Origin of the sequence: Pelagerythrobacter marinus, assembly GCF_034375205.1 — a bacterium.
Taxonomy (GTDB): Bacteria; Pseudomonadota; Alphaproteobacteria; order Sphingomonadales; family Sphingomonadaceae; genus Pelagerythrobacter; species Pelagerythrobacter marinus.
The window spans coordinates 2,461,507-2,686,334 of record NZ_CP139719.1 but is presented as its reverse complement, the minus strand read 5'-3'; the positions used below and the strand labels follow the sequence as shown (position 1 = coordinate 2,686,334).

The following is a 224,828-nucleotide window of genomic DNA, read 5'->3' as shown; positions in this document are numbered from 1 at the left end:
TACAACATCAACCACTCGCTGGCCGATTCGGTGGGCCGCGAATTCTACCTCGGCCTTCGCGCCCGCTTCTGAGGCGGTAGCCGGGCGTCGCAGGTTTCCGGCGGGTATCGCCGGGGCCTGCGCCGCGCCCCGGCGCGCCCCGCGCGCGTGTGCCCGTGATGGCGCGGCGACGGGTGCGGCTCCGCGGGCGGCCCCGGGGCGCCGGAATGGAGATCACGATGATGCTACCCGCCGTCCGCCTTGTCGGGCTCGCCGTCCTGCTGGCCTGTTCCATCCAGGCCCCGGCGCGCGCGCAGCCGGTCACGGCTGCTGCCGCGGCGACGGACCGGGCGCCGCGGCCCGCGCCGATGACCGCGGTCGACATGGTCGAGATCGCGACCCTGTCGCAGCCCTCGCTGTCGCCCGACGGGAATGTCCTCGCCTATCTGAAGGACGATCTCGACTGGCGGCGCAACCGCGTGGTCGACCGGCTCGTCCTGCGCGAGGCGGCGAGCGGCGAACCGATCGAGCCGTTCGCGCCGGAACGCTGGCGCGAGGACATCGACGCGATCGCCTGGTCGCCCGATTCGCGCAGCTTCCTGACCCTGCTGGAACGCGAGGGGGACGAGCACGACCAGGTCTATCGCTTCGATCTCGCGTCCCGCCAGCTCACCCGCCTGACCCGCCATCCGGTCGATATCGACAACGTGACCTGGGCGCCCGATGGGGCGGGGTTCTATTTCGAAAGCGACGAGGCGGCAGACGACGACGACTGGTCGCTCGACCCTTACGAGCATCGCCCGTTCGAGGAGCTGTTCTATTACGACATCGCGCGGGACGCCTATCACCGCGTGGTGAGCGCGGACACGGTCATCCTCGACTACTCGGTCGCGCGGGACGGTGCCTTCCTGCTGGTGACGATGCGCAAGGCGCTGCCCAAGAACGAGAAGGAGACGAACGAGGTCTGGCTCGTCTCGCGCGAGGGGCCGGTCCGCCAGCTGACCGACAACGCCTTCCAGGAACGCGACGCGCAGCTATCGCCCGACAACAGCCGGTTCGCCTTCATCGCCGAAGTCGACGCGGGCGGCCGTCTCTACCACGAGGACAATCTCTTCGTGCAGGACGTGGGATCGGACACCCCGCGCCTGCTGTTCCCCGACATGGCGGTCGAGGTCCTGCAGTTCGCATGGGACGCGAGCGGCGAGGGCCTGTTCTTCCTCGGCAATGTCGGGCTGACGACGCAGCTGTTCCACTGCGACCTGGCGACCGGCGCCGTCCGCCAGGTCACCCGGGGCGAGCACCAGCTGAAATCCTGGCGCTACGATCATCGCAGCGGGCGCCACGTCGCCCTGCGCGCCGATGCGCGGAGCCCGGGCGATGTCGTCTCGATCGATCCCGACAGCGGCGCGATCGCGGTGCTCAGCCCCGAGTTCGCCGATTTTTCCGCCCGGTTCGCGCTGCCGCGGCAGGAAGCCTTCCGCTGGACCGCGCCCGACGGGCGGGAGATCGAGGGCCTGCTCGTCCGTCCGCTGGGGCACCGCGCGGGCGAGCCTTTCCCGCTCGTCACGATCTCGCACGGCGGGCCGCGCAGCTCGGTCAATTTCGGCAGCTGGCAGGTCTCGCGCTATCTCCCGGTCCTGGCGGGGGAGGGCTACGGCGTGTTCCTGCCCAACTATCGCGGCGGGACGGGATACGGCGATGCCTTCATGCGCGACATGGTGGGCAATTACTTCAACAATTCGGACGACGACATCCTTGCCGGGATCGATGCCCTGGTCGAAGCCGGGCTGGCCGATCCCGAGGCGCTGATCGCGATGGGCTGGAGCGCGGGCGGCCACATGACGAACTGGCTGATCGGGCAGACCGACCGCTTCGTCGCCGCTTCGTCCGGCGCCGGCGCGTCGGACTGGGTATCGATGTATGGAGAGAGCGATTTTCGCCGCAACCGGACTTTCCACTTCGGCGGGCCGCCATGGGCCGAGGATGCGCCGTTCGAGGTGTTCCGCCGGACCTCGCCGGTCACCCATGCCTGGCGCGTGAAAACGCCGACGCTGTTCTTCAGCGGGGAGAACGACGAGCGGGTGCCGCCGACGCAGGGCCTGATCATGTATCGCGCGTTGAGCGACCTCGGCGTGGAGACGAAGCTCTACCTGGCGAAAGGCGAGCCGCACAATTTCCGCCGCCCGCGCAACCAGCTGTTCAAGATCAACCGCGAACTGCAATGGTATGCGCGACATCGCGGCGCGGACTATGTACCGGTGCGGCCGGAACTGGCGGCCGGGCCGGTGCCCGAGGACACGGACGCCGGCGACGGGATCGAGGGAGAACCGGCCGGCTAGGCCGCGGGCCCGCCGCGGCCGCGGAGAGAACGAGAGGACGGGGCGCAGATGATTGACAACGACATTGCCATTTTCGGCCTGCTCGCGGCCGTGCTGGCCGCGGTCTTCTACACCCGCGGCCTGGGCGGCGGATGGCAGAAGTTCTACACTTTCGTGCCGATCGTCCTCGTCTGCTACCTCGTCCCCTCGCTGATGGCGACGTTCGGCCTGATCGACATGAGCGATTCCTCGCTCTGGCCGATCGCGCGCGACGCCTTCCTGCCCGCGGCGCTGTTCCTGATGTGCCTGGGGATCGATCTCGGCGGCATCCTGCGCCTGGGGCCGAGGGCGCTGATCATGTTCTTCACCGCCACGATCGGCATCGTCATCGGCGGCCCGATCGCGCTGTGGATCGTCGCCTCGTTCGACCCGGAGATCCTGGGCAGCGGCGCGACCGCGGCCTGGCGCGGCCTCGCGACCGTGGCGGGCAGCTGGATCGGGGGCGGCGCGAACCAGACCGCCATGCTCGAAGTCTACCAGTACGCGCCGGAAAACTACGCCGTGATGGTCGCGGTCGATATCGTGGTGGCCAATATCTGGATGGCCTTCCTGCTCTACGGCGCGGGTCGGCCGCAAGTGTTCGACCGCTGGCTGAAGGCCGACACGTCGGCGATCGACGAGCTGCGATCGCGGATGGAAACCTTCACCGCCTCGGTCGAACGGGTGGCCACGGCCGGCGAGTTCATGGTCCTGCTGGGCATCACCTTCGCGGTGGTCGGCCTGTGTCACGTGCTCGGCGGGGCGGTGGCCGGCGTGTTCGAGGGGGCGCTGGGGGTGGATTCGACGCTGGCCAGCGACTTCCTGTGGATCGTGGTTTTCGCCACCACGCTCGGCCTCGTCGGCAGCTTCACCCCGATGCGCGCGTTCGAGGGGATCGGGGCGTCGAAGTTCGGCACCGTGTTCATCTTCCTGCTGGTCCTCGTCATCGGCACCAAGATGAACCTCCTGCAGCTTTCCGAAGCGCCCGAGTTCATGGCCGTGGGAATCATCTGGATGCTGATCCACACCATCCTGCTGTTCGTGGTGGCCAAGATCATCCGGGCGCCGTTCTTCTTCATCGCGGTGGGCAGCAAGGCCAATGTCGGCGGCGCCGCCTCCGCGCCGGTCGTCGCCGGTGCCTTCCACCCCGCGCTGGCGCCGGTGGGCGTGCTGCTGGCGGTGCTCGGCTATGCCGTGGGCACCTATGGCGCGATCCTGTGTGCGGAACTGATGCGGGCGATCTGATGGCGCCCGGCACGCCGGCCCGCGCGCCAGGGCGCAATTTCCTCGCCATCAGCGATTCGTCGTCGTTCTTCGTTGCCGGCTGGAAAGAACCCGCCTGCCTGCGTTACCTGGTGGAGATGGCCGGCGTGTCGCGGCCCACGATCGTCTTCGTCGGGGCGGCCAACGGCGATTGCGCGAACAAGCAGGCCCAGTTCTTCCGGCTGGCCGAGCGGGCGGCATTCGTCCCGCGCACGCTGAGCCTCTTCGCGCTGGCCGACGACCGGCCGGAAACGTTCTTCGCCGGCGCGGACGCGATCTACGTCGATGGCGGGAGCACGCGCAACCTGATCGCGCTGATGCGCGAATGGGGTGCGGACCGGGCGCTGATCGACGCCTATCGCGCGGGGGTGCCGGTCGCCGGGGCAAGCGCGGGGGCCAACCTGATGTTCGAATGGGGGCTGACCGATTCCATCGTGACCCGGATCGATCCGATCCGGGGCCTGGGCGCGATACCGGGAACGGTCTCGGTCCATCATTCCACCCGCCCCGACCGCGCGCGGGCTCTCGCGCGGCACATGGCCTGCCAGCCCGAAGGGGCCGCCTGCCTGCTCGACGACGGCGAATTCGCCCACTTCCGCAACGAGAAGCTGCTCGCCCGCCACGCGATCTGACCGCGGGCAGGGGGGCGCGTGCGGCGCAAGAGCATGTCGGACTCCGACACTCCCGACAAAGTTCTGTCCTACCAATTGTGCTAGTCCAACTGTTGCCGACGGCAGCGCGCCGTTCCGGATGGGCAAACCGTGACGGAAGTTCTCGGTTGCAAGGGCGCTGCCCCGGTGCAGGCTGCGGATCGAAGGGCCGGGAGCCGCGCGTCCCCTCGTCCGGTCGCAACGCCGGCTGCCCCGTCGGTGCAGTTCCCGCCATGCGCGAAGATGGGCGGCGTGCCGGCGCGAAAAGGCGGCACTCGGCAAAGTCTCGCGCCATGGCAGTTCCGCTTCGCGACTCCTCTGGTGCGGCACTATTGGCATGACCAATCTGTCGTATCAGGTTTGAAAAAGTGGTTGACATGATGGGTCCGCCCGTTATCCCGGCTCGCAATAACGAGATGAGGAGGGGAATTTGACGACTTTCACAGCACACCTGCGCGCCCAATCCGGCCAGGGCCTGGCTTCCCGGCTGCTACGCGGCTGCGCCATCTGCGCCCTTGCGCTGCCCGCGGCCGCTCATGCACAGGACGTGGGCGAGCCCGAAGGCCAGGCTGCCGAAGTTGCCGCCGAGGACGAGAACGTCATCGTCGTTTCCGGTCTCCGCCAGACCATTCGCGATTCGATCGAGACCAAGCGCGCCGCGACCGCGATCGTCGATGCCCTTTCGGCCGACGACATCGGCGATATTCCGGCGATCTCGGTCGGCCAGGCCATCCAGACGATCACGGGCGCGACGACCCACCGCGAGAAGGGCGACGCTTCGGAGATCGCGCTGCGCGGTCTCGGGCCCTTCCTCAGCAACGCGACCTTCAACGGGCGCGAGGCGTCCAACGGCAGCGGCGACCGCTCGGTCAATTTCAACCAGTTTCCTTCCGAGCTGATCAACCAGATCACGATCTACAAGTCGCAGCAGGCCAGCCTGGTCGAAGGCGGCGTGGCCGGCACGATCGAGCTGGGCACCCTGCGGCCGCTCGATTTCGGGCGCACCCGCCTGCAGGGCGAGATCAAGGTCAACTACAACCCCTACCAGGACCGGATCGTGGGCGACGGCGGCATGGGGTGGCGCGGCACGCTCAGCTACGTGGACCAGTTCGAGCTGGGCGGCCTCGGTGATTTCGGGGTCTCGATCGGATACCAGCGCCAGCGCACCTCCAATCCCGAGGAGACGATGGCGGGCAGCTCCACCTGGCGGGCCTGCGACGACTCGGTCGATGTTGCGGGCGTCTGCCGGCAGGTGTCCAACGCCGAGGCCAATGCCGGCACGCCCTTCTACATCGTGCCCAACGCCCTCGTCTTCCGCCAGATCAGCGAGGAGGACGAGCGTGACGCCGTGTTCGGCGCGGTGCAGTGGCAGCCTTCGCCGACGGTCGAGATCAACCTCGATGTCCAGTACTCCGACCGCTACATCAACGAGGACCGGAGCGACTTCAACTTCTCGGAACTTCCGCTGGCGCTGCAAAACCGCGAAGTCGATCCGTCCGGCTACCTGCGCTACGTCGAAGGGGCTTCGTCGCTCGAATCGACCTCGACCTTGCAGGAGCGGACCGAGGAATACCTTGGCGGCGGGCTGGAAATCGCGGTCGACGTGTCGGACCGGCTGCGCCTGGTGGGCGATGTCTCCTATTCGGATACGCGCCGTTTCGACCAGGTTCGCAGCACGCGGCTGCGGACCGATGCCCTCGACATCTACGGCAATCCAACGCCGGTCGGGAACCAGAGGGTTTCCTACACCTACGATGCCCGCGATTCGTTCGCGCCGGTGTTCACCATCGATCCGCGGTTCGATGTCAACGACTGGTCCTTGTTCAGCGACGACGCCCGGCTGCGCCGCGACGAGCGCGAACGGAACAACACGATCTGGGCCGGGCGCCTCGACGCATCCTACGAGCTTGAAGGCTTCCTGTCGGCCTTGCACGCCGGCGTCCGCTACAGCCAGCAGACGTACGCCGACCATACCGACCGGGTGCAGTTCACCCAGGGCGACCGCGCGGTCGATCGCGAAGTCAACCTGGCGTGCCGGACGCAGTTCCCGCAGCGCGATTTCCTCAGCGATGCACCGGGCGACCAGTTCTCGAGCTGGGCGACCTTCGACCCCGTCTGCCTCTTCCGCGAGTACCTGGGCACCGAGGACCCGGGGCCGAGCGACGACCTGCGCAGCATCGGCAACACCGACATTACCGAGGACGTCTGGGCCGGCTACATCATGGCCGAGTACGATCACGAACTCGGTTCGATGCCGGTGCGCGGCAACTTCGGTGTGCGGGTGGTCAACACGGCCGTCACCTCGCGCGGCCTGCGTTCCGGTCTCGACGTGATCGATAACGGCGACGGCTCGATCCGGCTGGAGGAAACGGGCGATTTCGAAGACGTCGTGATCGAGCACGATACCACCCGTATCCTGCCGAGCGTGAATGCGATCTTCGAAGTTTCCCCCGAGGTCCAGGTGCGAGCGGCGGTCTACCGCGCGATGTCGCGTCCGGCGCCCAGCGCGCTGACGGCGGGGCGCTCGATCCAGCTCGAGGACGGAACGTCGTTCACCGACGTGGCCGACGCGATTCGCGGGATCCAGGCATCGGGCAGCCCGCGGCTGGAGCCGCTGATGTCGTGGAACGGCGATCTCGCGGTGGAATGGTATCCCAATGCCGACACGATCCTGGCCGGCACGGTCTATTACAAGAAGTTCTCCGGCGGCTTCCAGCCGGTGATCTTCAACGAGGATTTCACGATCGACGGCCAGACCGTGAACGTTCCGGTCACGCAGACGCGCAACAGCGACGACAAGTCGCGCATCTACGGGCTCGAGGTCACGGCCGCGACGCGTTTCTCGTTCCTGCCGGCCCCGCTCGACGGGCTGGGCACGAAGATCAGCTACAACTACGCGGACTCCAATTTCGAAACGCAGGACGTGCGGCTCGGCGATATCTATGATCCGGTGACCGAAACGGTCGAGCCGGGCATTATCCCGCCCGCCAATATCTCCGGCTATTCCAAGCACGTTCTTTCGGCCCAGGTCTATTACGATCTCGGCCCGGTGAACCTGCAGGGGATCTACAACTACCGCTCGCAGTACTTCCAGGATTTCGTGGGCGGGAACGCACAGTTGCGCTACGTTGCCGGGAACGAGACGTTCGACCTGCGCGCCTCGATCGACCTGATGCGCGGCGTCTCGCTGCGTCTCGAGGCGCTGAACATCACCAACGAGCCCAAGATCACCTATATGCCGGTGGTGGGCAGCACGCGGCAGTACCACTATTACGGGTCGAAGTACTTCCTCGGCCTGCGGGTCAAGATGTGAGGTCGGCCATGGGCATGCGGCGGGGCGTTTCGGCAAGGACGGGGATGGGCGCCCTTCGGGGACCGGCCCGGACCCGGGGGGTGCTGGGGGCATGTGCGCTCGCGCTGCTGCTGCCTGCCCCGGCCGCCATGCCTGCCGCCGCCCGGGCCGAGACGGCGGCGCGCGCGCAGCCTTCGCAGATCCATCGCGACGTCGTCTACCGCACGGTGGACGACGTGGAACTGCGCCTCGACGTCTATCGCAGCCCGACGGCAGACGAGGGGCCGGCGCCGGTGGTGGTCTATTTCCACGGGGGCGGCTGGGCCCGGGGCCAGCGCCCTGAAAGCTGGAAGGGTTTCAGCCCGTTCCTCGGCGCGGGGTTCTCGGTCGTCGCCGTCCAGTACCGGCTTTCCGGCCAGGCGCGGGCGCCGGCAGCGGTGCAGGACGTGCGCTGCGCGATCCACTGGATCGGCAGCAAAGCGGCCGAATATGGCTTCGATCCGGATCGCATCGTTGCCTATGGCACCTCTGCCGGGGGGCACCTGGCCCTGATGGCGGCTTACCTGCCGCAGGATAGCGCGATCGACGTCCCCGAATGCCGCGGGGCGCCGCGGGTGGCCGCGGTGCTCGACTTCTACGGTCCGGCCGACCTGACGCGGATCGTGCCCGAAGGTTCGCCGCGCCATCCGACGGTCGCGCGCTGGGTCGGCGACTATCCGGGCGCCGCGGCAATGGACGCCGCCATGTCGCCCGCCCGCCATGTGGGCGAGAACACCCCGCCCACGCTGATCGTGCACGGCGATCGGGACAAGGTCGTGCCGATCGCGCAGTCGTTCCTGCTGCTCGAGGCCCTCCAGGGGGCGGGCGTGGCATCCGAACTGCTCACCGTCCCCGGCGGCGGGCACGGAAAGTTCGACACGGCCGCCCGGGCGGAAATCGTCGATCGCGCGCTGGCCTTCCTGCGCGCACAAGGCCTCGCCGACTGAGGCTGCCGATACCCGTTCCGACGGCTGCCGACGGGCCGGGAGGCGTTCCGCCAAGCCCGGCCCGTCCTCGCACTCAGGTATCGAAGACCAGGGTGGACAGGCGGACATAGCAGTCGCCGGGGTCCTGCAGGTAGCAACCGGTCTTGAAGTAGGTCGTCTTCCAGGACTGCGCGTAATAGGCGAAGTTGGTGGACCACGTACGCTTCGGGTTGGTGCCGAGCTGGGCGGTCACCGTGCCATTGTCGTTGTAGACCAGCTTCAGCTCGGTGAAGGCGGTCGGCGCCGGGCCCAGGTCCTGGTATTCATACGACGGCAACGGGCCGGCATTGGTCCGATAGATTCCCCAGAAGCGATTGCTGAGGCCTGACCGGCTTGCGAGGAATTCGACCCGCAGGATCGGCTGCCCGCCCGTCTCGCCATAGATCTGCGCGACGGTGAAGCGATCGGAATAGGTCGATCCGTAGCGGACCTTCATCCGCGAACGGAAGGTCATGTCGGTTCGGGTCCCGGCGAAGGAATCCCCGCGCAGTTCGTTGCGCTGGGAACCGGCGCCATCGTCGATCTCGAACTGCATGTTCGTGTTGTCGAGATACCAGTTGTCGGGATCGTAGTAGTAGCTGGTGATCCTGGTATTGGTCAGGCACGTGCTCGACGTGGGCAGTTGCAGCTTGGCGTGGTCGAGCGCGGCCTGGAACTTGGCCTCGGAATAAGGCGCGGCGGTGAGGTCCTGGACCTGGTCGCAAGCGAATGCCGCCATCGCCGGACTCGCCTGGACCAGGGCCGATGCTCCCGCGACCGCAAGCCCGTATCGCAGTAATATCATTACAATTCTCCCATCCTTTTTTACTATTATGGTATGCCGAATCAATCATTCCAGAAATACATACCAATGATGGGGTAGCTGGCCGTTGTCCGGCGGTCAAACCGCCGGCGGTTGCGCGATGGCGGCCGATGGCCGAAGGCAGGTGACGCGACGCGCAAGACCTGGTCGCCCCGGGCCGGCCGCGCCCGAGCGAGGGTTTGTCAGCGACGCGTGGACCTGCTATTGGTTACAAACGAAACCATGATGACGACAGTGACCGAAGAACAGGATTTCACGACCCTTCCGGAAATGCCGGAGGGCGTGTTCACCGCGCCGCTCAAGAAGCCCGCGCATGTGGGCGACGACTGGCTGGAGCCGAAGCAGACCGAGTACTCTTCCGAGGAGGACGGGATCTGGAACGATCTCTTCTCCCGCCAGATGGAAGTCCTGCCCGGGCGCGCGGCGAGCGCGTTCATGCACGGGCTGGACAAGCTCGACCTGGGCCGGGGCGGGGTGCCCGACTTCGGCCGCCTTTCCGAGGAACTCGACCGGCTGACCGGGTGGAGCGTCGTGCCGGTGCCGATGCTGATTCCCGATCACGTGTTCTTCTGGCACCTCGCCAACCGCCGCTTCCCCGCCGGCAACTTCATCCGCACGCGCGAGACCTTCGACTATATCCAGGAGCCGGACGTCTTCCACGACGTGTTCGGCCACGTGCCGATGCTGACCGACCCGGTCTATGCCGATTACATGCAGGAATATGGCAAGGCCGGGTGGAAGGCGATGCGCTACAACCGGCTGAAGGCGCTCGGCGCGCTTTACTGGTACACGGTCGAGTTCGGCCTGCTGCTCGAACAGGGGGAAGTCCGCGCCTACGGCGCGGGGATCCTGTCGGGCCCGACCGAGGTTGTCTTCGCGGTCGAGGCGAAAAGCCCCAATCGCATCATGCTCAGCGTCGATCGCGTGATGCGCACCGATTACGTGATCAGCGACCTCCAGCCGACCTATTTCGTGATCGAGAGCTTCGAGGATCTCTATCGCCAGACGGTGGAGCGCGACTTCGATCGTCTCTATCGCAACCTGCCGCCGGCCTTCACATATGCCAATTCGGCCGTGATCGACGTCGATAACGTGGTCCACCGCGGGACGCAGGAATACCTGCTGCGCGGCGGCAGGGGCAGCGGGGCCCGGCCGGTCTAAAGGGGCCTTTCGCAGGCGCCCGCGCCCCGGCGCCGGGCATGAAAAAGCCGGCCCGGATCGCTCCGGGCCGGCTTTTTGCCGTCATTCGGGCGAGCGCTTACTCGACCGGTTCGCCTTCGGCGGCGGCTTCGGCCTGCTCTTCCATGGCGTCGGCGCGCTCTTCGGCGGCTTCGGTCATTTCTTCGGCTTCGGCGTCGGTGATCTGGCCGGCGTCTTCCATCGCCTCGGCCTGTTCCTCGACGTTTTCAGCCATCTGCTCGCCGGCGTCCTCGGCGGCTTCTTCCTGCGCGCTGTCGCAAGCGGCAAGAGTCAGGCCCATGGCTGCAACCGACGCGACCATCGCGCCTTTGAAAATGCTCTTCATCTCAGTGTTCCCCTTTGCTTGTTGGGTGACCGAGCCATACACGTGACTCGACCGGGCGTGAATAGCGTTTACGGATTTCAGGCTCCGTCCCTGCGGCTCCTGATCCACGAGACGATCGCGAGCGTCAGCAGCGCGCCCCCGATCGCGACCGGGATGGACAGCGCGGTGATCCCGTAGAGGACCGATCCGCGGTTCGCGACCCATCCCGCGATGGCCGCGCCCGCGCCGCCCGCGGCCAGGTTCGCGACGACGCGGGGGCCGTCCTCCACCCGCATGACGACCGCGGCCAGCCAGCCGAGGAGCGCCCCGATGACAAGGAAGATCAGCAACCCCATCGGTTGTTAGTGCCCGCGATCCATCATGGGGATCCAACGGAAGAGGTCTGCCCCTGTTCCAGCATTTGCGGCGAATGGAAGCGGGCGTGCCGGGCCGGCGGATGCCCGCCCGGGCGGCGTCAACCCAGCGTAAACCATCCCAGCGCGAACAGGCCGAGCGCGATCCGGTACCAGCCGAAGGGCGCGAAGCCATGGCGGCTGACATAGGCGACGAAGGCGCGGATCACGACCATGGCCACGAGGAAGGCGGCGACAAAGCCGAGGCCGATCTCGGTCCAGCCGACCGCGGCCTCCCCCGCGAGGAGCGCGGGCTCGTCGAGGATCTTGACCGTCGCGGCCCCAAGCATCGTCGGGACGGCGAGGAAGAAGGAGAATTCCGCCGCGGTCTTGCGGCCGACCCCCATGGCGAGTGCGCCGAGAATCGTCGCGGCCGAACGGCTCGTCCCCGGGATCATCGCCAGGCACTGCGCGAAGCCGACCGCCATCGCCGTTTTCCACGAGAGCGCCGCGACACCCACGTCCTCGCGCGCCGGAATGGTCCGCTCCAGCACCAGTATGGCGACGCCCCCGATCACCAGCGCCACTGCCACGACCAGCGGCGTGCCCAGCATCAGGTCGATCGCGTCCTTCGCGAGCAGGCCGATGACGGCGGCCGGAACGAAGCCGAGCAGGATGTTGCGCACGAAGCGCAGGGCCTCGTCTTCCAGCCGCAGCAGGCCCATGCCCATCGACCAGAAGGTGTTCCAGTACGTGACGACGACGGCCAGGATCGCGCCGAGCTGGATCACGATGTTGAACTGGCGCCACTGCGCCGGGTCGTAACCGAAGAACGCCTGCGCCAGGATCAGGTGTCCGGTCGAGGATACGGGGAGGAACTCGGTCAGCCCTTCGAGGATGCCGAGCAGGATTGCGGTCAGGGTCAGGCTCATCGCGTCCCGCTCAATGGCAAGGCTGTGGCGCGTGTCAAATGCAAATGGCCGCCGCGCGCTTTAAGAAAAAAGGGGCCCCCGGCCGCGCGGGCCGGGGGCAGGGTGGAAAAGCGCAAGCTTACCAGATGTGTACGCGTTCCTCGGGCGGGAGGTAGAGCGCGTCGTCGGGCGTCACGCCGAAGGCCTCGTACCAGGCGTCCATCTGGCGCACGACGCCGTTGACGCGATATTCCTCGGGACTGTGGGGATCGGTCCGCAGGCGCTGGCGCGCGTTGTCCTCGCGCTGTTGCGAACGCCAGACCTGCGCCCAGGCGAGGAAGAACCGCTGGTCGCCGGTCAGCCCGTCGATCACCTTGTCCTCCTTGCCGCCCAGCGAGAGCTTGTAGGCGCGATAGGCGAGGCTGAGGCCGCCGACGTCGCCGATGTTCTCGCCCAGCGTCAACCGGCCGTTGACGCAGGTTTCCCCGTCGTCGAGCGGGCAGAACTGGCCATACTGTTCGACCAGCGCATCGCCCAGCTTGTCGAAAGCGGCGCGGTCGGCGTCGGTCCACCAGTTGCGCAGCGCCCCGCTGGCATCCGACTTCGATCCCTGGTCGTCGAAGCCGTGCCCCATCTCGTGGCCGATCACCGCGCCGATCCCGCCGTAGTTCACCGCCGGGTCGGCCGAGATGCCGTAGAAGGGCGGTTGCAGGATCGCGGCGGGGAAGACGATCTCGTTCTTGGTCGAATTGTAATAGGCGTTCACCGTCTGCGGCAGCATGCCCCATTCGGTCCGGTCGATCGGCCCGCCCAGCTTGTCCAGCATGTCCTGCCACTGCCAGCGGGCCGCGGCCATGCGGTTGGCCAGCGGATCGCCCTGCGCGATCGCGAGGCCGGGGTACGTTTCCAGGTTGTCGCGATAGCCGATCTTGGGATCGAAGCTTTGCAGCTTGGCCACGGCCTCCTGCTTGGTCGCCGGGCTCATCCAGTCGTTTTCGGCAATGCTTTCGGCCAGCGCCTTGCGCAGGTTCTCGACCAGCTCTTCCATCGCGGCCTTGTTCTCGGGCGGGAAGTAGCGCTCGACGTAAGAGGCGCCGACCAGTTCGCCCAGCAGCCCCTCGGTCTCGGCAATCGCGCGCTTCCAGCGCGGGCGCTGTTCGGGCGTGCCGGTCAGCGTGCGGCCGAAGAAGTCGAAATCGGCGGCATCGATCGCGCTCGGCAGGACCGCGGCATTGCCTTCGAGGAATTCCTTGATCGTCCAGGCCTGCAGCACCTCCACCGGCGTCTGCGCCAGCAGCGCGGTCATCGCCGGCGTCCCGCCGCCGATCTTGGCCAGCGTTTCCTCGGCCAGGCCCAGCTCGGCCGCTTCTTCAGCGCTCGGCGGCATGTCGTAGACGATGTAGCGGTCGGTATCGCCGAGGCCCATCGCCGCGACCAGCGCGTCGAGCGGGAAGCCGTTGGCCATGGCCGACAGCTCGGCCGGGGTCACGGCGTTGTAGGTCAGGTCGCGGTTGCGGCGCGTCGCCCGGTCCCAGCTGACCGTGCGCGCGATCGCCGCCTCCAGGTCATAGACCTGCTGCGCGGTCGCCGCCGGGTCGGCATAGCCGGCCTGCTGGAACAGGAACGCCATGAACGCGCGGTAGCTGGCCTGGATCTCGCGGCCCTTCTCGCTCTCGTCGAGGTAGTAATCGCGATCGGGCAGGCCCAGCCCGCCCGAGGCGACGTAGACCGAGTAACGGGTCGGCTCCTTGCCATCGACGGTGACGAACCCGCCCAGCGGGGAGGCATAGCCGGGCGTGCCCCACAGCGTCGCCAGCTCAGCATGGCTGTCGGCGGAGCGGATCGCGTCGAGATAGGGCCGCGCCGGGTCCAGCCCGGCGGCGTCGATGGCCGCCTGGTCGAGGAAGGCGTTGTAGGCATCGACGATCCGCTTTTCGTCTGCCGAGAGCGCGGCCGGGGCCTTGGCCACCAGCTCGTCCACCAGCGCCTTCACGTCGCTGGTCGATTTCTCGCGCAGGAGGTTGAACGCGCCGAACCGGCTGAACTCGGCCGGCAGCGGGTTGGCGGCGAGCCACTTGTCGTTGGCATAGGCGAAGAAGTCGTCGCCCGGGTCCACGCTCTCGTCGATATAGGCCGGGTCGAAACCCCATTCGCCGAAGCTCATCGTCGGCAGCGGGGTTTCCTCGCCCGCGGCGGGCGCGCCATCCTGCGCCAGGGCCGGAACGGAAAGGGCGAGCGCGAGCGCGCTGGCGCCCCCGGCGAACAGAGTGCGGATCATTGTCGATATCTCCCGGAGTAATTCGGTCAGTCCCAAGGATCGGCGATCCTTTGGCGCGGACCATAGGGCCTGCCGCCCGCGCGCGGCAGTCGTTCGTCGGTTTCCATTGCAACTTGATAGATTACCGCGCCTTTTCTGAACCTTGCGGCAGCGGGCGCGGCGAACGGCGCGGTGTCAGGCGGCCTCGGCCGAAGCGAACTGGAGCGCGGCGAGGCGCGCGTAGAGCCCGCCCGCCTCGCTCAGCTGCGAATGGGTGCCCTGTTCGACGATCCGCCCTTCGTCCATCACCACGATCCGGTCCGCCGCGCGCACGGTCGCCAGCCGGTGCGCGATGACCAGCGTCGTGCGCGCGCGCATCAGCCGGTCGAGCGCCTGCTGGACCAGTTGCTCGCTCTCGGCATCGAGCGCGCTGGTCGCCTCGTCCAGCAGCAGGATCGGCGCGTCGCGCAGCAGGGCGCGGGCGATCGCGAGGCGTTGCTGCTGCCCGCCCGACAGGCGCGTGCCGCTCTCGCCCAGGAACGTGTCGAGCCCCTCGGGCAGGCCGCGCAGGAAAGCCTCGGCATTGGCGGCGCGCGCCGCTTCCCAGATGGCATCGTCGCTCGCGTCCCAGGCGCCGTAGCGCAAGTTGTCGCGGGCATTGGCCGAAAAGAGCACGCCGTCCTGCGGAACGAGCGCGATCCGGCGGCGGATGTCGGCCGGGTCGGCACTGGTCAGCGGCACCCCGTCGAGCCGGATCGTCCCGGCCTGCGGGTCGTAGAACCGCTCGGCCAGCTGGAACACGGTGGACTTGCCCGCCCCCGAAGGGCCGACGATCGCGACCGTTTCGCCCGGTTCGACCTCGAGCGTGAATTCCTTCAGCGCCGGGGCGTCGAGCCGGGTCGGATAGCGGAAACTGACGTTGCGGAACGAGAGGCTGCCGCGCGGCGGCTCGGGCAGGGCGAGCGGCCGGGCGGGCGGGGCGATGTCGGGCCGTTCGGCCAGCAGCTCCTCCAGCCGGCTGGCGGCGCCGGCCCCGCGCAGCAGGTCGCCGTAAACCTCGGTCAGCGCGCCGAAGGCCCCTGCCACCAGGCCGCCGGTGAGGACGAAGGCGGCGATCGTGCCGCCGCTGATCTCTCCGCTCGCCACGGCAATCGCCCCGCGCCACATGACCAGCGTGATCCCGCCGAAGACGAGCATGATCACGATCGAGGTCATCGCCGCGCGCAGGGCGATCCGGCGGCGGGCGGTCGCGAACGTGCGCTCCACCGCCTCGGCGAAACGGCCGCCCTCGCGTTCTTCCTGGTTGAATGCCTGGACGATCTTCATCGCGGACAGCACTTCGGTGATCATCGCGCCGACATCGGCCACCCGGTCCTGGCTCGAGCGCGAGACGGTGCGGATGCGGCGGCCGAAATAGACGATCGGCAGGATCACCAGCGGAATGCCGACGATCAGCCCGACCGTCAGCGTCGGGGCGAGGTAGAACAGGATCGCCGTTCCGCCGATCGCGGTCAGCAGGTTGCGCAGCGCGACCGAGACCGTCGTGCCGACGACCTGTTCGATCAGCGCGGTATCCGAGGTCATCCGGCTGGAGATTTCCTTGGGGCTGTTCTCCTCGTAGAAACCGGGGGCGAGGCGCAGGAGGTTGCGCTGCACCTTCAGGCGGATATCGGCGACGACCCGTTCGCCCAGCCAGCTGACGAAATAGAACCGCATCGCCGTGCCGATCGCGAGCACGACGACGATCATCAGCAGGTACTGGAACGCGTGGGCGATCTCTTCCAGGTTGGCGTCGCCGCCGAAAGCCCGGTCGATGATCGCCTTGAACCGCCAGGGAATGGCCAGCGTCGCGGCCGCGGTCACGAACAGCGCGAAGACCGCCAGCGCCACCCGCGCGGGGTAGCGCGCGGCCTCGCGGAAGATCATCCGCAGCGGCGCGAGCGAGCGGGCCGGGCGCGGCTCCCCGTCCTGCGCCGTGCGGCGGCGCAGCAGGCCCCGGCGGGGGCGCGGTCGGGTTTCGCTCTGGTCCGCTTCCATCGCGCGCGGCCTAGCGCTGCCGGCCGGCAAAATCCACTCGCCACTGGCGATCGGCGGCTCGAATGCCCAGATGATGCCCGAATGATGCATTGCACAATGACGCGCCTCCCGGCACTGTGCAGTGCACAACGCAGCGGGAAGCGTCCGGCAAGAGACGCCCAGCAGGGGAAACGAATTGCTCTATCACGCTTACGAACTGCAGCGCGCCTGGCTGGGCGGGGCGAGCGCCTGGGCCTCGATGGGGGCGGAAATGCTCGCCAGTCCCTATTCCCCGCTGGGTTACATGGGCCTCGGCCCGGTCACGGCGAGCGCGCTGGAGGTTTTCGCCCACGCCGCCGCGCCGCGCGGCAAGCCCGCGTTCGGGATCGAGACCGTGGAGGCGGGCGGCAAGTCTTTCGCGGTGGAGGAAGCCACCGTGGTCAACCGGCCTTTCGGCGACCTGAAACGGTTCGTGCGCGACGGCCTGCCCGAAGATGCGCCGCGCCTGCTGGTCGTCGCGCCGATGAGCGGGCACTACGCCACCCTGCTGCGCGGCACGGTGCGGCGGATGATCGAATCGTGCGAGGTCTATGTCACCGACTGGGCCGACGCGAAGACCGTCCCGATGTCGGAGGGGCTGTTCGATCTCGACGATTATATCGATTACCTGGTCGGGTTCCTCGAGCATATCGGGCCGGGCGCGCATGTCATGGCCGTGTGCCAGCCCTCGGTACCCGCGCTGGCGGCCACCGCGCTGATGAACGCCGAGGGCCATCGCTGCCGCCCCGCCACCCTGACCATGATGGGCGGGCCGATCGACACGCGCGAGAGCCCGACGACGGTCAACGACCTGGCGATGGAACGGCCGATCGAATGGTTCCGCCACACGGTGATCGCCACCGTGCCGATGCAGCACCGCGGGGCAGGGCGCAGGGTCTATCCCGGGTTCCTGCAGCTCGCCGGCTTCATGTCGATGAACCTCGGCCAGCACATGCTGAGCCATTACGAGATGTTCAAGCACCTGACGATCGGCGACGAGGACAGCGCCCGGGCGACCAAGGATTTCTACGACGAGTATCGCTCGGTCTGCGACATGACGGCCGAGTTCTACCTCCAGACGGTGGAGGAAGTGTTCCAGAAGCACTCGCTGGCCAACGGGACTTTCGTCCATCGCGGCCAGCCGGTGGACCTCGGCGCCATCCGCGACACGGCGATCCTGGCGATCGAGGGCGAGCGCGACGATATCTCGGGCATCGGGCAGACGCGCGCCGCGCTGGATCTCGCCACCGGGCTGGACGAGGCGAAGAAGCAGTATTTCCTCGCCGAGGGGGCCGGCCACTACGGCATTTTCAACGGCAGCCGCTGGCGCACGAAAATCGCCCCCGCGGTCGAAGCCTTCATCGCCCGGCACGGCCGGTCCGGCCTCGCGGCCGCGGCCTGACGGTCAGGGCGGCGGGGGTGCGGCCGCCCCGCGCCCGGGCCCCTGCGCGCCCCGGCCAAGCAGCCGGCGGATCATCCGGCGGGCGGCGAGGACGAGCCAGATCGTGAGCGCGAGCAGGGCCAGCGCGATCGCCCCGGCGACATAGGGATATTCGAACGCCGCCCACAGCAGGCCGGCCGCCGCGATATCCTCCACCGTCGAGACCGCGACGTTCGATACCGGTTCCGGGCTGGCGTTGACCACGCCCCGGGCCCCGGCCTTGCCGGCATGGGCGGCGAAGGCGGCCCCGCCGCCGAGGACGAAGGCGACGACCTGCCACGCTGGGTCCGACGGATCGACGATCGCCAGCGCCAGCAGCGCACCGCCCACCGGGCGGACGAAGCCGTGCACCGCGTCCCACAGCGAATCGAGCCACATGATCTTGTCGGCCAGGAACTCCGCCAGCGCGGCGAGCCCGGTGACCGCCATGACCCAGGGGTTCGCCAGAACGTCGAGCGCGGCGAGGTGTTCGGGCAGGGGCAGCGCGCCGGCGCGCATCGCGATCCCCGTCGCCAGCAGGCACAGGTAGAGCCGCCAGCCCGCCAGAAGGCTGACGCTGCCCGCGATGCCGATGATTTCCATTATGCCCATCGCCGCTTACCCCCCCGATGCCGATGGCAAACGGGCGGCGCGCGGGCCGCTTTCCTGTCCGGGACCGGTCAGGGAAGGAACCCGCGCGCCGCCCGTGCGGCAAGGGTTATAGGGCGATCAGAGGACTTCGAACATCCCCGCAGCGCCCATGCCGCCGCCGACGCACATCGTCACGACGACGTATTTCGCGCCGCGGCGCTTGCCTTCGATCAGGGCATGGCCGACGCAGCGCGCGCCCGTCATGCCATAGGGGTGGCCGATCGAGATCGAGCCGCCGTTGACGTTGAGCAGCTCGTCGGGGATGCCCAGCTTGTCGCGGCAATAGAGCACCTGGACGGCGAAGGCCTCGTTCAGTTCCCACAGACCCACGTCCTCCAGCTTCACGCCGGTGCGTTCGAGCAGCTTGGGAATCGCGAAGACCGGGCCGATCCCCATCTCGTCGGGCTCGGTCCCGGCGACGGCCATGCCGACATAGCGGCCCAGCGGGGTGAGGCCCTTCTTCTCAGCCAGGCTTTCTTCCATCAGGATGCTCGCGGCCGAGCCGTCGGAAAGCTGGCTGGCATTGCCGGCGGTGATCGTCGTGCCCGGGCCCATGACGGGCTGCAGGCCGGCCAGCCCTTCCAGCGTGGTGCCCGGGCGGTTGCCTTCGTCCTTGGCGATCGTCACTTCCCTGTCGGAAATCTCGCCCGTTTCCTTGTCCTGGACCTTCATCGTGGTCGTGACCGGGACGATCTCGTCGTCGAACTTGCCCGCTTCCTGCGCCGCGGCGGTGCGCTGCTGGCTCTTCAGCGCATATTCGTCCTGCTGCTCGCGCGTGATCCCGTAACGCTGGGCGACCGTTTCGGCGGTCTGGAGCATCGGCATGTAGATCGCGCCGTGCATGTTGATCAGCTCCGGATCGGGCATGACCCGCATTTCCTTCGTCTGCACCAAGCTGATCGATTCCTGCCCGCCGCCGGCGACGACATCCATGTTGTCGACCATGATCTGCTTGGCCGCGGTCGCGATCGCCATCAGGCCCGACGAGCACTGGCGGTCGAGCGTCATGCCCGAAACCGAGATCGGGCAGCCGGCGCGCAGCGCGACCTGGCGGGCGAGGTTGCCGGCCTGGGCACCCTGCTGCAGCGCGGCGCCCCACACGACATCGTCGAGATCGCCCGGTTCGATCCCGGCGCGTTCGATCGCCGGAGCGAGCGAGTAGGAGCCGAGCGTGGCCCCCTTGGTGTCGTTGAAGCCGCCCTTGTAGGCGCGCCCGATGGCGGTTCGGGCGGTGGAAACGATAACTGCGTTGCGCATTTCAAACCTCTCGTTACCCGGCCGGGGCCGGGCCTTTCACTGGTGGTGCGGCCGATGCGGCCGGCCGCGACAAGCCCCGCCCTGGCGCGGGGCGGCGTTGTTTCAGACGAAGAGCTGCGTGATCCACTCGGCGATCAGCGCCGGCTTGTCCTCGCCCTCGATCTCGATCGTGATCTCGGTCGTCTGCTGCCACTGGCCGGGACGCTTTTCGACCATCTCGACCAGCTTCCAGTGGCCGCGGATGCGCTTGCCCGAACGGACCGGGTTGATGAACCGCGTCTTGTTGCCGCCGTAGTTGACGCCCATCTTGACCCCTTCGGGCCGGGGAAGATCGGAATTGGCCGCGAGATAGGGGATCATCGACAGGGTCAGGAACCCGTGGGCGATCGTGCCGCCGAACGGCGTCATCTTCGCCTTTTCCTCGTCCACATGGATGAACTGGTGATCCCCGGTCGCGTCGGCGAACTGGTTGATCCGTTCCTGGCTCATCTCGACCCATTCGCTGGTGCCGATGTTTTCGCCGACCTTTTCCGCGATTTCCTGCGGAGTCATACGCCTCTCCTTCGAACCGTCGATTCAACGTGAAACCGCGGCTTCATGGCGCATGCGGAGGGCTAGCGCAACGCGGCCTCCGGTGCCGCTACGGCATCGCCAGCCGGGCGGTGCGGCGCGCGCGGCCAGCCGGCGCGGCGCACCTCGCGTTCCTGCGAATCGAGGCGCTTGCAATAGGCCCAGAGGGCGATCTGCGCGCCGATCAGCATCAGGACGAACGGCTGGTAGGCAATGCCCTGGAACAGCGATCCGACAAGGTAGATGACCTGCGCGACCTGCAGCGCGCTGGCCAGGGGCGCCTGCCACTGTGCATCGTGGGCCGCGCGCTGGCGCCAGCGCCGACGGACCCATTCCATCTGCCACAGGCCCAGCGCGTGGATCCAGAGCCACAGGATCAGCCCCGGCCAGCCCTGTTCGCCCAGCATCTCGAAGATCGCGGAGTGATAGGCGCGCGCCTCGTCCACGACCTCGCGGTATTCGATCGCGGTCGTATTGCCCTGTTCGACCAGCACGGGCAGGCGATAGGTGAAGCGGTTGCCGCGATAGGCGTCGAACCCGCCGCCGAAGGGATTCTCGGCGACGTAGTCGAGCGTCCAGGTCCAGACCGCGACGCGGGTGGAGGCCGACTGGTCCTGGTCGTGGCTGCCGATCGTCGCCATGCGTTCGTAATAGCTTTGCGGAATGAACGGCAGCGCGGCCAGGCCCAGCGCCGCGCCGGCCGCGAGGAAGGCGAACCGGCGCTTCACGTCGCGCAGCGCGACGACGGCGAGGACCGCGATGCACAGCAGCCCGGTGCGCGCCTCGGTACCGATCGGCACCAGCAGGCAGGCGAAGACCAGCGCGTAGCCGAAAGTCTTCACCCGCCAGTCCGGCGGGAAGATCGTGCCGTGGCGGGTGAACCACAGGATCAGCGGGATGATCGCGATGGCGACGGTCGCGAGGGTGGAACTTTCGTACATCCCGCTGTTGTCGTTGACGAAGAAATAGAGCGAGGCGTAGCCGCCCCCGCCCAGCGCCGTCTTCATCCCCGCGCTGATGATGATCGCCCCCGCGGTCAGCACCATGATCAGCGCCGTCCCCTCGATCCTCAGGCGGGTGGAAAGCGTCAGCGGCAGGAAGATCGCGAAGACCAGCGCCTTCCACACCCAGTCCCACTTCTCCAGCGCCTCTGCCGGGAAGTCGGCGGTCTGCGTGGTCCAGAAGCAATAGGCGAGCAGCAGGCACAGCAGGAACTGGCGCAGCGTGAAGCGGGTGCCCTTCTTGGCGTCGGTCAGCAGCCAGCCGGCGAAGGCGGCGCAGAAGGCGATGAAGGAAATCGGCAGCGCGGAGGTGATCGACCAGCCGATCTTCTGCGGGGCGAGGATGTCGATGTAGAGATAGGCGAGGACCCAGATGAACGGGCGGCGCAGCCCGATCGCGAGGAAGGCCATGACGAACAGGAAGAGCGCGAGGTCAAGCATCGCGGTTGCCGCCCCGCTCGCCCATCGTGCGGGCACTGGCGCCGCCCGTGTCGCCGCTCGCATTGCCGGCCGTGTCGCGAGCGGTTTCGTCGCCCGCCTTGCCGGCAGCCGCGCGCCGCTGCGCGGTCGGTGTGCGCGGGCCGTCCTCGAACGCGGGGTCGCGGTCGGTTTCGTCGCGCCCGGCGATCCGCAGCAGGGCGATCGCGATCAACGCGTGGATCAGGCCGAGGGCGAAGTAGTCGATCAAACCAGAAGATGCCTTGCAATGCGCACGCCGGGGGCGCTGCCGGGCGGTCTAGCAGCGGGCGGTTGACGCGCCGTTAAGCTTGCTGTGGCAGGGGACCTGGCGATGACACGGGTGCTCCACGTTCTCGACCATTCGCTGCCGCTGCACAGTGGCTACACCTTCCGCACGCGCGCGATCCTGAAGAGCCAGCAAAGGGCCGGCATGACGGTGCGGGCCATTACCGGCCAGCGCCACGCGGCCGAAGGGCCGCCGGTCGAAACGATCGACGGGCTGACCTTCCTGCGCACGCCGGGCCGCCCCTCCGGCCCGCCGGGCCTGCGCGAATGGCGCGAGATCGGCTGCCTGGCCGATGCGATCGACCGCGCGATCGAGGACTGGCGGCCCGACGTGATCCATGCCCATTCGCCGGCGCTGTGCGGGCTGGCCGCGCTGCGTTCGGCGCGCCGCCACGCGATCCCGCTGGTCTACGAAATCCGCGCCTTCTGGGAAGACGCGGCGGTCGGCAACGGCACGGGGCGCGAAGGCTCGCTGAAATATCGCCTGACGCGCGCGCTGGAAGACCGGGCCGTGGCGGGCGCCGACGCGGTCTTCACGATCTGCCGCGGGTTGCGCGACGACCTGGTCGCGCGCGGGGTGCCGGGGGAGAAGATCGCGCTCTCGCCCAACGGGGTGGACCTGTCGCTGTTCGGCGACCCGCCGGTCCGCGACCCGGCGCTGGCCGCGCGGCTGGGGCTGGGCGAAGGCCCGGTGATCGGCTTCGTCGGCAGCTTCTACGATTACGAGGGGCTGGACGATCTTGTCGCGGCCATGCCCCGCCTGCGCGAAAGCGTGCCAGGTGCGCGCCTGCTGCTGGTCGGCGGCGGTCCGATGGACACGGCCCTGCGCGCACAGGCCGCCCGCAGCCCGGCGGCCGGGGGGATCCGCTTCGCCGGCCGCGTGCCCCACGATGAGGTGGAGCGGTACTACGCGTTGATCGACGTGCTCGCCTATCCGCGCAAGAAAAGCCGGCTGACCGATCTCGTCACCCCGCTCAAGCCGCTGGAGGCGATGGCGCAGGGCCGGCTCGTCGCCGCGTCCGACGTCGGCGGGCACCGCGAACTGATCGACGACGGCGAAACCGGCACCCTGTTTCCACCGGACGACCCGGCCGCCTGCGCCGATGCCCTGGCGGCATTGCTGCGCGACCGGGCCGGGTGGGATGCCATGCGCGAGCGGGCGCGCGAACACGTTGCCGCGCATCACGACTGGGGCCGCAACGTCAGGCGTTATCAAGACGTTTACCATCGGCTGATAGCCCCTGTGCCGAATGGGCAGGTGCCTGCCGCCTGAGGCAGGCCGCCCGCGCAACGGGGAAGTGATACAGTGGCAGCCAAAGACCAGGGCCAGACCGCCAGCCAGGTTCCGATCAGCCAGCACCCGGTTTTCCCGGCCATCGTCGCGCTATGGTTCGCGGCCTTGCTGGGGATCGGCAGCCTCGTCCTCCCGGTGGCCCTGTTCGAAGCACTGGCCGAGGCGACCGGCCTCGCCGCCGCGGTTCCCGCCGCCGCGCCCCCGCTGGGGGTGACGGCGCGCATTCTCATCGCGCTCGTCTTTGCCGCGCTCGGCGTCGTTGCCGGGCTGTACATCGCCCGCAAGGTCGTGGCCGCCCAGGGGGCGACCCGCCCGGCCGCGCGCCGGCGGGCGCAGCCGGCCTCGACGCGCCGCGACGAGGCTGCCAAACGGCCGATCTCCGCGCGCGAGGAACTGGGCGTGGAAAGCTTCGACGAGCCGATCGAGGCCCCGCGCCCCGCGCCTGCACCGACGCCTGCCCCGGGCCGCCGCCGCGCCCTGGCCGTGACCGACGAAAGCGGGCCGAGCGAGCTGCTCGACCGGGCGGACCTGCCGGGCGCCGAAGAACCGGTCGCGCTGGCTCCCGAGCTCGCGACCCCGGTGGACGACGTGCCGGCAGAGGAGGCGCCCGACGCGCTCGACCTCGCCGTTTTCGCCGACCAGGATGCCGCGCATCCCGCGGCGGACATGATGCCGGCTCCCGAACCCGAGCCGGCCGAAGCGCTCGAGGCGGAGCCGCAGCCGGCGGCCGCAGTGCCCGGGCCCTTCGCCGCGATGCCGTCCGAACAGCCGGCCGAAGGGGCGCGCCCCTTCGATGCCCCCCGCGCCGCGCCGCCGGCGTTCCACGCGGACCCGGTCGCCGACGCCGAGGTCGACGTGGCCGAGGCGGACGACGCGGATGAGGCGGACCGGCCGAACCTGGCGGAGCCGGCCGATCAACCGTTCGCAGGCCTGCCCTCTGCCGCGTTCGCGAACGCAGGCGACGATCCTGCCGTGATCGAAGAGATTGCCGCGGCCGAAGATCCGGAAGCGGACGAGGCCGCGCCGGAAGGCGCGCTGGCCGAGCTGTCGATCGCCGAACTGGTGGACCGCTTCGCGCAGTCGCTGCAACGCGCGGCCCGCCGCGAGCAAGAGGCCGCCGCCGCGGCGCGGGCACCGGCCGATGCGCCGGCCGAGAGCCCGAGCCGCTATGTCCCCGACCTGGGGGTGGCCGCCGAGGAAGCGCCGCGCTTCGAGCCCGCCACCGCCCCGGCCACCCGCGTTGCCTTCGCCGCTGACACGACGACGGACGATCCGGCTGTCGAGGCCGCCCCGGTCGCGGCCGAGGAAGCGCCTGCGCCTGTTGCCGCGGCCGAGGAAGCGTCCTCTCCCGAAGGCACGCGTGAAGAGGATGCCGAGGAAGAGGCGCTGGCCGAGCCGCAGGCTTTCGCCGCGCCGCCCTCGGTGCCGGCCGCGCTGCGCCCGCTTGCCTTCGACCCCGAGGCGCACGACGGGGACGAAGGCGATGCCGCCGAGGACGAGGAGGCCGATCTCGCGCTCACCCTGCCGCTCTCGCGCCAGGCGCGCGCGTTCGACCGCCCGGCACCCGGGCCGGAAGCCGCCGCCCCGGTTGCCGGCGACGACGCGATCGACGGAGAGGAAGGCGAGGGGGAAGCCGGCTTTGCCGGCAACGACGCGATCGCGGCCGAGGACGGCTGCGGTTCGCTGCTCGACATTCGTCGCGGCCCGCGCGAACGGGAATTCGTGCGGATCGAAGACGCGGAGGATAACGACCTGCCCGAACCGGTGGTGGTCTTTCCCGGCCAGGAGGATCGCCGCGCGACCCCGGCCGCCGACGGCCCCGCGCGCGAGGCGGGCGCCCCGCCGGCCCCGCCGCAGCGGCGCCCGTTCGACGCCCCGGCAGGCGATGCCGAAGGGGCCGGGACGGCTCGCCGCGAGCCGCTCGACGAAGCCCAGGCTGAGCGCGCCCTGCGCGAAGCTTTGCAGAAGTTGCAGCGGCTTAGCGGAGCCGCCTGAACCCCCGCCCCACGGGTAAACCGGGCGCGGTCGCTTTCGTAAGCGCAAGAATAACTAATACCTATGCGCGCCCCTGTGCAGTTGCAAAATGCCGTTCCAATCTGCATTAAGCGCCTTCGCGACAATTTTCGTGCGCGTTCGCGTGGCGAAATACGCGCTTCATTGCCGAAGGGGCCAAAGGGGTACGCGCTTCGGCACCTGACAGAACGGGGTTTACTGGATGGGGTTTCCCACGCCGACAGGTCTGTATGATCCGCGCAACGAGCACGATTCGTGCGGCGTCGGGTTCGTCGCCCACATCAAGGGCGAGAAGAGTCATGCGATCGTGGGCCAGGCGCTGGAAATCCTGGCCAACCTCGATCATCGCGGCGCGGTGGGCGCCGATCCGCTGCTGGGCGACGGCGCCGGCATCCTGCTCCAGATCCCCGATCCGCTGATCCGCGAATGGGCCGAACAGGCGGGCCACGACCTGCCGGCCGAAGGCGACTATGCCGTCGCGCAGTGCTTCCTGCCGCAGGACGACGAGGCCCGGGCCTTCGTGGCCGAGCAGCTGGAGAAGTTCGTCGCCAAGGAAGGCCAGCGCCTGGTCGGCTGGCGCGACGTGCCGGTCACGCTCGACGGGCTGGGCCGGGCGGTCGTCGATTCGATGCCGGTCATGCGCCAGTGCGTGGTCGCGCGCGGGCCCGACTGCGCCGACCGGGACGCGTTCGAGCGCAAGCTGATCGTGATCCGCAAGCAGACGCTCAACCCGCTCGCCAGGCTGGCCGAAAAGCACGCGATGCCGGCCCTGACGCAGACCTATATCCCGAGCTTCTCGAGCCGGACGATCGTCTACAAGGGCCTCCTGCTCGCCAACCAGGTGGGCAGCTTCTACGACGACTTGCGCGATCCGCGCTGCGTTTCCGCGCTGGGGCTGGTGCACCAGAGGTTCAGCACCAACACCTTCCCCAGCTGGCGTCTCGCGCACCCCTATCGCTTCATGGCCCACAACGGCGAGATCAACACCGTTCGCGGCAACGTGAACTGGATGGAGGCCCGTCGGCGCACGATGGAATCGGAGCTGCTGGGCGCCGATCTCGACAAGATGTGGCCGCTGATCCCGCATGGCCAGTCGGACACCGCGTGCCTCGACAACGCGCTCGAGCTGCTGCTGGCGGGCGGGTACAGCCTCGCCCACGCGATGATGATGCTGATGCCGGAGGCATGGGCCAAGAACCCGCTGATGGACCCGGCGCGGCGCGCGTTCTACGAATATCACGCCGCGCTGATGGAGCCGTGGGACGGCCCGGCGGCGGTGGCCTTCACCGACGGGCGGCAGATCGGCGCGACGCTGGACCGCAACGGCCTGAGGCCGGCGCGCTATTGCGTGACGAAGGACGATCTCGTCTGCCTCGCTTCGGAAAGCGGCGTCCTGCCGTTCGCGGAAGAGGACATCGTGCGCAAGTGGCGGCTGCAGCCGGGCAAGATGCTGCTGATCGACCTCGAGCAGGGCCGGATCGTCGAGGACGCCGAGCTGAAGGCCGAGCTGGCGGCCGCGCACCCTTACGAGACGTGGCTGGCGCGCACGCAGTACAAGCTGGAGGATCTCGACACGATCGAGCCCGAGCTTGCCGCGATTCCCGACCACACGACGACCCTGCTCGAACGCCAGCAGGCCTTCGGCTACACCCAGGAAGACATCGCGCGCTTCCTCGAGCCGATGGCGCTCGCCGGCGACGACCCGATCGGGTCGATGGGCACCGACACGCCGCTCGCCGTGCTCAGCCAGCGGCCGCGGCTGCTCTACGATTACTTCAAGCAGAACTTCGCCCAGGTCACGAACCCGCCGATCGACCCGATCCGCGAGGAACTGGTGATGAGCCTGCTGTCGATGGTCGGGCCCCGGCCCAACCTGCTGGGCCGCGATGCCGGCACGCACAAGCGGCTCGAAGTCGGCCAGCCGATCCTCACCAACGACGACCTGGCGAAGATCCGCTCGGTCGAGGTCGCGCTCGACGGGGCCTTCCGCACCCACACGCTCGACATCACCTGGGACGCGGCGACCGGAGCCGAAGGGCTGGAGATGGCGCTGAAGGAACTGTGCTGGGCGGCGACCGAGGCGGTCCTGCTCGACCACAATATCCTGATCCTCTCCGACCGCGCGCAGGGGCCCGATCGCATCCCGATCCCCGCCCTGCTCGCTACCGCCGCCGTGCACCACCACCTCGTGCGCCAGGGCCTGCGGATGCAGACGGGCCTGGTGGTCGAAACCGGCGAGGCGCGCGAGGTTCACCATTACTGTGTGCTGGCGGGCTTCGGCGCGGAAGCGATCAACCCCTACGTCGCGTTCGAGACGATCGAGAACCTTCGCGCCGAACGTTTCCCCGAGGTCGCGGCCGAGGACGCGCGGCAGAACTACATCAAGGCGGTCGGCAAGGGGATGCTCAAGGTCATGTCCAAGATGGGCATTTCGACCTACCAGTCCTATTGCGGGGCGCAGATCTTCGACGCGGTCGGCCTGTCGAGCGCCTTCGTGGACAAGTACTTTACCGGCACGGCGACGACGATCGAGGGGGTCGGCCTGCTCGAAGTGGCGGAGGAGGCCGTACGCCGCCACGCGCTCGCGCACGGGGCGGACCCGCTCTATGCCGGGATGCTCGATGCCGGCGGGATCTACCAGTATCGCCTGCGGGGCGAGGACCACGTCTGGACGCCGGGCAGCGTCGCCAGCCTGCAGCACGCGGTGCGCGGCAACTCGCGCGCGCGGTACGAGGATTTCGCGCGTGCGGTGAACGAACAGTCCGAGCGGCTGCTGACCATTCGCGGGCTGATGGAGCTGAAGCCCGCCGACACCCCCGTCCCGCTGGACGAAGTCGAGCCCGCGGCCGAGATCGTGAAGCGTTTCAGCACCGGCGCGATGAGCTTCGGCTCGATCAGTCGCGAGGCGCACACGACGCTGGCGATCGCGATGAACCGCATCGGCGGCCGTTCGAACACCGGCGAAGGCGGCGAGGAGCCCGATCGGTTCACCCCGATGGACAACGGCGATTCGATGCGCAGCCGGATCAAGCAGGTCGCCTCGGGCCGGTTCGGCGTGACGACCGAGTACCTGGTCAATTCCGACGACATCCAGATCAAGATGGCGCAGGGCGCCAAGCCGGGCGAGGGCGGGCAGCTGCCCGGCCACAAGGTGGACAAGACGATCGGCGCCGTGCGCCACTCCACCCCCGGGGTCGGCCTGATCAGCCCGCCGCCGCACCACGACATCTATTCGATCGAGGATCTCGCCCAGCTGATCCACGACCTGAAGAACGTGCAGCCGACGGCGCGCGTCTCGGTCAAGCTGGTCAGCGAGGTGGGCGTCGGGACCGTCGCCGCCGGCGTTTCGAAGAGCAAGGCGGACCATGTCACGATCTCCGGCTACGAAGGCGGCACCGGCGCAAGCCCGCTGACCAGCCTGACCCATGCGGGCAGCCCGTGGGAGATCGGCCTCGCCGAAACCCAGCAGACGCTGCTCCTGAACGACCTGCGCAGCCGTATCGCGGTGCAGGTGGACGGCGGCCTGCGGACCGGGCGCGACGTTGCCATCGGCGCCCTGCTGGGCGCGGACGAGTTCGGTTTCGCCACCGCCCCGCTGATCGCCGCCGGCTGCATCATGATGCGCAAGTGCCATCTCAACACCTGCCCGGTCGGCGTCGCGACGCAGGACCCGGTGCTGCGCAAGCGCTTCACCGGCACGCCCGAGCACGTGATCAACTATTTCTTCTTCGTGGCCGAGGAAGTGCGCCAGATCATGGCCGAGATGGGCTTCCGCACGCTGGAGGAAATGATCGGCCGGGTGGACCGGATCGATACCCGCCGGGTCGAGCGGCACTGGAAGGCGCACGGGGTGGACCTGAAGCGCATTCTCCACCCGGTGCCGGCCCCCGAAGGCCGCGCGCTGCACCATACCGAGACGCAGGATCACGGGCTCGGCGCGGCAATGGACAACGAGCTGATCGCCGCCTGCCGCGAGGCGATCGACAACGGCACCTCGATCCGGATCGATCGCGAGATCCGCAACGTGAACCGCACGGTCGGGGCGATGCTGTCGGGCGAGATCGCCCGCCGCCACGGCCATGCCGGGCTGGGGCCGGAGACGATCCGCATCAACCTCACCGGCGTGGCCGGTCAGAGCTTCGGCGCCTGGCTGGCGCACGGGGTCACGCTCGACCTGGTGGGCGACGCGAACGACTACGTCGGCAAGGGCCTTTCGGGCGGGCGCATCGTCGTTCGTCAGCCGGCCGGCGTCGCGCGCGACCCGGGGCAGAACATCATCGTCGGCAATACCGTGCTCTACGGCGCGATCTCGGGCGAAGCTTTCTTCGAAGGGGTGGCCGGTGAACGCTTCGCGGTTCGCAACTCGGGCGCCGTCGCGGTGGTCGAGGGGACGGGCGATCACGGCTGCGAATACATGACTGGCGGCGTCGTCTGCGTGCTCGGCCCGACCGGGCGGAACTTCGCTGCGGGGATGAGCGGCGGCGTCGCCTATGTCTATGACGAGAACGGCGATTTCGCGCGCCTGTGCAACCAGGCCCAGGTCGATCTCGTGCCGGTTTCGCCCGAGCCCGATGCCGAGGACGGGCTGGGCCGCCCGCAGGCGCACCCGCGCTCGGTCAACGACCTGGGCATGGGCGACATGCTGCGCCACGACGCGCAGCGCCTGCGCATCCTGGTCGAGCGGCACAAGCTCCACACCGGCTCGGCCAAGGCCGCGGCGCTGCTCGACGACTGGGACGCCGCGCTTGCCCGTTTCGTCAAGGTGATGCCGCGCGACTATGCCCGCGCGCTCGCCCAGCTCGAGGCCGAGCGGCTCGAAGCCGGTCGCGCCCCTTCAACCGACGCGGAACGCAGCAATCCCGAGAGCGTGGCGGCCGAATGATCGCCCGCGCCGCGCGAAACGCCGCCTCCCACCGAACGAACTGGATGTAACCGCCATGGGTAAGGAAACAGGTTTCCTGGAATTCGAGCGCGAGGACCGTGCGTCGGCCGACCCGGCCGAGCGCCTCGCGCATTACAACGAGTTCGTCCACGCCCTGCCCGAAGGGAAGCTGCGCAACCAGGCGGCGCGCTGCATGAATTGCGGCATCCCCTACTGTCACACCGGCTGCCCGGTGAACAATCTGATCCCCGACTGGAACCACCTCGTCTACGAGGCGGACTGGAAGCGTGCGCTCGACATGCTCCATTCGACCAACAACTTCCCCGAGTTCACCGGGCGCGTCTGCCCGGCCCCGTGCGAGGCCGCCTGCACGCTGAACATCACCGACCAGCCGGTGACGATCAAGTCGATCGAATGCGCGATCGTCGACCGCGGGTGGAAGGAAGGCTGGATCAAGCCGCAGGTGCCCGCGCGGCCCACTGGCAAGTCGGTCGCGGTGATCGGCAGCGGCCCGGCCGGGCTGGCCTGCGCCCAGCAGCTGGCGCGCGCCGGCCACGCGGTGACCGTGTTCGAGAAGGCCGACCGGATCGGCGGCCTGCTGCGTTACGGCATTCCCGACTTCAAGATGGAAAAGCACCTGATCAACCGCCGCGCGGTGCAGATGGAGGCCGAGGGCGTCCAGTTCCGCACGAGCAGCGAGATCGGGGTCGAAGTGTCCTTTTCCGCCCTGCGCGAGAACTTCGATACGGTCGTCCTCGCCGGCGGCGCAGAAGAGGCGCGCAAGCTCGACATTCCCGGGGCGGAGCTGCCCGGCGTGCGGTTGGCGATGGAATTCCTGACCCAGCAGAACAAGCGCAACGCCGGCGACGACGAAGTGCGCGCCGCCCCGCGCGGCACGCTGACCGCGACCGGCAAGCACGTGATCGTGATCGGCGGCGGCGACACCGGCAGCGACTGCGTCGGCACCAGCAACCGCCAGGGCGCGAAGAGCGTCACCCAGCTGGAAATCATGCCCCGCCCGCCGGAAAAGGAAGACAAGGCGCTGACTTGGCCGGACTGGCCGCTCAAGCTGCGCACGTCGTCGAGCCACGAGGAAGGGGTGGAGCGCGACTGGTCGGTCCTCGCCCGCCGGGTCGTGGCCGAGGGGGGCGATGTCGTCGGCCTGGAATGCGTGCGGGTCGAATGGCGCGACGGCCGGATGCAGGAGATCGAAGGCAGCACGTTCACCCTGCCGGCCGATCTCATCCTGCTGGCCATGGGGTTCACCGGGCCGAAGCGGCGCGGCCTGCTCGACCGGGCCGGGGTCGCGCTGGACGATCGCGGCAATGTCGCGGCCGACACGCGCACTTATGCGACCAGCGAGCCGGGCGTGTTCTCGTGCGGCGACATGCGCCGCGGGCAGAGCCTGGTCGTCTGGGCGATCCGCGAGGGGCGCCAGTGCGCCCGCGCGGTGGACGAGGCCCTGATGGGCGCGAGCGACCTGCCCCGCTGACCCGGCGCCGGCGCAGCGCCCGGGGAAGGTGCCGCGCCGCCGGCTGGCGAAAAGGTTCCGCCCATGCATAAACGGCGGCAGGGGTTAGCTGCCGCCGTCCGGTCTGTTTCGCGACTGCAGGAACGATCGCGGCCCGCGCGGCGCGGGCGGGCGATCAGCCTTCGTAGTCCGCCCCGATCGAGGTCGAGCGGGCGGGGGCCGACGCGGTGATCCGCAGCGCCTCGGCCGACTGGCTGAGCGAGCCGACCTCGTCCGCCTCGTCCTCGTCGTCCGGCAGGATCTTCTGCAGGTTCAGGACCAGCGATTCGTTGAGGTCTTTCGGCTTGATCGTCTGTTCGGCGATCTCGCGCAGGGCGACGACCGGGTTCTTGTCGCGGTCGCGGTCGACGGTCAGCTCCGCCCCGCCGGAGATTTCACGCGCGCGCTGCGCGGAAAGCAGGACGAGATCGAAACGGTTGGGAACCTTGTCGACGCAATCTTCGACGGTAACGCGCGCCATATGGCACTCCGGTAGCAAACGGGTTTACGGAAAGGGCGCCAGCTAGGCGTTCGGGGCGCGAGAGTCAAGGATTTGCGCCGCGGACCGGGCCCGCCTACATGCCGGTCATGCCCGGTGCGGACCCCAGTTGCAGCGATGCGGATCGCCCCGGCTTCACCCCGCCGGATCCGTTTACCGCCCGGGCCGGCGGCCAGGCGCTGACGTTCTACCCGGCCGGACCCGCCCGGCGCGAGGCCCTGCTGGCGATGATCCGGCAGGCGCAGGCCTCGGTCAAGCTGTCGTTCTACATCTACGAGGAAGACGCGATCGGCACCGCCTTGCGCGATGCCCTGGTCGATGCGGCGGGCCGGGGCGTGGCCGTGACGCTCCTGCTCGATTCGTTCGGGGCCGACGCGGGGGAGGGCTTCTTCGCGCCCTTGCGCGCGGCCGGCGGCCGTGTCCGCTGGTTCAGCCCGCGCTGGAGCCACCGCTACCTGATCCGCAACCACCAGAAGATCGTGATCGCCGACGACGCGTGCGCGATGTTCGGCGGGTTCAACATCGCCGATTCCTATTTCGCCGCGACCGGCGAGGACGGGTGGAACGATCTCGCGATCGGTATCGAGGGGGACGCGGTCGGCGGGCTTGTGGACTGGTTCGCGCGGCTGGCCGACTGGAGCGAGCTGGACGACGGCACGTTCCGCAGCATCCGCCGCGCGGTGAAGAGCTGGGACTGGTCGAACGGCGCGGCCCGCTGGCTGGTCGGCGGGCCGACGCGCGGCCTTTCGACGTGGGCCCGGCAGGTCGGCGAAGACCTGCTGCAGGCGCAGAAGCTCGACATGCTGATGGCCTATTTCTCCCCCCCGCCGCACCTGCTGCGACGTATCGGGCGGATAGCGGCGCGGGGCGAGACGCGGCTCGTCATGGCCGGGCGCAGCGACAACGGGGCGACCATCGGCGCCTCGCGCTCGCTCTACGACTACCTGCTGCGCAAGCGCGCGCGAATCTGGGAATTCGACGCCTGCCGCCTGCACACCAAGCTGATCGTCCTCGACGACGTGGTCTATGTCGGCAGCGCCAATTTCGACATGCGCAGCCTCTACCTGAACCTCGAGCTGATGCTGCAGATCCGCGATGCCGCCCTGGCGGAGCGGATGCGCGAGTTCGTGTCGCTGCATATCGCCGGCTCGCAGCCGATCACGCCGGCGCTGCACAAGTCGCGCGCGACCCTGTTCAACCGGGTCCGCTGGAACCTCGGCTGGCTGCTGGTCTCGGTGGTGGACTACACGGTGACCCGGCGGCTCAACCTCGGCCTCTAGGCGGGCGCCGCGACGGGCCTCGCGATCCGCGCGGTCAGTCGTATTCGCCGGTCCGCCGGTCCTCTTCCGCGAGGTCGGAGAAGCGCGTGATCCGCGGTTCGAAGCGCAGCCGGACCTTGCCGGTCGCGCCGTGCCGCTGCTTCGCCACGATCAGCTCGGCCAGGCCGAAGACCCGCTCCATCTCGCTGGCCCAGGCGGCATGGGCCTCGTGGACCTTGGCATCGTCGCTTTCGACCGGGCGCTTCGGCTCGCGCGCGGCGACGTAATAGTCCTCGCGGTAGATGAACCAGACCATGTCGGCGTCCTGCTCGATCGAGCCCGATTCGCGCAGGTCCGACAGCATCGGGCGCTTGTCGTCGCGCTGTTCGACCGCGCGGCTGAGCTGCGAGAGCGCGATCACCGGCACGTCGAGTTCCTTGGCCAGGGTCTTGAGCCCGCGGCTGATCTCGGAAATCTCGTTCACGCGGTTGTCGTTCGCCCGCCCGCTGCCCTGCAACAGCTGCAGGTAGTCGACGATCACCAGGCCGATATCGTGCTTGCGCTTCAGCCGCCGCGCGCGGGTCCGCAGCGCGGCGATGGTCAGCGCCGGCGTGTCGTCGATGAACAGCGGCAGCTCGGCCAGGCGCTGGCTGGCGAAGCTCAGCTTCTGGAAATCGTCGCGGCTGATCTTGCCCATGCGCAGCGCTTCGGAACTGATGCCGGCCTGTTCGGCGAGGATACGCGTGGCGAGCTGGTCCGCGCTCATCTCCAGCGAGAACAGCGCCACGCCGGCGCCGACCGACTTGCCTTCCTCTATCTGGTCGCGCCGGTCGCGCAGCAGGCGGTCGGCGCAGTTGAAGGCGATGTTCGTCGCCAGCGACGACTTGCCCATGCCCGGCCGCCCGGCGAGGATGATGAGGTCGGAATTGTGCAGGCCGCCGCACTTGTCGTTGATCGAGGTGAAGCCGGTCGTCTTGCCCGAGACGTGGCCGCCGGAATTGATCGCCAGCTCGATCATGCCCAGCGCCTTGTTGGTCGCCACGCCGAAGCTGGCGGCCTCGCTGGTCGAAGAGGCGCCTTCGGCGACCTTGAACAGCTCCGCCTCCGCCTGGGCGATCCGGTCCATCGGCGCGACGTCCTCGCTGGTATCGAGCGCGCCCTCGACCAGCGTGCGGCCCACGCTGACCAGTTCGCGCAGCAGCGCCAGGTCGTAGATCTGCTGCGCCAGCTCGCGCGGGGCGAGCAGGCCCTGCCCGTCGGCGGTGAGCTGGGCGAGATAGGTGATCCCGCCCAGTTCCTTCAGCGCCTCGTCCCCTTCGAAATAGGGTTTCAGCGTGACCGGCGTGACCACAGCGTTGCGATCGAGCAGCGTCAGTATCCGCTCGTAGACGCGCTGGTGGACGGGTTCGAAGAAATGCTCGGGGCGCACCGCGACCGGCAGTTCCTCGATCACCCGGTTGTCGATCAGGACGGCGCCGAGGAAGGCGGCCTCCGCCTCGATATTGGCGGGCAGCGCCCGGCCCGGTGCGGCATCGGTTTCGGGGCGGATGAGGAGGTCTTGGTCGGCCATCGCCGGCCTTGTGCGCAGGCCCGCGCATGGAAGGCAAGAGGGGGCGGGGCGCGGCACCTTGTGGATAGCGGGGACAGGCCGGCGGGCGAACCGCCCGGCGCGCGTTCAACAAGGCTTGCCCCGGCCCCTTCGCATCTGCGAAAGCGGCTGAACAATGTCCGCCCCGGCTGAATCATGGCGTATCGCCCACATCGCGCTCGACCAGGACACGATCCTGTGGCGCAACCCGGACGTGGAGCAGGAACGGCGGGTCGCGATCTACGACCTGATAGAGGACAACACGTTCAAGCCCCTGCGCGCGGTGGAGAAAGGCCATGCGGGGCCCTGGCGGCTCTCGCTGTCGGTCCAGGACGGCCGCCTCGCCATGGCGATCGCGACGATGGACGGGCAGGCGGTGGAAACGCTGGTCCTGGGGCTGGCCCGGTTCCGGCGCCCGATCCGCGAATACTTCGCGATCTGCGACAGCTATTACCAGGCGATCCGCAAGGCGACCCCGGCCGAGATCGAGACGATCGACATGGCGCGGCGCGGCATTCACAACAACGCGGCCGAGCTCCTGCTCGAACGGCTGGAAGGCAAAGTCGAAACCGATTTCGCCACTGCACGGCGCCTGTTCACGCTGATCTGCGTGCTTCACATCAAGGGCTGAGGGGCAGGGCATGGCACGAGGCAGGGGCAGGCGGGGACGGGCCGGCTGGCGGGCGCGGGCAGCGGCCGCAGTCCTGCTCGCGGTGCTGGCCGGCGGGCTGTGGCTGTGGTGGGACATGCGCCACTGGCGGCCGGACGAGGCCGCCTATCCCGACCAGGGGGTGGAAGTCGCGGCCGCGGACGGGGTCGTCAATTTCCGCACCCTGCGCGCGCTGGGGGCGAGCTTCGCCTATCTCGACGCCAGCGACGGGGCATCGGGGCAGGACCCGGCGCTGGGCGGCAACCTGGCCGCCGCGCGCGCCGCGGGCCTGCAGGTGGGGGCAGTGCACCGGTTCGATCCCTGCACGATGGCCGACGGGCAATCGGCCAATTTCGTGACCATGGTGCCGCGCGACCCGACCCTGCTGCCGCCGGCGATCGAGCTGGCCCGCACCGCCGGCGATTGCCCCGAGCGGGTCGGCGATGCCGCGGTCGAGAGTGAGCTGATGACGCTGATCAACCAGATCGAGATGCACGCCGGCAAGCCCGTCATCCTGAAGATCGACCCGGGGTTCGAGGATCGCTATCGCCTGGCCGGGACGCTCGAACGCAACCTGTGGCTGACGCGCACGCGGTTCGAGCCGACATATGCCGGGCGCCCCTGGCTGCTGTGGACCGCCAACACGGCCCTGCAGACCGAGGCGGCCGAGCAGCCGCTGCGCTGGATCGTCGCGCGCCCGTGAACCGCCTTGTCGGCGTCAAACGGCTCGCAAGCCCGCGCCGGAGGGTGTAGCGCACCCGGATGACTACCGATGACGACGCGCTGATCGCGGCCGCGCGCGAGGCCGCGACCCGATCCTATTCCCCCTATTCCCGCTTCCCGGTCGGGGCCGCGCTGCGTTTCGCCGATGGCCGCGTGGTGACGGGCACCAATGTCGAGAACGCCAGCTACGGCCTTGCGCTCTGCGCCGAAACGGTGGCCGCGGCCCGGGCCATGGCCGATGGCCTGCGCGGCGGGCTGGAAGCGGTCGCGGTGACCGGCCCCGGCGCGCAGCCGATCACGCCCTGCGGCCGCTGTCGCCAGGTCCTGAACGAGCTGGCGGCGCTGGGCGGAACCGATCCGCTGATCCTGTGCGTGGGCGAGAGCGAGGTGCGGCGCATGCGGCTGAGCGCGCTCCTGCCCGAAGCTTTCGGCCCCGCCAGCCTGGACTAGCAGGCGGCGGCGGGGTGCCGCCTGCGAAAGGCCGCCCGGTCAGCCCGCGCCGTCGAGCCACTCCAGCAGGGCGCCGAGGCAGTCGCGGCCGAGCTGGCGGCAGCGTTCGGGCGACCAGTTCTGCTCCGGGTCGGGCAGGTCGTCGTTGTCCTTGTACGGCATTTCCAGCGTCATCGCCGTCGCGCCGAAGCGGTGGGCGACCTGGGTCGTGCTCATCGACAGGTTGGCCTGCCCCGGCTGCGCGGGGACATAGCCTTTCTCGGTCTGGAAATCGGGCGTGCGCCGGTCGAGGATCGCGCGATAGCGGGTGAAGCCGGCGTAGTGATCGTCGGTCAGCCCCGGAAGCCCCTCGTACCCGGCAAGAAAGACGGCCGGGATCGCCTCGTCGCCGTGCACGTCCATCGCGAAATCGACGCCGGTTTCGTCCATCGCGTTGCGCAGCGCCAGGACCTCGGGCGAATTCTCCGCCGTCGGGTTGTCCCACTCGCGGTTCAGGTTCACGCCCCTGGCGTTGGTCCGCAAGTGTCCGCGGCGCGAGCCGTCGGGGTTGCAGTTGGGCACGATGTGGAACCGGCACCGGGCGCGCAGCGCGCGGGCGATGGGGTCGGCCGGGTCGGTCAGCCGTCCCAGCGCCCCTTCCATCCACCATTCGGCCTGCGTCTCGCCCGGGTGCTGGCGGGCATAGAGCCAGACCTGCTTGTCCCCTTCGCCCATTTCGAGGCAATCGATCGGCTGCCCGTCGAGCGTCGTGCCCAGGCAGCGACAGGAAACCCCTTCGCTCGCCGCGCATTCGGCGACGAGATCGTGATGGCGTTCCATCGAATAGGGCGCGAAATAGGCAAACCAGGCCAGGTCGCTGGCGGGGGTGTAGCGCACGGTCAGCGTGCCGCCGTCGGCGTCCTTGTCATAGCTCGACGCGGCGGTCGCCCAGTATTCGCGATCCTCGCTGACGCGGCAGTTGTATCCCGGCCAGCCGAGCGGATAGGCGGAGGTTTCCAGGTCGGTGATACGCAGCACCAGCTCGCGCCCGGCGGCCCCGCTGACCCGGAAATGGAACCACTGCTTGAATTCCGACATGTGGTCCGCCCGGATGGCGAGCGTGGCCCCCGCGCCATCGACCGACAGCACTTCTATGTTGCCGCCGTCGAAATTGCTGTCGATCTGGATATTCTGCCCCGTCACTCGCGAACCCTTACTTCTATCGTTTCACCGTTGTTGCCGGGGAAATCCCGGAACAGCGCCTCCGCCACTGCCGCGGCGCTGGCGGTCGTATCGGCATATCGTGAATTGTCGCTTACCGAAAATTGCGCGCGACCCTCCCAATATGTCGCGCCGGACCGTTTGTCACGGATCATCACACCGATCCGGGTGCCGATCATCTCGCGCGGGCCGCCGCCCAGGTTGATGCCGATTCCCACGCCCGCGCTCGAACCGTAGCTGCCGGTCGATCCGCCGACGCCCACGCTCACCGGCCCGCGCCGCCGCCCCTCGGGCCCGGTGGCGAAGCGTTCGACCCGCACTTGCGCGACCTGGTCGGCACCGGCGCGCGGCGCCTCGCGATAGCCGAGCCGGACCAGCTCGCGCGCGACCGCCTGCTTGTAAGGGGCGAGGGCAAGCGAATCGGGCTGGCTGCCGGGCGCGGTCTCGACGAAGACGGTCCCGCGGGCGAGGCGGTCGCTCGCCGCGGGGGCCACGAACCGGGTCACTTCGACCGGCCCGGTCACGGCCGGGGTCGCGCATCCGGCAAGGGCGGCGAGCATCGCAGTCGCCGCGACGAGCGAAAGCTTCCTGGGCTGGGCATGCATGGCACGTTTCCTCCTGGCTGTGCCCCGCCAACGCGCGAGGGGGGCGGTCCGTGCCCGGCGGGGCGCGCCGGCAAACGGTTCCTTTACCATCGCGGGCCTAGCACGTTTTCATGGACAGCAAGCCCCCCGTACTGGTGACCGGCGGTGCCGGGTACATCGGCAGCCATGCCGTGCTCGCCCTGCTCGATGTCGGGTGGCCGGTGGCGGTGGTGGACGACCTTTCGACCGGCTTCCGCTTCGCCGTGCCGCCCACCGTGCCCTTCTACCGCGGCGACGTGGGGGACGAGGCGCTGCTGGCGCGGATCTTCGCCGAGCAGGGGACCGGGGCGATCATGCATTTCGCCGGGTCGGTCGTTGTGCCCGATTCGGTCGCCGACCCGCTTGGATATTACGACAACAACACGGTGAAGAGCCGCGCGCTGATCGCCGCGGCCGTGCGCGCCGGGGTGCCGCACGTCATCTTCTCCAGCACCGCGGCCACTTACGGCACGCCGGGCGGCGGCCCGATCACGGAGGATACGCCGCAACAGCCGATCAACCCCTACGGCTGGTCGAAGCTGATGACCGAACGGATGCTGGCCGACGCGGCGGCCGCTCACCCGATCACATATGGCGTGCTGCGCTATTTCAACGTCGCGGGGGCCGATCCGCAGGCGCGCACCGGCCAGTCGACCGCCGGGGCGACCCACCTGGTCAAGGTCGCCTGCGAGGCGGCGACAGGCCAGCGCAGCCATGTCGATGTCTATGGCACCGATTACGACACGCCGGACGGCACCGGGGTGCGCGATTTCATCCACGTCAGCGACCTGGTCGCGGCCCACGTCCTCGCGCTGGAGGCGCTGATCGAACGGCCCGGCCGCTCGCTCACGCTCAATTGCGGTTACGGGCGCGGCTTCTCGGTTCTCGAGGTGCTCGACGCGGTCGACCGGGCGACGGGCGGCCGGATAGAGCGGTGCCTCTGCCCGCGCCGCGCGGGCGATCCGGCCTCGGTCGTCTCGGACCCGGCGCGGATTCGCGCCACCCTGCCGTGGCGGCCGCAATATGCCGACCTCGAACAGATCGTGTTCCATGCCCTGCAATGGGAAAGGGTGCGGGCCGAGCTGCAGCAGGCTGGCGAAGAGCGCCGCCGGGTCGGGTCGGCGGCCTGAGCCGCCAGCCTGAACGCTTGACTTTGCCCCCGCCCGCCCCTAGGCGCGCGGCTTGATTTTTCCGGCATCGGGGGCCATCTCCGGTGCCGATTTCGTTCCCGGGAAAGACCAATGAAGATCCGCAACAGCCTCAAGTCGCTCAAGAACCGTCATCGCGATTGCCGGGTTATCCGTCGTCGCGGGCGCACTTACGTCATCAACAAGACCAACCGCCGTTTCAAGGCCCGCCAGGGCTGATGCCGGTCGCGCCGCGGCCCGTTGACGGGCGCGACGCAGATCGAACGACGGGAAGCCTCCGCGAAAGCGGGGGCTTTTTGCATGTCTGGCGCCGGCATGTCTGACAGAGGCATGTCTGACACAGGCGTGTCTGGCGCAGGCATGGCCGGCGGGGGAGCTTCCCGAATCGATGCGGTCGTGTTCGATGTCGGCCGCGTGATCGTGCAGTGGGAACTGCGCGCCCTGTTCGCCAAGCTGATCGACGATCCGGCGGAACTGGACCGGTTCCTGGCCGAAGTCGTGACCGAGCAATGGCATTTCCAGTGCGACGCCGGGCGCCCCCTGGCCGAGATGGTGCGCGAGCGGCAGGCGCAGTTTCCGCAGCACGCGGCGCTGATCGATGCCTATGCCCGGCGGTTCCTCGAAACGATCCCGGGGCCGGTGCCCGGCACGGCCGCGCTGGTAGAGCGGCTCGCGGCGCGCGGCGTGCCGCTGTTCGCGATTACCAATTTCGGGGCCGAGTTCTGGGACATGTTCCGCCCGACACAGCCGCTGTTCGACCTGTTCGGGGCGATCGTCGTGTCGGGGCGCGAGAAAGTGATGAAGCCCGACCCGGCGATCTTCGCGCTGGCGGCCGAGCGGTTCGGTCACGCCCCGCGCGCGATGCTGTTCATCGACGACAACCATGCCAACGTGGAGGCGGCGGCCGCCCTCGGCTGGCAGGTCCACCATTTCCGCGATGCCGAAACGCTCGAGCGCGACCTGGCCGGGCGCGGGCTGATCTGAACCGGCAATGGAAAAAGGGCCCCCGGCATCGCGCCGGAGGCCCTGGAGTGCCACCCTGTTCGGAGAGGACGGGTGGGGTTCAGGAAATCACTTGCGGTTGCAGCGGGCGAGGTCCTTTTCCGCCAGGGCCTTGCCCTTGGCGGTGAAGGCGGTCACTTCGCCCAGTTCGCGGGCAACGCGCTGGCACACGACGACCGGGCGCGAATTGCTCTTCGCCGCGACGCAGGCCGTGCCCTGGCACTGCCAGGCGACGCCGCCGATGATGCTGGTCCGCTCGGCCGCCGGGGTGGCGAGCTCGGCGGTATAGAAAGCCGCGCCGTTGGCGTGCGCGGGGGCCGGGGCGACCAGCGCGCCGAGCGACAGGGCGCTGATGGCGACCGCCAGCGTCGCCGCGCTGGCGGAGCGGAGGGGGGAGGAGAAGGTCATCGCACTGATCCTTTTTCGCAGAGGGCTTACATTCCGAACGAGTTTCGAATAACAACCCGTCGCGAATCGCTGCCTACCGCACTGCACAATAGGTTGCAAGCAGAAACTCAATTTCAATTTTGTGACGACGCGGCTTCGGGTTACACAAGCCGCGGGAGAATGATCCGATGGGTGACGTGAGAGAACCGCTGCGCGAACTGACCAATTGCGGTCTTCCCGAAGCGCTCGAGGTCATGGGAGAGCGCTGGAGCTTCATGATCCTGCGCGCCAGCTTCAACGGGCTGCACCATTTCGAAGAGTTCCTGAGCGAGCTGGGCATTGCCCGCAACATCCTTTCCAACCGCCTGGCCAAGCTGGTCGAACACGGCATCCTCGATCGCCAGCCGTGCCCCGACGACCGGCGGCGGATCGAATACCGGCTGACCGCCAAGGGCTCCGACCTGCTGCCGGCGATGGTGGCGCTGCGCCAGTGGGGGCAGAAATACGGCACCGAGGTGGTGGAGGACCCGGTCCTCGTCGACGACCGCGACCGCCTGCCGATCGGCCCGACCGCGATCCTCGCACACGACGGGCGGATCCTGGCACACAAGGATCTGCGCCTGGTCAAGCCGGACCGGGTGGGCCTGCGCGAAGACGGGTCGCGCGCCGAACCGGGGGAACCCCTGGCGAGCGGCGACATGGCCTATTACGGCCGGGCCCAGGCCGCCGAGTAAGCCCCGAGGCCCTTTGCCAGGTTGCGCGATGTCCGCCGCCTGACGGCCGGCCCGGCTAGGCGCGCGGCGGCTGGCGGCGATAGGACAGCGCCTCCGCCACGTGGATCCGCCCCGTCCGGGGCGCACCGGCGAGGTCCGCGATCGTGCGCGCGACGCGCAACATGCGAGTATAGCCGCGGGCCGAAAGCCGCATTGCCTCCGCCGCCTGCAGGAGGAGCGCGCGACCCGCCTCGTCCGGCGCGGCGAAGCGTTCGAGCGCGTCGCCGTCCAGCTCCGCATTGGTGCGTGCGCCGGTTTCGGCCTGCCGGCCCGCCTGGACCGCCCGGGCCCGGGCCACGCGCGCGGCGACTTCGGCCGATCCTTCCGCCGACGGCGGCAGGGCGAGGTCGGCCGCGCTGACCGGATCGACTTCGACGTGCAGGTCGATCCGATCGAGCATCGGGCCCGAAACCTTGCCCTGGTAATCGGCCGCGCAGCGCGGCGCGCGGCTGCAGGCCAGCGCCGCGTCGCCGAGATGCCCGCAGCGGCACGGGTTCATCGCCGCGACCAGCTGAACGCGCGCCGGATAGCTGACGTGGGCGTTGGCGCGCGCGACATCGACCCGCCCCGTTTCCAGCGGCTGCCGCAGCGAATCGAGTACCGCGCGCTGGAACTCGGGCAATTCGTCGAGGAACAGCACGCCGAGGTGTGCCAGGCTCACTTCGCCCGGGCGCACTTTCAGCCCGCCTGATAACTTCCACTAATGATGCGACTCAGGCGGGTGCGTTTTGCCCCAATTCGAGCCCTTTTGTGAGACGGCGCGTCCATTTCGCCGGCTCGAAATCGGCGTGGTCATAGTCGGTGAGACTAGTTGACCACGTCCGGATAACTCCCTCTGCGCGAAGCAAAAAGCCCGCGCGCACCAGCGCCGAAACCGGCTTCTACAGCTTTCGAAATGGCGCAAATAGGGTCGCCTTCCAATCCTCGATCGAGCGTGGATTCGTCCAACTCTGCGACTTTGCGAACGAGGTGCGGCACATTTCATGGGAGCCCTTTTCCATCGAATTCCGCGATCTCGTCGACAACCGGACACGTGTCTATACACCTGACTATCTCGTCGAGATCAATGATCGCGAGGGCCAGCGCTACCGCTACATCGTCGAGGTAAAGGAGCGCCGTGAAGCCGATCATATTGCGGCGGCGGGAAGCGCGTCGGCCGCAGGACGAGCGCATATCGCGATGATGCGCTGGTGCCGGGAACAGACAGACTGCTCGTTCCTCTTGGTTACCGACGAGAAGCTGATCGAGAAGGGTTTGCCGAATGCGAAAGCAATTCTGGACCGCGCGAGCCACAGACCGGAGCGATCGTTGCTCGACCTCATACTGTCGGGCAGGCTTGGCGAGTTTCCGGCGACGCTCGGGTCGGTAATCGCGAACGCCGAGCGTTACGCATATGAGAGGGGCGAGATCATTTCGGCGGCGCTGCACGCATGTGCCATCGATGAACTATGGTTCGATATCACGCGCACGTGGGATGAGGAGGCAATCCTGAGGCGGGGGTCGCGTCGGCGGGTCTTTCTGCGATGACCTTTATTGAGCGTGGTCCTTGCCTCGAGATCTAACGGTCGACGTCCTTCGCCTGCGGATTGATGCGTAGAGTGAAATCTCGTGGCAGAGCTTCCCAGTCGTGCTGGGCCTCGATTGCACCCTGCTTGCGGATCTTCCTGGCCTTCGGGACGGCCGTGCGCCAGCTTTGCTTCGATCGGACCCGCCGCGCATAGCGGAACTCGATGGTGCGAGCGTAGTCGTCGATCGCGTCGAGCAGGGGGTGATGATGTTCCGGAATGCCCTCGAACAGCATGTTTGGGAGCGCTTTCCGATATCGCCCGCAGATCGTCGTCCACGCAATCTCATCGCCGATCTCGTCGCACCATGCGAGCATGAAGACGATTGCCTCGAGCGTCTCGAAAGCGCTGTATCGCAGCAGGTAATCAAGCGCCGTTTCTAACCGGACGGCGGGATCGATCTCGCTCCGATCTGCACCGTAGCCGAGCGCGAGCAGGCATGTGCGATACGGATCGGACAGCTGCCTGATCGCTACCCTCAAACCGCCCGGTGCCAATTCGCGGCGCATCAGGATCTGCGCCATCGGTCCGCGAAGCATCGCCGCTGTTCCGGGAAAGCGTCCGTCCAACCGATCGAGAACGGAGTTTGGCACATCGCTGCGAATACGACGCTCGCCCAAGCGATAATGCCGTAAGGTATCCTTCCCGCAATTGAGCCCGGTTTTGATCCATTCCGCGTCGTCGGGCGTCGCACGAAAGTCGACACAGGCCATGACCCACCGGGTCAGGATCCATTCGGTCGACGCTCTTTTCCGATATGCCATCGCTCTTCGATTCGCAGGCGGGTCAAGCGACGATTTTGGCCCCAATAACGTCGTTTGGACAAGCGTGACGGCCGTGACATGCACGACAACTGGCGATTCTCCGGTTCGGAAAGGAAGAGCGACAACATGGCTTCGAAGGCGTCGGGTACCAAGCTGGCGGAACACCTGGTTGATGGATCGGGACCGTTTCTGACCGGCGAGGCGCTATGGAAATCCCTCGGGTTTCCCAGTGCGGCAGCCTTTCGCAAAGCCAAGGAGCGCGGACGCCTCGGCGTTCGCGTGTTCAAGCTTCCGGACCGGAGCGGAACCTTCGCCTTCACCCAGGACGTGGCTGAGTGGCTGCGCGCGATCGACAAGGAGAAAATTATGTAAACAGCCAGTGCCTGAGAACTAAACTTCACCAGCACGAAATGGAAAAAGCCTGACTCCGAAGAGCCAGGCCTTTTCGGGATACGAGGACCCCTAAGCACCCTTGTCATCGCCGAAAAGCCGCCCCGAGTCAAGCGCCATCGCGCGCTTGGCGCCGGTCGCGCGCACCCTTTTTCCGGCTCGTGCTCCATTTTCGAAAGAAGGAGTACGTTGAAATGACCGATCTCAAGAAAATCATCCCCGCCCTGCCCAAGGGCGCCGCGAAACTCACGTGTGCCGGCAACGATCGCAAGATCACGATCGACACGATCAGTGACGACGACTGGAACCGCCTCAGCTTAGAAGCGGGCGTCATCGACGCCTTCCGTTGCGGCAAGCGCACGAGTGAGAACGCGGAGAAAGCCGCACGGATGCTCGGATGGTCGAAATCTAAGTTCTACCGCAAGTTGAAGGCTTACGAAGAAGCCGGGCACGCTCTGGGGCTCTCCAAGGTGCCGATCAAGCGCCCCTGGCATTCGAAGCTCGATCCGGCGGTCGAGGCCATCTCCGAGGCCGAGCTCAAAAGGTTCCTGAGGCTGCGCTGTTACAAGGGCCAGCATGTCACTGTTTACATCGACAACGTGCGGAAGGCCTGCGCGAAGGCGGGCCTCAAGCCGCCGTCCGATCGGACCATCCGCCGCCGCTGGGAGGCTCTCGACGTACGTGTCCGTTACGCGCACAAGCACGGCGCACAGGCGGCCGCGGACAAATACGACCGCGACAAGGGCTCGACCCCGCTCTGCACCTATCCGCTCGAGCGGGTGCAGATCGACCACACTTACAGCGATGTGCATCTCATCTCCGAAGAGCTGTGGATCTCCCTCGGTCGCCCGACCTTCACCATGGTGGTCGACGAGTTCTCGCGCCTGCCGCTCGGTATCCACGTGACGTTCGGATATCCGAGCGTCGAGGAACTGGCCGAGGCGATGGCGATCGCCTGCCTACCCAAGGATGGCTGGCTCGCGGCGAAGGGCATCGATGGGATTGACTGGCCGTGGTTCGGCGTACCCTCGGCGATCTTCGTCGACCGCGGCGTCGACTTCACGTCGAAATCCTTCCATCGCGGATGCGGGAAGTGGCGCATCGACCTCTCGCACCGCTCGCAGCCGCATCATGGCGGGATCGTCGAGCGGATGATCGGGACCGCGATGACGGAAACTCGCAAGCTGCCGGGCAACACCATCTTCAGCTCGACGAGGCGGGAGAAGGATCGCATCGATCCTATCCAAACCGCGAGTCTGACCCTCAACGAATACCTCGAGAACATGGTCCGCTACTTCGTTGGCGAATATCCGTACCGCATCCATCCGGCGCTGGGGATGACGCCGGCGGAGAAGTGGAACCTGGGGGTCGCCCAATATGGCGATCCCCGGCGCGTCGACGATCCGCAGGCCTTCTATCTCGACTTCCTGAAGACCGAGAAGCGCAAGCTCGAGAAGTACGGGTTTCGCGTCAGCTACCTCAGCTACACCGCGCGCGAGCTCCAGCCTTTGCTGAACGCCGCCAAGGGGACCATGCTCAACGTCAAGCGCGAACCCGCCGACGTCAGCCGCGCGTTCGTCGAGGACCCTCGCAACGGTCGCTACATCGAGCTTCGCGACGCGCTCACCGAGGGCGCGGCGATCACCGTCGCCGAGTGGGAACGGGCGCGGGCCGACCTCAAGGCCAAGCTCGGAAAACGCGGCCGGGTGACGGCAACGGGTATTCTGGGCATCATCGAGAAGGAGCGCGCCGATGCTGCCCGCCACGCCAGGGTCGTGAACCCGAAGTCCAAGCTCGACCGGGCGAAGCAGCGCAAGATCGCCCAGAACGCTGTCAAGCGCGAGCGTGGTCGGAACTGGTTGCCGGCGCCCGAGCAGTCGCCGCTACCGCCGGTCCCGGTCGTCAGGATCGACCCCGCCAGCATCACCATCCTTCCCTCCAGTGGAGCCGTCCAATGACCTGCAACACCATCACATCCATCGACGACCTTCGCCTCGCGGACGATGCCACTCGGCTCGCCTATCTCGCCGAGCCCGACACCATCTACCATCCGCGCATGATGGAGATCGAGGATCGCCTCAGGGCGATCCTCGAGGCTCCCGAGCCGCACGAGCACAGCATCGCGGTGTTCGGGCGCAGCTACAACGGCAAGAGCACCATCTCGAAGCATTTTGCGTCGCTCTATCCGGTGCAAACCGGCATGATGGGCGATGCGGACCGTGCCGACGTGGTGCGGGTGTCGATGCCGGGCGAAGCGTCGGTTCGCGAGTTCGCGATCCGGATCCTGCGCTACGTAAGTGAGCCCTTCAACCTCCGATGGTCGACCTCGCATCTCACCTCGATGGTCTACGCGGTCCTGAGGACAATGCAGACTAGGCTGCTTCTCATCGATGAGTTCCAGGATCTTGCCAACGGCACCCATCGCAACCGCGAGGCGCTCAAGAACATGGTGAAGTCGATCGGCGAGGATTGCGGCTGCGGCGTTGCTCTCTTCGGAACGCCGCCGGGCGTCGATATCCTGAACGACGATCCGCAGCTGCAGCGCCGCTTCGAGCAGGTTGTCCTGCCGCCATGGAAACGCGGCGACGAGGCGAATGTGCTGATCCACAACCTCGAGGTGCGTCTGCCGCTGCGCAAGACGTCGCATGTGGTGGCTGATCCCAAGCTCGTCGAGACCATCCTCGAGAAGGGAGATCACGTCATCGGCCATATCCGGCGGGTGATGCTTCTCGCGGCGCGTACGGCCATCCAAAGCGGCCGCGAGGTGATCGACGCGAAGACCCTCGAGGACATGGCGTGGGTACCGCTTTCCGAGCGCGCCTGCGACGTCATCGATCGGCTCGAAGTGAAGACGTCCAGGGAATGCGAACCGGCGTGAGCCGCTGGCATATCCGTCCAAGCCCATTGCCACGGGAATCGGTCAGCTCCTGGCTGATCCGCATTGCCGCGGCAAAGGGTACCAAGCACCACTCGCTGATGAAGGAACTCGCGCCCGGCCTCGAGTTCTGGACCAGGGATGGCGATCTCGTCGCATCGCCGGAGCTCGTCCGAGCTCTGGCGGTGAAGACGGGAACACCGCTCGAGCGTTGCCGGCGCACGACGCTCGGCGCCTACGAAGGCGTTCTCGCCGAATCCATCTCCGGCGCCAACCAGTCGTTCATGGTGGTGCCACTCGGCGTGCGCCACCGGATCCGCAAGGCGCACGGGCAGGCCTTCTGTCCACATTGCCTCGCCGACGACACCCCCTATTTGCCGCTGACCTGGCGGCTGCGGCTCTTTCCGGCATACACGAAGCACGCCGCCGTGCTGATGGACGCCTGCCCGGACTGCGATGCCCCATACCAGCCACACCGCTCGGGCTTCCGCCATTGCGACGGGTGCGGCCTCGACCTTTCCGCCCTTTCCGCGTCCATCGCCGCTCCGAGCGTGCTCGTCCTGCAGGCGCATAACGAAGCGGTGTTAGACGGACGCGCGGTGGCTTGGCCCCATCTGCACGGGATCCATCCGATCGCCTTCTTCGCTATCCAGCTGGCGCTCTTCCGAGCGATCGCTGCCAAACGCTGGGGCAAGCGCGTCCGCGAAGCGCTGCATCCTTCGATCGGGGAGATCGACCTCGACTACAGGACTGCGAACCCCAGTATCCGGTCCATGACCGTCAGCGCTGCGCACGGCGTGATGCGCGGGGTCAGCCGGCTGCTGCGGGGATGGCCGTTCGGCCTCGTCGGTCCGTGCGGCGAGGCGCGCGCCTGGGCAAGCTGGATCGTGCCGGAGGAGCCGGGCGTCCAGACACCCTTCGCGCTGCGCCACGTTCTCGACACCTATCTTCGCCCTGGTTCCTCGAACGCGCGCTAGAAGTTCCGCTCGGTCGACAGGAGCAATTCGGCCCGTGCCGGGATGACCTGCGCCAGCGTCCTCGCGTCCCAGACGGTCTTCTTGTGGACGACGGTGTCGATCCGCGTGTCGAGGAAGTCGGCGCGCGGGAAGGTGCCCGATGGATCGTCGCCGCGCCGCCGACCGACGCGATCGCAGACGCTGCGCAGCGCCCGGCCAAGAAAGCTCAGCCCGTCGTCGCGGTCGAACTGCGCGACGAGCCCCATGGCGAATGCCTCGCTGGCATCGTTCCTGAGGATCTCGATGGCCCACACTATGCCGTGGTCGAAGGCGAGCGGGACGGCGGCCGCAAAGCGGGTGAGACCATTCGCGTCGGGCGCGGCGAACCCACCCCATGACGGTGGGAGCCGATAGAGCACTTCTTCGCCGCGTCCGAGATCGTATTCCGGCAGGCTCGTCGCCGAGCGATGCTCGGTCATATAGTAGCCCGCGAGGAAGAACTCCCGCATCAAGAGCGGCACGTCGTCGAGCTTCGCGATCCGCGCTTCGAGGCCCGGCGCATCGCTCGTGGCGAGGAACCGGGTCGGCAGGCTCGGGCGTTCAAAGACGACGGTCTCGACCGGCCCGCTCTCCGCCCGGGGGACCTTGCCGCCGGGTTCGGGTAGCCCCGACGACACGATCGGCGTTACGAATTCGGGACGATCCTTTTGAGGATCGAACCTTGACGGTCGGCTATCGCCTTCCGCGGCGGGGACGGTTTGCCGATCGAAGCGCATGGCAAGCTTAGCGAACTCGGGGAACAGCCGCCCGAAATCGCCGTCCAGGCGGCCAAGGCGAACGGTGCGCTTGTCCGCCGGGTAGCGTTTGACCTTGGTGCTCGACGCTACCCTGAGCTTCTCTCGCTCCGCCTCGGTGCGGAGCTCCTCGATCAGCTCGATCTGCTCGTCCGCCCGCGTATTGCGGATGCGGACGACGATATCCCTGAAATTCGGCTTGCGGTGGTCGGCGATGATCCGGTCGCAATAGTCGACCGTTCTTTCGTTTCCTGGCGGGCCGATCGCGAGCGGCTCGGTTTCGATCGTGCAGTCCATGGCGTCCCGGAACGTCAGCGCCCCTTCCGACCCGGCGGGTTCCCCGCGCATCGCCGCACCGACCCGCCGGAAGAAGAAACGGATGTAATCCGCTAGGTCGGGATTGGTGAGCAGGAGCGCGATCTGCAGCGTCGCGGTCGCGTTCTGAAACGGACGCAACGGCGTGATGACGTAGGTACCGTTCTCGTCGATTCCGGTCTCCGCCTCGTCGACGAACATGCCCGCGAGGCTCTTCTGCGAGACGATGGAGCGCAGCGAAAGCGTATCGAGCAGAAAGCTGACCCCCGAGCAGATGAACCGGAACTGCTCGCCGTGGGCCAAACCGAGGGGGTGTAGGGCCTCGATCTGGTCGATGAACACCTTCTCGGTTTGGCGGATCGACAGGTCGAAGGGTTTGGCGTGCTTCTGCGGACTGACGAGGGTCGGGCGCTCGAAGTCCCAAATCTCGACTTCGTCGCCCAGAAGGATCGTTCTGCGGGTTCGTCGGCGACCGCGATTGCGCAGCATCATCGCTTTACCCGAGCCGAACAACGTGCCGATCGGGAACATCGCGAAATCCGACAGCGGTACGTGAAGCGACGATCCGACGGCGCCTGCGGTCGTAATGCTTCGGAGCAAGCATTTGGCCTCGAGAAGATGTTCGAAAGCCGGCGACGTGCGGAAGTTCTGATACCCGGCGAGGTAGTGGATGCCCGGTTCGCGCTGCAGCTGAATGAAGCTCATGCAACTAGGATATCACGCAGCCCCAAGATCGGTAGGTCGTAGGCGCATCGCGTATGCATACGATCAAGATTCGAAATTGACGACTGGTAAGCAGAGGGGGGATGTAGGTTTGGCAGTCAAGCCTTAATCAGTCTTAATCACCTGGCTCTTCGAAAAATTCGAGGAACCTAGCTGCGTTCGGACTTAACGCGAACTTCCCCAGGCTGAGCGTCTTACGGGTAACAGATCGATGCAGAAACTGGGCCGCAAGCCGACTGTCCGATGTTAGCGGCGTGAGCGCACAAGGCTGCCATTCAGCTAATGACTCAACCGAAATTCGACGGGCTCGCCGACCACGGCTTAATAAAACCAGGGCGCTATCGCCATGATCACGGCGCCTGAGACGATTGCAGCTGCAACCCAGCGAATGTCGGCACTCGCGCGGCTGCGATCCGAAGGCGATGAAGCCGGCGGCGTTCTGTCTTGCTCCAACCGGCGGATCGCTGCCCGGATCAGGCGCGGCGCATCATCTCCGATCTTGAGCAATTCCCAGGCGACGCCCTGCAGAACGGGAGCCCAGTGCTCGGGCGACAACCGCGCTTGCGCGATTCGAAACGAAGAGCGTCGCATGGCATGCGTCAGGTCGAAATCCGGTTCAATTTTCGATAACACGCCGTCCATCGTGATCAGCGCCTTGAAGATCAGGAGAAGATCGGGTGGTAACGTCATGCGCTCGTCGCGCATCAGCCCTAGGAAATCGGTTACCATGGCGCCCAGAACCAATCGACCGCTGCCATGGCGCGCGATCAGCCGTTCGGATGCGGAGAGCACGCGGTCGGCCGGAACGTCGTCGCCCACTGACCACCGCGTCAGCACGTCGGCGAGCTGCGCGGGGCTGCCAGTGCTGAGCGCTTGCACGAAGCTGACGAATTCCTCTCTCCTGCGCGGAGATACATAACCAACCATGCCCAGGTCCAGCAGAGCTATATGGTTGCCCGGCAGGCAGAGAAGGTTCCCCGGGTGCGGATCGCCGTGGAACCGGCCGTTCACCAATATCATGTCGAGCACCATGTCGGCGCCCAGCGCTGCTATTCTGGTCGGATCGAGCCCTGCAGCGACCAGAGCCTGCGCATTGCTCGGCGGCACACCGTTTATGTAATCCATGACGAGCAACGTCTCGGACGTCCATTCCCAGTGGATTTCGGGCACAACGACACTGGGCTCGTTCGCGAAATCCGTCCGCAGACGATCAGCATTGCGCGCTTCATTCGTGAAGTCGAGTTCCTCGACCATCGCGTCCGCAAGCTGCCGCATCATCCGGCTCGGTCCGAAGCGCTTGGCTTCGGTGCTGCCGCGTTCCGCAAGGGTCGCAATATGCGCAAGGAGCCGGATATCAGCCTCCACCCTCGGACGAATGCCGGGCCGGCGGATTTTGATCACCACCGCGCGCCCGTCGTGCAGCGTCGCACGATGGACCTGCGCCATGGAGGCCGCCGCCAGCGGTTCTGTATCGAATTCCGCAAAGGTGCATTCGGGCGCCTCACCAAGCGCCTCCTCGACAATCGGTCGCAACTCCTCGAAGGGAAGCGTCGGCGCCTTGCTATGCAATTGCTCGAGTTCGGCGATCCATTCCGGAGATAGGAGATCGGCGCGTGTCGCCAGGATCTGGCCGAGCTTCACGAAGGTTGGCCCAAGCTCTTCCATGGCAAGGCGGGTCCGCCGAGGCAGGCTATGTGACGACCCGTCGCCGGCATCGTCGCTGCCCGTCCGGTCCAGCCCTATCCGCGCCAGCAGAAGGCCGAGTCCATAGCGGGAAGTGACGCTGAATAGTTCCTCCAAGCGCTTCCGGTCCCGGCGTGCGATACGAAGGGTCTTCAACATGGCTTAGCATATGGGCACGCTGCAGCTTCTGTTCCACAGCTAACTTGCTTGGGCGATCGCGCCCAATTGTCCAAGCGGAGGAAATCTGGCGTAGCTTATCCCACGTGGTGGTTGCGTTGCGGCCATGTTGTCCGCTGCACTGAAAGGCTATTTAAGGTCCAGCGACGTCGGCGTTCCACGCTAATTTTCGGGCATCATCAATACGATATTGACTTCCCGAGTTCGACCGTCAGCACGCCTGCACTCGATGACAAATCATGGGCCGCTTCGAGACAGTCTGGTTTCGGGAGCTTTCCTAAGAAAACGGACAATCCGGTCGCGATTCAAATCGCGGCGCCGTGTCCCATCCACATCGCATTCAAAGACATGCCCACCAGCTAGCGACATAACTCACGTTCCCTGCCATTTCGAAGACAATGCCTGTCGCAATGAGGTGCAAGCGATCGCTGCCGTACTGATTTTTATCGGAATGGTTGCGCCTATCCGGTTTCGGCCTGTGCGTTACGGGCAGCAGCAATCGCCGCTGCAAGCTCTTTTGCTGGACCCATTCCCCAGTAGTGGAGGAAGTAAAACATCGGTTCACCGCCGATCATGTGGTTATGCAATGCTACGATATGGATATCCCGCTCGCGCAGTGCGCGGAGCACGGGCTGGACTTCGTCCTCGGTCATGATGAAGTCACCATCCACGGCGGCAAGGTCGTTGGTGCCCGAGAACGCCGCCCAGGTCGTAAGCCCCATCGAACCACCGATCTCAACGCCGTGCATGCGGCCTTGGCGAGCGAAGGTGTATTTCACGACACCATCGGCGATGCTTGGCTCGGTGCCCAAGATTTCGCTCAGCGCCAGGGCTTCGATCGTGCCGTTTGCATCCGGCGTCATGCCACCGAAACTGCGCTGCGGCGTCGGCGAGGCGGCGCGCACTTCCTTGATGGCATCCCAAACGGCTTTTACACCCGCTGCCATCTTGGCGGTTTCCCCATGCCCGCCGATATGCATAAAATAGACCGGCGGATCGTCGAATATGAAGTGATTGTGCAGCGCGGTGACGGTCAACCCGTTGGCGAGGGCAGCGTCCATCGCGGCTGTTATCTCATCCTCGAATACGACCGTGTCGCCCATGACCATCACTCCGCCATCGACGGGTTTGAAGGCAGCCCATGAGCCGAGACCTGCCGGGGGATCGAGGCGCATGCCGTCGACCATCACCGGCACGTCGGCGCGCGTCCAACCGATGCGTGCGACCCCATCGTCGGTCATGGTGACCTCCGAGTGCGATGCCTCGAAAATCAGTGCCTCGAGATTGCCGAGATTATCCTGCGCGTGAAGAGCCGCCGACATCGCTGATAGCGATAGAGCCAAGCCGCCGACGAACAATGTTCTGCGTAATTGCTTCATCTTAGTTCTCCTTGGATGTGATTTCAGGTGCCAGCCATCATTGCGAGGTAATACAGCGACCCAATGAGTGCGCTCACGAAGAGAACGAGCAACATCCCGATCTTGAAGCGCAGCATGGCGATCAGGGCCGCAGCGGCAATGACGACGGAGGCGACGTCGATCGTGGCGAAGTCCGGCACGAGCAGGCGTGCGCCGTAACCTCGAACCTCGTCAAGCCGTGCGAAGGCAACGTGCAGTGCAAACCAGATGGCAAGGTTTAGGATCACACCGACGACTGCTGCCGTCACCGCCGAAAGCGCCGCTGTCAGAAGCTTCACGCCGCGCAGTTTTTCGATAAATGGCGCACCAAGGAAAATCCATAGGAAGCACGGCACGAACGTGACCCACGTGACGATGACCGAAGCCGCGATGCCCGAAGCCACCGGGCCTAACATGTCTGCTTCGCGATATCCCCCCATGAACCCCACGAATTGGACGACCTGGATCAGTGGACCCGGCGTGGTCTCCGCCATGCCCAACCCATCGAGCATTTCACCGGGGGCAAGCCAGCCATGCGTCTGCACGGCTTCCTGCGCCATATAGGCCAGCACGGCATACGCGCCCCCGAATGTCACGACCGCGAGCTTGGAGAAGAAAACCGCCAGTTCCGTGAACACGTGATTTGGGCCAACAAGAAGGATCAGCGCAATTATGGGAGCTGCCCAGATGCTGCCCCAGATCAAGGCCGTGCGGACTGCTCCGCGCCATGTAGGCTGCGCTTTCGCCATACCGCCTGTATGAAGCACGGCTTCCGGCTCGCTCTCCCCGTCCTCGGTCGTTTCACGGGCGCGAATGACCAGAAAGCGTGCAGGATCGAAATGCCCTCCAAGAAAACCGACCAGCGCGGCGGCCGCGATAATCAGCGGGAAAGGTGCATCGAATGCGAATATCGCCACGAAGGCTGCGGCGGCAATCAGATACATGGGCCAAGTTTTCAATGCCCTTTTCCCGATGCGCAGCAGGGCCTCGATGACTATGGCGAGCACCGCCGCCTTAATGCCGAAGAAAATCGCCTGGACGAAGCTGGCCTCCTGAAAACTGGCATAGAGCACGCTAAGCGCCATAATGCTGAGGAAGCCGGGAAGGACGAACAGGCATCCTGCGACGAGGCCACCGCGAACGCCGTGGAGCAACCAGCCAATATAGGTGGCAAGCTGCATGGCTTCCGGTCCGGGCAGGAGCATGCAGTAATTGAGCGCATGCAGGAACCGGTTCTCGCCGATCCAGCGCTTTTCATCGACTAGAATGCGGTGCATCACCGCGATCTGGCCGGCTGGCCCACCAAAGCTCAACGCGGCTATGCGCGCCCAGACACGCACCCCATCGGAAAACGGGATCGGAGTTTGTTCTACGGAACCTGAATTAGCGGGAGAATTCATCAACGCGTCCTTCGCACACAGCTCATCGAGCCGGACTTGGGCGCATTGCCTTACCGGGCGCCGGAATAAGTGCCCGAAGTCAAACTGCTAGATCATTGATCTGGTGTTGTCAAAAGCCTTACGCGAACAGTCTGCCTTGCACTTGGAGAATGTCGGCTTTCGAGATCGGCATTTGTATCTCCGATTTCCGAATTGAGGGCACGAAGCCGCCCTCAGCTACTACCTAGTCCAGTGGCAGGTTTCAGGATCGCGACGAGACCGATCAAATGTCCAATATGAGGGCGCAAAGCTGCCGGTGTCAGCTGCGAAACACCGCTCGCCGAACGACCTAATCTAGCTTCGATAGTAGCCGACCTGCTGCGCCAGCTTCGGCAGCAAGATTGCGGTTGTATGCTAGCGGCATCTTTGGCGACTTCCACCGCAGCGCATCCATGATCCCGGCGAGCGTTTCGCCGATCGCAAACAGATCTTGGTTCAACCCGACCCGCGTCGAATGTGCACTGAATCCTGCGACCAATTTCCTCGCCTGTTCTTTGTCGAGATCGCCGAACGCGCCCGCATCGATTGCGCTAGCGATCATGCCACGCACGATTGGCGTGACCGAGCCGGGGTGCAGTGCCTTCTCGCCCACATTGTATTCAGTCCGCGCCGCAACCGCTGCCTTCGCCGCGAACTTGCGCGGATCCCAGATCGCGCGCCCTGAGATTGTATTTGGATCGATTCGCCTGCGCGCTGGCCGATCGGCGTAGCGCCGCACAATCACGCGCCGGAACACCGGCCCCTCGCTGATGTCGGCGGCATGCAGCCAAGCTTGGAGCGCCTGTACGCTGCGCGGCGAGAGGTAGGCGGTCGAGCCTTCACCCTCCTGGTCGCCCTTGTGCCGCCCGATCCGCAGTAGACGTGCATCGGGATCGAGCGCCTCGACGATATCCTCGGCTGCGACGGCGACCAACTCGCTCGCGCGCAGGCCGGTATCGTAGGCGACCGAGAGCAGCGCGCGATTGCGCAGCCCGGTGGGTGTATTATCGCAGGCCCCGAGGATCGCGCGGATATGGATGCCGCGCGGTGTGGCCTGCACCGGATCTTTGACCGCGCCGCGAAATCGCAGCGGCCGCGCCTGCTTTTGCCGTGAGCCGACATTGCGGCGATGCGCCGCGATCGCGAGCCGGCAGATCTCGTGCTTGGTGGGATCGTCGAGGTCGAGCAGCCGGTGCGCCTTGGCGATCGATGCTTTGTACCGCACCAGCGAGGCGGGCGCGGCACCCTCGCTCGCCCGATGCTTCAGCCAGTCCGCGACCATCCCGGGCGTTGCCGGAAACGCGCGAGCGTCGCTGCGGCGGCACCACAGGTCGAACGCCTCGACATCCTGCCGCAGCGCGCGGATCGAATTGGGCGCGGCCGCCTCCACGTAAGCGGCGAGCAGTTCGCGATCGACGGCGACATTCGGCGCGCGTAGCGCGAGCGCGAGGTCGGTTTCGAGCGCGGCGAGAGCGCTACCGGGCAACGCGGAGGGGGGCGAGATATCGGACATGCCGGCATAAAACTAACTCAAACAGCACACTCCGCAACATGTGATAAGTTCTCCTTATCACATGTCTATGCACGGACCGTACGAGAGAGGGAAAGCAACGTACCATTTTGCTTTCGCGCGGAATCTATAGGCGGCTACGTTCGTTAGGGTTTTCGAGAAAACGATGCCTGCAACGACAGACCCTCTCCTCGAGCTCGGAAGGCTCGACGGGCGCCTCGCCCATAGCCCGGCGCGGGTCGCCTGGACCATCCGCGCGCGTTTCGAGGGCGCCGCCAGATCCGCATGCAACGCCGGCGTGCCGATCGACGCCAACCATATCGAAGCCTGGTTCGCCGGTTCAGGTTTGCCGCCCCGTAGCGGCGAAGGGCGCAACGATCCGCTGAGCGTCGTCGCGATCGTCCATTACTTCCTCGAGAGTCTCGAACCGGACCGAGGTCCGCACGCCCGCCAAGTCCGCCGTCTGCTTGGTTCACTGATCGATCCGGAGCGCGAAGCGGCGATCTGGGCGAATGCCGATCTCGTGCACTACGGCCCGCTGTGGCGGGCGCTGCGACGGATGGCGGAAGAACCCGACCTCGAACCTACGCTCGCCTCGATCGGCGCACGCATGGCGGAGATGGGTCGACTGATCGACAGGTCCGCCGATCACACCCGCCTGGTCGCTTGGCTACCGGACGGCCGTGAGATCGCTTTCAACCACGACCATCCCAAGGCCTGGCTCGCCTACCTCATGGTCCCGGCCATGTTGCGGCGGTCAGGACTGTCGGCGCATACGCTTCCCTCGCTGGTACCGCGACAGAAGTTCCTGTGCGGTTCGGCGAAGGAATGGACCGCGGCGGTCGCGGACTGCATCGCCGAACAAGCTCCCGCCGCCTATCGGTCGCTTTGTCGGATGGAGCGGGATGTGGGCGATCTGCGCACGCGTTTCCAGCGGACCAGGCGCAGTCGGCTCGCCGAAGCGGCCGAGCTGCGGGTCGCACTGCCTTCGCTGACACGCAACAAGCTCGCGATCGCTGTGAATGTCACGCCGGCAGGCGCGGGGTATCTGATGCGTCAGCTCGAACGCTAGAAGAGCGCGCTTTCATCGAAAGCTGCGAGCGGGGCTTCCATTCCGCGCCCGATTGGCTATCACGCTCACGAACCTTTTTGCCTGCCCGACCGCATCGCCCACACGGCTCAGCGGTCGGCGGGATTGTTGTAAGCAATCGAAAGGTTCTGATCCCATGAAACCACATGCATGTTTTCGCATCTCGGTCGACGAGCTCGCGCAGGATCTCGGCAATTATGTCGAACTTGCGAAGACGCGGACGTTCGAGATTTATGATAACGGTGAAGTCGAAGTGATGCTGGTGCGCATTTCTGCAATTCCCGATTGGGACGAGCAGTTGCAGAAGAGCATCCGGACCGACATGATGACGAAGATGGAGCGAGAAGAGTTCATGACCCCGCCTGAGGATCTGAGCCATCTGCCGGACAGCTATGACGATTGGCCGGATGACACAGACTGATCGCCGTGCGCCGGCTGCTCGAAACTACCTTGAAGCGAATGGCCCGCTTAGAGTTTCGAGCCGTTGGAGTTTCGCGCCAGTGAAGCTCTGATTTTGCAAAAGGTTTGTGGTTCAAGCATCGCCCCGAGAACCTCGCGCTCGTCGCGGTCCATTTCTCGAAAGCGAGACAAGAGAGCGATCTCCTGATCGTTGAGCTCGAACAGCCGAGCGTAATACTCCTCTTCTTCGCGCTCGCGCCTGACATCGCTGTGTTGCGGGATGTTCTCGCGTTCCCAGTCCCAGCGATCTTCATACGCGACCTGCGCGTGCTGAACGACAAGAGGCATCCAGAACATCCAATCCGGGATAGCGTCGCCTTCCCGTTCGAATCGAGCCACGCGCTTTTCCGTAGCCCGATCAAATCTGCTGCCTCCGCCGGGTCCAATATAAAGATCACTTTTGACCGCGCATGAAAAAAAGGCTTTCTCCACGTCCTTATGGGACCACTTCAATACGCGGCGCTGTTCGATGAGCCAGGTTCTGGCCTCCAATGGCGTTTCCCACTTTGGTCCGGGCAACATTACCAACTTAAGTCCGCCGTTACAGCACCGATAGTTCTTCCAGCCATCCGTTCTTCAAGCTCCCGAGTGAGCGCGCTGATTGGTCGCTCGACTATGCAAGCTCATGCTTGCCGAACATTCGGGTGAAGTCTAGAGCGTCCAGCGTCGGCGAAATCGCTCGCCGATAGTGCGTGCCGGTAACGGGAACGCAGTGAGGTCTTGCCGGGCCAATTCTGCGGCTGTCCCTGCAACTGTAAGCGGCGAGCGCGTGACATGAGTGGGGTTCGCTCCACGACCACTGGGCGGCGATGTCCGTCTGGGAAGGTATGTCGCGTGCAGTGACCCGTGAGCCAGGAGACCGACCGGTGCGTGTCGCTCTTGCCGGGCTCATGGGATTGGCCGGGCGCGAAACGAATTTCGTCTGGGCGACGAGTAGCGGTTGGAGCCGCATCGGCAGGACCGCCGGGGGATGCACGCGTCCGTCCCCTGGCAGTCTCGTCGACCGCGTTTGCGCGGACGCTCCGGCCAAGTCGCCTGGCGCCCTGGAAATTCGTGTCTATGAAATACGTTCATTTATTGCTTCTGTCTTCCGCATTCCTGACAAGTCCGGCGCTCGCGCAAACGATCGATCCCGATGCCGATCCTGAAACCTCCACGACCTCGATCGTCGTTACCGGGAACCGCGCGACCGATCCCGTGCCGATCGATCAGGTTGGCGGATCGGTCACGATCCTCGACCAGCAGGTCCTCGATCGGCGGCAAGTGCGCGAGGTGTCCGACGTGCTGCGCGACGTCCCGGGTGTCGCGGTCGGGCGGGTTCCCGGCCAGACGCAGATCCGGCTGCGAGGGGCCGAAGCCAATCATACGCTCGTCCTGATCGATGGGATCGAGGTGTCCGACCCCTACGCTGGCGAATTCGATTTCGGAACGCTCATCGCCGACGAGGCGGCGCGGATCGAGGTGCTGCGCGGGCAGCAGAGCGCGATCTACGGATCGGACGCGATCGGCGGCGTCATCCAGTACATCACGCTCGGCGGCCGCGATGCTCCCGGGGCGGCCGCGCGTATCGAAGCCGGTTCGTTCGGCACGCTGAACGGTGCTGCCCGGATCGCCGGATATAGCGGCGATCTCGACTATGCGCTGTCCGCCACGCTCAACACCACCGATGGCACGCCAGGCGCCCGCGGCGGCACGCGCGACCTTGCGAACGACAGCGGTGCGGTGTCTCTCAAGACGACGTTCGCGCCTACGTCCGATGCACGCCTTACCGGCGTATTGCGCTACGCACGCACCGATGCCGAATTCAACGACAGCGATTCCGATCCGGCAAGCCCGACGTTCGGATTCCAGGTCGATAGCCCCGGCAACCGTTTCCAGAACGAGGCTGTCTACGCGCTGGTGCGGGGCGAGGTGGACCTGCTCGACGATCGTTGGACCCATGCGCTGTCGGCACAGATCGCGGACACCCGGCGCGACGGTTTCGCTTCGACTGGACGCAGCTACGGCAGTGAAGGGCAGAGGCTGAAAGGGTCCTACGATACGACGTTGCGTATCGAAGCTGGCGGTCTCACACACCGGGTCACGGCGGCTCTCGACGTCGAACGCGAACGGTTCCGTAACACCGATCCGACCGGCTTCGCATTTACCGGTCGTCGGCAGATCGACAATATCGGCCTCGTCGGCCAGTATGCGATCGATCTGGGAGACCGGGCGAGCGCGTCCGCCTCGATTCGCAGGGACTGGAACGACCAGTTCGCCGATACGACGACCTACAGACTTCAGGCGAGCTATCGGATCGCTGCGGCTACGCGGGTGCGCGGGGCAGCAGGATCGGGGGTGAAGAACCCCTCGTTCTACGAACTCTACGGTTTCGTCGACGGTCGCTTTATAGGCAATCCCGACTTGAGGCCCGAGAAGTCGAGCGGATGGGAGATCGGGATAGACCAATCGCTGTTCGGTGAGCGCGCTTCGATTGGGGTCACCTATTTCGAAAGCGAACTGGACGACGAGATCTTCACTTCCTTTCCGCCCCCGAACTTCGTCGCCAGCCCCAGCAATCGCGACACCGTCTCTGAAAGAAACGGTGTCGAAGTGTCCGGCGAGGCGCGCTTGGGCGAGGCCTGGCGCGTCAATGGAGCCTACACCTATCTGCGTTCCCGCGAGAATGGCACGCGCGAGGTACGTCGGCCCTCGCATACCGCCAGTCTGGCCGTCGACTGGCGCGTTCCCGGGGATGCGGGAGGGGTCACGCTCGTCGCGCGCTACAATGGCGAGACGATCGACAGCGCCTTCATCGATCCCTCCTTCGTGCCGGTTCGCGTGCAACTGGACGACTACCTGCTGCTGAACGTCGCCGCCGACGTGAGGGTCATGGATAATGTCGAGCTGTTCGGCCGGGTCGAGAACCTGACGGCCGCCGACTACGAGGATGTCTTCAGCTTCGCGACGCCGGGACGCTCGTTCGCCGTCGGCGCGCGCGCACGCTTCTAGGGAGAATTTCGATGACGGATGAAATCACGGCGCAGTCGGAGGCTGCTAGGTTCGCATGGCCTGTCACACTCGCCTTGGCGACCGTGGGCGGATCGCTGGCCGCCGCCTGCATGATGCCGTTCGTGGCTCTGGCGATCGTGACCGCCGCGACCATGCACCGCTCGCTCGCGCTGGCGACGATCCTCGCGATCTGGGCGACCAACCAGGTGCTGGGGTTCACCGTTCTCGGCTACCCGCATACGGGTTATGCGTTCGCTTGGGGCGGTGCGCTCGGCATCGCATCGGTTCTGGCAATGCTTGCAGGTGCCGCCGTCATGGGCGAACGTGACGAGCTGAGTTCGTTTCGGACGCTGAGTGCCTTTCTGATCGGATTCTTCGTCTACGAGGCTGCGCTCTTCGGGCTCACTTTGGTCGTAGGCGGAACCGAGACCTTCGCGATGCCGATCGTGGGGCAGATCTTCGCGAACGATGCACTGTGGTTCGCAGGACTTTCGGGCGCCTACTGGATCCTTACCAGCACCGCTCCAAAACTCTTCGGACCCACGCCGCGGCTGCGGCTCGCCTGACATGGCGCATCCGCGGATAGTGTCTCTCCTGCCGAGCGCGACCGAGATCGCCGTCGCGCTCGGGTTGGGACAGAACCTCGTAGGTCGCTCTCACGAATGCGACTATCCGCCATCCGTAAAGGGGTTGCCGGTCGTCACGTCCACCAAGCTGGAGAAGGGATTGACGTCGTGCCAGATCGACGACCGGGTTCAGGGAATCGTGCGGCAGGGTCTGTCGGTATACGAGGTCGACACCGCGCTGCTGCGCGACCTGCGGCCCGACCTCATCCTGACGCAGTCGCAATGCGCGGTCTGCGCGGTTACCCCTGCCGATCTGGAGGAGGCACTGAGCGAGTGGACCGGAACCGCACCGGTCCTGCTCTCGCTGGCGCCCGACACGCTGGAGGATGTGTGGGGCGATTTCGCCAAGGTCGCCGAAGCGGCGGGATTGTCCGAGCGGACATCTTCGGTGGTCGACGGCTTGAGACGGCGCATGGCAGGGCTGGCCGAAAACCGAGGGCGGAGGATAGATCGTCCAAGCGTCGCCGCGATCGAATGGATCGATCCGCTGATGGCGGCAGGAAACTGGGTGCCCGAACTGATCGAGGCGGCCGGCGGTCGTCCGTTATTCGCGCGAGCCGGTGAACATTCCCCGTGGCTGGAATGGGACGACTTGATCGCCGCCGATCCCGAGCTGATCGTCGCTATGCCCTGCGGATATCAATTGCCGAAGACACTCGCCGATCTCGGTTCGCTCGTCGACCGCTCCGGTTGGAAGGACCTTACCGCGGTTCGCAAAGGAAAGGTCTTCGCCGTCGATGGCCATCATTATTTCAATCGGCCCGGCCCACGGCTCGTCGAATCTGCCGAGCTTATTGCGCAGCTGCTCGGGACGAGCTCAATTCGCGCATTCGAAATGGGACGGGACTGGATGGTCATCGGCGGGGATTGACGATGTTTCCGCACCGTTCGACGCATATGATCCCTTCGCCCCTTCTTTTTTAAGGTACGAACCGATACAACAAGCTAGCTGGATGCTACGTTGCGCGCATTCAGCGTAAATTCGCACCGGTAACGGGAACACAGTGAGGCCTTCCAAGGTCAAATCTGCGGCTGTCCCTGCAACTGTAAGCGGCGAGCGAGAAATACAGGCGGGTCACTCCGCAGCCACTGAACCTAATGATTTGTTCGGGAAGGTGTATTCAAGCGATGACCCGCAAACCAGGAGACCGACCGGAGCGAGTCGCTCTTGCCTGGCTCATGGGATTGGTCAGGCGCGAAATCATTTTCGTCGGAGCGACGATAGCGGCTTGGATTGCTCCGAGCACGCCCGGTCGGCGTAATGCGTCCGTTGGCCAGGCTGCTCGGCCGGGATTCGGAGATCCAAGCCATTATGTCGGCGTGAAGGGCATAGAGCCCACGGAGAAAATACCATGTTCAAAACTAGGGTATACGGATTTAATGGTTGATGGGGCACCTTCACCCCATCAATCTGATACCACCCTCAGATGGTTGATAGATCGACTCCGTAGTTGAGTTCCTCTGCGAAGTCCGGCAGTCCGTAACCGATGGTTTTCTTGTAGAAAGGAGAGACCTTCGCAGTCGGTGCCTTCTTCTTGTGCTTCGTGGTGTAGAGCATTCGTGCCCGCATCACCTCGAAGGAGTAACCGCGCCCTTCACGGTTCTTGTCCTTGGCCAGTCGGTTGATGGACTCCGTGTAAGCGTTGGTGACGGGCATGTCCGTCTCGAAGTAGGTCATGGTCTCTTCGCGCCAGTTTCCCACTGCCCTGACCAGATCGCTCCAGACTTCCTTTTGGCCCTTCGGGATGGTGGCTATCCACTCGTCCAGGGCGGCTTCTGCCTGGAGCCGTGTGGTGGCGTCCCAGATGCCGTAGAAGCGCTCCTTGTGCTCGTAGGCGGCCAGCAGTTGCGGGAACGCGCCTGTCCAGGTCTCCATGATGAGGCGCTCCCGGTCTGAGACTTCGTGAGCGCGTTTCAGCAGGATTTTCCGGTCTCCCTTGAGAGTCCGGCTCTGGGACGGTTTCAGCTCCTTTCTGAGGCCCTTGCGCACTCTCTCTAGGGCATCGTTGGCCATGCGCACCACATGGAACTTATCGACCACGATACGGGCCTGGGGCAGCACAGCCTTGACCGCTGCCCGGTAGGGGTTCCACATGTCCATGCTGACGATCTCGACCTTCTGCCGGTCTTTCAGCTTCATCAGGTAGTTGGTCACCACGTCCTGGCGGCGGGTGGCCAGCAGGTCGAGCAGGGTTCGCTCCTCAATGTTGGTCAGAATGCAGCGGTAGCGCTTGTTCAGGTATAGCTCGTCAATGCCCAGGATGCGGGGCGTCTCGAAGCGGTGCCAGCGCCCCAGGAACTCGGCGCGGGCGTTGAAGATGTCGCGCACCGTCTTCTCGTCCAGGCCGGTCTGTGCCGCCACAAAGGTGTAGGGGTGGTTGAAGGATTCCTTCTCCACGTACTCATGCAGCCGCAGTGTCATACGGAATCCGTCCACCATCTCTGGTAGCTGGGGCCTGAATGTTGTCTTGCAGGCCCGGCAGGTGTATCGGCGGCGGACCACCCAGAGAGTGACCCGCTTGCCGTGGATGGGCAGATCACGATAGGGAACGTCACGCTTGCCGAACCGTACGAACTCACCCTGCACGCCGCACCCCTCGCAGGCTACTGGTGTAGGTGCTTCAAGCCGAAAATGTATGTCTTCATTCTGCTCATCAGAATCCACCAACTGGTACCCAGGAAGGCTTAACGAATTAATCATCTCCCGCCTTGATCAGAAAAACAGGTAGGTGGCGTAACCGGCAATCATCGCCATAGCAAAAATGACTGCTAAAAACGCCGCTAAAAGCTTCAGCGTGAACAAAGAGCGCAACAGAATGAGCTCAGTCAGGCTGGCTCCGGCACTGCCGATGATCAACGCTAGCACCGTCCCGGCACCCACGCCTTTGGCCATCAGAGCCGCTGCCAGAGGTATGACGGCTTCAGCGCGAATATACAACGGCACGCCGATGACAGCGGCAACTGGAATGGCAAAGGGATTATCTGGGCCTGCATACTGCTCCAATAAGTCAGTGGGCATGAAACCATAGATCACGCTGCCAATCGCAATACCGATGAGCAGGTAAGGCAACACATCGATAAAGTCCGACCAAGCTTCCCGCCACACACCACTGTACTTCCCTTCTTTCTTAACCGTGACAGTGGGTTGACTGTCACAGCATTCGCTAGACGTAGAGACTGTTGTCTTCCTATCAGCCCCGCAAGAAGCCGTCTTCGGAGTGGTGTCGCAGCTGTTGGTGCCGCAACTCGATGCGGTCGATGTAGCACTGCACGGGCTTGCTGATGAACTACATCCACTGCTCTCTTGTGTCGCCGTCCGGCGCACATAACGCTCGAAGCCAAGCGTGTGAAGCAGCCATCCGGCACCTACCGCGACCACCAAAGCGGCGAGCACATAGATAGCAGTAAGTGTCCATCCAAACGTGGCAACCAGCAGGCCGACGACGATAGGATTCAGCAACGGAGATGAGAAAAGAAACACCATCATCGGCCCAAAACCGGCCCGTGCCCGAATCAACCCTTTCAACATGGGGATAGTCGAGCAACTACAGAAGGGCGTTATAGCTCCTAAACCAGCAGCAAGAAAATAGCCTCGCTTCCCACTGGAAGTCAGTAACGCTTCCACCTTGGATGGTGGGATGTGACGTTGAAGAACTCCGACCAGCAAGCTAATGCCAATGAATAAAACCGATAGCTCGATAGCGAGAAAGGCGAACATGCCTAGAGCGTCTTGGAGTTGAGATGACATTCAATATTACTCCTATATTTCTAGTATTGTCGAAATGATGTACGCGGCCTACTTGCGTTTATCCGACCTGTCAACTATAATTCTAGAAACATCGAATTATTGGGGCGTGCTATGGATCACGAAAAGGTTGCAGCCAGCTTAGCTGAGCTAGGGAATAGTCACCGACTGTCCGTGTTCCGCTTTCTGGTCAAAGCTGGCCATGATGGGGCTTCGGTCGGAGATATCCAGAAGGGGCTGGGTATTCCTGCTTCGACGCTATCACATCACCTTGCGCGCATGGCCAAGGTAGGGCTGATCCGGCAGGAGAAACATAGCCGCACGATTGTCTGTATACCCGAGTATGGGCACCTAGAGAATTTGATCGGTTTCTTACAAGAGGAATGTTGTGCAGGTGTTCGGATTGCGCATGAACCAGAACCGCTTTGACGCTTGCCCAGCTCTCGCTGTCCTCCCTAGTCAGCATCGCTATGAAGACTCAGGCGAAGGTGGAAACAGAAAATTGGCAGTAGAGTAGGCTGAAGAGGATCAATCAGATAATCCGCTGAGAAAGATTTTCTTCTTTACATCTTTGGCATTTTATCAACCAGAAATTCCGGATACCCCAAATATTTAAATGAGATTCCCGAACAACGCGCACTCAACTCTGATGCGGATTCTCAGGCGCGCCAAAAGACCGCATTCGGACGGTCGAATCGGTCGATGACCGAAGCCCTCACGCCAGGACATTGGCCGTGGCCGCCGCAGTGGAAATCCCATCGGCGTCGTCACATCCGGGGCGAGCATTGATTTCAAGCGCCGAGCGAATCACGATGCGAACAACGTCCCGTGGACACGTCCGCAATCGCCGTTCCGGCGTGGCGTACAGGAATCATCGGATAGTTTGACGTGCCTGTGTGTCGTTGTCTCCTTTGATTTGAATGCAGCGAAGCGGAGCGTCGCATTGGTTCATAGTTATGAAATCACCGTTCGTGTCGGGCCGCTGGCCGCCCACCATGCCAACCGACTACTCGCAACAGTCGGTTCTGGCGGTAATCCCGCAGCGGTCCGGTTTGCTCCAGCCCCGCCGAATTGTACTCGGATCTTCATGATGCAGCGGGATCGGTCCGGGGATCGGTAGTGACGAGCCCGAAAAACGTGGCGCCGGCATTGCCTGAAGGATATTGTCGATCTCCCGATAGACGCCTCGCGCTGCCATATGAGGATGGCGCGCCGCTTCGTCCGGATCAAGCACGGGGGCAAAGCAGGCATCGCTGCCTTCCAGCAGTGCGCGCCATTCTTCCCGTGTCCGCATGGCGAATATCTCGCTAAAACGCTGCTTGAGCTCGGGCCAGGCATCACGATCATAGCCGTCGTCAAAACTGCTATCGCCGGCCAACCCCAGCTTTTTGCAAAGCAGCGCATAGAACTTGGGCTCGAGTGATCCGACTGAGATGAAATTCCCGTCGGCGCACCGATAGGTCGAGTACCAGTGAGGGCCGTCAAGGATGCTGCAGCCGCGTATGCTGGCAACCTGGCCGGCGGCCTTCAGGCTCAGGAGCAAGTTCATCATGTGAGCGCTCCCATCGACGATCGCGGCGTCAACCACTTGCCCATTCCCGGTATCCCGGGCGTGCATTGCCGCTGCGAGGACGCCGATGGCCAAATAAAGCGCTCCACCCCCAATATCGCCTACCAGGCTTGGCGGCGCCATTGGCGGTTCACCAGGATGCCCAGCATACCAAAGGGCTCCTGACAGCGCGATATAGTTGATGTCATGGCCGGCCGCTTGGGCGAGAGGTCCCTGCTGCCCCCAACCCGTCATGCGACCGAATACAAGGCGGGGGTTACGCGCTAGGCAAACCTCGGGACCAAGGCCGAGCCTCTCCATCACCCCAGGCCGCATGCCTTCGATCAGTACATCGCCCCTTTGGACGAGATCCAGGACATGCGCGACGCCTTCGGGGGACTTCAGATCCAAGGCAATTACACGTTTCCCGCGGTTCACAATGGCGCCGCTGCCAAGATCGATATTTTCGGAGTTAGGGCTTACGCGTTCAATGACGACGACATCGGCGCCAAGGTCGGCCAACAGCATTCCGCAAAACGGCGCCGGGCCGATGCCCGCAATTTCGAGTATTTTGAGGCCTGCAAGCGGACCAGTTTTCGTCATTCAGGCATACCTGCGTCTGAGACCTTGGCGCTTTGATCCAGGCCGTTTCGCCGCTCCAGATTTCGAGACGGGTTGCAGTCGTGCTGGGCGGCAGTGTCGAAAGTAAGATTGGCAAAATGACCTTGATTCGCCTAATTCATTCTCTGGAGCAATTATTCCTGTGGGGCATGTCCATGCTCGATTCTCGCCTCAAGCATGCCGTCGCGGTTGGTCAGCTTCGTTCCTTCTCCAGGGCAGCGGATGCGGTTGGTGTCACGCAGTCGGCGGTGACCAAGAGTGTCGCTGAACTCGAACGGTATCTTGGCTATTCCCTTTTCCATCGGACCTCACGGGGCGCGATGCCGACAGAGGAGGGACGCGAATTTATCGATCGCGCAGCGCGCTTGCTTGCCGACGCAGCTGAACTACTCGGAGATACAGCCCGCCGCGCCGACGCCTATGCGGGCCCGCTTCGAATCGGACTGTTCCCAGGGTCAATCGACTGGTTGCTCACCCAACCTCTGGTTTCTTTGCTGCGGCGCCATCCGGCAGTGCGCGTCGAAGTCGTTTCGGGCAACAGCGAAAGGGGCGTGCGACTCCTGTCGCGCGGCGATATCGATGTCGCCTTTGGACTTGAAGCGGCCTTTGCACGCTGGCCGGAATTCAAGTGCGAGCGGGTCGCCTCGATCGAAATACTGCCTTTTGTGCGGAACAATCATCCCATTCTGGGGATAAACCCGACCAGCAAGGAGCCGCTGGTCCAGTTCGAATTCGTAGTGCCCTCATCTTCCGAACCCTACACATCGATCATTCAGCAGATGTACGAAAAAAGCGGTAAGCGTCCCGCTGACTGGATCCACATGACAGACTATTTTCAATTGGTTCGACGGATCGTTGCCACATCCGATGCTATCGGGATGGTTGCAAAACAGTTCACCGAGAACTCATGGTTTCGCGCCAATTTCGTGGCCTTGGAGGGAATCGGTTTATTCGATCCATTGACGCTTTGTTATGCTGTGCGTAGCCGCTGGCAGGTAAAACCGGCTGGCCGTGCGCTCGTCAGCCTTGTTCGTCAGGCATGGCGCACCGCACCATCGGATTAACGGCAAGGGGGCGGGGTGCGATCGGAAATCCGCTGCATCCGTCGCGATCAGCTAGAGCATTTCGCGCAGAAGTGGGAACCGGCTTTCCGGCAGGAAATGCTCTAGCAAATTGATCTTGGGCATTTTCCGAGTTGGCGGGTGATTCCACTCGCCTCGAAAATGGCCTAGAAGCTAATCGCCACTTCTCCGCCGATGACGCGCCCCCTGTTTAGCGGTGAAAGGCTTGCACCCGTGCCCCCGAAGGCCGCCGGCAAAGGTGTATCGCCGCCAATCGTCACCTCATTCAGGAGGTTTCGGCCATAGATGGAGAAGCGCCAGTGCTTGTTGTCGGTCGCCAATGTGAGGCTCGCATCGAGCATATCGGCGCCCTGAAGGAAGCCGACGTTGTTGTCGGTGAATGCCGCCTTGTCGCGATGCGTGAAGCTGACACGCGCCGTTGCTGTCCCCAATTCGCCAAGCTGCTGATCATAAGTCAGCCCCACGCCATAGGTCCATGGCGACAGCCTTGGCAATTTGAGCGCACGATCCACATCGTTGATGACGCCATCACCGCTGAGGTCGAACTGGACGTTGCGATACTGGCCATTCACGTAGCCGAGCTGACCCGAAATCACGAGGTTGGACAAAAGAAAAAACTGCCCCTCGGCCTCGACGCCTTTGATTGTGGCGTCGGCGGTGTTCCGTATGACCTGGCTGACGCCAAGCGGTCCGGGCAGGTTGATCTCGCGCTGCAGGTCCTTCATGCGATTGTAGAAGGCCGCCAGGTTGATCCGGTGGCGCCCGAATTGCTTCTTGGCGCCGAGTTCGAAACTGTCCTGGGTCTCTTGATTGAATGGCCCCGGCGGCACAGCGGGATCGGTGTTGCGCAAATTATATCCGCCGCTGCGGAACCCGCGCGTGTAAAGGCCATAAATCTGCGTGTCGTCATCCGGCTTCCACTGAAGGCCGATTTTCGGCGTAAACCCTCGCCATTTTGCCGCGTCGGCGAAATTGGTTGCACAGATCAGCGTGTCTAGATTGCAACCATTTGCGCGTAAGGCCGAGACCCGAACGGCTTTGCGTTCCCAACTATACCGCGCGCCGAGATTCAAGGTCAGCGTATCGGTGAAATGCCAGTCGGTCGAAGCAAAAATGCCCCATGTTGTCTGGTCTTGCGTACCCCCACCGGAAACGATCCGAGCACCGCCCAAAAGATTCCGCAGCTCGGCGTAACGAAGATCCTGGGAAAAATAGTATAGACCGGTTGTCAATTCGACGTCACCGAACCTTCCGGCATAACGAAGTTCGTCGCTGAGTTGATCCTGGTCGATTTCGAAAAAGGCATGAAAGAAGGACTGTGGTGTTCCATCGATATCAGCGCCCGCGGAGGATCGGAATTTCCGATAGCCAGCGATGTTGGTGAAGACGCCTTCGCCCAGACCGACATCGATGTTGGTTTCCACGATCGCCTGGTCCCATTTGGCATCATAGAAACCTGGGAAATTGATCGAAAACCTGAAGCTGTCGCGGGAAACAGCGCGTGACTCTGGACAGGGGCTCCATCGCTTTCGACATCGCCATGCTCATAGCGGAGATCCATTCGGAAGCGGTCGCCACCCTTGAGCGAAAGTGCCGGGCGAATGATAAGGTCATGTGATTTACCGAAGCTGCGATTGTCGAAGCGGTTGCGAAACCAGCCATTGTCGTCGCTGTAGTAGACGGCCAATTTGGCAGCCAAAACGTCATCGACGATAGGTCCGGTAACCGTGCCGCTTACGGTCTTTTTCAGTCCCGTTTCAATGGATAGCTTGGCTTTGGCTCCAAAATCGAAGCTGGGCCGCGTGGTCCGCACAACCACGGCACCGCCGGTAACGTTGCGACCGAAAAGCAAGCCTTGCGGTCCACGCAGAACTTCGATCCCCTCAAGGTCGAAGTTGTCCAGCACGACACCAGCGTTGATGCCGAGGTAAATACCGTCAGTGAAAACGCCTACGGTGGGGTCGATCGATGGGATCGTGCTGTTGATGCCGAGGCCCCGGATAGTGAAATTGGCATAGCCCGGTGCCGTACCCACATCCTCGAGCTGGACGTTGGGAACGTCGTAGCTCAGACTTTGAAGATTCTGGACGAACTTGGCATCCAGCTGCGCTTCACCAAAAGCCGTGACCGCCATCGGTACTTTCTGCACGCTTTCGCCATAGCCCTTTTTGGTGGCGGTAACGACAATGTCCTCAGCCAGCGCTTCCGTGGCGCTCCCGGTTTGGTCGTTCGCCTGGGGCGTTGCTTCCTGGGCAAATGCTGTTCCCGAGCACAACAACGCGGCAGAAGCCAATAGACATCCTCTCATGGCTGATCCTCTCTTCCCAGGAGATATTGTGTAGTTCATGCCGTTTGGCGGCATTTGAGGGCCGTCGTCCAATTCAATTCGCTGCAGAACTATTCCTGCTGCTCATCGATATCTGGCGGCAGCACGACGCCATCGGCAGCCCGACGGCCGCTCAAAAATATCATGGTAATTCATCGGGTTGATTACGCTCTCAGCGCCCGTTCTACCGCCTCAAGGCTGTCATTCAGCCCGAGCGGGTGCTCGGCATCCGTGAAGTCGACAATTCTACCCCAGTGCCGGGCGACATCATCGAGCGTGAACGCCCTGTCCGCTCCGAAGGCGTGCCCAAGCGCGCGCTCCCACCTAAGCTTGGCGATATAGCCGGCTCCAACTTCAAAAAGCCCTTTGGTTTCGCTGCAATTCTCGTGCGCAAGCCAACCGACCAATGGACTGATCGCTTCCGCTCTGAGATTGGCGAGAAACTCTTGTGGAAAGGCAGTCGCGGTCATACGCGATGCGGCGATTGGGGCGATCGTATTAACCTGGATGTTTCTGGACCGCCCCTCCTCCGCCAGCGCGTTCGCAAGCCCCAATATTCCGAGCTTGGCTGCGGCATAGTTGGCCTGACCGAAGTTGCCGTAGATTGCGGCTGCAGACGTGGTCATGACGATGCGGCCATAGCCCTTGTCGCGCAGTATCGGCCATGCTGCCTGCGTCACTGCCCGCGTCCCATTCAGATGGACCCGCTGAAGCAGTGTCCAGTCTTCGTCGGTCATTTTGTGGAAGCTCACATCGCGCAGGATGCCGGCATTGTTGATGACGACGTCAACGGTTCCGAAGTTGTCAACCGCGGCTTGGATGATCAGCGCGCCCTCCTCGACCGACGCATAATTTGCCACCGCCTGACCGCCCGTGGCTCGAATTTCGTCGACCACATTGTCAGCGGCTGTGGAGCAGCTGCCGCTCCCTTTCTCGTCGCCACCCAGATCATTCACCACCACCTTGGCTCCGCGCCCGCCAAACATCAGCGCGTACTGGCGCCCAAGTCCGCCTCCGGCTCCGGTCACAACCACTACCCTGCCATCGAAACGAAGCTCTTCGTCCATCGCTTGTCTGCCTCTTTTACCTGAGCGACGCATCTGCGCATTTGATCCTGTGCGAGTCAGGCACGCGGCTCCATTTCCGTCGACGCTGTCGTTTTCGTCTGAGCCTTACCGAAAGGCTTGAATGCCGGTCAGGGCGCGCGAAACAACAAGCTTTTGAATCTCCGTCGTGCCATCGGGGATGGGGCAAATGATCGCCTCACGCACCAGCCGCTCAACGATGAATTCGCGGGTGACGCCGTTGCCGCCATGGATCTGAAGCGCATCGCGCGTCGCTTCGATCGCCATTTCGGTGGCGTACCACTTGGCCATCGAGCATTCCGTCTCTGCGCGCGTGCCCGCCTGGACGAGGGATATTGCCCGGTGCGTCAACAGACGGGCTGCGTCGATCTTGGTCGCCATGATGGCGATCTTGTCGGCGATCAGCTGATGGCCGGCGATCTTCTTGCCATGCTGCGCGCGATCGCGAGCGTACGCGATCGCCTCATCCATTGCTCGCCGTGCGATGCCGATACTCCACATCGCCATATGGCAGCGGGCAATCTCGAACACTTGCAACGTATTGCGCAATCCATCGCCGACCCGGCCGATCGTGTTTGCCACCGGTACGCGGCAATCGGACAGGAATATCTGTGCAGTCGATTGGCCGTTGAGCGCCATCTTCTGGATATCGCGCACCTCATACTCACTCTCGTCACGATCGACCAGGATGTGAGTGACTTCATTTTCGCCAGTCTTGCACGTACAGATGAAGATGTCCGAGTAGGCTCCGTTGGTGATCCAGGTCTTTTCGCCATTGATGACCCAGAAATCGCCGTCTCGTACGGCGCGTGTCTTGATGGCGGCGACGTCCGAGCCGACATCGGGCTCCGAGATGCCGAGCGAAACGAACTTCTCGGCCGCGACGAGGTCGGCAAGATAGCGTTGCTTGATCGTCTCCGGGGCGAAGCGGCGGATGAGTTCTGCGCCAACCGCGTTGATGAAGCCGGGTATGGCCACATCGAGCGAGGAATAGGCGATCTCCTCGAAAATGAGCAGATGAGTGAGCCATCCCATATCAAGCCCGCCCCATTGCTCCTGATGCGGTGCGGTAATATGGCCATAGCCGGTCAGTGCTTGAGTCCATTCCTTCATGAGCGGTTTGGGGATGAATCGCTCCCCATGCCGGCGGATTTCCGGCTCAAGCTTGTTGTCGAGAAAGCGGCGGACGGTTTCCACCGCCATGCGTTGTTCATCGGACAGCTCAAAGTTCATATCGTGACCCCGTGTTTCCCTAGGCGCGCTCTGACAACTACCGGCCCAGGATCGTGACGGCGACCACCGCCTCTTCCACCCCGATGACACCTCCGCCGTTCTGCGCGATCGCGAACCGGGCATTCGGAACCTGTCGATCTTCCGCCTCGCCGCGCAATTGCAGCGCAAGCTCGTAGATTTGGCCGAGCCCGGTGGCGCCGATCGGATGTCCCTTGCATTCAAGCCCGCCCGACGTGTTTACCGGAATACGCCCACCCAGCGCCGTCTCACCGCGCTCTGCCGCGAGTCCGCCCTCGCCAGGCGGCGTCAGGCCGAGCGCCTCGATTTCAATGATCTCGCCAACCGCCGTGGCGTCATGCACCTCCGCGACGCCAATATCTTCTGGCCCCACGCCGGCCATCGCATAGGCCCGGTTCGCCGCAAGGCGGCTGACATGGTGGTCATAATCAAAGGGATCGCGCGCGGCGCCGGTTTGCAGCACAGACGCCAGGATTCTTAGCGCCCTGTCCGGGGCTGCCGACAGTTTGCGCCGACCGGCTTCGCTGCAGATGATCGCAGCGGCGGCGCCGTCGCTGATCGGGGAGCACATCGGCAGTGTGAACGGGTAAACGATCGGAGGCGCAGCGAGTACACTTTCGACGGTATATGGGAGGCGATACTGGGCAAGCAGATTGCGCGTCGAATGCATGTGATTTTTCGCCGAGACGGCCGCGATTTGCGCTTGCGTCGAGCCGTAGGTCTTCATGTGCGCGCGTGCCATCGCGGCGTATACATCCATGAAAACGCTGTAAGGCTGACTCGATGTCGTTCCTTCCGGAACATCGACGCCATTGCCCATGGCCAGCAGCTGCGCGCGGCCCGACTCGGTTTCATGCACGTCCCAAGCGCCATCGAATGCACTGAACATGAGCGCCTTGTCGGGCGAGTACATCTTCTCCGCGCCGAGCGCGAGTACGACATCCGCTGCCCCCGATCGAACATAGGCGGCGGCCATGTGCAAGGCCGTGGAAGCCGTCGCACATGCGTTTTCGACATTCACCACGGGAACGCTTGAGATGCCCATCGCTCGCGCCACGATTTCGCCGCGGATCATGTCCTGGCCCTCCATATGCCCCTGGACGCAATTGCCGAAGAAGATGGCTTCGACATCGCCGGCGGTGCATCCTGCGTCGGAAAAGGCCTGCGACGAAGCTTCGGCGCAGAGCATTTTCAGGCTCTTGTCGAACTGTTTTCCGAACGGGGTCATCCCAACCCCCATGACGAATATGTCGGTCATTCGTTGATCCATTCTTCCAATGTGTTCCGCATCCGATCAGGTCTCACCGGTCGGAAAAATCGGGCTTCCGCTTCTCCCGGAATGCCGCCAGTCCTTCGACAATGTCGTTGGACAAGGCGTAAGCAGCCATGGTTTCGAGTTCCTGACGCAGCCCGACTTCGAGCGAGCTATCCTGCGCAGCGCGGACTAGCTGCTTCATGTAGGCGAGCCCTGGCCGGCTCTTTTCTGCAAGAGATTCTACCAGCGCTTGCGCTGCCGCAATGAGATCCTCGGGAGCAACCAGTTGGGTCACGAGTCCGGCTTCCTTCATCTCGGCAGCCGAGATGGTCCCGCCGGTCATCATCAGATGTTTCGCACGCGCTTCGCCGATCTTCCTAGGGAGTCGAACCGACCCTCCACCGCCGGGCAACAGGCCGTAATTTGCATGGGCGTCGCCAAATCTGGCCGGGTGCGCGGCAATGACGAGATCACAGCACAACACCAGTTCCAAGCCGCCGGCGAGCGTAAGGCCGTTGACCGCCGCAATTATCGGAAGGCGCGACGTCTCGATCCTGTTAAAAGCCTGACCGAGCGGCGGCAGAAACAGATTTAAGCGTTCGGCGAGAGTTTGTCCGCCTGTTCCATCGCCAATTGCGAGCAGATCCGCGCCAGCGCAAAACGCCCGTCCGGCGCCGGTAAGAATGCAAGCGCGCACCGTCGCATCTGCTTCCGCTGCCTCGATCGCTGCGGCGAGTTCCTCGGCCAAAGCCAACGACAGACTGTTCAACGCTGCCGGCCGGTTGAGGGTCACCCAAAGCGCTGGGCCGCGTTGCTCAACCAGGATGTATTCATAATCCATTGCAGTCTCCCGCGCGCCGGCAGGCGGTCACCGGAATAGAGGATGTGGCTAGGATGGCTGCGTCGGTCATGCCCCCGAAATGCGCCGGTCCTGGCCCGCCCAATAGGGCTCTCGAAGCTTTGAACGAAGCACCTTTCCGACATTGCTCAACGGCAGTGGCTCGGCGGTAAAAACGACCTTGCTTGGCTTTTTTGCGGAGCCCAGACGCTGGCGCACCAAATCTATTATCTCGGTCTCCGTGATTTGTGCTCCGGGCTTGACACGCACCATTGCAAGCGGCGTTTCACCCCATTTTTCATGGGGCACGCCAAAGACCGCGACCTCGAGTACACCGGGATGGTCGGCAATTACGTTTTCGATTTCGGTGGGATAGATATTGAAGCCGCCTGACACGATCATGTCGTTGTTGCGATCGAGCAGATACAAAAATCCGTTTGTGTCGATCATGCCGACATCGCCGGTTTTGACCCAGCCATCTTCCATGCGCCGGGCGGTTTCCTCCGGATCGTTCCAGAATTCCTCCATCTGGCCATTTTCGAACCGTGCGACGATCTCGCCGGGCTCGTTTGGTCCCAGCACCTTTCCGTCCTCGTTACGGATTTCGATATCGGCGCCGCTCATGGGACGTCCGACCGCCCGAATTGGGGCAGAACCTTCAAATTCGCCGAACCACTCGTTGGGCCCCATAGACGCGATGGGCAGGATTTCGGTCTGTCCATAGCCCGAATGAAGAACATGATTCCCGAATATCTGGCACGACTTGCGAAGCGTCGGCTCGGAGATCGGCGCTGAAGCACTCAGCAGAAACTTCAAATTCGGAAAGTGGCGGCCATATGCCCCGTCGTGATGCACTATGGCATTGAGCATGGTGGGGGCTACAAAGGCATGGCTGATCCGTTCCTGCTCGAGAGTGTCAAGAAAGGACGCTGGATCGAAGCCGTCCATCATCACGTTGCGGGCGCCGCAATACCAGGCCGGCACGAACAGGAAGCCCGATGCATGGGACAACGGGCCGACATGCAGAATGGCATCCCCTGGAGCCACTTGGGGGCCGATGCTGAAAAATGCGGCGGAGATCGTCATCCATGAACGGTGCCGATAGGCAACGCCCTTGGGTTTGCCCGTCGTGCCGCCGGTGTGGCGGATGACACAATAGTCCTCCGGCGCGACGACGGGATCGGGATCCCGGTCCGAGGCTGTCGCCAACCAATTCTCATAGTTGTGATCGCGGATAATGATCCGCTCAAGCGTCGGAGCTTGGGCATCCAGCCCCGCCAACTCCGAAGCCAATGCCTCATCGACCAGCGCCAACCGAGATCCGGTACTCGCGATCATATGGGCGTGCGCTTCACATCGGTTGCGCGCATAGAGAGGAACACGCGTATAGTTTCCAATGGCAGCCGCCAGTATGATGTCGGCGGCCTCGATGGAGTTCTTCTCCAGCGTAGCAATCCGGTCACCCGGTTGAAGGCCGCACTCCGCAAGAGCATTTGCGAGCTTCACGCCGCGCAACCAGGCTTCCGAGAAAGTCAACCGCCTGTGGCCGTGAACGAGAGCCTCTTGCTGGGCGAAATAACGTGCGGCGCGACGTATTTGCGTACGGACGTCCATCAGCCGCGCTCCTCTAAGGCGCTCGCCCACAATGGCGCAGTCGACACATAATAAACTGACATGCGATAGGCCTCTCCGGACTTCTTTTCGTAAGCATCTGTGTCTGCAGCATTGATCCAATCGTCCAATTCAATATTCTGCGATGCTATTCTTGCTGCTCATATTATCGTGCCGGATCATGTCGGCGGCTTTCTCGCCGATCATGATGCAGGTTGCATTGGTGTTGCCGTTGACGACTGATGGCATGATCGAGGCATCGGCCACGCGGATATTTGCGAGGCCGTGAACGCGCAGGCGGTTGTCGACCACCGCCATCTCGTCGGTGCCCATCTTGCATGTTCCCACCGGATGATAAGCATGATTGGCTTCTGCCCGGATATAGGCGTCGATCTCTTCATCAGTTTCAAGGTAGCGGTCAGGATAGAGAGGCCGTTTCATCATCGCCTTCATGCGATCCGAATGCAGGATCTCCTGCACGACACGGAAGGCATTGCGCAACGTCTTGAGGTCGTCGGGATGACTCAAGAGATTGAGGTCCATCTTGGGATCGGATTCGGGGTTTGAGTCATGTAAGGCAACCCAGCCGCGGCTCTTTGGGCGCCCAATATTGAGAATGATCGTATAGCCCCATTTCGTCATCAGCTTGTAGTCGCGCGCATGGTCGCGATAGGCGAGCGGCACGACATGGACCTGGCAATCCGCCCGGTTCTGCCCCGGCGCGGATCGCAAGAAACCGCCTGCAGCCGTGGGCGGCGATGCCAGCCAGCTTTTCCTTTGCGTGAGATACTGGAATAGGTCTCGCACGGTCTTGAGCGCGCCAACGACATTGAGTGCGATCCCGAGCCGCTTCTTCGACTGGTAGCTCAGCATCAGGTCAGGATGGTCGTGAAGATTCTGGCCGACACCGGGAATATCATGAATCACTTCGATTCCATGCTTCTCCAACTCATCACGCGGTCCGATACCGGAAAGCATCAACAGTTGGGGCGAATTATAGGCGCCGCCGCTGACAATGACTTCCTTTTCGCACGGGATCGTCTTCAACTGCCCGTCCTGGGAATACTCGACTGCCACCGCGCGGTTGCCCTCAAACCTGATACGATGGACGCGGGCATGTACTTCGACGCGGAGGTTGCCGCGCCTGCCCATCACCGGATCAAGGTAACACGCCTTCACGCTGGCGCGCTTCCCGTCCTTCACGGTAAACTGATAGATGCCGACACCTTCCTGGCTGGCACCATTGAAGTCCGGATTGGCTTGATGGTCCAGTCCAGTCGCCGCCTCGATGAAAGCATCATAGACATCGAATTCGCGCTTGCCGTTGGATACGTGAAGCGGTCCCGACGAGCCGTGAAACTCATCCTCACCGCGCTCATTATTCTCAGCCTTGCGGAAATAGGGCAGGACATCGTTGTAACCCCAGCCGTCGTTGCCGAGTTCGGCCCAGTGGTCGAAATCCGACCGGTCGCCGCGGATATAGACCATCCCGTTCATACCGCTCGATCCACCCAGCATCTTCCCGCGCGGATTGTAGAGGCGGCGGTCGTTGAGCGCCTTTGAAGGGTCGGTGTTGAACCGCCAGTTGAGCGTATTGATCCGATAGTCTTGGATCAGCGCCGCAAAAGCGCCGGGCGTGGACACAAGCGGCGAGGTGCCTGGGCCGCCTGCCTCGAGCAGGCAAACGGTGACATCGGGGTCCTCGGACAACCGGCTGGCGATAACGCCGCCCGACGACCCACCTCCAATAATTACATAGTCAGCCATTTGCTTCCCTTGTCATTCGACCCATGCTGGCGACCCGGCGTCATGCAACATGCCAGCATCAACCGCCGCAGCCACGTCAGAGGATCTTTTCGAAGATGTTGAGTAGTCCTTCGGTCTTGCTCGAATAGGGTGGCAGAAGTTGACCAAGCAGGCTGAGTTTCGGCTGAGAGAACACCGGCTTGTAATGAGTGAAGCGCTCGAAACTGGCGACGCCGGTATAGGCACCGATGCCGCTCTGTCCGATGCCACCGAAAGGCAGCCGGCGCTGGAAGACGTGCATGACCGTGCCGTTGAGAGTCACGCCGCCAGCGTGCGTTTCGGAAATGATCTTGCGCCGTTCCTCACTTTCGTCGCCAAAATAATAGAGCGCCAGCGGGCGCTCATGCCGGTTTACGTAGCGAATGAGCTCGTCTTCGGAGCGATATGGCATGATCGGCAGGATCGGTCCGAAAATCTCCTCCTGCATCATCGCCATGTCATCGGTAACGTCGAGAACCGCCAACGGCACGATCCGATGCCGTTCAGGAAGCGTTCCATCGCCGTTGTCCGAGAGGTTGAGCACCGTCGCGCCCTTGGCTTCGGCATCATCGAGCAAACCTTGGAGCCGCGCGAACTGTCGGTCATTGATGATACTGGTGAAATCGGGGTTGCTTGCCGCGTTGGGGTAGCATTTGGCAACCTGAGCGCGGAGTGCGGCGACGAAGCTTTCCATCTGATCGACATGGACGAAGGCATAGTCAGCGGCGATGCAGGTCTGGCCGGCGTTGAGCAGCTTGCCGAACACTAAGCTTTCACAGACTTGTGCAAGCGATGCACCCTTGCCCACGATGGCAGGGCATTTGCCGCCAAGTTCCAGAGTAACAGGTGTAAGGTTGGCAGCCGCCGCTTCATAGACTTTGCGGCCAACCGCGGGTGAACCGGTGAAGAGAATATGGTCGAAAGGTAGGGCCGTCATCGCCTGTGCCATGTCGGGCCCGCCCTGGACAATCGCGAATTCCTCTTCGGCGAAATACCGGCGCACAAGCCGCTCGCTGGCTTCGGCGGCGTTGGCGGAAACTTCGCTCGGCTTTGCGATCACGCGGTTGCCGGCCGCCAATGCACCGGCCGCGCCAACGAATATGGTGCCGAGCGGATAGTTCCACGTGCCGAGAACGCCCACCACACCTAGGGGCTGGGGGACCAGGCGCGATGAACCGGGAAGGCCGAAGATGTCAGTCTTCACCCGCCGCGGCCTCAGCCACGTCTTCAGATTGCGGCGCGCAAATTTAATTTCCGATATGCCAAGCATCAGGTCGAGCAGGATAGTCTCGTAGCGGGATCGAATGCCGAAATCGGCGGCAACGGCATCGACCAATTCGTCTCTGTGCTGCTCAAATATCCGGCCAAGGCGCCCGAGCAGGTCCATGCGTTCTTCGTAGCTGCGCGAAACCTGCTCACGCGTCCCTTCGCGTTGGGTCGCGAAAATTCGTTCCAGCTCAGTTCTGTTCCGAGACGCATCCACGTTAAATCGTCCGGAGGCGCGCTGGCCGCTCGGCGCTGCTCGCCTGGGCGGTGCTTTCAGCTGCGCCGATCTCAGTGATCACAGCGCGCTCGATTCTGTACGCCGTGCCGATGAATGAGGGACCGTTGCCGGTGGAACGCATCATGGATGCTCCTCGGTCTGAAAGTCAGGTCGAAAAAATCGGGGGCAGCGGGCGGGAGAGGATGCCCGCCGCCCCCGTCGCAGCAGCGATCAGAACTTGACTGTCGCTTCGACGCCATAAGTGCGCGGCATGCCGCGGTTCAGATAATCGTAGCCGAACACGTTCATGTTGAGGCCGTAGGTGTAGTAATATTTGTCGAACAGATTCTTCGCCCACAAGCTAACCGACATATTGTCGTGCGCATAGGTTAATCGCGCATTGGCGAGCCAGTAGCCCGGATTTGCGCATGTAATCGCCTTACCCGCGAGCGTTATGTTCGATCCCGCTGGGGGTGTATCGCACGGTGTCTGCCCATAATTCTTGAACGGATCAAAATAGTACTTGCCCATGTAGGACGCATCACCGCGCAAGGTCAGCTTGTTGGTGCCGTCATCGATCATATCCCAGTCGAATCCGGCCTGGAACGTAACCTCCGGCGCGTTCGGGAAGGGATTGCCGTTGACGTTCAATGTCGGGCTGGCCGGGTTTGCCGGATCGATCACATTGCCTTTGTACTTGCTGTTGAGATAGCCCAGCGAAGCATCGAAACGCAACGTATCGGCCACCTGCCAGGCGAGTTCGGCCTCGCCACCGAACAGGCGACCATTGGCGCTGCGCGTGAAGGTTGTAGCGCCGACCACCTGCGTTACTTGGTGATTCGAATACTCGTAGTAGAAGCCCGTGAGGTTAAGTTGGACGCGGCGATCGAACAGCCGGGTTTTGAGCCCCGCCTCATATGCATTCACCTTTTCAGGCTGGATATAATAGACTTGATTGACGCCCTGATAGGCAAGCCCGTTGAAGCTGCCGCTGCGGTAACCGCGACTGTACTGGAGATAGCCCATGATATCATCGGCGAACTCATAGCTGACATTGATACGGCCGGTTAGCCTGTTTGCCTTTTCGCGCTGCTCAAGCGGCGCGAGATTGGGGTTGTATGGATTGCTGTAGGGGATCAGGTTGACAACCGGCGTCGTACCGTCGAGCGCATAGAGGAAAGTGCTGCCGTTAAGGTAATTGACCTTATCCTGGGTGTAGCGTGCACCCACCGCCACGGTCAGCCGCTCGGTCGCTTTCCAGGTTACGTCGCCGTAGATCGCCTTCGAGGGGCGCGACACGTCAAAACGCTGTTCGCCGAGGATCGGGGTGAACGGAGGCGCGCCTGCCCCGGCGCAGCCCGCCGAAAAGCTACCCCCCATGCCGCCATTGCCCGTATTATTGATCGCGATGTCGGTCTGGAGTGCAATCAGCGAGCGTGCATCAAGGAAGCCGTTGGGATTGATCTCGATCGCGTCGCAGAATCCGGCATCGCCAGGCCCCAACGCCGGATTGGCGGCAAAGGCTGGGATATAGCGGATCGCGTCGGGCGTTCCGATTGCGGCGTTATTGTAGCTGCCCGGAAGACCGGCGCCAAGCAGCAGCGGCCTCAGCGCCCCGAAAAAGTCCGGGTAGTTGACCGTCTTGACCTTGTCCCTGCCATAATAAAGGCCGGCAATGATATCGAGGCGGTCGTTCGAATAGCTGAAACGCAGGTCCTGGTTGAAATTCTTGCTCGTCGACGTGAGGCCGATCGAGCAGAGATCGGCTGGGCCGCCATCGCAATCATCAGGATTGTTGATATAGTCGCCGGTGTCGTAGCCGGTAATCGAGGTGACGGAGAATTGGTCGCTGACATCCCATTTGATGTTGAGGGCTATCCCTTTCGACTTGCTGATGTTCTTACCTACCCGATCAACTGCGACCTCATTGTCACGCAGCAACCGCCCGCCTAGGAAAGGTTGCGGATCGTAACGCGAATAGCCGAGCGCATCCTGCCCGCCCGCGAGTTGACCACCTGCATAGGGCGCGGTGCCCCATGGATCGTCCTTCGCGGCATAGAGCTTCAAATTGATGTCGAGATCGGGATCGGGCCGGAAGCGGATCGAGATGCGACCGCCGATCGTATCGGTGGTCCCTAGGTCGCGCTCATTCCCAGGCAGTACATTGCGCTGCCAACCATCCCCTTTTGCAAAAGTACCGGCGACGCGGACGCCCAAGATGTCGGGAACCAGCGTCGCTTCAGCGGCGCCCTGCACCGTGAAAGTGTCGTAATTGGCATAGCCGGCGGTCAGATAGCCATTGGCCTCTCCCAGATCCGGCTTGCGCGTGAAGAAGCTGATCGCGCCACCCGTGGTGTTGCGACCGTAGAGTGTTCCTTGCGGTCCGCGCAGTACCTCGACCCGGTCGATGTCATAGAGTTGCAGGCCATGGCTCGCCCGGAAGCTCTGATAGACTTCATCGACATAGACGCCAACCGGCGACGCAGTGGAGGCGGAAAATTCGTTCGCCACTGAAATCCCGCGCAGCGAGAAATTCGGTTGGGTGCGACCATAGGGAGTGGTGACTTGCAGGCTGGGGATCGCGCCCATCAAGTCTGAGGTCTCCGTGATGCCGCGCGTGCGCAGCGTCTCGCCGCCTATGGCGGAAACGGCGGCTGGAACATCCTGCAAATTCTGTTCGCGCTTCTGCGCCGTGACGACGATTGTCTCAAGGCCACCTTCCTGCGCCTCGGGCTTTTCGCCCTGCGATGCAGCGTCCTGGGCATGTGCCGGCACTGCAAGCGCACACGCGATCGATAGCGCGGTGGCACAAAGCAAATTTGTCCTAAAGGCTGTGACCATGACTGTCCTCCCCACGGCATTTTTTGATGTGGCGCCATTTGCCGCGCCTTGGGGCTCATCGTCCAATTCAATTTGTTGGCGAACTATTCCTTCCACTCATTGATTGAGGATTGTTGAGCCTGCACCGGCGACGTCTCGTGGCGGAGCAAATGACCCCATACACTTCATTGGAATAGTCACGCTGAGCGCGCCCAGCGGGACGGATGCGCGCGCGCGAGGCGTTCCAATCCAGCTTTTCCAAACGGTGTATCGGTGTAATCGGCGGTGCCAACGGTTTTCCCTTGCCGAGTAGCAAAGGAAATCAGCTATTCGGGTGACCGTGAATGCACCATCTCTGTCGCCGTGAGCGGCGACAGCGCGCCTTGAAAGCAGCCCCGTCGACATCCGCGTATACGGGCTGTGCATTGTGCCGTTGTTGGATCATGAAGATGAGGTACGAATTCATCTGGCGATACGGATTCTCAGGCACGCCAAAGGGCCGTGTCTGGACGGCCGAATCGGTCGATGACCGAAGCCCTCATTCGCTTGCTTCCTGTGCACGGCTCAGAAGGCGACGCGGTCACTGCCCTTGAGACCGAGGATTTCCCTCGCTTCGGCGGGGCTCGCGGGTTCGTGACCCATTTCGGCGAGGATGCGCTTGATCTTCTCGACCTGCTGGGCATTCGAAGCCGCAAGGACGCCGCGTTCGATGAAAAGGCTGTCCTCGAGCCCGACGCGGACATAGCCGCCGAGCAACGCCGCCTGCGTCAGAAAGGGCATCTGGTGCCTACCCGCGGCGAGCACCGACCAGCGGTAATTGCCGCGTCCGAAGAGGCGATCGGCGGTTTCCTTCATATAATGAAGATTTTCGAGATCGGCACCGATGCCGCCCAATATGCCGAAGATCATCTGGACGAAGAAGGGTGGCTTCACCAGGCCGCGATCGACGAAATGGGCGAGATTGTAGAGATGGCCGACGTCATAGCATTCATGCTCAAATTTGGTACCCGCCTCCGCCATCGTCGTGAGGATCGTCTCGATATCGCGGAAGGTGTTGCGGAAGATATAGTCGTCGGAGCCGGTGACATAGTCCTTCTCCCACGCGTATTTCCAGTCGGCGATGCGCTTCGCGGCGGGGAAGAAGGCGAAATTGAGCGAGCCCATGTTGAGCGAGCAAAGCTCGGGCTTGAAACGCGCAGAGGCGGCGAGGCGCTCGGCGACCGGCATGGTGGCCGCACCGCCCGTCGTGATGTTGATGACGGCGTCGGTGCGCTGCCGGATCACGGGCAGGAAGCGGGCATAGACCTCGGGATCGCCGGTCGGCCTACCGTCCTCGGGGATGCGGGCATGGAGATGCAGGATCGCCGCGCCCGCTTCGGCGGCGGCGATCGACTGCTCGGCGATCTCCTCGGGCGTGACCGGGAGCGCGTCCGACATCGTCGGCGTGTGCGCCGATCCCGTCACCGCGCAGCTGATGATGACCTTGTTGCTCATGGCCAGACTCCATTCAATCGTCGAGGACGGCGACCGCGCGGGTCCAGCCTGCCGAAGCGCCTTTGATCTTGGTCGGGAAACACATCACGGTGAATCCGGAGGATGGAAGCGCTTCGAGATTATGCAGCTTCTCCAGATGGCAATAGCCGATTTCCCGACCCGCTTTGTGCCCCTCCCAGATCAGGTCGGCATTCCCGGTTTCGGCATATTTCTGCGCCGTGTAAGTGAACGGCGCGTCCCATGACCATGCATCGGTCCCTGTCACCCGGACACCGCGCTCAAGCAGGTGAAGCGTGGCTTCGCGGCCCATTCCACACCCCGCGTTGACATAGTCATCCGTGCCGTAGGCCGAACCGGCCCGCGTGTTGATGACCACGATGGTCAGCGGGCTGAGCTTGACGCCGATCCGATCGAGTTCAGCCCGAACATCCTCGGCGGTCACCACATAGCCATCGGGGAAATGCCGGAAATCGAGCTTGACGCCTGGTTGGCAGCACCAGTGGAGCGGAACCTCGTCGATCGTGATCGCCCGCTTGCCCCATCCATCGTCGAATGAAAATGGTAAGGTGCGTCGAGATGCGTGCCGTTGTGCGTGATCAGCTCGACATGCTCGATCGCCCAGGCCTCGCCATCGGGCAGGTCGCTGGCCGTCATTCCGGGGAAGAAGGCCAGCATCTGTTCTCGTGTATCATCGTGCCCGAAATATCGGACCCGTGGACGAAAGGCCGCCGGATCCGATACGATATCATTCTCGATGGGCATCGAAATGTCGATGATGGACTCGGCGGTGGGAATCGTGATCATGAGAATATATTCCCGGCTAGAACTTATACCCGATGGTCACGCCATAGGTTCGCGGCTCCTCGAGGAAGCCGTTGACGCCAAATCCCACGATGCTGGAGCTGACAAAGGCGTTTGAGATGTACGTCTTGTTGGCGAGATTCTTGCCGTAGACGGTCACGCTCCAGCGATCGCCCGGATCGGTGTAGATCAGCGAGGCATTGAGCTTGGTCTTTGCCGGCTGCGACACCTGCGGAACGTTGAAGGCACTGAAATAGACCTTATCGACCCACAAGACCTCTCCGCGAAGGGCAAAGGATCCATGGTCCGAGCGCACGGTATATTGTGCCATGGCGTCGACCGTCCATTTGGGGGCTTGCGGCAGGCGGTTGCCGGCGTTGTTGAAAGCCGGTGCGCCGGTCGCCGGGTCGACGGTGCGCCCGTCACCTCCGGGTCGCGCGGGATCGATACTGATGAAACTGTCGAACTTGGCGTTGAGATAGGAGCCGGTCAGACCCAGTTCTAAGTCGGGCGTGGGGCGCGCGCGCAACTCGAGCTCGGCACCGTAGATCGTCGCTGTCGCCGCATTCTCCAGCGCGAGTGACGCGTTGACCACCTTGCCGACCTGGAGATCCTTGTAATCATAATAAAAGCCGGCAAGATTTATGCGGAGCCGCCGATCGAGGAATTCCGATTTCAGGCCCCCTTCATAGGCCGTGACCTTCTCCGGCTTCACGGGCGGCTGCACGCCGCCGACATTGTAGGTGCCGCTTTTGAAGCCTCGCGAAACCGAGGCGTAGAGCAAAGCGTCGGGCGTGATTTGATACTCGAGCGCCACTTTCGGCGTGAAGGATCGGAAGGTCTTGTGCGGTTGGCAGGTCGGGACCGATGGGATATCGGCTCCGCACTGGGCGAGCGGCGCGACGGGATTGGCGGGCGAATAGGGTCGCGCGAGGTCGAACTGAAGCTGTTCGGAAATGCCTTTTCGCTCGATGCTGTAACGGCCACCGACGACGAGGTGAATCTCCGGGGTCAGATTGTAGGTCGCTTGCCCGAAGATGGCGCCGGCATCAGTCTCGAGACGCCCGCCGGCATAATAGCCCTGGCGGATGACGCCGGGACCGCCGAAGCCAATATCATTGTAGGGAATGATGATCGCGCCGGCGTCATTTTCGTGGAAATAAAACTAAAAGGAAGATTCTGGCTGTCTCCCGTCAGCGCCTATGGCACAGATTTGAGGTTGTGATTTAAGGAGGATTTGGGCTTCGTCGTAGTGACGAAGGAACGAAGATGAAGCCCAAATCCTCAAGGTCCAAATCGCCTGCCGAGCAGGTGGTAAAAGACATTCGCCGCAAGACCCGCCGGCATTTCTCTGCTGAGGACAAGATCAGGATCGTCCTGGGTGGCCTGCGCGGCGATGACTCCATTGCCGAGCTGTGCCGCCGCGAGGGCATTGCGCAGAGCCTGTATTACACCTGGTCGAAGGAGTTCATGGAGGCTGGCAAGCGAAGGCTAGCTGGCGATACCGCCCGTGCTGCGACCACGGACGAGGTCAAGGACCTGCGGCGAGAAGCTCGCGATCTCAAGGAATGCGTGGCCGACCTCACCCTGGAAAACCGCCTGCTCAAAAAAAGCATGATCGCGGATGGGGGAGACGACGAATGAGGTATCCCGCATCCGAGAAGCTCGAGATCATCCGGATCGTCGAGCAGTCGCATCTGCCCGCCAAACGCACGCTGGACCAACTCGGTGTGGCACGGCGAACCTTCTACCGCTGGTATGACCGTTACCTCGAAGGCGGGCCGGAGGCGCTCCAGGACCGCCCTTCAGCGCCGAGCCGGGTGTGGAACCGCATCGGCGAGGATATCCAGGACCAGATCGTCGAGATGGCGCTGGAGCAGACCGATCTGTCCCCGCGCGAGCTGGCGGTGCGCTTCACCGACGAGCGGCGCTACTTCGTGTCGGAAGCCACGGTTTACCGGCTGCTCAGGGCTCATGATCTGATCACCAGCCCGGCCTACACCGTGATCAAGGCGGCAGATGCGTTCCACACACAAACCTCCCGCCCCAACGAGATGTGGCAGACCGACTTTACCTACTTCAAGATCATCGGATGGGGCTGGGTCTATCTATCGACCGTGCTCGATGATTACTCGCGCTACATCATTGCATGGAAGCTCTGCACCACCATGCGGGCCGAGGACGTCACCGAGACGCTGGACATGGCGCTGGCAGCCTCAGGCTGCGACCACGCCAACGTGCTGCACAGGCCCCGCCTTCTCAGCGACAACGGCCCCAGCTACATCGCCGGAGAACTGGCCGAATACATCGAAGCGAACCAGATGAGCCATGTGCGGGGCGCCCCCTTCCATCCGCAAACCCAAGGCAAGATCGAGCGCTGGCACCAGACCCTGAAGAACCGCGTGCTGCTAGAGAACTACTTCCTGCCCGGCGATCTCCACCAGCAGATCGAGGCCTTCGTCGAGCATTACAACCACTGCCGATACCACGAGAGCCTCGACAATGTGACACCTGCCGATACCTACTTCGGCAGGGCTCCTGCCATCATCAAACGAAGAGAAAGGATCAAGCGAAAGACACTCGAACATCGGCGCTTGCAACACCGCAGGCTCGCCGCCTAGCATCAAACCTCAGACGAGGCCCGCACTCCGCAAACCTACGCCGCGAGTTGTGCCAAATGTTCTGACGACGGACACATCCGACAAGGAGCGACTTGGGAGCTTACCTGGGCAGGCTCGCCCGAATTCGCTGTAGCTGAGGTTTGATGGAGGTCAGTCTGTTGATCGCCTCGCTCGGTCGCGACCTGCGGCTAGCTTGCTTGGTGAATTAGTAGCCGCACGATCGCATAAACGAGCACTGGCAGAACCAGGCAGCCAACCCAGTAATTGTGCAGATTTCTCCTTTCCCGCTCATCCACTGTGGCTATCCGAAAATTCGCGGTATGCTTGGTTGGCAAAAAAATGTCGGTCGGAGCGCGCAAGCTCGGTAAGTTATTGCTTTACGAAACTTATTGAGCTTGCCGCCGGTCACACGAAATGAGAATCTCGCTCTATGTGGCGCGGAATCCCGTTTTCCGAGGCTTTTGACACCGCCGCCGGTCAGCGCGGCCATGCTGGCCGAATGGTGCGGCGCACGAAAGGGGCGCGCGCGACTGATCCGGCCGCCTTCCAGCATCCCGGCGACCGACTGGACCATCGACACCTCCAGAGCCTCGGCACTGCTCAGTTCGGGCAGGATCCCGGGCAGGCACGAGGCGAGCAGGCTCTTGCCCGCGCCGGGCGGGCCGATCATCAGCAGGTTGTGGCCGCCGGCCGCCGCGATCTCCAGCGCGCGCTTGGCCGTTTCCTGCCCCTTGACCTGCCGCAGGTCCGGACCGGGGGCGGCGGTTTCCACTTCGCCCGGCGGCGGGTCGGGCAGGCGCTGTGTGCCCTTGAGATGATTGAGCAGGGCGACGAGGTCGGGCGCGGCGACGATCGCCACGTCGCTGGCCCAGCGCGCCTCCGCCCCCTGCGCGGCAGGGCAGATCAGGCCGGCATCCTGCTGGCTCGCGTGCAGCGCGGCCAGGAGAACGCCGGGCGAGGCGACGACCCGCCCGTCGAGCGCCAGTTCCCCGACCGCGACGAAATCCGCCACTTGCTCGGCATCGACAATGCCCATCACCGCCAGCAGGGCCAGCGCGATCGGCAGGTCGTAGTGCGATCCTTCCTTGGGCAGGTCGGCCGGGGACAGGTTGATCGTGATCCGCTTGGGCGGAAGCGCGAGCCCCATCGCCGAAAGCGCGGCGCGCACGCGTTCCTTGCTTTCGCCGACGGCCTTGTCCGCCAGCCCGACGATATTGAACTTCGGCAGACCCGGCGCGATCGAGCACTGGACCTCGACCGCGCGCGCCTCCAGCCCCAGGTAGGCGACCGTCTTCACCAGTGCGACCACGCGCAAGCCCCCCGTTATCGCGTCCCGTTCCCCTGGCGTGCGGTTCTGGCGCGGCCGGGCGCCGCTGTCGAGGGCGGCGCGGGCCTTCGATCCGATCCGGAGCGATTCATCGCTAACCTTTGCGAAAGCATCTTGCTTTGCACTCGGGCAAGGCGCGCGCGCGCAAATGGGCGCATGGCCCGCTTCGCCGCTCTCCTTGCCCCCGCTTTCCTGGCAGCCCTTGGCGCGCTGATGCCGGCACCGCTTGCCGCGCGCGAGACGGTGACCGTGATCGTGACCGAGGAATGGGTGGCCAGCGGGTCGGCGCGGTTCGTTCCCGCGGGCCTCGCGGTCGAGCGGCAGGCGATCGCCCGCTACGGCCCGTTCCGGGTGATCGACGGGCGGCGCGCGGCCCTGGTCGACGTGACCGATTCGGCCAGCCCCGCCCAGTTCGCCGCGATGCTGCGCGATTTTCCCGCCATCGAAACGCTCGAGATGGTCGAATGCCCGGGGACCGAGGACGACCGCGCCAACCTCGCGCTCGGGCGCATGATTCGCGCCGCCGGCATCGCGACCCACGTGCCGCCGCGCGGATCGGTGCGATCGGGCGCGGTCGAGCTGTTTCTCGCCGGCGCCGATCGCCGGATCGACGACGGGGCGGAGTTCGCCGTCCATTCCTGGATCGACGAGGACGGCCGGGAGGCGCGCGACTACGCGCCCGATGCGGCGATCCATGCCCCCTATATCGCCTATTACCGCGAAATGGGCATGGACGAGGCCGGCGCGCGCGCCTTCTACGCCATGACCAATTCGGTCGGGTTCGCCGATGCGAAGTGGCTGCGGGCCGAGGAAATGCGCCGCTGGCTGGGGCAGGAACCGGCGCCGGAAGGCCCCGCCCCTGCTTCCGGGGCCCGCCCCTCCGATCACCGCGCGCCGCGCATCGCCTATCTTGACTTGGGCGTCGCGCTGCCCTAGTCGCGCGCCCCTACGGCGGTCGCCTGGTTGCAGGCGGCCCTTCCATTGGTGCCGATTGCCACGGCTTGGGGCACCGATCTGAGTTTTTCGAGGATATTATGAAGCGGACTTTCCAGCCCAGCAACCTCGTGCGCAAGCGGCGCCACGGCTTTTTCGCCCGCAAGGCGACCCCCGGCGGCCGCAAGGTCCTGCGTGCGCGTCGCAAGCGCGGCCGCAAGTCGCTCTGCGCCTGATTCGCCTGGCCCGCGCCCTCGCCGGCGCGGGCGGCATTTCCTGACCGGCCGACCGATCCCGGTGGCCGGACCGAACGGCCTCGCGGCCATGCGGGCTCCCTCGCGGGGGCCCGTTTCGTGCGTGCTTACCATCCTGTCCGAATCCCCCTATTCTTGCCCGCGATGAGCCTCGGGATCATTCGCAAGCGTGCCGATTTCCTGGCGGCGAACCGCGGCCTGCGCGTCGCGCGGCCCGGTTTCGTCCTGCTCGCGCGCCCGAACGGCGGGCAGGGCAAGCGGTTCGGTGTCACGGTGACGAAGAAGATCGGGAACGCGGTCGTGCGCAACCGGATGAAGCGGCGTTTCCGCGAGCTGCTGCGCGCCGCGCTGCCCGAGGCCGGGCTGCCCGATCACGATCACGTGCTGATCGGCCGCGAGAACGGGATCGAGCGCGATTTCGCACGCATGGCGCAGGAACTGGACGAGGCGCTGCGACGCGCGGCGCAGGGCAAGGGCGATCCCCCGCGCCGGCCGGGGCGCCGGGCCGGGCGCCGGCCCCGGGGGCAGCGCCAGTGAAACGGGTGCTGATCCTCGTCGCGCGGGCGTGGCAATGGGGCCCTTCGCGGATCCTGCCGCCGACCTGCCGCTACGCCCCCAGTTGTTCCGAATATGCGATCGAGGCGCTGCAGCGCCACGGGGCAATCAAGGGTGGATGGATGGCCGCTAAGCGTATAATGCGCTGCCACCCATGGGGCGGGCACGGCTATGATCCTGTGCCGTAATGCCCATATAATACACCTGCTGCGATAATCACGGGATCGAATACCTTGCAAAACCAGCGCAATCTCCTGCTTGCCGTCCTGCTCAGCGGCCTGCTGATCCTTGGCTGGGACACGGCGATGGGGTGGCTCTATCCGCAGACCGACCGCGCGGTCACCGAAGGCCGGATCGACACGCCTTCCGAAGCGATCGAGGCGCGCCAGACGCGCGAGGGCGGGCTGTCCGCGCCGGGCGAGATCGCGCAGGAACAGGCCGACCTGGCGACGTCGCTGGCCGCCCCCGGCCGCACCGCGATCGAGGCGCCGGCAATCGCCGGCTCGATCAACCCGGTCGGCGCGCGGATCGACGACGTGACGCTGAAACACCACCGCGAGTCGGTGGACGAGGACAGCGGCCCGGTTCGCCTGTTCTCGCCGCAGGGCACCCCGGCGCAGCACTTCGCGCAGTTCGGCTGGGTGGGCGAGGGGCTGCGCGCGCCCACCGACGAAACGGTGTGGCAGGTCGAAGGCGGCCCGCTCTCGCCCGACAGCCCGGTCACAATGCGGTGGGACAACGGCGAAGGGCAGCTGTTCACGATCGAACTGACGGTGGACGACAATTACCTGATCACCGCGCGGCAGACGGTCGCCAATACCGGTGACGGGGCGGTGATCGTGCGGCCGTTCGCGCTGGTCAACCGCACCAGCCGCACCGCCAGCGCCAGCCAGTGGATCCTGCATTCGGGCCCGATCGGCTATTTCGGCGACGGCGTGCAGTTCGGCCCCGACTACGACGACCTCGACGAAGACGGGCTGCAGGAACCCGAAGGCCGCGCCGGCTGGATCGGCTTTACCGACATCTACTGGATGTCCGCCATCGTGCCCCAGGCGGGCAGCGACGCGGCCGCGGAATTCCGCGCCATGGGCGGCGAGCGCTATCGGGCCTCGCTCGTCTACCAGCCGGTCAGCGTCGCTTCCGGCCGGCAGGTCTCGCGCACGACGCGGCTGTTCGTCGGCGCGAAGGACAGCGCGATCCTGAACGATTACGAAGAGGCGGGCATTCCCGGGTTCGACAACGCGATCGACTGGGGATGGTTCGGCGTGATCGAGAAGCCGATCCTGTGGCTGCTGAAGCAGCTTTACGACCTTGCCGGCAACTTCGGCGTGGCGATCATCCTGCTGACCGTGGTCGTGCGCCTGGTGATGTTCCCGATCGCGCAGAAACAGTTCGCCTCGATGGCCGCGATGAAGGCCGTCCAGCCGAAGATGAAGGCGATCCAGGAACGCTACAAGGACGATCGCCAGCAGCAGCAACAGAAGATCATGGCGCTGTACAAGGAAGAGGGCGTGAACCCCCTGGCCGGCTGCCTGCCGCTGCTGTTGCAGATCCCGATCTTCTTCGGCCTCTACAAGGTGCTGATGCTGTCGATCGAGATGCGGCACAAGCCCTTCGCGCTGTGGATCGACGACCTCTCCGCGCCCGATCCGGCGCATATCCTGAACCTGTTCGGCCTGCTGCCGTTCGACGTGCCCTCGCTGATCGCGATCGGGCCGCTCGCGGTGCTGCTGGGCGTGACGATGTGGCTGACGTTCAAGCTCAACCCGTCGACCATGGACCCGATGCAGCAGCAGATCTTCAACATCATGCCCTGGGTCCTGATGTTCGTCATGGCGCCGTTCGCCGCTGGCCTGCTGCTGTACTGGATCACCAACAACGTGCTGACGCTGGCGCAGCAGAGCTATCTCTATTCGAAGAACCCGCAGCTGCGCGCCCAGGCCGAGAAAGAGAAGGCCGAGAAGGAAAAGGCTGAAGAAGGCGGCGCGAAGAAGGGCAAGGCGTGACCGGCGATCCGGGAGCGGAGGAACGCGCGGCAAGGCTGTTTTCCGGCCGGGTCGAGTTCCTCCTGTCGGCCCCCCAGCTCAAGTTCCTGCCCGAACCGACGGTGCCGGAAATCGCCTTTTGCGGGCGCAGCAACGTGGGCAAGAGCTCGCTGCTCAACGCGCTGACGGGGCGGCGCGCCATCGCCCGCACCTCGGTCACCCCGGGGCGGACGCAGGAACTGAACTTCTTCGAAGTCGGCGACCCGGCCCTGTTCCGCCTGGTCGACATGCCCGGCTACGGCTTTGCCAAGGCGCCGGTGAAAGTGGTCGAGCGCTGGCGGCAGCTCGTGCGGACCTACCTGAAAGGGCGGCAGGTGCTGCACCGCACGCTGGTGCTGGTCGATTCGCGCCACGGCCTCAAGGACGTGGACCGCGAGATGATGACGATGCTCGATGAAACGGCGGTCGGCTATCGCCTCGTCCTGACCAAGGCGGACAAGGTCAAGGCCAGCGAACTGGCCGCGGTGCGCGCCGCGACCGAGGCCGAGGCGCGCCGGCATCCCGCGGCGCACCCGGTGCTCCACGTCACCAGCTCCGAAAAAGGCATGGGCATAGCCGAACTGCGCGCCGCCGTGCTGGAAGACGCGCACGTCTGAACCGGTGGGCCGCGAGCTCTTGCCGGGCGCGCCCGGGCGGCGCACAAGGCTGGCCATGGGATATGCGATCGCGCCCGACAGGCTGGAGGATGCCGAAGTCCTCGCGCTGCTCCAGCTCCATCTCGACGAGATGCATAGCTGGTCCCCCGCCTGCAAGGTCCACGCCCTTCCGGCCGAGCGCCTGCGCGCGCGCGATGTCGCGTTCTTCACCGCGCGCTTAGGCGGCACGCTGGCAGCGGTCGGCGCGCTGAAGGAACTCTCCCCCGATCGCGGGGAGCTGAAGTCCATGCGCGCCGCGCCCGCCTTCCGCGGGAAGGGGGCGGGGGAGGCGATCCTGCTGCATCTCCTGGCCGAGGCGCGCGGGCGCGGCTACCGCTGGGTCGGGCTGGAAACCGGGCGGCCGGAGCCGTTCCGGCCGGCAATGCGCCTCTATGCCAAGCACGGGTTTGCCGAATGCCCGGCGTTCGGCGACTACGTGGCCGACGAGTTCAGCCTGTGCATGGAGAAGTGGCTGTGACCTGCAATCGCCGAACCGCCCTTGCCGGCGCGCTCGCCATCGCCGCGGGCGCCTGCGTGCCCGTGCGCCGCGATCGCGCGGGCCGCCACGGGGCGCTGCTCAATATCCTCGAGACGGCGGCCAATGGCACGCTGGGCGTCGCCGTCCTCGACACCGGCACCGGCGCGCTCTGGGGCCACAACGACTACGCGCGCTTCCCGCAGCTTTCCTCGTTCAAGCTGTCGCTGGCGGCGCTGGTGCTGCACCTCGACGAACGCGGGGATATCGATGCCGACGAACGCATCGGCTGGGGTGCCGACGAGCTGCTCGATCATGCCCCCTTCGCGCGGGAGCGGCTGGGCGGGGGCGCGACGCTGCGCGAACTGGCCGAGGCGACGCAGAAGCTGAGCGACAACACGGCCGCCAACGTCCTGCTGCGCCGCCTTGGCGGGCCGGCGCGGCTGACGGCCTTCTGGCGCGCGATCGGCGACGAGGCGAGCCGGCTCGACCGGATCGAGCCCGACCTGAACGCCGTGCCGCCGGGCGAAATCCGCGACACGACGACCCCGGCGGCGGCGGCCCGGATGCTGGGGCGCCTGCTCTACGGCGATGCGCTGGGGGCCGGGGCGCGGGCGACGCTGAAGGCATGGATGGCCGATACCCGCACCGGGCAGCGGCGGGTACGCGCCGGCTTGCCCGTCGAATGGCCGGCGGGCGACAAGACCGGGACGTCGCTCTGGCCCGGCATGGGCAGCGTTTATGTCGATGTCGGCTTCGTCGAACCGCCCGGCGCCGCGCCGCTGACCTTCGCGACCTATTTCCGTGCCGCGCGCCAGCATACCCGCATTGATCCGGCGGCGGAGGGCGTCCTGGCCGAAGTCGGGCGCGTGATCGCCCGTTATGCGCGGGACGAGGGGCGCGCGCGCTAGCCCGCGCCTTGGGATTAGCGCCTTGGGGCCGGCGGCTTGGGGCCGCGCGGTCAGTCCCCGGCGAAGATCGCGACTTCGCGCGTTCCGGTGCTGTCGGCGCGGCCGCGGTACATCCCGGCGGTGTTGAAGCTGTAGACCGTCTCCCCCTCGGCCGAGACCACGATCACGCCGCCGTCGCCGCCCATCGCGGCAACCTCGCCGATCACCGTGTCGGCCGCCTGCTGCACCCCTTCGCCCGCGAGGCGGACCCGGTCGCAGATCGCCTGGGCGACGCCGGCGCGGATGAAGAATTCCCCCCACCCGGTCGCCGATACGGCACAGGAACGGTCGTCGGCCCAGGTCCCGGCGCCGATCACCGGCGCATCGCCGATCCGGCCCCAGCGCTTGCCGGTCATCCCGCCGGTCGAGGTCCCCGCGGCGAGGTGGCCGGCCTGGTCGCGCGCGACCGCGCCGACGGTGCCGAACTTGAACTCCACGTCGAGCGCGCCGACCCGCTCGGCCTTCATCGTTTCCAGCTGGCGGCGACGGCGTTCGGTCGCGAACCATTCGGGCCCGGCCGGCTCCAGCCCCCGCTGCGAGGCGAACCGTTCCGCCCCCGCGCCCGACAGGAAGACATGGCGCCCGTCGTCCATCACGCTGCGCGCCAGCCGGATCGGGTTGCGCACCGTCGTCACCCCCGCGACCGCGCCGGCGGCGCGGTCGCGCCCGTCCATGATCGATGCGTCGAGCTCGTTCGCCCCTTCCCAGGTGAAGACCGCGCCCCGGCCCGCGTTGAAGCGGGGATCGTCTTCCAGCAGGACGATCGCGGCCTCGACCGCGTCGAGCGCCTCGCCGCCTTCGGCCAGCACTTTCGCCCCGGCGTCGAGCGCGGCGGCCAGCGCGGCGCGATAGGCCTTTTCCTCCTCCGCGGTCATGTTCTCGCGCTGGAGCGTGCCCGCCCCGCCGTGGATGGCGATCGACCAGCTGGGCGTTGCGGCAGCGTCGACGGCCGGCGTGGCCAGGACGGGGGCGGAAAACAGGGCGGCGAGCGCCAGCAGTGCGGCGAAGGGTCTGATCATGGCCGCGCAAGCTAGCGCCTCGCGCGGGCAGGGCAAGCGTCTTGCCCCGGCGAGGACCAGCGCCCCGGCCGCAGCGCCCCGCAGAAGTCCGCCCGCAGAACCCCGGCCGCAGCGAGGGCGATTTCGCCTTTCCCGCAGCCCGTGTTAGGGACGTTAACCATCAAGCAGGGGAGCAATCCGATGCAATTTGGCAACTACCGCTTCGACGAGGACCTGGCGCTGCAGATCGGCGAGAAAGTGATCTGGGCGCTGCTGATCCTGGCCATCACCTGGGCCCTGGCCCGCGCGTCCAAGTGGGCCTTCGCCCGCCTGGTGGACAATGTCGCAATCTTCCGCCGCAGTACCGGCAGCGGGGCGAGCCTGGGCGAATCGCTCGGCCGCATCGTCAGCCTCCTGGTCTGGCTCTTCGGGCTGATGATCATCCTCAGCGTGCTCGGCCTCGGCAACGTCGTCGGCCCGCTCGATACGCTGCTGAACAGCGTGATGGCCTTCATTCCGAAGCTGGTTGCCGCCGGGCTGATCTTCTTCATTGGCCTGATGATCGCGCGGATCGTGCGCGATCTCGTGGTCACCACGCTGCAGACGGTCGATTTCGACAAGTGGGCCAATCGCGGCGGGGTCGATACCGCCACCGGCAACACCGCGATCAGCAGCACGATCGGCACGATGCTCTATGCCCTGGTCGTGATCTTCGTCGCGATCCTGGCGCTCGACGTGCTCGATCTCGAAAGCGTCTCGGCACCGGCCAGCAACATGCTGCAGCTGATCTTCGATGCCATCCCGCGGATCGTCGGCGCGGCCGTGCTGCTCGGCATCGGCTACCTGATCGGCCGGTTCCTCGTCCCGCTGATCAAGGACGTGCTTGTCGGCCTGGGCGTCGATCGCGCGCTGGGGGCGACCGAGCTCCTGCCCGACAACACGACCGCGACCGACGTGATGGCCCGCGTGGCGCAGATCGCGATCGTGCTGTTCTTCGCCATTGCCGCGACCCGGCTGCTCGGTTTCCCCGAGTTGACCGCGATCCTCGACGAGATCCTCGAACTCGGCGGACGCGTGATCTTCGGCGCCGTCGTCATCCTCGTCGGGTTCCTGATCGCCCGGCTGCTGGTCCGGATGATCTCGGGCGCGGGGGAAGCCACGCTGGCGGCGACGATCGTCAAGTGGGCGACGATCTTCGTCTTCACCTTCATGGGCCTCAGCTTCATGCAGGTGGGCGACCGGATCGTCAGCATCTTCTTCAGCGCGCTGGTGATCGGCGGTGCCGCCGCCGCGGCGCTCGCCTTCGGCCTCGGCGGGCGCGACTGGGCCGCGCGCAAGCTGGAGGAATGGGACCGCGAGAGCGCGGACCTCGCGCGCCGGCCGCACGGGAAGACGGACGACGATCCCCTGCCGCCCGGGGCCTGACCGGCGGTCTTCCGGGGCAGGAGGGCGCGGGCCGCGAGGCGCGCGCCCTTTCCGTTCGGGGCCGGTCCGCGGGCGGGCGCCGGCGCTTCAGGCCGGCGAGCCGCGCCGCCGACGCGCTTCGTCGAACAGCGCGAGCGCGACGAGGAAGGCGATGCAGATCATCGCGAACTCGCCCCCGTCCTCCACGAACGTCGCGAACTCGCGCATGGCGGGCGTGCGATCGCCCCAGACGACGACCAGGTCCATGACCACGCCGAAGAAGGCCGCGGCCGCGATGCAGCCGGCCAGGATCACCGACTCGATCGCCGCCCGCAGGCGCGCGTGGTGGAGGCTGACGAGCAGCGCGGCGATCCAGACCGCGCCGATCGCGAGGAACAGGCTCGCCTCCCCGATATCGTTGGCGCCGACGGGCAGAGGCCACCCTTCGAACCAGTGCGCGAAGGCATGGCCGAACCGTTCGTGCAGTTCGGCGCTGTTGTCGAGCGTGAGCCAGGCGAACAGAAGCGCGTTCGCCAGGTAGACGCTGGCCCCTTCCCACAGCCAGGTGACGAACAGCATGGCCGAAACCGCCATCGTCAGCGAATATTCCAACCACTCGCCAAAACCCCCGTCGGACGAGAGGAAGAACTGCACCGGCAGGTGCGCCTCGGTCAGCCTGCCGTAATGGGCCGCGACATCCAGGCCCACCAGCACGCCGGCATAGGGCAGCAACAGCAGCGCGGCGATGCGCAGGCTGCGGTTGAAGGCGATCTCCCGCAGGATCGTCATGGTTTCGCGGTGGATGGACGCGGGGCGCACGGGCGGTTCTCCTGGCAAGAGGCTCGCGCAGGCGAGCGAACGCGCCACGGTGGCGGCAATTGCGCGTAATGCAAGCCGGTTGGCGGGGGCGGCGCCGGGATACTTGCGCCGTTTCCCATAACGGGACGCGGCCGTGAGGCCGCCATAGAGGGAGCAGGGCGGCCTGCGTGCCCTGCGCCCGACGGGTCATTGCCCCGTCATCGCCCGGTGCGTATATGGCGGCCCATGTTAGCAATTCGCCCCTGGCGCACGATCGAACGCCGCAAGAGCCGCCAGATCATGGTCGGCAAGGTGCCCGTGGGCGGCGATGCGCCGATCACGGTGCAGACGATGACCAATACCCCGACCGAGGACGCGGCGGCGACGATCGACCAGATCCGCCGGTGCGAGGATGCCGGGGCGGACATCATCCGCGTTTCCTGCCCTACCGAAGAAGCAACCGCGGCCATGCCGGCGATCGTGCGCGCGGCGAATATCCCGATCGTCGCCGACATCCACTTCCACTACAAGCGGGCGCTGGAAGCGGCCGACGCCGGGGCCGCCTGCCTGCGGATCAACCCGGGCAATATCGGCAGCGACGCCCGCGTCGCCGAAGTGGTCCGCGCGGCCAAGGCCAACGGCTGCGCGATCCGCATCGGGGTCAACGCCGGCAGCCTGGAGAAGGACCTGCTGGAGAAATATGGCGAGCCCTGCCCCGAGGCGCTGGTCGAAAGCGCGCTCGACCATATCAAGCTGCTGCAGGATCACGATTTCCACGATTACAAGGTCGCGGTGAAGGCGAGCGACGTGTTCCTGGCCGTCAGCGCCTACATGGGCCTGGCCGAAGCGGTCGACTGCCCCTTGCACCTGGGCATTACCGAGGCCGGCGGCCTGATCGGCGGGACGGTGAAATCGAGCATCGGCATCGGCAACCTGCTCTGGGCCGGGATCGGCGACACGATCCGCGTCTCGCTCTCCGCCGAACCGGAAGACGAGGTGCGCGTCGGGTTCGAGATCCTGAAGGCGCTGGGCCTGCGAACCCGCGGCGTGCGCGTGGTTTCCTGCCCCAGCTGCGCCCGGCAGGGCTTCGACGTGATCCGCACGGTCCAGGCGCTGGAGGAGCGGCTGCAGCATATCAAGACCCCGCTCTCGCTCTCGGTCCTCGGCTGCGTCGTCAACGGCCCGGGCGAGGCGCGCGAGACCGACATCGGCATTACCGGCGGCGGCAAGGGCAAGCACATGGTCTATCTGTCGGGGATGACCGACCACCACGTGGCCGACGCCGACATGCTCGACCACATCGTTCGCCTGGTGGAGGAAAAGGCGGCCGAGATCGAGGCGGGAATGACCGACGCCGGCGAGGCCGACGAAGCGCCCGCGCCGCAGCCCGCCGGATGAGGTGCCGCGGCCGCGCCTGGCCGGCCCCTGCCGGCAAAACCGGGTCGTTCACGCTCCCGTTACCGGTTCGTGTGCTAGGATAGGCGGATGGACAGACGCGGCATCATCAAGGGCACCCTGGCGCTCGGCGCCTCGCTGGCGCTGCCGGCCCGGCTCCCCGCGCAGGCGCGCGGGGGGAACCCGCGCGACGCGATCCTGGCGCAGATCGCCCGGCGCGAGCAGCAGAAGGCCGGCGACCGCCTCTGGCGCACCGACATCGTCGGCATCGCCGATTTCGGGCTCCACAGCTCGCAGCCGCGTTTCCACTTCGTGAACCTGGAGGCGGGGCGGGTCGATTCCTACCTCGTCACCCACGGCAGCGGGTCGGACCCGGAACACGACGGCTGGCTCAACTGGTTTTCCAACGTGCCCGAATCGCTGTGCACCAGCCGCGGCGCCTACATGACCTATGGCTGGTACACCGGGCGTTTCGGCACCTCGATCCGGCTCGACGGGCTGGAGGCGGACAATTCCAACGCGCTCGACCGCGCGATCGTGATGCACCGGGCCGACTATGCGGAGCCGGGGCACGTCGCGCGCTGGGGCCGGCTGGGCCGGTCGAACGGCTGCTTCGCGATGGGCGATGCCGATTTCAAGCTCGCCCTGCTCCAGCTGGGCGGCGGGCGCGTGCTTTTCGCCGACCGGCTGGGCCTCGCCCCCGACGGCTCGACCATCGTTCGCCCGCAGCAGGAACAGGGCGAGATCCGCCCGCTGATGCCCGATCCCCCGCGCGGGGAGGACCTGGTGAACCCCGGCGTCTATTGAGCGCCGGGTATCGGGCCGCCGGGATCAGGTGGTCTTCATGTCGTCGATGATCTCGACCGCTTCCTCGCTGGTGCGGCGGGCGCGGTGCTGCTGGCGCGGGGCGTCGAGCGCGGCCAGGACCGGGGCGTCGCGGCCGTAGATGTCGTCGAAGCTGCGCAGCTTGCCGTCGATGTCGGTGCCCATCGTGAAATAGGTGATGTAGACCGGCATCCGGCTTTCGAACGGGACGCGGGTGTACTTGCCCGATTTCAGGATCTCGACCGCTTCCTGCGCGGCGGCCTTGCGCTCGGCGTCGTCGGTCGGGTTCTGGGCCAGGATCGCGAGGGTGATCGCCAGTTCGCTCGCCCGCTCGGTGCGGATGCAGCCGTGGCTCAGCGCCCGGTCGGCCCGGTTGAACAGGTGGCGCGACGGCGTGTCGTGCAGGAAGATCGCGTGCGGATTGGGCATGTCGAGCTTCATCAGGCCGAGCGAGTTGCCCGGGCCCGGCTGCTGGACGACGGTGACGAACCCGGTCTTCTTGTCGCGCCAGCCCTTGTATCCGTTGGCCTTGGCCCAGCCCGGGTTGTTCAGCACCCGCGCGCCCAGACCTTCGCCTTTCACGATCGACTGCGGGACGGTCCAGTTCGGGTTGAAGATCACCCCTTCGACCGTCTCCGCCAGCTGCGGGGTCGCCGTGCGTCCCGGCTTGCCGACGATCGTCTTGTACGTGCGCATGATCTTGTCGTTGACCGTCAGGCGCAGCTGGTATTCGGGAACGTTGGTGATCAGGTACTGGCTGCCCAGGTCGCGCGCCAGCCAGCGCCAGCGATCCATGTTGGCGCGGATCAGCTTGCGGCGGGCGGTCTGGCCGGCCGGCGTCGCGGCCAGTTCATCGCGCAGGCGCGCATAGTCGGGGTGCAGCGGCGCGACCGCGGCGATCGCGCCGGCGATGTCGCCGCTGGCCAGCGCTTCGGCCATGACATCGGCGGTGCGATAGCGGTCGGGATCGGGATCGACGACGAACCACTGGCGCCGCGCCTCCATCGGCGTGCGGCCGTCGCGCATGTCCTCCACCAGCCAGGCGAAGGCGCGGCTGGCCAGCCGGTCGAGCTCTTCGCCCGGGCCGGCCAGGATCGCGCTGCGCAGCGCGGCCGGATCGTAGTCGGCCGGGTCGAGGCCCTCGGCCCCGATCCCCTCGATCACGGCGAGGAGCCGCTCGGCATTCGCGCTCGACCAGGGCTGGACCTCCGGCGCGAACTGCTGGACGACCTCGCGCGCGACGCTCCTCACCGGGTCGGCGGACGCTTCGGAGCCGGCGGCCGGGGCCGCGGGCGCGGCAGCCGGTTCCGGCCTCGCGGCCGGTTCGCTGACGACGGCATCGTCGTCGGGCTGGACCGGGTATTCGCCGATGGCCTGCGCCTCGGGCAGGAGGTTGGCCGGCGAACGCGCCTGTGCGCCGGCCGCGGCCGGCAGCAGCGCGGCCAGCGAGGCCGCGGCGAGGAAAGTCGATCGAAGATGGATATTCATGAGCCTGCTCAAACCCCTGGGCGCCGATCGCCCGGCTGGTGCGGGGCAAATCTGCCCCATTGCGCGACGCGCTTCAAGCATCGCGGCTGACTGGGCGCTGAACTGCGAAGCCGCGTGACGCGGCGGGGCGCCGCCCCTATGGCGCGACGGTGGCATCGGACCATCGCCTCCTGCCCGTGTTCGCGACCGCGATCGGCATCGGCCTGTTCGCGGCGATGGACGCGTTCATGAAATCGGCCGCGATCGTTACCGGCGCCTATAGCGCGCTGATCCTGCGCAGCGCGATCGGGCTGGCGATCGTCGCCCCGGCCTGGATCGCGCTGGGCGGGCGCTGGCCGCGCGCCGCCGTTCTGCGGATCCACGTCAAGCGCGGGATCGTGGTCGCCTTAATGGCGCTTTCGTTCTTCTTCGCGCTCGTGCGCCTGCCCATGGCCGATGCGATCGCGCTGTCGTTCGTCGCCCCGCTGATCGCGCTCTACCTCGCCGCGATCCTGCTCGGCGAGACGATCGAGCGCCGCGCGGTCGTCGCGGCCCTGCTGGGGCTGGCCGGGGTGATCGTTATCATCGGGGGCAAGCTGGGCAGCCAGGCGCTCGATCGCGACACCGCGCTCGGGCTCGGGGCGATGGGGTTCTCGACCCTGCTCTATGCCTGGAACCTGGTGATCCAGCGCGAACAGGCGCTGGTCGCCGCGCCGCTGGAAGTGGCCAGCTTCCAGAACGGGATCGTCGCGATCGCCCTCCTGCCGCTGGCTCCGCTGCTCTTTGCGGTGCCGGGGGGCGAGGCGTGGCGCGATATCGCCGCGGCCGCGGTGCTTGCCACCGGGGCGGCGATCCTCCTTGCCTGGGCCTATGCCCGCGCGCAGGCGCAGATCCTCGTTCCGGTCGAATACAGCGCCTTCCTGTGGGCGGCGCTGTTCGGGTGGCTGTTCTTCCGCGAAGGGCTGGGGCCCGGCACGGTGGCCGGCGCCACGCTGATCGTGATCGGTTGCTGGATCGCGGCCCGGCGGCGGCCGGAGCAAAGCGCGCTCTAGCGCTCCGGCGCGGTTTCCTCCGCGGCCTCGGCCGGGCCGCCGGAAAAGTTCCAGGCCGCCCCGAAACACGCGACGACCAGCAGCGCGCCGGCAGCTATCGCCAGGCGCGCGATCCGCGTCAGTCCCGATTTCGGCTCTTCGTGCTGTTTCACCTGTTTCCCCCGTATCGCGCCCGGATATGGCGCGGGATTGCGATAATGGCATGAATGTCGTTGGTTTTCGTGCAATTAATGCATTGCGCGCGGCTGCGGTTCCGGTGTGTGCCCTTGACGCAACGCGCGCGAACGCGCAGTTGCCGCGACACATCGCGACTCTCCGCCGGGGCGCAACGCGGCGGTCGCTACCCATGAAAGGACGACGCACAGCATGACCCAGGTCGGCAAGGACACGCTCGGAACCCGCTCCACGCTCACCGTCAACGGCAAGGACTACGCCTATTACTCGTTCGCCAAGGCGGCCGAACACGTCGGCGACGTCTCGCGGCTGCCGTTCTCGCTCAAGGTCCTGCTCGAGAACATGCTCCGCTTCGAGGACGAAGGCTTCACCGTCGGCAAGGAACATGTCCAGGCGATCGCCGACTGGCAGAAGAACCCGGCGACCGGCCAGGAAATCCAGTACCGCCCGGCGCGCGTGCTGCTGCAGGATTTCACCGGCGTGCCCTGCGTGGTGGACCTTGCCGCGATGCGCGACGCGATCGCCCAGCTCGGCGGCGACACGGCCAAGATCAACCCGCAGGTCCCGGTCAACCTGGTGATCGACCACTCGGTCATGGTCGACGAGTTCGGCCATCCCAAGGCGTTCGAGAAGAACGTCGAGCTGGAATACCAGCGCAATGCCGAACGCTACGACTTCCTCAAGTGGGGATCGAAGAGCTTCAAGAACTTTTCCGCCGTGCCGCCGGGCACCGGCATCTGCCACCAGGTCAACCTGGAGCATATCGCCCAGGGCGTCTGGGCGAGCGAGGACGAGGATGGCCAGCTGGTCGCCTATCCCGATACCTGCGTCGGCACCGACAGCCACACGACGATGATCAACGGCCTCGGCGTGCTGGGCTGGGGCGTCGGCGGGATCGAGGCGGAGGCCGCGATGCTGGGCCAGCCGGTCTCGATGCTGATCCCCGAAGTCGTCGGCTTCAAGCTGACCGGTTCGCTGGCCGAGGGCGTGACCGCGACCGACCTGGTGCTCACCTGCGTGCAGATGCTGCGCGAAGTCGGCGTGGTCGGCCGCTTCGTCGAGTTCTACGGCCCCGGCGTCTCGACGCTGAGCCTGGCCGACCGCGCGACGATCGCCAACATGGCCCCCGAATACGGCGCGACCTGCGGCTTCTTCGGGATCGACGAGAAGACGCTCGACTACATGCGCCTGACCGGCCGCAGCGAAGACACGATCGCGCTGGTCGAGGCCTATAGCCGCGAACAGGGCATGTGGTTCGAACCTGACAACGAGCCGGTCTTCACCAAGACGCTGGAGCTCGACATCGGCGCCGTCGTCCCCAGCCTGGCCGGGCCCAAGCGTCCGCAGGACAAGGTCATCCTCCCCGAAGTGGACGAGCTGTTCAATTCGGACCTCGAGAAGCTTTACGGCAAGAGCGAGCCGGAACGGGTCGAGGTCGAGGGCAAGGACCACGACATCGGCGACGGCGACGTCGTGATCGCGGCGATCACCAGCTGCACCAACACCAGCAACCCCGACGTGCTGATCGCCGCGGGCCTGGTGGCCAAGAAGGCGCACGAGAAGGGGCTGAAGCCCAAGCCGTGGGTCAAGACCAGCCTCGCCCCCGGTTCGCAGGTCGTCACCGATTACCTGGAGAAGGCGGGCCTGCAGGACCACCTCGACGCGATCGGCTTCGACCTCGTCGGCTATGGCTGCACGACCTGCATCGGCAACTCGGGGCCGCTCGCCCCGCCGATCAGCCAGGCGATCAACGGCAACGACATCGTCGCCGCCAGCGTTCTTTCGGGCAACCGCAACTTCGAAGGGCGCGTCAGCCCCGACGTGCGCGCGAACTTCCTCGCCAGCCCGCCGCTGGTGGTCGCCTACGCGCTCAAGGGCACGGTGACCGAGGATATCACGACGACCCCGATCGGCACCGACAACGACGGGAACGACGTGTTCCTGAAGGACATCTGGCCCTCCAACGACGAAGTGGCCGAAATCCGCTCGGGCGCGATCGACCGGGGCATGTTCGAAGCGCGCTATGCCGACGTCTACAAGGGCGACGCGCACTGGCAGGCGATCGACGTGACCGGTTCGGACACCTACCAGTGGCGCCCGGGCAGCACTTACGTCGCCAACCCGCCCTATTTCGAAGGGATGGACATGACGCCGGCCCCGGTGACCGACATCGTCGAGGCCAAGCCGCTGGCGATCCTGGGCGACAGCGTCACCACCGATCACATCAGCCCGGCCGGCTCGATCAAGGAAGACAGCCCGGCGGGCAAGTACCTGCTGGAAAACCAGGTCGCCAAGGCGGACTTCAATTCCTACGGCTCGCGCCGCGGCAACCATGAAGTGATGATGCGTGGCACGTTCGCCAATATCCGCATCCGCAACGAGATGGTGCCGGGCGTCGAAGGGGGCTTCACCACCTTCGAGGGCGAGCAAATGCCGATCTACGACGCGGCGATGAAGCACAAGGCCAACGGCACGCCGCTGGTCGTCGTCGCCGGCAAGGAATACGGCACCGGCTCCAGCCGCGACTGGGCGGCCAAGGGCACGATCCTGCTGGGCGTGCGCGCGGTGATCGTCGAGAGCTTCGAACGCATCCACCGTTCCAACCTCGTCGGCATGGGCGTCCTGCCGCTGCAGTTCCGCGAAGGCGACACGCGCGAGACGCTCGGCCTTACCGGCGACGACAGCTTCTCGATCCGCGGCCTGGCCGACCTGAAGCCGGGCCAGGACGTCGAAGTCGACGTGACCCGCGCCAACGGGGAAAGCTTCACCTTCACCGCCAAGTGCCGGATCGATACTGCGAACGAGATGGAATACTACCGCAACGGCGGCATCCTCCACTACGTCCTGCGCAAGCTGGCGGCCTGATCGCCGGCCTTACCCGCCGCGCCGGCGCCGGGCCTTGCCCGCGCCGCCGGCCGGACCGGGGCCGGGCCGAGGTGCGAAAAAGGGCGGCTCCCTCAAGCGGGGGGCCGCCCTTCTTGCGAGTTCGAAGCGTGGGAGTGTGCTTCTAGGCGCCCCTGACGAGGCGCAGTTTCTTGCGGCCGAGCACCGCCGCGGCGGCGAGGCCGAACAGGATCGTCATCGGCGGCGCGGGCACCTGGGTGCCGCTGGTGCTGCCGTTGCTCGAGCTCGAGGTCGAGCTGGACGTCGAGGAGCTGGTCGAACTGCTCGTGCTCGAGCTGGTGGACGAACTGGTCGAGCTGCTGGTGCTCGTGCTGCTGGTCACGTTGCCCGAGGTGGACGTGCTGGTCGAGACGTTGCCCGAAGTCGAGGTGGTCGAGGTCACGCCGCCGGTGGAGGTCGAAGTCGAGGTGGTCGAGGTGACGCCGCCGGTCGAGGACGAGGTCGTCGAGGTGATGCCGCCGGTCGACGTCGAGGTCGAGCTGCCCCCGGTCGAGGTGGAGGTCGAGCTTCCGCCGGTGGACGTCGAGGTCGAGCCACCCGAGGTCGAGGTCGACCCACCCGACGAGGTCGAGGTGACGACGACGCTGCCGCTGCTGCCGCCGCTGCCGCCGAAGAACCCGCCGCCGAAGCCGCCGAAACCGCCGCTGCCGCCGATCACCGTGACCCCGCCGCTGCTGCCGCCCGAAACGGGCGGGGCGGGGGGCAGGGGCACCGGCGCCATCGCGACCTGGTAGATCGGGGGGCATTCCTCGGCATAGGCATCGCCGTAGGCGGTGACCGGCGCGGCCGGCGCGGCGCCGGGGCCCATCGGGCCGGCCGGCACACATTCGACCGTGCGGCGCACGATCCGGCGCTTGCGCTTGTTTTCCTTGGGGACGGTGCGCTTGGCAACCTTCTTCGGCGCCTGCTTGACGTAGCGGACCGGCGCGGTCTTCCCCTTGTCCGACTTGTACGACGGTTTATCGGTGATCGGCATTTCGGCCACGTGGACCGCGCCGCCTGCCAGCAGGACACCGCCCGCGGCAGTCGCGGACAATTTCGCCAGGGCCATTTTTACCGACATGGGCAAGCTCTCTTCATTGCATCGCGGGGAGCGCCAAGGCCGACGGGTTCGGCATCCCGGCTGGTCCCTCTGCCTTCAGGAAGGCCCATGCGGGGGGCGAGGGCAATGGAATTAACCATCGCCGGCGCGCCAAAACGGGAAAAAACCGGCCGCTTGCGCGCTGTCGGCCAGACTTGTCCCGCGATGGGTCGGAAACCGGGCGAATCCTTTCCGCCGCGTTAGGGATTTCCGTCGAACAAACCCGATTGCGCGCCCTTGGGTGGCGCCATTTCGAGGTGTTGCCAGCCCGATTCGTTCAGGCACCGGCCGCGCGCCGTGCGCGCCACCAGGCCCAGCTGGATCAGGTAGGGCTCGATCACTTCCTCCACCGTGTCGCGCGGTTCGGAAAGGCCCGCGGCGAGCGTTTCGACCCCCACCGGCCCGCCGCGATAGGTCGTCGCGATCATGGCCAGGTAGCGGCGATCCATCGCGTCGAGGCCGAGGCGGTCGATCTCGAGCCGGGTCAGGGCCTCGTCGGCCACCGTGCGCGTGACCGTGCCCCCGCCGGCGACATGCGCGAAGTCGCGCACCCGGCGCAGCAGCCGCCCGGCGACGCGGGGGGTGCCGCGGCTGCGCCGGGCGATCTCGCGCGCGCCGGCGGCGTCGATGTCCATTCCCAGCAGGCGCGCACCGCGGGTGACGACCCGGTCCAGTTCCTCGTGGGTGTAGAAGTTCAGCCGCACCGGGATGCCGAAACGGTCGCGCAGCGGCGTCGTCAGCAGGCCCTGGCGAGTGGTCGCGCCGACCAGGGTGAAGGGCGGCAGGTCGATCCGCACGCTGCGGGCGGAGGGCCCCTCGCCGATGATCAGGTCGAGCGCGCGATCTTCCATCGCGGGGTAGAGCACTTCCTCGACCACCGGGTTCAGCCGGTGGATCTCGTCGATGAACAGGACATCGTGCGGCTCGAGGTTGGTCAGCAGCGCGGCCAGATCGCCCGCCTTGGCGATCACCGGGCCCGACGTGGCGCGAAAGCCCACGCCCAGTTCCTTGGCCACGATCTGCGCCAGCGTGGTCTTGCCCAGCCCCGGCGGGCCGAAGAACAGCACGTGGTCCATCGCCTCGCCGCGCGACTTCGCGCTTTCGATGAAGACCTTGAGGTTCCCGCGCGCGGCCTCCTGCCCGACGAACTCGTCCAGCGACTTCGGCCGCAGGGCCGCGTCCGGGTCTTCCGGCTGGCGATCGGGGGTGTGGAGGGGGACGGGATCGGTCATGCCGGTGTAGCGCTAGACGCTAAATGGACGCTGAAACAAGTTCAGGGCGACAGGGAGGGAACCCGATCCATTTCCGACTCGATCCGTCATGCTGAACTTGTTTCAGCATCCATCTCCCGGCACCCTCCGCCCCATGCCGTTCGAGCGCAACCCCTGCGTCTACGTCCTCGCCAGCGGTCGTTACGGCACCCTCTACATCGGCGTCACCAGCGATCTGATACAGCGGCTCTAGCAGCACCGCGAAGGAATCATGGGCGGATTCACGAAGCGATACCGGGTCCACCGGCTCGTTCGCTACGAAATGTTCGGCGACATGGAAGGGGCGATCCTGCGCGAGAGGCAGCTCAAACGCTGGCACCGGCAGTGGAAGATCAACCTGATCGAGCGGGACAACCCGCATTGGGCGGACCTGGCGGTGGGACTCGGCTTCGAGCCGCCGGCTTTGCGCGGGGGGCGCAATGGATCCTGAAACGAGTTCAGGATGACGGGGGAGAGAGTGAAGCACTATCCCGCCGCCCGTTTCAGCGCGACGCGGATCAGGTCGCTTTCGCTCGCGTCTTCGCCCAGCTCGCCTTGCGCGGCGGCGACGGCGCGGGCGGCGACGGCGGGCTTGAAGCCGAGGTTCTCGAGCGCCGAGACGGCATCGGCGCTGGCGCCGCCCGCCGGGGCCGCCGCGCCGATGGCGGCGCCCGCGATGCCACCGCCGGGCAGGGCGCCGGCCTTGTCCTTCAGCTCGTTGACGATCCGCCCGGCCAGCTTCGGCCCCACGCCTTGCGCGCGCGCCACCATCGCCGCGTCGCCGCCCGAGCAGGCGGCCCGCAGTTCGCCCGGCGAGAGGGTGGAGAGGATCGCCAGCGCGACCTTGCTGCCCACGCCCTGCACCTGGGTCAGCAGGCGGAACCAGTCGCGTTCGCCCGCCTCGGCGAAGCCGAGCAGGCGCATGTCGTTCTCGCTCACCTGCAGGTCGGTATAGACGGTGCAGGCTTCCCCGGTCTCGCCCAGCGCGGCGAGCGTCTTGGACGAACAGTGCACGAGGTAGCCGACGCCCGCGACGTCGATCACCGCCCAGTCCGTGCCGGTTTCGTCGAGCAGGCCCCGCAGTTTCGCAATCATGGTTTGTTCCTGCCCGAGCGCGCGCGGTTTGGCCAGCCGCCGCGCGCACTTGTCCGCAAGGGGGCGGAAATCGGAGACTTGGACCGCGTGTTACACTGTCCTGGACCAAAACTTTCGGCGCGGCGCAGCACGTCCTGAACGGCAGGCCTGGGCGCTGGGAAGGGGGCGGGGCGAGGCGGCATGGCGAGGCCGATCATGGCACGGCCCGGCCCCTGTAGGAAAACGGTTCTTCGCACGGCCGCAGCAAAGGTGAAGTGGACAGCCCCCGCGCCATCGGACAGAAGGCACGGCCATGAGCTGGAACACCTTCGGACGCGCCCTGCGCATGACGACCTGGGGCGAAAGCCACGGGCCCGCGCTGGGCGCGGTGGTGGACGGGTGCCCGCCGGGCCTGGCGCTGGACGAGCAGGCGATCCAGCCTTTCCTCGACGCACGCCGCCCGGGGCAGAGCAAGTTCACCACCCAGCGGCAGGAGGCGGACGCGGTCCGGATCCTGTCGGGCGTGTTCGAGGGGAAGACCACCGGCACCCCGATCAGCCTGATGATCGTGAACACCGATCAGCGATCGAAGGACTATTCCGAGATCGCCGATCGCTATCGCCCCGGCCATGCCGATTATGCCTACGACGCGAAATACGGCTTTCGCGACTATCGCGGCGGCGGCCGGTCGAGCGCGCGCGAAACCGCCGCGCGGGTCGCGGCCGGCGCCGTGGCGCGGCTGATCGTGCCCGAAACGACGATCCACGCCTACGTCGTCCAGGTGGGCGAGGACCGGATCGAGCGCGCGGCGATCGACTTGGCGACCATCGGCGACAACCCGTTCTTCTGCCCCGATCCGCAGGCGGCCCGGCGGTGGGAAGGGCTGGTGGACGCGGCGCGCAAGGAGGGGTCGAGCCTCGGCGCGGTGGTCGAATGCGTCGCCACCGGGGTGCCGGCGGGATGGGGCGCGCCGGTCTATGCCAAGCTCGACGCCGATCTCGCGGGGGCGATGATGGGCATCAACGCGGTCAAGGGGGTCGAGATCGGCGACGGGTTCGCCGCCGCCGCCCTGCGCGGCGAAGACAATGCCGATCCGATGCGGCCCGCCGCCCCGGGCCGGGCGGACGACGGGCCGCAATTCGCGGCCAACCACGCGGGCGGGATCGCGGGCGGGATATCGACCGGGCAGCCGGTCGTGTGCCGGGTGGCGTTCAAGCCGACCAGCTCGATCCTGACCCCGGTCGATTCGATCACCCGGTCGGGGGAGGCGACGCAAGTGCGGACCCGGGGCCGCCACGATCCCTGCGTCGGCATTCGCGGCGCGCCGGTGGTCGCGGCGATGATGGCGCTGGTCCTGGCGGACCACAAGTTGCTGCACCGCGCCCAATGCGGCTGATGCGGGGGCGGCTGATGCGGGGGCGGCTGATGCGCGCGCGACGCGGCGCCGCGGGCGCCGGCTGACCGGCGCGGTGGAACTGGGGGCGGATATCGTCGCGCTGCTGGCGCTGGCGGCGTTCCTGGCGGGCATGATCGATGCCGTCGCCGGGGGCGGCGGGCTGATTACCATTCCCGCGCTGATGGCGGCCGGCGTGCCGCCGGTCCAGGCGCTCGCGACCAACAAGCTGCAATCGGCCTTCGGCACCGGCGGCGCGGTGATCGCCTATGCGCGCAAGGGGCTGGTGGACCTGCGGCGTTTCGCCTGGCCGACCGTTGCCGCCTTCGCCGGGGCGGCGGGCGGCGCCTTTGTCCTGACCCGGATCGATCCGGGCTTCCTCGAAGGGTTCCTGCCGATCCTGCTGGTCGCGATGGCGATCTATTTCGCGCTCGCGCGGCGCGGCGCGGAGGAAGACCGCCATACGCGGGCCGGGCCGGCGGCGCTGTTCGGCACGGCCATGGGAATCGGCTGGTACGACGGGTTCTTCGGCCCCGGGACGGGATCGTTCTTCACCACCGCGCTGATGGCGGTCTTCGGCCTCGGCGTCCTGCGCGCGGTGGCCCATGCCAAGCTGCTCAATTTCGCCAGCAACCTCGCCGGGCTGGCGGTGCTGGTGGCGGGCGGGCACGTGCTGTGGATGCTGGGGCTGGCGATGGCGGCGGCCAATGTCGCCGGGGCGCAAGTCGGCGCCTGGGGCGCGATCCGCTGGGGTGCGGGAATCGCGCGCCCGCTGCTGATCGTCGTGTCGCTGGCGCTGACGGTGAAACTGCTGGCGGACCCGGCCAATCCGCTGACCGCGGCGGTGCTGGCAATGCTGCGTTCCGCCGGCTGACACGCGGGTTTCGCGGCCGCATTCGCGGTTTTCGATCGTTTCGGCCGATTGATCGAAAATTTCGATGTTAGCTATCGCACAAAAACGCTTTTGTGCATCGCGGTAGCCACTATCTGGGGCTTCGAGTTTCACACCTGCAAGAAAGAGGAACCACACGCATGGGTATCATCGGAAGCACGATCAAGCCGTTCACCGCCACGGCCTTCCAGAAGGGCAAGGACTTCTTCGAGGTTTCCGAGAAGGATCTCGAGGGCAAGTGGTCGGTCTTCTTCTTCTATCCGGCGGATTTCACCTTCGTCTGCCCGACCGAGCTGGAAGACCTGGGTGAAAAGTACGCGATGCTGCAGAGCATGGGCGTCGACGTCTATGCCGTCAGCACCGACACGCACTTCAGCCACAAGGCCTGGCACGACACGTCGGAGAAGATCAACAAGCTCGAATTCGCCTTCCTCGGCGACCAGAACCACATCCTCGCCAACAACTTCGGCGTGCTGCGCGAAGGCGCGGGCCTGGCCGACCGTGCGACCTTCGTGGTCGATCCCGACGGCGTGATCCAGATCATGGAAATCACCTGCGAAGGCGTGGGCCGCAATGCCAACGAACTGACCCGCAAGATCAAGGCGGCGCAGTACGTTCGCGAGAACCCGGGCCAGGTCTGCCCCGCGGCGTGGGAAGAAGGCAGCGACACGCTGGCCCCCTCGCTCGACCTCGTCGGCAAGATCTGATCCGGCACTGACTTGCAGGAACCCGGGCCTTCGGGCCCGGGTTGCTCCGAAGGCCCGGGGCCCGTTCCCCCCTCTCCCCCTGAGCGCCCCGGGCCTTCCCCCTTTTGCCAACCCTGCACGCGGGCGCCGGCCGGCATCCGCGCTTCGCCCGCGGCGCGGCGCATTGCGCCGCCGCGCGCGGCCGGGCCATCCACGACCAGGAGTTTCGCCATGCTCGACACGGCAATGCAGCAACAGCTCAAGCAATACCTCGCCAACCTGCGCGAGCCGATCGAGCTTGTCGCCTCGCTGGGCGACGACGCAAAATCGGAAGAGACGCGCGCCCTCCTGACCGAGATCGCGGGCCTGCACGACCTGGTTTCCGTCAGCTTCGACGGCACCGACGATCGCCGGCCGAGCTTCATCATCCGCCGCGCTTCGGACGCGGAAAAGTGGGTTCGCTTCGCCGGCCTGCCGATGGGGCACGAGTTCACCTCGCTGGTGCTCGCGCTGCTCTGGGCCGGCGGCCATCCGCCCAAGGTCGATCCCGAAACGCTGGAGGCGATCACCCGGCTGGAGGGGGATTACAACTTCGAGATGTATTTCTCGCTCTCGTGCCACAACTGCCCCGACGTGGTGCAGGCGCTGACGCTGATGGCGCTGACCAATTCGCGGATCACCGCGACCCTGATCGAAGGCGGCACGTTCAAGGACGAGGTGGACGCGCGCGACGTGATGGCGGTGCCCGCGACGTTCCTCAACGGCGAGCCGTTCTTCAACGGCAAGATGAACGTGGACGACATCCTCGCGCGGCTCGACAGCGGGGCGGGCGAGCGCCAGGCGGCGAAGCTGGCGGAAAAGGAACCGTTCGACGTGCTCGTCGTCGGCGGCGGCCCGGCGGGCGCCTCGGCCGCGATCTATACCGCGCGCAAGGGCTTCGCCACCGGCATCGCGGCCGAACGGTTCGGCGGGCAACTGCACGACACGCTGGGGATCGAGAACCTGACCGGAACGACCTATACCGAGGGGCCGAAGCTCGCCGCGCAGCTCGAAAGCCACGTCGGCGAATACGAGATCGACCTGATGGACCGGCTCCAGGCCGAAAAGCTGATCCCCGCCAGCGAACCGGGCGGGATGCACGAAGTGGTCTTCGCCAATGGCGCGTCGCTGAAAACGCGCGCGCTGATCCTCGCCACCGGGGCGCGCTGGCGCAACCTCGGCGTGCCGGGGGAGGCGGAATATCGCAACAAGGGCGTGGCCTATTGCCCGCACTGCGACGGCCCGCTGTTCAAGGGCAAGCCGATCGCGGTGATCGGCGGCGGCAATTCGGGCGTCGAGGCGGCGATCGACCTGGCCAAGATCGTCGGCCACGTGACGCTGATCGAATTCGATACGAAGCTGCGCGCCGACGAGGTGCTGCAGGCCAAGCTGCACAGCCTGTCCAACGTCACCGTGCTGACCAATGCCCAGACGACCGAGATCACCGGCGCGAACGGCCGGGTCGACGGCCTGGTCTACAAGGACCGCGCGAGCGGCGAGGAGCACCGGGTGGAGCTGGAAGGCGTGTTCGTCCAGATCGGCCTCGTCCCCAATACAGAATGGCTGAAGGACAGCGGCCTGGGGCTGAGCAAGTTCGGCGAGATCGCGATCGACGGCAATGCCGCGACCGACCTGCCCGGCGTGTTCGCCGCGGGCGACTGCACGACGGTGCCTTACAAGCAGATCGTGATCGCGATGGGCGAAGGGTCGAAGGCGGCGCTGAGCGCGTTCGATTACCTGATCCGGACCGAGCCGGCCGAAGTGGCCGAGGCGGCCTGACCCCGCCCGGGGTTACCACCACCCGGCGTCACCGCCGCCGCTTGAGCACCAGGTAGAGCGCACCCTCGCCCCCGTGGCGACGGTGCGCTTTTCGTATCGCGGCGATATCGGTGCCGTGCGGTCCGGCGGCGAGCCAGTCGAGCACCTTGGCCCGGATCGCCCCGCGCCGGCTGCCGCGGTCGGCGGCATCGACCGGGCGCGGGCGGCCCGCGATCAGCAGGACGACCCGCGCGCCCATCGCCTTGGCCTGCATCAGCCCGTCATCGAGCCGGGCGTGGGCGCTGTCGAGCGTGTGGCCGTGCAGGTCGAGCGTGAAATCGGGCGCGATGGACCCTGCGCGAAAACGCCGGTCCCAGTGCGAATCGAGGCCCGCCTCCCGGTCCGCACCGGGCGGCGCGGGCGCGGTGCGCGGGGCGCTCGCGGCCATGCTCGTCCTTGCCGCCGGCGTGGGCCGGGGCAGGGTGCGGGCAGGGACGGGGGGAGCCGCGCCCCTGGCCTTGTCCCGACCGGCCGCGACGCCTTTCCCGGTCCGCGGTTCGCCCCGAGCCCCGGCGGGCGGGGCAGGCGGTGAGTTCGGCGGCGGCGCCGGGCGCAGCGGGGTGACCGTCGCGGCGAGGCGTTCCCAGGCGGCGCGTTCCTCCGGCGTCAGGCCCCGCGGGGCGCTCATCGGTCGCGGCGCGAGGCGTCGATCCGGGCCACCGCGCCCTTGGGCAGCAGGATCAGGGCCTGGCCGCGCGCGCTCATCCCCCCGGCGATCCGGCGCGCTTCTTCGCCCGCGCCCCAGAACGTGTCGAACCGGTTCGGCCCCTTGATCGCGCCGCCGGTGTCCTGCGCGACCCACAGGCCGTTCGCCTCTGGCCGGTCGAGCTCCAGCCAGACCGGCGCGCCGTAGGGCACGAACGAGGGATCGACCGCGACCGAGCTTTCGCGCCGCACCGGCACCCCGATCGAACCGAGCGGCCCGTCGCCGGTCAGCTCGCGGAAGAAGACCCAGCTCTTGTTGAGCTGCATCAGCTCGCGGCCTTCCCGCGGGTTTTCGCGGATATAGGCCATGATCCCCTGCATCGAGCCGGGATACTGGCCCGGACCGTCGCCGATCAGCCCGCGCTCGCGCATGACCCGGCCGATGCCGACATATTCGCGGCCGTTCTGCCCGGCATAGCCGATCCGCATCACGTCGCCGTCGGGCCCGCGCAGGCGGCCCGAACCCTGGATCTGGAGGAAGAAGAACTCGACCGGGTCGGCCGCCCACGCGATCTCCAGCCCGCGCCCGGCCAGGGCCCCGGCCTCGATCGCGGCGCGATCATGGTAGAGCACGAAGCGGCCGCTTTCGTCGTAGCGGCCCAGCGGCGGGCGCCCTTCGCGCTCGCTTTCGGGCACGTCGTCGGGCCAGGCGCGCACGAGATCGTCGGGCAGGCCGTAGACCGGCACGTCGTATCCCGGCCGGCGGACCCGGCTGCCGCGGATTTCCGGTTCGAAATAGCCGGTGGCGAAAGCCGCCCCGTCGCCGACCCGCGCGGTTTCGAAGAAGCGGGCGAAGAACGCCGCCCCGCGGTCGTAAGGCCAGGTGCGCGCCGCCTCGCAGGCCGGGCGCCAGTCTTCGGGGTAGGTCAGCCCGCTGGCGTCGCGGTGGCCGAGCAGGCGCGGACAGCTTTCGAGGAAGGCGGCCAGCGCCATGCCGGCATCGTCCTGCCGCAGGCCCAGCGTTTCGACCGCCGGGCCGGCGCGCACGCCGGCAAAGGCCGCGCTGGTCACGCTGGTCGGCGGGGCGACCGGCGGGCCCACGGGCCGCGGGACGCGGTCGCCCCCCGGTACGATCGTGCAGCTTGTCAGCAGGGCCGCCAGCGCGGCCAGTATCCCCCAGCGGCGCATGCCCCGTGCCCCCTTCTGCCCGGCGTCAGCCCTCGTCGGTTTCGTCGAGCAGCCAGTTCGGATCGGCCGAATCGACGTTGCGGCTGAAAGTCCAGATGTCGCGGCTCTCGATCGCGTCGTCGAGCGAGCCGGCAACGACGTTGCCTTCGCGGTCGCGGGTGACCGCGGCGATATCGGCCACGAACAGCACCGCGATGCGCGCCTGCCGCCCTTCCAGGTGGGCGCTGTGCACGCTCGTATCCTCGATCCGGATCAGGCGGTTGTCGAGCGTTTCGCCCGCTTCCTCGCGCGCGGTGATGGCGGCATCGAACCCGGCATAGACATCCGCGTCGCACAGTTCCTTCAGCGTTTCGCGATCGCCGTTCCAGAACGCTTCGAGGATCATCGCGTAGGCGCCCTTGGCCCCTTCGAGGAAGGCCATGAGATCGAACGTGCGGTCCGCCGCGGCGATTTCCTGCACCCCGCGTTCGACCGCGGGGACGACCCCGGCGGCGCGCGGCACGGGGTTGGCCTGGCGCGGGACCGGCGCGGCCTGGGCGGTCGGTTCGCGTTTCGCCTTGTCGAAGCGGGTCGGAATCGCTTCCTCCTCGTGCTCGGCCCGGCGGCCGAGAACCGAATAGAGCCGCATGCCGAGGAAGGCCGCGATCATGGCGAGGATGACGATTTCGTAGATCACAAATTGCTGTCCGTTTGCCTTGCGGGGCGGCCAGGGGGCCGCGCCCGATCCAATCGTGCCCTAGATAGTGCCAAAATACAAATGAACAACGCGTGATGCCGCGCCTGCGGGCCGCGTCGTCGCAGCGGCGCGCCGCGAGTTGCGGGCCGGGGCCCGGGGTGCTAGGCGCGCGGCCGGGCCCGCCGCTGCGCGGGGATGTCAATTCACCTCTCGACGAAAGCGTATCCATCATGGCCGACGAAGGCGACGTGCTTACCGATCTCGACCTCGATCCCGCACCCAACGGCGCGGACAATCAGCCCGCAGCCGGGATCATCACCCAGTATGTGAAGGACATGTCGGTCGAAGTGCCCAACGCGCCGGCCTCGTTCCAGTGGAAGGACGCGCCGCAGGTCGATGTCCAGTTCAACATCGCCGCGCGCCAGATCGACGGCGAAGTCCACGAGGTCGAACTGAAGATCAACGCCACGGCCAAGGCCGAACAGGGCAATGCCTTCCTGGTCGAGGTCGCCTATTGCGGCCTCGTGGGGATGCGCAACCTGCCCGAGGACCAGGCCCACGCCTTCCTCTATGCCGAGGCGCCGCGCCTGCTGTTCCCCTTCGCCCGCCGGATCGTCGCCGACGCCAGCCGCGATGCCGGGCAGCAGCCGCTGGTGATCGACCCGATCGATTTCAACGGCCTCTATCTCCAGCGCCTCCAGGCCAAGAAGGCGGAAGAGGCGGCGGCGGCCGGCCAGCCAGCCGGCGAAGCCTGAGCCGGCGGCCACGGCCGGCCCCCGGGCGGACCCCGGCATGAGCCTGCTCAGGAACGTCGGGACGATCGGCGGGCTGACGATGGTCAGCCGGCTGTTCGGCTTCGTGCGCGACATGCTGCTCGCGCGCGTGCTCGGCGCGGGCGGGGTGGGCGACGCCTGGCAGCTGGCGTTCCAGCTGCCCAATATCTTCCGCCGCCTGTTTGCCGAAGGCGCCTTCGCCAGCGCCTTCGTGCCGCTGTTCAACCGGCGCATGGCCGGGCGCGACGACTTGTCCGAGGCACGCCGTTTCGCCGAGGAAGTGCTCGCCTTCCTGATCCCGGTGCTGATCGTGTTCGGCGCGCTGGCGCTGATCGCGATGCCATGGATCGCCGGCCTCTTCGCGAACGAGGGGATCGAAAGCGATCCCGAGCTGTTCGACCTCGCCGTGCTGATGGCGCGGATCGCCTTCCCCTATCTCGCCTTCATGAGCCTGGCGACGCTGTTCGCCGCGGTGCTCAACTCGCTGTCGCGCTTCGCGGCCGCGGCGGCCGCGCCGATCCTGCTCAACATCTGCCTGATCGCGGCGCTGGTCGTGGGCATGACCCTGGGCGACGGGGTCGCCGCGCGGCGCGCGACCGGCGAGCTCCTGGCCATCGCGGTCACCGTTTCGGGCCTGCTCCAGCTCCTGTGGCTCTGGGTCTGGGCGCACCGTTCGGGCTTTCGGATGCGGCTGCGCCGCCCGCGCCTTACCGGCGGGGTGAAGGAACTGGGCGTGCTGATCCTGCCTGCCGTGTTCGGCGCGGGGGTGTACCAGATCAGCCGCTTCATCGACCTGTTCTTCCTCGCCACCCTGCCCGACGGGGCCTATACCTTCCTCGCCATGGGCGACCGGCTGAACCAGCTGCCGCTGGGGATCATCGGGATCGCGCTCGGCACCGCGGTCCTGCCGGCGCTGTCGCGCCATATCGCCAGCGAGGATCACGACGCGGCCCGGCGCCTGCAATCGAACGCGATCGAGCTGGCCATGCTGCTGACCGTGCCCGCCGCGGTCGCGCTGTTCGTCACCGGCAGCGCGTTCACCCGCGCGTTCTATACCGGCGGGGCCTTCACCCTGTCCGACGCGATGGCGACCGGCGCTGTCACCTCGGCGCTCGTCGTCGGCCTGCCCGCCTATGTCCTGATCAAGGTGCTGGTGCCCAATTACTTCGCGCGCAAGGACACGCGCACGCCGGTCTATACCGCGCTCGCCGCGCTCGTGCTCAACGTCGCGCTCAACTTCCTGCTCGTGCCGCGGCTGGGCGTCGTCGGGCTGGCCCTGGCCGGGTCGATCGGGGCCTGGACCAATGTCGCCCTGCTTTACCTGCTGCTCGCGCGCGGCGACCGCTTCCGCCTGACCCTGCGCGTGGTGGGGCGGATCGCGCGGATCGCGCTGGCGGCCGCGCTGATGGGCGCGGCGCTGTGGTACCTCATGCCCTACGGCGCGCCGTACTACGCGGGCAGCGTGCTCGAACGGGTGGCGGCGATCGCCGCGCTGGTGGCGACCGGGGCCGCGATCTATTTCGCGCTGGCGGCCGTGCTGGGCGTGCTCGACCGGGCGACGGTGACGCGCCTGATGCGCCGCGAGGGTTGACATCGGGCGGCCGGGGCCGGAAGCGCCGGTTCATTCCAACCCCGGGGCCAGCGCCCCCAGCGACAGGATCGTCATGCGCATCGTTTCCGGCATCCAGCCCACCGGCAATCTCCATCTCGGAAATTACCTCGGGGCGATCCGCAACTGGGTGCGGATGCAGGACGAACTGGCCGAAGGCGGCGAATGCCTGTTCTTCCTGGCCGACCTGCACGCGATCTCGATGCTGCACGAGCCCGCCGCGCTGCACCGCGCGACGCTGGAGATGGTCGCCGCGCTGGTCGCCTGCGGGATCGACCCGGATCGCTCGGTCCTGTTCAACCAGGCCCAGGTCCCCGCCCATGCGGAGCTGCAATGGCTGCTGAACGGCACCGCGCGGATGGGCTGGCTGAACCGGATGACGCAGTTCAAGGACAAGAGCGGGAAGAACCGCGAAGGCGCCAGCGCCGCGCTGTTCACTTATCCCGTGCTCCAGGCGGCCGACGTCCTGCTGTACCAGACGACGCACGTGCCCGTGGGTGAGGACCAGAAACAGCACCTGGAGCTGGCGCGCGACGTGGCGCAGAAGTTCAACAACGATTTCGCCAGCGAGGACGCGCCGGTCTTCACCCTGCCCGAACCGATCACCCCGCCCGAGGCGGCGCGGATCATGAGCCTGCGCGACGGCAGCCGCAAGATGAGCAAGTCCGACCCGTCGGACATGGCGCGCATCAACCTGACCGACGATGCCGACACGATCGTGAAGAAGATCAAGAAGGCGAAGACCGATCCCGAGCCGCTGCCGTCCGAGGCGGCCGGCCTGGCCGAGCGGCCCGAGGCGCAGAACCTCGTCGCGATCTACGGCGCGCTGTCGGGCGAGACGGTCGATGCGGTCCTCGCGCGGTTCGGCGGGCAGGGCTTCGGTGCGTTCAAGCCCGCGCTGGCCGAGCTGATGGTCGAAGCGATCGCGCCGATCACCGCGCGCTTTCGCGGCCTGCTGGAAGACCGCGAGGCGCTCGACGCGATCCTCGCCCGGGGCGCGGCGCGGGCGCGCGAACGGGCCGCGCCGACGCTGGAGGCGGCCTATCGCGCGCTGGGCCTGGTGCGCGGGTAGCGGGCGCAGTAGCGGGCGCAGTAACGCGTTGGGGGGCTGCGCGGGGGCGGACCAACAAATCGTTATTATTCAGTCGCTTTGGCCCGGCGGACATTCAATCCACGTTCAGCCCGCCGGCTTTACAACACGCCCCATCGATGACAGCGTGCACCGGTGTGAGGGACGGGACGCGCTATGCGTTGCTGTTTCCAAAGGGGATAACACGATGAACACCCACAAGAAAAACTGGGGTCGCGCAATCAGGCTGGCGGCGGTGCCGCTGCTGCTCGCCGGGCTGGCCGCCTGCGCCACGCCGTTCAAGGCCGACGTTTCGCGCTTCCAGTCGCAATTGCCCGCCCCGCAGGGCCAGACGTTCGCGGTCGTGGCCGACGACCCGGCGCTCGCCGGCGGGCTCGAGTTCGCGCAATATGCCGACTACGTCGAGGCCGAGATGGCGCGCCTCGGCTATAGCCAGGCCGCGCCCGAAGACGCGACGCTGCTGGTCCGCTTCGACTACGGCGTCGACAACGGGCGCGAGCGGGTCCGCTCGACCCCCGGCTATCGCGATCCGTTCTACGATCCGTGGTACGGTTTCTCGCGCCGCCCGGTCTATGTCCGCACGCCGCACGGCTACCGCGTGGCCTATGTCCCCGCCCGGTCGTGGGGCTATGGCTTCTACGATCCGTGGTTCGGCGGGCGCGACGTGCGCAGTTACACCGTCTATACCAGCGGGATCGACCTGAAGATCGACCGCGCGGCCGACGGCACCCGCCTGTTCGAAGGCAAGGCGGAAGCGGTCTCGACCTCCAACCGGCTGCAGTACCTGGTGCCCAACCTGGTCGATGCCATGTTCACCGATTTCCCCGGCAACTCGGGCGAGACGGTGCGCATCTCGATCAAGCCGGAAGGCGAGAAGACGATCCGCGCGATCGACTGACCGCAGGCGGCGGCATCCGCGATCACCGAAGGGGCGGGCCTGCGCGAGCGGGTCCGCCTTTTTCGTGCCCCGTGGCCCCTTCGTCCGGCGATGTCAGGCGAGCGCGGCGTGCCCCCCGGTCGAGCCGAAGCCGCCCGCGCCGCGCGCGGTCTCGTCGAGGTCGTCGACTTCTTCCCACCCGGCGCGGGTCACGGGGGCGAGCACGAGCTGGGCCACGCGCTCGCCGCGCGCGATCGCGAAAGCCTCGCTGCCGTGGTTGACCAGGATGACCTTCAGCTCGCCGCGATAGTCCGAATCGATCGTGCCCGGCGCATTGGGGACCGAGATCCCGTGCTTGAGCGCGAGGCCCGAGCGCGGGCGGACCTGGATCTCGTAGCCCGGCGGAATCGCCAGCGCGAGCCCGGTCGCGACCGCGTGGCGCGCGCCGGGGGGCAGGGTCACGTCCTCGGCGGCGACGACGTCCATCCCCGCCGCCCCCTGCGTGGCGTAGCGCGGCAGGTCGAGCCCTTCGCCATGGGGCAGGCGCTTGATCTTCACGGGGATCGTATCGGTCATTCGGTTTCAACCGTCTCCAGGTGGCTGGCAATGCGCGCGACCAGCGTGCGCGCGAGATCCGTCTTGGCCATGCGTTCGAGCGTCTCGACCCCTTGCGCGGTGACGATGTGGGCGCGGTTGTGATCGCCCCCCATCACGCTTTCGCCGCGGTCGCCCGAAACGTCGTTGGCGACGATCCAGTCGGCGCCCTTGCGCTCGCGCTTGGCGCGCGCGTTGGCGACCACGTCCTCGGTCTCGGCCGCGAAGCCGATCAGGAGCCCGGGCCGCGTCTTCCCGGCGGCAAGGCCGGCGAGGATGTCGGGGTTCTCGGTCAGCGCCAGATCGGGCAGGCCGGTGCGGGCCTTCTTCATCTTCTGCCCGGCGACGTCGCGCGTGCGCCAGTCGGCGACGGCGGCGACCATGATCGCGACGTCGGCGGGCAGGGCGCCATCGACCGCGCTTGCCATCTCGCGCGCGGATTCGACGTCGATCCGGTCGACCCCGTGCGGCGTGTCCAGCGCGACCGGGCCGGCCACCAGCGTCACCCGCGCGCCGGCCTCCGCCGCGGCGGCGGCAATGGCGAAGCCCTGTTTCCCGCTCGACCGGTTGGCGATGTAGCGGACCGGGTCGATCGGCTCGTGCGTCGGCCCGGCGGTCACCAGGACGTGGCGGCCGTAGAGCGGGCGGTGGTCGGGCGCGGCATCGAAATCGGGCTGTCCGGAAAGGAGGTCCGCCCCGCCGCCTCCGGCCAGGCGCGCGCGGATCGCGGCATCGATCGCCTCCGGCTCCGGCAGGCGGCCGGGGCCATATTCGCCGCAGGCCATCGGCCCTTCGTCGGGTTCGAGCACCTCGACCCCGCTCTGGCGCAGCCAGGCGACGTTGCGCTGCGTCGCCGCGTGCTGCCACATGCGCACGTTCATCGCCGGCACCGCCATGACCGGCTTGTCGGTCGCGAGGATCAGCGTCGTCGCCAGGTCGTCGGCGATCCCGGCGGCCATTTTCGCCAGCAGGTCGGCGCTGGCCGGGCAGACCACGACCAGGTCGGCCTCGCGGCTGAGCTGGATATGGCCCATCTCGGCCTCGTTCCTGAGATCCCACAGCGTGGTATAGACGGGGTTTTCCGACAGGGCGGCGAGCGTCATCGGGGTGACGAACTGCTGCCCGCCCTCGGTCACGACGCAAGTGACCGCGCCCCCGCCCTTGCGGATCAGGCGGACGAGTTCGCACGCCTTGTAGGCGGCAATGCCCCCGCCGACGACGAGGAGGATGCGCGGCGTCGCGGCCCCCGCCTCGGCACCGGCCGTCTTGTCACCGGTCATCGCAGATCGTCCTTCCTTTCACCGCGCGAACCTAGCCGCGCGCTGCGCCGCGTGCCAGCCCGCAGCGGGCGGCGGCACGAATTGCCTGGTGGTATATCGCGCCGAACCTGTAAACATCGCGCCAACGACGCGGGCGGCCTGCGCCGCCCGGGGGCGAAACGATGGGGAGAGGAACGATGCGGATCTTGCTGACGGCGCTCATTTTCGTGGGCGGGCTGTTCTATTTCGTCACCGGGCTGGGTTTCCTGGTCGATCCGGTCAACTCGGGCGCGACCTTCGGCCTCACCGCCTCGGGCGCGGACGGGCTTTCGACGATGCGCGCGGACATGACCGCGTTCTTCGTCGTCGCCGCCACCTGCATGCTGTTCGGCGCCTGGCGGCGCAACGGCGACGTGCTGCTGGTGCCGGCGGGGCTGTTCGGCATCGCGCTGCTCGGCCGGATCGTCAGCGTCGCGGCCGACGGGACCGAGCCGGGATTCTGGCTGCCGATGGCGGTCGAGGCGATCACGGTCGTCGTGCTGCTGGTGGCGAGCCGCGTCCTGCCGCACCCCGCGACCTGAGCCGCCCGTCAGGCGAAGATGTCGAGATCGACCGCGGTTCTCGCGGCGATCTTGCGCGCGACCATCCGGTGACAGAGCAGCGCGCCCAGCAGGCCGAGGGCCGCGGCGAAGGCGCTGGCCACCAGCAGCGCCGCGACATCCTCTTCGATCGACAGGCCGAACAGGGCCCCGATGGCCCCGCCCACTGCCGTGCCGGAGGCGGCCCATGCCATCCGCGTGGCCCAGCGCGGATCGCTCGCCGCCAGGCGAACCATCGGCGTTCCTGCGATCAGCGCCGCCGGGGTGGCGACGATCAGCCCGAAAGCCGCACCGAAGACCAGAACGATCATCAGAAACCCGCCGCCCGATCCGCCGCCTGTGATGAGGGATATGACGACCAGAACGAACCCGCCGACCACGCCTAGAACCGGTCCGGTCAGCAGTGCCGGGCCCAGCATTGCCCGGAAGGCCTGTCCCCACTCCACCGCGCTCAGCCGATCCAGCCCAGCGCCATTGCCCCCCAGGCCGTGCCGCCGCCGGCCAGCGCGGCCAGCAGGTAGCCGGGCCAGCCGCGCCGCTTGCGCTCGCGCCGCTGCCACATCAGTTCGACCGGCGGCAGGGGCGGCGGCTCGGGCGCGCCACCGCGCGGGGGATAGCGATCCTCTATCCGCCGCACGAGGTCGGGGATGCGCAGCAGGGTCGCGGTGTCTTCGCGGATCCGGTCGGCCAGCGCCGCCTCCGGCCCCAGCTCGTCGCGGATCCAGCTGCGCACGAAGGGGGCGGAAACGTCCCACATGTTGATTTCGGGGTGGAGCTGGGTCGCGATCCCTTCGACCATGACCATCGTCTTCTGCAGCAGCAGCAGGTGCGGCTGGGTCTGCATGTCGAAATCGCGGGTGATCGCGAACAGCCCGTCGAGCATCTGCCCGACCGACAGCTCGCTGACCGGCTTGCCGCGCATCGGCTCCCCCACCGCGCGCAGCGCGGTCGCGAACTCGTCCACCGAGTGATAGCTGGGCACGTATTGCGCCTCGAAATGGATCTCGGCCACGCGGCGGTAATTGCCGGTGGTCAGGCCGTAGAGGATTTCCGCCAGCCACTGGCGCGCCTGCCGGTCGATCCGGCCCATGATCCCGAAATCGATCGCCACGATCGTCCCGTCCCCGCGCACGAACAGGTTCCCCTGGTGCATGTCGGCGTGGAAGAACCCGGCGCTGATCGCCTGGCGCAGGAAGGCGAGGACCAGCCGGCGGGCGAGGTCGGGCAGGTCGTGCCCGGCCGCGACCAGGGCATCGCGGTCGGATATCTTGATCCCGTCCACCCATTCGACCGTCATCACCCGGCCATTGGTCCGGTCCCAGTCCACTTGCGGGATATGATAGCGTTCGACGCCGTGCATCGCCTCGGCCAGCTCGCTGGCGGAGGCCGCCTCGCGCCGCAGGTCCAGCTCGCGGTTGGTCCAGCGCTTGAAATTGGCGATCGTCAGGCGCGGGCGCAGCCGGGCCGCCTCGCCGCCCAGCGCCTCGAGATGGGCGGCGGCCCATTCGTACGTCTGGATATCGCGCGCGAAGCGTTCGCGAATGCCCGGCCGCAGGACCTTGATCGCGACCTGCCGCCCGTCGGTCGTGACCGCGCGGTGGACCTGCGCGATCGAGGCCGCGCCCACCGGCACCGGGTCGATCCGTTCGAACAGCGTTTCCACCGGCTGGCCGAAACTGGCCGCGATCGCCTGCTCGATCTCGCCGAAGGGAACCGGCGGCAGGCTGTCCTGCAGCGCGAGGAGGTTGCGCGCCGCGTCCTCGCCGACGAGGTCGGGGCGGGTGGCGAGCGACTGGCCCAGCTTGATCGCGGCCGGGCCGATCGCGCTGAAGGCCCCGGCATAGTCGGGCTGTCGCGGCTGGAACGTGCCGAACCGCGCGAGCCGCGCGAGCCGCTTGACCGGGCCGGGGGTATTGGGATCGTTCTCGATCCCGCGCAGCGCGCCGTGCCGGGCGAGCGTGCGGCCCCATTTCAGCAGGCGGAAGATATGGGTGGCGGGCTTGGTCATGCGAAACCCTCCCTCTCCCCTTCAGGGGAGGGGGTCGGGCCTTCAGGGGAGGGGGTCGGGGGGAGGGGGACGATGCACGGCGCCGCGCAAGATCCCCCTCTCCCAACCCTCTTCCCCATGGGGGAGAGGGCTATTCCGGTCGGCCAACTCACACTTTCCACCCCGAATGGATCGCGACCAGGCCGCCGAGGATCGGCTCCACCCGCGTCTGCGCGAAGCCGGCATCGCGGATCATGCCCTCGAACTCGGGCATCGTCGGAAAGCGGCGGATCGATTCGACGAGGTAGCGATAGCTGTCCGCGTCGCCGGCGATCGCCTGCCCGATCTGCGGCACGACCTTGTGCGAATAGAGATCGTAGATCTCGCTGAAACCCGGCCACTGCGTGCTGGAAAACTCCAGGCAGAAGAAGCGCCCGCCGTACTTGAGCACGCGGTGCGCCTCGGCCAGGGCCTTGTCGATCCGGGTCACGTTGCGAATGCCGAAGGCGATCGTATAGGCATCGAACATGGCGCGCGGATAGCCGAGCCGTTCGGCGTCCTGGCACGACCAGGCGAGGCCGGTCAGGCCGCGTTCGATCGCCCGCTCGATCCCGACGTCGAGCATGTCCTGGTTGATGTCGGCCACCGTCACTTCGGCCCCGCGGTCGGCCAGGCGGAAGGCGATGTCGCCGGTGCCGCCGGCCATGTCGAGGATCGCCTCGCCCGGCTGCGGCTTCACCCGGCGGACGAAGCGGTCCTTCCACAAGCGGTGCATCCCGCCCGACATGGCGTCGTTCATCACGTCGTACTTCGCCGCCACGCTGGAAAAGACCGCGCCCACGCGGGCGCTCTTTTCCTCTGGGGGTACGTCTTCGTAGCCGAAGGAAACCCGCTCGCCATGCAGTTCGCTCATGCACCGGGCCTTAGGGGGAATTGCCGCTCCGGCAAAGGGTGTTACAGCACCGGGCAATGCCCGAATTGCCCGAAGTCGAAACCACCGTGCGCGGGCTCGCCCGCCATCTCGAAGGCGAGCGGATCGTGCGCGTCGCGGTCAACCGGCCCGACATGCGCCGCCCGTTCCCGCCCGATCTCGCGCAGATGCTCACCGGCGCGCGGGTGACCGGGCTGGGGCGGCGGGCCAAGTTCGGCCTCGTCCATACCGACCGCGGGCAGACGCTGGTGTTCCACCTGGGGATGAGCGGGCGGTGGCGAATCGACCCGGCGAAGGCGGAGCGGCACGATCACCTCGTGCTCGAGACCGCCGATCATCGCTTCGCGCTCAACGATGCGCGCCGGTTCGGGTGGGTGGACCTGGTCGAGACCGCGGCCCTCGACGAGGCGCCGGCATTCGCCGCGATGGGGCCCGAGCCGCTCGGCCCCGGCCTGACCGCGCGCCACCTCCGGGCCGCGCTCGCCGGGCGCAGGCAGGCGATCAAGCTCCTCCTGCTCGACCAGCGGATCGTCGCCGGGCTGGGCAATATCTACGTCTGCGAGGCGCTGTTCCGCGCGCGGATCGATCCGCGCAAGGCCGGCGGGCGGGTGTCGCGCGCGGCGCTGGAACGGCTGGTGCCGGCGATCCGCGAGGTGCTCGAACAGGCGATCGCCGACGGGGGATCGAGCCTGCGCGACTATGCCCGGCCCGACGGGGAACTGGGCTATTTCGCGACCCGCTTCGCCGTCTACGGGCGCGAGGGGGAGCCGTGCCACAGGCGCGACGGCGGGACCGTGCGCCGCCTGGCCCAGGGCGGGCGCAGCACGTGGTTCTGCCCGCGCTGCCAGCGGTGACGGGTGTGCTTGACGATTCGCGTCCCCGCCGCTAAGGCGCGCGCTTTCCGGCGGGCGAACCGCCGCTTTGCCGCACGATTATTCGAAGGAATCCGGCTTCCGCAAGCGGGGCCCGAGACAAGGACGAACATGGCCAACACGCCACAAGCCAAGAAGCGTATCCGCCGCAACGAACGCCGCGCCCAGATCAACGGCGCGCGCATGAGCCGCATCCGCAACTTCGTGAAGAAGGCCGAGGCCGCGATCGAAGGCGGCGACAAGCAGGCCGCCGCCGACGCGCTGCGCGCCGCGCAGCCCGAACTGGCCCGCGGCGTCGCCCGCGGCGTGATCCACAAGAACACCGCGGCGCGCAAGCTGTCGCGTCTGTCCAAGCGGGTCGCGGCGCTCTGATTCGCCGTGCCCCGCCCGGGGCATGACAGTCTGAAGACGGTAACGGGGCTGGCGCGCTGAGCGCCGGCCCCGTTTCGTTACAGAACGAAGACAGCCGGCCGCTGCGAAACCCGCAGAAGTGCGCGATTCGCCGGGCTGCCAGACGGGTTATCGCGATAAATCAGCGACTTGAACGGAGGGCTGCGGCCTAGGCCCGAGTCAACTTGTTTATTTCGGATTTTTTGCAGGGCGGCCTCTTGCGACTCAATCGAACCCCTTCAATAAGGGGAACTTCGGCACGGGGCGGGACAGCTGGTGCCTCTAAAAGCATTGGTCGCATCGCACGCAGCCCGGGATGGAGGTGATTCCGGGCATGGAGAGGCTTTGCCCAATGCGCGTGGGACATGGCGCCGGCTTGCGGGTCGGGGAACGAAGAGGCGGGTAATGGCGAGCAAGGTCGGCGAAGCGAACGCTCGGGCAGGAAAGGGGCAAGAGGAATCGATGGAGGACCTGGAGGCAGTGAACCTGGCGGCGGATTGGTCGGACATCAGCCAGGGCCTGCGAAAGGATCTCGGTCACCAGCTCCATAGCCAGTGGATCAAGCCGATCCAGCTCGGCGGCTTTTGCAAGGATACCGGCACGCTCGATCTCTACCTGCCGACCGAATTTTCCGCCAACTGGGTCCAGGACCGCTTCGCCGACCGGCTCTCGCTGGCATGGAAGATCGCGCGCAGCGAAGTGCGCAACGTGCGCATCTCGGTCCACCCGGGCCGGCGCAAGCTGCCCGAGCTGAGCCTGGGGGGCGACAGCCACCGCCCGGCCAACGATGCCGATTCCTCGATGATCGCGGTCGCCGCCGGCACGATCGGCGAACAGGGCTTCACGTCCTCGGTCGGGCTCGACCCCTCGCTGACGTTCGCCGCCTTCGTCACCGGCGAATCGAACGTGCTCGCCTGCAACGCGGCGCAGCGCATGGCGGCGAGCGAGAAGCCGCAGTTCTCCCCCCTCTACCTCAAGGCCGCGACCGGGCAGGGCAAGACGCACCTGCTCCACGCGATCGGCCATGCCTACCTGTCGAGCCACCCGCGCGCGCGGATCTTCTACTGCAGCGCCGAGCGCTTCATGGTCGAGTTCGTCCAGGCGCTGAAACAGAACCAGATGATCGAGTTCAAGGCGCGCCTGCGCAGCTTCGACCTGCTGCTGGTGGACGATATCCAGTTCATCATCGGCAAGGCCAGCGCGCAGGAAGAACTGCTCTACACGATCGACGCGCTGCTGGCCGAAGGCAAGCGGCTGGTCTTCGCCGCCGACCGCGCGCCGCAGGCATTGGACGGGGTCGAACCGCGCCTGCTCTCGCGCCTGTCGATGGGCCTCGTCGCCGATATCGCGCCGGCCGACATCGAGCTGCGCCGCTCGATCCTCGAATCGAAGCTGACTCGCTTCGCCCCGCTTTCGGTACCCGAGGACGTGATCGATTTCCTCGCCCGCACGATCACGCGCAACGTGCGCGAACTGGTCGGCGGGCTGAACAAGCTGATCGCCTATGCTCAGCTCACCGGGCAGGAAGTCTCGCTCCAGCTCGCCGAGGAGCAGCTGACCGACATCCTCTCGGCCAATCGCCGGCGCATCACGATCGACGAGATCCAGCGCACCGTGTGCCAGTTCTACCGCATCGACCGCGCCGAAATGTCGAGCAAGCGCCGCGCCCGCGCGGTCGTGCGTCCGCGCCAGGTGGCAATGTACCTGTCGAAGGTCCTGACGCCGCGCTCCTACCCCGAGATCGGGCGCAAGTTCGGCGGCCGCGACCATTCGACCGTGATCCACGCCGTCCGCCTGATCGAGGACCTGCGCCAGCGCGACGCCGACATGGACGGCGACGTGCGCAGCCTGCTGCGGCAGCTGGAGAGTTAAGGGGTTTTTCTTGTGTTTTCGAGCGGCCATCCGGCCGCTCGTCCTCGCGGTCCGCTGATCGCGGACCGAACCCGTCCAGGCCAACACCGCATCGCGATGGTTCGGTCGGCGCCCAGCCGACCGCAAGCGCGACCGCGCGCCCGCAGCGACCGAAGGGAGCGAGGATAGCCAAGGCCGCGGATGCGGCCGCCGGCGCCTGAGGCACAAACAACCCCCCCCCCCCCGCTTGAGAGCGGGACCAAAGAGTGCCAACAGCCCTTCATGGCCCTGCCCCCCGACCGCATCGACCGCTTCGCGCGCCACATCGTCCTGCCCGAGATCGGGGGCGCGGGGCAGGTCGCGCTGGCCGAGCGGCACGTCGCGCTGGTCGGGCTGGGCGGTATCGGCAGCCCGGCGCTGCAATATCTCGCGGGCGCCGGCATCGGGCGCTTCACCCTGATCGACGACGGCCGGGTCGAGCTGTCCAACCTCCAGCGCCAGACGATCTATGCCGAGCGCGACGTGGGCCACGGCAAGGCCGTGTCGGCGCGGCGCTGGCTGGCCAATTTCGACCAGGCGATCGCGGTCGAGCTGGCCGACCGCCGGGTCGGGGCGGACACGGCCCGCGCGGCGATCGCCGGGGCGGACCTGGTGCTCGACGGGACCGACAACTTCGCCACCCGGCTGGCGATTTCCGACGCCTGCGTGGCGAGCGGCATTCCCCTGCTCTCGGCGGCGGTGGGCCGGTTTCAGGGACAGGTCGGCGCCTTCGCCGGGCACTTGCCGGGCGAGGCATGCTATCGCTGCTACGTCGGCGATGCCTTCGATGCCGACGATTGCGACACTTGCGCCGAAGACGGGATGCTGGGCGCGATGTCGGGCTGGACCGGCACGTTCGCGGCCATGCAGGCGGTGCGCGTCCTGCTCGATGACAAGTCCGCCTTCGGCGATCCGCAGTGGGGCCGCCTGCACCTTCTCGACGGCCTCAAGCCCGCAATGCGCACCTTGCGGATCGCGAAGGACCCGGCGTGCCGAGGCTGCGGCACACCGCCGGACGCCTGATCCCGCACCGATCCGGTCATGCCGTGGATTCCCGCCCTCGCGGCGATGACAGGCTATCGGCGGATCTCACCCCAGCATCTCGTCCACCCAGGCCGGGACCAGTTCGCCTGCCGGGCCGAGGCGGGTCTCGTCGAACCAGGCCGAACCCTGGCTGCGTTCGAGGTTGAGTTCCAGCGTTTGCGTGCCGAGTTCGCGCGCCTCGCGCACGAAGCCGGCGGCCGGGTAGACCGCGCCCGAGGTGCCGATCGAAACGAACAGGTCCGCGGCCCGCAAGGCGCCGTAGATCCGTTCCATTTCATAGGGCATCTCGCCGAACCACACGACGTCGGGCCGCAGTGCGCGCGCGCCGCAGGCGGGGCAGGGCGGGCGGTCGATCAGCGGCCCGGTCCAGCGCGAGCGCGCGTCGCAGGCCGTGCACCAGGCGTTGAGGTGGGTGCCGTGCATGTGCAGCACCCGCCGCGCGCCGGCGCGTTCGTGCAGGTCGTCGACGTTCTGCGTCACGATCAGCAGGTCGCCCGGCCATTCGGCATCGAGCCGGGCCAGCGCCGCGTGCGCCCGGTTCGGCTCCTTCTCCTGGATCGCCGCGCGCCGCATGTCGTAGAAGCGCAGGACCAGGTCGGGGTCGCGCGCGAAGGCCTCGGGCGTGGCGACGTCTTCCACCCGGTGTTGTTCCCACAAGCCCCCGCCGCCGCGAAAGGTGTCGATCCCGCTTTCGGCGCTGACGCCTGCGCCGGTGAGGATGACGATGTTGCGAATGTCTGCCATGGCGGCCATGAAGCACGCGGTTTCGGGGAAGCGCAATGGCACGGATCGGCATTATCGGCAGCGAGGGGCGCATGGGGCAGGCGCTGGCCCGCGCGATCGCGGACGCGGGGCACGAGGGGGCCGGCGGGATCGACCGCGGGGGCGACCCGGCCGCCCTGGCCGACCGGAGCGACGTGCTGGTCGATTTCTCCGCCCCCGTCGCGCTGGAGGCGAACCTGCACGCCGCGATCGGCGCGGGCATTCCGATCGTGATCGGCACGACCGGGCTGGAGGATCGCCATCACCGGGCGATCGACAATGCCGCGCGCCAGGTCGCGGTGCTGCAGACCGGCAATACCTCGCTCGGCGTCACGCTGCTCGCACGACTGGTGCGCGAGGCGGCGGCGAGCCTCGGGCCGGAATGGGACATCGAGATCGTCGAGATGCACCACCGGATGAAAGTCGATGCCCCTTCGGGCACCGCGCTCCTGCTGGGGGAGGCGGCGGCGGCCGGGCGGGGGATCGATCTTGCCGATCACCGCGAGAGCGGGCGCGACGGCCACACCGGCGCGCGGCAATCGGGCGCGATCGGCTTCGCCGCGCTGCGCGGCGGCACGGTCGCGGGCGAACACAGCGTCATCGTCGCGGGGGAGGAAGAACGCCTGACGCTTTCGCACAGCGCGGAAAACCGGATGATCTTCGCCCGCGGCGCGGTCAAGGCGGCGCAGTGGCTGATCGGGCGCGATGCCGGGCGCTACGCGATGGACGACATCCTCTCGCCGGTCGCTTCGTGACCTGCCTGCCGGCCGCGTTCCCGCGATGACGAAAGACCGGATCTTCGAGTTCTTCCGCCGCCTGGCCGAGGACAATCCCGCGCCGGAGACCGAGCTGGAATATGGCAATGCCTACCAGCTCGTGGTCGCGGTCGCGCTCTCGGCCCAGGCGACCGACGTCGGGGTGAACAAGGCCACCCGCCGCCTGTTCGCCGAAGTCGAGACGCCCGAACAGATGCTGGCGCTGGGCGAGGAAGGACTGAAGGAACACATCAAGACGATCGGCCTGTTCAATTCCAAGGCGAAGAACGTGATCGCGCTGTCGCGGATGCTGGTCGAGGAATACGGCAGCGAGGTGCCCGACCGGCGCGAAGACCTGGTCCGCCTGCCCGGGGTCGGGCGCAAGACCGCCAATGTCGTGCTCAACTGCTGGTTCGGGCAGGAAACCTTCGCGGTCGACACGCATATCCTGCGGGTCGGCAACCGCACCGGACTTGCCAAGGGGAAGACGCCCGAACAGGTCGAGGCGAAGCTGGAAAAGCGCGTCCCGGCCCCGTTCCGCCTCGGCGCGCACCACTGGCTGATCCTCCACGGTCGCTACGTCTGCAAGGCGCGCACGCCCGAATGTTGGCGATGCCCGGTGGAGGACTTGTGCTCGTTCCGCAAGAAAGTGCTCGAACCGCCCCCCACGCGCCGCAAGGCCGCGGGGTAGGAGCACGGCCTGCACGGTCGAGGGGCCGCGGCACGGGACGGGATTCGGGGGGCCATTCCTCCTCCCGCATTGTAGGTGCCGGGCGGCACGATGGATGCTGAAACACGTTCAGCATGACGGGTGGGGGCGGCGGGAAGGCACGCTCTCCGCAACGCGAGCTCCTGCGAAAGCAGGAGCCCAGGATAGCGGGCGCTGGGGCTGGGGCTGGGTTCCTGCTTTCGCAGGAACTCGGCGTGGGTTGCATAGCGGAGCGCGGCACCCCGTTCCACCTTCCCGCAACGCGAGCTCCTGCGAAAGCAGGAGCCCAGGGACGCCGGGCGTTGCGGCTGGGGCTGGGTTCCTGCTTTCGCAGGAACTCGGGAGGGTCGAGCCATCGTCCCAGCAGGCAGGGGGCGGCACCCCGTTCCACCTTCCCGCAACGCGAGCTCCTGCGAAAGCAGGAGCCCAGGGACGGCGGGCGCTGGGGCTGTGTCTGGGTTCCTGCTTTCGCAGGAACTCACGGGTGGAGTAATCTTCCCCTGCGGAGGGTGCCCACGCCCGGTCATCCGCTGGCGCGTGCGGACGGTTACGCCGGGAGGGAAGGCAAGCGGACGGAACCGGCCGGTGCCGCCTGGGCATCACAGGATTGCCACCTGGGCGTCACAGGGTTGCCTTGGCAACATCCTTGCGAGTGGCGGGAGGGGTTGCCTTCAACCTCCCGCTCGGCCCTTCGAGGAATGCGAGGCGCGGACAGGGCCAGGGCTCGCGCTTGCCCCGTCCGTTGGAACCAGGGTTCGTGTCGTTCGCGGCGTTGAGGACCACCGCGAAGAGCGAACCCGGGTTCCCATGTCCTCGCATCCCGGCACAGGGGTGCTTTATCGAGCGGTCACTAGCCCCCCGAGGCACCGGCCGTATGGACGAAGCGGCCAGACGTGACGCGTACACGCTTTGCCCCCGTCGCTGTAGCCAGCCTGGACGGGCCCTCACCACATAACCAAAACGGTTATAAATGTCAAGGGAAATGTGCCAAGGGCGCTTTCGTGCGCGCCGGTGCGGGCTACGCCGCGCGGGTATGGAGCGCGGCGAGCGCGATGCGGGCGTAGATCCGCGACAGCGCGTGGAGATCGTCGACCGCGACGGCCTCGTCGCGCTTGTGCATCGTCGCGTTGCACAGGCCGAACTCGATCACCGGGCACAGGTCTTTCAGGAAGCGCGCGTCGGACGTGCCGCCGCCGGTGGAAGCTTCCGGCTCGATCCCCGTCTCGGCCCGGATCGCCTCGGAAACGAGGCGCGAGAATGCGCCCGGCGGGGTCAGGAAGGGCTCGCCCGAGATCACCGGCCGCGCACGGCCGCCGTGCCTTTGCGCGATGGCGGAAATCGTCTCCGACAGCGAGGCGCCCGAATGCCGGTCGTTGAAGCGGATCGAGATGCGCGCGGTGGCCTTGGCCGGGATGACGTTGTGCGCCGGGTTGCCGACTTCCAGCTCGGTGATCTCGATATTCGACGGCTGGAACCAGTCGGTCCCCTCGTCCAGCGCCAGCGCGTCGATCTCCGCCAGCATCGCGACCAGGCGCGGCACCGGGTTGTCGGCATTCTGCGGATAGGCGACGTGGCCCTGCGTCCCCTCCACCTCGAGCCAGATGTTGACCGATCCGCGCCGGCCGATCTTCATCGTGTCGCCCAGCCGGTTCACGCTGGTCGGCTCGCCCACCAGGCACAGGTCCGGCCGGATGCCGCGGTCGCGCATGTAATCGATCAGCGCGCGCGTGCCGTGGATGGCCGGACCTTCCTCGTCGCCGGTGATGACGAAGCTGATCGTGCCCGCTTCGGGCGGGACCGCGACGACCGCCGCGACCATCGCCGCGATCGCGCCCTTCATGTCCACCGCGCCGCGGCCATAGAGCAGCTCTCCGCCCGGCGCATCGCGCCGTTCGGGGGCGAAGGGCCCGCTGGTCCAGCCGTCGCCCGGGGGCACGACATCGAGGTGGCCGGCGAAGGCGAAGTGGCGCGAGCCCGGCGGCCCCTCGCGCACCGCGAACATGTTCTCCACCGGCCCGTCGGGCGCGTCCCCCGCGGTGAAGCGGTGGACCGCGAAGCCGGCGGGGGCCAGCATGTCTTCGAGCACGTCGAACACCTGGCCGGTGGCGGGGGTGACGCTGGGGGCGGCGATCAGCTTCTCGGCAAGCAGGCTGGCGTCGGTCATGGCTGGCGGGTTAGACCACCGCGCGCGCAGTGACCAGCCACCGGAGACGCTCGATGCCCCGAATAGACCTCGACGCCGTGCCGCAGACCAATGCCACCGGCTATCCCGCCCCCCACGATCGCGCGGTCGCGGGGCGCTGGTACCGCCGGCTCGCCCCGGCGGGCGGGCTGACCGCGCTGGGCGCGAGCCATGTCGTGCTGAAGCCCGGGGCCTGGTCGTCGCAGCGCCACTGGCACGCGGCGGAGGACGAGCTGCTGGTCATGCTCTCGGGCGAGGCCGTGCTGGTGGAGGACGGCGGCGAGACCGTGCTGCGCGCCGGCGACGTGGCCGCCTGGCCGATGGGGGTGCGCGACGGGCACCACCTGCAGAACCGGGCGGCGCAGGACTGCGTGTTCGTGGTCGTGAGCGCCGGCGACCGCGCCGCCGACCACGGCGAATACCCGGACATCGACATGGTCTTCGGCCCCGAAGGCTATGCCCGCAAGGACGGCACGCCTTTCGGCGCGAACCGCACGCCGTAGGGCGCGCCTTCAGGGAATCCGGTCGAGCTTGCCCGGCGCGAAGGCGGCGTCGAGCAGGTCGGCGATCCGCAGGCCCGCCTGGGCCAGGCGCCGTTCGACCACCGGGACGGCGGCGGCGATGTCGTCCTGCGTCAGCGCGGTCTCACCGGGCAGGTCGCCTTCGCACGGCGCGCGGTCGAAGGCGGTCGGATAGACGAAGTCGCGCGCGATCTGCCACGATTCGCGCCCCCAGTCGGCCGGCTGCCCGCCCGCCAGCGCCTGCCGCTCCGCCGCGGCATAGCGGCGCACCAGCGGCGGCTGCGCCGCGGTGATCGCGCGTTCGGCCAGCGCGGTGTCCCAGATCGAATGGAGGTTGAGGCCGGGCACGATGCCATAGGCGGTCTCGCGGTCGTTGCCGCCGCGGTCGTCCTTGTCGCCCGAATGGAGCGGCATGTGCACGTCGCCGGCGAAATGGACCATGAAGGCCAGCGCCTCGAGCCGGACGTTCGCCGGCAGGCTCTCGTCCGAAAGGATGCGGAAATTGCGCTCCACCTGCGCGGTCACGCAGTTGCCGCCGGGACAGTTGGCGCGCGCGTCGTAAGGCTCGCAGACCGGGGCGGTGCGATAGTGCCAGGCCGCGGTATAGCCCCAGCGCCAGTAATCGCGCCGCACGCAGTCGGGCCAGGTCGAGGCGTCGGCGAGGTCGGCGATGCGGCATTCGGGCGTGCCCAGCTCGGCATCGTGCGCGACGAGGCGCGCGATCGCCGCGCGCGTTTCGGGCGAGACGTTGGCGAGCGCGATCTCCGCCGTCGTGCGGTGGCCGTAATAGCCCCAGGCCGCGGCCCCCTGCGGGGCGAGCGCGGCCAGCGCCAGCGCGAGCGCCGCGATCAGACGCGCGGCGCGGTCTCGTATTGCTCGATCACCCATTGTTCGTCTTCCGCCCCGTCGATCCAGGCCTGCATCCATTCGTGTTCCCACACCGCCTCCATGTACGCGCGGGCGAAACCGGGCACCGCGATCCCGTAAGTGACGAAGCGCGAGACGACGGGGGCGTAGAACACGTCCGCCGCGCCGAATGTGCCGAACAGGAACGGCCCGCCCTTGCCGAACCGGGCGCGCGCCTCGGCCCAGAGCTGGAGCACGCGCACGATGTCGTCGCGCGCCGCGTCGCTCAGGCCCACGCCGTCGAAGCGCTTGCGCACGTTCATCGGGCATTCGCTGCGCATCGCCATGTACGAACTGTGCATTTCGGCGACCATCGACAGCGCCATGCCGCGCGCCGCGTCGTCCCGGGGCCAGAAGCGTTCGCGCCCGACCTTGTCGGCGAGATAGTCCATGATCGCCAGGCTGTCCCAGATCACGGTTTCGCCGTCCCACAGCACCGGGACCTTGCCCGAGGGCATGATCTCGCCCGATTCGCGCTTGAGCGCGGCCCAGTCGTCGCCGCCGATGTTGACCGTCAGCTCCTCGAACGAGAGGCCCGACTGCTTGAGCGCAAGCCAGGCCCTGAGGCTCCAGCTCGAATAGTTCTTGTTGCCGATGATCAGCTTCATGCCTGCGCCCGTTTTGCCTGCCGCGCGGGACCTAGGGGCTCGGTGCGGGCAAGTCGAGGGCCAAGCCGCACCGATATCGCCCCGGCGCGGGTTTCGCCGGCGGGCCGGTGCCGGCTAGCTGAACTTGTCCGCCTTGCGCCGGCCGAAGCGCATTTCCCCCTCCAGCCGGGCGCGGAGCTGGGCATAGAACGCCTCGAGGAAGGCGCGCTCGTCCCCGCGGCCCGGGTTCCAGCCGATCTTGCGGCAGATGGCGGCATGGACCGCCTCCAGCGTTTCGGGATCGCCGTCGCGCAGGACGCCTTCGAGCGTCTGCAGCTCGTACTCGCCGTAGATCGCCAGTTCCTCCTCGCCGAAACGGTACTGCGCCCCGGTCACCGTGCTGGCCCCTTCGCGCGCGGCGCCGCCGGTGGACAGCGCGTCGGCCAGGCTGGCGCGCGGCGCCTCGACCACCCAGGTCCCGGCGATCACGTCGCCGGCGCGCAGCGCGTCGCGGTTGAAGCAGGGGAACAGCAGGAAGACGAGGAACCAGGCCGCCCCCGCGATCCCGGCGGCGCCCGTCTCGCCGCTGGAGGCGGAGATCAGCAGCGCGAGCGGCAGGAACAGCTCGATATCGCGCAGCAGGTTGCGCGCCAGCACCGCCTCGGGCGTCAGCCGCCCGCCGTCGCGCGCGGCGACCCGGATGCCGGCCAGCCGCTTGCCGATCGTGGCCCCGCGCGGACCCATCTCCAGCGCGAGGAAATAGCCGTTCCACAGCACGAACCAGATCAGCGTATAGGCGACGAAGATGAACTCGGCCGCTTCCTCGCCGCCCGCCGTCCCGTCCAGCGCGAGGCTGGTCGCGAGGTAGAAGGCGCCGATCGCCATCGCGATCGCGGTGACGAAGAGGATGATGAAATCGATGATCAGCGCCCCGGCGCGGGCGGCGCGGCTGGCGACGGTGAAGGGAAGCGCGATCCCTTCCGGGGTCACGACCTCGCGCATCCGGCGCGCGCGCTGGGCCCGGTGCCGCGCGGTGCCGGCGGCGGTCATGCCCCGTCCCCCGCGCCCGGCACGCGCTCGCGCGCGAAGGCGAAGAAATAGGCCAGCCACGCCAGCAGCATCGTCGTGCCGATCAGCAGGCGCCCCTCGGTCCCGAGCAGTTGCCGGGGGAAGGCCTCCAGCACGGCGGCGGCGACGAGCATGATCACCACCCCGACCATCACCTGCGCCCCGCGCCGCCCGCTCGCGGCCGCGGCGGCCAGGATCGAGCGGTCGCCGGGGAAGGCCATCGCGCGCCCGATATGCAGGCCCGCCGCCCCGGCGAGGAGGATCGCGAACAGCTCGGTCGTTCCGTGCACGGCGAGCCAGGCGGCGAATTCCAGCGTCAGCCCCGCATCGTGGTAGAGCCACAGCATCGCGCCGAGCAGCGCCATGTTGTGCAGCAGCAGCATCAGCGACGGAATGCCGAAGGCGAAGCCGAGCGCGAAGGCCAGGATCGCCACGCCGGCATTGTTGCTGAACAGCTGCGCCGCGAAGGCGGACAGGCCGGCGGCCTCGTCCTGCGCCCGGAGGCTTTCGAGCAGGGCCGCGCGCCCGGCGCCGGGGACCCGTTCGCCCGCCATGTCTGCCGGAACGAGGGCGAAGAACCATTCGCGCTCGCGCATCACCAGCAGCCAGCCGACGATCGTGCCCGCGACCATGACCGCCAGGGCGACGCAGATGTCGAGCCAGATCGCCCGGACCGCGCGGCTCAGCCCGCCGCCGAGGAAGGCGCGCAGCCAGGCGATGAACCCCTGGCGCGGGCCATAGACCTGGAACCAGGCGCGCTGGACCAGCGCGTCGAGGTAGGCAAGCGTCGCCGTGTCGAGCGAAGTCTCGCGCGCGACCGCGAGGCTGGAGGCCGCCGTGCGGTAAAGCGCGGGCAGGGCCAGGACATCCTCGTCCGAAAGGCCGCGCAGGCGCCCTTTCTCCATCCGCGTGACGATCGCGTCGAGCCGGCGCCAGTCGCCCTCGCGCTCCAGCCGGAAGCGGTCGGACCGCAGCGCCGCGGCCTCGACGTCGGGCGGCGGGGCGACTTCGGCCCGGCCGAACAGGGTTCGCAGGATCGGGGCCTTCATCCGATCGCCTCCGCCCGCTTGATCTCCAGGTAGCGATCGATCAGGCGGTAGCCGATCCGGTCCCACGGCGCCTCGATGATGTCGACCCCCATCTGCCGCAGCCGTTCGAGCACCAGGGCCCGCTGGCGCAGCAGGGTCTCGGCCGCGACCGCGGTGGCAAGCGAATCGAGCGATTCGGGCTCCGCGTCGGACAGGCCCGCCAGGTCCTCGTCCTCGATCGTCACGAACAGGACCAGGTGCCGGTCGACCAGCCGGCCGATGCTCTCGATCATCAGTTCGGCCCCGGTCGGGTCGGTGAAGTCGGAAAACAGCACGATCATCGAACGGCGCTGGAGCCGCGTGGCGAGCGTGGCGAGGGCGAGTGTGAAATTGGGTTCCTGCGCGTGGTAGTCGAGCCCGGCGGCGGCGCGCTGGAGGCGGTGGAAATTGCGCGAGTTGCCGACGAAGGGCGTCGAGAGCTCGGGCCGCTGGGCGAAGCCGAACAGGGCCACCCGGTCGCCGCCCTTGAGCGCGACGTAGCTGGCGGTCAGCGCCGCGGTCACCGCGCGGTCGATCCGCGGCAGGCCGCCGACCGGCTCGCACATGGCCTGGCCGCAGTCGAAGGCGAAGACGATCTGGTTATTGCGCTCGCTCTCGTTCTCGCGGGCATAGAGGCGGGTGTGGCGCGCGCTCGCCTTCCAGTCGATCCGGCGCCGGTCCATCCCCGGTTCGTATTCGCTCAAGGCCTCAAATTGGGTCCCCTCGCCGCGGATGCGCCGCGCGATCAGGCCGAACTGCGCGTCGCGCAGGAAAGCCTGCAGTTCGGGGCTGCGCACCGGGGCGAGATCGGGCCAGATGCGTACGTTTTCGTCCAGCGCGTGGCTCGCCTGGCGCGCGCCGAGGCCGAGCGGCCCGGCCCAGCGCAGCCAGACCCGGTCGACCGGGGCCGTGCCGCGCCGCCCGGGCGTGACCTCGGCCGTGCCCTGCCAGGCGCCGGCCTGCGGGGCGAAGGGGGCGGCGAAGCGCACGCCGCCCGCCGGGTCGAGCCGGGGATCGACGGCCAGCGCGACGTCGACCGGCGTGCGCGCGGCGCGTCCGGCAATCTCCGCCAGGGCCAGCACGGTCAGCGGCTCGCCCACTTCGGCGTCGGCCGGCAGGTGGACGCGCCAGTCGGTCATGCGCCCGGCCAGCAGGCCGTCGAGCACGATGACGACCAGCAGCGCGACCCCGGCGGCCGGCGCGACCACCCACGCCTGGGGCGCGGCCGCGGCGATCACGATCGCCAGCGGGGCGGCCAGCGCCGCCAGCCAGGCCGCGCGCGCGGTGGGCACGACGGGCAGGGTCACCGCGTCGCCCGCACAGCGGGGGAGGCGCGGGTCATCGCGGCGCCTCGGTGTTCTCGACCAGTTCGCCGACCAGCGTTTCGACCTCGCGCCCCTCGATCTCCGCCGCGGGGCTGAGCACGAGGCGGTGGCGCAGGGCCGCGACCGCAAGCGCCTTCACGTCGTCGGGCAGGACGTAGTCGCGCCCTTCCAGCGCCGCCCGCGCGCGCGCCGCGTTGGCGAGCAGCACCGCCGCGCGGGGGGAGGCGCCGCTCGACAGCTCGGCGCTCTCGCGCGTGGCGCGCACCAGCCGCACGACGTATTCGACCACTTCGGGCGCGACGCTGACCTGCTTCAGCGCGGCCCCTGCCGCGCCGAGCGCGGCGGCATCGGTGACCGCCGAGACCCCGAATTCCGCCGGGCGCGGCGGGCCCTGCCGTTCGCCGAAACGGGCGACGATCGCGGCTTCTTCCTCGGCGCTGGGATAGGGGACCAGGAGCTTGAACAGGAACCGGTCGAGCTGCGCCTCGGGCAGGGGATAGACCCCCTGGTTCTCGATCGGGTTCTGCGTCGCGACGACCATGAACCGCTCGGGCAGGGGGTGGGTTTCGCCGTCCAGCGTCACGCGCCGTTCCTGCATCGCCTCCAGCAGGGCGGCCTGGGTCTTGGGCGGGGTGCGGTTGATCTCGTCCGCCAACAGCAGGTCGCAGAAGATCGGCCCGCGCGTCAGCGTGAACTGGCTGGTCTGGAAATTGAACAGGTTGGACCCCAGGATATCGCCCGGCAGCAGGTCGGGCGTGAACTGGATCCGCCCGTAATCGAGGCCCAGCGCGCTGGCGAAACACTGGGCGAGGAACGTCTTGGCCGTGCCCGGCGGCCCTTCCAGCAGGACGTGCCCCTCGCTGACGAGGGCGACCAGCAGGTGATCGATCGTCTCGTCCTGGCCGACAATCGCCTTGGCCACTTCTGCGCGGATCGCCTGCGCCATCGCGCGGACGTCGTCGAGCGTCATCGTCATCGAACCAGTTTCCTTTCGAGGGATTTCAGCGCGCGCGCGGCGCGCAGGATTTCCTGGGGCCGCCCGGCCGTGTCGAGCGCGGCCGCCAGTTCGGCGAAGGGCGGCGCGCCGGGCAGGCGGCGGGCGATCGCGCGATCGAGCGCCGCGTCGTCGGGCCGGCGCAAGTGCAGGGCATCGGCGATCCGCTGCCGCACCGCGCGGGCATAGGGCGCGGTCAGCAGGTGGAGCCGCCCGGTGCGCAGGGTGAAGGCGGCGCTGTTGGCGACCAGGCTGCCCTTGCCGAAAGCGATCGCGCGCGCTTCGGCCAGCGGCGGGCCGAACCGGCGGAACGCGCGCCAGCCGACGATCGCCAGCGCAAGCAGCAGGCACAGCGTGGCCGCGAGGAAGGGCGGCGTGAAGGCCAGCGTCAGCAGGCTCCTGTTCGCGCCCAGCCCGTTCAGCGTCACGTCGAACACGATCGGCATGTCCTGCCCTTCCATCGCGGTGTCGATCAGCGCGTGGGCCAGCGCGGCCCGTTCGCGGTCGGCCATGCCATAGTTGTTGAACAGGTCGGGGTCGGCGACGACGGTGAAGTTCCAGCGATCGGTGTCGAGATCGTCGGCCTCCGGGTCGGCGCGCGGCAGGCCCGCTGCCTCGTCCAGCACCGGGTAATAACCGCCGTCGTCGTAGTAGCCGGCAAGGACGCTGCCCTCGGCCGCGGTGACGAGCGGGATCACCGTCCCGTATTCGAGGACCTGGAGATTGCCCGGATCGGGCATCGCCCCGCGCCGGGCGCCCATCTGCCAGTGCGCCGCGCCGTCGCCGTCCAGCGCCAGCGGGGCCAGCCCGGTCGCGTAGCGGCCTTCGAAATCCTCCACCCATTGCGGCGGGCGCGCATCGGCCAGGTAGACCCAGCCGTCTTCCGCCCCGACCGGGGCGCGGGCCGGGATTTCGAACGCGATCCACTTGGGCAGGACCAGGATCGTCGGCCCGGCGTAGCGCCGGCGGGAGACGATCTCGGCGATCTCCTCCCCGTCGGCGCTGTGGGGCGGGGCCAGGACCAGCAGGTTTTCTTCGTCGAGCGAAGCCGCGCTGCGCGAAACGCGCACCTCGTGCCCCTCTTCCTCCAGCAGGCGGACGAGCGCGGCATAGCCGTCGAGCCCGCGCGCGATGGCGTGCCCGCTGCCCGCCGAGCCGCCCGACGTCTGGCCCGCCGCGATGAAGTAGAGCGTTGCCAGGAAAGCCGCGGCGCCGAACACCACGATGCCCAGCACGACCCGCGGGTTGAAGGCCGGCGGCGCGCCTTTCATGCCCGGTCCGCCAGCGGCTGGAGGGCGAAGCGGGCATAGGCGTCGCGCGCGGCCTGCCAGTCCTCGCGCGCCAGGCTGCGCAGCGCGAACAGGCTGCGCTCGACCCGGCCGGCGATCGTCGCGAAGGCCTCGCGCGCGGGTTCGGGCAGGCCGGGCAGCATGGCCAGCTCGCGCGCGGTGCTCGACGGTTCGACCCAGCCGGGGCGGGCGGCGGCGATCTGCCCGACGCTGCGCCGGAGGAGGTGGTGCGTCGCCTCGTCGTAACGCCCCTCTGCCGCGAGGCGGTCGGCCTCTTCCAGCAGGGCGAGGGCCGCGGACCGCTCGGGCGTCCAGGGCGCGTCCTCGCCCTCGGCTTCGGGCGGCCCTTCGCGCGCCAGCAGCGGGGAGAGCAGGCGCCAGAGCAGCCAGGCGAGCAGCGCGACGGCCAGCGCCAGCAGGACCCACCTGGCCACCGGCCACGACAGGCCCAGCACGCGGGCGATGGCGCCCAGCACGTCGCCCAGGAAAGAGAAGAAGGCGGTCAGCCAGCCAGGCGGGGGCGCGGCCGCGGGCGCCTCGACCGGGGCGAACTGGATCGCGTCTTCCGCGCGCACGGCGGCCCAGGCGTCCTGCGCCGGCGCGTCGCCGGCCGTGGCCTCCGCCGCGATGTCCCCTGCCGCCCTCGTCACCGGCGGAGTGGTGACAGGTCGCACCGGGGCGTGCAAGCCCGCAGGCGCGGCCTTTCGATCGAGGCTGGTCCGAACGGCCTGGGGGGCGGGCTGGGGCCGGACTCGGGCTCGGACTCGGGCCGGGCCGCCCTGGAGGCTCAGCCGCGCGCGCGGGCCTGGCGATAGGAGCCCAGCAGCCGCAGTTCCTTGCAGTGGAAGGCCAGTTCCTCCAGCGCGCTGTCCACCCGCGGATCGCCCGGAGCGCCGACGATATCGGCGTAGAACATCGTCGCGGCGAAGCTGGCCCCCTGCTGGTAGCTTTCCAGCTTGGTCATGTTGACCCCGTTGGTCGCGAAGCAGCCGAGCGCCTTGTAGAGCGCGGCGGGCACGTTCCTTATCTCGAACACGAAAGTCGTCATCGCCGTATCGCCGCTGAAGCGCGCCGGGTCGAGCGGCTCGGGCGCCAGGATCACGAAGCGGGTCGTGTTGTCGGGCGCATCCTCCACCCGGTCCTCGACCACCTCGAGCCCGTAGAGCTCGCCCGCCAGGCGCGGGGCGATCGCGGCGAGGCGCGGGTTCGCCTTCTCGGCGACGAAGGCGGCCGCCCCGGCGGTGTCGGCGTGGCTGAGCGGGACGATGCCCCGCTCGCGCAGGAACAGGCGCGACTGGCCGAGCGCCTGCGGGTGGCTGTAAGCCGCCTCGAACGGGCCGAACGTGCCGTCGTCATGCGGCACGGCCATCAGCGCATGGGTGATGCGCATGAAGTGTTCGCCCACGATGCACAGCCCGCTTTGCGGCAGCAGGAAATGAATGTCGGCCACGCGGCCGTGCTGGCTGTTCTCGATCGGGATGATCGCGCTGCCGGCGCGCCCGTCCTTCACCGCCTCCAGCGCGTCCTCGAACCCGAAACAGGGCAGCGGCAGGTGATCGGGCGCCGCCTCGCAGGCCGCGCGATGCGAATTGGCGCCGGGCGCGCCCTGGAAGGCGATCGCGCGCGACGGGTCCTCGGCCGCGGCGGCGCGCATCCGCTCGACCAGCGCGAGCGCGGGGGTGGGAAAGCTGTGCATGGCGGGCCAGCGCGTAGACCGGCGCCGGGGATGCGGCAAGACATATGGCTTGCGCTTGCCGGGGGTGCCGACTAGAGCGGCGCGCGAAAACCGCCACAACCGTATTTCACGGACATTTGACGCATGACCGACCGTTTCAACACCGCTGCCGGATGGCTCCTCTTCGCCGGGATCGTGGGCCTGGGGCTTTCCAGCGTCAGCTCGCGCTACTTCGCGGCCCACGCGCCGGAAGACGGCGGCTATCCGATCGAGGGTGTTGCCGAGGAAGGCGAAGGCGGCGAGGAAGCGCTCGATATCGGCGCGCTGCTGGCCAATGCCGACGCGGCGATGGGCGAAGCGGCGGCGACGTCGCGCTGCGGCACCTGCCACACGTTCAATTCGGGCGGGGCGGACGGGCAGGGCCCGAACCTGTTCGGCATCATGGGAACGACGATCGGCCAGCATGCGCCCGGCTTCGCCTATAGCGACGCCCTGGCCAGCCACGGCGGCTCGTGGACTTACGAGGCCATGTTCGACTGGCTCGAAAGCCCGCGCTCGTTCGCGCCGGGCACGAAGATGAGCTTCGCCGGCCTTTCCAGTCCGGAAGACCGCGCCAACATCATCCTCTACATGTACCAGAACGGCGGCGGCCCCGCGCTGCCCGAGCCGCTGCCCGAAGAGGCGACGGACGAGGGCGATACCGCGATCGAGGCGGCCGAGGCCGATGCCGGCGGCCAGGCCGACACGCCCGAGGCGGACATGACCGCCCCCGGGGCGGACCAGACCAACCCGGTCGGCGAATAATACTCCGTTCGCGAAGGGGCGCGGTCAGTCGCGCCCCTTGAACCCCTGCGCCACGACGTACCATTCGGACGAGCCCTTGCGGCTCGCCGGCGGCTTGGCGTGCTTGACCGTGCGGAAATGCTTCTTGAGCAGGGCCAGCAGCTCGGTATCGGTGCCCCCGGCCAGGACCTTGGCCACGAAGGCGCCGCCCGGCGCCAGGTTCTCGGCCGCGAACCAGGCCGCCGCCTCCACCAGGCCCATCGTGCGCAAGTGATCGGTCTGCTTGTGGCCGACGGTGTTGGCCGCCATGTCCGACAGGACCAGGTCGGGCGGCCCGTCCAGCGCATCGGCCAGCGCCGCCGGCGCCTCGTCCGCCATGAAATCCATCTGCAGGATCGCGACCCCTTCGATCGGCTCGACTTCGAGCAGGTCGATGCCGACGATCGCCGCGCCCGGCGCGCGTCGGCGCACGACCTGGCTCCACCCGCCCGGGGCGATGCCCAGGTCCACCACCCGGCGCACCCCGCGCAGGAGGCCGAATTTCTCGTCCAGCTCGGCCAGCTTGTAGGCGGCGCGGCTGCGATAGCCGTCGGCCTTGGCCTGGCGGACGTAGGGGTCGTTGAGTTGGCGTTCGAGCCAGCGCGTGGAGGACGCGGTGCGCCCCTTGGCGCTGCGCACGCGCTTGTCGGGATTGCGGCCGGAGCGCGCCATCAGCCGCGCTCCTGCCCGGCGCCGGCGGCGGCGGCGGGGGTGGCGGAGGCTGGGGCGGAAGCCGGGGCGCGGCCGCCCGCCGGCGCGGTTTCGGACGCCATCAGGCTGCGCAGGATTCCTTCGCGGATCCCGCGGTCGGCCACGCCGAGCCGTTTGGCGGGCCATATGTCGAGGATCGATTCGAGGATCGCGCAGCCCGCGACGACCAGTTCCGCCCGGTCGTTCCCGATGCACGGCAGGCCGCCGCGTTCGCGGGGGGACATCGCCGCAAGCCGCATGCTGACCTCGCGCATCGCGGTGGACGGGACGATCAGCCCGTCGACCGCGCGGCGATCGTACTGCGGCAGTTCGAGGTGCACGCTGGCGAGCGTGGTCACCGTGCCGCTCGTGCCCAGCAGGCGGATATCGTCGGCCCGCGCGGCGACCGGGGCGATCCGCCGGGCGAAGGCGGCGAAGCTCTCGGCCACGACGCGGCGCATCTCGGCATAACGCGCCTCGCGCGCGGCGGGCGCGCCGGAAACCGGGCCGACCGTGTCGGTCAGCGAGACGACGCCCCAGGGCACGCTCTGCCAGTCGAGGATGCGCGGCACCGGCCCGCCCGGTTCGATCAGCACCAGTTCGGTCGATCCGCCGCCGATGTCGAAGATCACCGCCGGGCCGGCCCCGTCTTCGAGCAGGATGTGACAGCCCAGGACCGCCAGGCGCGCCTCTTCCTGGGCGGAGATGATGTCGAGCACGATGCCGGTTTCGCGGCGCACCCGCTCGATGAACTGTTCGCCGTTGGCCGCGCGGCGGCAGGCCTCGGTCGCGACCGAGCGGGCCAGGTGGACGTTGCGCCGGCGCAGCTTGTCGGCGCAGACGTGGAGCGCGCCGAGCGTCCGCTCCATCGCTTCCTCGCTCAACCGGCCCGATTTCGCGAGCCCTTCGCCCAGGCGCACGACGCGGCTGAACGCGTCGATCACGGTGAAGTTCTCGCCCGAGGGGCGGGCGATCAGGAGCCGGCAATTGTTGGTGCCGAGGTCCAGCGCGGCATAGGCCTGCCGCCGCTGGGGCGATCCCTGGCGGGATTCGCCGCGACGCGCCGGGCGCTTGCCCGATGCTTTCCTCTCCGATGGCGCGGGGCGCTTGTAGCGGAAGTCAGCTACCTTGCCGGACGACTTGCCCTTGTGCGCGCCTGGTCTCCTGTCTCTGTCCGGCGGAGAAAGATCCGCCATGTTCCCAATGCTTTCTTTATCCTCCCGCGCAAGGCCGCGCGGGGACCTGGCGCCGATGCTAGCGCGCGCGAGGGGTGGCGGCAAGCGCGCCCTTCGGGTCGCCGGGGCATCGCCGCGCGCGGGGTGCACAGACGGGCTTGACCTGCGCCGCGCGCAAACCTAGATGCGCCCCCTCGCGACCCGTCGCGCACAATGCCCCGTCGTCTAATGGTAAGACTACGGACTCTGACTCCGTCAATCGTGGTTCGAATCCACGCGGGGCATCCAGCTTTCCTTCTCCAAGATCAAACACTTGCGGACGCGGCTCTGAGATCGGGGTGGCATATCGTGTTGCAGTTTGTTGCGGCCGAATCCCACGGGTTTCCGCCGTTTACCCAATGCTGGCGGCCAAGCGCCGGCTCGGGCGGAAAACGCGCGTTCGTCCTCGCCATCCGAGTGGGGCGACTGCTATCCGATGGTGATGACCGACGCTGCCGAGGCAGTCGTGAAGGACGCAATCGTATGCCGGATCCTGCGGGTGGACGATTACCACCGATGGCTGCATGCGGCGATGGATGAGACGAGGGCGCTTTGCGTGCCTTATGGCGCAGAGGTTGCGATCGACCAGTCGGCGCAACCCTGGAGGTCCGGCTGGTTTGGTTCAACTCCCGCCACAACCTGCGCCTCCGTATCGTGCCCGCAGATCGCATCGACATTAGCGGCGCATTTCCCGGACAGCGTAACCGTCACTGTCCTCTAGCCCCCATCAGCATCGATCGAGCCTGCCCGCGCCGCTGCATCATGCGGCCGGATTGCCTCCACCTTGCCGCACACGCCTCGAACCCGGCTTTATATGGCTGGCGGCTCGCCCAGGGTGAAGTTGGCGCTGAGCTTCGTGTGGGGGGCATCCATGCGCCGCCTCCATGTTGCGCACCTCTGCCAAGCGAAGTGCACCTCGGAAAAACTGCGAAATGACAGCAAGTTATACTTAGTATACCGATCGGTCGCGACGCGAGTATTTGATTCGTCTATTTGTTATTTCTGTGTTACAGTCATCATCATGAGGGTGGTTGTTCTTAGCAAGGCGGATGGATTCTGCAAAAGCGCGCAATCTGTTGTGCGGCTTCATTGGCCGGATGCCGAATGTGCTGACGGGGCGGTTGGCGACCAGCGTCCTGCCTGCCTGGAGCGCGCGGGCGACATCTTGATCTCTTTCCTCTCGCCGTGGATCGTCACGCGGGCCGAGCTCGCCCGCTTTCGTACTGCGATCAACTTCCACCCGGCGTCCACGGACTACCCCGGCAGCGGCTGCTACAACTTCGCGCTTTACGACGAGGCGCCGGAGTATGGGGCTACCTGCCACCACATGCTTCCGAAGGTCGACACCGGGGACGTGATCCTCGAGCGGCGCTTCCCGGTAAAGGCGAGCGACTCGGTGGAGACGCTGAAGCTTGCGACGATGGAAACCATGCTCGGCATGTTTCGCGACATCTGCGCCTTGCTGGCCGAGGGGCACCCTCTGCCGCGAGCGGACCGGAGCTGGTCGCGCAAGCCGTACACCTTCAAGGAAATGAACGCGCTCAAGCGCCTGACCGACGACATGACCCCAGACGAAATCAAACGCCGGGTCCGAGCCACTGTCTATCCCGGATACGATGGACCCTACTACGATCGGGATGGGGTGATCGAGCGGCTGCCGGTCCCGCAGCGCGCTCCGCTCGCGTGAAGGCATCCGGGCAGGCCGCGTTTCTCGCGCGGTGCCCGGTGCAGCGGGTCAGGCGGGCAGGGCCTCGGGGGCGGGGCGGCGGCGGGCGGCCAGGGCGACGGCGGCGGCGATCCAGGCGGCGAGGGCGATCCAGAAAATCGCCGCGAAGGGGGCCTCGTTGCCGATCGCGACCCGCGCGGCGACGGTCGCCAGCAGGGCCACCGGCGTGCCCACGACCACCCCCGTCCAGGCGGCGCGCAGGCGCGGCTCCTCGATCCCGCGGCGGCGGCGCTTGCCCAGCCAGATATAGGTCCCGGTGGCGCAGACCGCCGTCAGCGCCGCGCCCAGCACGACATAGGCGATCTTGACCCAGACGCCGCCGAAATTGCCGAAATGCAGCTTGTAGGTCGAGGCGGCGGCCTGCTGGCCCAGGGCCCCGTCGGCCATGCCGGTCGTGCCGGCGAAGCGGCCCTGGCTGTCGAAGGCGTAGTATTCGCCGAAGATCAGCCGCCGATCATGCTCGCCCACCATCTGCACGTGCTGCCCCGCGGTCAGCGGGTCGTGCAGGATCGCATACGTCAGGCGAACCCCGGGATGTTCGCGGGCCATGTACTGCAGGGCCGCGGCCACGTCGGGCGCGGGGGCGGGGGACGGATCGGGCGCGGCCTCTTCCCCGAACACCGGGCCATAGACCGCCGCGACATCGCCGTCGTAGGCGCTTTCGGCAATGCCATAGGCGGTCACCGTCGCCAGCCCGATCAGCGCCCCGGTCAGCGCGATCGCGACGCCGAAGGGCAGGGTCCACACGCTCAGCCGGTTGTGCCAGTCGGTCAGGCCGACCCCGGCGTTGTTGCGCGCGCGCAGGCGGAAGGCGTCGCGGAAGATGCGCGGGTGGGCGAGGACGCCCGAGAGCGACAGCGCCAGCATCATGACCCCGAACGCGCCGACGATCGTGATCCCGACCAGCGAGGGGAGGTTGAGCGTGTAGTGCAGGTGGACGAGGAAATCGTTCCACGCGATCCGTTCGGGCATCGCGATGTTCCCCGCGGCATCGAGGTGGAACGCGTTGCTGTCGGTCGTGATCGTCGCGCGGGGCAGTTCCTCGACCGGGATGTGGACGTAGAGATGGCTCGTCGGCGCGAGGCCTTCCTGCGCCTCGCGCGCGAGTACGGCCTCGACCCCGCGCTGGACCGCCTCGGGCGCGATTTCCGCCATTTCCGGCGCGCCGGGTTGTTCGAGACGCTGCATCTCGACGTAGAAGACCGCGATCGTTCCCGTCAGGCAGAGGATGTAGAGGATCGCGCCGGCCAGCAGGCCGATCGCGGCATGGGCCGAAAGCGCCCGCTTGACCGTGCCCGGTTCGATACTCGCGCCCATCGTCGGCTCCCTCACAACAATACCGTCAGCGCCGGCGCGGCCGCCAGCGCGAGGATGACCAGCTGGCGCCGCCGGCTCGCGGCCGTCAGCACCATGAAGGCGATCGCCGTCCATACGACCGGCGCGGCGAACAGCGCCAGGACATTGGCATCGGCTTCCCCCGCGCCCATTGCCGCGGCGAACCAGCGCACGCCGACGGCGAAGGCCACCGATGCGGCAAAGCCCGCGGCCGCGACCAGCACGACAGTCAGCGCGCGCCGCCCGAGGTGCAGCGAGGCATCGCCTTCGGGCATGATCCCGGCCCGGCGCCTCGATGCGGGGGCGCGGGCGCGCGGCGAGGCCCAGGCCTCGCGCGCGAGGACGCAGCAGGCCGCGCCCATGGCGCAGAGCGTGACGACCGCCAGCCCCCAGGCGCCCGCCGCGCTGCACCCGGCGGCGAGGCCGAGCGCCGCAAGCGCCCAGCCGGCCGCGTTGAGCGCGTGCGAACGGCCCGGCCGCCCCCATGACAGGCGCAGGACCAGCACCGCGACAACCGCCAGTGCCGCTCCGGCCGCGGTGAGCCCCCCACCCGCCATCAGAAGTGGTAGCTCACCGTGCCGAACACGTTGCGCTCGCTGCCCATGAAGCAGTCGCCGCGCGCGAGACAGGCGGAGTAATAGCGCTTGTCGAACAGGTTGGTCGCGTTGATCGCGAAGCTCCACCGGTCCACGCTGACTTCGGCGAAGGCATCGACGAGGGTGAAGGCCGGCGTCACGATGCCGTCGGGGAAGGCCGGGCCGTAGGACCGGTTCTTGCCCACGTGGCGCACCCCGCTGCCGATCAGCAGCGACGCGTCTTCGGACAGGGCGAAACGCCTGGTCCCCCACAGCGAGGCGTTGAACCTGGGCACGTTGTCGAGCTGCTGCCCGGTGCCCGCGATCTCCGCCTCGTTGTAGCTCAGGTTGGCGATCAGGTTCAGCTCGCCCGGCAGCGCGGCATTGCCTTCGAACTCGAAGCCCTTGGAAACGACCCCGTCGACCTGGATCTTGTGATCGGGGTTGTCCGAATCGGGATCGTCGATCGGGCGGCCGCTTTCCTCGATGCGATAGCCGGTGACGGTGACGATGATCGAATCGAGCGGGTGGAACTTGATCCCCGCTTCGAACTGGCGCCCGGTCTTGGGGCGGAGCGCGGCGCCGCTGCTGGTGATGCCCGAAACCGGTTCGAAGCTCTCGGTATAGCTGAAGAAGGGCGAAACCCCGTCGATCACTTCGGCAATCACGCCGGCGCGGAAGCTGGTGGCGCTGGCGTCGTACTGCTCGACACCGGCGGCGTGCGATTCGGCGAGGTCGTGGCGCACGCCGAGCACGAGCGAGGCGCGGTCGAAGAAGCGGACCTGGTCCTGCAGGTAGAACCCGACCTGTTCCTGCTCGACGTCGGAGGAGCTGGTCGGCTGCGGCAGGCCCCCTCCGTAATCGGACAGGGCCGCGCGGTCGATGTCGTAGATGTCGATCACCTCGTAGCCGAAGCCGCCCGTCTTGCGCACGCGGTTCCAGCTGTAGTCGACGCCGGCGAGCAGGACGTGTTCGACGTTCGAACCGGTGCCGAAATCGAACTGCACGTTGTTGTCGGAGGAGAAGATCTCCATCCGTGCCAGGCTGCCGTCGGAATAGAGGCCGATCAGCCGCTGCTCCGGGTCGAGGTAGGGATTGGCCGGGTTCGAATAGCTGTTCGCGTAATGCGTGAGATAGGTCACATCGCTATCGATGTAGCGGGCCTTGAGGTTCAGCGTCGCCGCTTCGCCGAAGCGCTGTTCGAACAGCGCCGTGCCCTGCAGCAGGCGGCCGTCGTAGCGGTCCCAGCCGGGCTTGCCGACGAACAGGTCGTTGGGCAGCCGCCCGTTGGGATTGGGCAGGATCGTGCCGACCAGCGGGAGGAACTGCGACGTCGAGCCGCTGTCGTCTTCCTGGTAGAGGCCGATCAGCGTTAGCTCGCTGTCGGGCGAGGGCGCGAAAGTCAGCGAGGGGGAGATCATCACCCGGTCGTCCGACACGAAATCGGTCTGCGTGTCCGAACCGCGCAGCCGCGCGACCACGCGGCCGGCGACGGTGTCGGTCAGCCCGCCGGTAAGGTCGGCCAGCACTTCCTTGCGATCGTGCGAACCGTAGCGAACCGACAGCTCGCCCGCGGTTTCGAACCCGGGGCGCTTGGAAACCATGTTGATGATCCCGCCGAGCGAACCCTGCCCGAACAGGACCGAGGCCGGCCCGCGGACAAGTTCCACCTGGTCGAAGTTGTACGGGTCGGACCGGATGCTGGCGTAGTAGCTGAACACGTCGCGCATCCCGTCGCGGAACTGCAGCGCGTTGATCCCGCGCACGAAGGCCCCGTCGACGCGGCTGTCGGGGCCATAGGGATTGGCCGTCACGCCGGAGACGTAGTTGAGCGTGTCGCTGACCGAGATTGCGCCCTGGGCCAGGTAGAGCTCGTCGTCGACCACGGTGATCGGCTGCGGCGTCTCGATGATCGGGGTGTCGGTCTTGGTCGCGGTGCTGCTTTCCTCCCGCGCGCCGGTCACCACGATCTGGCGCGGCGCGGCGGCATCGGCGGCGGCAGCGTCGTCGGTGGCGGCGAGAGCGGGGAGGGGCGCGAGGGCGGTCGCGCAGAGCAGGGAAAACCGAACGAGTCGCATGAACTATCCTTCTGGTGAGTCGCGAGGCCTGCTAATGCGATCAATTATCAATTGCAAGGTCTGTAAGCGGGAAAGCCCGTCGAGGTTGCGGGCGGGGCCGGGGCGCGGCCTCGCCGGCCCTGCCGCGGCGGGGCATTGCCGCCCCGCGGCGGCGGGCCTATGGGAAGGCCGATGAGCGAAGAAAACGAAACACGCGGCGAGCGCGATCTCGCCGACCGCAAGTTCTACCCCGCAGACCAGGAAGCCGCCTTCTCCGACGCGGCGATGCCGCAGACGCCGCAGACGCGCCACCCGGCCTACAAGCTGGCGTTTCGCGACACCGACTTCCTGCTGCGCGACGAACTGCGCCCGGTCCGCTTCCAGCTGGAGCTGCTGAAGCCCGAAATGCTGCTGGACGAGGCCGGGGTCGGCTCCACCCTCGTCATGTATGGTTCCGCGCGCATTCCCCCGCCCGAGGCGGTAGACGAGGCGCTGGCCGGCGCGAAGGACCTGCCGGACGACGAGCGCCGCGTGGTCGAGAACCTGGCGCGGAAGGCGAAGTACTACGGCGAGGCCTACAAGCTGTCGAAGATGGTCAGCGAGAAGTCGATCATCGAAGGGGGCAAGCGCCAGTTCGTCGTCTGCTCGGGCGGCGGCCCCTCGATCATGGAAGCCGCGAACAAGGGCGCGAGCGACGCGGGGGCGGAATCGATCGGGCTCAACATCGTCCTGCCGCACGAGCAGGCGCCCAATCCCTATGTCACGCCCTATCTCTCGTTCCAGTTCCACTACTTCGCGCTGCGCAAGATGCATTTCCTGCTGCGGGCCAAGGCGGTGGCGGTCTTCCCCGGCGGTTTCGGCACGTTCGACGAGTTCTTCGAACTGCTGACGCTGATCCAGACGGGCAAGATGAAACCCATGCCGATCCTGCTGTTCGGCAAGGATTTCTGGAACCGGGTGATCGATTTCGAGGCGCTGGCCGACGAGGGGACGATCAGCCACAAGGACCTGGAACTGTTCCGCTGGTGCGAGACCGCGGACGAAGCGTGGGAGAAGATCGCCCGCTTCTACCAGATCGACGGTTACGAGGCCGACCCGGTCGAGGAACTGCCCCCGCGCACCGCCTGATGGCCCAGCGGGCCGTGGCCCGCGCCGAACCCGGGGGCCTTGCGCAGCGCCTCGATCACGAAGCGCCGGCCCAGCCGCACCGCGTGTTCGAGCGGCTGGCCATGCCCGAGCAGGGTCGCGATCGCCGACGACAGCGTGCAGCCGGTGCCGTGGGTATGGCGGGTCTCGATCCGCGCATCGCCGAACGAGGCGAAATCGCCGCTGGTGTGCACCAGCCGGTCGGTCACCCGCGCTTCGGCCCCGTGCCCGCCCTTGGCCAGGACCGCGCAGCCGTGGTCCTGCGCCAGGCGGTGCGCGGCGGCGGCGATCTCGTCCGGGGTGGCGCAGGGCATTCCGGTCAGCGCGGCCAGTTCGGGCAGGTTGGGGGTGGCCAGGGTGGCGCGGCGCATCAGCGCGCCGAAGGCCTCGATCGTCTCTTCGTCCGCCAGCACCGCGCCGCTGGTCGCGACCATGACCGGGTCGAACACCACGTGGCCATCGAATCCGGCCAGCAGGTCGGCCACGGCGCGGGCCGTGGCGGGCGATCCGAGCATGCCGATCTTCACCGCGTCGGCGCCGATGTCGTCGAGGCAGCTACGCGCCTGCTGTGCCACAAGCTCGGGGGCGAGCGGTTCGACCGCCTGCACCCCGGTCGTGTTCTGCGCGGTGATCGCGGTGATCGCGGTCATCGCATAGCCGCCCAGCATGGTGACCGTCTTGATGTCGGCCTGGATGCCGGCCCCGCCCGAACTGTCGGACCCGGCAATGGCGAGGACGCGTGGCGGCGCGTTCATGCGCGGAACCTGCGTTCGGCGGAGGGCGGATACTTGCCGAGCAGCGCCTTCGCCCGGGTCGGCCGGTCCATCAGCTCGCCGCCGCAGTTCGGGCAGCGATCGTCGAGCGCCTCGGCACAGGCGGCGCAGAACGTGCATTCGAAGCTGCAGATGAAGGCGCCCGGTGCCTGCGCCGGCAGGTCCGTTCCGCAACGTTCGCAGTCGGGGCGCATCTGCAGCATCGGCCCGTCCGCCGCGACCGTCAGGCCGCCGCCTTCACGGCGGCGCAGATCCGGTCCACGACCTGTTCGACCTGGGCCGCATCGTCGCCTTCGGCCATGACCCGGATCACCGGCTCGGTGCCCGAAGCGCGGATGACCACGCGGCCCCTGCCCTCCAGCTCGGCCCGGGCGTCGGCGATGCAGGCCTTGACGCTTTCCGCCTCCAGCGGGGCGCCGCCCGAATAGCGCACGTTCTTCAGCAGTTGCGGAACCGGCTCGAACTGGTGCAGCAGCTCGCTCGCCGGCTTGCCCGCGCGCACGAGGCTGGCCAGCACCTGGAGCGCGGCGACCGTGCCGTCGCCCGTGGTGGCGTGATCGAGCAGGATCATGTGCCCCGATTGCTCGCCGCCGACGTTGAACCCGCCCTGGCGCATCCGTTCGAGGACGTGGCGGTCGCCCACCTTGGTCCGTTCGAGCGAGAGGCCCTGGTCTGCCAGGCAGCGCTCGAGCCCGAGGTTCGACATGACGGTGGCCACGACCCCGCCCCCGCGCAGCGCCTGCCGGTGGGCGAGGCGGGTGGCGATCAGCGCCATGATCTGGTCGCCGTCGACCGTGCGGCCGCGTTCGTCGATCACGATCAGGCGGTCGGCATCGCCGTCGAGCGCGATCCCGATATCGGCGTTCTCGCGCACGACCGCGGCCCGCACCGCCTCGAGCGCTGTCGAACCCACCCCGTCGTTGATGTTCGTGCCGTCGGGCGCGACGCCGACCGTCACGACGTCCGCGCCCAGTTCCCAGATCGCCGAGGGCGTGACCTGGTAGGCCGCGCCGTGGGCGCAGTCGACCACGACCTTCAGGTCGTCGAAGCGGACCTGGTTCGACACCGACTGCTTGACCGCGTGGATATAGCGGCCGCGCGCGTCCTCGATCCGGCGGGCGCGGCCGATCATCGGCGCGGCGACGAGCGGCGGATCGGCTTCGAGCAGCGCCTCGATCGCGACCTCGTCCTCGTCCGAGAGCTTGAAGCCGTCGGGGCCGAACAGCTTGATGCCGTTGTCTTCGAACGGGTTGTGGCTGGCGGAGATCATCACCCCCAGGTCGGCCCGCATCTCGCGCGTCAGCAGGGCGATCGCCGGGGTCGGCAGGGGCCCGGTCATGATCACGTCCATCCCCACGCTGGTGAAACCGGCGACCAGCGCGCTTTCCATCATGTAGCCGGAAAGGCGGGTGTCCTTGCCGATCACGACCCGGTGGCGGTGGTCGCCGCGCAGGAAATGGCGGCCCGCGGCCTGGCCCACGCGCATGGCCGTCGCGGCGGTCATCACGCCGTCGTTCGTGCGCCCGCGAATGCCGTCGGTACCGAAAAACTTGCGTGCCATGTTCGAATTCTATCCCCCCGGCGATTTGCCAGCCGCTTCTGGCGCGGTTAGGCGGCAAAGGAAAGGGGACCCGCGCACGGATGGCCGTCGAAAAGGCAGAATCTACCGAACTCCTGGCGATCCGGCTCCCCGTGTGGTGGACGTTCGGCGGCCTCGTCGCGGGCCTGCTCGCCGGGCTGGCGCTGGCCGGGACCGATGCGCTCGACCCGGTGCTCGCGGTGACCGAGCCGACCGGCGCGCTGTGGCTGCAGGCGCTGCAGATGACGATCATCCCGCTGGTATCCGCGCTGCTGGTGATCGGCATCGCGCAGATGGTCCGGGCCGCGCGCGCGGGGCGCGCGGCGCGGCGGATGCTGGGCTGGGTCTTCGCGGTCCTGCTCTTCTCGGGCCTCGCCGCGGCGACGATGATGCCGCTGCTGCTCGACCTCTTCCCGATCCCCCCTTCGGCCGGGACGCTGCTGCAGACCGGCGACATCGCGCCGCAGGAGGTGCCCGGGCTGGCCGATTTCCTGACCTCGCTGATCGCGCCCAACGTCATCGCCGCGGCGGCCGAGACGACGATGCTGCCGCTGACGATCTTCTTCGCGCTGTTCGCCGTGGCCGTCGCGCGCCTGCCGGCGGCGCAGCGCGATACGCTGCTCGGCGTGTTCCGCGCGCTGGCCAATGCCATGCTGACGATCATCGGCTGGGTCCTGTGGATTGCGCCGCTCGGCGTCTTCGCGCTCGCGCTCGGGGTCGCCGCGCGCGCAGGCGGCGGGGCCTTCGCCACGCTGGTCCACTATATCCTCGCCGTGTCCGCGATGGGGGCGATCGTGCTTCTGGCGGGCTATGCCCTCGCCTGGTTCGGCGGCGGGATCGCGCCGCTGCGCTTCGCGCGGGCGATGATTCCCGCCCAGGCGGTCGCGGTCTCGACCCAGAGCTCGCTCGCCAGCCTGCCCGCCATGCTGGCGGTCGCGCGGCGGCTGGGCGTGCGCGAGAGCACGGCCGACTTCGTCCTGCCGCTGGCCGTGGCGATCTTCCGCGCGACCAGCCCGGCGATGAACCTCGCGGTCGCGATCTACGTCGCCACGCTGGCGGGGGTGGAGCTGACCCCGGCGACGCTGGCGGCGGGCATCGCCGTGGCGCTGGTGATCTCGGTCGGGTCGGTCAGCCTGCCCGGTTCGATCAGCTTCGTGATCTCGATCGGCCCGATCGCGCTGGCGATGGGCGTGCCGATCGAACCGCTGGCCTTGCTGGTTGCGGTGGAGATGCTGCCCGATATCATGCGCACCCTCGCCAACGTGACGCTGGATGTGGCAGTAGCGGCGGCGACCGATCGCCCGGAGGACGAAACCGTATAGATCTTGCAACCCATGGCCGGCCCGCGCGTTGGACGGGCAAGCCGAACCTTCAACTCTGGACCTTTAGGGGAACCAATCCATGGCCTTCAAACTGATCGACCTGCCTTATGCCAGCGATGCCCTCGCGCCCGCCGTGTCGGCCGAGACGCTGAGCTATCACCACGGCAAGCACCACCAGGCCTACCTGGACAAGACCAACAAGGCGATCGAGGGCACCGACCTCGAGGGCAAGCCGCTGGAAGACGTCGTCGCCGCGGCCCGCGGCAGCGACCAGGGGCTGTTCAACAACGCGGCGCAGAGCTGGAACCACGGGTTCTACTGGCACTCGCTGTCGCCCGAAGGCGGCTCGCCTTCGGACGAGCTGGCCTCGCTGATCGACGATGCCTTCGGCTCGCTCGACGATCTCAAGTCGAAGCTGGCCGAGCGCGGCGCGGGCCACTTCGCCAGCGGCTGGGTCTGGCTGGCGGAGAAGGGCGGCAAGCTCTCGATCGAGGAAACGCACGACGGCGACACGCTGGCGGACCAGGATTTCAACCCGCTGCTGACGATCGACGTGTGGGAACACGCCTATTACCTCGATCACCAGAACAAGCGCCCCGAATACCTCGACCAGGTGATCGGCGGGAAGCTCAACTGGAACTTCGCCTCGGAAAACCTCGCCCGCGGCGAAACCTGGAAATACCCGGGCTGATCCCGCGCGCCCGGCGACCGGGCGCGAAATGCGAAAGGCCCGCCTCGCGCTCGTGCGCGGGGCGGGCCTTTTCGCATGGCGCCGTTCCGGCGGGGAAGGCGGGGGCTAGACCGGTTCCTCTTCCTGGCCGAGCGCCATGAGGTTGGTCGCGAACAGCGGCTCGCCGAAGATGAAGCCGACCAGGTTCGGCCGGCCGACATGGTCGAAGAAGGCCGTCAGCATCAGCAGGATCGGGACCGAGAGCAGGGCACCGAACACGCCCCAGATCCACGAGAAATAGCTGAGCGCGATGAGGATCATCACCGGGTTCATCGTGAAGCGCGCGCCGAGGATCGACGGGGTGACGACGTTCGATTCGACCGTGTGCAGCGCGAGGTAGGCCGCCGCCGGCACGATGCCGAGCAGGAGGGTATCCCCGGTGCCGATCCCGAACAGGGCCAGCAGCGCCGTCATCGCCAGCGGCCCGATATAGGGCAGGAAGTTGAGCAGCGCGGCCAGCCCGCCCCACATGACCGGCGCCTCTACCCCCAGCGCCCAGGCGCCGAGGGCCACGACCACGCCGACCCCGGCGTTGATCCACGAGACCGTGAAGATATAGGCGGCGACCCGGTCCTGCACCTCGCGCATGACCCGCGCCGCCTTGATGCTGGTGCCGAAACTGGCGCGATCGAACAGCAGGTGCCGCCGCAGCCGCACGCGCGCCTCGATCATGAAGAACGTCATCAGGAAGGTCAGCAGGACTTCGAGCACGACGCTGGGCGTGGCGAAGGCGAGCTGTTCGATCACCGAGGGGCTGGCCAGCACGACCTCGCGCGAGGTGGAGCGGCCCATCAGGTCGGCCAGCCGCTCGTTCGCGGCCGCGACCCAGGCGAATTCGTCGCGCAGCTCGCCGAAGCGGCGCGCGACCTGGTCGGCCATCGCCGGCAGGCTGTCGAACAGGGCGATCGCCGGCTGCAGGATCAGCGCCAGCGCGAGCAGCAGGACCCCGAAGAACGCGGCCAGCGCCACGAGCGAGGCGAGCACGTTGGGCAGGCCCCAGCCGGCCAGGCGGTCGGCCAGCGGCGAGAGGATGATCGTCAGCACCACTGCCGTGACGAGCGGCAGGAACACGACCGATCCGATCGACAGGACGAAGGGCAGGGCGAGGAACAGGCCGAGCCCGATCAGCAGGACGAGCGCCGAGATCAGGCGCAGTTCCTGTTCGGCGAAGGCCGCGCGCGTCGTCCGCCGGGCGGGTCGCCCGGCGGGTTCGGCAGATGCTGCGGGGGGCCTGTCGGTCATGCGGCTGCCGGGTCCTGTCTGCGATTTCGGCGGCCATAGCCGCGCCGCGCCCGGCCTAGCAAGCGACTAGCGCGTGGGGGAGGTTTCGCCGCGGCCGGCGGCCACGTCGTCGAGTTCTTCCAGGATCGCGCGATGGGCCGCGTCGTCCTCCACCGAACGCTGGGGGATCGACCCGTCCTGCAACATCGCGCTGAGCGCGGCGCGCGCGCGGCCCACGCGGCTCTTGATCGTGCCGACCGCGCATCCGCAGATCGTCGCCGCTTCCTCGTAAGAAAAGCCGCCGGCGCCGACCAGCAACAGCGCCTCGCGCCGCTCCGGCGGCAGGGTCAGGAGCGCGCGGTGCATGTCGGACAGGTGGATCGGCTCTTCCTGGCCCGCAGGCTGGGTCAGCAGCCGCTCGGCCACGTTCTCGTCGTACTCGCCGCGGAAGCGGTTGCGCCGCATGTCGGTGAGATAGGCGTTGCGCAGGATCACGAATGTCCAGGCGCGCATGCTGGTGCCGGGTTCGAACCGTTCCTGCGCGGCCCAGGCCTTGAGCAGGGTTTCCTGGACCAGGTCGTCGGCCATGTCGGGCCGGCCGCACAGGCCGCGCGCGAAGGCGCGCAGGTGCGGGACGACTTCGGTCAGCTCGCGCTTGAAATCGGCTTTCTCGGAAGCCGTGCGTTCGGGGCCGGCCATCAGGATTTATCGTCCAGCTTCGAAAGCAGCTCCTTGAAGCTGTCGGGCAGCGGCTCCTCCACCACCGAATCGTACAGCTGGCGCAAGCCGTCGGCCCATCCCGGGTTGTCGCGCTTCTTCTTGCTGTCCCCGCTGTCGATGGCGTCCCCCTTACGTCGATCCCCGTCAGTATGCATGTAAGCTCGCAATCCTTCGAAAAATACGTAAAACCCCGGCGGCGCCTTACGGTGCCCGCGGGGACTTTTCCAGTTTTCCAACTTATGGTCTGCCAGGGGGAACGAAGCCGCGGGTGCTTGGTTCCCGAACTGGAGGGGCGTTGCCCGCCGGTCGTGAGTCTTGGTTTGTTTGGTGGAGTGCGGCGCAGCCTGATGCCAGTTAACGCGTCTCGACGGGGAAGAAGTCGCCGCTGGCTGGTAGAGTATCCGCGCGCCGCGCCGGTCGCCATCTTCCTGCTGATCGCCGCGATCACCGCGCTCAGTGTCTTCGCGATCGAGCGGGGGGAGGCGCAGCGCGAATCCGCCCGCCTCAACGAACGCGCGCGCGCGGTCGCCTCCGCCCTCGAACGGCGGGCCAGCGCCAATTCCGCCTACCTGCGCGCGGGCGCGGCCATGTTCGCCGCGGTGGACCGGGTGGACGAGACGCTGTTCGACCGTTTCGTGTCCGAGCTGCAGCTCGACTTCGACTATCGCGGCACGGAAGGGATCGGCTGGGCGCAGAACCTGCGATCCTACGAACTCGACCAGTTCCGCGCCGGCGCCAACCCGCCGGCACCCGCCGCCGCGCCCGACGACGCGCCCGACGACGCGATCGAGGGCGACGCGATCGAGGGCGAACAGGGAGCCGGCACCGGCCGCGATCCCGCCGGTTCGACCGCAGCGCCCGGGCCGCCCGCCGATACCGCCGCTGCCGCGCCACCCGCGGCCGGGGCGACCACGGGCGCCGAGCCGGCCCCGGTCCAGATCTGGCCCGTTCCCGGCGCGATGACCGGCCGTGTCGTCCCGGTCACCTTCCTGCGCCCGGACACCGATCGCAATCGCCGGATGCTGGGGTACAACATGTTTTCCGAGCCGGTGCGCCGCGCCGCGATGGAGGAGGCGGAGACGACCGCCCAGCCGACCGCGAGCGGCAAGGTCCAGCTCGCCTATCGCGACGGGCCGCAGATGCCGGGCTTCATCGTCTACATGCCGGTGTTCCGCGGCAACCTGAGCCAGCGCAGCCTGCGCGGCTTCATCTACAGCCCCTTCAACGCGGAAAACTTCCTCGCCTCCGCGCTCGAACTGGCCGACGCGGGGGAGCGCGGCGTGCGCCTCTACGACGGCGAGCCGACGCCCGACCGGCTGCTGGCGCAGATCGCGCCCGATGCCGGCTCGGGCAAGTCGGTGCAGCAAAGGATCACGATCGCCAACCGGCCAATGGTGGTCGAAGTCGCCTCGCCCGCGGCCGCCAGCCTCTCGACGCTGTCGATGGTAACCCTGCTGTTCGGCCTGCTGGTCGCCAGCCTCCTGCTGGTCGTCGCCCGCCTGGTGACGCAGCAAACGCGCGAGGACCAGCTGAAGCTGGAATGGCTCGAAGAACAGGATTCGATCCGCAACTCGCTGACGCGCGAGCTGAACCACCGGGTCAAGAACACGCTGGCGAACATTCTCTCGATCGTCGCGCTCACCCGCCGCCGGTCCGAATCGCTCGACGAGTTCGCCGACGGGCTGGATGGCCGCATCCGCGCGATCTCCGCCACCCACGACCTGCTCACGCAGTCTGAGTGGGGAACCACGCCGGTGCGCGCGGTGGTGGCGGCCGAAATGGCCCCGCACGTCCACGATTCGGGGGCCGACTTCTCGGTCGACGGGCCGGAAGTGGAACTGGCCCCGGGCGACGCGCTGACGCTGGGCCTGGCGATTCACGAGCTGGCGACCAATGCCTCGAAATACGGCGCGCTGTCGGTGCCCGAAGGGCGCGTTTCGGTGCGCTGGGAGCTGGAAGGCAAGAACATCGTGCGGATGGAATGGGTGGAAACCGGCGGTCCGCGCCTGTCCGGCCGGCCCGAGTGGCGCGGCTTCGGCCTCGACCTGATCGAGAAGATCGTCGCGCACGAACTGAACGAGCGGGTCGAACTGGAATTCCCGCCCGAGGGCGTGCGCTGCACGCTGCGCATCCCGGTCCGGCGGCCGAGCCAGTTCGCGATCCGCGCGGCGCGGCGCAAGGAAAAGGCCGCGGGCTGAACCCGCGGCCTCGATCGTTTCCCGGCTGCCAGTGGAAGCGCCCCTGCGGGCGGCGCCCGGCCTGCGGACGCCGCGCCGCGGGTCAGGCGATCGGCTGGCTGGAGTTGAAGAACAGCGCCTGGCTGATCGCGGTGCGCACCGTCGCTTCCTTGAACGGCTTGGTGACCAGGTAGGTCGGTTCCGGCCGGTCGCCGGTGAGCAGGCGTTCGGGATAGGCGGTGATGAAGATCACCGGCACCGAATCGATCGCGAGAATATCGTCCACCGCGTCGAGGCCCGAGGAGCCGTCGGCCAGCTGGATGTCGGCCAGGACGAGGCCCGGGGTCTTCTCGGCGACGACTTCCTGCGCCTGCGTGCGGGTGGCGGCGGTGCCGCAGATCTCGTGCCCGAGCGAGGTCACGAGGTCTTCGAGCTGCATCGAGATCAGCGGCTCGTCCTCGATGATCAGCACGCTCGTGCTCGATTCGCGGTCGATTTCCTCGACCGCTTCCTGGACCAGCTTCTCGACCGACTCGCGGTCGAGATCCATGATCTCGGCGGTCTGGTCGATGCTGAAGTCTTCCAGCGTCGTCAGCAGCAGCGCCTGGCGGTTGAGCGGCGTGATCGCGCTCAGCCGGTCGTGCGCCGCGCTTTCGTGCATTCCGGCTTCCGGCCCTTCGCCGGTGGTTTCCAGATAGGCGCTCGACCAGACCTTGTTGAACGCGCGGTAGAGCGGCACGCGGCCCCCGGCGAGCGATTCCTTCAGCTGTTCGTCGGCCAGCGCCGCTTCCAGCGTCTGGCGGACGAAGGCGTCTCCGGTCGATTGCGATCCAGTCAGTGCGCGGGCGTAGCGGCGCAGGTACGGCAGATTGTTGGCTACCTGTTCTCCAAGCGGCATGAATTCCCTTCCCTAGAAGTGAGGCGTCGCTAGAACGCACGCATGCGCCCTTGGTTCCACGGGCGCGCTGGTGGACGATAAGCCGCCCCCGCGCAAGCGCCTGGCGGCCGCCTGCCCGGTGCGCGAGCCGACCGAAAGCCTGCCCCGCAGGAAAAAATGAAAAAATTCACCCGGCCCGGGAACCAGCGTTCTGGCCGGTCATTATCTGACTGTCACCGCCGAGACCCCCCTCCCGTCCAAGCGGCAGGTGATACGATCCCGAAGGGCCTCCGCTCGATACGTCGAGCGGAGGCCTTTTTTTTGGCTCCGCCGGGCGGCCGCAAACGGGCGCAGGGAAGCGCGGGATCGGGCAGGTCAGGCGATCGGGCGGCGCAGGCGATCGAGCAGGCCCCGGCGGCGCGGGGCGGCGACCGCGCGCACGAGGTCGCGCGGGTCGTATGGCTTCTCGAGCACTGTGCCCAGTCCGGCCACTTGCGGCGGGATGCGATCGGGGGCGCCGGTGGAAAAGACGATTCGCGGCGGCTGGGGGCCGACGCTGTCGATCAGCTCGGCAATCGCCCAGCCATCGTCGCGGTCGGCCAGCTGCACGTCGAGAACGACGACGTCGGGCCGGCTCCGGCGCAGGGCCTCCAGCGCGGCCTCGGTCGTCTGGCAGATCTCCACCCGGCGCGCGCCGGCGTCGCGCAGCGCGGCCTCGATCGCGAGCGAGAGAACCGCGTCGTCCTCCACCACCAGCACGTGGCCGATGTCCGGCGTCTGCGAAGCCGACGAGGGTGCCCTGCCTGTCTTGCCCATGTCCTCTTTCAGATCCGCGCCGCACCCCGTGTGCGCCCGTGCAGGAAACGGGGCGGGTGCGGGCCCGGTTCCCGCAATGGCTACAGCGACTTGCGGTAGATCGCGTATTCGCGGTTGATCTCGCTCTCGATCGCGTCGGCGATGGCGACCATGCCCTGGTTGTCTTCGAGGATCCAGCCGATCTCCCCCCGCTCGGTGCCGTTGGCGCGGGTCGTGTCCTCGCGGATCTCGCTGATCATCATGAAGGCCAGCTGGCTGGCGAGGCGCGAGTTGTGAAATTCCTTCAGCACGCCCATCAGCGGCACCCGCGCCGTGCGCGCGCGCGGCTTGCGCAGCCAGCGCAGCATCGTGATCCAGCCGAAGGGGAACAGCCTGCCGCCGATCCGGGCCAGCGGTTCGTTCACGTCGGGCAGGGCGAGCATGAAGGCGACGGGCCGTCCGTCCAGCTCCGCGATGCGGGTCAATTCCTCGCGCACCAGCGGGCGCAGCTTCTTCGCGCCATAGGCGATCTCGCGCTCGGTAAAGGGGACGAAGCCCCAGTTCTTCGACCAGGCATCGTTGAGGATGTGCAACACGGTGCGCACGTCCTGCGTGTAATTGGCGTGGTCCACCGGGCGGATGCGGATGCGCGGGTTGCGCTTGCCCGACTGGACGATGCGCCGCACGATCGGCGGGAAATCGTCGCTGACGTCGAGCGCGTAAGTGAACAGACGCTTGGCCACTTCGTAACCCGCGTTCTCGACATAGCCCTGGTAGCGGGGCGGGTGATGGCCCATCAGCACCGTCGGCGGCTGGTCGTGCCCGGCGACCAGCAGGCCCGGCTCTTCCCACATCGAGAGCGAGATCGGGCCGAGCACGCGCGTCATCCCCTGTTCGCGCAGCCAGCCTTCCGCCGCGGCCAGCAGGGCGCGGGCGGCGCTCTCGTCCTCGGCATCGAAATAGCCGAAGATCCCGGTGCCGGGGCCGAAGCCCTGTTCGGCCGGCATGTCCAGCATCAGCCGGTCGACGCAGGCCGCGATCCGCCCCACCGCCCTGCCGCCGCGGCGGGCGATGAACAGCTGCACCCGGGCATGGTCGAAAAGCGGGTTCCTGGCCGGGTCGAGCAGTTCCATCTGCTCGCCGCGCAGCTGGGGCACGGCATTGGGCGTTTCGGCGGAAAAGCGGCGGCCGAGATCGACGAAGGCCGCGCGCCCCGCCTTGCCCTCGACCGCCTCGATCACTATTTCGGTGTCTGTCACGGGCTATCCTGTTCAGCTTGGGTTAGCCCTGTCTGTGCTTGTCGCGCCTTGTCAAGCAACAGCGATGGCAGGGCCGCCGCACCGGCCGCGATGGCGGCGGATTGTTCCTTCGGCGGCCGTTTTGCTGTAGGCGCATTCTCCCGGGACCAATGACCATGAACCTGCAACAGACGATCGAGCCTGCCGCCGGCACCGTGCCGCCTGCCGCCCCGCGCGCCGGGGCGAAGGCCGCGATTGCCGACGACAAGGCGATGCTGCGCGCCGCCCGCGACCTGACGAAGGACATCGCGGTTGCGCGGCCCGCGATCTACTGGACCGACACGCTGCTTTCGGCGGGGATCGGCTATGCCGCGCTGGCGGGCGCGATCCTGGTGGACAGCGTGCCGCTGGCAATCGCGCTGGGCGTGGTCGCGGCGCTGGCGCTCTATCGCGCGCTCCTGTTCATCCACGAACTGTCGCATATCCACCGCGACGCGCTGCCCGGATACCGGCTGGCGTGGAACCTGCTCGTCGGCATTCCCGTGCTGACCCCTTCGTTCATGTATGAAGGAGTGCACACGCTCCACCACGCGCGCACGCGTTACGGCACGGTCGAAGATCCGGAATACCTGCCGCTGGCGCTGATGAAGCCGTGGAGCCTGCCGCTGTTCGTCGCGATCGCCCTGCTGGCGCCGCCGGCGCTGCTGTTCCGCTTCGCCGTGCTGGTGCCGCTGGGCGCGGTTGTCCCCCCGGTGCGCAAGCTGGTGTGGGAGCGGTTTTCCGCGCTTTCGATCAATCCCGATTTCCGCCGCCGGCCGCCCGAAGGCGAGCTGACGAGGCGCGTGTTCTGGCAGGAACTGGGCGGCAGCCTGTGGGCCATCGCCCTGCTGGCCAGCACGTTCGCGATCGGCTGGCGCCCGCTCCTGATCGCGCTCGCCGTGCTTTCGCTGACCGCCGTGTTGAACCAGCTTCGCACGCTCGTCGCGCACTTGTGGGAAAACGACGGCGAACCGATGACGGTGACCGCGCAGTTCCTCGATTCGGTCAATGTCCCGCCGCCCGGCTGGATGGCGGCGATCTGGGCCCCGGTGGGCCTGCGCTACCACGCGCTGCACCACCTTCTGCCCAGCATGCCCTATCACTCGCTGGGCGAGGCGCATCGACGGCTGGCCGCGCACCTGGGGCAGGATTCGACATATGCCGGGGCCAACCACCCGGGGATGCTGCCGCTGGTCATGCGGATCGCGCGCAGCACGATGCGGGTGGGCCGGCCCGGCGCCTGACCGCCCGCCGCCCCGCCGCACATCTGCCGGCGCGAATGCAACGAAAGAGGGGCCGCCTCCCGCACCGGGAAGCGGCCCTCTGGCATTTCGCCCGGGCGGCGCCGCCGGAGCGGTGCCGCGGGCCGGTGCGGATCAGTCGGTTTCGACCGTCAGCGAGGGATCGCCGTCGACGTCCGCGCGCACGCGAGTGTTCTCGTCGCCGAGGTCCGCCTCGAGCCCGTTCTCGTCGACCGTCATCCGGTCGCCGGTCATGTCAGGGTCGCCGACCGGCTCCTGCGTGATGATCGTGGTTTCCTCCGGCGCAGGGGCCACGGTCTCGCCCACCACGGTCTCGTCTTCGGCCGGGGTGGGGGCATTGGCTTCGCTACAGGCGCCGAGCGCGAGCGCTCCGGCGGTCAGCGCGGGCAAGGCAAGTGCCTTCATGTCGAATTCTCCTGCATAGGGCATGATGGGCCCTAGACTCGCGAACGCGCTACAGGTTCCGGGGCCGCCGGTTATTCCTCGGTCCGGACGAGCACGGTCTCGCCCACCAGCAGGAACAGGAAGAACGGCGCCCAGGCGGCCAGGAAGGGCGGGTATCCGCCGAAACTGCCCATCGCCAGGGCGGCGTTGTCGATCACGAAATAGGCAAAGCCGAGCGCCATCGCGATGATCGCGCGCAGGAACAGCTGGCCCGACCGCGCGAGCCCGAAGGCGGCGATCGCGCCGAGCAGCGGCATCAGGAAGGCCGACAGCGGGCCGGAGAACTTGTGCCACCACCTGGCGCGCAGCTCGTCGGTCTGGCGGCCGGCTTCCTCGTAGGCGGCGATCGAGCGGTAGAGCTCGACCACGCCCAGGGCATCGGGATCGACGCTTTCGAGCGCGATCTGCGTCGGGGTGAGCCCGGGGGCGACGACCATGCTGTCGAGCTGCGCGGTATCGGCCGCCGCGACATCGAACCGCTCGACCTGTTCCAGCCGCCAGCCCGGCCCGGCGTAGCGGGCCCCCTGGGCGCGCGCCTGTTCGACCAGCGCGCCGTTGTCGCCCCGCCGGTACCACGTAACCCCGCGCATCCGGATGTGCTCGCCTTCGCCCCATAGCGAAGCGGCGGTGAGCACGTCGTTCCCGTCGGTGAAATAGACGTTCGCGCGCACGCCCGACTCCTCGGGCACGGTGCCGAAATTGTTGGCTTCCCAGGCCTTGAGCGTCGCCGTGGCGCGCGTCACGACCGTTTCGTTGAAGGCGAAGGAGATCGCCGAGACGCCCGCCGCCGTCAGCAGGAGCGGGGCCAGGACCTGGTGCGCGGAAAGCCCGGCGGCCTTCATCGCGATCACCTCGCTGTTCTGGTTCAGCGTGACCAGCGCGATGATCGTCGCCAGCAGGACCGAATAGGGCAGGAAACGCGCCGCCAGCTGGGGCACGCGCAAGGTAACGTAAGTCCACAGTTCGCCCTGGCCATTGCCCGGCGCGGCGAGGATTTCGCCGCTCGTGCTGAGCAGGTCGAGCATCATCAGCACCAGCACGAGAACGGCCAGCATGGCGACGATCCGCACGATGAACAGCTTCGCGAGATAGAGCGTCAGCGTGCGCGAGGGGAAGAAATCGAACTGCATCGCCGGGGCCCTATTCCGCCGGGGCCGGTTCGCCGGCGCGGGCCGGGCGCCGCCGGCCGAACAGCTTGCGCAGGCGGCCCGCCAGCTTGGCGAAGGCGGTTTCAAGCGCGCCGATCGGCTGCCCGCCGGGCACGTAGGCGATCTTGTAGTACATCCACACGATCAGCGCGGCGAAGAGGACGAAGGGAACCCAGAGCGCGAGGATCGGATCGAACCGGCCGAGCGCGGCGATATCCTCCCCGTACTGGTTCACCTTGTGATAGGCGACGACCATCACGATCGAGACGAAGACGCCCAGCGCGCTGGTCGATCGCTTGGGCGGGATCGCCAGCGCCACGGCCAGCAGCGGCATCAGGGCCATCATCACCACCTCGACCATGCGGAAGTTGAAGCTGGCCTGGCTCGCGTCGCGTTTCGCCTGGGTCGTGCTCTCGCTCCACCCGATCCGCAGCAGTTCGGGCAGGATATATTCGCGCTCCGCATCGCCGCGGGCGCGGAATTCCTCCACCGCGGGAAGATCGATCGGCAGGTCGTGGCGCGTGAAGCTGAGGACGCGCGGCGTCTGCTCGCCGGTGTCCTGCACGATCGTGCCGTCGGTCAGCCGCAGGATGATCGTGTCGGGGCTGTCGCTGGTGGCGAGGAAGGCGCCCTCGGCCGCGGAGATCGACAGGACCTGTCCCTTGTCGTCGGCGACCCGCGCGAAGATCCCCCGCAGCCGGCGCCCGTCGTCCTCGCTCGAATCGATCCGCAGGGCCATGCGGTCGGCCAGGGTCGTGAACTCGCCCACCTTGATCGAGGCGCCGAGCGCGCCCGAGCGCAGTTCGTATTCCAGCTGTTCGTAGTAATAGCGGCTGACCGGCTGGACGTAGAAGACCAACGCCACGTTCACCGCCATCAGCACGGCGGTGATGATATAGGGCACGCGCAGCAGCCGGCCATAGCTGAGGCCGACGGCGCGCATCACGTCGAGCTCGCTCGACGTCGCGAGCTTGCGGAAGGCGAGCAGGATGCCGAGCAGCAGGCCGAGCGGGATCGCCAGGCTCGCATATTCGGGGATCAGCGCGCCGAGCATCTTGAACACCACGCCGACCGGGCCGCCTTCGACGGCGACGAAATCGAACAGGCGCAGCATCTTGTCGAGCAGCAGCAGCGAGGCCGCGATCGCGAAAACCCCCAGCATCGGCAGGATCACCAGCCGGAAGATATATCGGTCGAGGGAGGGGATCGATTTCAGCAAGGGCTTCGGCTCAGCGTCGGTTCGCCGCTGCCCTAGCGCGAAACTGCCCGCCGGTCATGCCCCAACCGCCCGACCGGCGGCCGCGCCGCGGTGGCGGATCAGGCCTTTTCCAGCGTGCACTGCAGCGGGTGCTGGTTCTGGCGCGCGAAATCCATCACCTGGTTCACCTTGGTCTCGGCGATTTCATAGGGAAAGATCCCGCAGACGCCGACGCCCCGCTGGTGGACGTGCAGCATGACGCGGGTCGCCTGCTCCAGGTCCATGCGGAAGAACCGCTTCAGGCACATGACGACGAATTCCATCGGGGTGTAATCGTCGTTGAGCATCAGCACCTTGTACTGGCTGGGCTTCTTGGGGCTGGTGCGGGTTCGCGTCGCGATCCCGACCTGCCCTTCGCCGTCACCGTCGCCGGCATCCGAATCGCCGGGGTCCGCGCCGAGCGGGCGCAGGGGCAGGGGGTGCAGGATTTCGCGGTCGATCGGCATCAGGCAGTGAATATCGTATCGCATTCGGCATTCGCAAGTGGCGCGCACGCAGGCAGGGGAGCGATTGTGGGGCGCGGCGGTTGCCGGGCGATTAACGTGCAGCGCCCCCGGCGCCAAGCGAAACGGGCCGGCCCAGCGGTGGAGCTGGCCGGCCCGTGTCGTGTCCGGTGCCCGCTCGCGCCGGGCGCGAGAGGACGCGTCCCGGCGATCAGGTCGCGGGGCGGGCCTTTTCCATCGCCAGGCTGACCCGGCTGGAAAGCGGCGCGGCAACGTCGCCGGCCAGCTTGACCCAGGCTTCGGTCGCCTTGGAGAACTGCGCCACCGCGGCGTCGAAATTGCGGCTGGCGATCTGGCCCTGGAGCTGGACGAAATCGGTCGGTGACTTGACCGCGGCGAATTCCTTCGCGTCGCCGGTCATCGTTTCGACCGCGGCCTTGCTGTCTTCCATCGTGGCCTTGGCGATATCCTGCAGGCCGGCGGCGAAAATCTTGCCCGATTCGACCATCGCGTCGAGGTTGCCCTTCGAAAACTCGCGCGCTTCCACGGCGTATTCGGCGCTCTTCTCGTAAGCGGTCTGCGCGCGGGCCTGGAGCTCGGCGAGGCCTTCCTTCATCTGGGCGGCGTAATCGGTGCTGGTCTGGGTCTTGGCCATGTCGGTTTCCTTCGTTCGGGGGCGGGCGGGGGCCTTTGTCGCGGACTTGCGGGCGGCGGCCTTGCCGGCGTTCTTCTTCGGGGCGACAGTCCTGGCGGCGGTTTTGGCCCGGGGGGCTGCCTTCTTCTTCTTCGCGCCGCCGTTCTTCGATCTGGCGGGTTTCGCCTGGACGGGGGCGGATTTCCCGGCCGTCGCTTCGGCAGTATCGGTCTTCATCGCGGTCGTGCTCTTGTCTCCGGCCGGCGGGGCGGGCTCGCCTTCCGGTCTTGCATCGGCCTTGCGCGCCGCGGCTTCGGCGTAAGCTTTCGCGGCTGCAGCATCGCTGCTGGCTTCATCGCGTGTCGCCATGACGATCCTTCCTCTGCCTGCCGGCCCTCTGCCTGCGGGCATTGTGCCCGGCCAATGCGTCGGTAATGTTGCGGTGCACAAAATAGGTGGATGCGCGCCGAAGTCAAGGATATTTTGTGCAGTGCACAATAAGCGCGCAGATCCCTTCCGGACCAGCCACGGTGAAGACGGATTGGCCTCAGCGCATCCGCACGTAGCGCCCCGGCGCGTCCTCGATCGTCCTGTCCCCGCGCCCGCCCGGCTTGCGCTTGCCGGTCGCCGGCACCCGCGCGTCGCCGTGCCCCTTCAGCCAGTCCAGCCAGTGCGGCCACCACGATCCGGGATGCTCGGTCGCGCCTTCGATGAAGGCGTCGAGCGAGGGCGCCCGGCTGTCGCCGGTCCAGTACTGGTACTTATTCGCGGCCGGCGGGTTCACGACCCCGGCGATATGCCCGCTGCCGGCGAGGACGAAAGTCGTCTCGCCGCGGAAGTGGCGGGTCGCGCGCCAGACGCTTTCGGCGGGCGCGATGTGATCCTCGCGCCCGGCCTGGATGAAGGCGGGCACGGCGATGCGGGTCAGGTCGATCGGGGTCCCGTCGGCCGCGAGGGCATCGGGGATCACCAGCTTGTTGTCGCGGTAGAGGTCGCGCAGGTAATCGCCGTGCCAGCGCGCGGGCAGGTTCGTCACGTCGCCGTTCCAGTGCAGCAGGTCGAAGGCCGGGTAATCCTCCCCCAGCAGGTAGTTGTTGACGACGTAGTTCCAGATCAGGTCGCGGCCGCGCAGGGCGTTGAACGTGGCGGCCATGTAGCGCCCGTCGAGATAGCCTTCGGGAGCGAGGCGGCCGATGATCTCCAGCTGGCCGCCGTCGATGAAGCCGCGCAGTTCGCCCGCTTTCTCGAAATCGACCTGGGCGGTGAAGAACGTCGCGCTGGCGACCTTGTCCGCCTGCCCCCGGCGGGCAAGGATCGCGAGAGTCGCGGCCAGCGTCGTGCCGGCGACGCAATAGCCGATCGCGTGCACGGCCGGCACCTCCAGCCGCGCGCGAACGTGGTCGATCACCTCGGCCTGGGCGCGGATGTAATCGTCCCAGGCCACGTCCTTCATCGTCGCGTCGGCCGACTTCCAGCTCACCACGAACACGGTCAGCCCCTGGTCCACGGCCCACTTGATGAAGCTCTTCTTCGGCGAGAGGTCGAGGATGTAGAAACGGTTGATCCACGGCGGGAAGATCACCAGCGGCACGGCGAGCACGTCCTTCGTCGCCGGGTCGTACTGGATCAGCTGATAGAGCGGGGTCTCGTGGACCACCTTGCCCGGGGTCGCGGCGATGTTCTCGCCCAGGGTGAAGGCCGCCGGGTCGGTGTGGGTCAGCTGGCCCCGGCGCAAGTCGGCGATCAGGTGGCCCATCCCCTTGACGAGGTTCCGGCCCGATGTCTCGACGGTGCGCTTCAGCACCACCGGGTTGGTGGCGACGAAATTGTCCGGGCTCATCGCGTCGAGCAGGGCGCGGGTCGCGAAAGCGAGCTGCTCGCGGCGCTCGGCCGGTACACCCTCGACCTCGTCCGCCGCGGAGACGAGGTAGTCGGCCAGCATCAGGTACGTCTGGTGCAGCAGGGCGAAAGCGGGATGTTCGCGCCAGGCCGGGTCGGCGAAGCGCCGATCGGTGCGCGGCAGCGCGGTTTCGGGCGGCCCGTCGCCGCCCTCCGCCGTCTCGCCGAGCATGGCCCCGGCCATCGCGCGCCACAGCGCCAGGCCGTCGTCCATCATCCGTTCGATCGCGGCCGGATCGGCCTGGGGCGGAACGGGCCACTGCCCGGCCATCTGCATCCAGGCGGCGGGATCGAGCGGGTTGGCCGGGTCGGGCCGTCCCGAAAGCCGTTCCTCGACGAAATCGAGCCACATCGCGCGCAGCTCCTGCGCGGTCCGGCCCCACTGCGCGATCGCGTCCCGGCCCTCGGGTTCGCCGTCGCTGTCGCCGTCGTCGTCGGCGGCGGATCCTGCCCCGGCGCTGCCCGACCCGGCGAAAGCGGCCATGGCGGCGCGCATCACCTCCCCCTGCATCCGCAGGGCGGCGGCGAAGGGATCGTGCGTATCGGGCATCGGGGCGCTCCGTCGAAGTCGCGGTTGCGGCCACGATAGCCAAAAGCGCATTTCACCGCGACCGCTATTCGGTTAGGGTTTTGGCATCAGCCCGGCTGAACAGCACCCGCGTGCCGCCCCGCAATCGAGAAACGCCCCGCAATCGAGAAAGAGGTCGATGGATACCGAATTCTACCGCATGAAGCGCCTGCCGCCTTACGTGATCGCCGAAGTCAACGCGATGCGGCACGCGGCGCGGCGCGCGGGACGGGACATCATCGACCTGGGCATGGGCAATCCCGACCAGCCGCCGCCCGCCCACGTGATCGAGAAGCTGTGCGAAGTCGCGGCCAAGCCCGATGCCCACGGCTATTCGCAGTCCAAGGGCATCCCCGGCCTGCGCCGCGCCCAGGCGAACTATTACGGCCGGCGCTTCGGCGTCGATCTCGACCCGGAGACCGAAGTGGTCGTGACGATGGGATCGAAGGAAGGGCTGGCCAGCCTCGCCACCGCGATCACTGCGCCGGGCGACGTCGTGCTGGCGCCGAACCCGAGTTACCCGATCCACACCTTCGGCTTCATCATCGCCGGGGCCACGATCCGGTCGGTGCCGACAACCCCGGACGAGCACTATTTCCGCAGCCTCGAGAAGGCGATGTATTTCACCGTCCCGCGGCCCAGCGTCCTCGTGGTCAACTACCCCTCCAACCCCACGGCCGAAGTGGTGGACCTCGCCTTCTACGAGCGGCTCGTCGCCTGGGCGAAGGAGAACAAGGTCTGGATCCTGTCCGACCTCGCCTATTCGGAGCTCTATTTCGACGGCAACCCGACCCCCTCGATCATGCAGGTGAAGGGGGCGAAGGACGTTGCGGTCGAATTCACCTCGATGTCGAAGACATATTCGATGGCCGGCTGGCGGATGGGCTTCGCGGTCGGCAACCGCGATCTGATCGCGGCGATGAGCCGGGTGAAATCCTATCTCGACTACGGCGCCTTCACCCCGATCCAGGCCGCCGCCTGCGCCGCGCTCAACGGCCCGCAGGACATCGTCGAAAGCAATCGCGAGCTTTACCACAAGCGGCGCGACGTAATGGTGGAGGCGTTCGGCCGCGCCGGGTGGGATATCCCGGCCCCGCGCGCCTCGATGTTCGCCTGGGCCCCGCTGCCGCCGGCCCTGAAGGACATGGGCAGCCTGGAGTTCTCCAAGCAGTTGCTGACCCATGCCGACGTCGCCGTCGCGCCCGGGGTCGGTTATGGCGAGGAGGGCGAAGGGTACGTGCGGATCGCGATGGTCGAGAACGAGCAACGCCTGCGCCAGGCCGCGCGCAACGTGAAACGCTATTTCTCCTCGCTCGGCATCAATGCCGCCGCCGGCACCGGCTGAGCCGCAACGCCGCGAAGGCCCTCCGACCGGCGCGAAGGGTTGAAATCGGACCTACCTTGCGTTGACCGCACGCAGGCGCGCTTCCTAGCCCCTTGCCCGAGAGGCGAGGGAATGGCCGGGTCGCTGGGGGAACGCATGGCTTCGCGAAGGTTCATGAGACCGGGTTCGACGATCGGCGGGCGGACGCCGCCGGGGTGGCTGGCTGGCCGGCGAAGGCCTGAACTGCGGGAAACTGGCTGGCGGCCCGCTCGCTCGCGGGCAACGCGGGGCCGCGCCTGATGTGGCGTGCGGAAGACGCGCCGGCGGGGGAATTGCCCCGCGCGATGCAGGTGGGGCCGGTCACGCTCGACCTGTTCCATCGCGACGCCCATGTCGCCGGGCGCTGGTTGCGGCTGCACCCGCGCGAGTTCGCGGTTTTCTGGCACCTCGCCGAACGGCCGGGTCGCCCGGTGCCGCGCGCGCACCTGCTGCGCCACGTCTGGCGGCTCGACTTCGATCCCCAGACCAACCGAGTCGCGGTGGCGGTGTGCCGGATCCGCGCCCGCCTGCGCGCGGTCGGGGTCGAGGGGCTGATCGCGACCGTTCCGGGGTGCGGCTATCTGCTGCGCCGCCCGCATGAAGCGCTGGACAGCCCCGCGCCCATGCGCGACGATGCCGGCAACGAAATGGCGGCAGGTGGATGACGAATGGATTTTGCGGCGAACGAACGCGTCTCGATCGAACTGGGTGACGACGGCGTGGCCCAGGTGCGGCTGATCCGTGCCGACAAGATGAACGCGCTCGACCCCGAGATGTTCGCCCGGATCATCGAGGCGGGGCAGGCGCTCCACGACATGAAGGGCCTGCGCGCCGTCGTCCTTTCGGGGGAGGGGCGGGCCTTCTGCGCCGGGCTGGACCTGTCGAATTTCGGCAAGCTGCCCGATCCCGATGCCCCGCCGCTCTCGGCGCGGACCCACGGCAATGCCAACCTGTTCCAGCAGGTCTCCGTCCAGTGGCGCAAGCTGCCGGTCCCGGTGATCGCCGCCGTTCACGGGGTGTGCTTCGGCGGCGGCCTGCAGATCGCCAGCGGGGCGGATATCCGCGTGGTCGCGCCCGATACGCGCATGGCGATCATGGAAATGAAGTGGGGCCTCGTGCCCGACATGGGCGGTTTCGCGCTCTGGCGCGGGCTGGTCCGCGACGATCACTTGCGCGAGCTGGTCTATACCAACCGCGAGTTCAGCGGCGAGGAAGCGCTCGCGCTCGGCCTCGCCACCCATTGCGATGCCGACCCGGTGGCGCGCGCGACCGCCATCGCCGGGGAGATCGGCAATCGCAGCCCGCACGCGATCCGTGCGGCCAAGCGTCTCTTCGCCGCCATGGCCGACCGCCCGACGGACGAAATCCTGGTCGAGGAAAGCATCGAGCAGCACAAGGTCATGCGCACCCCCAACCAGGTGGAGGCGGTGATGGCCGGGATGGAAAAGCGCGCCCCGAATTTCGCCGACGTCTGAACCGGGGCGTCAGCCGAAGATCGCGGCCGCCTGCATCGCGTCGAGCACCTGGCGCCCCTCGGCATTCCACAGCCGCAACCGTTCGGAGGAATAGCCGTCGTCGGCGTGCTGGCTGGCATTTTCCGACAGCCACCACCCGTCGCGCGTCGTGGGCGCCGTGTCGAGCAGGTTGAACGACCAGTTGATCGAGCTGACCGGCCCCTGCCGCTGCATCGCGCGCATTGCGCCGGGCGGCAGGACATCGCCCATCAGGATCAGTTCGGACACAGGGTCCAGCACGTCGCGCTGCGTCAGGCGGGCCCAGCGGCGCACGACGGGCGCGCCTGGGCCGCGTTCGTCCTGCGCGCGGCGCAGTTCGAAATTGTTGCGGATGAAGGCCGGCCCCGAATCGACCATGACCGGCTCGGCCGCTTCCGGATCGCCGGGCCAGTTCGCCGGCGGGGCGGCAGGGTGGACGGCATTGGGCTCGCGCGCGGTGCCGAACACCCACAGCGCGGTCAGCGCGCACTGGCCGCCGGTCCAGATCTCGCTGCGGACTTGCGCCACGTTGCGGCCCTGGCGCACGATCTCGCGCCGCAGCTCGATCTCGCCGCCCACCGGTGCGACGAAGCCGATCTGCGCCGCGCGCAGGGGCGGCAGGTCGGGAAAGGCGCGGACCGCGGCGGTATAGGCGACCAGCCCCAGGGCCCCGCCATAGAGCGTGCGGCCCTGCATCCAGGCCTCCGCCTGCGAAAGGTTGGCAGGGCCGCCGGCGGCGGGGACGGGATCGATCAGGCTGGATATGCTCATGCCCGGCAGCTTTACGTAATCGTCAGGCAGGGTCCAGACTGACGTAACGGAAAGGGCGCGGCAGGTCCCGTCGGGGCATCCGGGGCGGGGCGGTTCGCGTGCCCGAGCGGGGCGGCGGACGCGATTTGGGGTCCGCGTGCCTCGATTGCACCTAACCGATTGCCTTGGCGCGGCCGAGCCGCTAGGGGGCCGCTTCCCCTTGCGTTCCGCCGATGCAAGGGGACGAGGCCCGATGGCGGAGTGGTTACGCAGAGGACTGCAAATCCTTGCACGCCGGTTCGATTCCGGCTCGGGCCTCCACTCTTCGCGAAGCAAGGCATTGCGGGCCGCCCGCAGTGCCGATAAAGGCCCGCGATCAGTGCCGCTTTAGCTCAGTTGGTAGAGCACATCATTCGTAATGATGGGGTCACGTGTTCGAGTCACGTAAGCGGCACCATTCCTCCTCTTCTTGACCGGTGAATCGATCGCGTCGCTGCGCGCGTGTCGGTACGCGCCTTCGCGGCGATTCGCATGACCGGGCCTGCGCGACCCGCGGGCCCCGCGCGGGGCAAAAGCCTCGGAAGCGGAGCATTCGCACGCCATACATTGACATCAATGTCAGTTAGATTACACAAGGCGCGGGAAGAACGACGACGAATCCGGACAGACGGTTCGCGATCGACAAGGGAGAGGACATCATGCGGATTGCCCGTAGTTGCTTTTGCGCCTGCAGCACTTTGGCTCTGATCGCGGGGGGCGCATCGGCCGCCCACGCGCAGGAGGAACCGGCCGGCTCGCCCGCCTCCGCCTCCGCGCCGACGGCCGAAGCCGGCGAAACGACCGGCCCGGTCATCATCGTCACCGCGCAGAAGCGGGTCGAGCGGCTGATCGACGTGCCGATCGCCATTACCGCGCTCTCGAACGAGGCGCTCGACGACTACAAGATCGAAGGCGGATCGGAACTGCTGCGCGCGGTGCCCAACGTCAATTTCTCGAAAAGCAATTTCAGCATGTACAACTTCTCGATCCGCGGGATCGGGACCAAGGCGATTTCGGCGGCCAGCGATCCCGCCGTGGCCGTGAGCTTCAACAACATCCCGCTGATCCGCAATCGCCTGTTCGAATCCGAGTTCTTCGACATGGAACGGATCGAGGTTCTGCGCGGCCCCCAGGGCACGCTCTATGGCCGCAATGCCACGTCGGGCGTGGTCAACATGATCCCGGCGATGCCGGAATTCTCCGAATTTGGCGGCGAGGTCATGGCGGAGGCCGGCAGCTTCGATACCCGTCGCCTGGGCGGGCATGTCAATGTTCCGCTCGGGGACAGGCTGGCCGTGCGGGCGGCCGGCATGATGACCAAGCGCGACGGATACGATTTCAATACTTTCACCAACAAGCGGGTCAACGGGCGCGACCTGTGGTCCACACGGCTTTCCCTCGCGTGGGAGCCGACCGACAATTTCCGCGCGAGTTTCATCTGGCAGCATTTCGAAGAAGACGACAATCGCTCGCGCACCGGCAAGCAGCTCTGCACCCGCGATCCGGGACCGACGCAGATCGGCGATACGACCGTCCCGTTCGACTACATCCAGGCCAAGCTGAGCCAGGGCTGCCTCGATGCCAGTCTTTACGACGATGCCGCGTTCGGTGCACCTAACCTGCTGGGCTCCTCTCAGATCTTTGCCGCGGGCGTACAGATAGCCGGCTACGATCCCGATACCGGGCAGCCGGTCCAGGGGTTTCCGTTCGATCGGTTCCCTTACGGGGGTGTCGTGCAATCCCGTGATCTGCGCGAGATTGCGACGAGTTACGATCCTGTCTTTCGCGCCAAAAACGATATTCTCCAGCTGAATCTCGAGCTGGATATCGGCGAGCTCTCCCTTTACTCGCAGACGACCTACGCGAAGGATGAGTACTATTCGTCTCAAGACTACAACCGCTTCGTGTCCGCACCAATTTTTCCGGACAGTTCGGGACTTCTCGTCTCGCCGGGCGGCGCACCGCTGCCCGATGGCGGGCTGACGCCTGGCGGCGTCTACGCCGATCCTCAGCTGGGCCCGTCGGACCGCTGGTTGTCGGTAGACATCAGCCAGTCTGACAATGAGCAGTGGTTTCAGGAACTGCGGCTGACGTCCGATATGGACGGCCCCGTGAACTTCAACGTCGGAGCGAATTATCTCAACTTCGACACGCAGGACGATTATTACGTTCTGAGCAATATCTTCACGTATATCTCCGAGGTCTTCCTCAATCGAAGGGGAGCTGTAACGATCGATTGCTCCCAACCCGAAACGGTGCCGGGGGAATGCGTTTACGTTGATCCCAATCCGATCGAGCAGATCGACGGGGAGGGGCACAATTATTTCCGCAGCAAGAACGTTGTCGAGATCGAATCCTGGGGCGTGTTCGGCGAGCTTTATTGGGATCTGACCGACGATCTCAAGGTGACCCTCGGCGGGCGTTATACCGAAGACAGGAAGACGACCACGCCGATCCCCACGCAGCTCCTGTTGGGCGCAGACCAGTTCGGCGAGAGCACCGGTAACATCTCGGGCGGTTATATCAGCCGTGGTTTTCGCGAGTTCCCGGACACCGTGCTGAAATCCGATGCCCTGACCGGGCGCTTCGTGGTCGACTGGCGGCCCGCGACGTCTTTCAGCGACGACACCATGTTCTACGCCTCGGCATCGCGCGGGTACAAGGCCGGCGGAACCAACCCGCCCCGGATCGACGTCGATCCCGAGGTCATCCAGTATCAGCCCTTACCGGCCGACTTCGATCCCGAGTACGTGACGGCTTTCGAGATCGGGACCAAGAACGTCTTCGCCGGCGGGCGCTTCTCGCTCAACGCGACGGCTTTCCTGAATCTCTACGAAGATTACCAGGTCTCGCAGATCGTCGACCGGATCTCGCTCAACGAGAACTTCAATGCGACGACCTGGGGCGCCGAACTGGAGGCGGCCTGGGCCCCGACTGAGCGGTTCCGCATGGATGCCACGCTCGGCTTCCTGCAGACCCGCATCGGCGATGGCGAGCAATCGATCGACGTGATGAACCGCACCCAGGGGAACGAGGACTGGGTACTGATCCGGCCTTCGCCGGCCGTGCCATCGAACTGCATCGCGCCGCGCGACAAGGTGGAGACCATCCTCAACAGCTTCTTCGCCACTCCCCCGGACGGTGGGCTGGCGAACTTCGCCCTGGGATCGCTATGCGCTGGATCGCAGCGCTACGGCAGCTGGGATCCGGAGAGGGAGGGCCTGCCGCTCTACGCGATGTTCGGCTTCACATACGATCCGCTGACCGACGCGCCGAACGGTGGGCGCGGCTTCTACGCCGACCTTTCGGGCAACGAGTTGCCCAATGCCCCGCACCTGACGTTCAATATCGGCGCGCAGTACACGATCCCGATCGACGGGGGGGCCTGGCAGCTCACGCTACGAGGCGACTACTACCGCCAATCCGAGAGCTATGCCCGGGTCTACAATACCGAGATCGACCGGCTGAAGGCATGGGACAACGTGAACGCCGCCCTCACGCTGACCCGTCCGCGGGACGACTTCTCCCTGCAACTTTACGTCAAGAACGTCTTCGACGACGCCCCGATCACCGACTTCTTTCTGAACAGCGACGACACCGGCCTTACCGCCAATGTCTTTACGCTGGATCCGCGCATCATCGGCCTGCGGGCAACGGTGGGCTTCTGACAGCTGTTCGTTCCGAAAACGGAGTTGAAAGAAAGGCGGAATCTCAGGCTGATATGGACCCAAAGGCAAACCCACCCAACCTCAAATTGACATTGATGTTCATGTAATTGTACGGTGCCTAGGCTTCGGTGTTCGCCGGAGTCGCCGGAAACAAGGCCGGCGTCGAGAAAGTTGGAGGAGACGGATGATGAGAGGATTTGCTTTGATGGCGGCCGGCGCGGCGCTTTGCGCCCTGCCGGCGACGGCGATGGCGCAGAGCTCGACGATTTCGGGAACGGTGCAGGTGCAGAAAGGCACCGGCCCGCAGCTGACCTGCACCGCGACGGCCGACCTGAACGGCCCCACGCCCGAAACCTCGACCGAGGTGACCGGGTTCACCCTGTCCGGCGGCCTGTTCGGCCTCTGTGCGACCGTGCAGTTTCCCAATACGCCGCACACCATCACGCAAGGCGGCGGCAACTTCACCGTCGACGATGTCTACGCAGACACCACTTTCACGGCCGGTGATTGCCAGGGCGATCTCACCGGAACGGTCAGCGCCGGTGTCGTCAGCGTCAACGCCGTTCTTCCCGAAGTCGATCCCGGCACGGGCGACTGCACGGTGGTCGGCACACTCTCCTGAACTCGCGCGCCTGTCCAGCGCGCGGGGCCTTCACCAGGCCTAGACTCGTGCCGCGGCCCATATCCGGGCCGCGGCACCACTTTTTGCAAGGTAGTTTCGTGCGGCCATTGCGACAGGTGCGATCCCATCTGGCGATCGGGGCCCCATCGGGGCAATCTCCGGGATCATGAGGAGGCCGACCATCTGCCGGGCCGGGGGGCCTCGTGCGGCGATGTCGCTCCTCGCCATGCTGGTCGCCTGTCCGCTCCACGCGCAGGGCACGGTACGCGATCGCGCAGGACCGCTCGCGGAGCGCGCGAGCACCGCGAATGCGGCGGAGGCCGACGGCCCGGCCGGCCCGGAGGCCGACATCGTCGTTATCGCGCCGCGCCGCGGGGAAGCGGTCGTGGCGGCGGAAACCGAACTCGGCGAGGGGGAAATCGCCGCGCAGGGCGCGGCCACGATTTCCGACCTGCTCGAGCGGCTCGGCCCCCTCGTCGATCCGTCGGGGGAGGAGCCGGTCATCCTCGTCAACGGCAAGGAAGTCGGCTTCGACCGTTCGATCCTCGCCTATCCGCCGGAGGCGCTGGAGCGGCTTGGCCTGCTCGGGCCGGGGGCCGCGGCGCGATACGGGCACCCGGCGGGCAAGCGGGTGATCAACCTCGTGCTCAAGCCGTCGTTCGTCCAGCGCTCGGCCGAACTGGCGGGCCGCGTGCCCACGCGCGGCGGACGCCACGGCGGCGAACTGCAACTGGGACAGGTTGCGATCACGGGCGAAAGCCGCTGGCACGCCCAGGCCCGCCTGTCGTTCGATGGCCCGCTGCACGAGAGCGCACGCGAGCTTTCGTCCGGGGCGGTGGACCTGGCCGGCCACGTCCGGGGCTTGGCAGGCGAGGAGATCGATCCGGCGCTGAGCGCGCTCGCCGGAAGGATCGTGACGGTGGCACCGCTGCCGCGCACCAGCGGCCGCGACACCCCGGCGCTGCCGGCGTTCTTGCCCGCGCAGGACGCAGGCATCCCGGCGGAGGGGGCGCGCTACGCGACCCTCCTGCCCGCGACGCGCAACCTCAGTGTCACGCTCGGCCTCGGGCGACCGCTCGGCCCCTTCAGCGCCACCGCCAGCCTGACCGCGACCGCCAGCAAGACCGTCGACGAGCGCGGCCTGCCCGAGATCGCGACCATCCTTCCCGCCGAAAGCCGCTGGTCGCCTTTCGCCCGCGACGTCGTCCTGTCCCGTCTGCTCGACGGCGACGCCCCGCTGCGGGGCGAAAACGAGGCGCGCGCGCTGGCCCTGGCGCTTGCGCTGTCGGGGCCGGTCGCCGGCTGGCGCACCAACCTGTCGGCGACTTACGTCCGCAATCGGGGCCGCACCTTGCAGGAAGAGGGGATCGATGCCGCGAGAGTGGCCGCCATGCTGGGGCCGGGCGGTTCGCTCAGCCCTTACCGCCCGTGGTCGCGCAGCCTCCTGCGGGCCAGTCGCAGCCGTTCCGCAAGCGACATGCTGGGCATGCGGCTGAGTGCGGCGAAGCCGGTCTTCGCGCTTTCGGGCGCGCCGGTCAGCGCTCGCGTCACGCTCGACGGCTCGCACGCGGCGAGCCGGTTCGTCCCGCTCGATCGCCTCGGCAACGCGCTGGCGGGCGCAACCCGCACCGCCCATCGGCGCGCTTCGGGCGAGATCTCGCTGACGGTGCCGCTCGCGCGCCGCGGGGAGGGGGGGCTCGTGCCGCTCGGCGATCTCGCGCTCGATCTCTCGGCGGGTTTCCGGGCCGCTTCGGGCAGCACGCTGCGCCGGCAGTACGGGGCCGGCTTCACCTGGTCGCCCTTCGCGCCGCTGCGGCTGTCGGGATCGCTCGAACACAGCGAGACGGTCCCTTCGAACGACGATCTCGGCGCGCCGCGGCTGGAAACGGTGCGGCGCGTCTACGACTTCGCGCGGCAGGAAATCGCGGAGCCGCTGTGGATCACCGGGGGCAATCCCGCGCTGGGGCCGGGAACGCGACGAAGCCTGTCGCTCGCCGCGCGCCTGCAGCCGCTCGGCAGCCCGGTGCTCGCGCTCGACGTTCGTTATCGCCGGAACGACAGCGAAGGCGGCGTTGCGCCCTTCCCGGACCTGACGCCGGCGACCGAGGCGGTATTTCCCGAACGCGTGACCCGCGATGCCGCGGGGCGCCTGGTCGCGGTCGATGCGCGCCCGATCAACCTCGCGCGATCGGAGCGGCGCGAGCTGGCATCGGGCATTGCCGTGCGCCTGCCCGACCCGGCAGGTGGCGCCGCCGCGGGGGCCGTGCGTTACACGCTCTCGGTCAACCACACGTGGAAGATCGCGGACCGGATCGTGCCCCACGCGGGGCTTGCGCCGATCGACAGGCTCGCGGCCAATGGCCAGTCGCGCCACGTCCTCTCGGCCCGGGCTTCCGCCGGACGCAAGACGCTGGGCCTGAACCTGCAGGCAAGCTGGAGCAGCCCGGCGCGGGTGCGCTCTGTCAGCGGAGCGGCCGACTACCGCTATCGACCGCCGCTGCGGATCGACCTCGGCCTGTTCGTAGAGCCTGCCGCGCTCGTGCCTGCAGGCGGACCGGGCGGCGCCTTGCGCGACCTGCGCCTGTCGCTGGATGTCGAGAACCTGTTCGACACCTATCGCCGGGTCACCCTGTCCGGCGGCAGTCCCGCGCCCGGTTTCGCCCGCTACCAGGTTGATCCGCTGGGCCGCCAGGTTACGCTTTCGCTGCGCAAGACGTTCTGACGCGCGGCAGGGCAGCGGGCCGTCCAGCGCGCCCCTGTCGCCGAGGCGATCGCCTGCCGGGCTATTGCCATCGGCAGGCCGGATGGCGCAGGGGCGGGCCATGGTCGATCCGGTTCCTTCCCCCTGCCGCAATGTCTGCCGCGTTTCGGCGGACGGGGCGCTGTGCGAGGGGGGCGGGCGCACGCTGGACGAGATCGGGCGCTGGGCGGCCGCTTCGGAGCGGGAGCGGCGCGCGATCGTTGCCGCCGCCGCCGCGCGGCTTTCGCAGGTCAGGCCGGGCCGGTGACGGCCAGCGCCAGGCCGTCGGCGCTTCGATCGATCCGGGCGGCGACCCCGAACACATCCGCCAGGCGCGCCGGGCTCATCGTGTCCTCCACCGTGCCGTCGGCCACGATCGCGCCGTCCTTCATCCACAGCAGGCGGTCGGCATAGCGGGCAGCCAGCGCCAGATCGTGCATCACGGTCAGCACCCCGTGCCCCGCGCGGGCGGCCCGGGCGAAAAGCGCCGCGACCTCGTGCTGGTAGAGCGGATCGAGCGCCGCGACCGGCTCGTCCGCGACCAGCAGGGGTGCCTCGGCCGCGAGCGCGCGGGCGAGGTGGACGCGGGCCAGCTCGCCCCCCGACAGGGTATCGGCGGCGCGGTCCTCCAGCCCCGCCAGGCGGCAGGCGGCGATCGCGCGCGCCACCGCGCGGGCGTCGTCGGCCGCCAGCCGCCCGGGGGCGACGCCGTGGGCAAAGCGGCCGAGAGCGATCACGTCGCGCACCGGGACCGGCCAGGCCAGCGGGCGCGTCTGGGGCAGGTAGGCGACCTTGCGGGCGCGCGCGGCGGGGGAGAGGCTGCGCACCTCGGCCCCGTCGATCGTCGCGCTTCCCGCGCTTGGCGGCAGCAGGCCGAGGGCAAGCCGCAGCAAGCTGGACTTGCCCGAGCCGTTGGGCCCGATCAGCATCGTCAGCGTGCCGGGCGCGAGGCGAAAGCTCGCCTCCGCGACCAGCCGCCGCCCGCCCGCCTCGAACGACAGGCCTCGCGCCTCCAGCACGCTCATCGCGACAGTCCCCCGCGCGCCGCGATCCAGGCGAAGACCGGCGCGCCGACGAGCGCGGCGACCACGCCCAGCCGCAGCTCGGCATCGGTCGGCAGGAGTCGCACCCCGATGTCGGCGAGGACGAGCACCAGCGCGCCGAGCAGGGCCGACGGCACGAGCAGGCGGGCCGGGTCGTGGCCGACCAGCGGGCGGACCAGGTGCGGCGCGACGATCCCGACGAAGCCGATCGCGCCGGCCAGCGAGACCGCGGCCCCGGTCGCCAGCCCCGCGCCCAGGATCACCGCGAGCCGTTGCCGCCGCAGGTCGAGGCCGATCCCCTCGGCCGCTTCCTCGCCCAGCGTCAGCGCCGCGAGCCCGCGCCGGCTGGCAAGGAGCACTCCGACGCCGAGGACGAAGAAAGGCGCGGCATGGGCGAGATCGGCGAAGCTGCGATTGGCCACGGTGCCCAGGGTCCAGTTGATCATGTCGGCCAGGGTGAAGGGATTGGGCGCGAGGTTCATCAGCAGCGCCATCAGCGCGGCGGAGAAGCTGGACAGGCCGATCCCGACGAGGATCAGCGTGACCGCCGATCGCGCGCGCAGCGCGGCAATGCCGACCAGGACGGTCGCGGCGAGCGCGCCGGCCACTGCGGCCAGCGGCAGGACAAGCGGCCCCGTGCCGGCGAGGCCGAAGAACAGCACGAAAGTGGCGAACAGCGCGGCCGTGGCCGAGACGCCGAGAATGCCCGGTTCGGCCAGCGGATTGCGCAGCAGCCCCTGCAGCGCAGCGCCGCTCATCCCCAGCGCCGCGCCGACCATGGCCGCCGCCAGCGCGCGCGGCAGGCGGATCTGCCAGACGACGAGCACGTCGCCGGCTTCCCCGCCCAGGGCAAGCGCGCCCAGCACCGCGCCTGGCGCGAGGGCGACCGAGCCGAGGAGGAGCGCGAGGAAAATCCCCCCGGCAAGGAGGGCGCCGAGGGCAATGTTCGTGCGCGCCTTCACCGCGTGGCCCCTTCGCTCACCCCGGTTCGGGCCCGGGCGAGCGCCTCGATCGCATCGACGAGAAACCAGCCGCCGCAGCTGGTCCAGGCGCCTTCGAGCGCGACGACCGGGCGTTCGGCCAGCTGCGCGCGGGCCACCGGGTGGCGCGCCGCGCTCCAGCGGTCGGTCTGCCCCGTCGCGCCGTCGTAGAAAGCGGCCGCGATCACGTCGGGCCGCTGGTAGGCGAGCCGTTCGAGGGGGAGGGCGTTCCACCCCGGCCGGTCCTGGAAGTTCGCCAGCCCCGCTGCGCGCAGGACCTCGTGAACCAGCGTTCCTTCGCCCGAGGTCACGCCGCCCGGCGTCATGTAGAGCGCGGCCGGCGCGCGCCCGGCGGCGGGCGGGGGCAGGGCGGCAAGGCGGCGATCCATCGCTGCCGCGACCCGTCGCCCTTCTTCGGGCGCGCCGAGGGCATCGGCCAGGCGGACCACTTCCGCGCGCACCTCGGCCAGGGTCTGCGGGAAGCCGATCTGCACCACCGGGATGCCGAGATCGGCGAGGAACGGCACGACGTCCGCCCCCCCGCCGTAGGAGCGCACGACCAGATCGGGCCGCAGCGCGGCAATGTCCGCCGCGCGCGGGCGCGCCGTGGGCAGGCCGCGGGCCTGCGCGCGCATGTAGGAAAAGGGCTTGGCCGCATCGGGGGAAAGCGCCGCGATCGCGCCGCGCTCGGCGAAACGCAGCACGTACTGGTCGGCGCAGTAATCGAGGCTGACGATCCGTTGCGGCGGCCCGGACGGGCGCTCTACCTGCGCCGGGGGCCCCGCGCAGGCCGCCAGAACGATCGCGGGCAGCACGGCCAGCGCCCGCGCGGCGCGCCGGGCGCGGCAGGCGATGCGCGACATCCATGGCATGGGCTGCACTTCCCCGGCGGTGGCCCGGCAGGGGGATTCCGGTCCCCCGCGCGGCCCTGGACAGTCATGGCCCGCCGGGCAGGGCCCGGCGCCGGGAACCCGGCCGGTGGCTGTCGCTGCTGCGGGAAACGCGGTTTCCCGTCGGCTGGAGCTGACCCGGCTCCCCCGGACGAACGACGCGACGGCAGGTCTCCTGGCTCGCGGATCGGCGCCCTGGGCCGTCTTCCCGGCCGCGCCCGCATGAAAGCGCGGGCGGCCAGTGACGCGGTGGCCCGGGGCTCCCCGCTTACAGTTGCGGGCACAGCGCCGGCCTTGCACCGGCTTCCCTCTTCGCCGCGCGTGCCTGGGCGCGCGCGGAACCGTCGCTCCGACCAGTGCGGCGGCGGCGCGGGCTTGTCAATCTTTCCCCGGCCGCGAAGGTGGGCCTCTACGCCGCTTCCATCGCCTTGCGCATCCTCGCCAGCGCGGCGGCCTTGAGCTGGTGGACCCGCGGCACGCTGACATCCAGCACGGCGGCGATTTCCGACAGGTTCAGTTCCTCGACGAAGTAGAGCTGGATGACCAGCTGGTGCCGCTCGCCCAGCGCCGACAGCGCGGCGACCAGGCTTTCGCGGTCTTCCTGTTGCAGGACCTGCCGCTCCGCGTCCGGCTCGGCCGAGGCGAAGGCGGCGTCGGTCTCGCTGTAGCATTCGTCGAGCGAGGCAAGCCGCGTCTCGGCAAGATCGCGTTCGTACTGCAGGAATTCCTTCACCGGCATCTCCAGCGCTTCGGCCAGCTCGGCGGCCGAGGGTTCACGGTCGAGCGAGCGGCGCAGTTTCGCCCGCGTTGTCTCGAGCTGCCGCCGGCGGCTGCGCGCCCCGCGCGAGTCGGGGGAGGCGCTGCGCAGGAGATCGACCATCGCCCCGCGCACGCGCAGCTTGGCATAGGCGGCGAAACCGTCGTCGCTGGGCGAATCGTGCTTCTGCGCGCACTCGGTCAGGGCCACCAGGCCGGCCTGCATCAGGTCGTCCACGTCGATCGTCGGGCCGCCGCTGCCCGACAGGTGCCAGGCGAGCTTGCGGACCATCGGCAGGAACCGGGTCACCCGGTCGCCGACGTTGCCGCGATAGGCTTCCGCCGCGGCGAACTGGGTATGATCGAGCTTCATGCGGCCATCGCCTCCGTTTTCATCTCCATGCCCGCTGCGGGCCCTGCGCCCGGCCCCGGCTGTGCGGCGTCCTGCGGGCCGGCCTCTGCGGCGGCCTGGGCCGGGGCCTGGGCGCCAGGCTGCGCGGGCGGGGCCTGCGCGGCGCCATCGTCCTCGCCCCCGACAACCGCGATCACCTCGATCGGCTGGGAGACGGGCAATTCGTTGATCGACAGGACCGTGCAGCCCGGCGCGCGCAGGCGCAGCAGGCCGGCGAGCGGGCGGCGCGCGCGCGGCTGCACGATCAGCGCCGGCGCGCCCGCGCCATGGGGCCGCTCGGCCATGATTGCGGCGATCCGTTCGCCGATCGACCGGGCCAGGTCCGGCTCGATCACGATTGCGCCGCTGGCCGGGTCCTGCATTCCGCCGACGACCATTTCCTCCAGCTGGGCGGCCAGGGTGATGACCGGCAGGCGCTGGTCGGGCGGGCAGAGGCTGCCGACCAGCATCGGGCCGAGGTCGGCGCGCAGCATGTCGACCAGCCTTTCGTGGTCGGTGGTCTGCTGCGCCGCCTGCGACAGGCTGGACAGTACCGGTATCGGGTGGGCCAGCGTGATCCCGTCGGCCAGGAGCGCGCGCAGCAGGCGGGTGATCGCGGCCAGCGACAGCGGCTGCGGGGTGATCGTTTCGACCAGCTGCGCGTTGCGTTCGCGGACCATGTCGAGCAGCTCGCGCACCTGGTCGGGGCCGAGCAGCTCCTGCGGCCGGGCGGAAAGCAGCTGGTTGACGTGGGTCGCCACGACGCTTTCGGCATCGACCACCAGGTAGCCTTCGGCAACCGCGAGATCGCGCGCCGCCGGCTCGATCCAGATCGCCGGGCAGCCGAAGCTCGGGTCCAGCGTCGCCTCGCCCGGGATTTCGGCCAGGCGGCCGGCCTCGCCGGTGTCGATCGCCAGCATCCGGTCGGCCTTGAGCTTGCCGGTGCCGAGCGGCGCCCCGCCCAGCGTGACGCGGTAGGCATCGGGCGCGAGGTCGAAACTGTCCTTGATGCGGAATTGCGGGACGACGAAGCCGAAAGCCTGGCACAGCTGGCGCCGCAGCCCGGTCAACCGGGCGACGAGCGGCGCGCCGCGCTTCTCGTCGGCCAGGTGGACCAGCCCGAAGCCGAGCTCGACCGTCACCAGCGCCTGTTCCGACACGTCGCCGATCGCGATGCGGGTGGGATCGGGGGCAGGCTCCGGCTCTTCGGCGGGCACGAACTTCTTGCGCTTGCTGAGCATTCGCCAGAGCGCGAAGGCCCCCGCCGCGAGCGGCAGGAAGACGGTTTGCGGCATGGCCGGGATCATGCCCATCGCGGCCAGGATGCAGCCGACCGGCAGCCAGATACCCGGCTCCGCCAGCTGGCCGCCGATCTGCCCGGTCAGGTCGCGCGAATCCGCGACGCGGGTGACGATGACCGCCGCGGCGATCGACAGCAGCAGCGCCGGGATCGACGCCACCAGCGCGTCGCCGACGGCCAGGGTGACATAGACCTGGCCCGCTTCGCCCGCGGTCAGGCCGTGGGTCGCCATGCCCAGAACGAAGCCGGCGATGATGTTGACCAGCAGGATCAGCAGTGCGGCGATCGCGTCGCCCTTCACGAACTTGCTGGCACCGTCCATCGAGCCGTAGAAATCGGCCTCGGTCGCGATCTCGCGCCGGCGGGCCTTGGCCTCGTCGGCGGTCATCAGGCCGGCGGCGAGGTCGGCGTCGATCGCCATCTGCTTGCCGGGCAGGGCATCGAGCGTGAAACGGGCCGAGACTTCGGAGACGCGGCCCGCCCCCTTGGTCACGACGACCAGGTTGATGATCATCAGGATCATGAAGACGAACAGGCCGACCGCGAAGTTGCCGCCGATCAGGAAGGCGCCGAAAGCTTCGATCACCTTGCCCGCCGCGGCTTCGCCCTCGTGCCCGTTCATCAGCACGACGCGGGTCGAGGCGACGTTGAGCGCCAGGCGCATCAGCGTCGCGAACAGGAGGACCGAGGGGAAAGAGGAGAAATCGAGCGGCTTTTCCGCGTTCATCGCCGCCATCAGCACCGCGACCGAGAGCGCGATGTTGAGGACGAAGAACAGGTCCAGCATGGCCGGCGGGATCGGCACGACCATCAGCACGATGACCGCGAGAATGCCGACCGGCAGCGCCATCGAGGGCGCGAGGAAGGTCCGCCAGGTCACAGCCCGAACGCCCTGAACTTGCCGTAGGCTTCATTGACCTGCCGGGCGGCCCGGCCGCCGAGCGCGCCGGACCCGCCGAACGTCGCCTGCAGGGTCTCTGCCATCGAGGGGCGCGGCGCCGGGCGGCCGCCATCCGCGGGCTCGCCCGCGAAGCTGCGCCGGGCCTGGGTGAAGGCCGCCGCCGGGGTCGCGGGCAGGGGCGCGGGCAGGGCCGCACCGGCCGCCGGGGCGATGCCGGGCGCGATCCCGTCGCCGGCCTTGGCCCGTTCGACCTTGCCGCGCACGAGGTCCATCACGTCGGCCACCGAACGCGCGCGGCCGCCCTTGTAGAAGATCGCCCCGTTGGCTTCGGCCGCCTTGGGAAACAGCGATGCCGCCGGCGTCAGCGGGTTGTCCTGCAGCGCGCCGAGGAAGCTCTTGGCGCCGCCGGCACCGAGGAAGTGCGCGAGGTATAGCTCGGCATGGTCGGGCTCGCGCCCCAGGAAGCCGCGCAGCTCGCCCGCGTTGTCGCGCGCAAGCTCGGCCGCCATCAGCGAGGCGACCTCGGGATCGAAGCGCAGGGCCATGATCTGCGAACGCAGGCCCGCATCGCCGACCGTCGCCCGGCCGCCGCTGCGCGTGATCGCCGCCTCGGCCCAGTCCAGCCCGTGCGTGCGGCCGTGGCGATCAAGCGTCTCGAGCCAGGTGGAGGATATGAACTGGTAGAGGCCCGATGCGCTCGAGGTGCGGGCGCGGGCCTGGGGTTCGAGGTTGGATTCGATCTTCGCCTGCGCGAGCAGGTAGTCGAAATCGACCCCGGTCGCGGCAGAAGCGCGGGCGATCGACGCCTGGACGGCGTCGCCCGATGCCGCGCTGCGCTGAACTGATGTGACCTCTGGCAAGACTGCCCCCGGCGTGGTTGAACTCGCCGGGTCTCAAGCAAGAGGTGTGCCAAAAAGGGCGCAGGCCCGCCTGGGCGGCCCGCCGTGCGGCGGTCAGGCGGTGTAGGGCGCCTCGCGCGCGACCATCGGCCGGCCCGATCCGTAAAGGCTGATCCGTCCGGCCAGCGCGCCGAGGCGCGCCTCGACATTGGCGGCGATCAGGTTGCGGATCTTGCGGTTGACCGCGTTGAGCCGCGCCACCGCGTCGAGCAGGCCGCGGCATTCCTCGTCCAGCGGGCCATGGGCCTGGCGCTCGATCGCCTCGCACAGTTCGAGCTTGCCGTCGCTCGACGACAGGATGCTGTCGAGATCGAGGGCGGCAAGGGCCTGCCGCTCGTTCTCAAGCAGGGCAAGCATTTGCCGCAGGCTGTCGCGCAGGGTCGCGTGTTCGGTCGTCATTTCGCATTCCTCGGCAGGAAGCCCGCGGCGATCATCGCGTCGGCGGTCTTGCGGGGGTCGAGCTGGTAAGTGCCGTTGTCGAGCGCGGCGCGGATGCCGGCGACGCGTTCGCCGTCGATCGGCGCCTCGCCGCGGGCCTGGGCGACGGCGTCGAGCGCGCCTGCACCGGCCCGATCGGCTTCCTGTGCCGCCGGCCTGGCCTGCTCCGCCCGGGCGACGGGGGCCGCGCTGCGCGTTCTCAGTCGCGCCGCGATCCCGTTTGCCGCCTGCATGTCGATCCGGTCCATCGGTCCGCTCCGTTGCTGTAGCGGGACTGATAACGGCACCGGCGGCCGATGTTTAAGGGGTCTTACGGCAAATCCATGCCGACCCGGCCGGGCTGGATCACGCGGGCGCGGATCGCCTCGCGCTTCTCGCCCGCGGGGCGCACGCGAATCCAGTCGCCGACCGCGCCGGCTTCCAGCGCCTCGCCCTGGCGCGAGACGGTGAACCCGCTGCCCTGGACCGCGATAGAAACCATTTCGCCGCGCGCGATGACCGGGCGTGCCGGGGCCGCGGCCTGGCTCGCCGCGATCGGCACGAACAGCCGCCAGCCGCCCGATACCGGGCAGCGGACGAGCACGGTGCGGTTGCCGCTGCCATACCATTCGAGCGCGACGGGCGTGGGGCACTGGGCCAGCTTCAGCCGCCGGTCGACCGGGGTGCGCGCGCCGCCCTCGCTGCCCAGCGGCGCGCCGGTGAAGCGTTCGACCGCGCGGTCGATGCTGGAAAGATCGTGGAAGCCCGCGGCCAGGGTGGGGGCCGCGACGGCAATCGCGCCGGCGGCACCGAGGGCAAGGATCGTCCGAATGGGTCGCATGGCATCACCTCTTGCTGGGCGCGCTGCGCGCCTTTCGCGCATGCGCTTTGCCGCTTCCTTGCAATCGTCGTGCCAGTCTGCCGGGCACCGTCAGTTCGGCTGGCGGCCGTCGAAATCGAGCACCGCGGCCAGTTCTTCCGCCGGGCCGGGTTCGACCACGATCCGCGCGCTGCGCCCAGCGCGGCGCGCCTCCTGCGCGAGAGCGAGCGCGGCCGCCGCCGCCCGGTCGCCGCCGCCCGGCCGGTGGCGGGCGATGATGGTCAGGTTCTGGCGCGGGTCGCGCGGCTGCTCCGCCAGCCACTGGCCGATGGGCGGGGCCCCGGGCGCGGCGCGGTAGATGGCGATCGGCTCCCCGCTTGCCGGCAGGGCCGGGGCGGGAGAGGGTGCCTCGGTGGGGGTGGCTGCTGACGCGGCCGCGTCTGCATCCGGCTCGGGCCGCTCGGCCATGGCCGCCGCGGTCACCATGAACAGGATCATTGCCAGGTCGGCCAGGGTCGTCTGCCACCCGCCGCGGATCGAGGAGGCGATCATGCCGCCACCTTGCCGCCATCGCCCGATGCCGGCTCGCCCGCGTCGATCCGGCTGCGCGGTATCGAGCGTTCGACCGCCGCGGCGAGCCAGCCGATCAGGTCCTCGCGCGCGGTCTCTTCCGCGCGGGAGCGGCGCGCGACGGCGCCGGCCAGCGGGCCGAACACGAAATTGGCGAGCACGAGGCCGTAGAGCGTCGTGACCACCGCGGTCGCGATCGCGCGCGCGTAGTCGCCCCCGGCCGCGGCCGAGAACCCGCCCAGCGCGACGAGCGTACCGACCAGGCCGAGCACGGGGGCCAGTTCGGCCGCTTCGCCCAGCACGCGGGTCGCGGTTTCCGATACCTGCCGCCGGCGCGCGCTGTGCCGCGCATGTTCGTCGTGCAGGGCCCGGATCGAACGGTGGCGGACCAGCGCGTCGCTGAGATCGTCGAACTCGCCGTCGCCGAAGCTGTGCGGTTCGGCCCGCAGGATACCGTCCTGTTCGATCTCGCGCACCTGGGCCGCCAGCTCGGCGCGTACGCGCGCGACGTCGAACGGCCGGCGGGGCAGCTGCGCCAGCGCCGCCAGCGCGGCGCGCGTGTCGCGCCAGCCGCAGCGCAGGAGGGTGGCGGCCAGGGTGCCGCCGAACACGATCGCGAGCGACACGGGATCGAGCAGTTGCAGGACGTTCATCGAAATCTCCTCGACCCGAAAGAACGCCCGCCGCGCCGTGCCATTCAGCCCCCGGCGGACATTTGCCGCTTCCGGCAATCGCTTGCCGGCCCCGGCTGCCGCCCCCCGGTGAAATCGCCGTCGCCGGACGCGACTGGCACGCGCTTTGCGGAAACTGGCACGTGCTTTGCGAAAACTGGCACGCGCTTTGCAAGAACGGCGGCGAACACGTCAGGAGACTGTCATGAGCGAAGGCCTTTTCGGAATTCACGGTGCGGCGCTGGAGATCAGGGCGCAGCGCATGGGCATGCTCGGATCGAACATCGCCAATGCGGCGACCCCCGGCTACAAGGCGCGCGACATCGATTTCGCCGCCGCGCTGGAGGCGAAGCTGAACGGTGCGGAAGGCGAGCAGGCGATCGGATCGGCCACCCGCTACCGCGTCCCCGTCATGCCCAGCCTCGACGGCAACACGGTGGAAATGGCGAGCGAGCAGGCCGCCTTCGCCGAGAACGCCGTGGCCTATACCGCCACGCTGGGTTTCCTGCGCGGCCGGGTCGAAACCCTCACGCGCGCGATCAAGGGCGAATGACGATGTCGGGCCCGATGACCCTGTTCGAACTCGGCCAGCGCGCCATGTCCGCCCAGATGGTGCGGATGAACGCGGCCGCGTCCAACCTCGCCAACGCCGGCAGCGTCGCTGCCAGCGAGCAGGAGGCCTATCGCCCGCTGCGCCCGGTCTTCGCCGAGCAGCTCGATGCCGCCACGGGGATGAGCACGGTGCGCGTCGACGGCGTCTATCGCGCCGATGTCGCGCCGGTCCGCCGGCACGAGCCGGGGCACCCCCTGGCCGACGAGAACGGCGACGTCTGGGCTTCCCCCGTCGATGAGAACGCCGAGATGGTCGAGATGCTCGAAGCCTCGCGCCAGTACCAGAACATGGTCGAGGCGCTGTCCACCGCAAAGCAGCTGATGCTCGAAACGATGAGGATGAAATGACCAGCGTAGCAGCCACTTCCGATGCCGCCGCGATGGCGGCCGGCACTGCCGGCACGGGGCGCGACTACGCCTCGCTCGGCCAGGCCGACTTCCTGCGCCTGCTGACCGTGCAGGTCCAGCAGCAGGACCCCTTCGACCCGGTCGATAACAAGGAGATGCTGGCCCAGATGGCGCAGTTCTCCTCGCTCTCCGGCATCACCGAGATGAACGAAACGCTGCAGGGCATTTCGGACAAGCTCGATGCCCTCGCCGCCGCGCAGGCGGCGACCGATCCCGACGAATGACGCACAGGAGCACCCAAGATGTCTTTCTACACCTCGCTTAACGGCCTGAAGAATTCGCAGACCGACCTGGGCGTCATCGCCCACAACATCGCCAACGTCGAAACCAACGGTTTCAAGAAGGGCAGCACGCAGTTCGCCGACATCGTCGCCGGATCGGCCCAGACCGACCCGCGCATGATCAAGGGCATCGGCGCGACGGTCGAGGCGATCACGCAGAACTTCGGCCTCGGTCCGATCGAGCAGACCGGCGGCTCGCTGGATCTCGCGATCACCGGCGACGGCTTCTTCGCGGTCCGCTCGGTCGACAGCGGCAACACGCTCTATACCCGCAATGGCGCGTTCGGCGTGGACGAGGCGGGCTTCGTCACCGACGGCGGGCCCAACCGCCTGCAGGTCTACCCGACCGATGCCGACGGCAATATCACCGGCACGACCCCGGTCGATGCGCGGATCCCGACCGCCAATGCCGACGGCGCGGAATTCGTCGGCGTCGTGGTCGGCAGCGACGGGCTGGTTTCCGCCTCCTATGCCGACGGCACGACCGAGGCGGTCGGCTCCGTCGCCCTGGCATCGTTCACCACCCCGACCGGGCTGAAGCAGGTCGGCTCGTCCAACTGGGAATCGACCGGCATCTCGGGCGAGGCGAAATACGGTTCGCCGGGTTCGGGACAGTACGGTTCGCTGATGTCGGGCGCGATCGAGCGGTCGAACGTCGACATTGCCGAGGAACTGGTCGGCCTGATCACCGCGCAGCGCAACTTCCAGGCCAATGCCAAGGCGATCGATACCGCGACCCAGATCTCGCAGACCGTGATCAACCTGCGCAGCTGACCGGTGGCAGCGCGCGCCGTGATCCGCCTTTCCTGAACGGAGGAACCCGATGGACCGCCTGATCTATACCGCGCTGAGCGGCATGAACGCCTCGATGGAGCGCCAGCGGGTGATCGCCAGCAACATGGCGAACGCCCAGACGGTGGGCTTCCGCGCGGAGCTGATCGATCAGCGCCCGGTGACCATCGACGGCCAGACGCTGGACGTGCGGGCCATGCAGCGCGCCGAAGTGCGCGGCGCGACGATGGAAGCGGGCGAGATGGTCCGCACCGGGAACGAACTGGACCTGTTCATCCAGGGCGAGGCCATGATGGCGGTCCAGGCGATGGACGGGACGGAGGCCTATACGCGGCGCGCCGACCTGTCGGTTTCGCCGACCGGCGCGCTCGTCAACGGCGAGGGGCGCCCGGTCATCGGCGATGCCGGCCCGATCACCGTGCCGCTGGGTTCGCGCGTGGCGATCGCGCCCGACGGGATGGTCAGCGTGACCGATCCCGCCGCGCCCGACCAGCCGCCGCTCGAAGTCGGGCAGATCAAGCTTGCCGCGTGGCAGGGCAGCCCGATCGCCAAGGGCCTCGACGGGCTTTTCCGGGTCCAGGGCGGGGGCGTGCTCCCGGCCGATGCGGAGGCGCAGGTGATCACCGGCGCGCTGGAACAGTCCAACGTCAAACCCACCGAGGTGCTGGTCGAGATGATCGATGCCCAGCGCCTGTTCGACATGCGCAGCAAGCTGATCGCAACCGCGCGCGACTGCGACCAGTCGGGCGCGCAGCTGATGCGCCTGGGCTGATCGCCCGCGACAAGACACGAGCTGACGAAAGGAACAGCCAATGCCCACTTCCGCTCTCCAGGTCGCCCGCACCGGGCTCGAGGCGCAGGACACGCGGATGCGCGTGATCGCCAACAACCTCGCCAACGTCGGCACCACCGGGTTCAAGAAGGACCGCGCCAATTTCGCCACGCTCGCCTACCAGGACGCGCGCGTCGCCGGGCAGCGTTCCTCGGGCGAGACCGCTTATGCCACCGGGCTCAACCTCGGCACCGGCGTGGCGGTCCAGTCCACCAGCCAGATCGTGACCCAGGGCGCGCTCAACACCACCGGCAATGCGCTGGACCTTGCGCTCGACGGCGACGGCTATTTCCAGGTCGAACTGCCCGGCGGGCAGCTCGGCTATACCCGGGCGGGCAATTTCACCCGCTCGGCCGAAGGGCAGCTGGTGACGCAGCAGGGCTACGTCGTCCAGCCGGCGATCACGATTCCCGAGGGCGCGACCTCGATCGCGGTTTCACCCGACGGCATCGTTTCGGCCGCGATCGACGGCGAGGCCGAACCGGCCGAGCTGGGCCAGATCCAGGTCGCCAGCTTCGCCAACCCGGGCGGCCTGCGCGCGATCGGCGACAACTTCCTGGTCGAAACCGCCGCCAGCGGCGCGGCGCAGCTGGGGCCGGGCGGCGAACTGGGCCGCGGCAACGTGCGCCAGGGAATGCTGGAGGCATCGAACGTCAACATCGTCGAGGAGCTGGTCGACATGATCGAGTGCCAGCGCGCCTACGAAATCAATTCGAAGATGGTCTCGTCGGTGGACGAGATGCTTCGCAACGCCAACCAGACGCTGTGAGGGGCCCGATGACTTACGCCTTTGCCCGAACTGCCCTGCGCTCCGCCCCGCTTGCCGCCTGCGCGCTCATGCTCGCCGCCTGCGGGGGCGAGCGTGCCGTGGGTTTCCAGGCCGCCTTGCCGCCGGCGCCCGCGCCGGTGCCCGCGGCGAGCGCCAATGGCGCGATCTTCCAGCCGACGGCCGGTTTCACCCCGCTTTACAACGGCAACCGCGCCAGCCGGGTCGGCGACCTCGTCACCGTGGTGCTGATGGAACGCACGCAGACCAGCAAGTCGGCCAGCAGCAATACCCGGCGCGACGGCGGTTTCTCGCTGACACCGCCGAGCACGGGCCCGCTCTCGTTCGACCCGAACGTGCTTAATTCTTCGGGCCAGTCGTCGTTCAAGGGCAAGGGCGACGCCTCGCAGACCAGCGTTTTCAGGGGGGACATCACCGTGACCATCGCCGAAGTCCGCCCCAATGGCACCGCGCTGGTCCGGGGCGAGAAAGTCATGGAACTGAGCCAGGGCGAGGAATGGGTCCAGCTGTCGGGCATCGTCCGCCTGTCGGACATCGACCAGGACAACCGCATCCCCTCGCACCGGATCGCCGACGCCCGGATCACCTATGCCGGGAAAGGCGCGGTCCAGCGCGCCAGCCGCGAAGGCTGGCTGTCGAAGTTCTTCAATTTCGTCACCCCGTTCTGAGGCGCGCCATGACCAGGATCATCTTCCTCGCCCTCGCGGCATTCGCCGCCCTCTTCGCCGCCCCGGCCTCGGCCGAGCGGGTGCGCGACCTGGGCACATTCCAGTCGGTCCGTTCCAACCAGCTGACCGGCTATGGCATCGTCGTGGGCCTGGATGGCACGGGCGACGACAACTTCGCCTATGTCACCCAGGCCATGCGCGGGGTGTCGGATCGGTTCGGGCTGCAACTGCCGCCCGGGGTCAACCCGGCGCTGAAGAACGCCGCCGCGGTCATGGTGACGGCCGACCTGCCGGCTTTCGCCAAGCCGGGCCAGCGGGTGGACGTGACCGTTTCGGCGATCGGCAAGGCCAAGTCGCTGCGCGGCGGGGCGCTGATCCTCACCGCGCTCTACGGCGCGGACGGGCAGATCTACGCCATGGCCCAGGGCAACCTTGCGGTCGGCGGGCTGGGCGTTTCCGGGGCCGACGGCTCGCGCCTGACGGTCAACGTGCCGACCGTGGGCCGCATCCCCGACGGGGCCAGCGTCGAGCGCGCGGTCGCGACCGGGTTCGAGACGTCCGACGTGCTGCGCTGGAACCTCTACCAGGCCGATTTCCTCACCGCGACGCGCGTGCGCGACGCGATCAACGCGCGCTATCCGGGCATGGCCCGGGTCGAAGACGGCGTGACCCTGGCCCTGCGGCTGCCCTACGGCGCCAACGAGCGGGCCGGGATCATGGCCGATATCGAGATGCTGGATATCGACCCGGCCGAAGCGGCAGCGCGGGTCATCGTCAACAGCCGCACCGGAACGGTGGTGATCTCCAGCGCGGTGCGCCTCGCGCCCGCCGCGATCAGCCACGGCAGCCTGGTCGTGCGGATCGACGAGAACCCCACGATCGTCCAGCCCGGCCCTTTCAGCGACGGCGAGACCGCTCTCGAACACGACAGCACGATCGACGCCTACGAGGAAGGCGACCGGATCGCGATGCTGCAGCCGGGTGCCTCGCTGGCCGAACTGGTCGACGGGCTGAACATGCTGGGCCTTTCGCCGTCGGACCTCGTGGCGATCCTCGAGGCGCTGAAGCAGGCCGGCTCGCTCAAGGCGGAGATGGTGGTGATATGACCGACGCGATTACCCTTTCGCAGGCCAACCCGGCGATCGTTTCGGCCAGTGCGCCGGGCGGGACCGAGCGCGAGCGGCTGGCCGAGGCGGCCCGCCAGTTCGAGGCGATCTTCGTGCGCCAGATGCTCGCCGCCGCGGACAAGACCGATTTCGGCGGGGAGGACCTGTTCGGCAGCAGCGGGGAGGAAACCTTCCGCGAGATGCGCGACGCGCGCTTCGCGGAACTGGCCGCCGGCACCGGGTCGCTGGGCCTCGCCGCGACGATCGAGGCGCAGCTCGCGCGCTTCGTCGGACCGGGGGAGGGCTGAGCCATGGCGTCCGACTTGCTCTCGATCGCCGCCAGCGGCGCGCGCGCGGCCCGCGCCGCGCTCGACGTGACGGCGCAGAACATCGCCAACGCATCGAGCGAGGGCTACGTCCGCCGCTCGGTTTCCATCTCGGAAGTTTCCGCGGCCGGCGGGCAGAACCGGCTGGGCGACATCTCGCTATCGGGCGCGCGCGTTTCGGGGATCGACCGCAATGCCGACATGTTCCGCCAGGCCGAGGTGCGGCGCACGGGCAGCGACCTCGCCCGCGCCAACACCGAGCTGGGCGGGCTGGAGAATATCGAGGCCGCGGTCGAGCAGTCGGGCGTCTACGATTCGATCGTCGAGTTCGAGGCCGCGCTGCAGCAGCTTTCGGCCGACCCGGGCAATCCGTCGCTTCGCGCGGCGGTCCTCGCCGGGGCCGATACCCTGGCCAACAAGTTCAACATCGCGGTCGATTCGCTCGGCGCCGCGGGCGAGGGCCTGCGGTTCGACGCGGCCGCCTCGGTCGAACAGGCCAATGTCTTCGGCGAGGAACTTGCCCGCGTGAACCTGCGCCTGGCGCGGGCGAGCGAGGGCAGCAGCGACCGCGCGACCCTGCTCGACCAGCGCGATACCCTGCTGGAGAAGATGAGCGGGATCGTCGATATCTCGACCTCTTTCGCGGCCGACGGCACGGTGACCGTGGCGACCGGCGGGGAAACGCTCGTCAGCGGCGGGCAGTCGGCCGCGCTGGCCATGACCACGGCCGGCGACGGGACGATCGCGTTCCAGGTCGGCGGCGCGCCGATCGCGCCGCGCGGCGGATCGCTCGCCGGGGCCGCGCTGGCGCTCGAATCCGCGCGCGACGTGCAGGGTCGGCTCGATGTCCTGGCCGACCAGATCGCCGGCGCCGTCAACGCGGCCCAGGCCAACGGCGTCGCCTTCGACGGCAGCCCGGGCCAGCCGATCTTCGCCGGCAGCGGCGCGGCCGGGATCCGGGTCGTCGCGACCCAGGGCAGCGCGATCGCCACTGCCCCCGCCGGCTCTCCGGCAGGCAGCATCGACGGCTCGAACCTCGCCGCGCTGCGCCAGGCGCTGGGCGGGGCGGATGTCGCCGGATCGGCCAACGGGCTGCTGTTCGACGTGTCCAGCGCGGTTTCCGGCCGCACGGTCACGCGCGACGCGCTCGATGCGATCGCCGCTTCCGCGCGCATTTCGCTGGAGCAGCAGGCGGGGGTCGACCTCGATACCGAGGCGGCCAACCTGATGCGGTTCCAGCAGGCGTTCCAGGCCTCCGGCCGGGCGATGCAGGTCGCCAGCGACGTCTTCGACACGATCGTGGGCCTGAGGTGACGCGATGATCAATCTCAGCACATCCGCCTTCTACGACCGCGCCGGCCGCCAGATCGGCGTGCTGCGGGCCGAGGCCGAGAAGCTTCAGCAGCAGGTCGGCACCGGCCAGCGGCTGACCCGCTCGTCGGACGATCCGGTCGCCGCGGCGCGCCTGCGCACGCTCGAGCGGGCGGAGCGCCTTTCGGATATCGACCAGCGCAATTCGGACGTGGCGACGAACGATCTCGCCATGGCCGACGATGCGCTCGGCTCGCTCGCCAATCTCGTGATCCGCGCGCAGGAACTGGCGACCCACGCGGCCAGCGAGACGCTGAGCGCCGAACAGCGCGAAGCGATCGCGACCGAGATCGACAGCCTGCAGGACGCCGCGCTGCTGATCGCCAACGGGCGCAACAGCGCGGGCCACGCGCTGTTCGGCGGACAGGCGAGCGGCGTGGCCTACGAACGCGACGCCGGCGGTGTCGCTTATGTCGGCACCGGCAGCCGCGAGGCGATGGACCTGGGCGATGGCCAGTCGGTCGTCCCCGGACTGACCGGGCCGGAAGTCTTCGCCTTCGAAGTGGACGGCACGCCGACCGATATCTTCGCGGTCCTCGGCGACCTTGCCACCGGCCTGCGCGCGGCGGGCGACCCGGCCGAGGCCAGTCGCGACGCGCTGGGCGGGCTGGCGGCGGGGCTGGAGAAAGTCACCACCGCGCAGACCGTGGTCGGCGCCCGCCTGGGCTGGGTCGAGGTGATGGACGATCGCCGGATCGCGCAGTCCGAGCGGGTGGCGGACGAACAGCTTGCCGTGGGCGGGGCGGACATCGCGGTGACGATGACCCGCCTCCAGGAAATCAGCACCGTGCTCGAGGCGAGCCAGGCGAGCTTCGTGCGGCTGGCCGGGCTGTCGCTGTTCGACATGATGCGCTGACAAGACGTTTAACAGGGGTTCAAGACAGATGTACGCTGCAATCGGTATCGTCGTCCTGCTGGTCATGGTGTTCGGCGGGTTCGCCCTCACCGGCGGCGCGCTTGGCCCCGTGATGGCGGCCGTCCCGCTGGAGATGATGATCATCGGCGGCGCGGCGGTCGGCGCGATGATCGCGGGCAATTCGCTGCACGAGCTGAAGGCGATCGGCAGTTCGTTCATCAAGATCTTCAAGGGGCCGCGCCATTCGCGGCAGGACCATATCGATGCGATCGCGCTGACCACGCGGCTGATGAAGCTGATGCGGACGGAGGGGCCGATCGCGCTCGAAAGCCATGTCGAGAACCCGCAGGAATCGGAGATTTTCGCCGAGTATCCGAACCTGCTGGCGAATGGCCCGCTGATCGCGCTGATCTGCGACACGCTGACGCTGCTGGTCGTGTCCTCGGGCACGCTGGAAACCCACGCGGTGGAAGACGTGATGGACAACGCGATGAAGACGCAGTTCCACGAAATGCGCGAACCGCAGCACGCGCTGCAATCGCTGGCCGACGCGCTGCCCGCGCTGGGCATCGTCGCGGCCGTGCTGGGCGTGGTCAAGACGATGGGATCGATCGACCAGCCGCCTTCGGTGCTGGGCGGGATGATCGGTTCCGCGCTCGTCGGCACGTTCCTCGGCGTGCTGCTGGCCTATGGCGTGGTCGGCCCGCTGGCGAGCCGGCTGAAGCAGATCATCGACCAGGACGAACAGATCTTCCACGCGGTGAAGCAGGTGATGATCGCCTCGCTCAACGGCTATCCGCAGCCGCTGGTGGTGGAAAGCGCGCGCTCGGGGCTGGGCCATGCCTTCCGCCCGGGCCTGTCCGAGCTGCTCGACAGCCTGAGGGGGCGGTAATGCCCGCCGCCGGCGGGGCAGGGCGCAACGACCCGGCGCCGATCATCGTCAAGAAAGTCACCGTCGTCGAGGGCGGGGGGCACCACGGCGGCGCGTGGAAGGTCGCCTATGCCGACTTCGTGACCGCGATGATGGCCTTCTTCCTCCTGCTGTGGCTGCTCGGGTCCACCACCGAGGCGCAGCGCAAGGGACTGGCCGACTATTTCACCCCCACCCTGGTCAAGCTGAAGGAGCAGAGCGCGGGTTCGGACGGTTTGCTGGGCGGGGCCTCGCTGGTCGATCCCGACAACTATCCCCAGCGCGCGGCCCAGACCGGGCAGCGGCCAGTGACCGTGCCGCGTGACGCGACCGGCGGGCAGAAGGAAGCGCTCGACCGCGTGCGCCGGATGCGCGAGCGCGTCGAGGCCGAAGTGCAGAACGATCGCCGCCTGCGCCGCCTGCTGCGGCAGGTGCGGATGGTCGATACGACCGAGGGGGTGCGGATCGACCTGGTGGACGATGCCGATTTCTCGATGTTCGTGCTCGGCACCACCGTGCTCACGCCCGATGCGCGCAAGCTGCTCGACGCGATTGCCGAGGCCCTGCGGCCCGAGCCGGGCGATCTGACCATTCGCGGGCACACCGATGCCCTGCCGTGGCGCAGCGGGGCGCAATCGAACAACTGGTCGCTTTCGGCAGGCCGGGCGGAGGCGACGCGCCAGGCGCTGATGCGCAATGCCATCGGCGAAGGGCGGTTCCGCCGGATCGAGGGGGTGGCCGACCGCGAACCGCTGGTGCAGGACAACCCGCAGGACCCGCGCAACCGGCGGATCTCGATCGTCCTTGCCGGCGCGCGCCTGGCGGGGGGGCCGCGAACGACGGGCTAGCCCGCGCGCGGGACGACCGGCGCCGTTCGCCCGGTCCTTCCGCTCGCCTGCCTGTCGCTTGTCTGCCGCTCGCCCGGCCCTTCAGGCCTTGCCGATCAGTTTCTGGCCCTGCTGGCGGACGGCGCCGGCGATCATCGGTTCGAGAAAGCCGAGCGCGGGCGGCAGGTCGATTTCGAACACCAGTTCGCCTTCCTCGATATCGACCCGCCCGTCGAGCGCCTGGCCCATCGCGCTGATCCGCATGGTCATGCGGTTCTCGCTCGGCCAGGCGGTCGTGACATCGGCCATGCCGCCCGGGATATGGTCGCCGATCTCGTGGCTGCGCCGCTGCATCCGTGCGCGCACCGTTTCGCGCGGAAGGTCGTGGGGAATCGCGACCCGCATCAGTTTTCGTCCTTTCCGGCGCCGTCGCCGTACCGGTAATCGAGGAAGCGGTGGCGCACCGCCAGGTCGTCCAGCGCGCCGTCGGCCAGCTGGCGGGTGACCGAATCGATCTCGCGGCTGATCCGGCCCAGCCCTTCGGCCAGCTGCTCGTCGGGCGTGGCCCCGGCGCGCCGTTCGCCGCGCAAGTGCGCGGGCACCTTGCGATAGGAATCGATCATCTCGGGCAAGTGCTCGCCGACCAGCTGGCGCACCTCGCGCACGGCGGGATGTTCCTGGTCCACGGTTTCGAGCTGGAGGCCGAGCGCGTCGAGCTGGACGCCGAGATCGTCGACGATCTTCGCCGCCGGCGGGGGCAGGGCCGGGCGCTGGTGTTCCAGCCACAGCTCGGTCCGCCCGACGAGGTCGCGCGCGTTGCCCTTGTTCAGCTCCGCCCGGCGGGGGACCTTGATCCGGGGAAAGGCGGCGAAGACGCCGACCGCGACGACGATCGCGAGGAACGTGATCATGATCCCGGCAAAGCCGATCCCGTCGACGATCAGCCCGGCGACCATCGCCGCGGCGACGATCGCGCCCACGGCCAGGACGATCCGCTTGATCTTGCCCACCAGGTGGCGCGTCTTCAGCGCGGCCGACCCGCGCCCGATCGAGGCGCGGCGGTGATATCCCCCGGCGCGGTTTTCCGCCAGCGACCGGCGCGCATCGGCGAGGATCGCGTCGCTTTCGCGTGTCGTGTCCGCCATGCGCCGCCTAGCTTTCCAGCGCCAGGAGCGAAGGCTCCGAACCGATCTTGGCCTGGGCCCGGGCCTGGCCTTCGGCGCGCGCGATATAGCCTTTCGACTTCTCGACCTCGTCGCTCAGCACGGTCACCGTCTGTTTCATCGAATCGAGCGCGCGCAGCTTGAACTGGTCCACTTCGTCCATCGTGTCGTAGATGTTCTGGAACGCGCGCTGGAGCGTTTCGAGCGGGATCGTGCTCGACGCGGCCTGTTCGTGGATCTTGCCGGTCTGGTCGCGCAGCATCGTGCTGGTCGAATCGATGATCCCGGCGGTCGTGTCGTTGAGCGCCGAAATCTGTTGCAGCACCAGCCGCTGGTTGGTCATCGCCTCGCTCACCGTCACCGCGGTGCGCAGCGCGCCGACCGTGGTCGTGCTGGCGCGATCGACCCCTTTCACCAGCTCGACGTTGTTCTTCTTCACCAGGTCGAGCGCGAGGTAGCCCTGGACGCTCACCGCCATCTGGGTCAGCAGGTCCTGGGTGCGCTGGCGGACGTAGAAGAGCGCGGTCTCGCGGATCGCCTTGGCCTTGGCCGGATCGGCCGCGTCGAGTTCCGCCGCCTTGTCCTCCAGCCGCTGGTCGAGCGAGCGCGAGATGTGGATCATCTGCTCCAGGTTGCCCATCGCTTCCCACAGCTTGGCCCGTTCCACGTCGATCGCGGCATTGTCCATCAGCAGCTCGTCCTTGCCGTTGGAAAGCTTGTCGAGGATCTGCTGGATATGGGTCTGCGCGCTCTGGTAGCTGCGGAAATAGTCGTTCAGCTTGTTGCCGAAGGGGATGATGCCCAGCAGCTTCTTCGGTCCGGTCAGCTTGCCGCGGCGCGAGGGGTCCAGCTCCTCCACCGTCCGGCGCAGTTCGGCCAGGTTGGCGCCGACCCCCTCGTCCTTGTCCATCGCGCGGATCGGCCGGTCGAGGAAGCGGTTGGAATGCTGCGAGGCGGCCATGATCTCCTTGCGGCCCATGTTGGTGATCTGGTCCACCTTCTGGCCGAACTCGGGCGAATTGGCATCGACCGCGACGAGATCGGCGACGAATTCGTCGACTTTCTCGTCCAGCTTCGATTTCTTCTCCTCGCTCACCGGCACCAGGCCCGCGGCCTTTTCCGGCGCGACCTGCGGCACCGGGTCGGGCGGGGTCAGTTCCAGATCGGTCTCGCTCGCCGTGGCGGTCTGATTGGTGGCCATACCTGCTTTTTCGCTCCTCGCGGCCGCGCCGGGCGGCCCTCTGCCTGGTGTATTAATGCCCTAAGACACGAATTTCAACAATTGCACCCGCGGCGCCTGGCGCGAATGTCGGCTTTTTTCCGCGCATGGCAAGCGCTAAAGCCGGCGAATGGACAGCGAGGAAACAGGGGGCGGCGACACGGGGCGCAGCCCGGCCGCGGCGGCCGCGGCTGCGGTGCGACGCCCGCAGTGGTCGTTCCTGCGGGTGGTGGTGAGCTTCCGCCGCTGGTGGCGCGAAATGGTGGTCGAAACGGTCCACCAGGGCGAAGTGATAGAGCGCCGGCGCAAGGAATGCGCGCTCTCTTCCCGCTACCTGTTCATGACCGCGATGTCGGCCGGGATCGCGATCCTCGGCCTCCTGCTGTCCTCGCCCGCCGTGGTGATCGGGGCCATGCTGCTATCCCCGCTGATGGACCCGATCATGGGGCTCGGCTTCGCCCTGGCGATCGGCGACTATCGCTGGCTGCGCCAGTCGGCCCGCTCGCTCGCCTGGGGCACGGCGATGGCGGTGGGGCTCTGCGCGCTGATCGTGTTCATGTCGCCGTTGCAGGACATCACGCCCGAGATCGCCTCGCGCACGCGGCCGAGCCTGTTCGACCTGCTGGTGGCGCTGTTCTCCGCGCTCGCCGGTGCCTACGCGATGATCCGCGGGCGCGAGGGGACGATCGTCGGCGTCGCCATCGCCACTGCCCTCATGCCGCCGCTGGCGGTGGTCGGCTTCGGCCTCGCGACCGCGAACTGGACGGTCTTCTGGGGCGCGCTGCTGCTCTATATCACGAACTTCGTCACGATCGCGCTCACCGTCTGGGCGATGGCGCGCCTCTATGGCTTCAGCGTCACCCTGACCGAGCGGCAATCGCGCTGGCAGAACTTCGTCCTCGGCGCGGTCTTCGTCGCGCTGGTCGTGCCGCTGGGCCTCTCGCTGCGCCAGATCGCGTGGGAAGCGGCGGCCGCGCGGCAGGTGCGGACCGAGCTGGCGGAAAATTTCGGCAGCGCGGCGCGCCTGTCGCAGCCGGAGATCGAGTTCGATACCGACCCGATGCGGGTTTCCGCCTTCGTCTGGACCACCAGCCTGCAACCCGATGCCGAAGTGCGCGCCGAGGAGAGCCTGGCCCGCGCGCTCGGCACGCCGGTCGACGTGCAGCTCAAGCAGTTCCTCGTGCGCGACGAGCAGAGCGCGGAGGAGGCGCAGCTCGCCTCCGCCAAGGCGGCCGAGGAAGAGGCCGCGCGCGACCGGCTGGACGATCTCGCCGCCCGCCTGGCCGTCGCCGCGGGCACGAGCGAGGACGAGGTCCTGCTCGACCGGCAGCGGCGCCGCGCGCTGGTGCGGGCCGAGCCGCTGCCGGGCGCGGGCCTGGCGGCCTATGCCGCGCTCGAACAGCGGATTGCCGCGACCGAGCCGGAATGGCGGATCGAGCTGGTGCCGCCGGTCTCCGACCTGCCGCAGGTCGCCTTTGCGGGGGAAGAGCCCGACGAGCCCGCGCGCGAGGCGATCGCGCTCGCCGGCTGGAGCGCGAAGCGCCTCGGCCGGCCGCTGGTCGTCTCCGGGCCCGAGGCCGAGGCAGAGGCGGTTCGCGCCCTCCTAGCCGAACAGGGCGCGCGGGTGCGCCTGGGCGATGCGGGCGGGGCGCTGCGCCTCGCCTGGGGGGACGAGGCGGCGCGGTAAGCCGCGACAGGGCCGGGCGACAGGGCCGGGCGGCGCGGGGCCCGCGGGCCCGGCCGGCCGGGTCAGGCGGCCTGCATCAGCGGCAGCGGCTGGATTTCCCCGGCGAGGTAGAGCTTCTTCGCCTTGGCCCGGCTGAGCTTGCCAGAGCTGGTGCGCGGCAGCGTGCGCGGCGGGACCAGTTCGACCACGCAGTTCATCCCGGTGATGGAGCGGACCTTGTCGCGGATCTGTTCGTGCAGGCGCACGCGCTCTTCCGGGTCGGACACGCGGCAATGGACCAGGACGGCGGGCGCTTCCTCGCCGTTCTCGGTCTCGACCGCGAAAGCGGCGATGTCGCCGTGGTTGAAGCCGGGAAGCTGTTCCACCGCCCACTCGATATCCTGCGGCCAGTGGTTCTTGCCGTTGATGATGATCATGTCCTTCGCCCGGCCGACGATGAACAGGTAGCCATTGGCCATGTAGCCCATGTCGCCGGTGTCGAGCCAGACGTCCCCGTTTTCCTTGGCGACCAGGCAATCGGTGGTCGCTTCCTCGTTGCGGAAATAGGAATGCATCACGCTCTTGCCGCGGCACCATACCTTGCCGATCTTGTGATCGCCCTTGGGCTTCCCGTCCTCCCCGCGGATTTCCACTTCCATGCCGGGCAGCGGCTTGCCGCAGTTGACGATCGCGCGGTAGCGCGCCGGGCGGGAGAAATCGGCCCGGGTGCCCGAAAGCCGCTCTTCCTCGACCAGCTCGACGCGGATCCCCTCGCCCGGGGGCATGACGGTGACCGCCAGGGTCGCTTCCGCCAGGCCGTAGGACGGGGTGAAGGCGCTGGCGCTGAAGCCGGCATCGGCGAAGGCGTTGACGAAGTTCTGCATCACGTCGGGGCGGATCATGTCGGCCCCGTTGCCCGCGGTGCGCCAGCGCGAGAGGTCGAAGCGTTCGGCGACGCTGCTCTGGCTGGAAATCCGGCGTGCGCAGATGTCGTAACCGAAGGTGGGGGAATAGGACAGGGTATTGCCCTGGTTGCGGCTGATCAGGTCGAGCCAGGCGAGCGGACGGCGGGCGAAATGTTCGGTCTTGAGGTAATCGACCGAGGCCTGGTTGGCGATCGGCGAGAGGAAGCAGCCGACGAGGCCCATGTCGTGATACCACGGCAGCCACGAGACGACCCGGTCGTTGACGCCCAGGTCCACCGCCGTGGCATGGCCGAACAAGTTGTGCAGCAACGCCTCGTGCGTGACCGCGACCCCGGTGGGGAAGCGGGTCGAGCCGGACGAGTACTGGAGATAGCAGATATCGTCGGGCTTCGCCTCGGGCAGCGGGCATTCGGGCGCCTCGCGCGCGGCGAAGCTGTCCCAGTCGGTGCCCTCGCACCCCTGGCGCCGGGCGGCCGCCTGCGCCATGTCGGCGATCTCGGGCGGGTAGATCAGCACCTTGGGATCGCAGCTTTCGAGCTGGACCGCGAGCTGGTCGATATAGCTTTCCTTGCCCCCGAAGCTGGTCGGCAGGGGCAGGGGGACGGGCCAGGCCCCGGCATAGACGCAGGCGCAGAACAGGGCCGCGAACTCGGGCCCCGTCTCCGCGATCAGGGCGACGCGGTCTTCCCTGCCGATCCCCGCGGCGACCAGCCGGTGGGCCATGGCCAGCGCATCCTGCCGCATCTCGCGATAGGGATAGGGTCGCTCCAGCGTTCCGCGCATGTCGTGGAAATTGAGCCCCTTCTCGCTCCGCGCCGCGTAATCGATCGCTTCGCTGAAGGTCGCAAAGTCCGACCGCCGGCGCGGCAGCGCGCAGTCATTCGGGGTCGGAATCAGGTTGGTTTCTGTCATGTCTGGAGGCGTTACCCGTCATTTGCGCGCAACATGGCGCGTGCATTGTCCCCTATAAGCGACGCTCTTTATCCCGTGCCCGGCGACGTTTCAAACTTTCCCATTTCCCAACGAGTGTGGCACGAATAAGGCCGCATGGCCGACCACAGCATGAACAAGCGGCGAACGCGCCGCCAGCCGAGGCCGCTCGATGCCGCGCGGCTGGAGGAACTGGCGCTCGCCTATGTCGCGCGCTTCGCCACCAGCACGGGCAAGCTGGAGGGCTATCTCGCGCGCAAGCTGCGCGAACGGGGATGGGAAGGCGAAAGCCCGCCCGATCCCGCAGCGATCGCTGCGCGCTTTGCCGATCGCGGCTATATCGACGACGAAAGCTATGCCCGCAGCCGGGCGGAAGGGCTGCTGCGGCGCGGCTACGGCGCGCGGCGGATCGACGAGACGCTGCGCGGCGCGGGGATCGGCGGGGCGCTGCGCGAGGCGGTGGGCCCGGACGAGGGCGCGCGCCGGGCCGCGGCCCTGCGGCTGGCGCGCAAGCGGCGCTTCGGCCCGTTCGCACCGGAACCGCCCGACCGCGAACGGTGCGAGAAACAGATTGCCGCGATGGTGCGCGCGGGCCATGGATTCGAACAGGCCCGCGCGGTAATCATGGCGGCCAGCGTGGGCGAGGCGGAGGAATGGGCCGCCGAAGCCCCGCACGACTGATTGCACCGACTGACCGGGCCATATTTGCGCCGACCGACCGATAGGGGACCGCCCATGCGCCGCACGACAGCCGTTATCTTCCTGGCGCTGGCCGCCGCCTGTTCGCCCCAGGCCGGGGCCGGCGGGGCAGCGGCGCCGACCGCTGCGCCCGGCGAGCGCCACGAGGTGCTGCGCCACCCGGTCTCGGGCCTGGAGATCGTCGAGCTGGAGGTCGCGACCGGGACGGGGCGGCACAGGTTCGCGGTCGAGGTCGCGCGCACCCCGCGCGATCAGGCCCGGGGCCTGATGTTCCGCACCCAGCTGGACGAGAACGAGGGGATGCTGTTCCCGCGCGACCCGCCCGACATCGCCAGCTTCTGGATGAAGAACACGCCCCTGCCGCTGGACATCATCTTCATCGGCCCGGACGGGCGGATCATCAATATCGCGGCCGAGACCGTGCCCTATTCGCTCGACCCGGTGGTCGCCGCGGGGCCGACCGCGGCCGTGCTGGAACTGCGCGGCGGGCGCGCAGCCGAACTGGGCATCGGCCCGGGCGACCGGGTCGAATGGCCGGTCCACGGGGCAGCACGCGCGCGATAATGCACCGGCCGGTCGATTGGGCGCTTGGCCGCGCGGGCCGAATCGGCTAACCGCCCGCTTCATGAAATTCCTGGCCAAGATCTTCACCTGGTGGGATGGCGCGACCATCGGCACGCTGCTGCACAGCTGGCGCCACGGGGAACATGTCGGCACCGACGCGCAGGGCAACCGCTATTACCGCTCGCGCCGCAAGTCGGCCGACGGGCGCGAGCGGCGCTGGGTGATCTACGAAGGCGCGAACGACGCCAGCCGGGTGCCGTCCGAATGGCACGGCTGGCTACACGGGGCGTTCGACGACGTGCCCGAAAGCCACCTGCCCCCGGCGCGGATCTGGGAAGCCGACTTCACCCCCAATGCCACGGGCACCCAGGGGGCCTACCTCCCGCAAGGGGCGCTGCAGCGCGGCGGCCGCCGGGCGGCGGCGACAGGCGATTACGAAGCGTGGTCGCCGGACAGTTGAACATGCGCGTCCTCGCCGGGCTGCTGGCCGGTGCCGTGGCCCTGGCCGGCTGCTCCCCCGGAGCGTCCGAATCCGACGCCCCCGAAACCCAGGCCCAGGCTGGCGACGGCGCGGCAACAGGCGCCGCGGGCGATGCCGCGCCCGCCCTTGGGGCGAGCGACGACGCCGCATCCGAGAGCGCGGCGGGCGAGGTCGAGGCGACGCCGATGGAAGAACGCGTGGCCACGCTCGGCTTGCTGAACAAGCGCAACAACCTGTCGCAGGACCTCGAGATGACGCCCGGCGAATCGCGCCGCGTGGGCAATGTGATCGTGCGCCTCGCCGCGTGCGAGCGGACCGCGCCGTGGGAAATGCCGCGCGAAACCGGGGCGTTCGTTCAGGTCCTCGTGCGCGATAACGCGGCCGAGGGCGAGGGGCGGTGGGACAAGGTCTTTTCCGGCTGGCTGTTCCGCAATTCGCCCAGCCGCAACGTCGTCGAGCACCCGATCTACGACGTCTGGGTGAAAGACTGCGCGATGAGCTTCCCGGGCGAGGAAGATCCCGCCTCCGCCAGCAACGCGGCATAGGCTTCGGGCAAGGCCAGCCCGGGCTGTCCGCGGGCGCTTTCCAGCAATGCGCGATAGTGCGCCTGCGGAATTTCCACCGCGCCCAGCGAGGCGAGGTGTTCGGTCATGAACTGGCAATCGAGCAGCGCGAAGCCGGCCCGCTGCATCAGCGCGACGAGCCAGGCCAGCGCCACCTTCGATGCATTGTCGGCCCGGCTGAACATCGATTCGCCGCAGAAGGCCCGATCCACCGCCAGGCCGTAGAGGCCGCCCACGAGCGCGCCGTCGCGCCAGCATTCGATCGAGTGGGCATGGCCTTCGCGATTGAGCGCGAGGAAACTGCTTTCGATCCGGCGGCTGATCCACGTTCCGCCCCCGTCGTCGCGCGGGGCGGCGCAGGCGCGCAGGACATCGCCGAAGGCGCGGTTGCAGGTGACTTCGAACCGGTCGCGCCGCAGGATCTTGCGCAGCGATCGGGTGCAGCGAAAGCCGTCGAGCGGGATGATCGCCCGCTGCCGCGGCTCGACCCAGAACAGCTCGGCATCGTCGCGCCCGTCGGCCATCGGGAAAATGCCGTTGCGATAGGCGTGCAACAGCATCTCGGACGGGATCGGGCCTTGCGCGGGCGCGTGCATGGGGCGGCCTTAGCCCCGGCCGCCGCGGGTGAACAGGGGCGGCGGTGGGTGCCCGCGCGCGGGCAGGGCCGCTGCCGGCCCGCGTTCGCGCCGCCTTGCCAAGGGGCGTGCTTGGCTCTAGAGGGCGGCTCCGCCTGCAGGGGTGTAGCTCAGTTGGTAGAGCATCGGTCTCCAAAACCGAGGGCCACGGGTTCGAATCCTGTCACCCCTGCCAGGCGATTTCCCCCCGATCGCCGCTTTCCGTCGCCGCCATTCGCGCCGCTTGCCGGCCGTGCCGCCGGGCCCTAAGCCCGCGCACGTCATGGAATTCGACGATCTCCTGCGCCGCTATTTCGCGGCCGACGACCTTGCCGCGGTGCGGCCCGAGGCCCTGGCCGCGGGGATCGAGCGGTGCCAGGTGGACCTGGGGCTGGAGCGCGATCCGGGCAAGCGCTTCGCGCTCTGGGCTCTGCTCCACATGCTGGGCGCCGCGCCCGATCTCGACGTCGCGTTCGAGGACGAGGGCGAGCGCGAGGCCGCGCGCAATTTCATGGACCTGCTGGACGCCGCCGGTCCGCGATAGCCGCCGCCCGCCGCCCGCCGCGCGAGCAGCGGAAGGTTCGGGCCGGGGCGGGTCAGGCCGGGGCGGGTCAGGCCGGGGCGGGTCAGGCCGGGCGGTCGAGCCGCTGCGCGATCCGGACCGCGAAGGCGATCAGGAAGGGCACGAGCACCAGCGAGAGGACGATCTTGGCCAGGGCCTGCCCGGCGATCAGCGAGCCGATCTCGCGCTCCCCGCCGAAAGCGAGGGTGATGAAGATCACCGAATCGATCGCCTGGCTGAGCGCGGAGGCGATCGCGCCGCGGATCATCAGGCCGATATTGCCCCGCGCGCCCTTGTCGTCGGCACCGGCGCCGCGCAGGCGCGAGAAGATCCAGACATTGAGCAGCAGCGAGACCAGATAGGCGACCGGCCCGGCGGCCATGATTCGCGGGGTCGTGGCATGGATCAGCTGGAACGCCTCGAGCCCTTCGGGCCACATCGCCGGATCGGCCGGCAGGCGCAGGACCAGCAGGATCAGGACGATCGACACCGCCAGCGGCAGGAAGCCCCAGACCACCAGCCGGTTGGCCGCCGCCGAGCCGTGGATCTGGGCCGTCGCGCTGGACAGGACGACCAGGACCAGGAAGGCGAAGATCCCCGCCTCCACCCCCAGCCCAGTGGGCCAGAGCATGACCTGCTTCACCGCCAGGAACCCGGCGAGCACGGTCATCCCGCCGTAGAGGAGGGCGAAGACGAACAGCGAACGGGGCAGCGAAGGCGCGGTCGGGTGGCTGGCAGGCGTGTCGTTCATCGCCCCGGATTATGGGCTGGCGCGCGAAAAGGGAAGCGTGGCCAACCGGCTACCGGCGTTTGACTGTGGATGCGCGGCAGGCAAGAGAGGGCCTGCCCCATCGCGCGCAATTCGGATTCTCACTTTTATGCACCCAGTCGTTGCCAGCCTGCTCGGGATCGTCGCGATCCTGGGGATCGCCGTCCTGCTTTCCACCGCGCGGCGGCGGATAAGGCTGCGGATCGTCATCGCCGCCTTCGCGCTCCAGGCGCTGCTCGCCTTCCTCGTCCTGCGCACGCCCTGGGGCCGGGCGACGATCCGCGCGATGAGCGACGGGGTCGCCGCGCTCCTGTCCTACGCCGATGCCGGCACGGCCTTCCTGTTCGGGGCCGACAACCCGCTGGCCAATACGTTCGCGCTCGGCGCGCTGCCGGTGATCGTGTTCTTCGCCTCGCTCGTCTCGATCCTCTATTACCTCGGCATCATGCAGCGCGTCGTGCGCTGGGTGGGCGGGGCGATCGCCTGGGTCACGGGCATCAGCCGGGTCGAATCGCTGGGCGCGGCGGCCAATATCTTCGTCGGGCAGAGCGAAAGCCCGCTGGTCGTGCGCCCCTATCTCGCCGCGCTCGCCCCCAGCCGCCTGTTCACGCTGATGAGCGTGGGCATGGCCGGCGTCGCGGGAACGATCCTGGCCGCCTATGCCGGGCTGCTGGGCGCGGAGTACCTGCCATTCCTGCTCGCCGCCGCGTTCATGTCGGCCCCGGGCGGCATCCTGATGGCCAAGATCATCATGCCCGACGAGGACGAGGCTTCGCCCGAGGCCGAAGGCGAGATCGCCCTGCCGCGCACACGGATCAGCGCCGAAGGCCCGGCCGCGATCACCGAAGGGGGCAAGGCGCACGAAGTCGAGGTGGCCGAGACGTTCGAGGAAGGCCAGCGCCCCGCCAACGTGATCGAGGCGGCGGCCCAGGGCGCGCAGACCGGCGTCAAGCTGGCCGTGGCGGTGGGCGCGATGGTCCTCGCCTTCGTTGCGCTCGTGGCGCTCGCCAATGGCCTGCTGGGCGCGGTCGGCGGATGGTTCGGAATGCCCGAGCTGTCGTTCCAGATGGCGCTGGGCTGGCTGTTCTCGCCGGTCATGTTCCTGATCGGCGTCCCGTGGGAGGAAGCGGGCGTGGCCGGCGGCCTGTTCGGGACCAAGATCGTGCTCAACGAATTCGTCGCCTTCATCGAACTGGGCCAGATCGATACGCTGACCGATCGCAGCCGCGCGATCGTGACCTTCGCGCTGTGCGGCTTCGCCAATTTTTCCTCGATTGCCATCCAGATGGCGGTTACGGGCGGGCTTGCACCGAATCAGCGCCCCGTCATCGCCAGGCTCGGTCTGCGCGCGCTCGCCGCGGGCAGCCTCGCCAACCTGATGAGCGCGGCGCTGGCCGGCCTGTTCCTGCCCTATTGAACGCCCGCCCCTCAAAGCCCGCTAGAGTTCCGCCCATGTCCGACATCGCATCCGTTTCCATCGCCCGGCCGCTGTCCGAAGTCTCGGAAGAGATCGGCCGCAGTTTCGAGGAATACGGTTTCGCGGTGATCCGCGACCACGGCATCCCGGCGGACCTGATCGCGCGGGCGGAAGACCTGTCGAAGGCGTTCTTCGCCCTGCCCGACGCGGTCAAGCGCGCCTATCACGTTCCCGGTGGCGGCGGCGCGCGCGGCTATACCCCCTTCGGCACCGAGAAGGCGAAGGACGCCGAAGTCCACGACCTCAAGGAATTCTGGCACGTCGGGCGCAGCCTGCCCGAAGGGCACCCGCTGTCCGAATTCATGGCGCCCAATATCTGGCCGGCGGAGATCGACGGCTTTCGCGAGACGTTCGAGGCGCTCTATGCCGCGTTCGAACAGGCCGGCGGCCGCGTGCTGGAGGCGATCGCGCTGCACCTGGGGCTGGAGCGGACCTGGTTCGCGCCGACGGTGGAGGACGGCAACTCGGTCATGCGCCTGCTCCACTATCCGCCGCTGACCGGGGTCGATGCCGAAGGCGCGATCCGCGCGGCCGCGCATGGCGACATCAACACGATCACTCTGCTGCTCGGCGCGGAGGAGGCGGGGCTCGAACTGCTGACCGCGGGCGGCGAGTGGAAGGCGATCGACGTGCCCGAAGGGGCGCTGGTGGTGAACATCGGCGACATGCTCGAACGCCTGACCAACGGGAAGCTGCGTTCGACCACCCACCGCGTGGTCAACCCGCGGGGCGAGGCGGCCTATCGCTCGCGCTATTCGATGCCGTTCTTCCTCCACTTCCGGCCCGACTTCACGATCGAGACGCTGGAAAGCTGCATCGACCCCGATGCGCCGGGCGATCACCCCGAGCCGATCTCGAGTCACGACTTCCTGATGCAGCGCCTGCGCGAGATCAATCTCGCCTGAATCGCGCCCGCAAGCGGGCCCGGGCCAGTTTTTTCGCGCAATGTTGCATTGCAGCAACAGCTCGAAACCCGCGGAAATCCGGGGCTGATGCCGAGCGGCCACAGATGCCGTGCGAGTTTCGCGGGAACTGTCACTTTCCGGTAACAAATCCGACTTCCTAGCGTCGCGGTTCGCAACTATCGGGCCGGCAGCCACTTTCACCTGCCCAACCGAGCCTCACCGAAGGGATCGTAAATGAAGCTCAAGTATCTCCTAGCCGCCAGCGTCGTCAGCCTGTCCGCCTCGGCCCTCATGCCGAGCGTGGCCCACGCGCAGTCGACCGGCTCCGTCGATTTCGAAGACGAGGAAATCATCATCGTCACCGGTTCGCGCGCGACCGATGTCGGCGGTGTCGATATCCCCGATACGCCGAAGGCGAAGCAGGTTCTGACCGACGAAGTGATCCGCCGCCAGCGCCCCGGCCAGACGGTGAACGACATCATCAACCTGGTGCCCGGCGTCAGCTTCCAGAACAACGACCCCTGGGGTTCGGGCGGCGGTGGCTTCACCATCCGCGGGTTCGGCGCCGATCGCGTGTCGCAGACGGTGGACGGCATCCCGCTGAACGATTCGGGCAACTACGCCCTCTACACCAACCAGCAGGTCGATCCCGAGGTGCTGGAACAGGTCAACGTCAACCTCGGCGTGACCGACGTCGACAGCCCGACGGCCTCGGCCGCCGGCGGCACCGTCAACCTGCGCACCCGCGTCCCGTCCGAGACTTTCGGCGTGGTCGCCTCGGCCACGTACGGCAACGTCCTGGCCGAAGCATCGGGCGATCGCCCCTATGTTCGCGCCTTCGGCATGGTCGACACCGGCGACTTCACCGGTTTCGGCACCCGCGCCTTCGCCTCGGCGTCGTGGACGACCTACGACAACCCGTTCAACAACTACGGCAAGGTCCGCAAGCAGCAGTATAACGGCCGGATCTACCAGGAACTGGGTGCCAACGGCGACTTCATCTCGATCGCCGGCCACTACAACCAGAACCGCAACAACTTCTTCGGTTCGCAGAACGTGCTCGACATCAAGGACCTGGTCACCAGCCAGCCGGGCAGCAACCGTTTCTACGACATCAACTATCCCTGCCAGATCCCCGAGACCCAGCTGGGCGGCGGCTTCGGCCAGGGAACCCCGGGCGTGGCGGACACCTGGTCCGACAGCTCGAGCAGCGGGAACTGCGGCGTCGAGTTCGACCGTCGTTACAACCCGTCGAACACCGGCAACATCCGCGGTTCGTCGCGCTTCACGCTCAGCGACGGCCTGATCCTCACGGTCGATCCGAGCTTCCAGTACGTCAAAGCCAACGGCGGCGGCGTCGAGGACCTGCGTGAAGGGTTCTACGAAATCGACGGGGTCCAGTACACCGGCTTCATCCGGGGCGGTTACTATTACGGCATGGATCTGAATGGCGACGGCGACCTGATGGACCGCGTGGCCGGGATGGACCCGAGCCAGACCAGGACCCGGCGCTATGGCGTGATCGCGAACCTGATCTACGACATCAATCCCGATCATCGCGTTCGCATGGCCTACACGCTCGACCATGCGCGTCACCGCCAGACCGGGCAGACCAGCTACCTTTACGCCAACGGCGAGCCGTTCGACGTCTTCCCGATCAACGACCCGATCGAGACTTCCGACGGTTTCGAACTGAACAAGCGCAACCGCCTGTCCTACGCCATCCTGAACCAGGTTTCGGGTGAGTACCGCGGCATGTTCGGCGCGATGACCGTCGTCGCCGGCCTGCGCGTGCCGTTCTTCAAGCGCGAGCTGAACCAGTACTGCTACACCACCTCGGCCTCGGGCTTCGTCGATTGCCTGGGCGATCAGGACACGACCGCCTACGAGGCGGCCAATCCGAACGCCGCCCCGCCGCAGGAACGCACGTACAAGTACGACAAGTTCCTGCCCAACGTCGGCCTGACCTACGATTTCGGTGCGGCCTCGGTCTTCGCGAACTATGCGAAGGGCATCTCGGTCCCGGGGACCGACCCGCTCTATGACTCGCTGTTCCTCGCCGACGTGCGCGACTCGCAGCCGGTTCCCGAAACCACCGACAGCTTCGACCTGGGCGTGCGCTTCGGCTTCGGCAACGTCACCGCGCAGCTGGCCGGCTGGTACACCCGGTACAACAACCGCCTGGCCTCGGCCTACGATCCGGTGCTGGAAGAAACGCTGTTCCGTAACCTCGGCCGGGTCGACAAGTACGGCCTCGACGGCTCGATCGCTTGGAACCCGACGCCGAACACGCTGCTCTACGTCTTCGGTTCGATCAGCGAATCGGAAATCAAGGACGACGTGGTCGGTGGCCAGTGCTACCTCGACGACGGCGACCCGACCCCGGCCGAATACGGCTGCACGGCGGCCAACATCGGCGAGGATTACTTCCTCCCGACGGCCGGCAAGCGCGAGAGCGGCTCGCCGAAGTACACGGTCGGCGCGCGTGGCCAGGTCGCCTTCGGCGCGCTCGAACTGGGCGCGCAGGTGAAGTACACCGGCAAGCGCTACATCAACGACCTGAACGTCGACACCGTGCCGTCCTACACGCTGGTCGATCTCGACCTGCGCTACGACCTCGGTGAAATCGGCGTCGGCCAGAACGCGGCGATCCAGGTGAACGTGACGAACCTGTTCGACGAACGCTACGTCGGCTACTTCGGCGGTTCGCTGGACAACACGCCGTTCGCGCAGATCGGCGCGCCGCGCGCGGGCAGCATCTCGCTCATCATCGGCTACTGATCGCCGGCCGCGGCGGGAAACCGCCGCGCGCCGACACGAAAGACGGCGGCGTCCCCTGGGGGGCCGCCGTTTTTTCTTGTCCGGCGCACGCGGATCTGGCGCTATCGCGTGCGGGAACCGCGCGGGGGGCGCGCGGATTTCGCATGGTGGGAGGTGATCCGCACTATGGCAGATCGGCAGGGGGCGCAGCAGGCAGGCGGCCGCGGCGGGTTCGCATCGGCGCGGCGCAGGCCGCGCCTGGGCACGCTGGCGCTGGTCGCGCTGCTGCACGTGCTCGCCGTCTATGGCCTCGCCAAGGCCTTTGCCCCCGACTTCACCGGCTCGGTCGAGCGCGAGGTGATGGAGGCGATCACCGTCACCGTGACCACCCCGCCCGAGGAACTGCCCGATCCCGAGCCGGAGCCCGATCCCGGCGCCGCGGGGGAGGAAGGGCGCGAGGCGACACCGCGCGAAGTGACCGCGCCCGAACCGCCGGTGCGGATCCAGCCCCCGGTGCCGGTGCCGCAGGCATCCTCCACCGGCACGGCAGCGAGCTCGGGCGCGCGCGAGCGCGGCGAGGGCACCGGCGCGGGCGGCACGGGCACCGGCACCGGCAGCGGGCAGGGCGGCGGCGGCGCGGGGGGCGGCGCGGTGAACAAGCCCGTCCACGTTTCGGGCGGGATCGACGACGCGCGCGATTACCCGGTGCCCGAGGGCGGGCGCGCCGCGCGGCGCGGGACCGAGGTGATCGTGCGGGTGATCGTGGGCACCGACGGCCGGGCCTCCAACTGCACCGTCTATCGCCCCAGCCCCGACCCGGAGGCAGACCGGATCACCTGCCGCCTGGTGACCGAACGGTTGCGCTTCCGCCCGGCGACCGATGCCGCGGGCAACCCGGTCCCGGCGCCGTTCTACTGGCGGCAGCGCTGGTTCTAGGCCGCGCCGTGCAGGCCGGGCGCGCGGCTTGCGCCTTGCCCTCGGGCGCGAGGTGTCCGATGACGGGGCGGGCATGAGCGAGACGATTCACCCGATCATCCTGTGCGGGGGCAGCGGCACCCGTCTCTGGCCCCGCAGCCGCGCGGTGCGGCCCAAGCCTTTCCTGCCGCTGCTGGGCGAAAGCTCGCTGTTCGAACAGACCCTGGCCCGCTGCTCCGGCGAAGGGTTCGCCCCGCCGCTGGTCGTGGCGGGCGAGCGCCACGTGGCGCTGGTGGAGGAACAGGGAACGCCGGACATGCGGCTGGTCGTCGAACCGGCGGCGCGCAACACGGCCCCGGCGATCGCGCTCGCCGCGAACCTCCTGCCGGGCGAGGCGATCATGCTCGTCTGCCCCAGCGACCACCACATCGCCAATACCGATGCCTTCCGCCGCGCGGTGACGGCGGCGGCGGGTCTGGCCGCCGAAGGGCGGCTGGTCGCCTTCGGCATCGCGCCCGACGGACCGGAAACCGGCTATGGCTATATAGAGCGTGGCGCACCGATAGAGGGCGGCGGGTGCGAGATCGCCCGCTTCGTCGAGAAACCCGATGCCGAGCGGGCGTGCGCCTTCCTCGCCGCGGGCGGGTTCGACTGGAACGGCGGCATCTTCGCCTTCCGCGCCGACACGTTCCGCGAAGAACTCGCCGCCTATCGGCCGGTGATGGCCGAAGGCGCGGCCCGCGCCGTGGCGCAGGGAGCCTGGGACGGCGGGCACTTTCACCCCGACGCAGCCGCTTTCGCCGAAGTCGAGGGCGAATCGATCGACTACGCGGTGATGGAGAACACCGGCCGTGCCGCGCTGGTGCCGGTGGCGATGGGCTGGTCCGACATCGGCTCGTGGTCCGCGCTGCGCGACGCGCGCCGCGCCGGCGGCGACGCGCGGGATGGCGGGCCCGACCGGCAGGGCAACGTGGCGCGCGGCCCGGCCGAACTGGTCGATTGCCGCAATGTCATGGTCGACAGCGACGGGCCGCGCGTGTCGTGCATCGGCCTAGACGACGTGATCGTGGTGGTCGACGGGGACGAGGTGCTGGTGACCAGCGCCGGCGGCGCGCAGCGCGTCGGCAAGCTCGACGGGGCGCGCAGGCAATGAGCGGGCGCCTGCTTCCCACCAGGGCCGTGGCCAAGGTCTGGGGGCGCGACAGCCTGCCCGAACCGTTCGCCGCGCCGGAAGGGGAGCGGATCGGGGAAATCTGGTTCGAACCGCCCCCCGAACTGCCCGAGATCCTGGCGAAATACCTGTTCACGAGCGAGAAGCTCTCGGTCCAGGTCCACCCCGACGATGCCCAGGCTCCGCCCGGCGCGCGCGGGAAGGAGGAATGCTGGCTGGTGCTCGACGCGGAGCCGGGGGCCACGCTCGCGATCGGGTTCGAACGGCCGCTGTCGGCCGAGGCGATCCGCGCCGCCGCGCTCGACGGCTCGATCGAGCGGCTGCTCGCCTGGCACCCGGTGCGCGCCGGCGATTTCTTCTATCTTCCTGCCGGGACGGTCCACGCGATCGGGCCCGGCCTGTCGCTGGTCGAGATCCAGCAGAACAGCAACGTGACCTATCGCCTCTACGACTATGGCCGCCCGCGCGACCTGCATCTCGACGAAGCGGTCGCGGTGGCGAGAGGCGCGCCTTACGACGCCGCGCGCTATCGCCGCAGCACGGGCGAAGGCGCGGCGACACTGGTGGATGGCCCGCATTTCCGGCTCGACCGCGTGGCCGGTGCCCCCGGCGCGGCAGCCGCCGCGCGCTATCGCGGGCCCTTGCTGGTCATGCCGCTGGATGGCGCGGTCGCCGTCGGCGACCGGCAGGTCGCGGCCGGGCAATGCGCGCTGGCAGGCGGGCTGGGCGACGTTGACTTCGCCGCATGCCGCCTGGCCCTGCTGACCCAGCCGGTCCGCGCCGCCGGGGCCGGCGGCTAGGCGTGAAAAAAAGGCCCGGCGCTGGAAATCCAGCCCCGGGCCCGGTCTTCTTCGGAGAAGAGATCAGCGCAGCAGCGAAAGAACGTTCTGCTGGCTCTGGTTGGCCTGCGACAGCATCGCGGTCGAAGCCTGGCTGAGGATCTGCGCCTTGGCGAGCGCGGTCGTTTCAGCCGAATAGTCGGTGTCTTCGATGCGCGAACGCGCGTCGGAGAGGTTCGTGACGTTGTTGCTCAGGTTGTTGACCGCCGATTCGAGGCGGCTCTGTCCGGCACCGAGCGAAGCGCGCGTCGCGGCGACTTCGGCCAGGGCCGCGTCGACCGTGTCGATCGTGGTGCTGGCGTTGGCCGAGGTATCCACCGCGAGGGTCGACATGTCGGTCGTGATCGCGGTCGAGGTCAGCGTGACCGTGTCGCCGCTGTTGGCGCCGACCTGGATGTCGAGCGTCACGTCGGCGGCCGTGTCGAACACGGCATTGCCGTTGAACTCGGTGTCCGAGATGATGCTGGCGATCTGCGCCTTCAGCTCGGTCACTTCCGAATCCATGTAGCCACGATCGGAATCCTGGTACGAACCCGAAGCCGACTGCACGGCCAGTTCGCGGACGCGCTGCAGCATGTTGGTGACTTCGTTCAGCGCGCCTTCGGCGGTCTGCGCCATCGAGATGCCGTCGTTGGCGTTGCGAATGCCCTGGCTCATGCCGCGGACCTGCGCCGTCATGGTCGTGGCGATGGCGAGGCCGGCGGCGTCGTCCTTCGCGCTGTTGATGCGCTTGCCGGTCGACAGGCGCTCCATCGCGGTGCCCAGGGCCTTGTCGGCCGCGGTCGAGGCATTCGCCGCACGCATCGCGCTGGTGTTGGTATTGATAACAGCCATTGTTCAAACTCCCACAATGCTCTTCGAACGCTCCCCCCGAGAAACCCATCCTGGGCGGTAGCTGGAGCGAAGACCGGCAGGGCCGCGAAAAGTTTTAGGGGCTCGGCGCAGATTTCGGCCGCTACGTATTTTTCCTTAAGTTGATTTCGCCGTTAACCATTAAGTCGATGTTGCCCATGCCGGCTCCAATACCGCTCGCGAACGGAACTTGGTTAATCAGCAGGGGGCTGAAGTGGGAACTATCGAGCGGACGGAAGGCTTCGAGAAAGCTCACGCACCGGTGGCAGGCAAGTTCGCGGGCATTGCATCCTCGCTCCTGCCGCGCCGGCCGGTGCACCTGGCGGATGCCGGCGAGGCGGGGGCGGGCAGGTTGCCCAATGCCATTGCGCTGGATCGCGCCGACAGGCCGGCCATCGACCGCCAGGGAACCGGGGCCAGGCTCACATATGCCGACCCTGTTTCGGAAGCGACCTTCGGCGCGCTCGTCGCGCTGGTCGCCGGGGCGGGCGGCGGGCCGGTTGCGGCCGACCCGGAATCGCTTTCGGTCCTGGCGCTGGCCGACCGGCTGGCGCAGACCGACATCCCGGTCCTGATCAACGGGCCGACCGGCACCGGCAAGGAAGTCCTGTCGCAGTTCATCCACAATCGCAGCGCGCGGCGCGACAAGCCGTTCGTGGCGGTCAACTGCGCGGCCATTCCCGAAACCATGCTCGAGGCATTGCTGTTCGGCCACCAGAAGGGCGCCTTCACCGGCGCCAACGCGGCCGGCGAAGGCTTCTTCCGCGCGGCAGAGGGCGGCACGCTCCTGCTCGACGAGATCGCGGAGATGCCGCTCTCGCTCCAGGCCAAGCTGCTGCGCGCCTTGCAGGAAGGCGAAGTCGTTCCGGTCGGCGCGACCACCCCGGTCAAGGTCGACGTGCGGATCATCGCCTGCGCCAACCGCGACCTGCCGCTGGAGGTGGAGGAAGGCCGCTTCCGCGCCGACCTGTTCTATCGCCTCAATGTCTTCCCGATGACGCTGTCGGCCCTGCGCGAGCGGCCGACCGACATCGTCCCGCTCGCCTTCGCCATGCTGCTGCGCCATGCGCCGCAGGGGGCGAAAGTGCCGTGGCTGACCGATGGCGCGATCGCCATGCTCAAGCAGCACGGCTGGCCGGGCAATATCCGCGAGCTGGAAAACGTCATGCGCCGGGCCCTGGTCCTGGCCGGCGATGTCGATGCGATCGGCACCGGACACATCGTGTTCGATCGCCCGGCGCGCCTGGTCGATCGCGAAGCCGCCGCGCCCGCCGCGCCGGCAGTATCCGCGCCGGCAGCGGCAGAGGCCGCCCCGGCCGGGGACATGCCCGCCGCCCCCACCGGGCCGGTCGCGGGCAGGAAACTTTCGAAAGTGGTCCAGCTTTCCGAAGCGCGCGCGATCATGGAAACGCTCGACGCCTGCGGCGGCAAGCGGGCCGAGGCCGCGCGCCAGCTGGGCATTTCCGAGCGCACGCTGCGTTACCGGCTGGCGTCTTTCCGTGAAGCCGGCCTGGCCGTGGGAGGCGGCCGATGAGCGCGATCAACGGCATGGGCGGCGCCGGCTCGGTCCAGCAGATCATGGCCCTGCGCCAGCAGATCCTGGAACGGTCCAGCACGCTGCAGGAAATCCACCAGACGCGCGAGGTCGGCGGCGCCGCGCCCGCCGCCGAACCGGCCGCCGGCGGCGGCTTTGCCGATACGCTGCGCGATGCGCTGGACGGGGTGAACGAGGCCCAGTCGCGCGCCTCCGCGCTGACCGAGGGCTACGAACGCGGCGAAGTGACCGACATCGCGAAAGTCATGCTCGCGCGGCAGGAAGCCGGCGTCGCCTTCGAGGCGACATTGCAGGTCAGGAACAAGCTGTTGTCCGCCTACCAGGACATCATGCGGATGGGGGTCTGATAGATGAGCGAACTCGTTCCCGCCAATGCCTCCCCGGGCTCGCTGCTCGCGCCGCTGCGCGGCGGCGGCGGCTCGCTGCGCGACCGCGCGGCGCAGTTCGTCGCGCAGCCGGCGGTGAAGAAGGCCCTGCCGTGGTTCGCCGGGCTCGCGCTCGCGGGCCTGCTCGCGCTCGTCTGGGCCGGGCTCTCGCC

Annotated in this window: 210 protein-coding genes, 4 tRNA genes, 4 pseudogenes and 3 riboswitches (2 of these 221 only partly in view); of the genes and pseudogenes, 111 read left to right on the top strand and 107 right to left on the bottom strand. The window is 67.7% G+C overall.

Annotated features, from left to right (window positions below; all coding sequences use genetic code 11):
* The 6 genes from T8T98_RS13155 to T8T98_RS13130 form a co-directional block, all read left to right on the top strand.
* A protein-coding gene (locus T8T98_RS13155; RefSeq protein WP_251104848.1) for a TonB-dependent receptor plug domain-containing protein crosses the window boundary here: on the top strand, nt 1-72 show its end. The gene continues 2,943 nt to the left of window position 1, outside the view; 72 of the gene's 3,015 nt are visible here — the last part of the coding sequence; the start codon falls outside the window, past its left edge; it ends in the stop codon at nt 70-72.
* Nucleotides 73-218: 146 nt separating this feature from the next.
* Nucleotides 219-2,318 carry a S9 family peptidase gene (locus T8T98_RS13150; RefSeq protein ID WP_251104849.1) on the top strand — a complete coding sequence of 700 codons (2,100 nt, stop codon included), beginning with the start codon at nt 219-221 and terminating at the stop codon, nt 2,316-2,318.
* A 48-nt stretch (nt 2,319-2,366) separates the two neighbouring features.
* Nucleotides 2,367-3,581, top strand: coding sequence for a DUF819 family protein (locus T8T98_RS13145; RefSeq protein ID WP_251104850.1), 1,215 nt, complete (start codon nt 2,367-2,369; stop codon nt 3,579-3,581).
* Complete coding sequence (locus tag T8T98_RS13140; RefSeq protein WP_251104851.1) at nt 3,581-4,231, top strand: Type 1 glutamine amidotransferase-like domain-containing protein; 651 nt, start codon at nt 3,581-3,583, stop codon at nt 4,229-4,231. Before T8T98_RS13145 ends, T8T98_RS13140 begins: the two co-directional genes overlap by 1 nt.
* Nucleotides 4,232-4,796: 565 nt before the next feature.
* On the top strand, nt 4,797-7,562 hold the full coding sequence (locus tag T8T98_RS13135) for a TonB-dependent receptor (RefSeq protein WP_322295693.1): 2,766 nt from the start codon (nt 4,797-4,799) through the stop codon (nt 7,560-7,562).
* A gap of 80 nt (nt 7,563-7,642) precedes the next feature.
* Nucleotides 7,643-8,527: an alpha/beta hydrolase gene (locus tag T8T98_RS13130; protein WP_160734022.1), complete on the top strand. Its 885-nt coding sequence runs from the start codon at nt 7,643-7,645 to the stop codon at nt 8,525-8,527.
* Between the two features lie 73 nt (nt 8,528-8,600).
* Here the strand turns inward: T8T98_RS13130 and T8T98_RS13125 are convergent, their stop codons facing one another.
* Complete coding sequence (locus T8T98_RS13125; protein WP_251104853.1) at nt 8,601-9,284, bottom strand: polysaccharide lyase family 7 protein; 684 nt, start codon at nt 9,282-9,284, stop codon at nt 8,601-8,603.
* Nucleotides 9,285-9,638: 354 nt separating this feature from the next.
* Here T8T98_RS13125 and phhA point away from each other — a divergent pair, with 354 nt between their 5' ends.
* Nucleotides 9,639-10,529: a phenylalanine 4-monooxygenase gene (gene phhA / locus T8T98_RS13120; RefSeq protein WP_251106040.1), complete on the top strand. Its 891-nt coding sequence runs from the start codon at nt 9,639-9,641 to the stop codon at nt 10,527-10,529.
* Nucleotides 10,530-10,626: 97 nt separating this feature from the next.
* Here the strand turns inward: phhA and T8T98_RS13115 are convergent, their stop codons facing one another.
* From T8T98_RS13115 to T8T98_RS13095, 5 genes are all read right to left on the bottom strand, one after another.
* Nucleotides 10,627-10,893: a hypothetical protein gene (locus T8T98_RS13115; protein WP_160734020.1), complete on the bottom strand. Its 267-nt coding sequence runs from the start codon at nt 10,891-10,893 to the stop codon at nt 10,627-10,629.
* A 77-nt stretch (nt 10,894-10,970) separates the two neighbouring features.
* On the bottom strand, nt 10,971-11,228 hold the full coding sequence (locus tag T8T98_RS13110; RefSeq protein ID WP_251104854.1) for a GlsB/YeaQ/YmgE family stress response membrane protein: 258 nt from the start codon (nt 11,226-11,228) through the stop codon (nt 10,971-10,973).
* A 119-nt stretch (nt 11,229-11,347) separates the two neighbouring features.
* A complete protein-coding gene (locus T8T98_RS13105; protein ID WP_160734018.1) occupies nt 11,348-12,157 on the bottom strand; it encodes an undecaprenyl-diphosphate phosphatase in 810 nt (269 codons plus the stop codon).
* A 118-nt stretch (nt 12,158-12,275) separates the two neighbouring features.
* Complete coding sequence (locus T8T98_RS13100) at nt 12,276-14,414, bottom strand: M13 family metallopeptidase (RefSeq protein ID WP_251104855.1); 2,139 nt, start codon at nt 14,412-14,414, stop codon at nt 12,276-12,278.
* Between the two features lie 174 nt (nt 14,415-14,588).
* Entirely contained in the window at nt 14,589-16,319 is a 1,731-nt protein-coding gene (locus T8T98_RS13095; protein WP_251106041.1) for an ABC transporter transmembrane domain-containing protein, read from the bottom strand.
* Nucleotides 16,320-16,605: 286 nt separating this feature from the next.
* Between T8T98_RS13095 and T8T98_RS13090 the strand changes: the two genes are divergently transcribed.
* On the top strand, nt 16,606-17,850 hold the full coding sequence (locus tag T8T98_RS13090) for a polyhydroxyalkanoate depolymerase (protein ID WP_251104856.1): 1,245 nt from the start codon (nt 16,606-16,608) through the stop codon (nt 17,848-17,850).
* A 3-nt stretch (nt 17,851-17,853) separates the two neighbouring features.
* Here the strand turns inward: T8T98_RS13090 and T8T98_RS13085 are convergent, their stop codons facing one another.
* The 5 genes from T8T98_RS13085 to T8T98_RS13065 all read right to left on the bottom strand — a co-directional run bounded on the left by T8T98_RS13085 (nt 17,854) and on the right by T8T98_RS13065 (nt 22,035).
* The gene (locus T8T98_RS13085) at nt 17,854-18,480 is read right to left on the bottom strand and encodes a DUF4126 domain-containing protein (protein WP_251104857.1); all 627 of its coding nucleotides are present in this window, start codon (nt 18,478-18,480) and stop codon (nt 17,854-17,856) included.
* A 117-nt stretch (nt 18,481-18,597) separates the two neighbouring features.
* The gene (locus T8T98_RS13080) at nt 18,598-19,776 is read right to left on the bottom strand and encodes an acetyl-CoA C-acyltransferase (protein ID WP_160734013.1); all 1,179 of its coding nucleotides are present in this window, start codon (nt 19,774-19,776) and stop codon (nt 18,598-18,600) included.
* Nucleotides 19,777-19,878: 102 nt separating this feature from the next.
* Nucleotides 19,879-20,328, bottom strand: coding sequence for a MaoC family dehydratase (locus tag T8T98_RS13075; RefSeq protein WP_160734012.1), 450 nt, complete (start codon nt 20,326-20,328; stop codon nt 19,879-19,881).
* Between the two features lie 62 nt (nt 20,329-20,390).
* Nucleotides 20,391-21,788, bottom strand: a complete 1,398-nt coding sequence (locus T8T98_RS13070) for a DUF5935 domain-containing protein (RefSeq protein WP_251104858.1) — start codon at nt 21,786-21,788, stop codon at nt 20,391-20,393.
* Nucleotides 21,781-22,035, bottom strand: coding sequence for a hypothetical protein (locus tag T8T98_RS13065; protein ID WP_251104859.1), 255 nt, complete (start codon nt 22,033-22,035; stop codon nt 21,781-21,783). Before T8T98_RS13065 ends, T8T98_RS13070 begins: the two co-directional genes overlap by 8 nt.
* Nucleotides 22,036-22,137: 102 nt before the next feature.
* Between T8T98_RS13065 and T8T98_RS13060 the strand changes: the two genes are divergently transcribed.
* From T8T98_RS13060 to T8T98_RS13045, 4 genes are all read left to right on the top strand, one after another.
* On the top strand, nt 22,138-23,364 hold the full coding sequence (locus T8T98_RS13060) for a TIGR04063 family PEP-CTERM/XrtA system glycosyltransferase (protein WP_251104860.1): 1,227 nt from the start codon (nt 22,138-22,140) through the stop codon (nt 23,362-23,364).
* Between the two features lie 33 nt (nt 23,365-23,397).
* Nucleotides 23,398-25,380, top strand: coding sequence for a hypothetical protein (locus T8T98_RS13055; protein ID WP_251104861.1), 1,983 nt, complete (start codon nt 23,398-23,400; stop codon nt 25,378-25,380).
* Nucleotides 25,381-25,600: 220 nt separating this feature from the next.
* Nucleotides 25,601-30,280, top strand: coding sequence for a glutamate synthase large subunit (gene gltB / locus T8T98_RS13050; RefSeq protein ID WP_160734007.1), 4,680 nt, complete (start codon nt 25,601-25,603; stop codon nt 30,278-30,280).
* A 55-nt stretch (nt 30,281-30,335) separates the two neighbouring features.
* Nucleotides 30,336-31,772 carry a glutamate synthase subunit beta gene (locus T8T98_RS13045; RefSeq protein WP_160734006.1) on the top strand — a complete coding sequence of 479 codons (1,437 nt, stop codon included), beginning with the start codon at nt 30,336-30,338 and terminating at the stop codon, nt 31,770-31,772.
* A gap of 154 nt (nt 31,773-31,926) precedes the next feature.
* Here the strand turns inward: T8T98_RS13045 and rpoZ are convergent, their stop codons facing one another.
* Nucleotides 31,927-32,271, bottom strand: coding sequence for a DNA-directed RNA polymerase subunit omega (gene rpoZ / locus T8T98_RS13040; RefSeq protein ID WP_160734005.1), 345 nt, complete (start codon nt 32,269-32,271; stop codon nt 31,927-31,929).
* Between the two features lie 107 nt (nt 32,272-32,378).
* On the opposite strand from rpoZ, the gene T8T98_RS13035 reads away from it, so the two are divergent.
* Nucleotides 32,379-33,569 carry a phospholipase D-like domain-containing protein gene (locus T8T98_RS13035; RefSeq protein ID WP_251104862.1) on the top strand — a complete coding sequence of 397 codons (1,191 nt, stop codon included), beginning with the start codon at nt 32,379-32,381 and terminating at the stop codon, nt 33,567-33,569.
* A gap of 34 nt (nt 33,570-33,603) precedes the next feature.
* Here the strand turns inward: T8T98_RS13035 and T8T98_RS13030 are convergent, their stop codons facing one another.
* Nucleotides 33,604-35,118 (bottom strand): replicative DNA helicase, encoded by a 1,515-nt coding sequence (locus tag T8T98_RS13030; protein ID WP_251104863.1) that lies wholly within the window; start codon nt 35,116-35,118, stop codon nt 33,604-33,606.
* A gap of 154 nt (nt 35,119-35,272) precedes the next feature.
* Here T8T98_RS13030 and T8T98_RS13025 point away from each other — a divergent pair, with 154 nt between their 5' ends.
* The 3 genes from T8T98_RS13025 to T8T98_RS13015 are packed head-to-tail and all read left to right on the top strand — an operon-like array spanning nt 35,273 to nt 36,958.
* Nucleotides 35,273-35,767, top strand: a complete 495-nt coding sequence (locus T8T98_RS13025) for a UPF0262 family protein (RefSeq protein WP_251104864.1) — start codon at nt 35,273-35,275, stop codon at nt 35,765-35,767.
* Nucleotides 35,768-35,777: 10 nt separating this feature from the next.
* On the top strand, nt 35,778-36,488 hold the full coding sequence (locus T8T98_RS13020; RefSeq protein ID WP_251104865.1) for a glycoside hydrolase family 25 protein: 711 nt from the start codon (nt 35,778-35,780) through the stop codon (nt 36,486-36,488).
* Nucleotides 36,489-36,547: 59 nt separating this feature from the next.
* Entirely contained in the window at nt 36,548-36,958 is a 411-nt protein-coding gene (locus tag T8T98_RS13015; protein ID WP_251104866.1) for a cytidine deaminase, read from the top strand.
* A 39-nt stretch (nt 36,959-36,997) separates the two neighbouring features.
* Here T8T98_RS13015 and T8T98_RS13010 read toward each other — a convergent pair whose 3' ends face one another.
* On the bottom strand, nt 36,998-38,140 hold the full coding sequence (locus T8T98_RS13010) for a M14 family metallopeptidase (protein ID WP_251104867.1): 1,143 nt from the start codon (nt 38,138-38,140) through the stop codon (nt 36,998-37,000).
* Entirely contained in the window at nt 38,137-38,763 is a 627-nt protein-coding gene (locus tag T8T98_RS13005) for a DUF4136 domain-containing protein (RefSeq protein ID WP_251104868.1), read from the bottom strand. Before T8T98_RS13005 ends, T8T98_RS13010 begins: the two co-directional genes overlap by 4 nt.
* 110 nt (nt 38,764-38,873) lie before the next feature.
* On the opposite strand from T8T98_RS13005, the gene galE reads away from it, so the two are divergent.
* The 3 genes from galE (at nt 38,874) to T8T98_RS12990 (ending at nt 40,913) form a co-directional block, all read left to right on the top strand.
* Nucleotides 38,874-39,911 (top strand): UDP-glucose 4-epimerase GalE, encoded by a 1,038-nt coding sequence (galE, locus tag T8T98_RS13000; RefSeq protein WP_251104869.1) that lies wholly within the window; start codon nt 38,874-38,876, stop codon nt 39,909-39,911.
* Between the two features lie 111 nt (nt 39,912-40,022).
* Nucleotides 40,023-40,148: a type B 50S ribosomal protein L36 gene (ykgO, locus tag T8T98_RS12995; protein ID WP_007165381.1), complete on the top strand. Its 126-nt coding sequence runs from the start codon at nt 40,023-40,025 to the stop codon at nt 40,146-40,148.
* A 111-nt stretch (nt 40,149-40,259) separates the two neighbouring features.
* Nucleotides 40,260-40,913, top strand: a complete 654-nt coding sequence (locus T8T98_RS12990; RefSeq protein WP_251104870.1) for an HAD family hydrolase — start codon at nt 40,260-40,262, stop codon at nt 40,911-40,913.
* A gap of 87 nt (nt 40,914-41,000) precedes the next feature.
* Here T8T98_RS12990 and T8T98_RS12985 read toward each other — a convergent pair whose 3' ends face one another.
* Nucleotides 41,001-41,339, bottom strand: coding sequence for a CC_3452 family protein (locus T8T98_RS12985; protein ID WP_251104871.1), 339 nt, complete (start codon nt 41,337-41,339; stop codon nt 41,001-41,003).
* A 167-nt stretch (nt 41,340-41,506) separates the two neighbouring features.
* Between T8T98_RS12985 and T8T98_RS12980 the strand changes: the two genes are divergently transcribed.
* Nucleotides 41,507-42,052, top strand: coding sequence for a winged helix-turn-helix transcriptional regulator (locus T8T98_RS12980; protein WP_160733995.1), 546 nt, complete (start codon nt 41,507-41,509; stop codon nt 42,050-42,052).
* 55 nt (nt 42,053-42,107) lie between these two features.
* On the opposite strand, the pseudogene T8T98_RS12975 reads toward T8T98_RS12980, so the two are convergent.
* Nucleotides 42,108-42,785: pseudogene (locus T8T98_RS12975) on the bottom strand (ATP-binding protein); the annotation flags it as partial.
* 107 nt (nt 42,786-42,892) lie between these two features.
* Between T8T98_RS12975 and T8T98_RS12970 the strand changes: the two are divergent.
* A complete protein-coding gene (locus T8T98_RS12970) occupies nt 42,893-43,618 on the top strand; it encodes a TnsA endonuclease N-terminal domain-containing protein (protein ID WP_049762493.1) in 726 nt (241 codons plus the stop codon).
* A gap of 31 nt (nt 43,619-43,649) precedes the next feature.
* Here T8T98_RS12970 and T8T98_RS12965 read toward each other — a convergent pair whose 3' ends face one another.
* Entirely contained in the window at nt 43,650-44,420 is a 771-nt protein-coding gene (locus tag T8T98_RS12965) for a hypothetical protein (protein WP_011415090.1), read from the bottom strand.
* 78 nt (nt 44,421-44,498) lie between these two features.
* Here T8T98_RS12965 and T8T98_RS12960 point away from each other — a divergent pair, with 78 nt between their 5' ends.
* The 4 genes from T8T98_RS12960 (at nt 44,499) to T8T98_RS12945 (ending at nt 48,662) form a co-directional block, all read left to right on the top strand.
* Nucleotides 44,499-44,792 carry a hypothetical protein gene (locus tag T8T98_RS12960; RefSeq protein ID WP_011415089.1) on the top strand — a complete coding sequence of 98 codons (294 nt, stop codon included), beginning with the start codon at nt 44,499-44,501 and terminating at the stop codon, nt 44,790-44,792.
* A gap of 212 nt (nt 44,793-45,004) precedes the next feature.
* Nucleotides 45,005-46,768, top strand: a complete 1,764-nt coding sequence (locus tag T8T98_RS12955) for a Mu transposase C-terminal domain-containing protein (RefSeq protein ID WP_011415087.1) — start codon at nt 45,005-45,007, stop codon at nt 46,766-46,768.
* Nucleotides 46,765-47,688, top strand: coding sequence for a TniB family NTP-binding protein (locus T8T98_RS12950; RefSeq protein WP_011415086.1), 924 nt, complete (start codon nt 46,765-46,767; stop codon nt 47,686-47,688). The genes T8T98_RS12955 and T8T98_RS12950 overlap by 4 nt, the downstream gene beginning before the upstream one ends.
* Nucleotides 47,673-48,662 carry a TniQ family protein gene (locus T8T98_RS12945; protein ID WP_322295692.1) on the top strand — a complete coding sequence of 330 codons (990 nt, stop codon included), beginning with the start codon at nt 47,673-47,675 and terminating at the stop codon, nt 48,660-48,662. The genes T8T98_RS12950 and T8T98_RS12945 overlap by 16 nt, the downstream gene beginning before the upstream one ends.
* Here T8T98_RS12945 and T8T98_RS12940 read toward each other — a convergent pair.
* The 5 genes from T8T98_RS12940 to T8T98_RS12920 form a co-directional block, all read right to left on the bottom strand.
* Nucleotides 48,659-50,455 carry a hypothetical protein gene (locus T8T98_RS12940; RefSeq protein WP_011415084.1) on the bottom strand — a complete coding sequence of 599 codons (1,797 nt, stop codon included), beginning with the start codon at nt 50,453-50,455 and terminating at the stop codon, nt 48,659-48,661. The two genes, T8T98_RS12945 and T8T98_RS12940, sit on opposite strands and share 4 nt — an antisense overlap.
* A 339-nt stretch (nt 50,456-50,794) precedes the next feature.
* Complete coding sequence (locus tag T8T98_RS12935; RefSeq protein ID WP_011415083.1) at nt 50,795-52,315, bottom strand: ABC1 kinase family protein; 1,521 nt, start codon at nt 52,313-52,315, stop codon at nt 50,795-50,797.
* Between the two features lie 479 nt (nt 52,316-52,794).
* Entirely contained in the window at nt 52,795-53,712 is a 918-nt protein-coding gene (locus T8T98_RS12930) for a DUF1259 domain-containing protein (RefSeq protein ID WP_041685280.1), read from the bottom strand.
* Nucleotides 53,713-53,735: 23 nt separating this feature from the next.
* On the bottom strand, nt 53,736-55,130 hold the full coding sequence (gene chrA / locus T8T98_RS12925; RefSeq protein WP_041685277.1) for a chromate efflux transporter: 1,395 nt from the start codon (nt 55,128-55,130) through the stop codon (nt 53,736-53,738).
* A gap of 328 nt (nt 55,131-55,458) precedes the next feature.
* Entirely contained in the window at nt 55,459-56,661 is a 1,203-nt protein-coding gene (locus T8T98_RS12920) for a tyrosine-type recombinase/integrase (RefSeq protein ID WP_011415080.1), read from the bottom strand.
* Between the two features lie 295 nt (nt 56,662-56,956).
* Between T8T98_RS12920 and T8T98_RS12915 the strand changes: the two genes are divergently transcribed.
* Nucleotides 56,957-57,730: a hypothetical protein gene (locus T8T98_RS12915; RefSeq protein ID WP_322295691.1), complete on the top strand. Its 774-nt coding sequence runs from the start codon at nt 56,957-56,959 to the stop codon at nt 57,728-57,730.
* A gap of 154 nt (nt 57,731-57,884) precedes the next feature.
* The gene (locus T8T98_RS12910; protein WP_011415078.1) at nt 57,885-58,169 is read left to right on the top strand and encodes a hypothetical protein; all 285 of its coding nucleotides are present in this window, start codon (nt 57,885-57,887) and stop codon (nt 58,167-58,169) included.
* A gap of 47 nt (nt 58,170-58,216) precedes the next feature.
* Here T8T98_RS12910 and T8T98_RS12905 read toward each other — a convergent pair whose 3' ends face one another.
* On the bottom strand, nt 58,217-58,699 hold the full coding sequence (locus tag T8T98_RS12905) for a hypothetical protein (RefSeq protein WP_041685275.1): 483 nt from the start codon (nt 58,697-58,699) through the stop codon (nt 58,217-58,219).
* Nucleotides 58,700-58,857: 158 nt separating this feature from the next.
* A riboswitch (cobalamin riboswitch) is annotated at nt 58,858-59,089 on the top strand.
* On the opposite strand from T8T98_RS12905, the gene T8T98_RS12900 reads away from it, so the two are divergent.
* From T8T98_RS12900 to T8T98_RS12890, 3 genes are all read left to right on the top strand, one after another.
* On the top strand, nt 59,054-61,198 hold the full coding sequence (locus T8T98_RS12900) for a TonB-dependent receptor plug domain-containing protein (RefSeq protein WP_322295690.1): 2,145 nt from the start codon (nt 59,054-59,056) through the stop codon (nt 61,196-61,198). Its footprint overlaps the riboswitch before it by 36 nt.
* Before the next feature lie 11 nt (nt 61,199-61,209).
* On the top strand, nt 61,210-61,764 hold the full coding sequence (locus tag T8T98_RS12895; protein ID WP_011415075.1) for a hypothetical protein: 555 nt from the start codon (nt 61,210-61,212) through the stop codon (nt 61,762-61,764).
* A 1-nt stretch (nt 61,765) separates the two neighbouring features.
* On the top strand, nt 61,766-62,695 hold the full coding sequence (locus T8T98_RS12890; RefSeq protein ID WP_011415074.1) for a cobalamin-binding protein: 930 nt from the start codon (nt 61,766-61,768) through the stop codon (nt 62,693-62,695).
* Nucleotides 62,696-62,795: 100 nt separating this feature from the next.
* Nucleotides 62,796-62,995, top strand: a riboswitch (cobalamin riboswitch).
* Between the two features lie 252 nt (nt 62,996-63,247).
* Here the strand turns inward: T8T98_RS12890 and T8T98_RS12885 are convergent.
* Nucleotides 63,248-64,525: an ISL3 family transposase gene (locus tag T8T98_RS12885; RefSeq protein ID WP_000610830.1), complete on the bottom strand. Its 1,278-nt coding sequence runs from the start codon at nt 64,523-64,525 to the stop codon at nt 63,248-63,250.
* A gap of 12 nt (nt 64,526-64,537) precedes the next feature.
* On the bottom strand, nt 64,538-65,542 hold the full coding sequence (locus tag T8T98_RS12880) for a permease (RefSeq protein WP_040363373.1): 1,005 nt from the start codon (nt 65,540-65,542) through the stop codon (nt 64,538-64,540).
* A gap of 141 nt (nt 65,543-65,683) precedes the next feature.
* Here T8T98_RS12880 and T8T98_RS12875 point away from each other — a divergent pair, with 141 nt between their 5' ends.
* On the top strand, nt 65,684-65,998 hold the full coding sequence (locus tag T8T98_RS12875) for an ArsR/SmtB family transcription factor (protein ID WP_000349485.1): 315 nt from the start codon (nt 65,684-65,686) through the stop codon (nt 65,996-65,998).
* Between the two features lie 577 nt (nt 65,999-66,575).
* Here T8T98_RS12875 and T8T98_RS12870 read toward each other — a convergent pair.
* Nucleotides 66,576-67,721 (bottom strand): CaiB/BaiF CoA transferase family protein, encoded by a 1,146-nt coding sequence (locus tag T8T98_RS12870; RefSeq protein WP_041685272.1) that lies wholly within the window; start codon nt 67,719-67,721, stop codon nt 66,576-66,578.
* A gap of 80 nt (nt 67,722-67,801) precedes the next feature.
* Between T8T98_RS12870 and T8T98_RS12865 the strand changes: the two genes are divergently transcribed.
* Complete coding sequence (locus T8T98_RS12865; RefSeq protein WP_049762490.1) at nt 67,802-68,803, top strand: LysR family transcriptional regulator; 1,002 nt, start codon at nt 67,802-67,804, stop codon at nt 68,801-68,803.
* 164 nt (nt 68,804-68,967) lie between these two features.
* On the opposite strand, the gene T8T98_RS12860 is transcribed toward T8T98_RS12865, so the two are convergent.
* From T8T98_RS12860 to T8T98_RS12795, 14 genes and pseudogenes are all read right to left on the bottom strand, one after another.
* Nucleotides 68,968-70,155, bottom strand: a complete 1,188-nt coding sequence (locus T8T98_RS12860; RefSeq protein WP_231679523.1) for a TonB-dependent receptor — start codon at nt 70,153-70,155, stop codon at nt 68,968-68,970.
* Nucleotides 70,050-71,168, bottom strand: a complete 1,119-nt coding sequence (locus tag T8T98_RS12855) for a TonB-dependent receptor plug domain-containing protein (protein WP_233994265.1) — start codon at nt 71,166-71,168, stop codon at nt 70,050-70,052. The genes T8T98_RS12860 and T8T98_RS12855 overlap by 106 nt, the downstream gene beginning before the upstream one ends.
* Nucleotides 71,169-71,311: 143 nt before the next feature.
* Entirely contained in the window at nt 71,312-72,214 is a 903-nt protein-coding gene (locus T8T98_RS12850) for an SDR family oxidoreductase (RefSeq protein WP_011415065.1), read from the bottom strand.
* A 105-nt stretch (nt 72,215-72,319) separates the two neighbouring features.
* Nucleotides 72,320-73,465, bottom strand: coding sequence for an acyl-CoA dehydrogenase family protein (locus tag T8T98_RS12845; RefSeq protein WP_017499968.1), 1,146 nt, complete (start codon nt 73,463-73,465; stop codon nt 72,320-72,322).
* 37 nt (nt 73,466-73,502) lie between these two features.
* Nucleotides 73,503-74,741 (bottom strand): thiolase family protein, encoded by a 1,239-nt coding sequence (locus tag T8T98_RS12840; protein WP_011415063.1) that lies wholly within the window; start codon nt 74,739-74,741, stop codon nt 73,503-73,505.
* A 43-nt stretch (nt 74,742-74,784) separates the two neighbouring features.
* Nucleotides 74,785-75,579, bottom strand: a complete 795-nt coding sequence (locus T8T98_RS12835) for an enoyl-CoA hydratase/isomerase family protein (protein WP_011415062.1) — start codon at nt 75,577-75,579, stop codon at nt 74,785-74,787.
* 66 nt (nt 75,580-75,645) lie between these two features.
* A complete protein-coding gene (locus T8T98_RS12830) occupies nt 75,646-77,190 on the bottom strand; it encodes a class I adenylate-forming enzyme family protein (RefSeq protein WP_026108915.1) in 1,545 nt (514 codons plus the stop codon).
* A gap of 129 nt (nt 77,191-77,319) precedes the next feature.
* Entirely contained in the window at nt 77,320-78,954 is a 1,635-nt protein-coding gene (locus tag T8T98_RS12825; protein ID WP_081432313.1) for a GMC family oxidoreductase, read from the bottom strand.
* A gap of 76 nt (nt 78,955-79,030) precedes the next feature.
* On the bottom strand, nt 79,031-80,455 hold the full coding sequence (locus tag T8T98_RS12820; RefSeq protein ID WP_157228455.1) for an aldehyde dehydrogenase family protein: 1,425 nt from the start codon (nt 80,453-80,455) through the stop codon (nt 79,031-79,033).
* A gap of 1 nt (nt 80,456) precedes the next feature.
* Nucleotides 80,457-80,600: a hypothetical protein gene (locus tag T8T98_RS12815; protein ID WP_168196078.1), complete on the bottom strand. Its 144-nt coding sequence runs from the start codon at nt 80,598-80,600 to the stop codon at nt 80,457-80,459.
* Between the two features lie 86 nt (nt 80,601-80,686).
* A complete protein-coding gene (locus tag T8T98_RS12810; RefSeq protein WP_054525390.1) occupies nt 80,687-83,230 on the bottom strand; it encodes a TonB-dependent receptor in 2,544 nt (847 codons plus the stop codon).
* Nucleotides 83,231-83,839: 609 nt separating this feature from the next.
* The gene (locus T8T98_RS12805; RefSeq protein ID WP_011415056.1) at nt 83,840-84,769 is read right to left on the bottom strand and encodes a BKACE family enzyme; all 930 of its coding nucleotides are present in this window, start codon (nt 84,767-84,769) and stop codon (nt 83,840-83,842) included.
* Between the two features lie 13 nt (nt 84,770-84,782).
* Nucleotides 84,783-85,573, bottom strand: a pseudogene (locus tag T8T98_RS12800) (cyclase family protein).
* A 16-nt stretch (nt 85,574-85,589) separates the two neighbouring features.
* A complete protein-coding gene (locus T8T98_RS12795) occupies nt 85,590-86,609 on the bottom strand; it encodes a TonB-dependent receptor (RefSeq protein WP_231679524.1) in 1,020 nt (339 codons plus the stop codon).
* Between the two features lie 230 nt (nt 86,610-86,839).
* Here T8T98_RS12795 and T8T98_RS12790 point away from each other — a divergent pair.
* Nucleotides 86,840-88,191 (top strand): IS3 family transposase gene (locus tag T8T98_RS12790; RefSeq protein ID WP_155806041.1). Its coding sequence is split into 2 segments (ribosomal slippage): nt 86,840-87,175 and nt 87,178-88,191, totalling 1,350 coding nucleotides; the frame shifts between segments, so codons are not numbered across the junction.
* Between the two features lie 460 nt (nt 88,192-88,651).
* On the opposite strand, the pseudogene T8T98_RS12785 reads toward T8T98_RS12790, so the two are convergent.
* Nucleotides 88,652-89,500: pseudogene (locus tag T8T98_RS12785) on the bottom strand (YifB family Mg chelatase-like AAA ATPase); the annotation flags it as partial.
* A gap of 231 nt (nt 89,501-89,731) precedes the next feature.
* Here T8T98_RS12785 and T8T98_RS12780 point away from each other — a divergent pair.
* The 8 genes from T8T98_RS12780 to bla all read left to right on the top strand — a co-directional run bounded on the left by T8T98_RS12780 (nt 89,732) and on the right by bla (nt 95,326).
* The gene (locus T8T98_RS12780; RefSeq protein WP_322295689.1) at nt 89,732-90,454 is read left to right on the top strand and encodes an alpha/beta hydrolase; all 723 of its coding nucleotides are present in this window, start codon (nt 89,732-89,734) and stop codon (nt 90,452-90,454) included.
* Between the two features lie 98 nt (nt 90,455-90,552).
* The gene (gene rpmH / locus T8T98_RS12775) at nt 90,553-90,687 is read left to right on the top strand and encodes a 50S ribosomal protein L34 (RefSeq protein ID WP_160734471.1); all 135 of its coding nucleotides are present in this window, start codon (nt 90,553-90,555) and stop codon (nt 90,685-90,687) included.
* A 162-nt stretch (nt 90,688-90,849) separates the two neighbouring features.
* Nucleotides 90,850-91,242: a ribonuclease P protein component gene (rnpA, locus tag T8T98_RS12770; protein WP_160734472.1), complete on the top strand. Its 393-nt coding sequence runs from the start codon at nt 90,850-90,852 to the stop codon at nt 91,240-91,242.
* The gene (gene yidD / locus T8T98_RS12765) at nt 91,239-91,448 is read left to right on the top strand and encodes a membrane protein insertion efficiency factor YidD (RefSeq protein ID WP_160734473.1); all 210 of its coding nucleotides are present in this window, start codon (nt 91,239-91,241) and stop codon (nt 91,446-91,448) included. The genes rnpA and yidD overlap by 4 nt, the downstream gene beginning before the upstream one ends.
* Before the next feature lie 45 nt (nt 91,449-91,493).
* On the top strand, nt 91,494-93,266 hold the full coding sequence (gene yidC / locus T8T98_RS12760; protein WP_251104874.1) for a membrane protein insertase YidC: 1,773 nt from the start codon (nt 91,494-91,496) through the stop codon (nt 93,264-93,266).
* Entirely contained in the window at nt 93,263-93,901 is a 639-nt protein-coding gene (gene yihA / locus T8T98_RS12755; protein ID WP_251104875.1) for a ribosome biogenesis GTP-binding protein YihA/YsxC, read from the top strand. Before yidC ends, yihA begins: the two co-directional genes overlap by 4 nt.
* A gap of 55 nt (nt 93,902-93,956) precedes the next feature.
* Nucleotides 93,957-94,418, top strand: coding sequence for a GNAT family N-acetyltransferase (locus tag T8T98_RS12750; RefSeq protein WP_251104876.1), 462 nt, complete (start codon nt 93,957-93,959; stop codon nt 94,416-94,418).
* Nucleotides 94,415-95,326, top strand: coding sequence for a class A beta-lactamase (gene bla, locus T8T98_RS12745; protein WP_251104877.1), 912 nt, complete (start codon nt 94,415-94,417; stop codon nt 95,324-95,326). The genes T8T98_RS12750 and bla overlap by 4 nt, the downstream gene beginning before the upstream one ends.
* Nucleotides 95,327-95,376: 50 nt before the next feature.
* Here bla and T8T98_RS12740 read toward each other — a convergent pair whose 3' ends face one another.
* On the bottom strand, nt 95,377-96,384 hold the full coding sequence (locus T8T98_RS12740) for an isoaspartyl peptidase/L-asparaginase family protein (RefSeq protein WP_407675038.1): 1,008 nt from the start codon (nt 96,382-96,384) through the stop codon (nt 95,377-95,379).
* Nucleotides 96,385-96,564: 180 nt separating this feature from the next.
* Here T8T98_RS12740 and T8T98_RS12735 point away from each other — a divergent pair, with 180 nt between their 5' ends.
* Complete coding sequence (locus T8T98_RS12735; RefSeq protein WP_160734479.1) at nt 96,565-97,788, top strand: mechanosensitive ion channel; 1,224 nt, start codon at nt 96,565-96,567, stop codon at nt 97,786-97,788.
* Nucleotides 97,789-97,875: 87 nt separating this feature from the next.
* Here the strand turns inward: T8T98_RS12735 and T8T98_RS12730 are convergent, their stop codons facing one another.
* Nucleotides 97,876-98,586, bottom strand: coding sequence for a hypothetical protein (locus T8T98_RS12730; protein WP_251104878.1), 711 nt, complete (start codon nt 98,584-98,586; stop codon nt 97,876-97,878).
* A gap of 225 nt (nt 98,587-98,811) precedes the next feature.
* On the opposite strand from T8T98_RS12730, the gene ispG reads away from it, so the two are divergent.
* Both ispG and T8T98_RS12720 read left to right on the top strand, forming a co-directional pair.
* The gene (gene ispG / locus T8T98_RS12725) at nt 98,812-99,963 is read left to right on the top strand and encodes a flavodoxin-dependent (E)-4-hydroxy-3-methylbut-2-enyl-diphosphate synthase (RefSeq protein WP_251104879.1); all 1,152 of its coding nucleotides are present in this window, start codon (nt 98,812-98,814) and stop codon (nt 99,961-99,963) included.
* 87 nt (nt 99,964-100,050) lie between these two features.
* Nucleotides 100,051-100,767, top strand: coding sequence for a murein L,D-transpeptidase catalytic domain-containing protein (locus T8T98_RS12720; RefSeq protein ID WP_251104880.1), 717 nt, complete (start codon nt 100,051-100,053; stop codon nt 100,765-100,767).
* Nucleotides 100,768-100,791: 24 nt separating this feature from the next.
* Here T8T98_RS12720 and T8T98_RS12715 read toward each other — a convergent pair whose 3' ends face one another.
* Nucleotides 100,792-102,273, bottom strand: a complete 1,482-nt coding sequence (locus T8T98_RS12715) for a L,D-transpeptidase family protein (protein ID WP_322295688.1) — start codon at nt 102,271-102,273, stop codon at nt 100,792-100,794.
* Between the two features lie 149 nt (nt 102,274-102,422).
* Here T8T98_RS12715 and T8T98_RS12710 point away from each other — a divergent pair, with 149 nt between their 5' ends.
* The gene (locus T8T98_RS12710; protein WP_251104881.1) at nt 102,423-103,304 is read left to right on the top strand and encodes a DMT family transporter; all 882 of its coding nucleotides are present in this window, start codon (nt 102,423-102,425) and stop codon (nt 103,302-103,304) included.
* Here the strand turns inward: T8T98_RS12710 and T8T98_RS12705 are convergent.
* A complete protein-coding gene (locus T8T98_RS12705; RefSeq protein WP_251104882.1) occupies nt 103,301-103,456 on the bottom strand; it encodes a hypothetical protein in 156 nt (51 codons plus the stop codon). The genes T8T98_RS12710 and T8T98_RS12705 overlap by 4 nt on opposite strands.
* A 214-nt stretch (nt 103,457-103,670) precedes the next feature.
* Between T8T98_RS12705 and acnA the strand changes: the two genes are divergently transcribed.
* Entirely contained in the window at nt 103,671-106,343 is a 2,673-nt protein-coding gene (acnA, locus tag T8T98_RS12700) for an aconitate hydratase AcnA (RefSeq protein WP_251104883.1), read from the top strand.
* A 170-nt stretch (nt 106,344-106,513) separates the two neighbouring features.
* On the top strand, nt 106,514-107,116 hold the full coding sequence (locus T8T98_RS12695) for a hypothetical protein (protein ID WP_322295687.1): 603 nt from the start codon (nt 106,514-106,516) through the stop codon (nt 107,114-107,116).
* 547 nt (nt 107,117-107,663) lie between these two features.
* Here T8T98_RS12695 and ruvB read toward each other — a convergent pair.
* Nucleotides 107,664-108,695 carry a Holliday junction branch migration DNA helicase RuvB gene (gene ruvB, locus T8T98_RS12690; protein WP_251104885.1) on the bottom strand — a complete coding sequence of 344 codons (1,032 nt, stop codon included), beginning with the start codon at nt 108,693-108,695 and terminating at the stop codon, nt 107,664-107,666.
* Nucleotides 108,696-108,783: 88 nt separating this feature from the next.
* Between ruvB and T8T98_RS12685 the strand changes: the two are divergent.
* Nucleotides 108,784-109,164 (top strand): annotated as a pseudogene (locus T8T98_RS12685) (GIY-YIG nuclease family protein).
* A gap of 35 nt (nt 109,165-109,199) precedes the next feature.
* Here T8T98_RS12685 and ruvA read toward each other — a convergent pair.
* Nucleotides 109,200-109,808 (bottom strand): Holliday junction branch migration protein RuvA, encoded by a 609-nt coding sequence (gene ruvA / locus T8T98_RS12680; protein ID WP_251104886.1) that lies wholly within the window; start codon nt 109,806-109,808, stop codon nt 109,200-109,202.
* A gap of 292 nt (nt 109,809-110,100) precedes the next feature.
* Here ruvA and aroC point away from each other — a divergent pair, with 292 nt between their 5' ends.
* The 4 genes from aroC to ahpF all read left to right on the top strand — a co-directional run bounded on the left by aroC (nt 110,101) and on the right by ahpF (nt 114,576).
* Complete coding sequence (gene aroC, locus T8T98_RS12675; RefSeq protein WP_322295686.1) at nt 110,101-111,183, top strand: chorismate synthase; 1,083 nt, start codon at nt 110,101-110,103, stop codon at nt 111,181-111,183.
* Between the two features lie 73 nt (nt 111,184-111,256).
* Nucleotides 111,257-112,054 carry a TSUP family transporter gene (locus T8T98_RS12670; RefSeq protein WP_160734491.1) on the top strand — a complete coding sequence of 266 codons (798 nt, stop codon included), beginning with the start codon at nt 111,257-111,259 and terminating at the stop codon, nt 112,052-112,054.
* 158 nt (nt 112,055-112,212) lie between these two features.
* On the top strand, nt 112,213-112,779 hold the full coding sequence (gene ahpC / locus T8T98_RS12665; protein ID WP_160734492.1) for an alkyl hydroperoxide reductase subunit C: 567 nt from the start codon (nt 112,213-112,215) through the stop codon (nt 112,777-112,779).
* Nucleotides 112,780-112,989: 210 nt separating this feature from the next.
* The gene (ahpF, locus tag T8T98_RS12660) at nt 112,990-114,576 is read left to right on the top strand and encodes an alkyl hydroperoxide reductase subunit F (protein WP_251104888.1); all 1,587 of its coding nucleotides are present in this window, start codon (nt 112,990-112,992) and stop codon (nt 114,574-114,576) included.
* Between the two features lie 28 nt (nt 114,577-114,604).
* On the opposite strand, the gene T8T98_RS12655 is transcribed toward ahpF, so the two are convergent.
* From T8T98_RS12655 to T8T98_RS12645, 3 genes are all read right to left on the bottom strand, one after another.
* A complete protein-coding gene (locus T8T98_RS12655) occupies nt 114,605-115,003 on the bottom strand; it encodes a Smr/MutS family protein (protein ID WP_322295685.1) in 399 nt (132 codons plus the stop codon).
* Between the two features lie 236 nt (nt 115,004-115,239).
* Nucleotides 115,240-116,448: a murein transglycosylase A gene (gene mltA, locus T8T98_RS12650; protein WP_251104890.1), complete on the bottom strand. Its 1,209-nt coding sequence runs from the start codon at nt 116,446-116,448 to the stop codon at nt 115,240-115,242.
* A 25-nt stretch (nt 116,449-116,473) separates the two neighbouring features.
* Complete coding sequence (locus tag T8T98_RS12645; RefSeq protein ID WP_251104891.1) at nt 116,474-117,124, bottom strand: Tim44/TimA family putative adaptor protein; 651 nt, start codon at nt 117,122-117,124, stop codon at nt 116,474-116,476.
* Between the two features lie 230 nt (nt 117,125-117,354).
* Between T8T98_RS12645 and secB the strand changes: the two genes are divergently transcribed.
* From secB to T8T98_RS12625, 4 genes are all read left to right on the top strand, one after another.
* Nucleotides 117,355-117,879 carry a protein-export chaperone SecB gene (secB, locus tag T8T98_RS12640; protein ID WP_160734496.1) on the top strand — a complete coding sequence of 175 codons (525 nt, stop codon included), beginning with the start codon at nt 117,355-117,357 and terminating at the stop codon, nt 117,877-117,879.
* A gap of 37 nt (nt 117,880-117,916) precedes the next feature.
* Complete coding sequence (gene murJ / locus T8T98_RS12635; RefSeq protein WP_251104892.1) at nt 117,917-119,488, top strand: murein biosynthesis integral membrane protein MurJ; 1,572 nt, start codon at nt 117,917-117,919, stop codon at nt 119,486-119,488.
* A 73-nt stretch (nt 119,489-119,561) separates the two neighbouring features.
* The gene (gene trpS / locus T8T98_RS12630; RefSeq protein ID WP_251104893.1) at nt 119,562-120,578 is read left to right on the top strand and encodes a tryptophan--tRNA ligase; all 1,017 of its coding nucleotides are present in this window, start codon (nt 119,562-119,564) and stop codon (nt 120,576-120,578) included.
* A gap of 205 nt (nt 120,579-120,783) precedes the next feature.
* Nucleotides 120,784-121,494 carry a DUF4136 domain-containing protein gene (locus T8T98_RS12625; protein WP_160734499.1) on the top strand — a complete coding sequence of 237 codons (711 nt, stop codon included), beginning with the start codon at nt 120,784-120,786 and terminating at the stop codon, nt 121,492-121,494.
* Nucleotides 121,495-121,587: 93 nt separating this feature from the next.
* Here T8T98_RS12625 and dut read toward each other — a convergent pair whose 3' ends face one another.
* Nucleotides 121,588-122,049, bottom strand: a complete 462-nt coding sequence (gene dut / locus T8T98_RS12620; protein ID WP_251104894.1) for a dUTP diphosphatase — start codon at nt 122,047-122,049, stop codon at nt 121,588-121,590.
* A complete protein-coding gene (gene coaBC / locus T8T98_RS12615; protein ID WP_251104895.1) occupies nt 122,046-123,347 on the bottom strand; it encodes a bifunctional phosphopantothenoylcysteine decarboxylase/phosphopantothenate--cysteine ligase CoaBC in 1,302 nt (433 codons plus the stop codon). The genes dut and coaBC overlap by 4 nt, the downstream gene beginning before the upstream one ends.
* Nucleotides 123,348-123,523: 176 nt before the next feature.
* On the opposite strand from coaBC, the gene T8T98_RS12610 reads away from it, so the two are divergent.
* Nucleotides 123,524-123,907 carry a DUF4345 family protein gene (locus tag T8T98_RS12610; RefSeq protein WP_160734502.1) on the top strand — a complete coding sequence of 128 codons (384 nt, stop codon included), beginning with the start codon at nt 123,524-123,526 and terminating at the stop codon, nt 123,905-123,907.
* Between the two features lie 8 nt (nt 123,908-123,915).
* On the opposite strand, the gene T8T98_RS12605 is transcribed toward T8T98_RS12610, so the two are convergent.
* The 3 genes from T8T98_RS12605 to T8T98_RS12595 all read right to left on the bottom strand — a co-directional run bounded on the left by T8T98_RS12605 (nt 123,916) and on the right by T8T98_RS12595 (nt 126,825).
* Entirely contained in the window at nt 123,916-124,344 is a 429-nt protein-coding gene (locus tag T8T98_RS12605) for a hypothetical protein (RefSeq protein ID WP_251104896.1), read from the bottom strand.
* Between the two features lie 32 nt (nt 124,345-124,376).
* On the bottom strand, nt 124,377-125,933 hold the full coding sequence (ubiB, locus tag T8T98_RS12600; RefSeq protein ID WP_251104897.1) for a 2-polyprenylphenol 6-hydroxylase: 1,557 nt from the start codon (nt 125,931-125,933) through the stop codon (nt 124,377-124,379).
* Between the two features lie 148 nt (nt 125,934-126,081).
* Nucleotides 126,082-126,825: a class I SAM-dependent methyltransferase gene (locus tag T8T98_RS12595; RefSeq protein ID WP_251104898.1), complete on the bottom strand. Its 744-nt coding sequence runs from the start codon at nt 126,823-126,825 to the stop codon at nt 126,082-126,084.
* Between the two features lie 56 nt (nt 126,826-126,881).
* On the opposite strand from T8T98_RS12595, the gene mutM reads away from it, so the two are divergent.
* The 4 genes from mutM (at nt 126,882) to T8T98_RS12575 (ending at nt 131,018) form a co-directional block, all read left to right on the top strand.
* Nucleotides 126,882-127,697 carry a bifunctional DNA-formamidopyrimidine glycosylase/DNA-(apurinic or apyrimidinic site) lyase gene (gene mutM / locus T8T98_RS12590; protein WP_160734506.1) on the top strand — a complete coding sequence of 272 codons (816 nt, stop codon included), beginning with the start codon at nt 126,882-126,884 and terminating at the stop codon, nt 127,695-127,697.
* A gap of 129 nt (nt 127,698-127,826) precedes the next feature.
* The gene (gene rpsT / locus T8T98_RS12585; protein ID WP_160734517.1) at nt 127,827-128,087 is read left to right on the top strand and encodes a 30S ribosomal protein S20; all 261 of its coding nucleotides are present in this window, start codon (nt 127,827-127,829) and stop codon (nt 128,085-128,087) included.
* 423 nt (nt 128,088-128,510) lie between these two features.
* Nucleotides 128,511-129,977 (top strand): chromosomal replication initiator protein DnaA, encoded by a 1,467-nt coding sequence (gene dnaA, locus T8T98_RS12580; RefSeq protein WP_251104899.1) that lies wholly within the window; start codon nt 128,511-128,513, stop codon nt 129,975-129,977.
* A 261-nt stretch (nt 129,978-130,238) separates the two neighbouring features.
* The gene (locus tag T8T98_RS12575) at nt 130,239-131,018 is read left to right on the top strand and encodes a HesA/MoeB/ThiF family protein (protein ID WP_251104900.1); all 780 of its coding nucleotides are present in this window, start codon (nt 130,239-130,241) and stop codon (nt 131,016-131,018) included.
* 66 nt (nt 131,019-131,084) lie between these two features.
* On the opposite strand, the gene T8T98_RS12570 is transcribed toward T8T98_RS12575, so the two are convergent.
* Nucleotides 131,085-131,783 (bottom strand): NAD-dependent deacylase, encoded by a 699-nt coding sequence (locus T8T98_RS12570; protein WP_251104901.1) that lies wholly within the window; start codon nt 131,781-131,783, stop codon nt 131,085-131,087.
* A gap of 35 nt (nt 131,784-131,818) precedes the next feature.
* Between T8T98_RS12570 and dapB the strand changes: the two genes are divergently transcribed.
* Nucleotides 131,819-132,556 carry a 4-hydroxy-tetrahydrodipicolinate reductase gene (gene dapB, locus T8T98_RS12565; RefSeq protein ID WP_251104902.1) on the top strand — a complete coding sequence of 246 codons (738 nt, stop codon included), beginning with the start codon at nt 131,819-131,821 and terminating at the stop codon, nt 132,554-132,556.
* A gap of 25 nt (nt 132,557-132,581) precedes the next feature.
* Nucleotides 132,582-133,247, top strand: coding sequence for an endonuclease III (gene nth, locus T8T98_RS12560; protein WP_160734512.1), 666 nt, complete (start codon nt 132,582-132,584; stop codon nt 133,245-133,247).
* 1,036 nt (nt 133,248-134,283) lie between these two features.
* Here the strand turns inward: nth and dapE are convergent.
* Nucleotides 134,284-135,429, bottom strand: a complete 1,146-nt coding sequence (gene dapE, locus T8T98_RS12555) for a succinyl-diaminopimelate desuccinylase (RefSeq protein ID WP_251104903.1) — start codon at nt 135,427-135,429, stop codon at nt 134,284-134,286.
* A 53-nt stretch (nt 135,430-135,482) separates the two neighbouring features.
* Here dapE and T8T98_RS12550 point away from each other — a divergent pair, with 53 nt between their 5' ends.
* Nucleotides 135,483-135,950 (top strand): cupin domain-containing protein, encoded by a 468-nt coding sequence (locus tag T8T98_RS12550; protein WP_251104904.1) that lies wholly within the window; start codon nt 135,483-135,485, stop codon nt 135,948-135,950.
* Between the two features lie 9 nt (nt 135,951-135,959).
* On the opposite strand, the gene T8T98_RS12545 is transcribed toward T8T98_RS12550, so the two are convergent.
* From T8T98_RS12545 to T8T98_RS12505, 9 genes are all read right to left on the bottom strand, one after another.
* Nucleotides 135,960-136,856 carry a S1/P1 nuclease gene (locus T8T98_RS12545; RefSeq protein ID WP_251104905.1) on the bottom strand — a complete coding sequence of 299 codons (897 nt, stop codon included), beginning with the start codon at nt 136,854-136,856 and terminating at the stop codon, nt 135,960-135,962.
* Nucleotides 136,817-137,482, bottom strand: coding sequence for a glutathione S-transferase family protein (locus T8T98_RS12540; protein ID WP_160734230.1), 666 nt, complete (start codon nt 137,480-137,482; stop codon nt 136,817-136,819). Before T8T98_RS12540 ends, T8T98_RS12545 begins: the two co-directional genes overlap by 40 nt.
* 114 nt (nt 137,483-137,596) lie before the next feature.
* Complete coding sequence (locus T8T98_RS12535; protein ID WP_251104906.1) at nt 137,597-138,511, bottom strand: RDD family protein; 915 nt, start codon at nt 138,509-138,511, stop codon at nt 137,597-137,599.
* Nucleotides 138,508-139,578: a stage II sporulation protein M gene (locus tag T8T98_RS12530; protein ID WP_251104907.1), complete on the bottom strand. Its 1,071-nt coding sequence runs from the start codon at nt 139,576-139,578 to the stop codon at nt 138,508-138,510. The genes T8T98_RS12535 and T8T98_RS12530 overlap by 4 nt, the downstream gene beginning before the upstream one ends.
* The gene (locus T8T98_RS12525; protein WP_251104908.1) at nt 139,575-140,903 is read right to left on the bottom strand and encodes a DUF58 domain-containing protein; all 1,329 of its coding nucleotides are present in this window, start codon (nt 140,901-140,903) and stop codon (nt 139,575-139,577) included. The genes T8T98_RS12530 and T8T98_RS12525 overlap by 4 nt, the downstream gene beginning before the upstream one ends.
* Before the next feature lie 31 nt (nt 140,904-140,934).
* The gene (locus tag T8T98_RS12520; protein ID WP_160734372.1) at nt 140,935-141,891 is read right to left on the bottom strand and encodes an AAA family ATPase; all 957 of its coding nucleotides are present in this window, start codon (nt 141,889-141,891) and stop codon (nt 140,935-140,937) included.
* Between the two features lie 2 nt (nt 141,892-141,893).
* On the bottom strand, nt 141,894-143,186 hold the full coding sequence (locus T8T98_RS12515) for a DUF4350 domain-containing protein (protein ID WP_251104909.1): 1,293 nt from the start codon (nt 143,184-143,186) through the stop codon (nt 141,894-141,896).
* Nucleotides 143,183-143,854, bottom strand: a complete 672-nt coding sequence (locus T8T98_RS12510; protein ID WP_251104910.1) for a hypothetical protein — start codon at nt 143,852-143,854, stop codon at nt 143,183-143,185. The genes T8T98_RS12515 and T8T98_RS12510 overlap by 4 nt, the downstream gene beginning before the upstream one ends.
* A 137-nt stretch (nt 143,855-143,991) precedes the next feature.
* Nucleotides 143,992-144,900 (bottom strand): prephenate dehydratase, encoded by a 909-nt coding sequence (locus T8T98_RS12505; RefSeq protein ID WP_160734236.1) that lies wholly within the window; start codon nt 144,898-144,900, stop codon nt 143,992-143,994.
* A 123-nt stretch (nt 144,901-145,023) separates the two neighbouring features.
* Here T8T98_RS12505 and T8T98_RS12500 point away from each other — a divergent pair, with 123 nt between their 5' ends.
* Complete coding sequence (locus T8T98_RS12500; protein WP_251104911.1) at nt 145,024-145,683, top strand: c-type cytochrome; 660 nt, start codon at nt 145,024-145,026, stop codon at nt 145,681-145,683.
* A gap of 24 nt (nt 145,684-145,707) precedes the next feature.
* Here the strand turns inward: T8T98_RS12500 and T8T98_RS12495 are convergent, their stop codons facing one another.
* Entirely contained in the window at nt 145,708-146,373 is a 666-nt protein-coding gene (locus tag T8T98_RS12495) for an RlmE family RNA methyltransferase (RefSeq protein ID WP_160734238.1), read from the bottom strand.
* Nucleotides 146,373-147,587: a Ppx/GppA phosphatase family protein gene (locus tag T8T98_RS12490; RefSeq protein WP_251104912.1), complete on the bottom strand. Its 1,215-nt coding sequence runs from the start codon at nt 147,585-147,587 to the stop codon at nt 146,373-146,375. The genes T8T98_RS12495 and T8T98_RS12490 overlap by 1 nt, the downstream gene beginning before the upstream one ends.
* A 193-nt stretch (nt 147,588-147,780) precedes the next feature.
* On the opposite strand from T8T98_RS12490, the gene T8T98_RS12485 reads away from it, so the two are divergent.
* The 3 genes from T8T98_RS12485 to T8T98_RS12475 all read left to right on the top strand — a co-directional run bounded on the left by T8T98_RS12485 (nt 147,781) and on the right by T8T98_RS12475 (nt 149,292).
* Nucleotides 147,781-147,854 (top strand) — tRNA-Gln (locus T8T98_RS12485).
* A 193-nt stretch (nt 147,855-148,047) separates the two neighbouring features.
* A complete protein-coding gene (locus T8T98_RS12480) occupies nt 148,048-148,326 on the top strand; it encodes a hypothetical protein (protein ID WP_251104957.1) in 279 nt (92 codons plus the stop codon).
* Between the two features lie 300 nt (nt 148,327-148,626).
* Entirely contained in the window at nt 148,627-149,292 is a 666-nt protein-coding gene (locus T8T98_RS12475) for a formyltransferase family protein (protein WP_251104958.1), read from the top strand.
* Nucleotides 149,293-149,340: 48 nt separating this feature from the next.
* On the opposite strand, the gene T8T98_RS12470 is transcribed toward T8T98_RS12475, so the two are convergent.
* The 3 genes from T8T98_RS12470 to T8T98_RS12460 are packed head-to-tail and all read right to left on the bottom strand — an operon-like array spanning nt 149,341 to nt 153,319.
* Complete coding sequence (locus tag T8T98_RS12470) at nt 149,341-150,648, bottom strand: PepSY-associated TM helix domain-containing protein (protein ID WP_251104959.1); 1,308 nt, start codon at nt 150,646-150,648, stop codon at nt 149,341-149,343.
* A gap of 11 nt (nt 150,649-150,659) precedes the next feature.
* Entirely contained in the window at nt 150,660-151,223 is a 564-nt protein-coding gene (locus T8T98_RS12465) for a hypothetical protein (protein ID WP_251104960.1), read from the bottom strand.
* Nucleotides 151,223-153,319 carry a TonB-dependent siderophore receptor gene (locus tag T8T98_RS12460; protein ID WP_251104961.1) on the bottom strand — a complete coding sequence of 699 codons (2,097 nt, stop codon included), beginning with the start codon at nt 153,317-153,319 and terminating at the stop codon, nt 151,223-151,225. The genes T8T98_RS12465 and T8T98_RS12460 overlap by 1 nt, the downstream gene beginning before the upstream one ends.
* A gap of 171 nt (nt 153,320-153,490) precedes the next feature.
* Between T8T98_RS12460 and T8T98_RS12455 the strand changes: the two genes are divergently transcribed.
* Complete coding sequence (locus T8T98_RS12455; protein WP_160734245.1) at nt 153,491-154,426, top strand: LOG family protein; 936 nt, start codon at nt 153,491-153,493, stop codon at nt 154,424-154,426.
* Here the strand turns inward: T8T98_RS12455 and thiD are convergent.
* Genes thiD through glmM form a run of 3 tightly spaced genes read right to left on the bottom strand, consistent with a single transcriptional unit; the run spans nt 154,381 to nt 156,778 of the window.
* The gene (gene thiD / locus T8T98_RS12450) at nt 154,381-155,199 is read right to left on the bottom strand and encodes a bifunctional hydroxymethylpyrimidine kinase/phosphomethylpyrimidine kinase (RefSeq protein ID WP_251104962.1); all 819 of its coding nucleotides are present in this window, start codon (nt 155,197-155,199) and stop codon (nt 154,381-154,383) included. The genes T8T98_RS12455 and thiD overlap by 46 nt on opposite strands.
* Entirely contained in the window at nt 155,196-155,420 is a 225-nt protein-coding gene (locus T8T98_RS12445) for a DUF1272 domain-containing protein (protein WP_160734247.1), read from the bottom strand. Before T8T98_RS12445 ends, thiD begins: the two co-directional genes overlap by 4 nt.
* A 20-nt stretch (nt 155,421-155,440) precedes the next feature.
* Nucleotides 155,441-156,778, bottom strand: coding sequence for a phosphoglucosamine mutase (glmM, locus tag T8T98_RS12440; protein WP_160734248.1), 1,338 nt, complete (start codon nt 156,776-156,778; stop codon nt 155,441-155,443).
* An 80-nt stretch (nt 156,779-156,858) separates the two neighbouring features.
* Here glmM and T8T98_RS12435 point away from each other — a divergent pair, with 80 nt between their 5' ends.
* Together T8T98_RS12435 and T8T98_RS12430 are read left to right on the top strand one after the other, a co-directional pair.
* Complete coding sequence (locus T8T98_RS12435) at nt 156,859-158,118, top strand: dicarboxylate/amino acid:cation symporter (protein ID WP_251104963.1); 1,260 nt, start codon at nt 156,859-156,861, stop codon at nt 158,116-158,118.
* A gap of 79 nt (nt 158,119-158,197) precedes the next feature.
* Nucleotides 158,198-158,809 carry a superoxide dismutase gene (locus T8T98_RS12430; protein WP_251104964.1) on the top strand — a complete coding sequence of 204 codons (612 nt, stop codon included), beginning with the start codon at nt 158,198-158,200 and terminating at the stop codon, nt 158,807-158,809.
* Between the two features lie 105 nt (nt 158,810-158,914).
* Here the strand turns inward: T8T98_RS12430 and T8T98_RS12425 are convergent, their stop codons facing one another.
* The 3 genes from T8T98_RS12425 to T8T98_RS12415 form a co-directional block, all read right to left on the bottom strand.
* On the bottom strand, nt 158,915-160,090 hold the full coding sequence (locus tag T8T98_RS12425) for an AI-2E family transporter (RefSeq protein ID WP_160734251.1): 1,176 nt from the start codon (nt 160,088-160,090) through the stop codon (nt 158,915-158,917).
* Nucleotides 160,091-160,156: 66 nt separating this feature from the next.
* Nucleotides 160,157-160,768, bottom strand: a complete 612-nt coding sequence (locus tag T8T98_RS12420) for a sigma-70 family RNA polymerase sigma factor (RefSeq protein WP_251104965.1) — start codon at nt 160,766-160,768, stop codon at nt 160,157-160,159.
* On the bottom strand, nt 160,768-160,944 hold the full coding sequence (locus T8T98_RS12415) for a NepR family anti-sigma factor (protein WP_160734253.1): 177 nt from the start codon (nt 160,942-160,944) through the stop codon (nt 160,768-160,770). Before T8T98_RS12415 ends, T8T98_RS12420 begins: the two co-directional genes overlap by 1 nt.
* Before the next feature lie 192 nt (nt 160,945-161,136).
* Between T8T98_RS12415 and T8T98_RS12410 the strand changes: the two genes are divergently transcribed.
* Nucleotides 161,137-162,987 (top strand): CHASE domain-containing protein, encoded by a 1,851-nt coding sequence (locus tag T8T98_RS12410; RefSeq protein WP_322295684.1) that lies wholly within the window; start codon nt 161,137-161,139, stop codon nt 162,985-162,987.
* 82 nt (nt 162,988-163,069) lie between these two features.
* Here the strand turns inward: T8T98_RS12410 and T8T98_RS12405 are convergent, their stop codons facing one another.
* The 3 genes from T8T98_RS12405 to T8T98_RS12395 all read right to left on the bottom strand — a co-directional run bounded on the left by T8T98_RS12405 (nt 163,070) and on the right by T8T98_RS12395 (nt 165,897).
* A complete protein-coding gene (locus T8T98_RS12405; protein ID WP_160734255.1) occupies nt 163,070-163,864 on the bottom strand; it encodes a response regulator in 795 nt (264 codons plus the stop codon).
* A gap of 354 nt (nt 163,865-164,218) precedes the next feature.
* Nucleotides 164,219-164,659: a response regulator gene (locus tag T8T98_RS12400; RefSeq protein WP_251104966.1), complete on the bottom strand. Its 441-nt coding sequence runs from the start codon at nt 164,657-164,659 to the stop codon at nt 164,219-164,221.
* Nucleotides 164,660-164,739: 80 nt separating this feature from the next.
* Nucleotides 164,740-165,897 carry an N-acetyltransferase gene (locus T8T98_RS12395; RefSeq protein ID WP_251104967.1) on the bottom strand — a complete coding sequence of 386 codons (1,158 nt, stop codon included), beginning with the start codon at nt 165,895-165,897 and terminating at the stop codon, nt 164,740-164,742.
* Between the two features lie 155 nt (nt 165,898-166,052).
* Between T8T98_RS12395 and T8T98_RS12390 the strand changes: the two genes are divergently transcribed.
* On the top strand, nt 166,053-167,159 hold the full coding sequence (locus tag T8T98_RS12390; protein WP_160734258.1) for a fatty acid desaturase family protein: 1,107 nt from the start codon (nt 166,053-166,055) through the stop codon (nt 167,157-167,159).
* Nucleotides 167,160-167,291: 132 nt separating this feature from the next.
* On the opposite strand, the gene T8T98_RS12385 is transcribed toward T8T98_RS12390, so the two are convergent.
* The 6 genes from T8T98_RS12385 to T8T98_RS12360 all read right to left on the bottom strand — a co-directional run bounded on the left by T8T98_RS12385 (nt 167,292) and on the right by T8T98_RS12360 (nt 173,553).
* Entirely contained in the window at nt 167,292-167,582 is a 291-nt protein-coding gene (locus T8T98_RS12385; protein WP_251104968.1) for a hypothetical protein, read from the bottom strand.
* A gap of 71 nt (nt 167,583-167,653) precedes the next feature.
* Nucleotides 167,654-168,751: an LPS export ABC transporter permease LptG gene (gene lptG / locus T8T98_RS12380; protein WP_251104969.1), complete on the bottom strand. Its 1,098-nt coding sequence runs from the start codon at nt 168,749-168,751 to the stop codon at nt 167,654-167,656.
* A gap of 10 nt (nt 168,752-168,761) precedes the next feature.
* Nucleotides 168,762-169,985, bottom strand: coding sequence for an LPS export ABC transporter permease LptF (lptF, locus tag T8T98_RS12375; protein WP_251106045.1), 1,224 nt, complete (start codon nt 169,983-169,985; stop codon nt 168,762-168,764).
* Nucleotides 169,986-170,086: 101 nt separating this feature from the next.
* Nucleotides 170,087-170,473 carry an ATP-dependent Clp protease adapter ClpS gene (gene clpS, locus T8T98_RS12370; RefSeq protein WP_251106046.1) on the bottom strand — a complete coding sequence of 129 codons (387 nt, stop codon included), beginning with the start codon at nt 170,471-170,473 and terminating at the stop codon, nt 170,087-170,089.
* A gap of 208 nt (nt 170,474-170,681) precedes the next feature.
* Nucleotides 170,682-171,473 (bottom strand): phasin family protein, encoded by a 792-nt coding sequence (locus T8T98_RS12365; RefSeq protein WP_251104970.1) that lies wholly within the window; start codon nt 171,471-171,473, stop codon nt 170,682-170,684.
* Nucleotides 171,474-171,651: 178 nt separating this feature from the next.
* Nucleotides 171,652-173,553: a PHA/PHB synthase family protein gene (locus T8T98_RS12360; RefSeq protein WP_322295683.1), complete on the bottom strand. Its 1,902-nt coding sequence runs from the start codon at nt 173,551-173,553 to the stop codon at nt 171,652-171,654.
* Nucleotides 173,554-173,710: 157 nt separating this feature from the next.
* Here T8T98_RS12360 and T8T98_RS12355 point away from each other — a divergent pair, with 157 nt between their 5' ends.
* The 3 genes from T8T98_RS12355 to T8T98_RS12345 all read left to right on the top strand — a co-directional run bounded on the left by T8T98_RS12355 (nt 173,711) and on the right by T8T98_RS12345 (nt 176,409).
* On the top strand, nt 173,711-174,916 hold the full coding sequence (locus tag T8T98_RS12355) for an LL-diaminopimelate aminotransferase (protein WP_160734263.1): 1,206 nt from the start codon (nt 173,711-173,713) through the stop codon (nt 174,914-174,916).
* 278 nt (nt 174,917-175,194) lie between these two features.
* Nucleotides 175,195-175,599: a winged helix-turn-helix domain-containing protein gene (locus tag T8T98_RS12350; protein ID WP_251104972.1), complete on the top strand. Its 405-nt coding sequence runs from the start codon at nt 175,195-175,197 to the stop codon at nt 175,597-175,599.
* A 3-nt stretch (nt 175,600-175,602) separates the two neighbouring features.
* Entirely contained in the window at nt 175,603-176,409 is an 807-nt protein-coding gene (locus tag T8T98_RS12345; RefSeq protein WP_251104973.1) for a crotonase/enoyl-CoA hydratase family protein, read from the top strand.
* A gap of 9 nt (nt 176,410-176,418) precedes the next feature.
* Here the strand turns inward: T8T98_RS12345 and T8T98_RS12340 are convergent, their stop codons facing one another.
* Nucleotides 176,419-177,198 carry an acyl-CoA thioesterase gene (locus T8T98_RS12340; protein ID WP_251104974.1) on the bottom strand — a complete coding sequence of 260 codons (780 nt, stop codon included), beginning with the start codon at nt 177,196-177,198 and terminating at the stop codon, nt 176,419-176,421.
* A gap of 226 nt (nt 177,199-177,424) precedes the next feature.
* Here T8T98_RS12340 and T8T98_RS12335 point away from each other — a divergent pair.
* The 6 genes from T8T98_RS12335 (at nt 177,425) to T8T98_RS12310 (ending at nt 184,514) form a co-directional block, all read left to right on the top strand.
* Nucleotides 177,425-177,498 (top strand) — tRNA-Cys (locus tag T8T98_RS12335).
* Between the two features lie 60 nt (nt 177,499-177,558).
* Nucleotides 177,559-177,634: transfer RNA gene (locus T8T98_RS12330), tRNA-Thr, on the top strand.
* A gap of 280 nt (nt 177,635-177,914) precedes the next feature.
* The gene (locus T8T98_RS12325) at nt 177,915-180,884 is read left to right on the top strand and encodes a TonB-dependent receptor (RefSeq protein ID WP_251104975.1); all 2,970 of its coding nucleotides are present in this window, start codon (nt 177,915-177,917) and stop codon (nt 180,882-180,884) included.
* Between the two features lie 205 nt (nt 180,885-181,089).
* Complete coding sequence (locus T8T98_RS12320) at nt 181,090-181,506, top strand: hypothetical protein (protein WP_251104976.1); 417 nt, start codon at nt 181,090-181,092, stop codon at nt 181,504-181,506.
* Nucleotides 181,507-181,672: 166 nt separating this feature from the next.
* On the top strand, nt 181,673-184,228 hold the full coding sequence (locus T8T98_RS12315; protein WP_251104977.1) for a TonB-dependent receptor: 2,556 nt from the start codon (nt 181,673-181,675) through the stop codon (nt 184,226-184,228).
* A gap of 82 nt (nt 184,229-184,310) precedes the next feature.
* Nucleotides 184,311-184,514 carry a DUF1289 domain-containing protein gene (locus T8T98_RS12310; RefSeq protein WP_322295682.1) on the top strand — a complete coding sequence of 68 codons (204 nt, stop codon included), beginning with the start codon at nt 184,311-184,313 and terminating at the stop codon, nt 184,512-184,514.
* On the opposite strand, the gene T8T98_RS12305 is transcribed toward T8T98_RS12310, so the two are convergent.
* From T8T98_RS12305 to T8T98_RS12255, 11 genes are all read right to left on the bottom strand, one after another.
* Nucleotides 184,498-185,271: an ABC transporter ATP-binding protein gene (locus tag T8T98_RS12305; protein ID WP_251104979.1), complete on the bottom strand. Its 774-nt coding sequence runs from the start codon at nt 185,269-185,271 to the stop codon at nt 184,498-184,500. The two genes, T8T98_RS12310 and T8T98_RS12305, sit on opposite strands and share 17 nt — an antisense overlap.
* A complete protein-coding gene (locus tag T8T98_RS12300) occupies nt 185,268-186,251 on the bottom strand; it encodes a FecCD family ABC transporter permease (protein ID WP_251104980.1) in 984 nt (327 codons plus the stop codon). The genes T8T98_RS12305 and T8T98_RS12300 overlap by 4 nt, the downstream gene beginning before the upstream one ends.
* A complete protein-coding gene (locus tag T8T98_RS12295; RefSeq protein ID WP_251104981.1) occupies nt 186,248-187,141 on the bottom strand; it encodes an ABC transporter substrate-binding protein in 894 nt (297 codons plus the stop codon). The genes T8T98_RS12300 and T8T98_RS12295 overlap by 4 nt, the downstream gene beginning before the upstream one ends.
* 166 nt (nt 187,142-187,307) lie before the next feature.
* A riboswitch (cobalamin riboswitch) is annotated at nt 187,308-187,520 on the bottom strand.
* Between the two features lie 48 nt (nt 187,521-187,568).
* Nucleotides 187,569-188,288, bottom strand: a complete 720-nt coding sequence (locus tag T8T98_RS12290) for a sigma-70 family RNA polymerase sigma factor (RefSeq protein ID WP_160734272.1) — start codon at nt 188,286-188,288, stop codon at nt 187,569-187,571.
* Entirely contained in the window at nt 188,285-190,456 is a 2,172-nt protein-coding gene (locus T8T98_RS12285; protein ID WP_251105947.1) for a flagellar biosynthesis protein FlhA, read from the bottom strand. The genes T8T98_RS12290 and T8T98_RS12285 overlap by 4 nt, the downstream gene beginning before the upstream one ends.
* Before the next feature lie 26 nt (nt 190,457-190,482).
* Complete coding sequence (locus tag T8T98_RS12280; RefSeq protein ID WP_251104982.1) at nt 190,483-191,367, bottom strand: lysozyme family protein; 885 nt, start codon at nt 191,365-191,367, stop codon at nt 190,483-190,485.
* Between the two features lie 93 nt (nt 191,368-191,460).
* Complete coding sequence (locus T8T98_RS12275) at nt 191,461-191,805, bottom strand: hypothetical protein (RefSeq protein ID WP_251104983.1); 345 nt, start codon at nt 191,803-191,805, stop codon at nt 191,461-191,463.
* On the bottom strand, nt 191,802-192,092 hold the full coding sequence (locus T8T98_RS12270; RefSeq protein ID WP_160734274.1) for a flagellar biosynthesis anti-sigma factor FlgM: 291 nt from the start codon (nt 192,090-192,092) through the stop codon (nt 191,802-191,804). The genes T8T98_RS12275 and T8T98_RS12270 overlap by 4 nt, the downstream gene beginning before the upstream one ends.
* Nucleotides 192,093-192,154: 62 nt before the next feature.
* Nucleotides 192,155-192,664 carry a flagella basal body P-ring formation protein FlgA gene (locus T8T98_RS12265; RefSeq protein WP_160734275.1) on the bottom strand — a complete coding sequence of 170 codons (510 nt, stop codon included), beginning with the start codon at nt 192,662-192,664 and terminating at the stop codon, nt 192,155-192,157.
* 90 nt (nt 192,665-192,754) lie between these two features.
* Nucleotides 192,755-193,195, bottom strand: coding sequence for a hypothetical protein (locus T8T98_RS12260; RefSeq protein WP_251104984.1), 441 nt, complete (start codon nt 193,193-193,195; stop codon nt 192,755-192,757).
* Nucleotides 193,192-193,866 carry a MotA/TolQ/ExbB proton channel family protein gene (locus T8T98_RS12255; protein ID WP_251104985.1) on the bottom strand — a complete coding sequence of 225 codons (675 nt, stop codon included), beginning with the start codon at nt 193,864-193,866 and terminating at the stop codon, nt 193,192-193,194. Before T8T98_RS12255 ends, T8T98_RS12260 begins: the two co-directional genes overlap by 4 nt.
* A 223-nt stretch (nt 193,867-194,089) precedes the next feature.
* On the opposite strand from T8T98_RS12255, the gene T8T98_RS12250 reads away from it, so the two are divergent.
* From T8T98_RS12250 to T8T98_RS12190, 13 genes are read left to right on the top strand one after another with little or no spacing between them, the layout of a single operon-like run.
* Complete coding sequence (locus tag T8T98_RS12250) at nt 194,090-194,437, top strand: flagellar basal body rod protein FlgB (protein WP_160734278.1); 348 nt, start codon at nt 194,090-194,092, stop codon at nt 194,435-194,437.
* Nucleotides 194,434-194,844 (top strand): flagellar basal body rod protein FlgC, encoded by a 411-nt coding sequence (gene flgC, locus T8T98_RS12245; protein WP_202389112.1) that lies wholly within the window; start codon nt 194,434-194,436, stop codon nt 194,842-194,844. The genes T8T98_RS12250 and flgC overlap by 4 nt, the downstream gene beginning before the upstream one ends.
* Nucleotides 194,841-195,128 carry a flagellar hook assembly protein FlgD gene (locus T8T98_RS12240; protein WP_160734280.1) on the top strand — a complete coding sequence of 96 codons (288 nt, stop codon included), beginning with the start codon at nt 194,841-194,843 and terminating at the stop codon, nt 195,126-195,128. Before flgC ends, T8T98_RS12240 begins: the two co-directional genes overlap by 4 nt.
* Before the next feature lie 18 nt (nt 195,129-195,146).
* Entirely contained in the window at nt 195,147-195,959 is an 813-nt protein-coding gene (locus T8T98_RS12235) for a flagellar hook-basal body complex protein (protein WP_251104986.1), read from the top strand.
* A 49-nt stretch (nt 195,960-196,008) separates the two neighbouring features.
* Entirely contained in the window at nt 196,009-196,749 is a 741-nt protein-coding gene (locus tag T8T98_RS12230; protein WP_251104987.1) for a flagellar basal body rod protein FlgF, read from the top strand.
* Nucleotides 196,750-196,789: 40 nt separating this feature from the next.
* Nucleotides 196,790-197,578, top strand: coding sequence for a flagellar basal-body rod protein FlgG (gene flgG, locus T8T98_RS12225; protein ID WP_160734283.1), 789 nt, complete (start codon nt 196,790-196,792; stop codon nt 197,576-197,578).
* 8 nt (nt 197,579-197,586) lie between these two features.
* Nucleotides 197,587-198,264: a flagellar basal body L-ring protein FlgH gene (locus T8T98_RS12220; protein ID WP_160734284.1), complete on the top strand. Its 678-nt coding sequence runs from the start codon at nt 197,587-197,589 to the stop codon at nt 198,262-198,264.
* Between the two features lie 8 nt (nt 198,265-198,272).
* Nucleotides 198,273-199,370 carry a flagellar basal body P-ring protein FlgI gene (locus tag T8T98_RS12215; RefSeq protein WP_251104988.1) on the top strand — a complete coding sequence of 366 codons (1,098 nt, stop codon included), beginning with the start codon at nt 198,273-198,275 and terminating at the stop codon, nt 199,368-199,370.
* Nucleotides 199,367-199,678, top strand: a complete 312-nt coding sequence (locus T8T98_RS12210; protein WP_160734286.1) for a rod-binding protein — start codon at nt 199,367-199,369, stop codon at nt 199,676-199,678. Before T8T98_RS12215 ends, T8T98_RS12210 begins: the two co-directional genes overlap by 4 nt.
* Nucleotides 199,679-199,681: 3 nt before the next feature.
* Nucleotides 199,682-201,010 (top strand): flagellar hook-associated protein FlgK, encoded by a 1,329-nt coding sequence (flgK, locus tag T8T98_RS12205; protein ID WP_251104989.1) that lies wholly within the window; start codon nt 199,682-199,684, stop codon nt 201,008-201,010.
* A gap of 4 nt (nt 201,011-201,014) precedes the next feature.
* Nucleotides 201,015-201,923 (top strand): flagellin N-terminal helical domain-containing protein, encoded by a 909-nt coding sequence (locus T8T98_RS12200; RefSeq protein ID WP_160734288.1) that lies wholly within the window; start codon nt 201,015-201,017, stop codon nt 201,921-201,923.
* Nucleotides 201,924-201,951: 28 nt separating this feature from the next.
* Nucleotides 201,952-202,815 carry a flagellar motor stator protein MotA gene (gene motA, locus T8T98_RS12195; protein WP_160734289.1) on the top strand — a complete coding sequence of 288 codons (864 nt, stop codon included), beginning with the start codon at nt 201,952-201,954 and terminating at the stop codon, nt 202,813-202,815.
* Nucleotides 202,815-203,681, top strand: coding sequence for a flagellar motor protein MotB (locus T8T98_RS12190; protein WP_251104990.1), 867 nt, complete (start codon nt 202,815-202,817; stop codon nt 203,679-203,681). Before motA ends, T8T98_RS12190 begins: the two co-directional genes overlap by 1 nt.
* A gap of 81 nt (nt 203,682-203,762) precedes the next feature.
* Here T8T98_RS12190 and T8T98_RS12185 read toward each other — a convergent pair whose 3' ends face one another.
* From T8T98_RS12185 to T8T98_RS12175, 3 genes are read right to left on the bottom strand one after another with little or no spacing between them, the layout of a single operon-like run.
* Nucleotides 203,763-204,065 (bottom strand): polyhydroxyalkanoic acid system family protein, encoded by a 303-nt coding sequence (locus tag T8T98_RS12185; protein ID WP_322295681.1) that lies wholly within the window; start codon nt 204,063-204,065, stop codon nt 203,763-203,765.
* Nucleotides 204,065-204,805, bottom strand: a complete 741-nt coding sequence (locus tag T8T98_RS12180) for a hypothetical protein (protein WP_160734292.1) — start codon at nt 204,803-204,805, stop codon at nt 204,065-204,067. Before T8T98_RS12180 ends, T8T98_RS12185 begins: the two co-directional genes overlap by 1 nt.
* Nucleotides 204,806-204,812: 7 nt before the next feature.
* Nucleotides 204,813-206,024 (bottom strand): toxic anion resistance protein, encoded by a 1,212-nt coding sequence (locus T8T98_RS12175; protein ID WP_251104991.1) that lies wholly within the window; start codon nt 206,022-206,024, stop codon nt 204,813-204,815.
* Nucleotides 206,025-206,172: 148 nt separating this feature from the next.
* Between T8T98_RS12175 and T8T98_RS12170 the strand changes: the two genes are divergently transcribed.
* Nucleotides 206,173-207,729 (top strand): TIGR00341 family protein, encoded by a 1,557-nt coding sequence (locus T8T98_RS12170; protein WP_251104992.1) that lies wholly within the window; start codon nt 206,173-206,175, stop codon nt 207,727-207,729.
* Nucleotides 207,730-207,791: 62 nt separating this feature from the next.
* Here the strand turns inward: T8T98_RS12170 and T8T98_RS12165 are convergent, their stop codons facing one another.
* On the bottom strand, nt 207,792-209,546 hold the full coding sequence (locus T8T98_RS12165; RefSeq protein WP_160734295.1) for a fatty acyl-AMP ligase: 1,755 nt from the start codon (nt 209,544-209,546) through the stop codon (nt 207,792-207,794).
* 135 nt (nt 209,547-209,681) lie between these two features.
* Between T8T98_RS12165 and T8T98_RS12160 the strand changes: the two genes are divergently transcribed.
* The 4 genes from T8T98_RS12160 (at nt 209,682) to T8T98_RS12145 (ending at nt 211,853) form a co-directional block, all read left to right on the top strand.
* A complete protein-coding gene (locus T8T98_RS12160; protein ID WP_251104993.1) occupies nt 209,682-210,245 on the top strand; it encodes a regulatory protein RecX in 564 nt (187 codons plus the stop codon).
* Between the two features lie 54 nt (nt 210,246-210,299).
* Complete coding sequence (locus T8T98_RS12155; protein WP_251104994.1) at nt 210,300-210,827, top strand: DUF192 domain-containing protein; 528 nt, start codon at nt 210,300-210,302, stop codon at nt 210,825-210,827.
* Between the two features lie 61 nt (nt 210,828-210,888).
* Entirely contained in the window at nt 210,889-211,287 is a 399-nt protein-coding gene (locus tag T8T98_RS12150) for an NADH:ubiquinone oxidoreductase subunit NDUFA12 (RefSeq protein ID WP_160734298.1), read from the top strand.
* A 2-nt stretch (nt 211,288-211,289) separates the two neighbouring features.
* A complete protein-coding gene (locus T8T98_RS12145) occupies nt 211,290-211,853 on the top strand; it encodes a DUF2155 domain-containing protein (protein WP_251104995.1) in 564 nt (187 codons plus the stop codon).
* Here T8T98_RS12145 and aat read toward each other — a convergent pair.
* Nucleotides 211,775-212,467: a leucyl/phenylalanyl-tRNA--protein transferase gene (gene aat, locus T8T98_RS12140; RefSeq protein WP_251104996.1), complete on the bottom strand. Its 693-nt coding sequence runs from the start codon at nt 212,465-212,467 to the stop codon at nt 211,775-211,777. The two genes, T8T98_RS12145 and aat, sit on opposite strands and share 79 nt — an antisense overlap.
* Before the next feature lie 138 nt (nt 212,468-212,605).
* Between aat and T8T98_RS12135 the strand changes: the two genes are divergently transcribed.
* Nucleotides 212,606-212,681, top strand: a tRNA-Trp gene (locus T8T98_RS12135).
* A gap of 87 nt (nt 212,682-212,768) precedes the next feature.
* On the top strand, nt 212,769-213,029 hold the full coding sequence (locus T8T98_RS12130) for a hypothetical protein (RefSeq protein WP_160734300.1): 261 nt from the start codon (nt 212,769-212,771) through the stop codon (nt 213,027-213,029).
* An 82-nt stretch (nt 213,030-213,111) separates the two neighbouring features.
* Here T8T98_RS12130 and T8T98_RS12125 read toward each other — a convergent pair whose 3' ends face one another.
* Entirely contained in the window at nt 213,112-213,798 is a 687-nt protein-coding gene (locus T8T98_RS12125; protein ID WP_251104997.1) for a queuosine precursor transporter, read from the bottom strand.
* A 127-nt stretch (nt 213,799-213,925) separates the two neighbouring features.
* Between T8T98_RS12125 and T8T98_RS12120 the strand changes: the two genes are divergently transcribed.
* The 6 genes from T8T98_RS12120 to T8T98_RS12095 all read left to right on the top strand — a co-directional run bounded on the left by T8T98_RS12120 (nt 213,926) and on the right by T8T98_RS12095 (nt 221,844).
* Nucleotides 213,926-215,233 (top strand): NupC/NupG family nucleoside CNT transporter, encoded by a 1,308-nt coding sequence (locus tag T8T98_RS12120; RefSeq protein WP_251104998.1) that lies wholly within the window; start codon nt 213,926-213,928, stop codon nt 215,231-215,233.
* A 35-nt stretch (nt 215,234-215,268) separates the two neighbouring features.
* Entirely contained in the window at nt 215,269-216,198 is a 930-nt protein-coding gene (locus T8T98_RS12115) for an isopenicillin N synthase family dioxygenase (protein ID WP_251104999.1), read from the top strand.
* Nucleotides 216,199-216,432: 234 nt separating this feature from the next.
* Nucleotides 216,433-218,979: a TonB-dependent receptor gene (locus T8T98_RS12110; RefSeq protein WP_251105000.1), complete on the top strand. Its 2,547-nt coding sequence runs from the start codon at nt 216,433-216,435 to the stop codon at nt 218,977-218,979.
* A 165-nt stretch (nt 218,980-219,144) separates the two neighbouring features.
* Nucleotides 219,145-219,894 (top strand): TonB family protein, encoded by a 750-nt coding sequence (locus tag T8T98_RS12105; protein ID WP_251105001.1) that lies wholly within the window; start codon nt 219,145-219,147, stop codon nt 219,892-219,894.
* 73 nt (nt 219,895-219,967) lie between these two features.
* On the top strand, nt 219,968-221,026 hold the full coding sequence (locus tag T8T98_RS12100) for a mannose-1-phosphate guanylyltransferase (RefSeq protein WP_251105002.1): 1,059 nt from the start codon (nt 219,968-219,970) through the stop codon (nt 221,024-221,026).
* Complete coding sequence (locus tag T8T98_RS12095; RefSeq protein WP_251105003.1) at nt 221,023-221,844, top strand: class I mannose-6-phosphate isomerase; 822 nt, start codon at nt 221,023-221,025, stop codon at nt 221,842-221,844. Before T8T98_RS12100 ends, T8T98_RS12095 begins: the two co-directional genes overlap by 4 nt.
* A gap of 63 nt (nt 221,845-221,907) precedes the next feature.
* Here the strand turns inward: T8T98_RS12095 and T8T98_RS12090 are convergent, their stop codons facing one another.
* Together T8T98_RS12090 and T8T98_RS12085 are read right to left on the bottom strand one after the other, a co-directional pair.
* The gene (locus tag T8T98_RS12090) at nt 221,908-222,717 is read right to left on the bottom strand and encodes a flagellin N-terminal helical domain-containing protein (RefSeq protein ID WP_160734308.1); all 810 of its coding nucleotides are present in this window, start codon (nt 222,715-222,717) and stop codon (nt 221,908-221,910) included.
* Between the two features lie 121 nt (nt 222,718-222,838).
* On the bottom strand, nt 222,839-222,991 hold the full coding sequence (locus T8T98_RS12085) for a hypothetical protein (RefSeq protein ID WP_251105004.1): 153 nt from the start codon (nt 222,989-222,991) through the stop codon (nt 222,839-222,841).
* A gap of 6 nt (nt 222,992-222,997) precedes the next feature.
* On the opposite strand from T8T98_RS12085, the gene T8T98_RS12080 reads away from it, so the two are divergent.
* The 3 genes in view from T8T98_RS12080 to fliF are tightly spaced (at most 3 nt apart) and all read left to right on the top strand, a layout consistent with a single transcriptional unit that may run on beyond the window.
* Nucleotides 222,998-224,269, top strand: coding sequence for a sigma-54 interaction domain-containing protein (locus T8T98_RS12080; protein ID WP_251105005.1), 1,272 nt, complete (start codon nt 222,998-223,000; stop codon nt 224,267-224,269).
* Complete coding sequence (gene fliE, locus T8T98_RS12075; protein ID WP_160734310.1) at nt 224,266-224,637, top strand: flagellar hook-basal body complex protein FliE; 372 nt, start codon at nt 224,266-224,268, stop codon at nt 224,635-224,637. The genes T8T98_RS12080 and fliE overlap by 4 nt, the downstream gene beginning before the upstream one ends.
* Nucleotides 224,638-224,640: 3 nt before the next feature.
* Nucleotides 224,641-224,828, top strand: partial view of a flagellar basal-body MS-ring/collar protein FliF gene (fliF, locus tag T8T98_RS12070; RefSeq protein ID WP_251105006.1) — the 5' end (the start) only. It continues 1,450 nt past the right edge of the window; the window shows 188 of its 1,638 coding nt (coding positions 1-188); it begins with the start codon at nt 224,641-224,643; its stop codon lies off the right edge, out of view.

Excerpts from the sequence above, each read along its gene's own strand:
- T8T98_RS13150 (WP_251104849.1), top strand. The coding sequence starts at position 219 with ATGATGCTACCCGCCGTCCGCCTTGTCGGGCTCGCCGTCCTGCTGGCC.
- T8T98_RS13145 (WP_251104850.1), top strand. The coding sequence starts at position 2,367 with ATGATTGACAACGACATTGCCATTTTCGGCCTGCTCGCGGCCGTGCTG.
- T8T98_RS13140 (WP_251104851.1), top strand. The coding sequence starts at position 3,581 with ATGGCGCCCGGCACGCCGGCCCGCGCGCCAGGGCGCAATTTCCTCGCC.
- T8T98_RS13125 (WP_251104853.1), bottom strand. The coding sequence starts at position 9,284 with ATGGCGGCATTCGCTTGCGACCAGGTCCAGGACCTCACCGCCGCGCCT.
- phhA (WP_251106040.1), top strand. The coding sequence starts at position 9,639 with ATGCCGGAGGGCGTGTTCACCGCGCCGCTCAAGAAGCCCGCGCATGTG.
- T8T98_RS13115 (WP_160734020.1), bottom strand. The coding sequence starts at position 10,893 with ATGAAGAGCATTTTCAAAGGCGCGATGGTCGCGTCGGTTGCAGCCATG.
- T8T98_RS13110 (WP_251104854.1), bottom strand. The coding sequence starts at position 11,228 with ATGGGGTTGCTGATCTTCCTTGTCATCGGGGCGCTCCTCGGCTGGCTG.
- T8T98_RS13105 (WP_160734018.1), bottom strand. The coding sequence starts at position 12,157 with ATGAGCCTGACCCTGACCGCAATCCTGCTCGGCATCCTCGAAGGGCTG.
- T8T98_RS13100 (WP_251104855.1), bottom strand. The coding sequence starts at position 14,414 with ATGATCCGCACTCTGTTCGCCGGGGGCGCCAGCGCGCTCGCGCTCGCC.
- T8T98_RS13095 (WP_251106041.1), bottom strand. The coding sequence starts at position 16,319 with ATGATCTTCCGCGAGGCCGCGCGCTACCCCGCGCGGGTGGCGCTGGCG.
- T8T98_RS13085 (WP_251104857.1), bottom strand. The coding sequence starts at position 18,480 with ATGGGCATAATGGAAATCATCGGCATCGCGGGCAGCGTCAGCCTTCTG.
- T8T98_RS13080 (WP_160734013.1), bottom strand. The coding sequence starts at position 19,776 with ATGCGCAACGCAGTTATCGTTTCCACCGCCCGAACCGCCATCGGGCGC.
- T8T98_RS13075 (WP_160734012.1), bottom strand. The coding sequence starts at position 20,328 with ATGACTCCGCAGGAAATCGCGGAAAAGGTCGGCGAAAACATCGGCACC.
- T8T98_RS13070 (WP_251104858.1), bottom strand. The coding sequence starts at position 21,788 with ATGCTTGACCTCGCGCTCTTCCTGTTCGTCATGGCCTTCCTCGCGATC.
- T8T98_RS13060 (WP_251104860.1), top strand. The coding sequence starts at position 22,138 with ATGACACGGGTGCTCCACGTTCTCGACCATTCGCTGCCGCTGCACAGT.
- gltB (WP_160734007.1), top strand. The coding sequence starts at position 25,601 with ATGGGGTTTCCCACGCCGACAGGTCTGTATGATCCGCGCAACGAGCAC.
- T8T98_RS13045 (WP_160734006.1), top strand. The coding sequence starts at position 30,336 with ATGGGTAAGGAAACAGGTTTCCTGGAATTCGAGCGCGAGGACCGTGCG.
- rpoZ (WP_160734005.1), bottom strand. The coding sequence starts at position 32,271 with ATGGCGCGCGTTACCGTCGAAGATTGCGTCGACAAGGTTCCCAACCGT.
- T8T98_RS13035 (WP_251104862.1), top strand. The coding sequence starts at position 32,379 with ATGCCCGGTGCGGACCCCAGTTGCAGCGATGCGGATCGCCCCGGCTTC.
- T8T98_RS13030 (WP_251104863.1), bottom strand. The coding sequence starts at position 35,118 with ATGGCCGACCAAGACCTCCTCATCCGCCCCGAAACCGATGCCGCACCG.
- T8T98_RS13025 (WP_251104864.1), top strand. The coding sequence starts at position 35,273 with ATGTCCGCCCCGGCTGAATCATGGCGTATCGCCCACATCGCGCTCGAC.
- T8T98_RS13020 (WP_251104865.1), top strand. The coding sequence starts at position 35,778 with ATGGCACGAGGCAGGGGCAGGCGGGGACGGGCCGGCTGGCGGGCGCGG.
- T8T98_RS13015 (WP_251104866.1), top strand. The coding sequence starts at position 36,548 with ATGACTACCGATGACGACGCGCTGATCGCGGCCGCGCGCGAGGCCGCG.
- T8T98_RS13005 (WP_251104868.1), bottom strand. The coding sequence starts at position 38,763 with ATGCATGCCCAGCCCAGGAAGCTTTCGCTCGTCGCGGCGACTGCGATG.
- galE (WP_251104869.1), top strand. The coding sequence starts at position 38,874 with ATGGACAGCAAGCCCCCCGTACTGGTGACCGGCGGTGCCGGGTACATC.
- ykgO (WP_007165381.1), top strand. The coding sequence starts at position 40,023 with ATGAAGATCCGCAACAGCCTCAAGTCGCTCAAGAACCGTCATCGCGAT.
- T8T98_RS12990 (WP_251104870.1), top strand. The coding sequence starts at position 40,260 with ATGTCTGACACAGGCGTGTCTGGCGCAGGCATGGCCGGCGGGGGAGCT.
- T8T98_RS12985 (WP_251104871.1), bottom strand. The coding sequence starts at position 41,339 with ATGACCTTCTCCTCCCCCCTCCGCTCCGCCAGCGCGGCGACGCTGGCG.
- T8T98_RS12980 (WP_160733995.1), top strand. The coding sequence starts at position 41,507 with ATGGGTGACGTGAGAGAACCGCTGCGCGAACTGACCAATTGCGGTCTT.
- T8T98_RS12965 (WP_011415090.1), bottom strand. The coding sequence starts at position 44,420 with ATGGCATATCGGAAAAGAGCGTCGACCGAATGGATCCTGACCCGGTGG.
- T8T98_RS12960 (WP_011415089.1), top strand. The coding sequence starts at position 44,499 with ATGCACGACAACTGGCGATTCTCCGGTTCGGAAAGGAAGAGCGACAAC.
- T8T98_RS12955 (WP_011415087.1), top strand. The coding sequence starts at position 45,005 with ATGACCGATCTCAAGAAAATCATCCCCGCCCTGCCCAAGGGCGCCGCG.
- T8T98_RS12950 (WP_011415086.1), top strand. The coding sequence starts at position 46,765 with ATGACCTGCAACACCATCACATCCATCGACGACCTTCGCCTCGCGGAC.
- T8T98_RS12945 (WP_322295692.1), top strand. The coding sequence starts at position 47,673 with ATGCGAACCGGCGTGAGCCGCTGGCATATCCGTCCAAGCCCATTGCCA.
- T8T98_RS12940 (WP_011415084.1), bottom strand. The coding sequence starts at position 50,455 with ATGAGCTTCATTCAGCTGCAGCGCGAACCGGGCATCCACTACCTCGCC.
- T8T98_RS12935 (WP_011415083.1), bottom strand. The coding sequence starts at position 52,315 with ATGTTGAAGACCCTTCGTATCGCACGCCGGGACCGGAAGCGCTTGGAG.
- T8T98_RS12930 (WP_041685280.1), bottom strand. The coding sequence starts at position 53,712 with ATGAAGCAATTACGCAGAACATTGTTCGTCGGCGGCTTGGCTCTATCG.
- chrA (WP_041685277.1), bottom strand. The coding sequence starts at position 55,130 with ATGAATTCTCCCGCTAATTCAGGTTCCGTAGAACAAACTCCGATCCCG.
- T8T98_RS12920 (WP_011415080.1), bottom strand. The coding sequence starts at position 56,661 with ATGTCCGATATCTCGCCCCCCTCCGCGTTGCCCGGTAGCGCTCTCGCC.
- T8T98_RS12910 (WP_011415078.1), top strand. The coding sequence starts at position 57,885 with ATGAAACCACATGCATGTTTTCGCATCTCGGTCGACGAGCTCGCGCAG.
- T8T98_RS12895 (WP_011415075.1), top strand. The coding sequence starts at position 61,210 with ATGACGGATGAAATCACGGCGCAGTCGGAGGCTGCTAGGTTCGCATGG.
- T8T98_RS12890 (WP_011415074.1), top strand. The coding sequence starts at position 61,766 with ATGGCGCATCCGCGGATAGTGTCTCTCCTGCCGAGCGCGACCGAGATC.
- T8T98_RS12885 (WP_000610830.1), bottom strand. The coding sequence starts at position 64,525 with ATGATTAATTCGTTAAGCCTTCCTGGGTACCAGTTGGTGGATTCTGAT.
- T8T98_RS12880 (WP_040363373.1), bottom strand. The coding sequence starts at position 65,542 with ATGTTCGCCTTTCTCGCTATCGAGCTATCGGTTTTATTCATTGGCATT.
- T8T98_RS12875 (WP_000349485.1), top strand. The coding sequence starts at position 65,684 with ATGGATCACGAAAAGGTTGCAGCCAGCTTAGCTGAGCTAGGGAATAGT.
- T8T98_RS12870 (WP_041685272.1), bottom strand. The coding sequence starts at position 67,721 with ATGACGAAAACTGGTCCGCTTGCAGGCCTCAAAATACTCGAAATTGCG.
- T8T98_RS12855 (WP_233994265.1), bottom strand. The coding sequence starts at position 71,168 with ATGAACTACACAATATCTCCTGGGAAGAGAGGATCAGCCATGAGAGGA.
- T8T98_RS12850 (WP_011415065.1), bottom strand. The coding sequence starts at position 72,214 with ATGGACGAAGAGCTTCGTTTCGATGGCAGGGTAGTGGTTGTGACCGGA.
- T8T98_RS12845 (WP_017499968.1), bottom strand. The coding sequence starts at position 73,465 with ATGAACTTTGAGCTGTCCGATGAACAACGCATGGCGGTGGAAACCGTC.
- T8T98_RS12840 (WP_011415063.1), bottom strand. The coding sequence starts at position 74,741 with ATGACCGACATATTCGTCATGGGGGTTGGGATGACCCCGTTCGGAAAA.
- T8T98_RS12835 (WP_011415062.1), bottom strand. The coding sequence starts at position 75,579 with ATGGATTATGAATACATCCTGGTTGAGCAACGCGGCCCAGCGCTTTGG.
- T8T98_RS12830 (WP_026108915.1), bottom strand. The coding sequence starts at position 77,190 with ATGGACGTCCGTACGCAAATACGTCGCGCCGCACGTTATTTCGCCCAG.
- T8T98_RS12825 (WP_081432313.1), bottom strand. The coding sequence starts at position 78,954 with ATGGCTGACTATGTAATTATTGGAGGTGGGTCGTCGGGCGGCGTTATC.
- T8T98_RS12815 (WP_168196078.1), bottom strand. The coding sequence starts at position 80,600 with ATGATGCGTTCCACCGGCAACGGTCCCTCATTCATCGGCACGGCGTAC.
- T8T98_RS12805 (WP_011415056.1), bottom strand. The coding sequence starts at position 84,769 with ATGAGCAACAAGGTCATCATCAGCTGCGCGGTGACGGGATCGGCGCAC.
- T8T98_RS12780 (WP_322295689.1), top strand. The coding sequence starts at position 89,732 with ATGCCGGCACCGCTTGCCGCGCGCGAGACGGTGACCGTGATCGTGACC.
- rpmH (WP_160734471.1), top strand. The coding sequence starts at position 90,553 with ATGAAGCGGACTTTCCAGCCCAGCAACCTCGTGCGCAAGCGGCGCCAC.
- rnpA (WP_160734472.1), top strand. The coding sequence starts at position 90,850 with ATGAGCCTCGGGATCATTCGCAAGCGTGCCGATTTCCTGGCGGCGAAC.
- T8T98_RS12750 (WP_251104876.1), top strand. The coding sequence starts at position 93,957 with ATGGGATATGCGATCGCGCCCGACAGGCTGGAGGATGCCGAAGTCCTC.
- T8T98_RS12740 (WP_407675038.1), bottom strand. The coding sequence starts at position 96,384 with ATGATCAGACCCTTCGCCGCACTGCTGGCGCTCGCCGCCCTGTTTTCC.
- T8T98_RS12735 (WP_160734479.1), top strand. The coding sequence starts at position 96,565 with ATGCAATTTGGCAACTACCGCTTCGACGAGGACCTGGCGCTGCAGATC.
- ispG (WP_251104879.1), top strand. The coding sequence starts at position 98,812 with ATGTTAGCAATTCGCCCCTGGCGCACGATCGAACGCCGCAAGAGCCGC.
- T8T98_RS12720 (WP_251104880.1), top strand. The coding sequence starts at position 100,051 with ATGGACAGACGCGGCATCATCAAGGGCACCCTGGCGCTCGGCGCCTCG.
- T8T98_RS12715 (WP_322295688.1), bottom strand. The coding sequence starts at position 102,273 with ATGAATATCCATCTTCGATCGACTTTCCTCGCCGCGGCCTCGCTGGCC.
- acnA (WP_251104883.1), top strand. The coding sequence starts at position 103,671 with ATGACCCAGGTCGGCAAGGACACGCTCGGAACCCGCTCCACGCTCACC.
- ruvB (WP_251104885.1), bottom strand. The coding sequence starts at position 108,695 with ATGACCGATCCCGTCCCCCTCCACACCCCCGATCGCCAGCCGGAAGAC.
- ruvA (WP_251104886.1), bottom strand. The coding sequence starts at position 109,808 with ATGATTGCGAAACTGCGGGGCCTGCTCGACGAAACCGGCACGGACTGG.
- aroC (WP_322295686.1), top strand. The coding sequence starts at position 110,101 with ATGAGCTGGAACACCTTCGGACGCGCCCTGCGCATGACGACCTGGGGC.
- ahpC (WP_160734492.1), top strand. The coding sequence starts at position 112,213 with ATGGGTATCATCGGAAGCACGATCAAGCCGTTCACCGCCACGGCCTTC.
- ahpF (WP_251104888.1), top strand. The coding sequence starts at position 112,990 with ATGCTCGACACGGCAATGCAGCAACAGCTCAAGCAATACCTCGCCAAC.
- T8T98_RS12655 (WP_322295685.1), bottom strand. The coding sequence starts at position 115,003 with ATGGCCGCGAGCGCCCCGCGCACCGCGCCCGCGCCGCCCGGTGCGGAC.
- mltA (WP_251104890.1), bottom strand. The coding sequence starts at position 116,448 with ATGCGCCGCTGGGGGATACTGGCCGCGCTGGCGGCCCTGCTGACAAGC.
- secB (WP_160734496.1), top strand. The coding sequence starts at position 117,355 with ATGGCCGACGAAGGCGACGTGCTTACCGATCTCGACCTCGATCCCGCA.
- murJ (WP_251104892.1), top strand. The coding sequence starts at position 117,917 with ATGAGCCTGCTCAGGAACGTCGGGACGATCGGCGGGCTGACGATGGTC.
- trpS (WP_251104893.1), top strand. The coding sequence starts at position 119,562 with ATGCGCATCGTTTCCGGCATCCAGCCCACCGGCAATCTCCATCTCGGA.
- T8T98_RS12625 (WP_160734499.1), top strand. The coding sequence starts at position 120,784 with ATGAACACCCACAAGAAAAACTGGGGTCGCGCAATCAGGCTGGCGGCG.
- dut (WP_251104894.1), bottom strand. The coding sequence starts at position 122,049 with ATGACCGATACGATCCCCGTGAAGATCAAGCGCCTGCCCCATGGCGAA.
- coaBC (WP_251104895.1), bottom strand. The coding sequence starts at position 123,347 with ATGACCGGTGACAAGACGGCCGGTGCCGAGGCGGGGGCCGCGACGCCG.
- T8T98_RS12610 (WP_160734502.1), top strand. The coding sequence starts at position 123,524 with ATGCGGATCTTGCTGACGGCGCTCATTTTCGTGGGCGGGCTGTTCTAT.
- T8T98_RS12605 (WP_251104896.1), bottom strand. The coding sequence starts at position 124,344 with ATGCTGGGCCCGGCACTGCTGACCGGACCGGTTCTAGGCGTGGTCGGC.
- ubiB (WP_251104897.1), bottom strand. The coding sequence starts at position 125,933 with ATGACCAAGCCCGCCACCCATATCTTCCGCCTGCTGAAATGGGGCCGC.
- T8T98_RS12595 (WP_251104898.1), bottom strand. The coding sequence starts at position 126,825 with ATGAGCGAACTGCATGGCGAGCGGGTTTCCTTCGGCTACGAAGACGTA.
- mutM (WP_160734506.1), top strand. The coding sequence starts at position 126,882 with ATGCCCGAATTGCCCGAAGTCGAAACCACCGTGCGCGGGCTCGCCCGC.
- rpsT (WP_160734517.1), top strand. The coding sequence starts at position 127,827 with ATGGCCAACACGCCACAAGCCAAGAAGCGTATCCGCCGCAACGAACGC.
- dnaA (WP_251104899.1), top strand. The coding sequence starts at position 128,511 with ATGGCGAGCAAGGTCGGCGAAGCGAACGCTCGGGCAGGAAAGGGGCAA.
- T8T98_RS12575 (WP_251104900.1), top strand. The coding sequence starts at position 130,239 with ATGGCCCTGCCCCCCGACCGCATCGACCGCTTCGCGCGCCACATCGTC.
- T8T98_RS12570 (WP_251104901.1), bottom strand. The coding sequence starts at position 131,783 with ATGGCAGACATTCGCAACATCGTCATCCTCACCGGCGCAGGCGTCAGC.
- dapB (WP_251104902.1), top strand. The coding sequence starts at position 131,819 with ATGGCACGGATCGGCATTATCGGCAGCGAGGGGCGCATGGGGCAGGCG.
- nth (WP_160734512.1), top strand. The coding sequence starts at position 132,582 with ATGACGAAAGACCGGATCTTCGAGTTCTTCCGCCGCCTGGCCGAGGAC.
- dapE (WP_251104903.1), bottom strand. The coding sequence starts at position 135,429 with ATGACCGACGCCAGCCTGCTTGCCGAGAAGCTGATCGCCGCCCCCAGC.
- T8T98_RS12550 (WP_251104904.1), top strand. The coding sequence starts at position 135,483 with ATGCCCCGAATAGACCTCGACGCCGTGCCGCAGACCAATGCCACCGGC.
- T8T98_RS12545 (WP_251104905.1), bottom strand. The coding sequence starts at position 136,856 with ATGGGTGATCGAGCAATACGAGACCGCGCCGCGCGTCTGATCGCGGCG.
- T8T98_RS12540 (WP_160734230.1), bottom strand. The coding sequence starts at position 137,482 with ATGAAGCTGATCATCGGCAACAAGAACTATTCGAGCTGGAGCCTCAGG.
- T8T98_RS12535 (WP_251104906.1), bottom strand. The coding sequence starts at position 138,511 with ATGACCGCCGCCGGCACCGCGCGGCACCGGGCCCAGCGCGCGCGCCGG.
- T8T98_RS12530 (WP_251104907.1), bottom strand. The coding sequence starts at position 139,578 with ATGAAGGCCCCGATCCTGCGAACCCTGTTCGGCCGGGCCGAAGTCGCC.
- T8T98_RS12520 (WP_160734372.1), bottom strand. The coding sequence starts at position 141,891 with ATGACGCTCGACGACGTCCGCGCGATGGCGCAGGCGATCCGCGCAGAA.
- T8T98_RS12515 (WP_251104909.1), bottom strand. The coding sequence starts at position 143,186 with ATGAAAGGCGCGCCGCCGGCCTTCAACCCGCGGGTCGTGCTGGGCATC.
- T8T98_RS12505 (WP_160734236.1), bottom strand. The coding sequence starts at position 144,900 with ATGCACAGCTTTCCCACCCCCGCGCTCGCGCTGGTCGAGCGGATGCGC.
- T8T98_RS12500 (WP_251104911.1), top strand. The coding sequence starts at position 145,024 with ATGACCGACCGTTTCAACACCGCTGCCGGATGGCTCCTCTTCGCCGGG.
- T8T98_RS12495 (WP_160734238.1), bottom strand. The coding sequence starts at position 146,373 with ATGGCGCGCTCCGGCCGCAATCCCGACAAGCGCGTGCGCAGCGCCAAG.
- T8T98_RS12490 (WP_251104912.1), bottom strand. The coding sequence starts at position 147,587 with ATGGCGGATCTTTCTCCGCCGGACAGAGACAGGAGACCAGGCGCGCAC.
- T8T98_RS12480 (WP_251104957.1), top strand. The coding sequence starts at position 148,048 with ATGACCGACGCTGCCGAGGCAGTCGTGAAGGACGCAATCGTATGCCGG.
- T8T98_RS12475 (WP_251104958.1), top strand. The coding sequence starts at position 148,627 with ATGAGGGTGGTTGTTCTTAGCAAGGCGGATGGATTCTGCAAAAGCGCG.
- T8T98_RS12470 (WP_251104959.1), bottom strand. The coding sequence starts at position 150,648 with ATGGGCGCGAGTATCGAACCGGGCACGGTCAAGCGGGCGCTTTCGGCC.
- T8T98_RS12465 (WP_251104960.1), bottom strand. The coding sequence starts at position 151,223 with ATGGCGGGTGGGGGGCTCACCGCGGCCGGAGCGGCACTGGCGGTTGTC.
- T8T98_RS12460 (WP_251104961.1), bottom strand. The coding sequence starts at position 153,319 with ATGCGACTCGTTCGGTTTTCCCTGCTCTGCGCGACCGCCCTCGCGCCC.
- T8T98_RS12455 (WP_160734245.1), top strand. The coding sequence starts at position 153,491 with ATGAGCGAAGAAAACGAAACACGCGGCGAGCGCGATCTCGCCGACCGC.
- thiD (WP_251104962.1), bottom strand. The coding sequence starts at position 155,199 with ATGAACGCGCCGCCACGCGTCCTCGCCATTGCCGGGTCCGACAGTTCG.
- T8T98_RS12445 (WP_160734247.1), bottom strand. The coding sequence starts at position 155,420 with ATGCTGCAGATGCGCCCCGACTGCGAACGTTGCGGAACGGACCTGCCG.
- glmM (WP_160734248.1), bottom strand. The coding sequence starts at position 156,778 with ATGGCACGCAAGTTTTTCGGTACCGACGGCATTCGCGGGCGCACGAAC.
- T8T98_RS12435 (WP_251104963.1), top strand. The coding sequence starts at position 156,859 with ATGGCCGTCGAAAAGGCAGAATCTACCGAACTCCTGGCGATCCGGCTC.
- T8T98_RS12430 (WP_251104964.1), top strand. The coding sequence starts at position 158,198 with ATGGCCTTCAAACTGATCGACCTGCCTTATGCCAGCGATGCCCTCGCG.
- T8T98_RS12425 (WP_160734251.1), bottom strand. The coding sequence starts at position 160,090 with ATGACCGACAGGCCCCCCGCAGCATCTGCCGAACCCGCCGGGCGACCC.
- T8T98_RS12420 (WP_251104965.1), bottom strand. The coding sequence starts at position 160,768 with ATGGCCGGCCCCGAACGCACGGCTTCCGAGAAAGCCGATTTCAAGCGC.
- T8T98_RS12415 (WP_160734253.1), bottom strand. The coding sequence starts at position 160,944 with ATGCATACTGACGGGGATCGACGTAAGGGGGACGCCATCGACAGCGGG.
- T8T98_RS12410 (WP_322295684.1), top strand. The coding sequence starts at position 161,137 with ATGCCAGTTAACGCGTCTCGACGGGGAAGAAGTCGCCGCTGGCTGGTA.
- T8T98_RS12405 (WP_160734255.1), bottom strand. The coding sequence starts at position 163,864 with ATGCCGCTTGGAGAACAGGTAGCCAACAATCTGCCGTACCTGCGCCGC.
- T8T98_RS12400 (WP_251104966.1), bottom strand. The coding sequence starts at position 164,659 with ATGGGCAAGACAGGCAGGGCACCCTCGTCGGCTTCGCAGACGCCGGAC.
- T8T98_RS12390 (WP_160734258.1), top strand. The coding sequence starts at position 166,053 with ATGAACCTGCAACAGACGATCGAGCCTGCCGCCGGCACCGTGCCGCCT.
- T8T98_RS12385 (WP_251104968.1), bottom strand. The coding sequence starts at position 167,582 with ATGAAGGCACTTGCCTTGCCCGCGCTGACCGCCGGAGCGCTCGCGCTC.
- lptG (WP_251104969.1), bottom strand. The coding sequence starts at position 168,751 with ATGCAGTTCGATTTCTTCCCCTCGCGCACGCTGACGCTCTATCTCGCG.
- clpS (WP_251106046.1), bottom strand. The coding sequence starts at position 170,473 with ATGCCGATCGACCGCGAAATCCTGCACCCCCTGCCCCTGCGCCCGCTC.
- T8T98_RS12365 (WP_251104970.1), bottom strand. The coding sequence starts at position 171,473 with ATGGCGACACGCGATGAAGCCAGCAGCGATGCTGCAGCCGCGAAAGCT.
- T8T98_RS12360 (WP_322295683.1), bottom strand. The coding sequence starts at position 173,553 with ATGCCCGATACGCACGATCCCTTCGCCGCCGCCCTGCGGATGCAGGGG.
- T8T98_RS12355 (WP_160734263.1), top strand. The coding sequence starts at position 173,711 with ATGGATACCGAATTCTACCGCATGAAGCGCCTGCCGCCTTACGTGATC.
- T8T98_RS12350 (WP_251104972.1), top strand. The coding sequence starts at position 175,195 with ATGTGGCGTGCGGAAGACGCGCCGGCGGGGGAATTGCCCCGCGCGATG.
- T8T98_RS12345 (WP_251104973.1), top strand. The coding sequence starts at position 175,603 with ATGGATTTTGCGGCGAACGAACGCGTCTCGATCGAACTGGGTGACGAC.
- T8T98_RS12340 (WP_251104974.1), bottom strand. The coding sequence starts at position 177,198 with ATGAGCATATCCAGCCTGATCGATCCCGTCCCCGCCGCCGGCGGCCCT.
- T8T98_RS12320 (WP_251104976.1), top strand. The coding sequence starts at position 181,090 with ATGGCGGCCGGCGCGGCGCTTTGCGCCCTGCCGGCGACGGCGATGGCG.
- T8T98_RS12315 (WP_251104977.1), top strand. The coding sequence starts at position 181,673 with ATGAGGAGGCCGACCATCTGCCGGGCCGGGGGGCCTCGTGCGGCGATG.
- T8T98_RS12310 (WP_322295682.1), top strand. The coding sequence starts at position 184,311 with ATGGCGCAGGGGCGGGCCATGGTCGATCCGGTTCCTTCCCCCTGCCGC.
- T8T98_RS12305 (WP_251104979.1), bottom strand. The coding sequence starts at position 185,271 with ATGAGCGTGCTGGAGGCGCGAGGCCTGTCGTTCGAGGCGGGCGGGCGG.
- T8T98_RS12295 (WP_251104981.1), bottom strand. The coding sequence starts at position 187,141 with ATGCCATGGATGTCGCGCATCGCCTGCCGCGCCCGGCGCGCCGCGCGG.
- T8T98_RS12290 (WP_160734272.1), bottom strand. The coding sequence starts at position 188,288 with ATGAAGCTCGATCATACCCAGTTCGCCGCGGCGGAAGCCTATCGCGGC.
- T8T98_RS12285 (WP_251105947.1), bottom strand. The coding sequence starts at position 190,456 with ATGGCGCTGCCGGTCGGCATTCTCGCGGTCATCGTGCTGATGGTCGTG.
- T8T98_RS12275 (WP_251104983.1), bottom strand. The coding sequence starts at position 191,805 with ATGACGACCGAACACGCGACCCTGCGCGACAGCCTGCGGCAAATGCTT.
- T8T98_RS12270 (WP_160734274.1), bottom strand. The coding sequence starts at position 192,092 with ATGGACCGGATCGACATGCAGGCGGCAAACGGGATCGCGGCGCGACTG.
- T8T98_RS12265 (WP_160734275.1), bottom strand. The coding sequence starts at position 192,664 with ATGCGACCCATTCGGACGATCCTTGCCCTCGGTGCCGCCGGCGCGATT.
- T8T98_RS12260 (WP_251104984.1), bottom strand. The coding sequence starts at position 193,195 with ATGATCGCCTCCTCGATCCGCGGCGGGTGGCAGACGACCCTGGCCGAC.
- T8T98_RS12255 (WP_251104985.1), bottom strand. The coding sequence starts at position 193,866 with ATGAACGTCCTGCAACTGCTCGATCCCGTGTCGCTCGCGATCGTGTTC.
- T8T98_RS12250 (WP_160734278.1), top strand. The coding sequence starts at position 194,090 with ATGAGCGAAGGCCTTTTCGGAATTCACGGTGCGGCGCTGGAGATCAGG.
- flgC (WP_202389112.1), top strand. The coding sequence starts at position 194,434 with ATGACGATGTCGGGCCCGATGACCCTGTTCGAACTCGGCCAGCGCGCC.
- T8T98_RS12240 (WP_160734280.1), top strand. The coding sequence starts at position 194,841 with ATGACCAGCGTAGCAGCCACTTCCGATGCCGCCGCGATGGCGGCCGGC.
- T8T98_RS12235 (WP_251104986.1), top strand. The coding sequence starts at position 195,147 with ATGTCTTTCTACACCTCGCTTAACGGCCTGAAGAATTCGCAGACCGAC.
- T8T98_RS12230 (WP_251104987.1), top strand. The coding sequence starts at position 196,009 with ATGGACCGCCTGATCTATACCGCGCTGAGCGGCATGAACGCCTCGATG.
- flgG (WP_160734283.1), top strand. The coding sequence starts at position 196,790 with ATGCCCACTTCCGCTCTCCAGGTCGCCCGCACCGGGCTCGAGGCGCAG.
- T8T98_RS12220 (WP_160734284.1), top strand. The coding sequence starts at position 197,587 with ATGACTTACGCCTTTGCCCGAACTGCCCTGCGCTCCGCCCCGCTTGCC.
- T8T98_RS12215 (WP_251104988.1), top strand. The coding sequence starts at position 198,273 with ATGACCAGGATCATCTTCCTCGCCCTCGCGGCATTCGCCGCCCTCTTC.
- T8T98_RS12210 (WP_160734286.1), top strand. The coding sequence starts at position 199,367 with ATGACCGACGCGATTACCCTTTCGCAGGCCAACCCGGCGATCGTTTCG.
- flgK (WP_251104989.1), top strand. The coding sequence starts at position 199,682 with ATGGCGTCCGACTTGCTCTCGATCGCCGCCAGCGGCGCGCGCGCGGCC.
- T8T98_RS12200 (WP_160734288.1), top strand. The coding sequence starts at position 201,015 with ATGATCAATCTCAGCACATCCGCCTTCTACGACCGCGCCGGCCGCCAG.
- motA (WP_160734289.1), top strand. The coding sequence starts at position 201,952 with ATGTACGCTGCAATCGGTATCGTCGTCCTGCTGGTCATGGTGTTCGGC.
- T8T98_RS12190 (WP_251104990.1), top strand. The coding sequence starts at position 202,815 with ATGCCCGCCGCCGGCGGGGCAGGGCGCAACGACCCGGCGCCGATCATC.
- T8T98_RS12185 (WP_322295681.1), bottom strand. The coding sequence starts at position 204,065 with ATGCGGGTCGCGATTCCCCACGACCTTCCGCGCGAAACGGTGCGCGCA.
- T8T98_RS12180 (WP_160734292.1), bottom strand. The coding sequence starts at position 204,805 with ATGGCGGACACGACACGCGAAAGCGACGCGATCCTCGCCGATGCGCGC.
- T8T98_RS12175 (WP_251104991.1), bottom strand. The coding sequence starts at position 206,024 with ATGGCCACCAATCAGACCGCCACGGCGAGCGAGACCGATCTGGAACTG.
- T8T98_RS12170 (WP_251104992.1), top strand. The coding sequence starts at position 206,173 with ATGGACAGCGAGGAAACAGGGGGCGGCGACACGGGGCGCAGCCCGGCC.
- T8T98_RS12165 (WP_160734295.1), bottom strand. The coding sequence starts at position 209,546 with ATGACAGAAACCAACCTGATTCCGACCCCGAATGACTGCGCGCTGCCG.
- T8T98_RS12160 (WP_251104993.1), top strand. The coding sequence starts at position 209,682 with ATGGCCGACCACAGCATGAACAAGCGGCGAACGCGCCGCCAGCCGAGG.
- T8T98_RS12155 (WP_251104994.1), top strand. The coding sequence starts at position 210,300 with ATGCGCCGCACGACAGCCGTTATCTTCCTGGCGCTGGCCGCCGCCTGT.
- T8T98_RS12150 (WP_160734298.1), top strand. The coding sequence starts at position 210,889 with ATGAAATTCCTGGCCAAGATCTTCACCTGGTGGGATGGCGCGACCATC.
- T8T98_RS12145 (WP_251104995.1), top strand. The coding sequence starts at position 211,290 with ATGCGCGTCCTCGCCGGGCTGCTGGCCGGTGCCGTGGCCCTGGCCGGC.
- aat (WP_251104996.1), bottom strand. The coding sequence starts at position 212,467 with ATGCACGCGCCCGCGCAAGGCCCGATCCCGTCCGAGATGCTGTTGCAC.
- T8T98_RS12130 (WP_160734300.1), top strand. The coding sequence starts at position 212,769 with ATGGAATTCGACGATCTCCTGCGCCGCTATTTCGCGGCCGACGACCTT.
- T8T98_RS12125 (WP_251104997.1), bottom strand. The coding sequence starts at position 213,798 with ATGAACGACACGCCTGCCAGCCACCCGACCGCGCCTTCGCTGCCCCGT.
- T8T98_RS12120 (WP_251104998.1), top strand. The coding sequence starts at position 213,926 with ATGCACCCAGTCGTTGCCAGCCTGCTCGGGATCGTCGCGATCCTGGGG.
- T8T98_RS12115 (WP_251104999.1), top strand. The coding sequence starts at position 215,269 with ATGTCCGACATCGCATCCGTTTCCATCGCCCGGCCGCTGTCCGAAGTC.
- T8T98_RS12110 (WP_251105000.1), top strand. The coding sequence starts at position 216,433 with ATGAAGCTCAAGTATCTCCTAGCCGCCAGCGTCGTCAGCCTGTCCGCC.
- T8T98_RS12105 (WP_251105001.1), top strand. The coding sequence starts at position 219,145 with ATGGCAGATCGGCAGGGGGCGCAGCAGGCAGGCGGCCGCGGCGGGTTC.
- T8T98_RS12100 (WP_251105002.1), top strand. The coding sequence starts at position 219,968 with ATGAGCGAGACGATTCACCCGATCATCCTGTGCGGGGGCAGCGGCACC.
- T8T98_RS12095 (WP_251105003.1), top strand. The coding sequence starts at position 221,023 with ATGAGCGGGCGCCTGCTTCCCACCAGGGCCGTGGCCAAGGTCTGGGGG.
- T8T98_RS12090 (WP_160734308.1), bottom strand. The coding sequence starts at position 222,717 with ATGGCTGTTATCAATACCAACACCAGCGCGATGCGTGCGGCGAATGCC.
- fliE (WP_160734310.1), top strand. The coding sequence starts at position 224,266 with ATGAGCGCGATCAACGGCATGGGCGGCGCCGGCTCGGTCCAGCAGATC.